At 58.8% G+C, this 230,686-nt stretch carries 196 protein-coding genes, 1 pseudogene and 1 riboswitch (2 of these 198 only partly in view); of the genes and pseudogenes, 97 read left to right on the top strand and 100 right to left on the bottom strand.

Translation table 11 applies throughout. From position 1 onward, the window contains the following. From HLUCCO03_RS19315 to cbiB, 5 genes are all read right to left on the bottom strand, one after another. Window positions 1–578 carry the 5' portion of a cobalamin-binding protein gene (locus HLUCCO03_RS19315; protein WP_081813477.1) on the bottom strand. The gene continues 316 nt to the left of window position 1, outside the view, so 578 of the gene's 894 nt are visible here — the first part of the coding sequence; its start codon is at window positions 576–578; the stop codon falls past the left edge of the window. Continuing rightward, window positions 572–4,777, bottom strand: coding sequence for a cobaltochelatase subunit CobN (locus HLUCCO03_RS19310; protein WP_027830471.1), 4,206 nt, complete (start codon window positions 4,775–4,777; stop codon window positions 572–574). The genes HLUCCO03_RS19315 and HLUCCO03_RS19310 overlap by 7 nt, the downstream gene beginning before the upstream one ends. Window positions 4,778–4,801: 24 nt before the next feature. Further along, window positions 4,802–6,646: a TonB-dependent receptor gene (locus tag HLUCCO03_RS19305; RefSeq protein ID WP_027830470.1), complete on the bottom strand. Its 1,845-nt coding sequence runs from the start codon at window positions 6,644–6,646 to the stop codon at window positions 4,802–4,804. 140 nt (window positions 6,647–6,786) lie between these two features. Beyond that, window positions 6,787–6,997: riboswitch (cobalamin riboswitch) on the bottom strand. A 15-nt stretch (window positions 6,998–7,012) separates the two neighbouring features. After that, window positions 7,013–8,044 carry a threonine-phosphate decarboxylase CobD gene (gene cobD / locus HLUCCO03_RS19300; RefSeq protein WP_036197145.1) on the bottom strand — a complete coding sequence of 344 codons (1,032 nt, stop codon included), beginning with the start codon at window positions 8,042–8,044 and terminating at the stop codon, window positions 7,013–7,015. Then, complete coding sequence (gene cbiB / locus HLUCCO03_RS19295; protein ID WP_027830468.1) at window positions 8,041–8,997, bottom strand: adenosylcobinamide-phosphate synthase CbiB; 957 nt, start codon at window positions 8,995–8,997, stop codon at window positions 8,041–8,043. The genes cobD and cbiB overlap by 4 nt, the downstream gene beginning before the upstream one ends. A 266-nt stretch (window positions 8,998–9,263) precedes the next feature. On the opposite strand from cbiB, the gene cobT reads away from it, so the two are divergent. Then, on the top strand, window positions 9,264–10,325 hold the full coding sequence (gene cobT / locus HLUCCO03_RS19290; RefSeq protein WP_027830467.1) for a nicotinate-nucleotide--dimethylbenzimidazole phosphoribosyltransferase: 1,062 nt from the start codon (window positions 9,264–9,266) through the stop codon (window positions 10,323–10,325). A gap of 14 nt (window positions 10,326–10,339) precedes the next feature. Beyond that, window positions 10,340–10,945 carry a histidine phosphatase family protein gene (locus HLUCCO03_RS19285; protein ID WP_027830466.1) on the top strand — a complete coding sequence of 202 codons (606 nt, stop codon included), beginning with the start codon at window positions 10,340–10,342 and terminating at the stop codon, window positions 10,943–10,945. On the opposite strand, the gene cobU is transcribed toward HLUCCO03_RS19285, so the two are convergent. Next, a complete protein-coding gene (gene cobU, locus HLUCCO03_RS19280; RefSeq protein ID WP_027830465.1) occupies window positions 10,946–11,470 on the bottom strand; it encodes a bifunctional adenosylcobinamide kinase/adenosylcobinamide-phosphate guanylyltransferase in 525 nt (174 codons plus the stop codon). It abuts the gene before it with no gap. A 185-nt stretch (window positions 11,471–11,655) separates the two neighbouring features. On the opposite strand from cobU, the gene HLUCCO03_RS19275 reads away from it, so the two are divergent. Together HLUCCO03_RS19275 and HLUCCO03_RS19270 are read left to right on the top strand one after the other, a co-directional pair. Further along, window positions 11,656–13,533: a putative nucleotidyltransferase substrate binding domain-containing protein gene (locus tag HLUCCO03_RS19275; RefSeq protein WP_027830464.1), complete on the top strand. Its 1,878-nt coding sequence runs from the start codon at window positions 11,656–11,658 to the stop codon at window positions 13,531–13,533. Further along, on the top strand, window positions 13,523–14,257 hold the full coding sequence (locus HLUCCO03_RS19270; protein WP_027830463.1) for a 3'-5' exonuclease: 735 nt from the start codon (window positions 13,523–13,525) through the stop codon (window positions 14,255–14,257). The genes HLUCCO03_RS19275 and HLUCCO03_RS19270 overlap by 11 nt, the downstream gene beginning before the upstream one ends. Here HLUCCO03_RS19270 and msrB read toward each other — a convergent pair. Next, complete coding sequence (gene msrB / locus HLUCCO03_RS19265) at window positions 14,254–15,453, bottom strand: peptide-methionine (R)-S-oxide reductase MsrB (RefSeq protein ID WP_027830462.1); 1,200 nt, start codon at window positions 15,451–15,453, stop codon at window positions 14,254–14,256. The two genes, HLUCCO03_RS19270 and msrB, sit on opposite strands and share 4 nt — an antisense overlap. A gap of 198 nt (window positions 15,454–15,651) precedes the next feature. Between msrB and HLUCCO03_RS19260 the strand changes: the two genes are divergently transcribed. Further along, window positions 15,652–16,224 (top strand): QsdR family transcriptional regulator, encoded by a 573-nt coding sequence (locus tag HLUCCO03_RS19260; protein WP_292016770.1) that lies wholly within the window; start codon window positions 15,652–15,654, stop codon window positions 16,222–16,224. A gap of 252 nt (window positions 16,225–16,476) precedes the next feature. Here HLUCCO03_RS19260 and HLUCCO03_RS19255 read toward each other — a convergent pair whose 3' ends face one another. The 6 genes from HLUCCO03_RS19255 to HLUCCO03_RS19230 form a co-directional block, all read right to left on the bottom strand. After that, window positions 16,477–17,892: an aldehyde dehydrogenase family protein gene (locus HLUCCO03_RS19255; RefSeq protein WP_027830460.1), complete on the bottom strand. Its 1,416-nt coding sequence runs from the start codon at window positions 17,890–17,892 to the stop codon at window positions 16,477–16,479. A 14-nt stretch (window positions 17,893–17,906) separates the two neighbouring features. After that, window positions 17,907–19,013 (bottom strand): Zn-dependent alcohol dehydrogenase, encoded by a 1,107-nt coding sequence (locus HLUCCO03_RS19250; RefSeq protein ID WP_027830459.1) that lies wholly within the window; start codon window positions 19,011–19,013, stop codon window positions 17,907–17,909. Between the two features lie 315 nt (window positions 19,014–19,328). Continuing rightward, a complete protein-coding gene (locus tag HLUCCO03_RS19245) occupies window positions 19,329–21,131 on the bottom strand; it encodes an acyl-CoA dehydrogenase (protein ID WP_027830458.1) in 1,803 nt (600 codons plus the stop codon). 267 nt (window positions 21,132–21,398) lie between these two features. Beyond that, window positions 21,399–22,583 (bottom strand): acetyl-CoA C-acyltransferase, encoded by a 1,185-nt coding sequence (locus tag HLUCCO03_RS19240; RefSeq protein WP_027830457.1) that lies wholly within the window; start codon window positions 22,581–22,583, stop codon window positions 21,399–21,401. Between the two features lie 154 nt (window positions 22,584–22,737). Next, window positions 22,738–24,831, bottom strand: a complete 2,094-nt coding sequence (locus HLUCCO03_RS19235; protein WP_027830456.1) for a 3-hydroxyacyl-CoA dehydrogenase NAD-binding domain-containing protein — start codon at window positions 24,829–24,831, stop codon at window positions 22,738–22,740. Between the two features lie 276 nt (window positions 24,832–25,107). Continuing rightward, window positions 25,108–25,932: an IclR family transcriptional regulator gene (locus HLUCCO03_RS19230; RefSeq protein WP_027830455.1), complete on the bottom strand. Its 825-nt coding sequence runs from the start codon at window positions 25,930–25,932 to the stop codon at window positions 25,108–25,110. Between the two features lie 303 nt (window positions 25,933–26,235). On the opposite strand from HLUCCO03_RS19230, the gene HLUCCO03_RS19225 reads away from it, so the two are divergent. Continuing rightward, window positions 26,236–27,165 (top strand): glyoxylate/hydroxypyruvate reductase A, encoded by a 930-nt coding sequence (locus HLUCCO03_RS19225; protein WP_027830454.1) that lies wholly within the window; start codon window positions 26,236–26,238, stop codon window positions 27,163–27,165. A 24-nt stretch (window positions 27,166–27,189) separates the two neighbouring features. Here the strand turns inward: HLUCCO03_RS19225 and HLUCCO03_RS19220 are convergent, their stop codons facing one another. Then, a complete protein-coding gene (locus HLUCCO03_RS19220) occupies window positions 27,190–28,545 on the bottom strand; it encodes a hypothetical protein (RefSeq protein ID WP_036197141.1) in 1,356 nt (451 codons plus the stop codon). A 197-nt stretch (window positions 28,546–28,742) separates the two neighbouring features. Between HLUCCO03_RS19220 and HLUCCO03_RS19215 the strand changes: the two genes are divergently transcribed. The 6 genes from HLUCCO03_RS19215 to HLUCCO03_RS19190 all read left to right on the top strand — a co-directional run bounded on the left by HLUCCO03_RS19215 (window position 28,743) and on the right by HLUCCO03_RS19190 (window position 34,984). Beyond that, on the top strand, window positions 28,743–29,948 hold the full coding sequence (locus HLUCCO03_RS19215; RefSeq protein ID WP_027830453.1) for a 3-oxoadipyl-CoA thiolase: 1,206 nt from the start codon (window positions 28,743–28,745) through the stop codon (window positions 29,946–29,948). Window positions 29,949–29,967: 19 nt separating this feature from the next. After that, window positions 29,968–31,140, top strand: a complete 1,173-nt coding sequence (locus HLUCCO03_RS19210; RefSeq protein WP_027830452.1) for an acyl-CoA dehydrogenase — start codon at window positions 29,968–29,970, stop codon at window positions 31,138–31,140. A gap of 81 nt (window positions 31,141–31,221) precedes the next feature. Further along, window positions 31,222–32,418, top strand: coding sequence for an acyl-CoA dehydrogenase family protein (locus HLUCCO03_RS19205; RefSeq protein WP_027830451.1), 1,197 nt, complete (start codon window positions 31,222–31,224; stop codon window positions 32,416–32,418). Window positions 32,419–32,428: 10 nt separating this feature from the next. Beyond that, entirely contained in the window at window positions 32,429–33,571 is a 1,143-nt protein-coding gene (locus tag HLUCCO03_RS19200; RefSeq protein WP_027830450.1) for an acyl-CoA dehydrogenase, read from the top strand. 18 nt (window positions 33,572–33,589) lie between these two features. Beyond that, the gene (locus HLUCCO03_RS19195) at window positions 33,590–34,348 is read left to right on the top strand and encodes a class II aldolase/adducin family protein (protein ID WP_027830449.1); all 759 of its coding nucleotides are present in this window, start codon (window positions 33,590–33,592) and stop codon (window positions 34,346–34,348) included. Window positions 34,349–34,528: 180 nt separating this feature from the next. Further along, the gene (locus HLUCCO03_RS19190) at window positions 34,529–34,984 is read left to right on the top strand and encodes a MaoC family dehydratase (RefSeq protein WP_027830448.1); all 456 of its coding nucleotides are present in this window, start codon (window positions 34,529–34,531) and stop codon (window positions 34,982–34,984) included. An 8-nt stretch (window positions 34,985–34,992) separates the two neighbouring features. On the opposite strand, the gene HLUCCO03_RS19185 is transcribed toward HLUCCO03_RS19190, so the two are convergent. The 7 genes from HLUCCO03_RS19185 to HLUCCO03_RS19155 all read right to left on the bottom strand — a co-directional run bounded on the left by HLUCCO03_RS19185 (window position 34,993) and on the right by HLUCCO03_RS19155 (window position 42,090). After that, a complete protein-coding gene (locus HLUCCO03_RS19185; RefSeq protein ID WP_027830447.1) occupies window positions 34,993–36,660 on the bottom strand; it encodes a long-chain fatty acid--CoA ligase in 1,668 nt (555 codons plus the stop codon). A gap of 22 nt (window positions 36,661–36,682) precedes the next feature. After that, the gene (surE, locus tag HLUCCO03_RS19180) at window positions 36,683–37,462 is read right to left on the bottom strand and encodes a 5'/3'-nucleotidase SurE (RefSeq protein WP_027830446.1); all 780 of its coding nucleotides are present in this window, start codon (window positions 37,460–37,462) and stop codon (window positions 36,683–36,685) included. Further along, window positions 37,459–38,523 carry a phosphotransferase gene (locus HLUCCO03_RS19175; protein ID WP_027830445.1) on the bottom strand — a complete coding sequence of 355 codons (1,065 nt, stop codon included), beginning with the start codon at window positions 38,521–38,523 and terminating at the stop codon, window positions 37,459–37,461. Before HLUCCO03_RS19175 ends, surE begins: the two co-directional genes overlap by 4 nt. A gap of 172 nt (window positions 38,524–38,695) precedes the next feature. Continuing rightward, a complete protein-coding gene (locus HLUCCO03_RS19170) occupies window positions 38,696–39,463 on the bottom strand; it encodes an SDR family NAD(P)-dependent oxidoreductase (protein ID WP_027830444.1) in 768 nt (255 codons plus the stop codon). 165 nt (window positions 39,464–39,628) lie between these two features. Further along, window positions 39,629–40,831: an acyl-CoA dehydrogenase family protein gene (locus HLUCCO03_RS19165; protein ID WP_027830443.1), complete on the bottom strand. Its 1,203-nt coding sequence runs from the start codon at window positions 40,829–40,831 to the stop codon at window positions 39,629–39,631. A 24-nt stretch (window positions 40,832–40,855) separates the two neighbouring features. Next, entirely contained in the window at window positions 40,856–41,296 is a 441-nt protein-coding gene (locus HLUCCO03_RS19160) for a PaaI family thioesterase (protein WP_027830442.1), read from the bottom strand. Then, window positions 41,296–42,090 carry an SDR family NAD(P)-dependent oxidoreductase gene (locus tag HLUCCO03_RS19155; protein ID WP_027830441.1) on the bottom strand — a complete coding sequence of 265 codons (795 nt, stop codon included), beginning with the start codon at window positions 42,088–42,090 and terminating at the stop codon, window positions 41,296–41,298. Before HLUCCO03_RS19155 ends, HLUCCO03_RS19160 begins: the two co-directional genes overlap by 1 nt. Window positions 42,091–42,242: 152 nt before the next feature. On the opposite strand from HLUCCO03_RS19155, the gene HLUCCO03_RS19150 reads away from it, so the two are divergent. The 10 genes from HLUCCO03_RS19150 (at window position 42,243) to HLUCCO03_RS19105 (ending at window position 56,320) form a co-directional block, all read left to right on the top strand. Further along, a complete protein-coding gene (locus tag HLUCCO03_RS19150) occupies window positions 42,243–43,817 on the top strand; it encodes a class I adenylate-forming enzyme family protein (protein WP_292016769.1) in 1,575 nt (524 codons plus the stop codon). A gap of 206 nt (window positions 43,818–44,023) precedes the next feature. Then, window positions 44,024–45,073: a TRAP transporter substrate-binding protein DctP gene (gene dctP / locus HLUCCO03_RS19145; RefSeq protein ID WP_027830439.1), complete on the top strand. Its 1,050-nt coding sequence runs from the start codon at window positions 44,024–44,026 to the stop codon at window positions 45,071–45,073. A gap of 92 nt (window positions 45,074–45,165) precedes the next feature. Next, window positions 45,166–45,717, top strand: a complete 552-nt coding sequence (locus tag HLUCCO03_RS19140; RefSeq protein ID WP_027830438.1) for a TRAP transporter small permease subunit — start codon at window positions 45,166–45,168, stop codon at window positions 45,715–45,717. Then, window positions 45,714–47,024 (top strand): TRAP transporter large permease subunit, encoded by a 1,311-nt coding sequence (locus HLUCCO03_RS19135; protein ID WP_027830437.1) that lies wholly within the window; start codon window positions 45,714–45,716, stop codon window positions 47,022–47,024. Before HLUCCO03_RS19140 ends, HLUCCO03_RS19135 begins: the two co-directional genes overlap by 4 nt. A 432-nt stretch (window positions 47,025–47,456) precedes the next feature. Continuing rightward, entirely contained in the window at window positions 47,457–49,292 is a 1,836-nt protein-coding gene (locus HLUCCO03_RS19130; protein ID WP_197025628.1) for a methyl-accepting chemotaxis protein, read from the top strand. 38 nt (window positions 49,293–49,330) lie between these two features. Further along, window positions 49,331–50,794: an ATPase domain-containing protein gene (locus HLUCCO03_RS19125; RefSeq protein ID WP_027830435.1), complete on the top strand. Its 1,464-nt coding sequence runs from the start codon at window positions 49,331–49,333 to the stop codon at window positions 50,792–50,794. Beyond that, window positions 50,787–53,111, top strand: coding sequence for an EAL domain-containing protein (locus tag HLUCCO03_RS19120; protein WP_155939854.1), 2,325 nt, complete (start codon window positions 50,787–50,789; stop codon window positions 53,109–53,111). Before HLUCCO03_RS19125 ends, HLUCCO03_RS19120 begins: the two co-directional genes overlap by 8 nt. 195 nt (window positions 53,112–53,306) lie before the next feature. Further along, a complete protein-coding gene (locus tag HLUCCO03_RS19115; protein WP_081813476.1) occupies window positions 53,307–53,711 on the top strand; it encodes a helix-turn-helix transcriptional regulator in 405 nt (134 codons plus the stop codon). Between the two features lie 105 nt (window positions 53,712–53,816). After that, entirely contained in the window at window positions 53,817–54,392 is a 576-nt protein-coding gene (locus HLUCCO03_RS19110; protein WP_051603741.1) for a hypothetical protein, read from the top strand. A gap of 248 nt (window positions 54,393–54,640) precedes the next feature. Then, window positions 54,641–56,320, top strand: a complete 1,680-nt coding sequence (locus tag HLUCCO03_RS19105; RefSeq protein WP_081813475.1) for an EAL domain-containing protein — start codon at window positions 54,641–54,643, stop codon at window positions 56,318–56,320. Between the two features lie 135 nt (window positions 56,321–56,455). On the opposite strand, the gene HLUCCO03_RS19100 is transcribed toward HLUCCO03_RS19105, so the two are convergent. From HLUCCO03_RS19100 to HLUCCO03_RS19090, 3 genes are all read right to left on the bottom strand, one after another. Then, window positions 56,456–57,838 carry a sodium-dependent transporter gene (locus HLUCCO03_RS19100; protein ID WP_027830431.1) on the bottom strand — a complete coding sequence of 461 codons (1,383 nt, stop codon included), beginning with the start codon at window positions 57,836–57,838 and terminating at the stop codon, window positions 56,456–56,458. A gap of 155 nt (window positions 57,839–57,993) precedes the next feature. Further along, the gene (locus tag HLUCCO03_RS19095) at window positions 57,994–59,571 is read right to left on the bottom strand and encodes a PAS domain-containing methyl-accepting chemotaxis protein (RefSeq protein ID WP_027830430.1); all 1,578 of its coding nucleotides are present in this window, start codon (window positions 59,569–59,571) and stop codon (window positions 57,994–57,996) included. Window positions 59,572–59,718: 147 nt separating this feature from the next. Next, window positions 59,719–60,591, bottom strand: a complete 873-nt coding sequence (locus tag HLUCCO03_RS19090) for a DMT family transporter (RefSeq protein WP_027830429.1) — start codon at window positions 60,589–60,591, stop codon at window positions 59,719–59,721. Window positions 60,592–60,760: 169 nt separating this feature from the next. On the opposite strand from HLUCCO03_RS19090, the gene HLUCCO03_RS19085 reads away from it, so the two are divergent. Further along, a complete protein-coding gene (locus tag HLUCCO03_RS19085) occupies window positions 60,761–62,152 on the top strand; it encodes an MATE family efflux transporter (protein ID WP_027830428.1) in 1,392 nt (463 codons plus the stop codon). A 5-nt stretch (window positions 62,153–62,157) separates the two neighbouring features. Here the strand turns inward: HLUCCO03_RS19085 and HLUCCO03_RS19080 are convergent, their stop codons facing one another. Further along, on the bottom strand, window positions 62,158–63,168 hold the full coding sequence (locus HLUCCO03_RS19080; RefSeq protein WP_027830427.1) for a GGDEF domain-containing protein: 1,011 nt from the start codon (window positions 63,166–63,168) through the stop codon (window positions 62,158–62,160). Between the two features lie 250 nt (window positions 63,169–63,418). Between HLUCCO03_RS19080 and HLUCCO03_RS19075 the strand changes: the two genes are divergently transcribed. Continuing rightward, window positions 63,419–64,540, top strand: a complete 1,122-nt coding sequence (locus HLUCCO03_RS19075) for an HD domain-containing phosphohydrolase (RefSeq protein ID WP_027830426.1) — start codon at window positions 63,419–63,421, stop codon at window positions 64,538–64,540. 10 nt (window positions 64,541–64,550) lie between these two features. Here HLUCCO03_RS19075 and fghA read toward each other — a convergent pair whose 3' ends face one another. Both fghA and HLUCCO03_RS19065 read right to left on the bottom strand, forming a co-directional pair. Continuing rightward, window positions 64,551–65,396: an S-formylglutathione hydrolase gene (gene fghA, locus HLUCCO03_RS19070; protein ID WP_027830425.1), complete on the bottom strand. Its 846-nt coding sequence runs from the start codon at window positions 65,394–65,396 to the stop codon at window positions 64,551–64,553. Window positions 65,397–65,435: 39 nt separating this feature from the next. Further along, a complete protein-coding gene (locus tag HLUCCO03_RS19065; RefSeq protein WP_027830424.1) occupies window positions 65,436–65,855 on the bottom strand; it encodes a CBS domain-containing protein in 420 nt (139 codons plus the stop codon). Between the two features lie 233 nt (window positions 65,856–66,088). Between HLUCCO03_RS19065 and HLUCCO03_RS19060 the strand changes: the two genes are divergently transcribed. Both HLUCCO03_RS19060 and HLUCCO03_RS19055 read left to right on the top strand, forming a co-directional pair. Beyond that, window positions 66,089–67,447, top strand: coding sequence for a sodium:alanine symporter family protein (locus HLUCCO03_RS19060; RefSeq protein WP_027830423.1), 1,359 nt, complete (start codon window positions 66,089–66,091; stop codon window positions 67,445–67,447). A gap of 140 nt (window positions 67,448–67,587) precedes the next feature. Beyond that, the gene (locus HLUCCO03_RS19055) at window positions 67,588–68,241 is read left to right on the top strand and encodes a peroxiredoxin (protein WP_027830422.1); all 654 of its coding nucleotides are present in this window, start codon (window positions 67,588–67,590) and stop codon (window positions 68,239–68,241) included. Between the two features lie 83 nt (window positions 68,242–68,324). Here the strand turns inward: HLUCCO03_RS19055 and HLUCCO03_RS19050 are convergent, their stop codons facing one another. The 3 genes from HLUCCO03_RS19050 to HLUCCO03_RS19040 form a co-directional block, all read right to left on the bottom strand. Continuing rightward, window positions 68,325–69,107, bottom strand: a complete 783-nt coding sequence (locus tag HLUCCO03_RS19050) for a MetQ/NlpA family ABC transporter substrate-binding protein (protein ID WP_027830421.1) — start codon at window positions 69,105–69,107, stop codon at window positions 68,325–68,327. A 180-nt stretch (window positions 69,108–69,287) separates the two neighbouring features. Next, window positions 69,288–69,965, bottom strand: a complete 678-nt coding sequence (locus HLUCCO03_RS19045; RefSeq protein WP_027830420.1) for a methionine ABC transporter permease — start codon at window positions 69,963–69,965, stop codon at window positions 69,288–69,290. Next, window positions 69,965–70,972 carry a methionine ABC transporter ATP-binding protein gene (locus HLUCCO03_RS19040; protein WP_027830419.1) on the bottom strand — a complete coding sequence of 336 codons (1,008 nt, stop codon included), beginning with the start codon at window positions 70,970–70,972 and terminating at the stop codon, window positions 69,965–69,967. The genes HLUCCO03_RS19045 and HLUCCO03_RS19040 overlap by 1 nt, the downstream gene beginning before the upstream one ends. A 191-nt stretch (window positions 70,973–71,163) precedes the next feature. Here HLUCCO03_RS19040 and HLUCCO03_RS19035 point away from each other — a divergent pair, with 191 nt between their 5' ends. Continuing rightward, window positions 71,164–72,585, top strand: coding sequence for an HDOD domain-containing protein (locus tag HLUCCO03_RS19035; RefSeq protein ID WP_027830418.1), 1,422 nt, complete (start codon window positions 71,164–71,166; stop codon window positions 72,583–72,585). Between the two features lie 14 nt (window positions 72,586–72,599). Here the strand turns inward: HLUCCO03_RS19035 and HLUCCO03_RS19030 are convergent, their stop codons facing one another. Further along, on the bottom strand, window positions 72,600–73,232 hold the full coding sequence (locus tag HLUCCO03_RS19030) for a hypothetical protein (RefSeq protein ID WP_027830417.1): 633 nt from the start codon (window positions 73,230–73,232) through the stop codon (window positions 72,600–72,602). Window positions 73,233–73,380: 148 nt separating this feature from the next. Continuing rightward, window positions 73,381–74,868 carry an amidase gene (locus HLUCCO03_RS19025; protein WP_027830416.1) on the bottom strand — a complete coding sequence of 496 codons (1,488 nt, stop codon included), beginning with the start codon at window positions 74,866–74,868 and terminating at the stop codon, window positions 73,381–73,383. Window positions 74,869–74,920: 52 nt separating this feature from the next. On the opposite strand from HLUCCO03_RS19025, the gene HLUCCO03_RS19020 reads away from it, so the two are divergent. Next, a complete protein-coding gene (locus tag HLUCCO03_RS19020; protein ID WP_027830415.1) occupies window positions 74,921–76,039 on the top strand; it encodes a hypothetical protein in 1,119 nt (372 codons plus the stop codon). 15 nt (window positions 76,040–76,054) lie between these two features. Further along, the gene (locus HLUCCO03_RS19015) at window positions 76,055–76,819 is read left to right on the top strand and encodes a sulfite exporter TauE/SafE family protein (protein ID WP_027830414.1); all 765 of its coding nucleotides are present in this window, start codon (window positions 76,055–76,057) and stop codon (window positions 76,817–76,819) included. A gap of 19 nt (window positions 76,820–76,838) precedes the next feature. On the opposite strand, the gene HLUCCO03_RS19010 is transcribed toward HLUCCO03_RS19015, so the two are convergent. Then, window positions 76,839–79,190 carry a diguanylate cyclase gene (locus tag HLUCCO03_RS19010; RefSeq protein WP_292016773.1) on the bottom strand — a complete coding sequence of 784 codons (2,352 nt, stop codon included), beginning with the start codon at window positions 79,188–79,190 and terminating at the stop codon, window positions 76,839–76,841. Between the two features lie 222 nt (window positions 79,191–79,412). On the opposite strand from HLUCCO03_RS19010, the gene HLUCCO03_RS19005 reads away from it, so the two are divergent. The 9 genes from HLUCCO03_RS19005 to HLUCCO03_RS18965 all read left to right on the top strand — a co-directional run bounded on the left by HLUCCO03_RS19005 (window position 79,413) and on the right by HLUCCO03_RS18965 (window position 85,117). Continuing rightward, window positions 79,413–80,210 carry a MotA/TolQ/ExbB proton channel family protein gene (locus HLUCCO03_RS19005; RefSeq protein WP_027830412.1) on the top strand — a complete coding sequence of 266 codons (798 nt, stop codon included), beginning with the start codon at window positions 79,413–79,415 and terminating at the stop codon, window positions 80,208–80,210. Beyond that, window positions 80,197–80,598, top strand: a complete 402-nt coding sequence (locus HLUCCO03_RS19000; protein ID WP_027830411.1) for a biopolymer transporter ExbD — start codon at window positions 80,197–80,199, stop codon at window positions 80,596–80,598. Before HLUCCO03_RS19005 ends, HLUCCO03_RS19000 begins: the two co-directional genes overlap by 14 nt. Next, window positions 80,595–81,005, top strand: a complete 411-nt coding sequence (locus HLUCCO03_RS18995; protein WP_027830410.1) for a biopolymer transporter ExbD — start codon at window positions 80,595–80,597, stop codon at window positions 81,003–81,005. Before HLUCCO03_RS19000 ends, HLUCCO03_RS18995 begins: the two co-directional genes overlap by 4 nt. Beyond that, a complete protein-coding gene (locus tag HLUCCO03_RS18990) occupies window positions 81,005–81,733 on the top strand; it encodes an energy transducer TonB (RefSeq protein ID WP_027830409.1) in 729 nt (242 codons plus the stop codon). Before HLUCCO03_RS18995 ends, HLUCCO03_RS18990 begins: the two co-directional genes overlap by 1 nt. Before the next feature lie 198 nt (window positions 81,734–81,931). Beyond that, window positions 81,932–82,450, top strand: a complete 519-nt coding sequence (locus HLUCCO03_RS18985) for an Hcp family type VI secretion system effector (RefSeq protein WP_027830408.1) — start codon at window positions 81,932–81,934, stop codon at window positions 82,448–82,450. Window positions 82,451–82,528: 78 nt separating this feature from the next. Beyond that, a complete protein-coding gene (locus HLUCCO03_RS18980; protein ID WP_027830407.1) occupies window positions 82,529–82,876 on the top strand; it encodes a hypothetical protein in 348 nt (115 codons plus the stop codon). A 14-nt stretch (window positions 82,877–82,890) separates the two neighbouring features. Further along, window positions 82,891–83,337, top strand: coding sequence for a hypothetical protein (locus HLUCCO03_RS18975; protein WP_051603740.1), 447 nt, complete (start codon window positions 82,891–82,893; stop codon window positions 83,335–83,337). A 154-nt stretch (window positions 83,338–83,491) separates the two neighbouring features. After that, window positions 83,492–83,929 carry a hypothetical protein gene (locus tag HLUCCO03_RS18970; RefSeq protein WP_027830405.1) on the top strand — a complete coding sequence of 146 codons (438 nt, stop codon included), beginning with the start codon at window positions 83,492–83,494 and terminating at the stop codon, window positions 83,927–83,929. 486 nt (window positions 83,930–84,415) lie between these two features. After that, window positions 84,416–85,117 carry a hypothetical protein gene (locus HLUCCO03_RS18965; RefSeq protein ID WP_027830404.1) on the top strand — a complete coding sequence of 234 codons (702 nt, stop codon included), beginning with the start codon at window positions 84,416–84,418 and terminating at the stop codon, window positions 85,115–85,117. On the opposite strand, the gene HLUCCO03_RS18960 is transcribed toward HLUCCO03_RS18965, so the two are convergent. Next, window positions 85,097–87,766, bottom strand: a complete 2,670-nt coding sequence (locus HLUCCO03_RS18960) for a nitrate reductase (protein ID WP_027830403.1) — start codon at window positions 87,764–87,766, stop codon at window positions 85,097–85,099. The genes HLUCCO03_RS18965 and HLUCCO03_RS18960 overlap by 21 nt on opposite strands. A 443-nt stretch (window positions 87,767–88,209) precedes the next feature. On the opposite strand from HLUCCO03_RS18960, the gene HLUCCO03_RS18955 reads away from it, so the two are divergent. From HLUCCO03_RS18955 to nirD, 8 genes are all read left to right on the top strand, one after another. Next, complete coding sequence (locus HLUCCO03_RS18955; RefSeq protein ID WP_027830402.1) at window positions 88,210–88,827, top strand: ANTAR domain-containing response regulator; 618 nt, start codon at window positions 88,210–88,212, stop codon at window positions 88,825–88,827. An 18-nt stretch (window positions 88,828–88,845) separates the two neighbouring features. Further along, window positions 88,846–90,102 carry a CmpA/NrtA family ABC transporter substrate-binding protein gene (locus tag HLUCCO03_RS18950; RefSeq protein WP_027830401.1) on the top strand — a complete coding sequence of 419 codons (1,257 nt, stop codon included), beginning with the start codon at window positions 88,846–88,848 and terminating at the stop codon, window positions 90,100–90,102. A 202-nt stretch (window positions 90,103–90,304) separates the two neighbouring features. Then, a complete protein-coding gene (locus HLUCCO03_RS18945; protein WP_027830400.1) occupies window positions 90,305–91,660 on the top strand; it encodes a CmpA/NrtA family ABC transporter substrate-binding protein in 1,356 nt (451 codons plus the stop codon). A gap of 24 nt (window positions 91,661–91,684) precedes the next feature. Beyond that, on the top strand, window positions 91,685–92,680 hold the full coding sequence (locus tag HLUCCO03_RS18940; protein ID WP_027830399.1) for an ABC transporter permease: 996 nt from the start codon (window positions 91,685–91,687) through the stop codon (window positions 92,678–92,680). A 180-nt stretch (window positions 92,681–92,860) separates the two neighbouring features. After that, on the top strand, window positions 92,861–93,730 hold the full coding sequence (locus HLUCCO03_RS18935) for an ABC transporter ATP-binding protein (RefSeq protein ID WP_197025700.1): 870 nt from the start codon (window positions 92,861–92,863) through the stop codon (window positions 93,728–93,730). 297 nt (window positions 93,731–94,027) lie between these two features. Continuing rightward, a complete protein-coding gene (locus tag HLUCCO03_RS18930) occupies window positions 94,028–95,257 on the top strand; it encodes an FAD-dependent oxidoreductase (RefSeq protein WP_027830397.1) in 1,230 nt (409 codons plus the stop codon). Between the two features lie 29 nt (window positions 95,258–95,286). Beyond that, entirely contained in the window at window positions 95,287–97,800 is a 2,514-nt protein-coding gene (gene nirB, locus HLUCCO03_RS18925; RefSeq protein ID WP_027830396.1) for a nitrite reductase large subunit NirB, read from the top strand. Window positions 97,801–97,999: 199 nt separating this feature from the next. Then, window positions 98,000–98,368 (top strand): nitrite reductase small subunit NirD, encoded by a 369-nt coding sequence (gene nirD / locus HLUCCO03_RS18920; RefSeq protein ID WP_027830395.1) that lies wholly within the window; start codon window positions 98,000–98,002, stop codon window positions 98,366–98,368. Between the two features lie 159 nt (window positions 98,369–98,527). Here nirD and HLUCCO03_RS18915 read toward each other — a convergent pair whose 3' ends face one another. Together HLUCCO03_RS18915 and HLUCCO03_RS18910 are read right to left on the bottom strand one after the other, a co-directional pair. Continuing rightward, window positions 98,528–101,683 (bottom strand): efflux RND transporter permease subunit, encoded by a 3,156-nt coding sequence (locus HLUCCO03_RS18915; protein WP_027830394.1) that lies wholly within the window; start codon window positions 101,681–101,683, stop codon window positions 98,528–98,530. After that, window positions 101,683–102,765, bottom strand: a complete 1,083-nt coding sequence (locus HLUCCO03_RS18910; protein WP_027830393.1) for an efflux RND transporter periplasmic adaptor subunit — start codon at window positions 102,763–102,765, stop codon at window positions 101,683–101,685. The genes HLUCCO03_RS18915 and HLUCCO03_RS18910 overlap by 1 nt, the downstream gene beginning before the upstream one ends. Before the next feature lie 206 nt (window positions 102,766–102,971). Here HLUCCO03_RS18910 and HLUCCO03_RS18905 point away from each other — a divergent pair, with 206 nt between their 5' ends. Further along, window positions 102,972–104,339 (top strand): wax ester/triacylglycerol synthase family O-acyltransferase, encoded by a 1,368-nt coding sequence (locus tag HLUCCO03_RS18905; RefSeq protein WP_027830392.1) that lies wholly within the window; start codon window positions 102,972–102,974, stop codon window positions 104,337–104,339. Here HLUCCO03_RS18905 and HLUCCO03_RS18900 read toward each other — a convergent pair. From HLUCCO03_RS18900 to HLUCCO03_RS18890, 3 genes are all read right to left on the bottom strand, one after another. Continuing rightward, on the bottom strand, window positions 104,336–106,075 hold the full coding sequence (locus HLUCCO03_RS18900) for a diguanylate cyclase (RefSeq protein ID WP_051603739.1): 1,740 nt from the start codon (window positions 106,073–106,075) through the stop codon (window positions 104,336–104,338). The genes HLUCCO03_RS18905 and HLUCCO03_RS18900 overlap by 4 nt on opposite strands. 110 nt (window positions 106,076–106,185) lie before the next feature. Next, entirely contained in the window at window positions 106,186–106,608 is a 423-nt protein-coding gene (locus HLUCCO03_RS18895; RefSeq protein ID WP_027830391.1) for a TM2 domain-containing protein, read from the bottom strand. A gap of 398 nt (window positions 106,609–107,006) precedes the next feature. Further along, window positions 107,007–108,113 (bottom strand): AraC family transcriptional regulator, encoded by a 1,107-nt coding sequence (locus tag HLUCCO03_RS18890; protein WP_027830390.1) that lies wholly within the window; start codon window positions 108,111–108,113, stop codon window positions 107,007–107,009. 222 nt (window positions 108,114–108,335) lie between these two features. Here HLUCCO03_RS18890 and HLUCCO03_RS18885 point away from each other — a divergent pair, with 222 nt between their 5' ends. Next, window positions 108,336–109,226 (top strand): metal-dependent hydrolase, encoded by an 891-nt coding sequence (locus HLUCCO03_RS18885; protein ID WP_027830389.1) that lies wholly within the window; start codon window positions 108,336–108,338, stop codon window positions 109,224–109,226. A gap of 32 nt (window positions 109,227–109,258) precedes the next feature. On the opposite strand, the gene HLUCCO03_RS18880 is transcribed toward HLUCCO03_RS18885, so the two are convergent. After that, a complete protein-coding gene (locus tag HLUCCO03_RS18880) occupies window positions 109,259–110,359 on the bottom strand; it encodes a sensor domain-containing diguanylate cyclase (protein ID WP_027830388.1) in 1,101 nt (366 codons plus the stop codon). Between the two features lie 144 nt (window positions 110,360–110,503). After that, window positions 110,504–111,319, bottom strand: coding sequence for an SDR family oxidoreductase (locus HLUCCO03_RS18875; RefSeq protein ID WP_027830387.1), 816 nt, complete (start codon window positions 111,317–111,319; stop codon window positions 110,504–110,506). Window positions 111,320–111,497: 178 nt separating this feature from the next. Between HLUCCO03_RS18875 and HLUCCO03_RS18870 the strand changes: the two genes are divergently transcribed. Next, window positions 111,498–111,956: an NfeD family protein gene (locus HLUCCO03_RS18870; RefSeq protein WP_027830386.1), complete on the top strand. Its 459-nt coding sequence runs from the start codon at window positions 111,498–111,500 to the stop codon at window positions 111,954–111,956. A 2-nt stretch (window positions 111,957–111,958) separates the two neighbouring features. Further along, complete coding sequence (locus HLUCCO03_RS18865; RefSeq protein ID WP_027830385.1) at window positions 111,959–112,993, top strand: SPFH domain-containing protein; 1,035 nt, start codon at window positions 111,959–111,961, stop codon at window positions 112,991–112,993. 25 nt (window positions 112,994–113,018) lie between these two features. Here the strand turns inward: HLUCCO03_RS18865 and yfbR are convergent, their stop codons facing one another. Beyond that, on the bottom strand, window positions 113,019–113,612 hold the full coding sequence (gene yfbR / locus HLUCCO03_RS18860; protein ID WP_027830384.1) for a 5'-deoxynucleotidase: 594 nt from the start codon (window positions 113,610–113,612) through the stop codon (window positions 113,019–113,021). Window positions 113,613–113,718: 106 nt separating this feature from the next. On the opposite strand from yfbR, the gene HLUCCO03_RS18855 reads away from it, so the two are divergent. Next, complete coding sequence (locus HLUCCO03_RS18855; protein ID WP_027830383.1) at window positions 113,719–114,531, top strand: transporter substrate-binding domain-containing protein; 813 nt, start codon at window positions 113,719–113,721, stop codon at window positions 114,529–114,531. A 9-nt stretch (window positions 114,532–114,540) separates the two neighbouring features. Here HLUCCO03_RS18855 and HLUCCO03_RS18850 read toward each other — a convergent pair whose 3' ends face one another. After that, on the bottom strand, window positions 114,541–117,456 hold the full coding sequence (locus HLUCCO03_RS18850) for a DUF748 domain-containing protein (RefSeq protein WP_027830382.1): 2,916 nt from the start codon (window positions 117,454–117,456) through the stop codon (window positions 114,541–114,543). 179 nt (window positions 117,457–117,635) lie between these two features. Here HLUCCO03_RS18850 and pdxH point away from each other — a divergent pair, with 179 nt between their 5' ends. The 5 genes from pdxH (at window position 117,636) to HLUCCO03_RS18825 (ending at window position 120,457) form a co-directional block, all read left to right on the top strand. After that, window positions 117,636–118,271: a pyridoxamine 5'-phosphate oxidase gene (pdxH, locus tag HLUCCO03_RS18845; RefSeq protein ID WP_027830381.1), complete on the top strand. Its 636-nt coding sequence runs from the start codon at window positions 117,636–117,638 to the stop codon at window positions 118,269–118,271. Further along, window positions 118,252–119,001 carry a 4'-phosphopantetheinyl transferase superfamily protein gene (locus HLUCCO03_RS18840; RefSeq protein WP_292016768.1) on the top strand — a complete coding sequence of 250 codons (750 nt, stop codon included), beginning with the start codon at window positions 118,252–118,254 and terminating at the stop codon, window positions 118,999–119,001. Before pdxH ends, HLUCCO03_RS18840 begins: the two co-directional genes overlap by 20 nt. Window positions 119,002–119,003: 2 nt before the next feature. Next, a complete protein-coding gene (locus HLUCCO03_RS18835) occupies window positions 119,004–119,591 on the top strand; it encodes a DNA-3-methyladenine glycosylase I (RefSeq protein WP_027830380.1) in 588 nt (195 codons plus the stop codon). Between the two features lie 111 nt (window positions 119,592–119,702). After that, the gene (locus tag HLUCCO03_RS18830) at window positions 119,703–120,008 is read left to right on the top strand and encodes a DUF6482 family protein (protein WP_027830379.1); all 306 of its coding nucleotides are present in this window, start codon (window positions 119,703–119,705) and stop codon (window positions 120,006–120,008) included. Further along, complete coding sequence (locus HLUCCO03_RS18825; protein ID WP_027830378.1) at window positions 120,005–120,457, top strand: DUF3429 domain-containing protein; 453 nt, start codon at window positions 120,005–120,007, stop codon at window positions 120,455–120,457. The genes HLUCCO03_RS18830 and HLUCCO03_RS18825 overlap by 4 nt, the downstream gene beginning before the upstream one ends. Window positions 120,458–120,508: 51 nt before the next feature. Here HLUCCO03_RS18825 and HLUCCO03_RS18820 read toward each other — a convergent pair whose 3' ends face one another. From HLUCCO03_RS18820 to HLUCCO03_RS18780, 9 genes are all read right to left on the bottom strand, one after another. Beyond that, a complete protein-coding gene (locus HLUCCO03_RS18820) occupies window positions 120,509–121,507 on the bottom strand; it encodes a sigma-70 family RNA polymerase sigma factor (RefSeq protein ID WP_027830377.1) in 999 nt (332 codons plus the stop codon). A 120-nt stretch (window positions 121,508–121,627) separates the two neighbouring features. After that, the gene (locus HLUCCO03_RS18815; RefSeq protein ID WP_027830376.1) at window positions 121,628–123,070 is read right to left on the bottom strand and encodes an aspartate kinase; all 1,443 of its coding nucleotides are present in this window, start codon (window positions 123,068–123,070) and stop codon (window positions 121,628–121,630) included. Between the two features lie 51 nt (window positions 123,071–123,121). Further along, complete coding sequence (ectB, locus tag HLUCCO03_RS18810) at window positions 123,122–124,390, bottom strand: diaminobutyrate--2-oxoglutarate transaminase (RefSeq protein WP_027830375.1); 1,269 nt, start codon at window positions 124,388–124,390, stop codon at window positions 123,122–123,124. A 132-nt stretch (window positions 124,391–124,522) separates the two neighbouring features. Next, window positions 124,523–125,038, bottom strand: coding sequence for a diaminobutyrate acetyltransferase (ectA, locus tag HLUCCO03_RS18805; RefSeq protein WP_027830374.1), 516 nt, complete (start codon window positions 125,036–125,038; stop codon window positions 124,523–124,525). Between the two features lie 149 nt (window positions 125,039–125,187). Beyond that, window positions 125,188–125,904 (bottom strand): hypothetical protein, encoded by a 717-nt coding sequence (locus HLUCCO03_RS18800; protein WP_292016767.1) that lies wholly within the window; start codon window positions 125,902–125,904, stop codon window positions 125,188–125,190. Between the two features lie 75 nt (window positions 125,905–125,979). Then, on the bottom strand, window positions 125,980–126,138 hold the full coding sequence (locus HLUCCO03_RS18795; protein ID WP_292016766.1) for a hypothetical protein: 159 nt from the start codon (window positions 126,136–126,138) through the stop codon (window positions 125,980–125,982). Window positions 126,139–126,140: 2 nt separating this feature from the next. Further along, window positions 126,141–127,544 carry a sodium:solute symporter gene (locus HLUCCO03_RS18790; RefSeq protein ID WP_027830373.1) on the bottom strand — a complete coding sequence of 468 codons (1,404 nt, stop codon included), beginning with the start codon at window positions 127,542–127,544 and terminating at the stop codon, window positions 126,141–126,143. A gap of 427 nt (window positions 127,545–127,971) precedes the next feature. After that, window positions 127,972–128,934, bottom strand: coding sequence for a radical SAM protein (locus tag HLUCCO03_RS18785; RefSeq protein WP_027830372.1), 963 nt, complete (start codon window positions 128,932–128,934; stop codon window positions 127,972–127,974). A gap of 86 nt (window positions 128,935–129,020) precedes the next feature. Beyond that, the gene (locus tag HLUCCO03_RS18780; RefSeq protein WP_036197131.1) at window positions 129,021–131,210 is read right to left on the bottom strand and encodes an FAD-dependent oxidoreductase; all 2,190 of its coding nucleotides are present in this window, start codon (window positions 131,208–131,210) and stop codon (window positions 129,021–129,023) included. Window positions 131,211–131,437: 227 nt separating this feature from the next. Between HLUCCO03_RS18780 and HLUCCO03_RS18775 the strand changes: the two genes are divergently transcribed. After that, window positions 131,438–132,058, top strand: coding sequence for an RNA polymerase sigma factor (locus HLUCCO03_RS18775; protein WP_027830371.1), 621 nt, complete (start codon window positions 131,438–131,440; stop codon window positions 132,056–132,058). Next, on the top strand, window positions 132,052–132,312 hold the full coding sequence (locus HLUCCO03_RS18770; protein WP_027830370.1) for an anti-sigma factor: 261 nt from the start codon (window positions 132,052–132,054) through the stop codon (window positions 132,310–132,312). The genes HLUCCO03_RS18775 and HLUCCO03_RS18770 overlap by 7 nt, the downstream gene beginning before the upstream one ends. Window positions 132,313–132,351: 39 nt before the next feature. Here HLUCCO03_RS18770 and HLUCCO03_RS18765 read toward each other — a convergent pair whose 3' ends face one another. Next, window positions 132,352–134,370 (bottom strand): oleate hydratase, encoded by a 2,019-nt coding sequence (locus HLUCCO03_RS18765; RefSeq protein ID WP_027830369.1) that lies wholly within the window; start codon window positions 134,368–134,370, stop codon window positions 132,352–132,354. 101 nt (window positions 134,371–134,471) lie between these two features. Between HLUCCO03_RS18765 and HLUCCO03_RS18760 the strand changes: the two genes are divergently transcribed. After that, on the top strand, window positions 134,472–135,698 hold the full coding sequence (locus tag HLUCCO03_RS18760) for an ADP-ribosylglycohydrolase family protein (protein ID WP_051603738.1): 1,227 nt from the start codon (window positions 134,472–134,474) through the stop codon (window positions 135,696–135,698). A 3-nt stretch (window positions 135,699–135,701) separates the two neighbouring features. On the opposite strand, the gene HLUCCO03_RS18755 is transcribed toward HLUCCO03_RS18760, so the two are convergent. Then, window positions 135,702–136,550 carry a DUF547 domain-containing protein gene (locus HLUCCO03_RS18755; RefSeq protein WP_027830368.1) on the bottom strand — a complete coding sequence of 283 codons (849 nt, stop codon included), beginning with the start codon at window positions 136,548–136,550 and terminating at the stop codon, window positions 135,702–135,704. A 90-nt stretch (window positions 136,551–136,640) separates the two neighbouring features. Next, window positions 136,641–137,264: a YbhB/YbcL family Raf kinase inhibitor-like protein gene (locus tag HLUCCO03_RS18750; RefSeq protein WP_027830367.1), complete on the bottom strand. Its 624-nt coding sequence runs from the start codon at window positions 137,262–137,264 to the stop codon at window positions 136,641–136,643. Window positions 137,265–137,376: 112 nt separating this feature from the next. Here HLUCCO03_RS18750 and HLUCCO03_RS18745 point away from each other — a divergent pair, with 112 nt between their 5' ends. The 3 genes from HLUCCO03_RS18745 to HLUCCO03_RS18735 all read left to right on the top strand — a co-directional run bounded on the left by HLUCCO03_RS18745 (window position 137,377) and on the right by HLUCCO03_RS18735 (window position 141,343). Beyond that, complete coding sequence (locus HLUCCO03_RS18745; protein WP_027830366.1) at window positions 137,377–137,811, top strand: ankyrin repeat domain-containing protein; 435 nt, start codon at window positions 137,377–137,379, stop codon at window positions 137,809–137,811. Window positions 137,812–137,954: 143 nt separating this feature from the next. Continuing rightward, entirely contained in the window at window positions 137,955–139,745 is a 1,791-nt protein-coding gene (locus tag HLUCCO03_RS18740; RefSeq protein ID WP_051603737.1) for a GGDEF and EAL domain-containing protein, read from the top strand. After that, window positions 139,742–141,343: a PAS domain-containing methyl-accepting chemotaxis protein gene (locus HLUCCO03_RS18735; protein ID WP_027830365.1), complete on the top strand. Its 1,602-nt coding sequence runs from the start codon at window positions 139,742–139,744 to the stop codon at window positions 141,341–141,343. The genes HLUCCO03_RS18740 and HLUCCO03_RS18735 overlap by 4 nt, the downstream gene beginning before the upstream one ends. A gap of 31 nt (window positions 141,344–141,374) precedes the next feature. Here the strand turns inward: HLUCCO03_RS18735 and HLUCCO03_RS18730 are convergent, their stop codons facing one another. Beyond that, window positions 141,375–142,256 (bottom strand): putative RNA methyltransferase, encoded by an 882-nt coding sequence (locus tag HLUCCO03_RS18730; protein WP_027830364.1) that lies wholly within the window; start codon window positions 142,254–142,256, stop codon window positions 141,375–141,377. A 92-nt stretch (window positions 142,257–142,348) separates the two neighbouring features. Here HLUCCO03_RS18730 and HLUCCO03_RS18725 point away from each other — a divergent pair, with 92 nt between their 5' ends. After that, window positions 142,349–143,086 carry a spermidine synthase gene (locus tag HLUCCO03_RS18725; protein ID WP_051603736.1) on the top strand — a complete coding sequence of 246 codons (738 nt, stop codon included), beginning with the start codon at window positions 142,349–142,351 and terminating at the stop codon, window positions 143,084–143,086. Between the two features lie 138 nt (window positions 143,087–143,224). Further along, entirely contained in the window at window positions 143,225–145,327 is a 2,103-nt protein-coding gene (locus tag HLUCCO03_RS18720) for a NosR/NirI family protein (RefSeq protein WP_027830362.1), read from the top strand. A 34-nt stretch (window positions 145,328–145,361) separates the two neighbouring features. Here the strand turns inward: HLUCCO03_RS18720 and HLUCCO03_RS18715 are convergent. Further along, window positions 145,362–145,451, bottom strand: a pseudogene (locus HLUCCO03_RS18715) (carboxymuconolactone decarboxylase family protein); the annotation flags it as partial. Between the two features lie 83 nt (window positions 145,452–145,534). On the opposite strand from HLUCCO03_RS18715, the gene HLUCCO03_RS18710 reads away from it, so the two are divergent. From HLUCCO03_RS18710 to HLUCCO03_RS18690, 5 genes are all read left to right on the top strand, one after another. Then, on the top strand, window positions 145,535–146,140 hold the full coding sequence (locus HLUCCO03_RS18710; RefSeq protein ID WP_027830361.1) for a TetR/AcrR family transcriptional regulator: 606 nt from the start codon (window positions 145,535–145,537) through the stop codon (window positions 146,138–146,140). 154 nt (window positions 146,141–146,294) lie between these two features. Then, window positions 146,295–147,605: an NAD(P)/FAD-dependent oxidoreductase gene (locus tag HLUCCO03_RS18705; protein WP_027830360.1), complete on the top strand. Its 1,311-nt coding sequence runs from the start codon at window positions 146,295–146,297 to the stop codon at window positions 147,603–147,605. A gap of 51 nt (window positions 147,606–147,656) precedes the next feature. Next, window positions 147,657–149,372 carry a potassium/proton antiporter gene (locus tag HLUCCO03_RS18700; RefSeq protein ID WP_027830359.1) on the top strand — a complete coding sequence of 572 codons (1,716 nt, stop codon included), beginning with the start codon at window positions 147,657–147,659 and terminating at the stop codon, window positions 149,370–149,372. 90 nt (window positions 149,373–149,462) lie between these two features. Beyond that, complete coding sequence (locus HLUCCO03_RS18695) at window positions 149,463–150,035, top strand: L,D-transpeptidase family protein (RefSeq protein WP_081813601.1); 573 nt, start codon at window positions 149,463–149,465, stop codon at window positions 150,033–150,035. A 229-nt stretch (window positions 150,036–150,264) separates the two neighbouring features. Further along, window positions 150,265–150,546, top strand: a complete 282-nt coding sequence (locus HLUCCO03_RS18690; protein WP_027830357.1) for an Lpp/OprI family alanine-zipper lipoprotein — start codon at window positions 150,265–150,267, stop codon at window positions 150,544–150,546. Between the two features lie 63 nt (window positions 150,547–150,609). On the opposite strand, the gene HLUCCO03_RS18685 is transcribed toward HLUCCO03_RS18690, so the two are convergent. From HLUCCO03_RS18685 to HLUCCO03_RS18655, 7 genes are all read right to left on the bottom strand, one after another. After that, entirely contained in the window at window positions 150,610–151,401 is a 792-nt protein-coding gene (locus HLUCCO03_RS18685; RefSeq protein ID WP_027830356.1) for a slipin family protein, read from the bottom strand. A gap of 39 nt (window positions 151,402–151,440) precedes the next feature. After that, window positions 151,441–152,925 carry a nodulation protein NfeD gene (locus HLUCCO03_RS18680; protein ID WP_027830355.1) on the bottom strand — a complete coding sequence of 495 codons (1,485 nt, stop codon included), beginning with the start codon at window positions 152,923–152,925 and terminating at the stop codon, window positions 151,441–151,443. Window positions 152,926–152,983: 58 nt separating this feature from the next. Continuing rightward, the gene (locus tag HLUCCO03_RS18675) at window positions 152,984–154,051 is read right to left on the bottom strand and encodes a L,D-transpeptidase family protein (RefSeq protein WP_027830354.1); all 1,068 of its coding nucleotides are present in this window, start codon (window positions 154,049–154,051) and stop codon (window positions 152,984–152,986) included. Between the two features lie 47 nt (window positions 154,052–154,098). Then, window positions 154,099–154,668 (bottom strand): TMEM165/GDT1 family protein, encoded by a 570-nt coding sequence (locus HLUCCO03_RS18670; RefSeq protein WP_027830353.1) that lies wholly within the window; start codon window positions 154,666–154,668, stop codon window positions 154,099–154,101. Between the two features lie 234 nt (window positions 154,669–154,902). Then, window positions 154,903–156,294, bottom strand: a complete 1,392-nt coding sequence (locus HLUCCO03_RS18665; protein ID WP_027830352.1) for a DHA2 family efflux MFS transporter permease subunit — start codon at window positions 156,292–156,294, stop codon at window positions 154,903–154,905. 30 nt (window positions 156,295–156,324) lie between these two features. After that, entirely contained in the window at window positions 156,325–156,750 is a 426-nt protein-coding gene (slyA, locus tag HLUCCO03_RS18660; RefSeq protein WP_027830351.1) for a transcriptional regulator SlyA, read from the bottom strand. Between the two features lie 168 nt (window positions 156,751–156,918). Further along, on the bottom strand, window positions 156,919–158,205 hold the full coding sequence (locus HLUCCO03_RS18655) for an MFS transporter (protein ID WP_027830350.1): 1,287 nt from the start codon (window positions 158,203–158,205) through the stop codon (window positions 156,919–156,921). Window positions 158,206–158,511: 306 nt separating this feature from the next. Between HLUCCO03_RS18655 and HLUCCO03_RS18650 the strand changes: the two genes are divergently transcribed. The 4 genes from HLUCCO03_RS18650 to HLUCCO03_RS18635 all read left to right on the top strand — a co-directional run bounded on the left by HLUCCO03_RS18650 (window position 158,512) and on the right by HLUCCO03_RS18635 (window position 163,399). After that, entirely contained in the window at window positions 158,512–159,417 is a 906-nt protein-coding gene (locus HLUCCO03_RS18650; RefSeq protein ID WP_027830349.1) for a YafY family protein, read from the top strand. 9 nt (window positions 159,418–159,426) lie between these two features. Then, a complete protein-coding gene (locus HLUCCO03_RS18645) occupies window positions 159,427–161,196 on the top strand; it encodes an ExeM/NucH family extracellular endonuclease (RefSeq protein ID WP_051603735.1) in 1,770 nt (589 codons plus the stop codon). Window positions 161,197–161,298: 102 nt separating this feature from the next. Further along, window positions 161,299–162,204 carry an alpha/beta fold hydrolase gene (locus HLUCCO03_RS18640; RefSeq protein WP_027830347.1) on the top strand — a complete coding sequence of 302 codons (906 nt, stop codon included), beginning with the start codon at window positions 161,299–161,301 and terminating at the stop codon, window positions 162,202–162,204. Window positions 162,205–162,325: 121 nt separating this feature from the next. Beyond that, a complete protein-coding gene (locus HLUCCO03_RS18635; RefSeq protein ID WP_027830346.1) occupies window positions 162,326–163,399 on the top strand; it encodes an AraC family transcriptional regulator in 1,074 nt (357 codons plus the stop codon). Window positions 163,400–163,404: 5 nt separating this feature from the next. Here the strand turns inward: HLUCCO03_RS18635 and queE are convergent, their stop codons facing one another. After that, window positions 163,405–164,061 (bottom strand): 7-carboxy-7-deazaguanine synthase, encoded by a 657-nt coding sequence (gene queE, locus HLUCCO03_RS18630; protein WP_027830345.1) that lies wholly within the window; start codon window positions 164,059–164,061, stop codon window positions 163,405–163,407. After that, window positions 164,061–164,726: a 7-cyano-7-deazaguanine synthase QueC gene (queC, locus tag HLUCCO03_RS18625; protein ID WP_027830344.1), complete on the bottom strand. Its 666-nt coding sequence runs from the start codon at window positions 164,724–164,726 to the stop codon at window positions 164,061–164,063. Before queC ends, queE begins: the two co-directional genes overlap by 1 nt. Window positions 164,727–164,899: 173 nt before the next feature. Here queC and HLUCCO03_RS18620 point away from each other — a divergent pair, with 173 nt between their 5' ends. Next, window positions 164,900–165,436: a hypothetical protein gene (locus tag HLUCCO03_RS18620; RefSeq protein WP_051603949.1), complete on the top strand. Its 537-nt coding sequence runs from the start codon at window positions 164,900–164,902 to the stop codon at window positions 165,434–165,436. Window positions 165,437–165,464: 28 nt separating this feature from the next. Here HLUCCO03_RS18620 and HLUCCO03_RS18615 read toward each other — a convergent pair whose 3' ends face one another. Then, window positions 165,465–165,704, bottom strand: coding sequence for a hypothetical protein (locus HLUCCO03_RS18615; protein ID WP_027830343.1), 240 nt, complete (start codon window positions 165,702–165,704; stop codon window positions 165,465–165,467). A 640-nt stretch (window positions 165,705–166,344) separates the two neighbouring features. Here HLUCCO03_RS18615 and HLUCCO03_RS18610 point away from each other — a divergent pair. Then, window positions 166,345–166,614: a hypothetical protein gene (locus tag HLUCCO03_RS18610; RefSeq protein ID WP_027830342.1), complete on the top strand. Its 270-nt coding sequence runs from the start codon at window positions 166,345–166,347 to the stop codon at window positions 166,612–166,614. Between the two features lie 23 nt (window positions 166,615–166,637). Here the strand turns inward: HLUCCO03_RS18610 and HLUCCO03_RS18605 are convergent, their stop codons facing one another. The 3 genes from HLUCCO03_RS18605 to HLUCCO03_RS18595 are packed head-to-tail and all read right to left on the bottom strand — an operon-like array spanning window position 166,638 to window position 171,157. Further along, window positions 166,638–167,051, bottom strand: coding sequence for a response regulator (locus HLUCCO03_RS18605; protein ID WP_027830341.1), 414 nt, complete (start codon window positions 167,049–167,051; stop codon window positions 166,638–166,640). 46 nt (window positions 167,052–167,097) lie between these two features. Further along, window positions 167,098–167,649 carry a hypothetical protein gene (locus HLUCCO03_RS18600; protein WP_027830340.1) on the bottom strand — a complete coding sequence of 184 codons (552 nt, stop codon included), beginning with the start codon at window positions 167,647–167,649 and terminating at the stop codon, window positions 167,098–167,100. A gap of 40 nt (window positions 167,650–167,689) precedes the next feature. Next, window positions 167,690–171,157 (bottom strand): response regulator, encoded by a 3,468-nt coding sequence (locus HLUCCO03_RS18595; RefSeq protein WP_081813474.1) that lies wholly within the window; start codon window positions 171,155–171,157, stop codon window positions 167,690–167,692. A 191-nt stretch (window positions 171,158–171,348) separates the two neighbouring features. Here HLUCCO03_RS18595 and HLUCCO03_RS18590 point away from each other — a divergent pair, with 191 nt between their 5' ends. Then, window positions 171,349–172,374: a hypothetical protein gene (locus HLUCCO03_RS18590; RefSeq protein ID WP_027830338.1), complete on the top strand. Its 1,026-nt coding sequence runs from the start codon at window positions 171,349–171,351 to the stop codon at window positions 172,372–172,374. Here the strand turns inward: HLUCCO03_RS18590 and HLUCCO03_RS18585 are convergent. Further along, on the bottom strand, window positions 172,368–172,622 hold the full coding sequence (locus tag HLUCCO03_RS18585) for a hypothetical protein (protein ID WP_027830337.1): 255 nt from the start codon (window positions 172,620–172,622) through the stop codon (window positions 172,368–172,370). The two genes, HLUCCO03_RS18590 and HLUCCO03_RS18585, sit on opposite strands and share 7 nt — an antisense overlap. A gap of 336 nt (window positions 172,623–172,958) precedes the next feature. On the opposite strand from HLUCCO03_RS18585, the gene HLUCCO03_RS18580 reads away from it, so the two are divergent. Next, a complete protein-coding gene (locus HLUCCO03_RS18580; RefSeq protein WP_027830336.1) occupies window positions 172,959–173,303 on the top strand; it encodes a hypothetical protein in 345 nt (114 codons plus the stop codon). A 5-nt stretch (window positions 173,304–173,308) separates the two neighbouring features. Here the strand turns inward: HLUCCO03_RS18580 and HLUCCO03_RS18575 are convergent, their stop codons facing one another. Together HLUCCO03_RS18575 and HLUCCO03_RS18570 are read right to left on the bottom strand one after the other, a co-directional pair. Further along, window positions 173,309–174,595, bottom strand: a complete 1,287-nt coding sequence (locus HLUCCO03_RS18575; protein WP_027830335.1) for an EstA family serine hydrolase — start codon at window positions 174,593–174,595, stop codon at window positions 173,309–173,311. A 27-nt stretch (window positions 174,596–174,622) separates the two neighbouring features. Continuing rightward, window positions 174,623–176,197, bottom strand: a complete 1,575-nt coding sequence (locus tag HLUCCO03_RS18570; protein ID WP_027830334.1) for a diguanylate cyclase — start codon at window positions 176,195–176,197, stop codon at window positions 174,623–174,625. Window positions 176,198–176,443: 246 nt separating this feature from the next. Here HLUCCO03_RS18570 and HLUCCO03_RS18565 point away from each other — a divergent pair, with 246 nt between their 5' ends. Continuing rightward, complete coding sequence (locus HLUCCO03_RS18565) at window positions 176,444–178,510, top strand: EAL domain-containing protein (RefSeq protein ID WP_051603733.1); 2,067 nt, start codon at window positions 176,444–176,446, stop codon at window positions 178,508–178,510. A 101-nt stretch (window positions 178,511–178,611) separates the two neighbouring features. Here HLUCCO03_RS18565 and HLUCCO03_RS18560 read toward each other — a convergent pair whose 3' ends face one another. From HLUCCO03_RS18560 to HLUCCO03_RS18525, 8 genes are all read right to left on the bottom strand, one after another. Then, the gene (locus tag HLUCCO03_RS18560) at window positions 178,612–180,855 is read right to left on the bottom strand and encodes an NADP-dependent isocitrate dehydrogenase (protein ID WP_027830333.1); all 2,244 of its coding nucleotides are present in this window, start codon (window positions 180,853–180,855) and stop codon (window positions 178,612–178,614) included. A 524-nt stretch (window positions 180,856–181,379) separates the two neighbouring features. Continuing rightward, entirely contained in the window at window positions 181,380–183,371 is a 1,992-nt protein-coding gene (locus HLUCCO03_RS18555; protein ID WP_027830332.1) for an acetoacetate--CoA ligase, read from the bottom strand. A gap of 16 nt (window positions 183,372–183,387) precedes the next feature. Further along, the gene (locus HLUCCO03_RS18550) at window positions 183,388–184,167 is read right to left on the bottom strand and encodes a 3-hydroxybutyrate dehydrogenase (RefSeq protein ID WP_027830331.1); all 780 of its coding nucleotides are present in this window, start codon (window positions 184,165–184,167) and stop codon (window positions 183,388–183,390) included. A 102-nt stretch (window positions 184,168–184,269) separates the two neighbouring features. Next, the gene (locus tag HLUCCO03_RS18545) at window positions 184,270–185,640 is read right to left on the bottom strand and encodes a TRAP transporter large permease subunit (protein ID WP_027830330.1); all 1,371 of its coding nucleotides are present in this window, start codon (window positions 185,638–185,640) and stop codon (window positions 184,270–184,272) included. A gap of 18 nt (window positions 185,641–185,658) precedes the next feature. After that, complete coding sequence (locus HLUCCO03_RS18540) at window positions 185,659–186,273, bottom strand: TRAP transporter small permease subunit (RefSeq protein ID WP_027830329.1); 615 nt, start codon at window positions 186,271–186,273, stop codon at window positions 185,659–185,661. Between the two features lie 77 nt (window positions 186,274–186,350). Beyond that, window positions 186,351–187,433 (bottom strand): TRAP transporter substrate-binding protein, encoded by a 1,083-nt coding sequence (locus tag HLUCCO03_RS18535; RefSeq protein WP_027830328.1) that lies wholly within the window; start codon window positions 187,431–187,433, stop codon window positions 186,351–186,353. Window positions 187,434–187,756: 323 nt separating this feature from the next. Then, window positions 187,757–189,169 (bottom strand): sigma-54-dependent Fis family transcriptional regulator, encoded by a 1,413-nt coding sequence (locus tag HLUCCO03_RS18530; RefSeq protein ID WP_027830327.1) that lies wholly within the window; start codon window positions 189,167–189,169, stop codon window positions 187,757–187,759. A gap of 116 nt (window positions 189,170–189,285) precedes the next feature. Continuing rightward, a complete protein-coding gene (locus HLUCCO03_RS18525; RefSeq protein ID WP_027830326.1) occupies window positions 189,286–191,391 on the bottom strand; it encodes a 3-hydroxybutyrate oligomer hydrolase family protein in 2,106 nt (701 codons plus the stop codon). A gap of 399 nt (window positions 191,392–191,790) precedes the next feature. On the opposite strand from HLUCCO03_RS18525, the gene HLUCCO03_RS18520 reads away from it, so the two are divergent. Continuing rightward, window positions 191,791–192,684, top strand: coding sequence for an alpha/beta hydrolase (locus tag HLUCCO03_RS18520; protein ID WP_027830325.1), 894 nt, complete (start codon window positions 191,791–191,793; stop codon window positions 192,682–192,684). Here HLUCCO03_RS18520 and HLUCCO03_RS18515 read toward each other — a convergent pair. After that, entirely contained in the window at window positions 192,681–193,040 is a 360-nt protein-coding gene (locus HLUCCO03_RS18515) for a DUF6164 family protein (RefSeq protein WP_027830324.1), read from the bottom strand. The genes HLUCCO03_RS18520 and HLUCCO03_RS18515 overlap by 4 nt on opposite strands. A gap of 82 nt (window positions 193,041–193,122) precedes the next feature. Here HLUCCO03_RS18515 and HLUCCO03_RS18510 point away from each other — a divergent pair, with 82 nt between their 5' ends. From HLUCCO03_RS18510 to HLUCCO03_RS18495, 4 genes are read left to right on the top strand one after another with little or no spacing between them, the layout of a single operon-like run. Then, complete coding sequence (locus tag HLUCCO03_RS18510; RefSeq protein ID WP_027830323.1) at window positions 193,123–194,532, top strand: DUF2868 domain-containing protein; 1,410 nt, start codon at window positions 193,123–193,125, stop codon at window positions 194,530–194,532. Beyond that, window positions 194,529–195,956, top strand: coding sequence for a GTPase/DUF3482 domain-containing protein (locus HLUCCO03_RS18505; RefSeq protein WP_027830322.1), 1,428 nt, complete (start codon window positions 194,529–194,531; stop codon window positions 195,954–195,956). The genes HLUCCO03_RS18510 and HLUCCO03_RS18505 overlap by 4 nt, the downstream gene beginning before the upstream one ends. Window positions 195,957–196,006: 50 nt before the next feature. Further along, window positions 196,007–196,402 (top strand): ectoine synthase, encoded by a 396-nt coding sequence (locus HLUCCO03_RS18500; protein WP_027830321.1) that lies wholly within the window; start codon window positions 196,007–196,009, stop codon window positions 196,400–196,402. Window positions 196,403–196,413: 11 nt separating this feature from the next. After that, a complete protein-coding gene (locus HLUCCO03_RS18495) occupies window positions 196,414–197,616 on the top strand; it encodes a CynX/NimT family MFS transporter (protein ID WP_027830320.1) in 1,203 nt (400 codons plus the stop codon). A 139-nt stretch (window positions 197,617–197,755) separates the two neighbouring features. On the opposite strand, the gene HLUCCO03_RS18490 is transcribed toward HLUCCO03_RS18495, so the two are convergent. After that, a complete protein-coding gene (locus tag HLUCCO03_RS18490; RefSeq protein ID WP_027830319.1) occupies window positions 197,756–198,931 on the bottom strand; it encodes a type III PLP-dependent enzyme in 1,176 nt (391 codons plus the stop codon). 274 nt (window positions 198,932–199,205) lie between these two features. Between HLUCCO03_RS18490 and HLUCCO03_RS18485 the strand changes: the two genes are divergently transcribed. Beyond that, on the top strand, window positions 199,206–199,418 hold the full coding sequence (locus HLUCCO03_RS18485) for a putative motility protein (protein ID WP_027830318.1): 213 nt from the start codon (window positions 199,206–199,208) through the stop codon (window positions 199,416–199,418). Window positions 199,419–199,426: 8 nt separating this feature from the next. Here HLUCCO03_RS18485 and HLUCCO03_RS18480 read toward each other — a convergent pair whose 3' ends face one another. After that, window positions 199,427–200,245, bottom strand: coding sequence for a RimK family alpha-L-glutamate ligase (locus HLUCCO03_RS18480; protein WP_027830317.1), 819 nt, complete (start codon window positions 200,243–200,245; stop codon window positions 199,427–199,429). 559 nt (window positions 200,246–200,804) lie between these two features. Here HLUCCO03_RS18480 and HLUCCO03_RS18475 point away from each other — a divergent pair. Then, on the top strand, window positions 200,805–201,173 hold the full coding sequence (locus HLUCCO03_RS18475; RefSeq protein ID WP_027830316.1) for a DUF6746 family protein: 369 nt from the start codon (window positions 200,805–200,807) through the stop codon (window positions 201,171–201,173). A gap of 64 nt (window positions 201,174–201,237) precedes the next feature. Then, window positions 201,238–202,089, top strand: coding sequence for a translation initiation factor eIF-2B (locus tag HLUCCO03_RS18470; protein WP_027830315.1), 852 nt, complete (start codon window positions 201,238–201,240; stop codon window positions 202,087–202,089). Here the strand turns inward: HLUCCO03_RS18470 and hrpB are convergent. The 7 genes from hrpB to HLUCCO03_RS18435 all read right to left on the bottom strand — a co-directional run bounded on the left by hrpB (window position 202,043) and on the right by HLUCCO03_RS18435 (window position 210,294). Continuing rightward, a complete protein-coding gene (hrpB, locus tag HLUCCO03_RS18465; RefSeq protein ID WP_027830314.1) occupies window positions 202,043–204,520 on the bottom strand; it encodes an ATP-dependent helicase HrpB in 2,478 nt (825 codons plus the stop codon). The genes HLUCCO03_RS18470 and hrpB overlap by 47 nt on opposite strands. Before the next feature lie 352 nt (window positions 204,521–204,872). Then, complete coding sequence (locus tag HLUCCO03_RS18460) at window positions 204,873–206,093, bottom strand: YbfB/YjiJ family MFS transporter (protein WP_027830313.1); 1,221 nt, start codon at window positions 206,091–206,093, stop codon at window positions 204,873–204,875. 87 nt (window positions 206,094–206,180) lie between these two features. Further along, a complete protein-coding gene (locus tag HLUCCO03_RS18455; RefSeq protein ID WP_027830312.1) occupies window positions 206,181–206,849 on the bottom strand; it encodes an SCO family protein in 669 nt (222 codons plus the stop codon). 22 nt (window positions 206,850–206,871) lie between these two features. Further along, window positions 206,872–207,795: a heme o synthase gene (gene cyoE, locus HLUCCO03_RS18450; protein ID WP_027830311.1), complete on the bottom strand. Its 924-nt coding sequence runs from the start codon at window positions 207,793–207,795 to the stop codon at window positions 206,872–206,874. Further along, window positions 207,792–208,898, bottom strand: coding sequence for a heme A synthase (locus HLUCCO03_RS18445; protein ID WP_051603732.1), 1,107 nt, complete (start codon window positions 208,896–208,898; stop codon window positions 207,792–207,794). The genes cyoE and HLUCCO03_RS18445 overlap by 4 nt, the downstream gene beginning before the upstream one ends. A gap of 24 nt (window positions 208,899–208,922) precedes the next feature. After that, entirely contained in the window at window positions 208,923–209,567 is a 645-nt protein-coding gene (locus HLUCCO03_RS18440; RefSeq protein ID WP_027830309.1) for a hypothetical protein, read from the bottom strand. Then, window positions 209,554–210,294 carry an SURF1 family protein gene (locus tag HLUCCO03_RS18435; protein ID WP_027830308.1) on the bottom strand — a complete coding sequence of 247 codons (741 nt, stop codon included), beginning with the start codon at window positions 210,292–210,294 and terminating at the stop codon, window positions 209,554–209,556. Before HLUCCO03_RS18435 ends, HLUCCO03_RS18440 begins: the two co-directional genes overlap by 14 nt. A 50-nt stretch (window positions 210,295–210,344) precedes the next feature. Between HLUCCO03_RS18435 and HLUCCO03_RS18430 the strand changes: the two genes are divergently transcribed. Further along, a complete protein-coding gene (locus HLUCCO03_RS18430) occupies window positions 210,345–210,548 on the top strand; it encodes a twin transmembrane helix small protein (protein ID WP_027830307.1) in 204 nt (67 codons plus the stop codon). A gap of 9 nt (window positions 210,549–210,557) precedes the next feature. Here the strand turns inward: HLUCCO03_RS18430 and HLUCCO03_RS18425 are convergent, their stop codons facing one another. The 3 genes from HLUCCO03_RS18425 to coxB are packed head-to-tail and all read right to left on the bottom strand — an operon-like array spanning window position 210,558 to window position 214,254. Further along, window positions 210,558–211,445, bottom strand: coding sequence for a cytochrome c oxidase subunit 3 (locus HLUCCO03_RS18425; protein ID WP_027830306.1), 888 nt, complete (start codon window positions 211,443–211,445; stop codon window positions 210,558–210,560). Window positions 211,446–211,494: 49 nt separating this feature from the next. Then, window positions 211,495–213,081, bottom strand: coding sequence for a cytochrome c oxidase subunit I (gene ctaD / locus HLUCCO03_RS18420; RefSeq protein ID WP_027830305.1), 1,587 nt, complete (start codon window positions 213,079–213,081; stop codon window positions 211,495–211,497). 48 nt (window positions 213,082–213,129) lie between these two features. Further along, window positions 213,130–214,254, bottom strand: a complete 1,125-nt coding sequence (gene coxB / locus HLUCCO03_RS18415; protein ID WP_036197126.1) for a cytochrome c oxidase subunit II — start codon at window positions 214,252–214,254, stop codon at window positions 213,130–213,132. A 269-nt stretch (window positions 214,255–214,523) separates the two neighbouring features. On the opposite strand from coxB, the gene HLUCCO03_RS18410 reads away from it, so the two are divergent. The 3 genes from HLUCCO03_RS18410 to HLUCCO03_RS18400 all read left to right on the top strand — a co-directional run bounded on the left by HLUCCO03_RS18410 (window position 214,524) and on the right by HLUCCO03_RS18400 (window position 217,104). Further along, on the top strand, window positions 214,524–215,795 hold the full coding sequence (locus tag HLUCCO03_RS18410) for an MATE family efflux transporter (protein WP_292016772.1): 1,272 nt from the start codon (window positions 214,524–214,526) through the stop codon (window positions 215,793–215,795). A gap of 202 nt (window positions 215,796–215,997) precedes the next feature. Continuing rightward, a complete protein-coding gene (locus HLUCCO03_RS18405; protein WP_027830302.1) occupies window positions 215,998–216,645 on the top strand; it encodes a hypothetical protein in 648 nt (215 codons plus the stop codon). A gap of 72 nt (window positions 216,646–216,717) precedes the next feature. Further along, complete coding sequence (locus tag HLUCCO03_RS18400) at window positions 216,718–217,104, top strand: DoxX family protein (RefSeq protein WP_027830301.1); 387 nt, start codon at window positions 216,718–216,720, stop codon at window positions 217,102–217,104. Window positions 217,105–217,106: 2 nt separating this feature from the next. Here the strand turns inward: HLUCCO03_RS18400 and HLUCCO03_RS18395 are convergent, their stop codons facing one another. Continuing rightward, window positions 217,107–218,906 (bottom strand): diguanylate cyclase, encoded by a 1,800-nt coding sequence (locus HLUCCO03_RS18395; protein WP_027830300.1) that lies wholly within the window; start codon window positions 218,904–218,906, stop codon window positions 217,107–217,109. A gap of 164 nt (window positions 218,907–219,070) precedes the next feature. Between HLUCCO03_RS18395 and HLUCCO03_RS18390 the strand changes: the two genes are divergently transcribed. Together HLUCCO03_RS18390 and HLUCCO03_RS18385 are read left to right on the top strand one after the other, a co-directional pair. Next, window positions 219,071–219,301 carry a DUF1653 domain-containing protein gene (locus HLUCCO03_RS18390; protein ID WP_027830299.1) on the top strand — a complete coding sequence of 77 codons (231 nt, stop codon included), beginning with the start codon at window positions 219,071–219,073 and terminating at the stop codon, window positions 219,299–219,301. Window positions 219,302–219,412: 111 nt separating this feature from the next. After that, window positions 219,413–220,735 (top strand): Na+/H+ antiporter family protein, encoded by a 1,323-nt coding sequence (locus tag HLUCCO03_RS18385; RefSeq protein WP_027830298.1) that lies wholly within the window; start codon window positions 219,413–219,415, stop codon window positions 220,733–220,735. A gap of 350 nt (window positions 220,736–221,085) precedes the next feature. Here HLUCCO03_RS18385 and HLUCCO03_RS18380 read toward each other — a convergent pair whose 3' ends face one another. Both HLUCCO03_RS18380 and prlC read right to left on the bottom strand, forming a co-directional pair. Beyond that, window positions 221,086–221,340 carry a YheV family putative zinc ribbon protein gene (locus HLUCCO03_RS18380; RefSeq protein ID WP_027830297.1) on the bottom strand — a complete coding sequence of 85 codons (255 nt, stop codon included), beginning with the start codon at window positions 221,338–221,340 and terminating at the stop codon, window positions 221,086–221,088. A gap of 186 nt (window positions 221,341–221,526) precedes the next feature. Continuing rightward, window positions 221,527–223,572, bottom strand: a complete 2,046-nt coding sequence (prlC, locus tag HLUCCO03_RS18375) for an oligopeptidase A (protein ID WP_027830296.1) — start codon at window positions 223,570–223,572, stop codon at window positions 221,527–221,529. 207 nt (window positions 223,573–223,779) lie between these two features. Here prlC and HLUCCO03_RS18370 point away from each other — a divergent pair, with 207 nt between their 5' ends. The 5 genes from HLUCCO03_RS18370 to HLUCCO03_RS18350 all read left to right on the top strand — a co-directional run bounded on the left by HLUCCO03_RS18370 (window position 223,780) and on the right by HLUCCO03_RS18350 (window position 228,896). Beyond that, window positions 223,780–224,316 (top strand): gamma carbonic anhydrase family protein, encoded by a 537-nt coding sequence (locus tag HLUCCO03_RS18370; RefSeq protein ID WP_027830295.1) that lies wholly within the window; start codon window positions 223,780–223,782, stop codon window positions 224,314–224,316. A 76-nt stretch (window positions 224,317–224,392) separates the two neighbouring features. Further along, complete coding sequence (locus HLUCCO03_RS18365; RefSeq protein ID WP_155939852.1) at window positions 224,393–224,650, top strand: hypothetical protein; 258 nt, start codon at window positions 224,393–224,395, stop codon at window positions 224,648–224,650. Further along, a complete protein-coding gene (mdoH, locus tag HLUCCO03_RS18360) occupies window positions 224,640–226,784 on the top strand; it encodes a glucans biosynthesis glucosyltransferase MdoH (protein WP_081813473.1) in 2,145 nt (714 codons plus the stop codon). Before HLUCCO03_RS18365 ends, mdoH begins: the two co-directional genes overlap by 11 nt. Continuing rightward, window positions 226,690–228,309, top strand: coding sequence for a hypothetical protein (locus HLUCCO03_RS18355; RefSeq protein ID WP_027830293.1), 1,620 nt, complete (start codon window positions 226,690–226,692; stop codon window positions 228,307–228,309). Before mdoH ends, HLUCCO03_RS18355 begins: the two co-directional genes overlap by 95 nt. Window positions 228,310–228,440: 131 nt before the next feature. Then, a complete protein-coding gene (locus HLUCCO03_RS18350) occupies window positions 228,441–228,896 on the top strand; it encodes an Hsp20/alpha crystallin family protein (RefSeq protein ID WP_027830292.1) in 456 nt (151 codons plus the stop codon). Between the two features lie 31 nt (window positions 228,897–228,927). On the opposite strand, the gene HLUCCO03_RS18345 is transcribed toward HLUCCO03_RS18350, so the two are convergent. The 3 genes from HLUCCO03_RS18345 to HLUCCO03_RS18335 all read right to left on the bottom strand — a co-directional run. Continuing rightward, window positions 228,928–229,245 carry a PA4642 family protein gene (locus tag HLUCCO03_RS18345; protein ID WP_027830291.1) on the bottom strand — a complete coding sequence of 106 codons (318 nt, stop codon included), beginning with the start codon at window positions 229,243–229,245 and terminating at the stop codon, window positions 228,928–228,930. A gap of 136 nt (window positions 229,246–229,381) precedes the next feature. Further along, the gene (locus HLUCCO03_RS18340; protein WP_027830290.1) at window positions 229,382–230,215 is read right to left on the bottom strand and encodes a flagellar motor protein MotB; all 834 of its coding nucleotides are present in this window, start codon (window positions 230,213–230,215) and stop codon (window positions 229,382–229,384) included. Window positions 230,216–230,218: 3 nt separating this feature from the next. Further along, window positions 230,219–230,686, bottom strand: partial view of a MotA/TolQ/ExbB proton channel family protein gene (locus tag HLUCCO03_RS18335; protein ID WP_027830289.1) — the 3' portion only. 306 nt of this gene lie beyond the right edge of the window; only the last 468 of its 774 coding nucleotides appear in the window; its start codon lies off the right edge, out of view; the stop codon is at window positions 230,219–230,221.

Genomic DNA, 230,686 nt, shown 5'->3' with positions numbered 1-230,686 from the left:
TTCACCGTCATCAGCGGTTCATCCCAGACCTGGTAGAACACCGGTACCGGGTCCGCCTTGCGGTATTGCTTCTCCAGTTCCGCAATGCCCTGGCGGAACCGGTCAGCTTCGGCAAAGCCTTCCTCTTCTGTTCCTGCCAGGGTGGCCAGCCGTTCAATGGTGTGGGACACCGCCTCGAAGGTGCGGGGCTCGATGGAGAACACCGGCAGCCCCAGTTCCTGCAGAGCCTCAAGCTGTTCCGGTGGGTTGCCGGTGACCCAGCCGATCACCAGGTCCGGCTCCAGCTCCATCAGCCGTTCCAGATCCATTCGGGTATGGCTGCCCACGGAGGTGACGTCCTTGGCTTCTTCCGGGTAGTCGCTGTAGGAAACCACCGCCACCACCTGATCCCCGGCACCGGCCGCCCACACCAGCTCAGTAGCACCGGGGGACAGCGCTGCGATACGGGTGGCCGGCTGGTCCAGGCATACCTGCGCGCCGGTATCGTCTTCGGCACACACCTCCTTGGCCACGGCAGTGCCCTGCCACAGTAGTGAGGCCGCAATGATCACCTGGAGTGGACTGGAAAATATCAGCATGAGCTCACCTGATCGTCCTGATTATCGCATTCATCATTGGCCGCAGGTAACGATTGATAGGCCGGCGAGCCACCCTTGCGAGCGGATTCGAAGGCCTCCCGCTGCTTCGGTTCCAGCTGCTCCGCCACCCAATCCATCAGCGGATGGTCGGGTCGGGTATGGCCGCTGCCCGGCAGACCATGGTCGATGATATTGCCGGCGAAGTCACGGGCCAGGGAACGGCGGGTAAACACATCCGCCTCCCAGAAGCCGCGCTGGGCTGCCAGCAACGCAATGGCCTGCATATGCGTCTTGACGTGGACATTGTGCCCCTCGGCCAGAAAGTCATCCAGGCCGATATCGTGACGGTCCTGGAAGTACACCTCGTTGATCTCGTCCCAGACACTGGAACGCAAAACCTGGGGACTGGTGATCTGCCAGCCCCAGAGGTTGTCGAGGAAATCGCTGCCCATGGCGCGGGCGCCGGCATAGCCGTGTTCCATCAATGGAGCAAGCCATTGGGGGTTGAGGTTACGGGCCCGTAGTTCCACCTGTAACGCGCGCTCAAGGGAGTCTACCCTTGGCTTTTTCGGGTCCGCGTATTGCAGCACCCGGTTCCGGGGCGGCTCACCACGAAGATGCTCCACAGCATTGGACAGGCCGCCCTGGAAATCGAAACCGTCGTCGTTGTCCAGCAGGCCATAAAGATGGCTGGCCCGGCCCAGATAGGTGTGATTTACGGTATGCAACTGGCGATCAAAGGCTCCATGGGCCGGTTCGCCCTGAGCCTCCTTGCCATACACATGCCCCATACGGCGCCGGTAGGCATTCCCCAGCTGTTCCCGCTCCTGCCAGGCACCGGAACGGGTGGCCAGACGATTGACCCCGGCACCGTAGGAGCCCGGCGCAGTACCGAAGACACGGTAGGCGGCCTGGGCACCGGCTTCCCGGACCGATGTTCCGGCAGCCAGCAGTTCCCGGGTGTCCGCCACCCAGCGAGCCGCCACGCCGTTGGTGTCGAGGGATTCATCGCCGGGGTCGCGCATCTCTGGCGGCAACGTCACCAGGGCCTCTTCCAGGGCTTCCGCCAGCTCGGGGTGTTCCGCTTCGATGGTGTTGGCAGCGCCAGCCAGGGCGTAGCGTGACGCCAGGTCCAGCCATTCCAGCTGCCCTTCGTACAGGTCACGGAACAGCCCGGAAGTGGTGAACACCACATTGCGACGCTCCGTGGTTTCGGTATCCGGCCCCGCGGGCAAACGCTCCAGGCCCTTGACGATGCCCCGGCTGTTCCACACCGGACGGATGCCCAGCAGTTTCAGGCCAAAGGCAATCATCACGCCCTCGTCCCGCACCGTGTCCGAGGCCCAGAGCACCAGGGCGTCGCTGTCACCCTGGGCTCTGGTTTTGTCGGCCAGCGCCTCTTCATACAGTTCCTGCGCCAGGGACCAGGCCACGCGGGTGGGGATCAGGTCATCGGACAGGGCGTGGAAGTTGCGGCCGGTGGGCAATACCGCTGGCGTGCGCAGCGGATCGTTACCCTGCCCCGGCGCCACGAACCGGCCCGCCAGCGCGTTGAGGAAGCTCCGGCGTTCCCCGGACGGCGAGGCTTCCAGTTTCTCCCGCCACTCTGATTCGGGCGCGCCGGTCTTGCCAGCCATGGACTCCAGCATGGTGTCGACCATGTCGTTATCCCAGTCTTGACCAAACACATGCAGGCCAAGGGGCATGAAGTGTTCCTGCATATCGGTTACGTAGTGGCCGGCTTCGTGCACCAGCAGGTCCGGCGACAGTTCGTCAACGGACACCTCATCCTCCGACAGGCCCATCTCCCCGGCGATTTCCCGTTCCAGATCCTCTCCGATGTCGAGCACCTGAATCTTCTCCCGCAGCAGCTCCAACGCCCGCTCCCGGGTGGGGCTGTCGGGCTCGTTGGCGGACTCCCAGGTTTCCACCAGTTGCCGCAGTTCCAGCAGGTCGTCGTAGAGTTCGGTGGCTGCCAGCGGTGGCGTCAGGTGGCTGATCATGACACCCAGTGCCCGGCGCTTGGCCTGTATGCCCTCGCCGACACCGTCGACGATATAGGGATAGATCAGCGGCAGGTCACCCCCCAGCAGATCCGGGTAGTCATCACCGGTGAGGCCGGCACGGCGGCGGGGCAGGAATTCCCGGGTGGAATGGCGGCCAACATACACCAGGGCATCCGCCTGGTAGTGATCCCGCAGCCAGTGGTAGAAGCCCACGTATTGATGGGTGGGCGGGAAAGTAAGGTTGGCGTGCAGTATTTCCTCATCTACCTCCCAGCCCCGGGGCGGCTGTGGGCCAATATAGATGTTGCCGAAACGCAGCCCCGGGAAAATCAGCTGGTCATCCACCACCATGGACTTGCCCGGCGCTTCACCCCAGCCCTTCAGGCCGGGGATGCCGGTGTCGGCCAGGGCATCACGGCTGGCCTTCAGCTCGCCCTGAAGGCCACCTTCGTTCAGTCGCCGCTGCCACAGGGCCTCGTACTCATCCAGTTTTACCAGGGCCTGCTTTCGGTTGGGGTGCTGCAGGTGCTCAATCAGGTGGCGCAAATCGCGGATGCCCCGGCTCAGCTGGCCGGTGGCCAGGTCTTTCTCACCCATTCCGTGGGCCTGTTCCAGGCGTTCATGCAGGTAACCCAGGGGGCCATGGGTCATCTCCTCTTGCACCACAGAGGGCAGGGTTTCCAGGTAGTGTTGATAGGTGTTGCTATTCATGGACGCCACCTTCCCGGCCATTTCTTCGAGGCCGCGGGGATCATCCGGCAGGTTAACCCCGCTCTTCTGGATCATGTCATTGAGGGCTTCCGGGCTGTCCGGCAGCGGGCCGGTATCATAGCCTTCGCCTTTCAGCCAGGTCAGCATTTCGTGGAGCGAGGCAGGAACATCAAGGTTGTCCGCACCGATATTCTGGCGGCCCGGCGGGTGGTTGTAGTAGATGATGGCCACCCGCTTGTCGGCATTGCTTTTTGCCTGCAGGGTCTGCCAGCGCTTGAGGCGATCTGCCACCGCCTCCACCCGCTCCTGCACCGGTTGCGTAAGGGTCAGGGCTACACCGGTCAGCTCGTCGATCACTTCCGGCTCGGCCGTGGCCAGCACCATGGGCTGGCTGACACCCTGCAGTTCCGGCATGGCCAGTTTATAGTGCACCTTGTCGGAAGGAATGCCGTCTACCGACAGCTGCCACTGGTTAGCGGTACGGGAGGCCAGCCGCACCCCTTTGATCACCGGCACATCCAGCCCGGTCAGTGCCTCGGTCACCTGGCGCCGGCCCTCGCCACCGCCGATGGTGAAATCCTGCAGGCTGACGATGCCAGACAAGGTCGCTGCCCCAACCGTATCGTCCAGATTGCGGACCACTTCAAGGCTGGCGCCGCCCCAGCGGGACAGCACGGCAAAGCACTGGATATCACGTTCTTCCAGAGCCTCACAGGTGGCATCCAGCAAGGCCCGGTCACCCGGGCGATCGCCGCTGTCGAGATCCAGCAGGGTAACCACGGGGCCGGGCTGAAGGTCCAGATCCGCCGGTTCACTGCTGGCTTCGCCGTTGCGGTAGTAGCGGATCAATGCTCGCGGTGGCAGGTCCGGCACCTCCAGATCTTCGCCCGCCTGCACCAGCAGCCAGCGCAACAATCCATCCAGGTGCCGGGGGGTGCGGCCTTGATAGAGGCCACGCCCGTCCAGCCAGGGCACCTGCTGCGGGAACTGCTGCCGGAGACTCTCCCGGTGGGCCCTTACATCCGCGCCCGGGTCCGGCGCTTTCATCAGTTCGTTGAGGGCGGAGGCATCCAGTCCATCCAGCACCGCACGGCCTTCCAGCCGCGACAACCGTGTCAGTGCCCGGTCACCGTTGACTGCCAGGATGGGAAACGGGCGTTTTTCCGCCTGCGCCTGCACCGCCTGCTCAAGCCGGCCCACCTGATCACCGAACACCGCTGCCAGCAGCAGGGCATCGGCCTGGCCCAGCAGTTCATCCAGAGCCCTGTTGTCCAGGCTGGCCAGTTGCTCGGGGGTGCGGAGCACAACCTTATGACCTGAATGGGAGCTCAGGAAGCGCTCGGCTCCGGCCGCCATTTCCGCTGCAGAGCGTTCCGATACCACGCCGACAATCGTTGCAGCCTGCAGCGGAAGGGAAATCAGCCACCCGGCCAGCAGGCTTATCAACAAACAGGGCAGATGACATTTCCCGGGCTGCAGCATCCTGCTTTTCCTCTCTGATCGAAATTATCGGAAGTCGTAGCGAACGGACAGGAAGCCAGCGGTTCCGGCAGCGAGGTATTCGGTACCGTCAAATTGCTGTGCTGTAGCGTATTCCTTGTCGGTCACATTCTGCAGAGTCAGGCGGGCATTCCAGTCCCGGGCGAACTCCCAGCCCGCCCGCAGGTTAAGCGTGGCATAGCCCGGCAGGCGATCTTCGTTATCCGCATCGTCATAGCGGTAGCCGCTAGCCTGAACGGTACCGCCAACGCTCCAAGCACCCAGTTGCCGATCCAGGTCGACACGCAAAGACTGGTGGCTGCGGCGGCGAAGGCGATTGTCGGTTTCCCTGTCACGGGGATCGAGAAGGCTCAGTTTGACCGCCAGATCCCAGTCATTGGCGCGGAATCCCGACCCCACCTCGATACCGCGAATGCGGGCCTCATTGACGTTTACCGGTCGGGAATCGACACCGACGGTCTGAATATCAATCAGGTCATCCACATCAAGCTGGTAAATCGCCGCATCCCAGTACCAGGCTTGATAGCGACCGCTGAAACCAATTTCCACCGAGCTGCCTTCTTCCGGTTCAAGGTCCGGGTTACCCGCGTAGGTACCGCCAAAACTGAAGGTCTCCAGCGGGTAGTAAAGATCATTGAAGGTCGGAGCACGGAAGGAAGTCCCGTAGCTCACCCGCATCCGGTGGGAGCGATTGAATGAATGGCCCAGGGCAACACCACCGGTTTCCTGACGGCCATAGGCCTCGTTGTCATCACCTCGCAGGGACAGCTGTACGTCCGAGGGGCCAAAGTTCAGGCGTAACTGACCAAACAGTGCTGCGTTGGTGCGGCTGTCTTCCTCAAACTCCGTGGAACTTTCCACTTCATCGGACTGCAGTTCGCCACCCACTGCCAGCTCGTGGACACCACCGGTGAAGGTATTTTCCCAACGGGCAGTGCGGGTTTTTGTGTTGAAAACCGAATCACCGGCTGTGCGGAAATTATCCTGCTCATCGGCGGCTTCCGAGAGTTGGACAGAACTGTCCCAATAATCGCTGATCGGTGTGTCCAGGTTGAACCCGACAGTACGAATCATGAAATCGGTGTTGCCGCCATCAAATTCGGTATTGCCCTCGGACTGCATCATCACCGCACTGGCTTCGCCACCACTGGGCAGTTCATGAACAATGCGACCAATGCCGGCAGTGTTACGGAAGCCCTTGTCATCGCCATCTTCTGCGATTCTGGTACCGTCTGTTTCCTTGTGCAGGCCACTCAGGCTGAACCGGGTTGCCCCACTCGTGGCGGAGGCACCAGCAGAGGTTTTCTGGGTATTGAAATTGCCGGTACCGGCTTCCACCCACCCTTTATTGCCACGCTTCGGATCCAGGGTGAAGGCCTGTATCACACCGCCCACTGCATCGGCGCCGTAAAGAGCGCTGCGGGGGCCGCGGACAATTTCCACGCGCTCCACCAGCTCCGAGGGAAAATATTGCCAGGGTGCACCACCGCTGGTTGCGGACCGCAGGCGTACACCGTCCACCAGGAAAACCGAGGAATCGTTGGTTGTGCCACGGGTAAACACGCTGGTGTTCTTGCCATAGGAGCCGTTGGTGACCACATCAATACCCGGCTGGCCACGCATGAGGTCTTTGAACTCGGCCGGCGCTTCGCGACGGATGGCGTCTTCTTCAATTACCGTCACTGACGACAGACTCTCACCCGCCGTGCGTGGGCCAATCGTGGCGGTTACAACAATCGGATCGAGCTCGGGAGCGGCTTCGGTATCGTCTGCAGAAGCCGTGGAAGGCGACAGCAGGATAAGCGGAAAACCCGACATCACCAGGGCGGGAACAGACTTGGAAAAACCCATAATCAACACTCGCTAGCGAACCATGCGCACCCGCATGGTTTATTTTCGTTATGCAGCGAAGGGAGACAGGGAGGAGGTGGGCAGAGGACGTCAGCAATCAGGAAACCGGCTGGATTCACCCACCGCCGCTGCCCTCCGCAGCGTCTGGTGTGTTAACAGGCCGGTCTCCGGGCTTATGAGGGGTTCACACTGGTGAACCGGAGCAATCACCTTCCCATGCACGGGGCACAGTGGCGCATTCGATCGCTCGTGACTCATTTACCGTTGCGGGGGCAGCGCCGGACTTTAACCGGCTTCCCGTTTCACTCCCGTGTAGCATTACACGGCAGCACCTGAAAACGAGCGGCAAGGCTAGCAACTGGTCACTCACTGGTCAATGACATTTGACAGGCCCGACAGCGCCCGTTCCAGTTTTTGCCACTGCGCCTCGTGACCGGGTAGCCCCAGGCGCAGGGCCGGTGGCGAGTCAAAATAGCGCACCAGTATCCCCTGGCTGGCCAGACCGTCAGCAATCGAGCGGGCATCAGGATGCGGCAGATAGCGGAACAGCAGCGTGCCACTGCTGTCAGCCAGGCCGTGGTGAGCCAGCAGACGATGCAGACGAGCGCTGTTGGCCCGCAGCCGCTGCGCTGTCGACGACTGCCACTCTTCATCTGCCAGGGCCCTTGCCATCACATAGCGGGCGGGGCCACTCAGCGGCCAGGGGCCAAGCGCTTCGGCAAGGGCCTGGGCGATACGGTCATCCGTCAACACGGCTCCGGCCCGCAGGCCCGCCAGGCCAAAGAACTTGCCCAGGGACCGCATCACCACCAGCCCGGGCATCCCTGCAAAGGGGGCAAGGCTGATCTGGTCGCAGCCATCGGCAAAGGCCTCGTCGACCACCAGCCAGCCGCCGCGTTCATGCAGCCGCTTGCACCAGCCAATCAACCGCTCCGGCGGTACTGTATGGCCGTCGGGGTTGTTGGGATTGATCCACACCAGCACATCCAGATCATCCAGCCAGCGTTCGTACCCGCCAGCCACCTGTTGCGGGGAAAGACCCATGACCTGATGCCCCGCCCGGGCCCACCAGTGGCCATGTTCAAGATAACCCGGGGCCGGAACGCCTACCCGGCTGGGGCCACGAAGCCCGGGCAGGGCCATAATGGCAGCCTGGCTGCCGGGCACCGGGACACAGCTGGCAACATCGGGCGCTCCGGCCCAGGCCAGCACCGTCTGCTCAAGGCCATCATCCGGCTCCGGCAGGCGCTGCCAGACCTCGGCGGGAACATCCGGCAACGGCCAGGCGAACGGATTGATCCCCGTGGACAGGTCCAGCCACTGCCCCAGCGGGATTCCCCAGCGCTCGGCAGCCGCGTTCAGCCGCCCACCATGTTCTGGCTGGCCCGATACCTTCACAGAAAACCTCCCCTGGCAATGACAGCAATCGCTGCAATCAGGCCCAACACACCCAGCCACAGCCATACCCCTCGCTGCACCAGGCCGATAGCGGCATCGATGGTCTCAGCGCTGGCTACAGGGCCTTGCCCCAGCACCGGCCGTTGCCGGATTCCGGAAGCGTAGGGTGCCGGGCCGCCCAGTGAAACACCCAGTGCACCGGCGCCCGCCGCCATCACCGGCCCGGCATTGGGGCTGTCCCACTGCGGTGCCTGGGTTCGCCAGCACTGCCATGCCAGTTGCCGGTGACCAAGCAGGCCGTAGGTCAGCGCCGTCAGCCGTGCCGGGACCCAGTTGAGCGCGTCATCCAGCCGGGCCGCGATCCTTCCGAAATACAGGTAGCGCTCGCTGCGGTAGCCCCACATGGCATCAAGGGTATTGACCAGGCGGTGCAGTAATACCCCGGGAATACCCGCCACCAGAAACCAGAACAGGCTGGCAAATACCGCGTCCGCCCCGTTTTCCAGCATCGATTCACTGGCGGCGCCGGCCACGCCGTGTTCATTCAGATCGCTGGCCTTGCGGCTGACAATACGCCCTACCTGTTCCCGCGCACCTTCCAGGTCGCCCCGATGCAGCGCCTCCGACACCGCCCGGCCGTGTTCCGTCAGCCCCCGAATGGACAACGCAAGATACAGAACCAGCACCTGTAGCATCAGATATCCCCAGTCAGCCAGCAGCCACCGCAAGAGTTCCGCAACCAACAGTACCGGTGACACAACAAGCAGCAACCCCAGCAAACCCGATAATATCGATCGGCTCTTCCGCTGTGGCAGTCGATTCAGCCTTTTCTCCACCCATGTCACCAGATGCCCGAACCCCACCAGCGGGTGCCACCGGCGAGGCTCCCCCAACCATCGGTCCAGCAGTACTGCAGCCAGACAAATAAACACGGACAATATAAAAACGTTCAATTCAGTAATATCTCTTGAGTCAGGCCACTCCCAGGTCAGATGGAGTGGTTGGGCAGGGCTCTCCAAAACCGTGCGGAGCCATGGATGGCGGAGCCGAGCGTACAGGGATGTATTCACAGCGTGTTTTGGAGAGCCCTGCCCATCCGCTCCTCCCCCGAGGCTGAACGCCCCAGAGGCCAGAGCGCAGTCTAACCGAGTAACCGCCAGCCTTGACACATTTTCGGGGTGGGTAGACCATTCTCCGCTCAATCAGCCAGGAATGACCGATGCCCTCTTTACCCTTGTGCTGGAGCCAACCGCTCCCGGAATTGGACACACACACAACTGAACTGGCAACTGAACGCCAGGGGATGCTGACCAAGCCCCGCGGCTCCCTGGGCCAACTGGAACAGCTGGCCATTCAGTTGGCGGGCCTGCAGAGGTGCGAACAGCCAACAGTAGATCCGGTACGGATTACGGTGTTTGCCGGCGACCACGGCGTTTGCGCCGAGGGTGTTTCTGCCTTTCCCCAGGAGGTCACCGCCCAGATGATCGCCAACTTTGCCAGTGGTGGCGCGGCGATCAGCGTTCTGGCCCGGGAACTGGGTGCCACGCTGGAAGTGGTGAACCTGGGCACGGTCGGAGCGGTGCCGGATTTACCCGGCGTTCGGGATGAGCAGATCGCGCCGGCAACCGCCAATCTGGCAGTGACCGAGGCCATGACAGACGCCCAGCTTCATGCGGCTCTGTCCAGTGGCGACGCAGCGGCAGAGCGTGCCGCGCAGGCGGGGTGCCGGCTGTTTATTGGCGGTGATATGGGAATCGGCAATACCACCAGTGCCGCCGCTGTAGCCTGTGCCCTGCTGGATGAGGGTGCCGAAAAGCTGGCCGGCCCCGGCACCGGGCTGGACACCGCGGGCGTCGCGAAAAAGTGCGAAGTGATCGGTCGGGCGCTGGCCAGGCACGGCGCCAGCCGCGATCCACTGGCAGTTCTGGCTTCCCTGGGTGGTTTCGAGATTGCCGCACTGGCCGGCGCCATCATGGGTAGTGCTGCCCGCGGTATACCCGTGCTGGTTGACGGGTTTATCGTGTCGGTTGCGGCTCTGGTGGGCGTGCTCCGGCAACCGGAGCTGCGGCACTGGCTGATTTTTGCCCATCGCTCGGCAGAACCCGGGCACCGGGCGGTGCTGGAAGCGCTGGATGCAAAGCCATTGCTGGATCTGGGCATGCGCCTGGGCGAAGGTAGCGGTGCGGCCGTAGCCCTGCCACTGTTGCGCTCAGCCTGCGCCCTGCACAACCGCATGGCCAGCTTTGCCGATGCCGGCGTTACCGACAGGGATGAGGACTGAGCCGGGAGACTCTCATGAGCGGTACCACCACCTTTTTTGACCTGATCCGCCACGGCGAGCCGGCCGGCGGCCCCATGTTTCGCGGCAGCCAGGATGACCCCCTTAGCGACACTGGCTGGCAGCAAATGAACACTGCCGTATCAGACGAAGACAGCTGGGACCTTGTTATTACATCGCCGTTGGAGCGTTGCCGGGACTTTGCCCGGACCCTCGCGGGACAGCGGCAGCTCCCTTTGCAGGAAGAGCCCCGGCTACAGGAAATCGGTTTTGGCGACTGGGAAGGCAAGACTTCTGAACAGATCATGGCCAACACACCGGAGGCGCTGACCGGATTCTGGAGCGACCCGGTAAAGCACCAGCCACCCGGCGGCGAGGCCCTGGCTGACTTCAATAACAGGGTTACCGAAGCCTGGCGGTACTGGCAGAAAGAAGCAGCCGGCAAACGGATACTGGTGGTCTGTCATGGAGGCGTGATTCGCATGATCCTCGCGGAGGTACTGGGCATTCCCCTGGGCCGTTCCTTCTCCGCCATCGCCGTGCCCTACGCCTGCCGCAGCCGAATCCGGGTGGATGAATCGGAGTATGGTGTGCTCAGCTGCCTGCAACACCACGGCCGGTAATCACTCTTTCAGGGTCAGCGGCAAGCCCGCCACACTCATCACCACCCGGTTGCAGCAGGCTGCCAGATCCTGATTCAGCCAGCCCAGTTCGTCACAAAAGCGTCGGGTAAGCGGGTCCATACCGATGGTGCCCAGACCCACTTCGTTGCTGACGATAGCAATACTGCCGGGATAGTTGCGCAATGCCTCCAGGAACGCATCACGCTCACGACCAAAGGTCTCCTCGCCGGCAAACAGCAAATTACTGACCCACAGGCTCATGCAGTCGATCAACAGGAAGGGTGGGGCCGCCTCCTTACCGTAGGCTTCAAGAACGCTGGCAAGCCGTATCGGTGCTTCCTCTAGCCCCCAGTGATGCGGACGGCTTTCCACGTGTTGCTTCACCCGCTGTGCCATTTCCTCATCGCCCACCGTGGCGGTGGCAACGTAGACCACCATACCGCCAGATTCAGTTGCCAATCGCTCCGCCAGCGCGGTTTTCCCCGAGCGAATACCTCCCAAAACAAGAGTCCGAGAAACGCTCATGAATGCTCCTTCGGGATCTGTGAATGTGACTGGAAAATGGCACGATGAGCCGCAGTTTACACTTATTCAATATACTGCAAACACTTACGTTATCCCCTGAGTCGGACTTTCGTGGCCCTCGCCCATGCTCACTGCTATATTGCTACCTGAAAGCGACTCACCCGCCGGTCAACCAGGGAGATTTCATGCAGGCAGAGCTGATCGAGATACGCAACCACCTGGCGCAGCACTCGCCATTCGCCGAGATGCCGGAAGAAAACCTCGACAGGGTCGTATCCGGCATTGAGGTGGCTTACTTTCGGGCGGGTACTGAAATTCTCAGGCTTGGTGAGCGCAATAACTACCTGCATTACGTGCGCAGCGGCGCCGTCGAGATCTATCGCCGCTCGGGCGAACTCTACAATCGCCTGGGTGAAGGTGAGATTTTCGGCCATTTTGGCTTGCTGATGAACAGAACCGTACGCTTTCCCGCCAAAGCCATCGAAGATTCTCTCATCTACCTGATTCCAAATGAAATTTTCCAGTTCCTCTGGGAAAATGACGACAATTTCACCGATTTTGTCGAAACCGAAGATCACTCCCGGCTGCGATCGGCACTTTCCCGCCGGGAGAAGTCCAACCAGCCAATGACTGCCCGGGTAACCCGGCTGATTTCCCGTGCCCCGGTCACAGCCCCCAACACCGTGCGCCTGCAGGAAGCCGCCCGCATCATGACAGAACACGGGGTTTCGGCACTGCTTTTGATGGATGAAAGCGGAGATCAGCCCAGTCTGTCCGGCATCATTACCGACCGGGATCTGCGCACCCGCGCGCTTAGTGAAGCCCTGCCCTCGGAAACCCCCGTCAGCGACATCATGACCGACGAGCTGATCACCACTCGCAGCGATGCATTCATTTTCGAAGCCATGCTGGCCATGCTGCACAACAACGTCCATCACTTACCGGTCATGGAGGGCAACAGGATTCGTGGGGTGATAGCGCTGTCGGATATTGTCAAACACGAATCCCAGAGCAGCCTTTACCTGGTGAGTAATATCTATCATCAGAAGGATGTGAAAGGCCTGAAGCGCCTGAGCCAGGAAGTGCCCAACACCTTTGTGCGCATGGTCCGGGAAGATGCCAACTCCCACATGATCGGCAGTGCCATGGCCGGTATCGGGCGCAGCTTCAGCCAGCGTCTGCTGGAGCTAGGCGAGGAGAAACTGGGGCCGCCACCGGTGCCTTACTGTTTCATGGCGCTGGGCTCCATGGCCCGGGACGAACAACTGGTGGTGACTGACCAGGATAACGCCATGGTGCTGGATGACAGTTTCGACCCGGCAGAGCATGACGAATACTTCCTGGCCCTGGCAAAATTTGTCAGTGATGGCCTGGCAGAGTGCGGATATACCTACTGCACCGGGGATATCATGGCGACCAACCAGAAATGGCGACAGCCTCTGAAGGTCTGGAAGGAGTATTTTGCCGACTGGATCGACAACCCGAAAGCCGAGGCACTGCTGAACAGCAACATCTTCTTTGACCTGGATGGCATTTTCGGCCAGACAGAGTATACGGAAGAGCTGAAAACCTTTATTGCCGAGCGCGCCAGCAACAGCCAGCGGTTCCTGGCCATGCTCGCACGCAATGCGCTTAACCGCACGCCACCGCTGGGGTTTTTCCGCACCTTCGTGATGGAGGAAAGCGGCAAGCAGGCCAAAACCTTCAATCTCAAGCGCCGGGGCACGGCACCGGTCTCCGATCTGATCAGGGTGCATGCCCTGGCCTGTGGCTCACGGGCACAGAATACCTTCAACCGTCTCAAGGCCATCGGGCAAACCAAGCTGATGCCCGAAGACGGCGTGGACAACCTGAGGGACGCCTTCGAATTCATTGCCATAGTCAGGATTCGGCACCAGGCGCTTGCCATCGAAGCGGGCCGGGAGCCCGACAACAACGTTCGGCCGGAGGATCTGTCGCCCTTCGAGCGCAGCCATCTGAAAGACGCATTCCAGGTGGTCAGCCAGGCGCAGAAGTTTCTCAAGTTCCGTTACCACGCGCAGGTAGGCCGCAATGTCGGGTGATCAGGAAACGGTTACCAACGTGCAGTCGGAAACCCTGCCCTGGCCGGAACGCTTCCGGGAGCTTGCCCGGCAAACCGGGGACGACCGGCTGAAAGCGTTTTACGAGGCAGGCTGTGTGGCACCCGATACCCCCATGAAAGACGTCCCTTTTGTGGCGGTGGATTTCGAGACCACGGGCCTGGATCCGGACAAACACTCCATTGTCAGCATCGGCCTGGTGCCGTTCACCCTCGACCGCATAAAGCTGGGGGGCTCACGGCATTGGCTGGTGAAACCGCAATTGCCACTGCATCAGACATCAATCACGATCCATGGCATCACCCATACGGATATTGACAAGGCTCCGGATCTTGACGAAGTGCTGGATGAGTTTCTCACCAGCCTTGCCGGACGCATTCCGGTGGTGCACTACCGCAATATCGAGCGGCCGTTCCTGAATGTCGCCCTGAGATGGCGAATAGGTGAGGAAATACGTTTTCCGGTGATAGACACAATGGCTATCGAAGCCCACTTGCACCCGAATCGCAGACTCAACTGGTGGCAGAAACTCAGGGGCAAGCAGCCGGTGTCCATTCGCCTGGCTGACAGCCGGCTCCGATATGGCTTGCCCCACTACCCGCCTCACAACGCCCTGGTGGACGCGTTGGCCAGTGCGGAGTTGCTTATAGCCCAGGTTCAGCACCACTTTTCACCAGAGACCCCCATCGGAGACCTCTGGCTCTAGTTGGCGGCTGTGCGACCGGCCTCCTCCACTTCACTGATCAGTGCGCCGTATCCCTCTTTCTCCATGTCTTCGAGGGGGATGAACTTCAGTGCCGCCGAGTTCATGCAGTAGCGCAGACCAGTGGGGTCCGGGCCGTCGTTGAATACGTGTCCCAGATGGGAGTCTGCGTACTTGCTGCGGATTTCGGTGCGGGTCATGAAGAACTTCCGGTCCTCTTTCTCAACCACCATGTCCGGGCTGATGGGTTTGGTGAAACTCGGCCAGCCCGTCCCGGATTTGTACTGATCCCTGGATGAAAACAAAGGTTCACCAGAGACAACATCGACATAGATACCCGGCCGCTTATTATCAAAGTATTCGTTTTTGAAAGCGGGCTCCGTGCCATCTTCCTGGGTGACGTAGTATTGCTCTTTGGTCAGACGCTCCCTGAGAGTCTTGTCATCCGGTTTTTCAAACGTCTCAGGATCAAATGCCCGGCTCATATCCTCACCGGAATCGCTGCTGCCCGCTTGATCCGAGTCGCTCGCTTCCCGGGGGCGGTATTGTGAATAGTCCACCTCTTCATCATCACCCCAGACTTTCTCGATAAACTGATAGCGACCCGAGTTGAAGGTGTAGACCTTGTAGCGCACAGGATTCTTTTTGTAGTAATCCTGGTGGTATTCCTCGGCATCGTAAAAGGCTTCGAAGGGAACAATCTCGATGGCCACAGGATCGTCATAACGGCCGGATTCCTCCAGCTCCTTCACCGAAGCCTCGGCAGCGCGCTTCTGCTCCTCGTTGTGGTAAAAAATCGCCGGCCGGTACTGACTGCCACGGTCCACGTACTGGCCGTTCACATCGGTCGGGTTTGCGGTGCGCCAGAGAGCCTGCAGCAGGCCTTCGTAGGTGATGACGTCCGGATCGTAGTAGACCTGAACCGCCTCGGTATGGCTGGTTTGCCCACCGGCAACCTGCTGGTAGGTAGGGTCCTCTTCCTCGCCACCGCTGTAGCCGGAAACCGCTTCAACAACTCCAGGAACCTTTTCCTCGTAGGCTTCCTCAACACACCAGAAGCATCCGCCTGCAAATGTAGCGACTTCCAGATCCGGATCGTCCGGGGCGTATTCTGAATCCTGTCCATTGGCGGCACCAACCTGTAAACCGGTCAATGCCATAGCCGCCGCCGTGGCCATCAGTAATAGAGAGCGTTTCATAGGTTTGCCTCGGGCAATTTTCAGTCCAGTCGCCTTTTTGACGGCTGAGACCACAGGAGTTCCCCGATTCTACGAATTACCTGTATGGTTGAGATCACCCTGGCCTGCCGATGGTCTGATTTCCCGGACAATGGCAGGCCCGAAACTTTGTCGATAAGATGTGAAAGTCCGGCTTGTGAGGTTCCAGTGACAGCAGACGTGAGTACAACCAGAGCGACACCTGCGGACGTTGTCCGCCATGCCCGCCGGCTCTGGCTGAAGGGTGAGCGCATTCATCTGGCTTCATTGTCCGAGGAGCTCCACATCGGCCGCGCTACGCTGTTTCGCTGGATCGGTAACAAAGACCTGCTGATGGGCGAAACCCTGTGGTCGCTCTACGACTCACTGCGCCAGGACGCCATTGCCCAGACCTCTGGCCACGGGGTGGATTATGTGGTGGGAGTCTTCCGCCATATCAACTCCGTGCTCCTGCACTCCGAACCCCTGCGCCGGTTTGTTCACGACGATCCGGAATACGCCCTGAAAATACTGACGTCCTCCCGGTCAACGCTGCACAGCCGCACTGTTGAGGCCAATACCCGAATCTTGGAAGAGCAGGTGGCAGCGGGGTATATCCAGCCGCCCATGAACCTGGAAAGCCTGTCCTATTTCATGGTGCGGCTGGCGGAGTCCTGCCTGTATGCCGATATTATCGGCGGGCGGGAACCCCGGGATGAGGAATTGGAGGACGCCTGTACGGCTGTGCGGATTCTGCTTGGGGGCAAGGCCTGACGCTGGGTGTTGGCGTTGAATTCGGGGGCTGGCCCCGCGGCGGGGGTACCTTTTCTTCTGGGAAAAATAACTCGCTGCGCTCAGACATCTTTTTCCCGGCAGAAAAGGTACCCCCACCACGTGGCCGATCGGACTTCAGCGTTTTTGTCGGATTACGGCTATCGCCTAATTCGACCTACATGCACGAGGTCTCATCCACCCCGTAGGTCGGATTAGCGAAGCGTAATCCGACAACCCCTTGCCGCCACCGTCCTACAGCTGCAACGACCGGACCTCCAGAAACTCCTCCAAACCCCACTTGCCAAATTCTCGGCCGATGCCGGAATGCCCGAATCCGCCAAACGGCGCCATGGGATTGAAGTCTCCGCCGTTGACGAACACCTGGCCGGTACGCAGCCTGCTTGCCACTTTTTTGGCGTGGGCATCATCACCGGACCAAACAGCGCCGGAGAGGCCATAGGCGGTGCCATTGGCAATCTCGATGGCTTCGGCTTCGTCCTCGTAGGGAATCACGCACAGCACCGGGCCGAAGATTTCTTCCTGGGCGATGCGGCTGTCCGGTTTGACGTTGCCGAATACGGTGGCCTTGACGAAGTAGCCGTGGGCGCAGCCCTCGGGCGATTCCGGGCCGCCGGCCACCAGGGTGGCTCCCTCCTCGATACCGAGCCTGATGTAATCGATGACCTTGTCACGCTGCTGGGCGGAGGCCAATGGCCCCAGGCGGGTGGTTTCTTCCAGCGGGTTGCCCGGGGTCATCTTTGCCACGGCGGAGGCTGCCAGTTCACAGGCTTCGTCGTGTTTGTCCGCCGGTACCAGCATCCGGGTCAGGGCGGTACAGGTCTGGCCCGAGTTCAGCAGGCAGTTGTTGACGGTGCCTTTTACGGCTTTTGCCAGGTCCGCGTCGGCCAGGATCACCGAGGCGGACTTGCCGCCCATTTCCAGGGCGAAGCGTTTGAAGTCGTCAGCGGCGGCGTGGGCGATCAGGCTGCCGGTGCGGGTGGAGCCTGTGAAGGACACCATGTTCACAGACGGATGTTTGATCAGGGTATCGCCCACGGTGGCGCCTTCACCGCACACCAGGTTGAACACGCCTTTTGGCAAATCTGTTTTATCCAGTATGTCCGCCAGTATATAGGCACTCTGGGGCGCAATTTCCGACGGCTTCAGCACCACGGTGCAGCCGGCGGCGATGGCGGGTACCACTTTGAGGATCACCTGGTGTAGCGGGTAGTTCCAGGGAGTGATGCAGCCCACGACACCCACCGGCGTGTAATGCACCTCGGAATTGCCCACCTGTTCGGTGAAGGGAAAATCCGGCAGCAGTTTCAGGTAGCTTTTGGTAATGGTGGCAGGCAGCCCGGCCTGGATGCCGGTGGCCAGTTTGATGGGCATGCCCACTTCGCGGCAGATGGTTTCTGCAATCTCACCGGCCCGCTCTTTCAGGCCGGCATGAAGCTGTTCCAGCACGTGGATGCGTTTTTCCAGGGTGCTTTCCGACCAGCTTTCAAAGGCGGCATCCGCAGCGGCGATGGCCTGTTCCATCTCTTCCCGGCCAGACGCGGGAACTCTGGCGATGACGTCACCGGTGGCGGCTTCGTGGACGTCGATGGTGTCGCCAGTCCAGTCCTGCCACTGACCTTTGATGTAGTTCTTGCTGAGATCTTTCATGGTTTTCTCCTGAATCAGTCGAACACAATCACGCCACGGGCGTTCTTGCCTGCCAACATATCATCGAACGCCCGGGGGGCGTCATCAATGGAATAGGTCTGGGTGACCAGCTCGTCGAGCTTGAGTTTGCCGGCCTTGTAGAGCCCCAGGATACGGGGGAAATCGTACTGTGGGCGGGCAGAGCCCAGCCAGCTGCCCTTCAGCACCCGTTCGTCCGCGGGCAGGGTCAGGGTGGTGATGGAGGTTTTGTCTTTCGGGTCCGAGACGCCCACCACCACGGCGGTACCGCCGCGGCCCAGGCTCTTGTAGGCCTGCTCCACCACCGCGCCGGCGCCGACGCATTCAAAAGCGTAGTCCACGCCGCCGGTGAGTTTCTTCACCGCCTTGGCACCGTCTTCCACTTCGCTGATGTTGACGGTGTGGGTGGCGCCAAAGTCCCGGGCCATCCGGAGTTTGTTTTCGTTGTTGTCCACCGCGACGATCATTTCCGCGCCGGCGGTAACGCAGCCCTGAATGGCATTCAGCCCCACGCCACCAATGCCGAACACTGCGGTGCGGGAGCCCGGTTCGACCTTCGCGGTGTTGAACACGGCGCCGACACCGGTCATCACGGCGCAGCCCACCAGGGCGGCGTTCTGCATGGGGATGCCCTGGTCCACCTTGACGCAATTGTCCACGTGCATGGTGGCGTATTCGGCCATGACGCCGCAGGCACCGAACACGTTGAGGTCTTCCCCGTCCGCGCCTTTAGTGCGCACGGTGCCATCGGGCAGGGTAAACATGGCCTTGCGAGCGTTCTCGCAGAGCACCGGACGGCCGCGAACGCACTGGCGGCATTTGCCGCACATGGAGATGAAGGAGCTGACCACGTGGTCGCCTTCCTGGAAGGCGGTGACGCCCTCGCCCACTTCGATGACGACGCCGGCGGCTTCATGGCCCAGAACCAGGGGCGCGGGGTAGGGGATTTTGCCGGTGGTCGCGGACTGGTCGCTGTGACAGACGCCACAGGCGCCGATCTTGATGGTGATTTCATCCCGTCTGGGGCCTTCAACGGTGATGGTTTCCACCTGGACGGGTTGGCCCCATTCGCGGCAGACGACGGCTTTGGCTTTTCTGTCCATTGTTGTTTACTCCCCTGTTTTTTTAAGACTGCATGTCCGGTGGTCCGGCAGAGCCAGGGAGCTTCTCCGAAAACACGCCGTGAACCCATCCCTGGGGGCTCGGCATTGCCATCCATGGCAATGCACGGTTTTCAGAGAAGCTCCCCGGCCCTGCCTTTCAGGCATCGGTGTTTGCCGTCCGGCGCCCCGGATGATTTCGATTGGTAAATCTGGGCGTCGGATTACGGCTTCGCCTAATCCGACCTACATAATCAATGCCGCAACCATGAGCGTAGGTCGGATTAGCGAAGCGTAATCCGACAACCGGAGCCTCAACTAGAACTCAGAATCCCGCATACCCAGCACAGTGGTATCCACGGTCGCCAATAACTCCGCCGTACTGACCACTTTCGGCAATTCGTAGCGTGCGAAATATTCACAGGCTTTCACCTTACCCTCATAGAAATCCGCTGTCTGCTCACCCTGGCCGTCCAGACCGGTAATGGCCCTGATAGCCTGTCTCAACCATAGCCATCCAACCACCGTGTGGCCCAGGGCTTCCAGGTAGAGCGAGGCATTGGCCAATGCCTGCTCCACCTTGCCGCTGGCTTTCTCGGCGTTGATTGTGTCCGTTGCCTCGGAGACAGCTTTCAGGGCCCGGTCCAACTGGTTGGCGGAGCTTGCCAGGCGTTCGTTGCCACGGGCTTCGGTGATGGTGGCTTCGATCCGGCTTACCAGTTCCTGGTAGAACCGGCCCCCGGCCATGGAGACCTTGCGGCCCAGCAGGTCGATGCCCTGGATGCCGTGGGTGCCTTCGTGGATGGGGTTGAGGCGGTTGTCGCGGTAGAACTGCTCCACCGGATATTCCCGGGTGTAGCCATAGCCGCCATGCACCTGGATCGCCAGGCTGTTGGCTTCCAGGCAGAACTGGGAGGGCCAGGATTTGATGATGGGCGTCAGCAGGTCCAGAAGGCCGGCGGCCAGTTTGCGCTGGTCTTCGGTGGCGGCGTGTTTTTTCTCGTCCACCAGCATGGCGCCCTGCAGGCACAGGGCCAGGCCGCCTTCCACGTAGGCTTTCTGGGTCAGCAGCATGCGGCGGATGTCGGCGTGGCGTATCAGCGGAACCTGCGGGGTGCTGGGGTCTTTCTCCCCCACCGGGCGGCCCTGTTTGCGCTCGCGGGCATAGTCCAGGGCGTGGAGGTAACCGGTGTAACCCAGCATCACCGCGCCCAGGCCAACGCCAATGCGGGCTTCGTTCATCATGTGGAACATGGCCGCCAGGCCGTTGTTGGGCTCGCCCACCAGGTAACCCACGGCACCGTCTTTCTCGCCGAAGTTGAGCATGGTGGAGGTGGTGCCCCGGTAGCCCATCTTGTGGATCAGCCCCGCCAGCGCGACGTCGTTACGTTCACCCAGGCTGCCGTCCTCGTTGACCAGCACCTTGGGCACGATAAACAGGGAGATGCCTTTCACCCCGGGCGGCGCATCCGGCAAGCAGGCCAGCACCATGTGGATGATGTTCTCGCTCAGCTCGTGGTCGCCACCGGAGATGTAGATCTTGTTACCGAACAGGCGGTAACTGCCGTCATCCTGCGGCTCCGCGCGGGTGCGCAGATCCCCCAGGGAGGAACCGGCGTGGGGCTCGGTCAGGCACATGGTGCCGAAGAAGCGCCCGGCCATCATCGGCGCCGCATACTTCTGCTGCTGGTGCTCGCTGCCCTGGGCCATGATCAGGTTGGCCGCCGCGATGGTCAGCCCGGCGTAGCCCTGGGTGCCCACGTTCGCGCCCTTGAGCATGCCCACACACATCTGCGCCACGGCGGCGGGCAGTTGCATGCCGCCGCGTTCAAAGTCCTGGCCGGCGGCCATCAGGCCGGTGTCCCGCAAGACGTCCAGGGCCTTTTTGACCTCAGGTCGCATTTCCACCCGGCCGTTCTCGAATCGGGGTTCTTCTTCGTCGACCAGGCGGGCGTGGGGTGCGAACTCCTCGGCGGCTACCTTCAATGCCAGATCCAGTGCTGCCTGCAGGGTCTCGCGGTTGTGTTCGGAATAGCGCTCGTAGCCCAGTGTCTGTTCGACTTCGTGGAGTTCGAACAGCTGGAAGGCCAGGTCCTGGGTGTTTATGATTTTTTGTTGCATGGCCTCGTTACTCTCGGCATGAATGAACACGGTAGCCTGCTGGGTGGGAGCCTGGCCCTGGGGTGGGGGTGCCTTTTCTTATGGGAAAAGAACTCGCTTCGCTCAGACACCTTTGTCCCGTCAGAAAAGGCACCCCCACCCCAGGACCGGCCCGACTGCACAGTTATATCAGCCTTAAACCACCTCAAACAGTGGTAGGTCGGGTTAGCCAACGGCGTAACCCGACAGTCGGATTACGGCTACGCCTAATCCGACCTACAGGAGGAGTTAAACCACTTCAAACAGGCCTGCTGCCCCCTGGCCACCACCGATGCACATGGTTACAACCACATACTTTGCGCCACGGCGTTTGCCTTCAATCAGAGTGTGTCCCGTCAGGCGTGAGCCGGTGACACCGTAGGGGTGGCCGATGGAGATGGAACCGCCGTTAACGTTCAGTTTCTCCATGGGGATGCCCAGACGGTCGCGGCAGTAGACTACCTGGGATGCAAAGGCCTCGTTCAGTTCCCACAGGTCGATGTCATCCATCGTCAGGCCATTACGCTCCAGCAGGCGCGGGATGGCGAAAACCGGGCCGATGCCCATCTCGTCCGGCTCGCAGCCAGCGACGGCGAAGCCCCGGAAGATACCCATGGGTTCAATGTTGTTCTTCTCGGCGTAGGTGCTGTTCATCACCGTGCACACGGACGCGCCGTCAGACAGCTGGGAGGCATTGCCGGCGGTGACGAACTGATTGTCGCCCCGCACCGGATTCAGGCTCTGCAGACCTTCCAGCGTGGTGTTGGGGCGGTTGCACTCGTCGCGGGTCAGGGTGACGTCCTTGTAGCTGATGTCGCCGGTTTCCTTGTCCTTCACCATCATGGTGGCGTCGATAGGGACAATCTCATCGTCGAACTTACCGGCTTCCTGGGCCGCCGCCGTGCGCTGCTGGGAAATCAGTGCGTACTCATCCTGGGCTTCTCGGCTGATGCCATAACGCTGGGCCACAATATCGGCGGTCTCGATCATCGCCAGATACAGCTCGGGCTTGTTCTTCATCAGCCAGTCATTGGTGGCGTGGAAGCTGTTGAGCTTTTCGTTCTGAACCATGGAAATGGATTCAACCCCACCGGCCACCATCACCGGCACCTTCTCCGACACCACCCGCTGGGAGGCAATGGCGATGGACTGGAGGCCGGAACTGCAGAAACGGTTGATGGAAAGGCCCGCGGTCGTCACCGGCAAACCGGCACGAATCGCCGCCAGCCGGGCGATGTTCTTGCCCTGGGCGCCTTCGTGGAACGTGGCACCGAGGATGACGTCTTCCACGATGGACGGATCAATACCCGCACGCTGCACCGCGTGCTGGATCACATGACCGGCAAGGTCCACAGAGTGTGTGTTGTTCAGGGCACCCCGGTAGGATTTACCCAGGCCGGTGCGGGCGGTGGAGACAATAACGGCGTCAGACATAACAATTTCCTTCGTAAACAGTAGGTCGGATTAGCGAAGCGTAATCCGACACAGAGTTGAGGGTTTCGACGGCGTTGTCGGATTACGGCTTCGCCTAATCCGACCTACGGGTCCAGGGGATCAAACCCCGGGACCAGCCCCCAAAGGTCGAAAATCAGAGATCCCCGAACTTGCGCCCCTCGCTGACCAGTTCCTGCAACAACCCCGCCGGCTTCCACTGCTCGCCCCCCAGGTCATCGTAGAACTGCTCAACAGTGCCAAGAATGACGTCCAGGCCAATCTGGTCCGCCCAGAACATCGGGCCACCCCGATAGGCCGGGAAGCCATAGCCGTAGATCCAGGTGATGTCGATATCCAGGGAACGATCGGCAATGCCCTCTTCCAGGATCTTCGCGCCCTCATTAACCATCACATACATGCACCGCTCCAGGATCTCCTGATCGGTCACCTCGCGGGGCGTAATGCCCTGCTCCTGGCGGAACTCGGCAATAATACGGTCCACCTCCGGGTCAGGGATCGGCTTGCGGTTACCTTCCTCGTACTTGTAAACGCCCGCCCGGGTCTTCTGCCCGAGGCGACCCTGCTCCGCCAGCTTGTCCATCCAGGTTGCCGGCACATCTTCACCGGCCTTGCGGCGTTCCTGGCGGATGCTGTAGCCGATATCGATACCCGCCAGATCCGACATGGCAAACTGCCCCATGGGGAAGCCCAGGTCCGTCAGCACCTTGTCCACCTGCTGGGGGCTTGCGCCCTCGTTGACCAGTGCCATGGCCTCGGCACCGCGCTTGTGCAGCATGCGATTGCCGACAAAGCCGTAGCAGTTGCCCACCATCACGCCGACCTTGTTGATCCTCTTCGCCAGGTCCATGGCCGTGGCTTTCACCTCGTCGGATGTTTTTTCGCCACGAACAATCTCCAGCAGCTTCATCACGTTGGCCGGGCTGAAGAAATGCAGGCCGATCACGTCCTGGGGGCGTTCGGTGGAGGCGGCAATCTCATCAATGCTCAGGGTGGAGGTGTTGGACGCCAGGATTGCGCCTGGCTTGCAGGTCTGGTCCAGCTGGCCGAAGATCTTCTTCTTCAGGTCCATGCTTTCAAACACCGCCTCGATCACCAGGTCCACGTCACTGAAATCATCATAGGTCAGGGTGCCGCTGATCAGGCTCATTCGCTCTTCAACCTGCGCCTGGGTGATACGGCCTTTTTTCGCGGTGTTCTCGTAGTTTCTGCGAATGACCGCCAGGCCCTTGTCCAGCGCGTCCTGTTTTACTTCCGCGATGGTGACCGGAATGCCGGCGTTGGCGAAGTTCATGGCAATGCCGCCGCCCATGGTGCCGGCTCCGATCACACCCACCTTTTTGATCTCACGGACCGGCGTGTCCTTGGGCAGGCCTTTTACTTTCGAGACTTCACGCTCGGCAAAGAATGCGTGGATCAGGCCGGCACGCTGCGGAGACTCCATGCACTCGGTGAACAGTTCCCGCTCACGCTTCATCCCTTCCTCAAACGGCAGGTTAAAGGCCGCTTCCACGGCGTCCACACACTTGAAGGGTGAGAACAGGCCACGGGCCTTCTTCTCCAGGTTGGCTCGGAACTCCCCGAACACATCGCTGCCCTTATCGGCTTCGATCCTGTCTGTCAGGTCACGGACCCGGCGAACCGGTTTGTTCTCATCGGCAATTTTTTGCGCATAGGCAAGGCCCACGCCCCTGATATCGGTGCCATCTTCAACCGCATCGACAATACCCAGGTCCAGGGCATCCCTGGCGTTGACAAACTCGCCGGTGGTAATCATCTCCAGCGCTTTGCGGGCGCCGGTCAGCCGCGGCAGGCGCTGGGTGCCGCCCGCACCGGGCAACAGGCCCAGCTTTACTTCCGGCAGGCCGACTTTGGCACTGCTCACGGCGACCCGGTAATGACAGCCCAGTGCCGTTTCCAGGCCACCACCCAGGGCGGTACCGTGGATTGCGGCAACAATCGGTTTGTTACTGTTCTCGAACTGCTCGATCATTGCAGCCAGCCCTGGCTCCTGCATCGGTTTGCCGAACTCGCGGATATCGGCGCCGGCGATAAAGGTGCGGCCTTCGCACACCAATAACAGCACCTTGGCGTCAGCGTCTTTCTGGCCCTGCTCCAGCGCAGCCACCAGGCCGGAACGAACCCCGTGGCTGAGGGCGTTCACCGGCGGGTAGTTCACGGTGATTACGCCAATGGAGCCTTCCCGGTTGTAAGTTACGACGTCAGACATAATTTCTCCTGGCCTTCTATGGAATGGAGTTTTAACAAGCGAAACATAGGAACGATTTAATACAAGTTTACGGCAGGTTTCAACCTTGAATTAAATTGGGCATATAAAAAAACCCCAGGACGGAATCCTGGGGTTTTATTCAAAGTTCGGGGGAGCCGGCGGGCAGGGCGTTCCGAAACCGTGCGGAGCCATGGATGGCGGAGCCGAGCGTACAGGGACGTATTTACAGCGTGTTTCGGAACGCCCTGCCCGCCGGCTCCCTACTCCTGAGTCAGATTAAACGCCAAGTGATTCTATATCACTGGCCAGCATTGCCAGCTGGTGGGCGATGGACGCACGCAGCTTTTCAGCCGGCACCAGATAGGAAGGCGCAGCGCAGGTGAGCGCCATAATGGTACCGTCCTGCAGATGAATGGGCACGCCGGCGGAATTGATATTGCGGTCCCACTCGCCCAGGGACAGGCAGAAGCCATACTTTTCATAGTCTTCCATAGCCCGCTCCAGGCCGGCCTTCTTCTCCGGCCAGGCGTCGCCATATTTGGCTTCCATGGCGTCGTCAATCACCTTGCGACCCTTTTCAGAGATCGCACAGTAATAGGCACGGCCGGCGGAGGTGGTGGACATGGGCAGTTTCAGGCCGATGTCCATTCGCAACAGGGACGCCTCCGGCGGCAGCCGGTTTTCCACATAGATCATGTGCAACCGGTCGCGGCAGGTCAGCCCCACGGACATGTTGGTCTGGCGCGCGAACTCGTCCATGTACGGCCTGGCCAGCTGGCGCACCTTGAGGTTGGAAACATAGGCGTAACCCAGTGCCAGTACACCGGAACTGAGCTGGTACTTTTCCAGCTGCGGGTTGTAGCTCAGATAACCCAGCTTGGTCAGGGTGTAGGTCATCCGTGAAACAGTCGGTTTCGGCAGGCCGGTCAGCCGCGCGATATCCTGGTTACCCAGGATGACCGAACCCTGGCTGAAGGCGCGGAGCACGTCGAGACCACGGGAAAGTGCCTCCACAAACTTGCGGTCTTTCTCCGGCTTTACCGGTTCGCCATCACCGGAAGCCGCCAACAGCTCCGGTGTAGTGAATGGTGCTTTGTTCATCGTCGGGCGCCTCCAACTGCATTGACTGATCCGGTAGGCCCTGGGTGCTGGAGCAGCGTCGGGAACTTGGTCAGATAGAAGAAAATTTGAGCTATTTTAATGGCTGCAACCGCCAAGTACCACAAAGTGTGCTGAAAAGAATCAAAAGTCATGCCAAACGTAAAACAGACTTTCCTCAAGTTTCACTTCTGACCTTTATTTTCGGCACTCCAGACCGGGTTTACGAATCTATTTCGGTATACTATTCTGCAAAGCGAAACATTATAAAGAAATTCTATTCACCTTACGATCCCGGGAGAACATATGAAAGTTCTTTTTGTTGCCGGAGACCCCAAGCCGGAGCGCTGGACGGTACCCATAAAGGCCCTGCTTCCGGAAGCCGAAGTACACGTCTGGGACCCGGATGGTCCCGCGGTGGGCGCGGATTACGCCATTGTCTGGCAGCCCCCGGAAAAGCTGTTCGAGCGCGAAACCAACCTGAAAGCCGTATTCAACCTGGGCGCCGGAATCGATGGCCTGCTGGCAGTGCCCAATCTGCCTCCGCACCTGCCGGTGGTGCGGCTGGAGGATGCGGGCATGTCGGTCCAGATGGCGGAATACGTGCTGCACCAGTTGGTGGAAGCCAGCCGCGGCATGGAAACCTACCGGGAGCAGCAGCGGGAAGGCGTCTGGAAAATCCACCGGCCGATCAAGCGCAGTGAGTGGCCTGTCGGTGTCATGGGCCTGGGCCATATTGGCAAGCGGGTGGCCCGTACACTGGCGGACCTGGATTACCGGGTCAGTGGCTGGGCGCGCAGCGAACACTCGCTCGACAGGGTGACGACCTACGCCGGAGCAAACCAGCTGCAGGAATTCCTGGGTGCAACCCGCGTGCTGGTGAACACCCTGCCACTGACCGATGAAACCCGTGACATCCTCAATCATCAGCACCTGAGCCAGCTTATGCCTGGCGCGGTGGTGATCAACGTGGGGCGGGGCGAACACCTGGTGGATGAGGACCTGCTCAGGGCCATTGACGACGGCCACGTGGCACGGGCGTCACTGGACGTATTCCGCCAGGAGCCTCTGCCTGCCGACCATCCTTTCTGGCAGCGCCCGGAAATTACCATCACTCCCCACATTTCCGCGCGCACACTGCGGGATGCGACCCTCGAACAGATCACCGGCAAGATCCGTGCGCACCACAACGGGCAACCCATTACCGGTATCGTGGACACGGGCCGGGGCTACTGAGAATTCCCCAGGTGCCGGTCATTTTCACCCCCCCGTGGCCGGCACCGCTCCAAACAGACCCCACAGCATCAGCAGCAAGAGCGGGATTGCGAGCAGCACGAACAGCCCGTTCCAACCGAACGCCACCACCCAGCGCGACACCTGCCCGAACCGTGACAGCAGCATTACCGCGGGGCCGAACGGCGACAGCATCATTGCCAGCGAAAAGCCGATCACCAGCGCCACGGCGATGGGCAGTGGGTCCACACCTTCCGCTACCAGTTGCGGCATCAATCCGGCCTGAACGCTCAGTACGGTAATAGGAATGATTCCAATAGCCGAGAGCATCGGCATCATCAGCAACCCACCAGCTGCCAACAGAAACACACCCAACTCCCCGGACGCCAGGCCGGCCAGGGCATTTGCCGGGATCACCGCCACCAGTGCCACCCCAAGGCCCGCGGAACCCGCGAAGATGGCCATCTCGTTGCTCATGCCCAGCATATTGTCTACCGACTCCCGCCCCACTGCCGGCAATGAGCGGTCGTGCGCCCACATATAAAGGAAGGTGACCACCGGCACGGTGAGCATGGCCGCCACCGATACCTTGAAGCCGAACAACTGCACCAGCATCGCCATGGACACGAAAATCACCGTGACCAGCAGGGCCAGCAGGAAACTTCCCCTCGGCCACTGTTCCAGGGGCTTGCGCTCGCTACTCACCAGGCGAAAGCGCTTATGTTCAAGAAACCAGCCCACCAGTATCAGTATCACGGCACTGCCGATACCGTAAGGCAGCAGCCCGGACCAGCTCAGGCTCGGCACTTCCCGGGTGATGATGGCCACCGCCACGCTGGTCGGCGCCACCAGCGGCACCAGCGCGAATCCCCGCAGGGTGCTGATCAGTACGCTGCGCAGCCAGCGCAGGCGCGAAGCACCGGTAATGCCCCGCTCTTTCAGGGTATCGGCCAGGGTGCCACAAAGCAGGTTCATCACTCCGAAGCTCAGCACCGAGGCAATACCACAACTGACCACCGCGTACTTCGGGTACAACAACGCAACGCGGCCACCCAACAGCACGTCGTGGATACGCTGCAACACTTCCAGCCGTCGCACCAGGCACTGCATCATCCCCAGGCTGCCCAGAAAGGTGGCGTAGAAAGCGCCATTGGATGCCGCACGCATCAGTTCGTCGGTGCCCAGTTCACCCCCCAGCGCCAGGCCGGCAATCACCGCGATGCAGATCAGCAAAAGGCATCGTGAATAGAGCTGAAGTGAACCCATGGCTGCCAGAAAGTAACCCAGAAACAGCGCACCGGCCAGCGCACTGAGCCGGGGCTCGTCGATGCATAACGCCACAAGCTCCAACAACACGGCAAAGGGAACCAGAAAACGGCTCATAAAAGATTCATACCCTCGAAGATGGTATCGGTTGCATTTCACACTGCTCCGGATTAGTCTTTATCCATCGATATACAAAACTTAATTCCGCTATACGAAACTATATTAACATTAATGACAAGACAAGTTCGGATCCTTTCTTCCTTGCAGAAGGGGGACCACAATAGAAACTGTCTGCTGATGAAACGGGAGATGTCATGAGCGCATTTATCTACGATGGCCTTCGAACCCCCTTCGGCCGTCACGCCGGAGCACTGGCGAAGGTGCGTCCGGATGACCTGCTGGCCAGTGTCATCAAGACCCTGGTGGAGCGCAATGCATTCGCCCCGGAGCTCTACGAAGACGTAATTGCCGGCTGCACCAACCAGGCCGGCGAAGACGCCCGCAACCTGGCCCGTCACGCCGGACTCCTGGCCGGCCTGCCGGTTGAGGCCGGTGGCCTGACCGTCAACCGCCTGTGCGGCTCCGGCCTCGCCGCCATCATGGATGCCGCCCGGGCCGTTCGTTGTGGCGAGGGCGAGCTGTTTGTCGCTGGCGGTGCGGAAAGCATGAGCCGGGCACCGTTTGTCATGGCCAAGAGCGAGAGCCCGTTCAGCCGGGACTTCCGCGCCTTTGACAGCACCATCGGCGCCCGCTTTCCCAATCCCCGCATTGAAGCGGAATTCGGGTCAGACACCATGCCCGAGACCGCCGACAACATCGCCCGGGAGCTGAACCTGAGCCGCGAGGCGGTGGACCGGTTTGCCGCCCAGAGTCAGACCCGTTATGACGCCGCCCTGAAGGACGGCTTCTATAAGGAAGAGATTCTCGCCATCGACGTACCCCAGGGTCGCAAAAAACCGCCGGTGAGTGTCAGCAACGATGAACACCCGCGTCCCCAGTCCACGGTTGACGCACTGGCCGGCCTGCGCCCGTTGTTCGAAGGTGGCGTGGTGACTGCCGGCAATGCTTCCGGCATCAACGATGGTGCCGCCGCTTTGATCATCGGCTCCCGTGAAGCCGGCGAGAAAGCCGGCATCCGCCCCCGTGCCCGCATCGTATCAGCAGCCATTGCCGGGGTTTCGCCACGGGTGATGGGCTACGGCCCGGTACCGGCCAGCGAGAAGGCTCTCGCCCGCGCGGGCCTGGATATCGGGGACATGGACGTGATCGAGATCAACGAGGCATTCGCCGCCCAGGTTCTCGGCTGCACGACCAGGCTGGGCATAGACCCGACCGATTCCCGCCTGAATCCCAACGGCGGCGCCATTGCCGTCGGCCACCCCCTGGGAGCCTCCGGCGCACGGATCGCATTGACTGCCACGCGCCAGCTTGAGCGCAGCGGCGGCCGTTACGCATTAATCAGCATGTGCATTGGCGTTGGCCAGGGCATTGCTGCTGTCATCGAACGAGTAACCGACTAATTTTCTGAGGAGACACACCATGGCTTCCGCACCCTGGGACGACCTGCTTCAACTCGACAAACAGCTGGATGAGACCGAACGCCAGGTTCGCGACAGCATCCGCTCCTTCTGTGACCAGCGCCTGATGCCCGGCATCATCGAGGCCAACCGTCATGAAAAATTCGACCGCTCCATCTTCACCGACATGGGTGAGCTGGGCATGCTCGGCGCCACCCTGCCGGAGGAATACGGCGGCCCGGGTCTTAACCATGTCTGCTACGGGCTGATCGCCCGGGAAGTGGAACGGGTGGACTCCGCCTACCGCTCGGCCCTGTCCGTGCAGTCTTCGCTGGTCATGCACCCGATCTACTCGTTTGGCCAGGAAGCGCTGAAAAAACGGCTCCTGCCCAAGCTGGCTTCCGGTGAACTGGTAGGCTGCTTCGGCCTGACCGAGCCCAACCACGGTTCTGATCCGGGTGGCATGGAAACCCGCGCCAAAAAAGTAGACGGCGGCTACCTGGTCAGCGGTTCCAAGACCTGGATCACCAACTCGCCGATCGCCGATGTGTTCGTGGTCTGGGGCAAGCTCGACGGCAAGGTGACCGGTTTTGTGCTGGAGCGTGGTGCCAAGGGCCTGGACGCACCAAAGATCGAGGGCAAGTTCTCGCTGCGAGCGTCCGAAACCGGCTCCATCTTTATGGACGAAGTCTTCTGCCCCGACGAGAACAAGCTCGAGGTGGAAGGCCTGAAAGGCCCCTTCAGCTGCCTGAACAAGGCCCGCTACGGCATCAGCTGGGGCTCCCTTGGTGCTGCGGAGTTCTGCTGGCACGCTGCCCGTAACTACACCCTGGAGCGCAAGCAGTTCGGCAAGCCCCTGGCAGCCAACCAGCTTATCCAGAAGAAACTGGTGGACATGCAGACCGAGATCACACTCGGCCTGCAGGGAGCACTGCGGCTGGGCCGCCTGATGGACGCCGGCGAAGCCTCCCCGGACGCGATTTCCCTGATGAAGCGCAACAACTGCGGCAAGTCCCTGGACATTGCCCGGGTTGCCCGTGACATGCACGGCGGTAACGGCATTGCCGACGAGTACCACGTGATCCGTCACGTCATGAACCTGGAGGCGGTCAATACCTACGAAGGCACCCACGATGTCCATGCCCTGATTCTGGGCCGTGGCCAGACCGGCATTGCAGCCTTCGTCCCGGGCTGATCATTGTTACCACGCAGCCGGCAAAAGCCGGCTGCGCCCCCGTTATTGACGACAAAAGAGACAGACCGAGAGGTTTTATCCATGGACATGAACTACACCGCCGAAGAACTGGCGTTTCGGGACGAAGTCCGTAAATTTCTTGATGAGAAGCTGCCTGAGGACATCGCCGCCAAGGTCAAATCCTTTAAGAAACTGAGCAAGGAAGACCACCAGCGCTGGCAGAAAATCCTCGTCGAGAAGGGCTGGTACGCCACCCACTGGCCGGAAGAGTACGGCGGTGTGAAGTGGACCCCTGTTCAGAAGCACATCTGGGACGAAGAGTCCTGCCGCTACGGTGTTCCGCGCTCCATCCCGTTCGGGGTGAACATGGTGGCGCCGGTGATCATCAAGTTCGGAAACGAGGAACAGAAACAGAAGTACCTGCCGCGCATCCTCAGCGGCGAGGACTGGTGGTGCCAGGGTTATTCCGAGCCCGGTGCCGGCTCCGACCTGGCCTCCCTGAAGACCCGCGCCGTGCGTGAGGGCGACCACTACATCGTCAATGGCCAGAAAACCTGGACCACCCTGGGCCAGTACGCCAACATGATTTTCTGCCTGGTGCGCACCAACACCGAGGTCAAGAAACAGGAGGGTATTTCCTTCCTGCTGATCGACATGAACACCCCGGGCATCACCGTGCGCCCCATCATCACCCTCGACGGCGAACACGAAGTCAACGAAGTGTTCTTCGAGGACGTCAGGGTACCGGTTGAAAACCTCGTCGGCGAGGAAGACAAGGGCTGGACCTACGCCAAGTACCTGCTGACCTATGAGCGCACCGGCCTGGCCGGCATCGGCATGTCCAAGGCGGCACTGTCGCACCTCAAGCAGCTGGCCAGCCGCCGCCTGAAGAACGGCAAGCCGCTGCTTGAAGATCCGTCGTTCAGCCAGCGCATCGCGAAAGTGGAGATCGATCTGACCGCCGCAGCCATCAGTAACCTGCGCATCATCGCCTCGGTGGAAGGTGGTGGCGTGCCGGGCGCGGAAAGCTCAATGCTGAAGGTGAAGGGCACCGAGATCCGCCAGGCCATCAACGATCTGGCCCGTCGTGCAATCGGTCCTTACGCGCTTCCCTTTGTGGAGGAAGAGCTGTACCTGGACTATGACGGTGAGTTCCTTTCGGACAAGGATGCTGCGCCCCTGTCTGCCCAGTATTTCAACAATCGCAAACTGTCGATTTTCGGCGGATCCAACGAGATCCAGAAGAACATCGTGTCGAAAATGATTCTCGGGCTTTAAGGAGGCGACCATGGATTTCCGACTCAACGAAGAGCAGCAAATGCTGCAGGACACCGTCGCCCGCCTGGTGCGCGGTGAATACAGCTTTGAAAAGCGCCTGGAGTTCAGTGAAACCGAACTGGGCTTCAGTGCCGATTTCTGGAAACAACTGAGCGAGCTGGGCCTGACCGCCGTACCCTTCTCCGAGGAGCTGGGCGGCTTTGGCGGCGGCGGTGTGGAAGTTCAGTCCGTGATGACAGAGCTTGGCCGTGGCCTGTGCATTGAGCCCTACCTGCAATCCGTCATTCTTGGCGGTGGCCTGATCGGCCAGGCCGGCAGCGACAGCCAGAAAGAGAACTGGCTGGCGGGCATCGCCAGCGGAGAGCTGAGAGCGGCTGTTGGCCTGCAGGAACCCCAGAGCTACTATGACCTGAACAATGTGGAAACCCGCGCCGGGAAGAACGGTGACGGATACACCCTGAACGGCCGCAAGGCGGTGGTGATCGGTGGCCATTGTGCCGACCTGATTGTGGTTTCCGCCCGTACCTCGGGCGACAGCTGCGATGCCAGTGGCCTCAGCCTGTTTGCCCTCAGTCCGGATACCGCTGGCGTTGAACGCCGCACCTATCCCACCATTGACGGGGCCAAGGGCTGTGACATTACCCTGAACAATGTCCAGGTCGGAGCGGACGCATTGCTGGGAGAGGAAGGCCAGGCAGGCGGTGTTATCGAATACCAGGCCGGCCGTGCCATTGCGGCCCTGTGTGCCGAAGCCGTGGGTGTGATGGAAGTGGCCAACGACCTGACCCTGGACTACCTCAAGCAGCGCAAGCAGTTTGGCGTGCCCATCGGTAAGTTCCAGGTGCTGCAGCATCGCATGGTGGATATGATGTCAGAGCTGGAGCAGGCCCGGTCCATGGCCATCCTGGCTGCCAGCGTTGCCGACAATGAACAGAGCGATGAACGTCGTCGCGTGCTGGCTGCTGCCAAGAATGTGATTGGCCGTGCCGGCCAGTACATCTCCGAGAACGGCATCCAGATGCATGGCGGCATTGGCATGACCTGGGAATACAACTTTGCCCATTACGCCAAGCGGCTGATTGGTATCAATCACCAGCTGGGGGATGACGATTTCCATCTGGAGCGTTACGCCTCACTGCTGCAGGCAAGCTGACAGGGGTTGGACAGCACCATGACAACGAGCGATCAGTCAACCGAACAGGATCTGAAGAAAGCCGAATGGAAGGTTCGTACCGAGCTTGCCGCCGCCTATCGTCTGGTGGCGCTGTTCGGCTGGGACGATCTGGTGTTTACCCATCTGTCGGCACGGGTGCCGGGGCCGGAGCACCATTTCCTGATCAATCCTTATGGCCTTCTGTTCCATGAGATCACCGCGTCGTCGCTGGTGAAGGTGGACAGGGATGGCCAGGTGGTGCAATCCGGCGGTTTGGGCCGGGTCAATCCGGCCGGCTTTACCATTCACAGCGCCGTGCATATGGGCCGGGAAGATGCTGGCGCGGTAATGCACCTGCACGCCCCGGACGGGGTGGCGGTGTCGGCCCACCGGGATGGTCTGCTGCCCCTGAGCCAGACGGCGATGTTGTGCCTGAATCACCTGAGTTATCACGATTACGAGGGTGTGGCGCTGAATCTGGATGAGCGCGAGCGGCTGATCAATGATCTTGGTGACAAGTCGATGATGTTGCTTCGCAATCACGGGGTGCTGACAGCGGGCAGGGATGTGCCGGAGACGTTCACTTATCTGTATTTCCTGATGAAGGCCTGCGAGATTCAGGTGAAGGCCCAGAGTTGTGGGCCTACCTATATGCCTTCGGAGCAGGCTGTCCAGACGACGGCGGAGCAGTCACAGGCTCTTGGGAGTGCGTCTGCATTGACGTGGCCGGCGTTGGTTCGGCTGCTGGATAGCAAGAATCCCGGGTACGCTGTTTGACTCGGTTTTAACTTGGTGCCTGGTGCGCAAGCGTGTGGGGAGACCTGTCCGGGACACGCTGTAAATACTTCCCTGTACGCTCGACAAAAACATCCATGTTTTTGACGGTCCCGGTAAGGCCCCCGCCTTCCATGGCTTCTGCATCAATCTCCTATAAACCATCGAATACTGGACGCAGACATGTTTTCGGTTGAATTGAACGATCTGGATAAGCATATCGGTGCTTTGATTGGCCACAGCCCGTGGAAAACCGTCTCCCAGGAGATGATCCAGGCTTTTGCGGACGCTACCGGGGATCATCAGTGGATTCATCTGGATGAGGAGCGGGCTCGGCGGGAATCGCCCTGGAAGAGCACGGTGGCTCATGGCTTTCTTACTGTGTCATTGATTCCGTTGCTGAACCAGCAGGTGATTGATGTGCAGGGCAAGAGTGCCAGCATCAATTACGGGCTGAACAAGCTGCGGTTTCCCGCTGCGGTGAAATCCGGATCGGCTATCCGGTCCAGGATGGAACTACTGGATGTGTCCAGGGTGGATGATCAGCGCACCCTGGCGACTTATCGCACCACCGTGGAAATCCAGGGTGAGGACAAGCCTGCCTGCGTGGCTGAAAATCTGGTGATGTACGTGGCTTGAAAGGCCCGTCAGGCCTTGTCTTCCCACTCCGCTTCCTGCAATGCCCGCCACATGAGCTTGCCTGTGGGCGATTTCGGAAGCTCATCCACAAACTCAATGATTTCAGGCACTTTGTAAGCCGCCATCTGTTCCTTGCACCAGCTGATGATATCAGCCTCTGTTGTCGTGTCGGCCGCATCAGGTGTCAGTACGATGCAGGCTTTCACGGTTTCGCCGCGCTTGGGGTGTGGAGAGGAAATGATGCACACCTCGTGAATCGCCGGATGCCGGTACATCAAGCCTTCCACTTCCGAGGGCCAGACCTTGAAGCCGGAGGCGTTGATCATCCGTTTGACCCGGTCCACCATGAAAAAATAGCCCTCTTCGTCGTAATAGGCGAGGTCACCGGTGCGGAAGAAGCGCTTGCCGTCCAGTTCCACAAACGCCGCATCCGTTTCCGCCGGGCGGTTCCAGTAGCCCTGGGTTACCTGGGGACCATGGGAGACAATCTCCCCTACTTCGCCGGGGCCTTTCTCTTCCAGGGTTTCCACGTCAATGATGCGGCTGTCCACGTCGAACACCGGAATGCCCAGGCACTGGGGCTTGGGGTTGTTGGGTGGGTTGATGTGGGTGGCGGCCATGGTTTCCGACAGGCCGTAGCCCTCGATGTAGTCCAGGCCCGTCATCGTCTTGAGCTTGGCGGCAACGGATTCCGGCATCGCCGCGCCGCCCCCGCCGATGGTGTTCAGGCTGCTCAGGTCGTATTTGCCAATGTCCGGATTCGACAGGAAATCCACGGCCATGGTGACGATATTGGTCCACCCGGTAACCTGATAACGCTCGATCAGGCGTGCTGCCGTGGTGCGATCCCAGCGGGTCATGATCACAGTGGTGGAGCCGCTGTAGATGGGGCTGTTCATGGAACCGGTCATGCCGGTGACGTGGAAGAATGGCAGGGTCGCCAGCTGCACGGAGCTGGCGGTGCTCAGGTTCCAGAACGCCCGGTGAACCGCCGTGGCCATCACGCTGCGATGGGTATGCATGCAGCCCTTGGGTGCGCCGGTGGTGCCGGAGCTGTAGGGAATCACCGCCAGATCGTCCGGGCCGGCGGTGTGGGCGGACGGTATTCTGTTCTCCGCCAGCGCCTGCTCCCAGGTGACCACGCCTGGCAGGTTTTTCGACCAGGCCGGGGCTGACACTTCCGCGGGCAAGGTCAGGTCGGTGTCCGCCTTGATGTAGGTGTTGTAGGAGGCCACCACCACCTGTTCCAGGTCGGTGGTTTCCAGCAGCGGGGCGATATAACCAGCCAACTCCTGTCCTGCCAGGCAAATGCTGGCACGGGTATCAGCCACGTAATGCTCCAGTTCCGCCGCCCGGTTCATCGGATTGATGGGAATGACCACGGCATCGGCGCGCAGGATGGCGTAATAGGCAACCACATACTGCGGCGAATTCTGCATGTACAGCAGCACCCTGTCGCCCTTTTTCACTCCCTGTGACTGCAGGTAGCCGGCCATTGCCTCTGCCTCCTGCAAAAGCCGGCTGTAGGTCATGGGCTCATCGTAGAAAATGATCGCATTGCGATCCGGATAGCGCAGAGCGGAAATTTCCAGGTTGGTGAAGACACTGGTCCGGGGCAGCGCCAGGCTCTTGGGCAGCTCTCTCGGCCAGACAGCATAGTGGCGTGTAAATGTCATTGTAATAGTCCCCTCATTCGGTTCAGTTGGCCGCCGTCGCGGCCAGATCAAAAACGTCCGTTCCGCCCGGCAGCAACTCCCGATGGCGCAATGGTGTAATAGCGATGGCCTTGTCCCGCAACACGCTGACATCCTCTCCCGGCGCCACGATATGGCGGGAACTGCGATCAAAGCCCAGCCACCAGTACGGCAGGCTGCGGGCATCCTGGCCGGCCAGCAGGCGGGCGCGCTGGATCGAGCCGTTAGACTGCGTACACCAGCGTGCCTGAAGGATGCTCGCCGCGTCACAGGCCGGGAAATTCACATTCCATGCCCGGTTCTGCCCCGGCTGCCACAGCTGGCGCACCACGGTTTCCCCGAAGGCGGATACCGGTGACCAGTCCACCCCCTCGCGGCTGAGAAAGGCCTGGCTCAGGGCAATGGCGGGTATGCCCATGTGCTCGGCACTGAGCACCGCACCCACGGTGCCGGAATACTGCACCGAGTCACTGATATTGGCGCCACAGTTCACCCCCGACAGCACCAGATCCGGCGGCGTTTCCCCGAACCACTGGGCCAGCGAATACAGCACACAGTCCGCCGGCGTGCCGGACACCGCATAGCGCCTGTCACCCTGCTCGTAAACCCGCAGCGGATCATGGATGGAAATACTCTGGCCGGCACCACTGCGATCGTGCTCCGGCGCCACCACCCAGACCTCCTCCGCCAGATTGCGCGCAATCTGCTCCAGCACCTTCAGCCCCGGGGCATTGATGCCGTCGTCGTTGGTGATCAGGATGCGTTTAACGATGGGTTCCTTCATGACCGCTCACCTCCACTGGCAATCCGCCAGCCGGCCTCCGCCAGCAGACTGGCCCGCTTGCCCACCTGCAGGGCATCGGCATTGGCGGCATTGCCCTGCAAGGCACGGGCATAGACCCCCTGAACGATCGACGCCAGGCGGAACAGCGAAAACGCCAGAAACACATGCCAGTCGGCAATCCCGTCACGGCCGCTCTGCTTGCAGTATCGAGCGATGGTTTCCTGCTCATCAGGAATTCCCAAGGCTTCCAGATCCTCCCCCTGCAACCCGCGCATGCCTTCCATGTCGGAGGGCAGGTGGTAAGGCAGACAGTAATAGGCCAGATCCGCCAGCGGGTGCCCCAGCGTCGACAACTCCCAGTCCAGGATGGCGATCACTTCAGGTTTGTCCGGAGCCAGCATCAGATTGCCAAAACGATAGTCTCCGTGGGCAATGGCGCATTCGTCGGTGGAAGGCAGGTTCTTGGGGAGCCAATCCATCAGCTTATCCATCGCCGGCATGTCATCGGTTTTCGACGCCAGGTACTGTTTCGTCCAACGGGAGACCTGCCGTGCAACGTAGCCTTCGGGACGACCGTAATCGGCCAGCCCAACCGCGTTCACGTCCACCGAGTGTAGTTTGGCCAGGGTATCGATAGCCGACAGGTGAGCGGGCATCCGCTCCGCACGGTCCAGCGCCCGCAGCGCCGGATGGCTGACAATGCGGCCTTCCAGATAATCCATAATGTAGAAGGGCGTGCCGATAATACTGCTGTCTTCGCATAGAGCACGAGTTTTGGGGACCGGAACATCGGTGTGCTGTGACAGCGCACGCATCACCTTGTATTCTCGTTCCACCATGTGAGCGGACGGCAGGGTCTTCCCGGGTGGCTTCTTGCGCAGCACGTACTGGCCACTGTCGGTGTCCAGCAGAAACGTGGGGTTGGACTGGCCGCCCTGGAACTGCTTCACGTCCAGCCTGGTGCCAAAGTCCGCAATGGCTTGCTGAAGCCAGGTCAGGAGCCTGGCTTCATCGATTTTGTGGGCTGGCAGGACGTCTACCAGTTCAGGATTCATGCTCATCTTTGCTGTTGCCTTCGTTTATTGCGTGGCGGCCCGGTCATGGGGGCGGCGGCCGGCGGGTGGGAGTGTCTTTCTTCCGGGAAAAAGAACTCGCTGCGCTCAAACACCTTTGTTCCCTGCATAAAGACACCCCCACCCACCTCCCTCGGCATACCTTTGGTGATGCCTCTTCTTAACAAATGGTCTCGCCGCCGTCGGCTACGATAACCTGGCCTGTGATGTAGGCACTGGCCTTTGTTGACAGAAAAACCGCCAGGCCGGCGATATCGACCGGCTCACCAATTCTGCGCAAAGGGGTTTTGTCCTCGGCACGTTTGACGCGCACAGGGTCTTCCCACAAAGCCTTGGCGAAATCGGTCTTGATCAGACCGGGGGCAATGCTGTTGACGCGAATGCCTTTTGGCCCCCATTCGACCGCAAGATTTCGGGCCAAGGCCGCTTCCGCTGCCTTTGAAACACCGTAGGTACCGATGGTGGTGTTGCCACGGATGCCGGCAATGCTGGACAGAAGAACAACCGCGCCTTCCCCTTTCTCCGCCATCTGCGGCAGCACCATGTTGGTGAGCCAGAAGGTTCCTTTGACGTTGGTGTCCATGATCTTGTCCCAGGCCTCGTCGGTCATCTCGGCGGTGGTGCCGTAAACCGGGTTGGTGGCGGCGTTGCACACCAGCACATCGATGGTGCCCCAGGCTTCGTTGGTTTTATCCACCAGATTCTGCAGGTCTTCCTTTTTGCCCACGTGGCAGGGAATCGCAATGGCCTCGTAGCCCTGCTCTTTCAGTTCGTTGGCTACCTGCTCACAGGCGTCCGCCTTGCGGCTGGAAATCACAACCTTGGCGCCCAGTCGGGCCATTTCCTCTGCGATGGCGCGGCCGATGCCTTTGGTGGAACCGGTGATCAGTGCGACTTTTCCAGTCATATCAAAAAGCGGATTAGTCATTATTCGATCCTCATACTCAATGCTTGGAGAACGAACGGGGAGGAACCTGCCGGGACTGTGCAAAACATGGATGTTTTGCTCAAGCCTACAGGGACGTATTCACGGCGTGTCCCGGCAGGTTCCTCCCCGTTCGTTCATGCACCCGACGAATCGGGCCGAAAATCTCTAGCGGTATTGCCGAAGCTCAATCTTGGCAACGGAATCCAGATGCACCTCATCCGGCCCATCCGCCAGCCGCAGGGTCCGCACCTTGGCCCAGGCTTCGGCCAGGAAGGTATCCTGGGACACCCCGGCACCACCGTGAACCTGAATGGCACGGTCCAGCACCTTCAGCGCCATACTCGGCGCAATCACCTTGATCATCGCAATCTCCTGACGGGCCACCTTGTTACCCACGGTGTCCATCATATGCGCCGCCTTCAGCGTCATCAGCCGCGCCTGCTCAATCTCGATACGGCTGCGGGCAATGTCCTTACGGATGGAATCAAAACTGGACAGCGGCTTGCCGAACGCCTCGCGGGCATTGGCGCGCTTGCACATCAGCTCCAGCGCCCGCTCGGCCACACCAATGGTGCGCATGCAGTGGTGAATACGGCCGGGCCCGAGTCGACCCTGGGCAATCTCGAAACCACGACCCTCGCCCAACAGAATGTTGTCCACCGGCACCCGCACATCCTCATAATGGATCTCGGCGTGGCCGTGGGGCGCATGGTCATAACCAAACACAGTGAGCGGGCGAATCATCTTCACCCCCGGCGTATCCAGCGGAACCAGAATCATCGACTGCTGCTGGTGCTTCTCCGCCTCCGGGTTAGTCTTGCCCATCACAATGGCAATTTTCGAGGTGGTCGTCATGGCACCCGAAGACCACCATTTCTTGCCATTGATCACATACTCGTTGCCTTCGCGGCGGATTTCGCAGGCAATGTTGGTGGCATCTGACGACGCCACATCCGGCTCGGTCATCGAGAAACAGGAGCGGATCTCGCCAGCCAGCAGGGGCTTCAGCCACTTGTCCTGCTGCTCTTTATTGCCGTAGCGGGCGATGGTCTCCATGTTGCCCGTGTCCGGCGCGGAACAGTTGAACACCTCCGACGCCATGGCCGAACGGCCCATGATTTCGCACAGGTGCGCGTACTCATAGTTGGTGAGGCCGGCACCGAATTCGCTTTCCGGCAGGAACAGGTTCCACAGGCCGGCTGCCTTGGCCTTGATCTTCAGTTCCTCAATGATCGGTACCGGCGCCCAGCGGTTCTCCGCCTGCTCGATCTGTTCATGATGCTTGTGCTCATTGGGATAGATATGAGCATCCATGAATTCGTTAAGTTGCGCCTGCAGTTTTTTGGCTTTGTCAGACAGCTCAAACATGTCCGGATCCTCGTTGGTTGGTCGTCATAGGGGCACACCCTCCGGTTTCTCACTACCGGAGCGGATGCGAAAGGTGCCTTCGGCGATGGCCAGCAGGTTGCCCTGATCGTCATGGACCTCGCCGGTACTGTTGAAGATGCGGGTGCCGCCCGCCCGCTTTATCCCCGTCACACGAATGGTGCCGCCGGAACACTGGCCGGTGAAGGTGGTGGTCATCGACAGGGTAATCGCCTTGCGCATACGCCCGGGATAGGGGCAATAGGTGCCGGCTTCGGCCATGACGATATCCAGCAGGGAGGTCAGCACGCCTCCGTGGACCACCCCACCAAGGTTGAGATGCTGAGGAGCCAACTTCAGCTCGATCACCGCCTCGTTCTCCTGCCAGGACACCTGACGGTAACCCAGCAGGCTGTGAAATCCCGGCAGGTCGTGGCCACCCCCGATGTGCAGCTTGTGATCACTCATCAGACTTTCATCCCCGGCAGATTGAGCGAAGCAGTGTTGCCGCCGTCCACGGGCAGGGCCTGGCCGGTAATGTAGCTGGCATCGTCGCTGGCCAGAAACAGGATGGCTGCGGCAATTTCTTCCGGCGCACCGTAACGACGCAGTTCACAGCGGGAGCCCAGCTTGTGGGCCTTTTCGTGGGTGCGGGCGTAATCAAACACCCCCCGGGTCATGCCGGTCTCCACCAGCCCCGGGCACACCGCGTTGACCCGCACATTGTCGCCGCCCAGGTCACAGGCGGCGGTCTGGGTGAGGTTAATCACGCCGGCCTTGGAAGCACTGTAGGCATTACCCCCCGCGCCGGAACGGATCCCCGCTACAGAGGCGGTGTTGACGATCGCGCCCAGTTTTCGGGCTTGCATGTGAGGTGCCACATGCTTGATGAACAGCATGGTGCCAATCAGGTTTACCGACAGTACCTTTTCCCATTCTTCGCGGTCGTTACCGGTGATGTCCGGGTGGGTACCGCCGGTACTGGCGATGCCGGCAATATTGCAGAGCACATCGATATTGCCGAAGGTGGCTGCGGCTTCCTCCACCAGGGCTTTGACCTGGGATTCATCGGCCACATCGGCAATCCGCCGCAGGGTTTGCGCCCCTTCGGGCATCAGGCTCTCGGTATCCAGCAGCCCGGCCTCGGAGCGATCCACCATCATCACCTTCGCCCCTTCACGGGCCAGACGCACTGCAGTGGCCCTGCCAATGCCGCTGCCTGCTCCGGTGACTATGGCAGACCGGTTGTCAAAACGCCCCATGCCGATGCTCCTTTTTGTGGATTATTCGCGTCGTCATAAAATTCATGTCGAGGTAATTTGTCACGCCTTCCGGCTTTGAGTCAATATAAACGGAAGTTAATTTCACTAGATAAAACACGATAACACCAAGAGGCGAAAAAATGGAAAGCTTGATGCAAATGCCCGTACATGCGCCCGTGGATCCACAGGAGACCATCGAAGCGATCGGCCAACGTATCCAGTATCTGGCGACAGAGCGCCCACACCAGACCGCACTGATTGATGACCAGGGCCAGATCAGCTGGAGCGACCTGGTGAGCCTCGCCAATCGCATTGCCAATCGCCTGCGGGCGGAAGGTCTCGTGGAAGGCGACACCGTGGCGCTGTTGTCCGAGAACCGTATCGAGGCGGTGGCCCTGTACCTGGGCACTCTCGTAGCCGGAGGTTGCGTGGTACCTCTGTCCGGCATGGCCAGCGGGGACAGCCTGGCGCTGATGATCAATGACTCCGGTGCGCGCTTTCTGTTTGTGTCGGAGAAGAACCGCCCACTGCTGGACGCCATGGCCGGCAAACTGGACACCATCAGCAAAGACGGCTGCATAGCTCTGGAGCCGCAGCAGGACGGCAAAGGGCCCGACCTTGAACAGTGGCTTGACGGAATCGGCTCCGAACCCCGCCCGGCTCCGGTCACCCTGGACCACCCCTTCAACATCATCTACAGCTCCGGCACCACCGGTACTCCCAAGGGGATTCTCCACGATTACCGGTTCCGCCAGCGGCAGATGCTGCGCATGAGCCGATTCGGGTTGGATGGCAACGCGGTGAACCTGGTGTCAACACCGCTGTACTCCAACACCACCCTGGTGTCAGTACTGCCTACCCTGTTCAACGGTGGCATGCTGGTGCTGATGGCCAGGTTCGATGCCCGGCGCTTCCTGGAACTGGCCGAACAGCATCGTGTCACCCATGCCATGCTGGTACCGGTTCAGTTCCAGCGCATCCTCGCGGACCCGGAGTTCGACCGCTTTGACCTGTCCGCATTCCAGCTCAAGCTGTGCACCAGCGCGCCCCTGCGGGCCGATGTCATCCGCGAGGCCATGGCCCGCTGGCCTGGCAATATTCGCGAGGTTTACGGTCTCACCGAAGGTGGCATATCCACCTGCCTGGACTGCGCCGCACACCCTGACAAATGGGATTCCGTGGGCGTACCCACCGAGGGCTCCGAGGTGCGGGTGATCGACGAGCAGGGCAACCAGTTGCCCCGGGGCGAGACCGGGGAAATCGTCGGCCGTGCCATCTCCATGATGCGGGGCTACGTCAATCGCGACGACCAGACCCGGGAGATGCTGTGGACCAGCCCGGAAGGCCTGCTGTTCTTCCGCAGCGGGGATATGGGGCGGGTGGATGAGGACGGCTTTGTCTACATCCTCGACCGCCGCAAGGACATGATTATTTCCGGCGGTTTCAACATCTACGCAGTGGATCTGGAAAAGGTACTTCTGGCGCATCCGGCGGTGGCCGATGCAGCGGTGATCGGTATTCCCAGCGAGCAGTGGGGCGAGACGCCGATGGGGCTTGTGGTACTCAGGCCTGGCCACCCGGAAAACGAGGCGGAATTGCTCGACTGGGCCAACCGCCAGCTGGGGAAGACCCAGCGCCTGGCGGCCATTGAACTGCGCGAGGAATTACCGCGCTCGACCATTGGCAAGGTGCTGAAACGGGAGCTTCGTGAACCCTACTGGTACTGAGCCGTTGCCCCGACTGATTCCGGGCAACTGCCACGGAGAGTCTCTCCATGGACTAAACTTTGGTAATGCAATATCGACAACTATGCTATTGCAAAAAACAAACTGTGTGATAGATTCAGACATAGAGATTCATTCTGCAGTCACTAATTCTGCAGAGCGAAACTAAATCCAAAAACAATTAGCACAACAATGATCGAGGTCACGCAATGAATATGCTATTAGCCACCGCCAGAAAAACCCTTACCTTATATGGTTCGGCCCTGACTCTTGGCCTGACCGCAGCCTTTGTCAGTGCGCCGGTTGCCGCCGAAGAAACCATCACCTGGAGGGTCCAGTCCCATTGGCCGGGTGCCAGCTCTTCCTACAAAGACAGCCTGGGCCGTCTCAAGGAAGTACTGGAAGAGCGTACCGACGGCCGCCTGAAGCTGGACCTCTACGAATCCGGCTCCCTGTTCAAGCCCAAGGAAACCTTCAACGCTGTCAGCCGCGGCATTCTTGAGATGGGCACCATCTCTCCGGCCTATGCCCAGGACAAGATCAGCCTGGCCGGTGTCGCCTCCGGTTTGCCACTGGCGTTCCAGACACCTGCGGAAGCCGCCTATTTCCACATGGCCATGGGTTTTGAGGACATGCTGCGGGAAGAGGCCGCTGAACATGACGTCTACTGGGCCACCGACAAGGTCTACCAGACCGAGATGGTGGTCAAGGAGCCCATCGAAAGCATCGAGGACCTGAAGAAACTGAAAATCCGCTCTTCCGGTGCACTGGAAAAGTTCCTGGACGAAGCCGGTGCGTCTACGTCTTACATTGACGGCGGCGAGCTCTATTCTGCACTTGATTCCGGCATTGTCGATGGGGCTCACTGGGGCGCAGCCCAGGGTGCTTACAGCATGTCCCTGTATGAAGTTGCCAAGTACCACGTCAAGCCCTCTCTGAACGTGGCGGGCACCGACGTCATCATCGTCAGTCAGAAAGCGCTCGACAAACTGCCAAAAGAGATGCAGGCCACCGTCAAGGATGCCCTGAAAGAACAGTTCTGGGTACGTACCAACGAGTACGAACACAAGGAAAAAGTCACCCTGCAGAAAGCCATAGAAGAGGAAGGTGTTGAAATCAATAACCTCCCACAGGATGTCCAGGATGAAATGTTGAAAGCGGCCCAGGTGATCTGGGACGAAGAAGCAGAACGCAGTGACAACGCCAAGAAAGCAGTCGAGATGGTCAAGGAATACCTGACGCAACTCGGCCGCATGTAATCAGGCTCTGACGAAACCGGGCGTGACCACGCCCGGTTTTTCATTGCAAACCAAATTCCTATCGACCAAGCCCTTAACGGCAGGGGGACAAAATGCGCGCTCTAACCGCATTCATGACTGGAGTGACCCGGCTCAATAACCTGCTCGGCCGGTGGTTCTCCTATCTGGTCATGATCATGTTCCTGTTATTGATCACAGGCGTGGCATTCCGATACCTACTGGAGATGCCTCTTTCCTGGACGGGCGAGTTGACCCAGTTGATTTTCGGTGTATACGGACTCATGGCCGGTGGCTATTTGCTGGCAAACAACGGTCACGTCAACGTGGACCTGGTCTACTCGAAGTTCAGCCGCCGCAAACGGGCATTTCTCGATCTGTTTACATCGATCCTGTTTTTCATGTTCACCCTGGCGCTGCTTTACTTTGCCGTCGACATGGCGTGGGAATCCTTCAGCAACCGGCAAACGTCCAACTCGTCCTGGGATCCCCCCATCTGGCCGGTAAAAGCCTTTATACCGCTGGCCACCCTGTTGCTGATCCTGCAGGGCATCGTGAAACTGCTGCAGGACATCGCCATTGCGTTCAACCTCAGTTACTACCAGCCCGAACCTGAGCCGGAAGAATCCCGGGAGGACAACGCATGAGCACTGAAATACTGACCCTGCTTTTCTTCGGCTCCCTGCTGTTTTTCCTGGTACTGGGCCTGCCACTTGCGTTCGTCCTTGGCGGCGTTTCCGTGGTGTTTCTCTACTTCACCTGGGGTTTTGACTCCTTCTACATGGTGGCCTCACAGATCTGGAGCACCATGGGCAGCTTTACCCTGGTCGCCATCCCGCTGTTTGTGTTCATGGCCATGATTCTGGAGCGAACTGGGGTTGCCCGGGATCTGTACCGGATGATGCATCTGTGGTTCGGCGGCGTCCGGGGCGGCCTGGCCATTGGCACCCTGGTCATCTGCGCGATTTTCGCGGCGATGGTCGGCATCAGCGGTGCGGCGGTTGTTGCCATGGGCACCATCGCCCTGCCCGCCATGCTGGAACGTGGCTACGACAAGAAAATGGTGCTAGGTGTCATCAACACTGGTGGTGGTTGGGGCGTGCTCATCCCCCCCTCGATCCTGATGATTCTCTATGCCCTGATCACTGGCGTGTCGGTGGGCAAGATGTTTGCGGCCGGCATACTGCCGGGGATCATGCTGATGGTTCTTACCTCCCTTTACGTGCTGATCCGCTGCTACCTGCAGCCGCACCTCGCGCCGGACCTGCCCAAGGAAGAGCGGGGCACATGGCCGGAAAAATTCGCGGCCCTGCGCTCCGTGCTGCTGCCGATCCTGGTGGTGTTCATGGTGCTGGGTTCGATCATCGGCGGCATTACCACGCCCACCGAGGCAGCAGCCATGGGTGTACTGGGGGCACTGATCTCGGCCGCGGTCTACCGCGCCCTGAATATGGAATTGATCAAGGATGCCTCGGTACGGACCTTCAAGCTTACGGGCATGATCATGTGGATCCTGTTTGCGGCTCACGCGTTCAGTGCCGCCTACCAGAGCATGGGCGCCCAACCGATGATCGAGGGCATGATCCAGTCCATTCCAGGCGGGCCCTGGGCAGTCATCATCACCATGATGCTCATTGTCTTCCTGCTGGGCATGGTGCTGGACCCGGTAGGCATCATGCTGATCACGCTGCCGGTGTTTACACCCATTGTCGAGTCCATGGGTTTTGATCCGATCTGGTTCGGCATACTGTTCGTGATCAATATGGAAATCGGCTATATGACGCCGCCGTTCGGTTTCAACCTGTTCTACCTGAAAGGGGTGGTTCCACCGGGGATAACCATGGGCGACATTTACCGATCGGTTGTTCCCTTTGTGATCATCCAGATCGTGGGTATTGGTTGTCTGATGGTGTTTCCGGACATCGCCACCTACCTGCCGGATCTGCTGTTCTGAGCTGAGGAAACCTGAATCGACCGTCACAAAATCCCGGATAAACTCCGGGATTTTGTGTTTCTGCCCCCCCCAATATTCACCATTAATATAAAAAGCATCAAATGCATTTATAATTTTATTTTATGCATTAAGAACAATATAAAAGCGGATTTAAGCAATATTTAACACAAATACTAATAATCTATTACTTGGCTTTCTTGCCAATTAAAACAAAATCCCTTATTTGTAGTATTACGTATATAAACCACCCCACTTAATCGATAGAACACCATGCTCTTTTTTATTTAATAAGCAATAGGCTTTATTATGCTTATATTGAAAAATTTTTTATTTAATATGTCAGTAAGGAAAAAGTTATTTTCGGGTTTCGGTATTGTTCTGATTCTTATTGTAGTTATGGCATTTGCAGCCTACTCAGGGTTTGGTCACCTGATGACAAGCAATGTCGACACCCAAAACTCTTCATCCATCAACAATCTTGTGCAAGAGGCACGGTATAACGAAAAAAATTATTTCCTCAGAGGTCGCGAGAACGACGCAGAGGCTACACGAAGTGCCATAGCCTCTGCCCGGCAAACGGCTGAAGAATCCGAAAAAGCCCTGGAGGACCCTGAACAACAACAAGCCATGGGCTCAATTCAGGAAGATCTCGACGAATATCAACGTGCGTTTGAGCGAACCATTGAAGAGCGAATAACAACCGAGAAAGCCGTTGCGTCGATGGAAGTCTCGGCCCGGGAAGCCGTCGAATCACTTGTGGAGTATGAGCAGTTCGAGCAAAGACGGGCTCTGGGACAATTGCAAAGCGGTGAAGAAGCCCGTGCGCAGGACACCTTTGTCCTGGCCAGACGTGCCGGCGAGTTGGCCCGGGATATTCTTGATGCCCGGGGCCTGGAGAAAAACTTCCTGCTTTCAGAAAGATCTGAGGATGCTGACAGCCTGAAGGAGCGAATCGACGAATTAGACGCCGGTATTTCGGAGCTGACAAACGCTGCTGATACCAATGAAGGGCGGGAGTACATCAACGGTATCGCCAAAGCCGTCGGCGACTATGCTAGCCAGTTCGATAGTCTGGTGTCGAACATAGAAAGCCTGAACGAGCTGGAGTCCAACCTGACCGCAAAGGCCCGGAGCGCGCTTGAGCAGGCCGAAGAGACCTATAAAGGCCAGCAGGCCCTGATGCTCCAGGCAAAAGACCAGACCTTACAAGTACTGGCGATTATAACCGTGGTGGCGCTGGCCATCGGTATTGCCGCCGCCCTGGTCATTACCCGCGCAATCGTAACTCCCTTGAATCAACTGGTGGATCATGCTGCCAAGGTAGCCGACGGCGACCTGCGCGAAAACATCAGTACCGACCGCAAGGACGAACTTGGCCGGCTGATGATGGCCATGCAGGTAATGACCGAAAACCTCCGCCGTACCATCAAGGAAGTTGCAGACGGTGTTGCACAGATCGCGAGTGCTTCTGAGGAGCTGTCTGCCGTTACCGAACAGACCAGCACCGGTGCCAATCAGCAGCGTGACGAAACCGATCAGGTTGCGACCGCCATGAATGAAATGACCGCCACTGTTCAGGAGGTTGCAAAAAATGCGGAGTCAGCCGCTACCTCCGCTGCTGAGTCGGACGAACAGGCCAAAGCAGGTCACCAGATTGTCACATCGGCGATGACGCAGATCGAAGCGCTGTCTGCGGACGTCGACTCCAGCGCCGACCTGATCGCCCGTCTGCGGGATGACAGCACCAACATCGGCGCCATTCTGGATGTCATCCGAAGCATTGCAGAGCAAACCAACCTGCTTGCCCTGAACGCTGCCATCGAGGCTGCTCGCGCCGGCGAACAGGGCCGCGGTTTTGCGGTGGTGGCCGATGAGGTGCGGGCACTGGCAAAACGGACCCACGACTCCACGGGTGAAATTGAAACCCTGGTCAACACCCTGCAGCAAGGCGCCAATAAAGCCGCCGAAAGCATGCGTCGTAACAGTGACAGTGCAGAATCCGCCGTGGAAGTGACACGGCGGGCAGGCGAATCCCTTGACAGCATTGCCGAATCGGTTTCCTCGATCCAGGCGATGAACCTTCAGATTGCCACGGCTGTGGAGGAACAGACCTCCGTGGCCGAAGACATCAGTGAAAGCGTTGTGAATATCCGCGAAGTCACTGACCAGTCTGCCACCGCCAACAACGAGATCGCAGTGTCATCCAACGACCTTGCGCGCCTCGGCGGCGACCTTCAGCGCACGGTCGAAAAGTTCAGACACAGTTAATGGCTGACAATGTTTCTAAGGACACAAGAGTAAAGCCTATGAATAATCCCGAGAGTGACAGGCTCACCAGCGGTATAGCCGGCCTCGACCGGGTTCTGAGCGGCGGTCTGTTGCAACAGCGTAGCTACATCGTACGCGGCGGTCCCGGATCGGGCAAAACCACCCTCGGCCTCCACTTTCTGACTGCAGACCCGGGCACCCGGAGCCTGTTTGTCAGCATGGGTGAGGATGAACAGCAATTGCGCGTGGATGCCGCCCGGCAGGGTTTCAGTCTCGATACCGTGAGCATTGTCGATTATTCTCCCTCAGGCGCAGCCATGGATGATGTTGAGCCATACACCATTATGGCGCCTGAGGATGTTGAGAATCCGGAGCTGCCAAAGCGGATTCGTGAGGTCTTCGAGGCTGTTCGCCCTGCGCGGATCTTCATCGATTCACTGACGTACCTGCAGTATTTTTCACCGGATGCATTTCAATACCGGAAGCAGGTAATCACCCTGCTTCGCTTCCTGACCAGCCAGGGCGCTACGGTAATTTGTGCCGCCGAAGATGCAAATTCAGGCGCAAACAGTGAGGAACTGGGATTTCTTGCCGACGGGATCATCGAACTGGATCAGAAAGATGACACTCGCTCGCTCGAGGTAACCAAGTTCCGAGGCTCGGGCTTTGCGCCCGGCCAACACAGTATCCGCCTTGGCCATGGCGGCATGCGCTGCTTCCCCCGGCTGGAACCAGGCAACCATGGCATTGAGTTTGATAAGGTGGACATGCCCTTCGGCATTCCCGAGCTGGACAGGCAACTCAAGGGAGGGCTCAGTCGCGGCACCGTCACCATCATTTCCGGCCCCACCGGCGTAGGCAAAACCTCCCTTGGCATTCAGTTCATGAAAAATGCCTGTCAGGAGGGAAAACGAACCGTTGTTTTTACCTTTGAGGAACTCACCAGCTCCCTGGTTTCGCGAGCCGAAGGAATCAGTATACCGCTTTTAACCCATATCAAATCAGGGGCCTTTGCGATCGAGGCGATTGAACCTCTGTACTATTCCGCAGATGAATTTGCTGCGCGGGTCCGGGAGGAGGTCGAGGAACGCGGCACTCGCATTATCATGATCGACAGTCTGGCGGGCTATAAGCTCTCGATCGGCGGTGACAACGTCACCCGAAGGCTGCATGCCTTATGCCGCTACCTGGTCAATATGGGAGTCACCGTACTTCTGCTCAACGAAGTTGAAGCGGTAACCGGGGGCCAGGTGAGAACAACGGAAATGGGGGTAAGCTACCTTGCGGACACCATAATCCTGCTCCGTTATATGGAAACAGCCGGTGAAATCCGTAAAAGCATTGGTGTACTCAAAAAGCGCACCGGTGACTTCGAGAAAGGCCTGCGAGAATTCGATATTACGCCAGACGGCATCAGGGTTGGTGATGAACTAAAGGGACTTAAAGGCATTCTTCGCGGTGAACCAGAACCCGCAACCAACTTTGAGGACGTCCGTGATTAACCCACCGACCCTGACACCTGAACCCGAATTGCTGACGAAACACCCGGTTATTGCCGTCATGTTGAGTAAGACTGCCGATTACCGGGTGCTGAGCCGCTCTATTGGTCACTCATGTGTTGCGCCTGATCCCGCCACCATTGACGATTGCGATTTTGATCTGTGCATTATTGATCTAAAAACACTTCTTCGCTTTGAGACCGGCATCCGGAAACTCCGGGCACGGGCCGCTCCGGCACTGAAACCGGTTTTACTGGCGGCTTCGGAAGCCGAGCTGGCAAGAGCCAATGGTTATCTCGGCGATCTGGCGGAAGACGTTATCCGTACGCCGATTCGGGGCGTTGAACTCACGGCAAGAATTCACAACCTGTTGCGATTAAGCAGGATCTCGGAATTCCAGAAACTGGAGACAAAAAGCACCCAGTCCGCATTGAAAGGCACAACCCGCGCCCTGCGGGCATTCAGTGCCTGCAATGAACGCGTCATTCATGCTCTCAGTGAGCGGGAAATGCTGTCTGGCATCTGTGACAGCCTTGTGAAAGACGGGGGTTATGCCCTGGCGTGTGTTGGCCAGGCGAAAGCCTACCGCAACGGGCGGGTAAAGCTTCTGGCGAAAGCTGGTGGGTTCGGCCACTGTATCAAGGCCCTTGAGTCGGGTCTTTGTACAAAAGGGACAGACCAGGACCCTGTTGCGCTGTCTCTTCGGTCCGGCAGATGCCAGCAATCAGCCATTGCGGAAGACTCTAGGGATCTCTCCGTGGTGGATAACTCAGCAACCGCACAACCATTGCGGACGGTCATTGTCTTCCCTCTTGCCATCCGCGGCACGGAACCGGAAACCTATCTCGCCATTTACTCTGCGGAAGACAAACACTTCGATGATGCTGAACTCAGGTTACTGCAGCGCATGGCAGACAACATCGTGCATGGCATCCGTGCCCTGCGCGAGAAATCCCGCCGGCGCAGGAGTGAAAAAAGGGTCCGTAACATGGCCTACCGGGACACCCTGACGGGCCTTGCCAATCGGTCAGCAGCTCTGGAGGCTCTTGACAGGCACCTGCGCCATACCGGTCCTTTTCCACCAGCTGCCGGACTGCTGTATATGGATCTTGATGGTTTCAAGCTCATCAATGATGCGCTGGGCCACGACGCCGGAGACGAAGTTTTGATCCAGGTAGCCCAACGCCTGCAGCTTGCAGTTCGGGAGTCTGATCTGGTTGCCCGGCAAGGGGGTGATGAGTTCATTATTCTCGCTCCCTACGATGCGCAGGACTGCCTGTCGACGGTGGATTCGCCAGAATTGATACACGTGATGTCAACCATTGCCGAACGCATCCTGGAGGCGTTGGAGCAGCCCTTTGTGGTGAGGGGGCGGGAATACCATCTTGGCGCCAGCATCGGCATCAGCCTTTGCCCGGGCCACGCCTGCGACGCCTCGGCTCTGCTGACCAGAGCGGACAGCGCGATGTATCAAGCGAAAAACGTTGGCGGTAACAGCTATCGGTTTTTCTCCTGTGAACTGTCAAGAAAACAACAGCACCGACTGGATATGGAGAACAGGCTCTACACCGCTGTCGAAGCCCAGGAATTCAAGCTGGCATTCCAGCCGCTGATTGATCTGACAACCAGTCGCACCGTCGGGGTTGAGGCTCTGATCCGGTGGCCCCAGCGCGATGGGAGCTGCATTTCGCCGGCAGAGTTCATTCCCATTGCAGAAGAAACGGGCCTTATAGTTCGCATTGGAAGTTGGGTGATGGAAGAGGCCCTGACAACGCTTCGACGGTGGCGCTCGGAAGGACACACTCAGCTGCAGATGGCAGTTAACCTGGCCATTGGCCAGTTATGGCAGCCCGGGCTGGTTCAGGAAGTCGTCAGCTTACTTGAACGATTCAATATTCCGCCGTCCGCCCTCAAGGTTGAGCTGACTGAAAGTTCCCTGATGAGTGACGTCCCACGGATGGAAGGGATTGTGCAGGAACTCCGTCAGGCAGCTATTGACGTCGCCATTGATGATTTTGGTACCGGGTACTCGTCCCTGTCACGACTGAGGGCACTTCCCATTACCATGCTGAAAATTGACAGAAGTTTTCTGGTTGGCACCCCGGATAATCAGAGCGCGGTCAAGATGGTCAACAGCATACGGCAGATGGCAGAAAGCCTCGGCATCCAGGCGCTCGCCGAAGGCATCGAAACCGAAGAACAGTGGCGGATGCTGCAGGCCCTCGGGTGCCCATTCGGACAGGGTTTCTATTTTGCCAGACCGATGTCAGAAACTGATCTTCTGGAGCGACTGAGGGCCGAGGGCAAAGAGCTGAACTGAAACAACTCGATTGCGATCATAACACCTCTTTTTGGTGCTTGTGTGAAACCTGTTTATACGGCTATATCGTATAATCAACAGGTCCTGATTTTTATGCCAACAATGCTAATTCGATTATCAAATATGTAATTATTACAACTTTGTATAAATCATTTTTTGCCTGTAATATCATTGTCTTAACCGAAGAGATAAGTCATGAATTTAGGCCAGGCATTAAAACAATTGCGGAAAAAGCAGGGGCTGACCCTCGCCGAACTGGCGGAACAGACGCACTCCCATGTTGGCAATCTTTCCCGAATCGAGAGGGGCCTCGCAAGACCGAGCCTTGACCTGTTATATCGCCTTGCCGGGGCCCTGGGGTTCTCCATAACGGACATCTTTTCAGTTGCCGAGAACCGCCAGTTAAACGCCAGGCAGGTTGCTCTCAATGCCGTCTTTATTTCCCTGCTTGAACAAGACCAGCAATTGCTGCTCGATTTCGCTGAACTGCTTACGAAACGCGCATCACACCCCCTCGACTCAGTCAGCGTCGGTACGGACGCTCTGCCAGCAAGCGGAGAAAGTCCTCAACGCGATACAGATTCCGAAATCGATTCCTGACGGTCAATAGCCAAGCGTCTTGAGGCCTGATCAAAAGGGAGCTACTTTTTCAGTGTCGCCGATCAAGAGGATTGGTAAAAACCATCAAGGAGAGGACCTGTGAAAATGATCCGCACACTGAACCCTGTCTTCGTGTTCTGCTTTGTCGTTTTCTCATACGCTGCCCACGCAGAAAGCCTGACGGACGACACCATCCGGTCGTTCATCAGCAGCCTGGAAGAGCTCCAGACCATGGAGGATGAATTTTCTGAACTCACCGAAGACCTGTCCGCGGAAGAAGACGCCACTGAGATGCCGGACATGTCGCGTATCTTTTCGTCCTCCGTTGAACAGATGAAAGGCCACGACATGTATAACGAAATAGAAGATGTGGTGCGGCAACACGGCTTCTCCGGTGCTGAGCAATGGGCAAAAACCGGTGACCGGATTTTCCACGCCTGGAGCGCGCTTGAAATGGGCGAGCAGTCCGGAGAAGTGAATCAGGAAATGGCAAAAGCCATGGAGGAGATCGACAACAACCCCAACATGAGCGAAGCCCAGAAGCAGCAAATGCGGGAAATGATGGGGGGTGCCATGTCGGCTTTCGAGCAGGCGGCCAATGCGCCGGAAGCGGACAAGCAAGCCGTCCGGCCCCATGTGGATGCTCTTCGCTCCGTAACAGATGCAAACCCTGGCCGCTAACACCAAAGGATTGAAGGCAATTACAGGCCACATAAAATGCAGGAGGCTTTTCACAACCTTTTACATATGAACCGGTTTTTCGGCCTACAATGACATTGACTCCAGTCCAGCACCAGCGGTCGAGCGGTTTGCAACAAGCGTTGGTGCCGCCAGACCGCCGCCACATTTACATTCGATCCAATGCCCACTGTTAAGAGTAAGTCCACTACATACAAAGCCTGCACGCTTGGCTGATTCGAGGCGGTTGCATGGATAGAGACAGTAATAGCTACCTTCCTACCTTCGAGGAAATATGGCACTCGCCGAAATGGTTTTATTTGGCGAGATTTTCAAGACCATTTGCCGGGTGCCTGGTAGTTATCGCATTTCTGGCAGCGGGAACCTGGGTTGTATACTTCACCGGCGGCACAGGCTACGCATTCCCCTACCTGTTCCTGCTACCGGTACTGTTATCCGCCGTATGGTTCGGATTACCCGGAGCCATACTCGGCGCGATCGCGGGAGGACTTCTTCTCGGCCCGTGGATGCCCCAGGACGTCTCAACCAGCGTCTATCAGTCAACGGAAAACTGGCTCGTACGAATGGCCTTTTTCCTTCTTATCGGCATTTTTTCAGCCGGACTTTTCCATAGCCTTCGGCAGGCCAATCAACGCCACATGCAGGCCCTTGAAGTTGACAAGAAAACCGGCCTTGGCACACAGGCGGCGCTGATCCGGGACCTTGATCGATTACTCCGGAAAGCTGACCAGCAACGCCCTCCGCCCTCAGCGATACTTCTGGTCCGCATGCAGGACCTCTGGGAAATTCTTCAGGCATTGGGGGCCGATTCAGCCGAACAGGTAGTAAGAGACATAGCCCGGCGAGTCGGCCAGAATATCGAAGTGCCCCATCAGATCTACCGATTCAGTAAATCGGAACTGGCAATTGTTTGCTCTGCGGCGACCCAGGAGGAAGTAGGTTCGATTTTCGACATTGTTCAAAAGACAGGTGAAGAGGAATCCATAGTCAACGACATTCCATTGCGCGTTCAGATTGTCGCTGGCAGTTACATTATTCAGGAAAATGATCGCAATGCGGAAATCGTTATAAATCGTGCAAGAACCGGCCTGTCCGTCGCGATCGAGAATAACGCTCCCTACCGGGGCTATGACCCGATGTTCGATCAAAAAACGGCAGAGCGGGTTCAACTCATAGCGCGGGTCCGAGATGGGCTGGCCAACCATGAGTTTCAGCTATTCTACCAGCCCAAGATATGTCTTCGTAGCGGCCAGCACGTTGGCTCGGAAGCCCTGCTGCGCTGGTTTAATCAGGACGGCCGAATGGTTATGCCTGGCCTCTTCATGCCAAAGGTTGAAAGCACAACGCTTATAGACCCGGTGACTCGATTTGTTATCGCAAGAGCCTGTGAAGATATCAAAGCGCACAACCTGATGTCGGTCAGTATCAATTTCGCGATCAATAATTTGATGAATCCGTCTTTGATCAATGACCTTGGGCGAACCGTCAGGTCTTATGGCGTCAATCCAGCCTCTCTGGAAATAGAGATTACGGAAGGCGCACTCATTCAGGATCCGGTGCAGGCCAATGTCGCGGTCGGGAGACTGCGGGACCAGGGTTTCAAGGTCAGTCTGGACGATTTCGGCACCGGGTATTCCTCGTTTCAATACCTGACCCACCTGCCACTGTCGGGGCTTAAGATCGACCGGGCTTTTGTCGAAAACCTGGAAGTCAGTGCCGATGTCCGCACAATCATGGATTCCATGATCGCCATGGCCCTGGCATTAAAACTCGAGGTTACCGTTGAGGGTATCGAGACCGAGGAACAACATAAGATTGTGGCCGACCTGGGAGCAGACCTGGCCCAGGGCTTTCACTACTCCAGACCCATGCCATTGCCCGAATATATACAATGGGCCAAAGGCCGCTGAAACATTTCTTGCCAGGACAATTCGGTGAAGCAAGTGCTCCAACCCGAACGGTTGGACGGATAATGCAAAAGGCCCGGCGCACTTTATGGCCGGGCCTTTTCTGTTTTCCGGTTGATCAACCGGGCTCCGCACTCTCTACGCCATCAGGTTGTAAACAAACACCACAGCCACCGCAACCGGAGTCACAAAGCGAACCAGGTTGTACCACAGGGTAAAGGTGCCATCCTGCAGTGCCAGATTGCTCTGCAGCGACTCTTTCGCCACGCACCAGCCTACAAACACGGCGGTCAACAGGCCAGACAGCGGCAGCATCACGTTGGCGGTGAAGAAGTCGAGCAGGTCGAAGATGGTATTGCCTTCAAAGCGTTCGAACATGCCCAGCGGCGCAAAGCCGGACCACTCGTTCAGCGACAGGATTGAAACGATACCCAGCAACCAGCAGGCACCACCTACGACAACGGTGCTACCCACACGACCAAGGATCAGCTTGTCCTCAAGCCACTCAACCACCGGCTCCAGAAGGGAGATCGCAGAAGTCCAGGCGGCAAACAGCAACAGCACAAAGAACAGTGCACCAAACACACTACCCATGGGCATCTGGCCAAAGGCCAGCGGCAATGTCTGGAAAATCAGGCCCGGGCCGGCACCCGCTTCAAGGCCGTTGGCAAACACCACCGGAAAAATGGCCAGGCCGGCCATCAGTGCCACCACGGTATCCAGGATGGATACCGTCACTGCGGTACGCCCGATGGACACGTTATCACTAAGATAGGAGCCATAGGCCATCATGATGGCCATACCCAGGCTCAGAGTGAAAAACGCATGGCCCAGGGCAACCAGCACGCCCTTTACCGTCAGGGCGCCAAAATCCGGCGTGAACAGGAAAGCGACAGCCTCGCCGAAATGACCGGTTGTGGTCGCGTAACCAACGGCAACCAGCAGCAGCACGAACAGCGCTGGCATCAGGATGGTTACCGCACGCTCCAGGCCGGATTTCAGGCCGCGGGCCACCACGAAGATCACCAGGGCCATAAAGATACTGTGCCAGATCAGCAGCGTAACCGGGCTGGCCAACAGGCCGCCGAACAGCTCGCCAATGGCATCGGAGCTCTGGCCGGTGAAATCCCCCATGGCGGCATGGCCCACGTAGGAGGCAGCCCAGCCACCAATCACCGAATAGAATGACAGGATAATGAAGGCGGCCAGTACGCCCACGATGGCGGAGATTCGCCATGCAGGGGAGGCCAGATTGCGCTCGGCTACCAGGCGGAAACTGGTGATCGGGTTATGCCGGCCACTGCGGCCAATAAACACTTCCGCCATCATGATGGGAATACCAACGATGGCGATACAGAGCAGGTAAACCAGCACGAAGGCGCCGCCCCCGTTCTCGCCGGTCACATAGGGGAACTTCCAGATATTACCCAGGCCGACAGCGGAACCGGTCGCGGCCAGGATAAAGGCCATCCGGGAAGACCACAGACCACGATGGGCCGGGTTCGATTTGGAAACAGTCATGGTTTCATCCTGTGCTTTTGGCTGATGAATCGATTTCAAGGGGTATGCTGAAGGGTAGCTTCAGCTTTTGGGGCGGGATTTTGCCAGCAGTGGGCAAAGGATGCCAGTCAGCAGCGGCACCGGCACGAACGGAAAACCGGTGCTGCCGTTGTTAACTACCCGTTTTTGCTGACAAAGCGGGAAACCAGGTCTTTCAGGCCACGGGACATTAGGCTCAGGTGATCACTGCTGTCCCGGGCGGATTCCGCCTTCTGTGTGCTGTGGTCCGCCAGCTCGGCAATGTTGACGATCTGCTGGTTGATCTCCTCGGACACCTGGCCTTGCTCCTCGAAGGCGGCCGACATACTGATAAAGCTGTCGGAAATATCCTGAATCGAAGACACAATTTCCTGCAGCGATGTCTCCGCTTCACGCACCTTGTTCAGCCCCTTGTCAGCATCCCGCCCGCCCTCTCGGGTAGCCTGAACGGCCTCATCCACCTGGCTGCGGAAATCATCGATAACGTTCTGGATCCGTACCGTGGAATCCCGGGTGCGGCGGGCAAGTGATCGCACTTCGTCAGCGACCACGGCGAAGCCGCGCCCTTGCTCGCCTGCGCGAGCTGCTTCAATAGCCGCGTTCAGTGCCAGCAGGTTGGTCTGTTCGGCAATATCCGAGATAAGGCTGGCCGCTTCGCCGATGCTCTCGGTTGAGGCTCCAAGCTTTTCAATTGCCGAGCCAATCCCGTTCACCCGGGTGACCAGCTGTTCAATCGCGGTCAGCGCTTCGCCACTGCGCTTGCTGCCGGTGGCCGCCGTCCGGTTGGCGTCATCCGCCACCCGGGCATTGGCGCTAACGGATTCCGCTACCTCCTGAATGGACGCGGTCATCTCGTTCACTGCGGAAGCCGTCTGGTCCGTTTCTGCCCGCTGGTTGGCAATAGCCCTGGCGCCCTCTTCGATATAGCCCTGGCTTGCCTGTGCCTGCTCGTAGAGCAGCTCTGCCTGGTCATCAATACGGGCCAGGGCTGTGCGAATCCTGGCCTTTTCGCTCATCATCACCATGCCCAGTTGCGCAAACAGGCCACTCTCGTCGCTGTAGGTCCTGGCCACAACCGCATCCCGGAAGGCGTCCGGGCGCAGATCCAGCAGCCTCTGCAGCCGCCCCGTCACCGATTTCAGAACCAGTCCCGCCGCCAGCACATGGGCCACCACGATCACGCCCGCGGCCAGCCAGGTGTTACCGAGCGTGGCCAGCGCCACCAGGCTGAGAATCAGGGAAAGAACAAAGGGCCACCCTGAGCGCAGCACTGAAACAAGCCGGCTCTGCAAACCCACTGAACCCTGGCCAGCAGACAGTCTGGTATACAGTTTTTCCGCGCGCGCCACCTGTTCACGCGTCGGGGCTACCCGCACAGACTCGTAACCGGTCATCTTCCCGTTTTCAAGAACAGGTGTGACGTAGGCACTTACCCAGTAGTGGTCTCCGGACTTTGCCCGGTTCTTGACCACACCCATCCAGGGTTTGCCAGATTTCAGGTACTCCCACATGCCCTGAAACACTACCGGCGGCATATCCGGATGACGGATGACATTATGGGGCTGCCCGATCAGCTCCTCTCTGGAAAAGCCACTGATAGCCACAAATTCGTCGTTGCAATAGGTGATCACGCCCCGGGTGTCAGTGGTGGTGATAAGTCGCCCACCATCGCGCATTTTTACTTCACGCTGGGTTACCGGCAGATTGTTACGCATAGACAGACCTTCTGGCTCGGGGCTTTAGATGGGAAAACTGGAGCGCAATCATAACTCCGGACAAACATCCATGACATTTATCAAAGGTTACCCTGCGTGTAGGTGTGTAACGACGGAAGCCCGGTAAACCTTAGTCAGTGGAAACCCCTATGTCGTGACGGCAAGCCTTGCCCGGGGATGAAAACGGGCATTCACCCAGAGGGAGAGGGCGATGACACCGCCGCCAATGCACAACCGCAGCAGGTCTGCATCCCGGTTCCAGATCAGCAGGTTCACGATCAGCCCCGCCGGTACCAGGGCATTGTTCATGATCGCCAGTGTACCGGCATCCACATGACATCCACCCCGGTTCCACAGGAACAGCCCGACACCGGATGCCGCCAGGCCCAGCCAGGCAAGAATGCCCCATTGCAGGGAAGTGGTTGGCAGGCGGCTGGCATCACCGAATATCAGGAATGAGGGCAGAGCGATGATCAGCGCACCGAAAAAGAAATACCCGAAGGTACGGTAGGCCGGCACCTCTGTCGGGAAGCGCATCATGGTGTGCTTGTACCCCACCTGGCCCGCTGCGAAGGTGAAATTGGCCACCTGGAGCAACAGGAAACCGGTGATAAAGCCCTGGCTGAGACCGTCATAACGGATAATGCCCGCGCCCAGGGTCGCGATGGCTGCCGCAACCAGGGCAACCGGAGAGAAACGCCGGTAAAGCGCATCGTCAATCAGGGTGACATACAGGGGCGTGAAAATGGTGAACAGCAGCACTTCCGGTACCGTCAGGTAACTGAACGAGCGATACAGGCACAGATAGGTGATACCAAACTGCAGCATGCCGGTGACCAGCACCCCCAGCTTCAATCCACCAGGTACACCGCGCCAACGTGTCAGCGGCAGAAACACCAGGGCGGCAAGCACCACCCGGGTCAACACCGCAAAATCGCTGTCCACCCGACCGGCGAGGAATTCGCCGATCAGGCTGAATGAAAACGCCCACAGAATGGTTACGAAAACCAGAAGCCCCATAACACTGCTACCTGAAATTGATAATGAGATTGACCGGAGCGGCACTTTACTCCGTATTTCCTGGCCAGGTACAGCCGCCACGGAAACACCCTATGCCACCTGATGCCGGGAATAGGGTACCATCCCGGCTTTCTGTTCCGTTTCATTTTCAGTCCAGGCATGCCATTCCATGGATGAAGTCCACCAGCCGTTACCCGAAGTCCGCCAGCCACTGGTTCAAAGAACACTGACCGAATGGCGCACGCTGGCGATTCTCGGCGGCCCGATTCTGATTGCCCAGGTGGCACAGATGGCCAACGGGGTGATCGATACCGTGATGGCCGGCCACGCCAGTGCCGAGGATCTGGCCGCTGTGGGTATCGGCAGTAGCCTGTGGATGCCGGTTTTCCTGTTTTTCATGGGGTTACTGGGGGCTCTTCAGCCAATCATTTCCGGCTACAACGGTGCCCGTACCACTGAAAAGATCATGCCCGCCACCTGGCAGGGGTTGTACATAGCCGCCGGTGGCTCTGTGATCATGATCCTGCTGCTCACCAATGTGCATCCGGTGCTTGATGCCCTGAAGCTGGAGACCAATACCGCGCGCATTACCCAGGGCTACCTGGATGCCTTTGCCTGGGGCATTCCCGCCATGCTGCTGATGATGGCTCTGCGCGGCCTGACAGACGGGCTGGGGCATACCCGGGTCATCATGGCATTTTCGGTACTGGGCACCATGATCAACCTGCCCCTGAACTATATATTCATATACGGCAAGCTGGGGTTACCCGCCATGGGCGGAATTGGCTGCGGCTGGGCCACGTCCATCTCCAACGGCGTGGCCGCCATTGCCCTGCTTGTCTACCTTAACCGCAGCGCCGTCTACCGCCGGTTTCACCTGCTGGCAGACTGGGCCAGGCCAGACGCCGAAGGCATTCGCTATATCCTTCGCCTGGGCATTCCCATCGGCTTTACCATCTTTGTGGAAGCCAGCATGTTCTCGGTGATAGCACTGTTCCTGGCGCCCCTGGGGCCGGTTATTGTCGCTGGCCATCAGATTGCCCTGAACGTGGTCTCCCTGCTGTTCATGCTGCCACTGAGCATTGGCATGGCGCTTACCCTGCGGGTCAGCTTCCTTGTCGGGGCCAGGGCGCCGGACACAGCCAGGCTCATTGCCCGCAGCTCACTGATCCTGGCCGCGGCCGTGGCTCTGGTGTTTGCATTGATGTTGTTTGTCTTTGCCAACGGCATTGCCGCGCTCTACACCAGTGACCTGGATGTCAGGGCTGTGACCGTCACGCTGCTGGTGTACGCCGCTTTTTTCCAGATTGCCGATGTCATCCAGGTAACCTGCATCAGTGCCCTGCGTGGCTACAAGGACACCAGCATTCCCATGTTCATCATGCTGTTTTCGTTCTGGGGCCTGGGTTTGCCCCTGGGGTGGGCACTGACCTTTACCGACTGGCTGCTACCCGCGATGGGGGCGGCGGGCTTCTGGGTTGGCCTTACATGCGGGCTGGTTTCCGCCAGCATTCTGCTGGGGTTACGGCTGTTCCTGTTCGCACCGGAACCGGAGAATTAAGACCGTCAGGCCGACTCTGCCGCAGGCTCTTGGGCATCCGAATCGTCGGCATAAACGATCTGGTCCCGGCCGTTGGCCTTGGCTTTATACAGCGCCTCATCGGCCCGGGCCAGCCAGGCGTCCGGGCTCTCGCCGGATTTCAGCAGTGCCACACCAAAGGAGGCGGTAACCTTTCCCCCCGGGTGTCGAAGGAACCTGTGCATGATGTGCTGCAGATTGTGCATCACTGCCCGAAGGCCAGTCTCATCCACGCCGCTCATCAACAATACGAACTCCTCGCCACCGAACCGGAACAACTGATCGGATCTACGGATATTCTGTTCAATCAGCGCCACCATTTCCGTGAGTACGTCATCCCCCACGCTGTGGCCGTGCTCATCGTTGATTTTCTTGAAGTGGTCAAGATCCAGCAGCACAAGACCGTAGGAGATGCCGGTTCTGGCTGCGCTGGCTACCGCCATTGCCAGCTCTTCGTCCATGGAGCGGCGGTTCTTGACGCCAGTGAGGGGATCAATCGTAGCCAGATGTTCCAGGCGTTCACGCTGGTTTTCATTGCGGTGGGCGAAAGCGTAGGCGCAGCAACTGACCACCACCGCCGTGGCCGCGAACGACCACATCTGAACCGTGGAACTGAAGGCGACACCATGCACCATCAGCGCAATGACAGCGGCAAGATTGATGAAAATGGCGTAGCGGGGTTCGGTCAGAAAAAAGCTGGTCACCAGGCAGGGGTACAACCAGAACAGGCCTGGCTCACCCACCACGGCACCCACCGTTACCGCGCCGCCACAGGCAACCACAGCCATGAAGAATCCGCTGCGGGCCGTATCCCCGGTCACCCACGCATACACCATGCCCGCTGTGATAGAGAGCATGATGGTCAGGTCCACCACACCGGCCAGCACATTGCCCTGCATGAATCGCATTACCGCGAACGGGCTGATGCCCAGAATGGCGCTGATGGCCAGCAGGGTAATGATGGATAGCCTGAAGTCAGTTTTCAGACGATAAAGCATAGTATTCACCGGTTCAGAGAACGCCTCGGGTATGTGTCAAAACCAACGCCAACCTTCAAACCCCGACTAACGTCTTATAAGCAACCTATCATAGCCCAGGATCTGACCACTGAACGTACACTCAACAAGATTTAACAAACGTGCAGTGAAATTCTGCGTCACAGGACACACAATCGGCTCTTTCTGGAGTTGAACATGGATTCAGGGTTAGACTTAAGCATCATTACTACAATCAGCAGGAAGCGACAGAGTGCCGAATCTTGTCCGTATCGCACCCGGCGCATTGACCATTGGAAAGCCCTTACCCTGGACGGTCTACGACGCCGATGGCAACGTGCTATTGCGCCAGGGCTACGTCATCCAGAACGACACCCAGCTTGAGCAGCTGTTCGAACGTGGCCTGTTTCAGCCCCGCAAGATCGAGCGCCCGCAGGACGAAATACTCGAGGATACCCGGGTTCGTAATCCGTTTGCAGAATACCCGGTGTTGCTGCAGACCCTGGAGTCCACCCTGAATGCCATTACCCGGCGTGACGAGAGTGCGCTTAAAAGAGTACTGGGTCTGTCTCGAATGATTGACCAGATGTGTGAGGAGTCGCCGGAAGCAAGCCTGGCGCTGGTGCATCTCTATTCCATCGAGCCTACCATTCACGAACAGATACTGTTCTACGCCATCCTTTGCCAGTTTACCGCCCGCCGCTTTGGCCTCGATGACAAGCGTACGGCAGTGCTGGTATCGGCTGCACTGACGGCCAACCTGGCCCTGGTGCCGGTTGCCGACAAGCTCAATGCCTCCAACCGCCTGCTGACCGACGAACAGCGCGCGGTCATTCGCAAGCACCCGGAGCGGAGCATCCAGGCCCTGAAGGATGCCGGTATCACTAGTCCGCTATTGATGAAAATCATCGCCCAGCATCACGAGCAGGCAGACGGATCGGGGTATCCCCATGGGCTCAGTGGCACTGACATCCGCGGAGAGGCTGAGATCCTGGCACTGGGAGAACGCTATATCGCCATGATTACCCGCCGGGCCTACCGTGACCGGATGAATGTCGTTGAGGCACGCAAGCTCATCAATACCCTGGCAGACGGGAAGTTTCGTCCGGCCATTCCCCGGGCACTGCTGGCGGTGCTTACCGAATACCCACCGGGAACACTGGTCAGGCTGGCCAACAACGAGGTCGCGGTGATCGTAAGACGCCCCCACCGGCACCGGGGGCCGTTTGCGAAGGCGATCATCGGCCCGAAGGGCAATCGTTACAGCGGCTCGCTCGAGCGGGACTGCAGCCTGCTGGATTTCAACATCAGGGCTGTGGAGCAACCGGAAGTGATGCCCTCCATGGACTTCGGGCTGCTCTGGGGATTTCGCTAGGCCAGGGCCGTTATCTCAGCCCGAGAGCCTGGGCATGATGCTCCAGGTGGTCGTCGATAAACGAGGCGATAAAGAAGTAGCTATGATCATAGCCCCGGTGCATCCGCAAATTGATGTGGTGATGCATCTTCTCGCAGGCATCGGCCAGCGCATCCGGGTTGAGCTGGCTGTCGAGAAACTCGTCCGAGGTGCCCTGATCCACCAGCAGGGGTAGCCGTTCTTTTGCGGTGGGGATGAGCAGCGTGGCGTCCCACTCTTCCCATGCTTTCGGGTCGTCGCCCAGATAGCCACTGAACGCTTTCTGGCCCCAGGGACATTCGCTGGGATTGGCGATGGGCGCAAAGGCCGAGACCGACCTGTACCGGCCCGGGTTCTTCAATGCCGCAATCAGGGCCCCATGCCCCCCCATGGAATGACCGCTGATACTGCGGTCCTCCGTCACCGGCAAATGCCCCTCCACCAGCTGCGGCAATTCCTTGACCACGTAATCGTACATCCGGTAATGGGGTGCCCAGGGCTGGCGGGTGGCGTTTATATAAAACCCCGCACCACTGCCAAAGTCATAACTGTCATGTTCGCCGGGCAGGTTCAGCCCCCGGGGGCTGGTATCCGGGCATACGAGGGCCATGCCGAGCCGTGCCGCTTTCTTCTGGGCACCGGCTTTCTGCATGAAGTTCTGGTCGGTGCAGGTCAGCCCCGACAACCAGTAGAGCACCGGCACCGGGCGTGCGTTACTGCCAAGGGCAGCAGGTGGCAGATAGACGGCGAATTCCATGTCGCAGTCCAGCGCTGCCGAGTGGTGCCGGTAGCGACGATGTTCACCGTCAAAGCAGACGTTGGTGGAGAGCAGTTCCATGGTCACCTCTGGGCCTGGGGGAATTTCACAGTCCGCGGACTATGCGAATTTGGGAACCTCTATGCCATAACCGGCCTGCGCCAGCCGGGCAAGAATGGCCGTTCGGGTTACAATGCCGATAAGACGATCATGATCGACCACCGGATAGACCTTCGGCTTGCCGGCACCCAGATTCTGGGCCAGATCCACCACGGCCATTTCAGCCGAAATGGTCACCGGATTGCGGAACATCACATCATCCACCGTGGGATCACCTTCACGGTGATAATTGCTCACCAGCAGGGCGTGAATGCAGTCCTGTTCAGAGATGAAACCAATAACCCTGCGATGATCGTCGACCACCGGCAACCCCGTAACGTGGTTGTGGAGCAGCGTTTTAACCACTTTGGTTAAAGGCGTGCCACAACGGATGGGCTCGATGTGGTTCCACATTACATCAGACACTTTCAATGATTCCATTGGCAGGCTCCCTGACCAGTAACATTCCGGATACTTCCTCCTATAAACATAGGCAATGGGGGCGAAAACTTGAAGTATAAACCCCCTAATAACAGATTCTGGGCAGCGGATATTTACAGATTGAAATAAGTGTCTAAACTCAATCAGTTATACCCTTACGGGAAGTTTAAACCGCTTCGCCGCCACTCCGGTGCGGAGTATTTCAGCCATGGCAGTCATACAGGGAGATCCCAATGGAAGCCGTCGAGTCGTTCATTGGCAGTATAAACGGACTGGTATGGGGCCCACCCATGCTGGTAATGATTCTTGGTGTAGGCCTTTTTCTGAGCATTGGCCTGAAACTGATGCCGGTACTGAAACTTGGTGCCGGTTTCCGCTTGATGTGGAAGGGCCGCACCGGCCCCGAATCAGAGGGCGAGATACCCCCCTACCAGGCGCTGATGACGGCGCTGTCTGCAACGATAGGTACCGGTAACATCGCCGGTGTCGCAACCGCCGTTTTTCTGGGTGGGCCCGGTGCGCTGTTCTGGATGTGGCTGACGGCCCTGGTGGGCATGGCCACCAAATACTCGGAGGCGGTGCTGGCCGTGCGTTTCCGCGAAGTGGATGAGCGCGGTGCCCACGTGGGCGGGCCCATGTACTACATCCGCAACGGTCTCGGAAAAAAATGGGCCTGGCTGGGCGTGCTGTTTGCGATTTTTGCTTCAGTAGCAGCGTTCGGTATTGGCAACACGGTCCAGGCCAACTCCGTGGCCGATGTGCTGGAGAGTAACTTCAACCTGCCGCACTGGGTAACCGGCCTGATCCTGATGATACTGGTAGGACTGGTCCTTGTTGGTGGCATCAAGCGCATCGGCCACGTCGCCAGTGCCCTGGTACCCTTCATGGCCATCGCCTATGTGCTGGTCGGCCTGATCGCTCTGGCCATCAACGCCAACGAACTTCCTTCTGCCCTCGCCATGGTGTTCACCCATGCCTTCAGCCCGGTCGCTGCAGAGGGTGGTTTCGCAGGTGCCGCTGTATGGGCCGCCATTCGCTTTGGTGTCGCCCGGGGTATTTTCTCCAACGAGGCCGGGCTGGGTTCCGCCCCCATCGCCCACGCCGCGGCACAGACCAAAAACCCGGTTAACCAGGGTATGGTTGCCATGCTGGGTACCTTTATCGATACCATTATCGTGTGCAGTATCACTGGCCTGGTGATCATCAGTTCCGGTGCCTGGACATCCGGTGAAACCGGCGCAGCGCTCACCTCGCTGGCCTTTGAATCAGGCCTCCCCGGTCTGGGCAACTATGTTGTCGCCATTGCTCTGGCGATATTTGCCTTTACCACCATTATCGGCTGGTCGTTCTACGGGGAGCGCTGTATCGAGTTCCTGTTCGGTGTGAAGGCCATCGTGCCCTATCGTGTGGTCTGGATTCTGGCCATTCCGGTCGGTGCCACCATCAACCTTGGCCTGATCTGGCTGATCGCAGACACCCTCAATGCCATGATGGCACTGCCCAACCTGGTGGCGCTGCTGTTGCTCAGCCCCGTTGTGTTCAAGCTGACCCGGGAGCATTTCGAGAAGGAACGCTCCGTTGGCGTAAACTGATGCAACCCCGGTGACGGATGATCTGGATCAACCACCCTTGGTTTTTCCCTCATCCGTCACCATCATCTTTTGTATAGACTGACTGTTTGCACCGGCGTTTTGTCCGGCCGGAAACTGGTAATACCAAAGGAGGAAGCACCATGAGTTTACGTCTGGGTGATACCGCACCTGATTTCGAGCAGGACTCCAGCGAAGGCCCGATCCGTTTCCATGAGTGGCTGGGGGACAGCTGGGGGGTCTTGTTCTCGCACCCGGCAGACTTCACCCCTGTCTGCACTACTGAACTGGGGCTTACGGCCAAGCTGAAAGATGAATTCGCCAAGCGTAACGTCAAGGCTATCGCCCTGAGTGTCGACCCGGTGGACTCCCACAGGGAATGGATCAAGGACATTAACGAAACCCAGGGCTGCTCGGTAAACTTTCCGATCATTGCCGATGAAGACCGCAAGGTGTCCGAGTTGTACGACATGATTCACCCGAGCGCCGACAGCAGTCTCACGGTTCGCTCACTGTTCGTGATCGACCCGAACAAGAAGATCCGGCTGACCATCACCTATCCGGCCAGCACCGGCCGCAACTTCAATGAAGTGCTGCGGGTTATCGATTCACTGCAGATGACCGACGAACACAAGGTTGCCACACCAGGCAACTGGGAAGCCGGCGGTGACGTGGTCATCGTGCCTTCGCTGCAGGATGAAGAGGAAATAAAAGAACGCTTCCCGAAAGGCTACAAGGCGGTCAAATCCTACCTGAGGATGACGCCGGACCCACGCTCCAACTGGAGTGGCGAGTGATTTCTCCGGACTGAAAGCAACATGAAATGCAAAGAGGGCAGGTTAAACCTGCCCTCTTTCGTTGATGCCGGTTTTCATTTGTATCAGAACGCCGGAACGACAGCGCCCTCGTACTCTTCCATGATGAATTCCTTTACGTCGTCAGACGTCAGAGCTTCTGCCAGCTTCTGCATGGCATCGCTGTCCTTGTTGTCCGGACGGGAAACCAGGATGTTGACGTAAGGCGACTCGGAACCCTCGATAACCAGCGCATCCTCTGACGGATTCAGGCCAGCTTCCAGGGCATAATTCGTGTTGATCATCGCCAGGTCCACCTGGTCGAGTACACGTGGAAGGGTGGCAGCTTCCAGTTCCTTGAAGTCCAGATCCTTCGGGTTGTCTGCAATATCACGGGGTGTTGCGGTAATCTTGCTGTCGTCTTTCAATGTGATCAACCCGGCTTCCTGCAGCAGCAACAGCGCGCGGCCGCCGTTGGTCGGGTCGTTGGGGATGGCCACGGTAGCGCCATCTTCCAGCTCGTCCAGGGAGTCGATCTTGCTGGAGTAGGCACCGAAGGGTTCAATGTGAACGCCGATGACGCTCACCAGGTCGGTACCACGGCCATCGTTGAACTCGTCCAGGTACGGCTGGTGCTGGAAGAAGTTGGCATCCATCCGCTCCTGATCCACCTGTACATTGGGCTGGACATAATCTGTGAACACTTTAATCTCCAGCTCCACGCCCTGCTCAGCCAGTTTTGGCTTAACAAATTCCAGGATCTCTGCATGAGGCACCGGAGTGGCCGCAATAGACAGCTCTTCGGCCGATACGGCGCCAGAGAAAGTCGCTACGGCAGCCAGTCCTACTAGTGTTTTCTTGAGGTTCATAGATCTTTTCTCCTGTTGGATACTTCAAACAATAGATTCAGTCTGGGAGTACGGCACTCGGTTGGAATCACCTTCCGAAAAACGCCCGTAAATACGTCCCTGTAGGGCTCGGTCGCGCCATCCCTGGCGCTCCACGTTTTCGGAAGGTGATTCCAACCGAATGCCTATGCAGAACTGTAATTATTTCCGACTGAAATACAGTACGAGGCGATCGCCGGCCATTTGCAATAGTTGAACGAAAATAACCAACAACGCCACGGTAATAACCATCACATCGGTCTGGAACCGTTGATAGCCGAAGCGAATAGCGAGGTCACCCAAACCACCGCCGCCGACAACGCCAGACATGGCAGCGTAGGAAACCAGTGTAATCGCCGTTACCGTGATACCGGCGATGATACCCGGCAACGCCTCCGGCAGCAGGGCACCGAAAACAATCTGCTTGACCGTCGCGCCCATGGCCTGGGTGGCTTCAATGATGCCCCGGTCGACCTCCCTGAGCGACGTCTCCACCAACCGGGCAAAGAACGGGGCTCCACCGGCCACCAGCGGCGGTATCGCGCCGGCAACGCCAAGCGAGGTGCCGATCAGCATCACCGTGAACGGGATCATCACAATCAGCAGGATGATAAACGGCACCGAGCGCAACACGTTGACGACGAACGACAGCACCGCATAAGCCGCCCGCTGCTCCAGCAGTTGGCGTTTGCCAAACAGGAACAGCATTACGCCCAGCGGCAGGCCGATGAGGACGCTGAACAGCAGGGACATGCCTACCATTACCAGGGTATCCCAGCTGGCCCAGCCGATTTCGGTCCAGTCCACGTTGGTCAGCAGAGTCTCCATCAGGGCTTCCATCAGCGCACCACCTCCACATGGACATCCGCGGCTTCCAGCGCCTGCATGGCAACATCAAGGTCGCCACCCACCAGCGACAGGGTCAGCTGGCCATAGGGGGTGTCCTTGATGTGGTCGATGCGGCCGGAGAGGATACTGAAGTCCACACCCGACTCCCGTGCGACGCTGCCCAGCAACGGTGTGTAGGTGGATTCGCCACGGAAGGTCAGGCGCAGGATGCGGCCTTGCGCATGCTGCAGGTCCTGCTGCATTTCCTCGCGGTCGATGTTTTCGCTCTCGAAGACAAAATCCCGGGTGGTGGGATGTTTGGGGTGCAGGAAGACGTCGCTGACCGGCCCCATTTCCACTACCTCGCCGGCGTCCATCACCGCGACCCGGTCACAGACACGGCGCACCACGTCCATTTCGTGGGTGATCAGCACGATGGTCAGACCCAGCTCGCGGTTGATGTCTGCCAGCAACTTCAGCACAGACTGTGTGGTTTGCGGATCCAGTGCACTGGTGGCTTCGTCGCACAGCAGGATCGTGGGGCGGCAGGCGAGGGCGCGGGCAATGCCTACCCTTTGTTTCTGGCCCCCGGACAGTTGCGTGGGGTATTTGTTGGCCTGATCGGCCAGGCCGACCCGCTTCAGCAACTCGTCCACCCGGTCGCGGATCTCGGTGCGGGAGTAGATGCCCGCCAGCTTCATCGGAAAAGCGATATTGTCCGCCACGGTTTTGGAAGACAGCAGATTGAAGTGCTGGAATATCATGCCCACCTTGCGGCGGAAGGCTCGCAGTTCGGTGGCGGTGTAATCGGTGATGTTTTCGTCATCGATCAGGATACGGCCACCGGTGGGCGGTTCCAGCAGGTTGATCAGGCGCACGAGGGTGGATTTACCCGCGCCGGAATGGCCGACAATGCCGAATACCTCGCCGGTGTCGATGGTCATGCTGGTGGGGTGCAGTGCGGGGATCGCCCGCCCACCTACCTGGTAGGACTTCTGTACCTGGTCAAATACAATCACGATTGAGCCCTGTCAGCGCCTTGTGGGTGCAGTATAAAGCGCGCAATTATAAACCAATCCGCCTTCAAACCCGAATCCAGGGCCTTGGTATATCCCCTTACACCTTCGACCACCTGACACGGGCCACTGCACTGGACTAAACTCGTGCTTCAAAGGAACCTTTTAACACCCTTTCCGAGGCGCACGATATTTTGACCACAAAAACCGATACTCCGCCTTCAAGGATGAACTCTACCCAGGCATGGGTTACCTACCTCAGCAAGATTGAACTGCCGGTGCTGGCGAACACGCTGCGCAGGATCAACGAGCTCACCGACAGCAGCAACAGCACGGTGAACGAACTGGCCAACGTGATTCTCAACGACGCCCAGCTCACCTCCCAGGTACTCCGGCTGTCGAATACAGTTTTCTATAATCAGACCCGTACCCAGGTCAGCACCGTGAGCCGCGCCATCACGCTGATCGGGTTTGATGCCGTGAAATCCATGGCTATCTCGTCGCTGATTGTGGACTCACTGCTCAAACGTAACGACCGGCCCCACCTGCTTCGCTGCCTCGCCCGCGCCATCCATGCCGCCGTTCAGGCCCGCTGCCTGTTGCCGAAGCGCAACGAGTACGCGCTTGAAGAGGTGTTCATCGGTGCCCTGCTGATGAATATCGGCGAGCTGGCCTTCTGGTCCTGCGAAACAGAGCAGGCCAGTGAGCTGGAAGCCGAATTGCGTGCCGGCGTCGCACCGGTGGAAGCCCAGAAATCCGTACTGCACACCACCTTCGCCGAGATTACCCGGGGCCTGGTGGAAGCCTGGTCCCTGGGGCCGTTTATCAAGGAGGTGGTTGCGCCGGGACAGGCGAACTCGAAAGCCGCCAGCCTGGTCCGGCATTCGGTTGAGATGGCCAGGCTTTCCGAAAACGGCTGGCGCGGTGCGGATATGGACAAGGTAATGGAGGACCTGGGCAGGGATATCGGGGAAAACCCTGCTGCCGTCCGGGACCAGCTCAAGATCAATGCCGGTGAGGCTGCCCGGGTGGCGGTGTCACTGGGCATCCCCCAGGTTACGGCATTGATGCCCGGCAGCCATTCGGAACCGGACGGCGGACAGGCCCGGGCGCCGGAAGTCGACCCTGTTCTGCAGCTGCAGATTCTGAGAGACCTGACCCACAGCCTGACGGACAAACCCGATATCAACGAAGTCTGTCAGCTGGTCATTGAAGGCATACACCGGGCCGTGGGCATGCAACGGGTTGTTCTGTTGATGAGTGACCGCAGTGGCCTGGAGCTGATTCCCCGCAAACTGGGCGGCAAGGGTACCGAGAGCTGGAAGGACAACTTTATCGTCCGCAAGGATGGCACCGGCCCACTGGGTGCGCTGTTGCCCCACGCCAGCTGTTATATCTACCAGCCGAAGTCAGGAACCGAAACCGTGCCCTACGATCGCTGGCTGGGCAATGTTCCGGCCCTGGTTGGCCCACTGACCGCCAAGGGGCGGCTGGTAGGCCTGTTTTATGCGGACAATGCGGCAGCCGATTATGTGCCATCCGATGACCAGCTGTCGGCGTTCGGTCACTTTGTCCAGAACGCCCAGCTGTGCATCACACTTCTTTCAAGCCATTGATATCCGCGGGTGGATCAGTGCAGGGCACGGAGCTGGCGCGGATAGAGGGCCGCGCTGACTTCCGGCTCATCCAGCAGGTCCGCCAGCTCCATATCCACCTCGGTTTCCTGGCCTTCATCGGGCAGGGGCTCGAACAGGGTGTTGAGCCATGAGGTGACGGAGGGCGCTTCGTCCCGGCCATACTCCGTGGACAGGGCCTTGATACGGCGGAAGCCGATAATCCGCTGGTGCTTGGGATCGCGGATCTGCTCAAAGCCGCGCCAATAGATACGGTCGCGGGTATGCAGCTGTACAAACAGTGTATCGATGGGTTCGGCCGGGTCTTCACCCCTCACCGGTTCATCGTCGCTTTCTTCCACAGCTCGGGCTGGTTCTGACCCTGTGTCAGCTTTCGCCGGCTTTTTGTTTCGTATGGTGGTCCACGCCGGATAGAGCACGGCCACCGCATCGGCTTCCACATGCTCGCGGGCGGCGCGGAGGATCAGTCCCCAGCGGGCCTTGTCGGCATCGGTTTCAAGAGAGTTAATGGGCAAGTCGTAGCTTTGTTCACTGGACAGGACGATCGCCATCATCGGGGCATCAAGCTCCCCCATGGCCTCGGCCTGTGCTACAGATACCAGTTCGTCGATTGCCATCGGTTGGTTCATAATACGCTCGCCTCCTCGATGCCATCAGGGTCGTTCAGGGAAAAGGGGTTTCCCTGAGTCACAGCATAGCCTGTTCCTGCCATAAAGATAAACGTGGATGCGGTGATCGCGGATCACAATACGTCATTTATTGTTTCAGAGCGTAGTTTCAGGCCAGGGCCTCCAACAGATCATAACGGCCAAACCAGGGGCTGGCGCCTTCCAGCTGCGCCGCCAGCTGAAGCAACGTGGCTTCATCCCCATGTGGTGCACCGAACTGGACGCCCACGGGCAGGCCAGCGGTGGTCCAGTGAACCGGTACCGACATCGCCGGGGTGCCTGTCAGATTGGCCAGTTGGGTAAAAGGTGTACGGGCCAGGCTCTCCAGTGCCATCTGGTCCACCTGGCCACTGCGATGCACCAGTTTACCGGCCTTGAGCAACAGCATCAGCCGGGCTGCCAACTGAAGGTGGCCAGGGGTATCCAGCTCACCGATCCTTGCCGGCAGTTGCCCCGCAGTGGGACACAGGTACATATCAAAACCCTGAAAAAACACACCCAGCGCCCGGGCAAAGTCGTTCCATTGCTGGCGGCGCCGGACATAATCCGGCAACGGCATGGTCCGGCCCAGCATAGCAAGCAGGCGGGTATCCAGCTCAAAATCCTCGTCCCGGGCACCAAACTCGGCCCTGGCCTTTTCCATCAGGGTCGAGACTTCACCAAAGTAGAGCCCCAGATAACAGCGGGCCAGCGCCATGCCATCAAAATCGGGGCGGGCGTATTCCACCTCGTGCCCGAGTGCTTCCAGCATACGGGCGGTGTCCTCAACCGCATCCACACACTCCGGCGCTACCTCCGTGTTGTAGGGTGAGGCTGTGAAAACACCAATCCTGAGACGGCGCGGGGCCTGCTGCATGAGCTCCGCATAGGGCGCGGATGGCGGCGCGATAATGAACGGATCTCCGACCGCCGGGCCGGATAACACATCCAGCATGGCGGCGCTGTCACGGACCGTACGCGTCACTACATGGTCAGTCGAGGCGCCTGTCCAGGCTTCTCCCAGGAAGGGCCCGGATGAAATCCTGCCCCGGGACGGCTTCAGCCCGAAAAGCCCGTTGTAGGCCGCCGGAATGCGAATGGACCCACCGCCGTCGTTGGCCCCCGCCATGGGCACAATGCCCGCAGCCACGGCGGCACCGGAGCCACCACTGGAACCACCGGGCGTGAGTTCCGTATTCCAGGGGTTGCGGGACGCACCCCAGAGTTTCGATTCGGTCACCGCCTTGAGCCCGAATTCCGGCGTTGCGGTACGGCCAAGGAACACCAGCCCGCCTTCACGGGCCCGGCGCACATACTCCGAATCCTGCGAAGCAATGTTGTTTTTCAGCCCACGACTGCCAAAAGTGCAGGGGTGACCCTGTTGCTCCTGGGACAGATCTTTAAGCAGCATGGGAACGCCGGAAAAGGTACCATCGGGCGAGTAATCCTGGCCCAGCGCATCCGAGAACTGGGGGTAGCAGATGGCATTCAGTTTGTCGTTTACCGCTGCGGCCCGCTCTATGGCGGCCTCGCAGACTTCACGAGCTGACACTTCCTTGCGGCGAATCAGGTCGGCAAGCGCTACCGCATCGTACCGGAGGTATTCGGATTGCTTCATGATCGATTCCATTTGTTATTCTGAAGTCTGGAAATTGAGGGAACCATCGTTTATGAACAAGAGTCCCGGGCGCCGCTCACTTGCTGTCGTTTTCATGGTCACATCCATTATTGCACCATTTCTGGGCGCCAGCGAACAGCCGCCGGAACCCAAGGACAGCTGGACCAGCATTGTGCGCAGCTCCCCCTACTGGGTGAGCCAGGGCGTCTATCAAAACATCACGACCATCCGGCGCTGGGTGCTGAAAGAGTCCGGTTACTGTTCGGACACGGACCGGCACATTCTGTTCGATATGCGCGGCCAGTTCCTTGGCTATATTGACGATGAAAACAGCCGCGAAGCGACACAGGAACGACTGAATGACACCCGGCGTTCCCTGGTCGCCAGTGGCCGCGCGGATAACTGGGCATCCGGTGGCCCCGACAAGACCGGGTATCCGTTTGCACTTGCCTGTAACCAGCCCCACGTCAATCTCGGCGAAGCCGTGGCCCGGTATCTGGGCACCCTGCCCACTGAACTGATCTGGGGTACCTGGGATGACCTTTCGTTTGCCGCACAGGATAAGCCCGAGCCACTTCACGACGCGTTGATGTATGTCTATGACGCACGCCAGCAACAGCAACGAAACGACTTGCCGGCAACATTGCCAAAATACCTTGCCGGGCAGGTTCTGATCGAGAGCAGCGGCCAGCAGCGGGCCCATTCCTCTGCCAATGCCAAGGGCATCCTGCAGCTGTCGCCATCGGCTCTCAGCGACTGCCAGATCAAGCCGGCCAACCACTGGCACCGGCTGGCACAGATCGATTGTGCCCTCCGGTTAACCAATCAGAATGCCCGGAACCTGAGTGAGCCATTCGAACAGCGGTTCGGTCATTTACCCGAAAGCAAACGTGACCAGCTTTTCAGCCTGCTGCTGGTTCAGGCCTATCATGGCGGTGCGGGCCGGGTAAAAGCCCTGCTGGAGGATGATACCCTGTCCCGGCCCGCAGCCTATTTCGCCAGCAAACACGAGAACTTCAGCGCTGGCGATATTGCTTTCGGTATGATCTTCCATAACCTGGGGCGGGATCGCTTTGGCCTTGCTTCGCTGTATTATGTGGCGGACGTTCAACTGGCCACGGAGGCACTGTGCAAAACCGCCCGACTTGCCAACACCCCCTTCTGTGAATAACCCCTGGAGCCCTGGTTGGAACTGACCCTGATCCCGGAAGGCCTGACTGCAACCACCGCAGGCTTCCTCTTGCTGTGTTCTGTCATAACCTCGATGATTACCGCCAGTCTCGGCGCCGGTGGCGGTGTTCTGTTACTGGTGCTGATGGCATTCTGGATTCCGCCGGCAGCCATCATCCCGGTACACGGCATGATTCAGCTCGGCTCCAATGCAGGGCGGGCCACCCTGACCTGGCGTCACACCGACTGGAAGGCCATCGCTGCCTTTGCACCTGGCGTACTTGCAGGCGCTGCCCTGGGAGCCTGGGTGCTGGTGGACCTGCCCACCTATCTCTGGCAACTGACCATTGGCCTGTTTGTTCTGTACCTTTGCTGGGGGCCGGCCCTACCCCGGGGAGCATTTGGCAGTACCGGGATATTCATCGCCTCCGGCCTTACCAGCTTCATATCCCTGTTCGTAGGTGCCACGGGACCACTGGTGGCATCCTTCATCAAACAGATGCATACCGACCGATTCACCACCGTGGCCACGTTCGCCACGGCCATGACGCTGCAGCATGCCCCGAAAGCCCTGGTATTCGGATTCGCCGGCTTTATGTTCCGGGACTGGATATTGTTTATTCTGGCAATGATTGCTTTCGGTTTCGCCGGCACCTGGCTCGGGCTTCATGTACTCAGGTCCATGAGCAACCGGCACTTCAGCTTTATGTTCAATATCCTGCTGACGCTGCTTGCCCTGCGACTGTTGTGGCAGGCCGGTGGCGCTGCCGGCTGGTGGTAAACGCCCGCGGGACGGACATTCAGATCAGCCGGTCCCCGGGAGGCAATGGAACGGTAACCACCCGGTTGCGGCCCCGGGCCTTGGCGGCATAGGCGCCCTCATCAGCCCGTGCCATCACCTCGCGTGGGCCGGAATCGCCTTCTGACATCTCGGTAAGGCCGATGCTGGCAGTGACACCGAACGACTTGCCGTCCTGCTCGATACGAATGGATTCAATGCCACGGCGAATGGTTTCAGCCAGCTCCATGGCGCGTTCAAGACCACAGGCGGGCAATATGATACCGAATTCATCGCCACCAAGACGTGCCACGGTATCAGACTGCCGCACGGAAGCCCTGAGCAGGTCCGAGAGACGGCCAAGCAGGTCGTCGCCCATCAGATGGCCGCCCTTGTCATTGACCGGTTTGAAATAATCCAGGTCAATCAGCATCAACACGCTGGCAACCGTTTTTTTGCTGGCCTCACCCAGAGACTTCACCAGGGACGAGTTGAAAGCCCGCCTGTTCAGCAAGCCGGTGAGGCTGTCATGGGTAGCTTCCCAGGAAAGCCGCTCTTCCTCGCGGCGGCGTTCGCTGTCATCCCGGATAACCAGGATCAGCTGATGATTGCGGGCGCCCCTGTGCAGATGCAGTATGGCGAGATCCACATCGAAAGCCCGGCCGCGGCTGTTTCTCATCGTGGCGTACAGACTGTCGACATCGGCGCTGCGCAGAAAATCGTCCGCTTCCCAGCGGCGGCTTTCGTTCTCTATTGCAACATGCTCAAAGAAATTGACCTGTTCGCAGCCTTCCGGGCGCCCCAGGAACTCACAGGCGGCCTGATTGGCGTAACGGATCGCACCATCAACATCCAGCATCAACACGCCTTCCCGGAGGATGCCAAGAATGCTGTCTGCCCGCTCCTGCTCTTCAGCCAGTTCCGCCTCGATTTCCAGTTCATGGGTAATATCCCGGACCACGGTGATGGTACCAAGGGTGCGTTCTTCCGTATCGATCACCGCGGTCATCACATCTGCCCAGATCAGATTCTGATCCCTCAGGGTTTTAAGGCGCAATCGACCCAGGAACACCACCTTGTCCCTGAGTGCCGCTCTCCAGTCGTTCAGGGCGCCGGCGCGGTCCTCTTCATACACCCCCTCGACCAGTGGCGTGTGAAGCAGGTCATTGGAATCAATGCCGACAATTTTTTCGAAGGCCGGATTCACGAATTCGATCCGGCCCAGTACATCAGTCTGGATAATACCGATCGGGGCGCTCTGGGTGAGGGAACGGAAGAACGCCTCGCGCTCGGCGAGCGACGCCAGCACTTCATCCCGCTCCTCCATCACGGTATTGAAGGTTTCCGCCACCTGTCGGATTTCCGAGCCACCGGCTACATCGACCGGATCCGTACGGATGCCCAGATGGCGTTCACTGATCTGAAAACCGAGGTTGCGCAAGGGGGCCATCAGGCGGCGGAAAACCAACAGGGCCAGGGGCGCAACCACCAGGATGACAATCAACAACACCTGCACAAAGCTGTCAGCCAGCCGGCTGACCGGGGCATAGGCTTCTTTTGCGGGCCAGACCGCCGACACGAACCATGGAACTTGAGACAACTGCCGCACCGACATGATGGTGTCTGTTCCCTCCTGGTTACGGGTGCTCAGCGTGCCTTCAAAACCACCCATGGCGTCACGCAGTACCGGGTTTTCGAGCCGCAGCGGTGTCATGACCTCACCGGTGCGGCCATGGGCAAGAGTCACGCCACTGCGGGTGGCAAGACCGACGTAGCCTGTCTTGCCAATACCGACACCGCTTGTCTCATGCATGAAATTATCCCCGTCAAGGAATACAGCGCCACCAAGCATGCCGATAAACCGCTTGCGGTGATCGAAAACCGGCGCTGTCATCATGATCGCCGGGCGATCCTGGTAATTCGATAAGTAGGGTTCGCTGATAATAGGCGTCAGCTGGTCCGAGGTGTCCCGGAAATACTCGCGGTCACTGACATCCAGCCCGGTCTGATCATAATCTTCGGGGTGCTCCGCAATGACATTGCCATTGGTGTCGAACAGGTAAATACCATCAAACAGGTGCTGAAGGGCTATCTCCCGCCTGATGAGTACCCTGGCCCGGGAGGTCAGCACACTCTCTTCCATGGTGAACCCTTCTGCCACATGGGCAAGGGTATCCCTCCTCTGCGCCAGTCGGGCGTCCAGATCACTGGCAACCAGGTTCGCAATGGTCTCCACCTGTTCCCGGGCCTGGGCCTCGAGTTCGGAACGGCTGACCATTGAACTGATAAGCGCCACTGCCAGTGCAGACAGCACGATGATAAAAATTACGAAGGCAACGGCCCGATTGACAAGACTGGCAAGCCAACGCTTCATCAACACTGCGCCAGGGCTCCTGAACATGAGAAACAATTGGCGGCGTACGCGCGGCTCGGACAGTAATTACCGGAGGTCTGACTCACAGGTTAAAACACCGATTGTTGTATTTGACTGTTGTCCATAAGTCTAACAGAGAGCCTCCGTATTAGCCGTTACGAGAGTTGCAATTTCAATGATAATCGTTACTATTTAGATCTATTTTCTTGATCGAGGTTTCCCATGTCAGACTCACTGCTTACCGACGCCACCGGAACCAGCACCGGCCCGGTCAGCCAGCTGATGGAGATGGGCGGCCCCGTCATGGGCGTGTTGCTGGCAATTGCAGTGGCCGGCATCGTCACCTTCGTTTACCTCATGTTATTCGGGGCCTTTTTTGCTCCCAGATTCACCGCCAGACTTAAAAGCAGTATTACGATTTGGCAACGCAAGCCTGAAAAAGAAGTACCCGGTCAGCTGCAGCAGACCGCTGGTCGCTACAGCCGCCTGAATCCGTTACACCATCTGGTGGTCAACACCATGAATGCCCGCCTGCAAGGCACTGATCCACAGCAGATACGGGAATCCGTAGCCAGGGATGCCCACGACGCTCTGGAGCCATTCGAAGCACCCCTGAAGATCATTGAGGTCATTGCCGCGCTGGCACCGCTACTGGGTCTTCTGGGCACGGTAATGGGCATGATGGAAGCTTTCAGCGCCATGGCGGAGACCGAGGGCAGGGCCAACGCGTCCCAGTTGAGCGGGGGCATATACGAGGCCCTGACCACCACCGCCGCAGGCCTGGTGATTGCCATCCCGTTCGCCGCCCTGGCCGCCTGGATCGAGTTCCGCCTACGGCGCATTCAGAAGACCATTAACAGCGCTCTTGTGACCGTGTTATCCGTGCCGCTCACATCCACCGATCATATGGCCGCAACGGAAGATGCCGACGCTCTGGCAGAACACCCAGACAGTGAACGTCGGTTTGCCGACTATCCGGCAACGGGCCAGCGGGGCCGGCTCGCCAATGCAACTGGTTGAACCGCGGCCGTCACGGCCGATCCCCATCCGCATTACACCGCTGATTGATGTGGTTTTCATCCTGCTGGTGTTTTTCATGCTCACCACCCGCCTGCTGCCCGTGAGTTTTATGGAGCTCAGCAACAGCACCGGAGATACCAGCCCGGTTACCGGGAAGCCCATTCCGGAAGTAACGGTTGAGCAAGACGGAAAGCTGAGCTGGCAGAATGAAACCTACGACATCCAGACACTGATGGGTGAACTGACCGCCAGTGGCGTTGACGAAATCAACCTTGCCACCGCTTCTGCCACACGCCTGACCGATTTCACCAACGCCTACAGCCGGTTATCAGACAGCGGCATTACCACCCACTGGAAACGGTCACCGCCGCCTGCGGAGCAGCCATGAGCGATCTGCTGCCACCACCGGTCACTTCCGGCAAGTCCCTGATGGAGCGCCTGGAGGATGCCCTGCTGCCGCTGATCAACCTGGTATTCCTGCTGCTGATGTTTTTTATTGTGGCCGGCCAGATGTCGGATACGCCACTACCGGATCTTCCGGGCACTGGCGAGCAGGCGAGCAGCGAGCAGCCTCATGCGGATCTTGTCGTGACCGCTGACGGAGACTGGCAGGTGGAGGGAGAAACCATCGGCGAAAGCTCTCTGCCTGAAGCATTACCGGCTCCGGATGAAGAGTCACCGCTCAGAATTGCTGCCGAACAGGATATTGGCATGGATGACCTTGAAGCCCTGCTACGGGTGCTTGAGGAAAACGGCTTCGAGGAAATCATCCTGCTGACGGAGCCCGACAGCTGATGGGTGCAAGTAGAACCGTCCGTGGGCTGCTATTGATCGCTTCCATTGGCATCACTGCCGTTGCGCTGGTGATCGCAGCGCCCGAACGAGTGCCGGAACTGAAGCCCCTCGGGGACTCGGCAGTCAATTCCGCGCCGGCCGTGCGAGTTTCCCTGGCTGGCGCCCGCAAACCGCAGGAAGTGACTCCTCCCGAGGAAACCCCCGAACCAGAACCAGAGCCAGAACCAGAACCAGAACCAGAACCAGAACCAGAACCTGAGCCTGAGCCTGAGCCTGAGCCTGAGCCTGAGCCTGAGCCTGAGCCTGAGCCTGAAACAGTGGAGCAGGTTGCCGAGGCCAATACAACGGAAAATGAAAACAGCCCGGAAGAGCCCACGGAAAACACCGCCGAGGAGGAGAACCCCAATCAGCAGGTGGAACTGACCGCCGGCGACTCCTCCGATGTGGACAGCTATCTCACCGAACTGAGCCGACACCTGAGCCGGTTCTATGAGTACCCGCGCCGCGCCCGCCGCCTCGGCCAGCAAGGCTCGCCGGTAGTCGTTTTCGAGTTCAGTCGCGATGGTAAGTTGGTACAACACTCCCTGCGGAAATCTTCCGACCACTCACTGCTGGATGATGCTGCCCTGGACATGCTCGAGGATGCCGAGCCGCTGCCGGAGGTTCCTGAATCCATGAAGGGCGAAACCTTCACCTACGCACTGCCGGTTCGCTTCAGCCTGCGCTGAGCAACTTTTTGCCCACCCAGCAAGATCTCGCCCCGCCATCAGCAACCAATTGCCTGCGGGCTTCCTGATAACGCTAAAAAATCCGCTTTCTCTCTGTTATTAAACAACTTTTCAATTCTGGCACAGCGTTTGTTAACGACTACGTGTCCAGGGAAAACCCCGGGGACACTTACTCATTCAAACGTCATGGAGCAGACTATGCCAACTCCTTGTTATATCAGCATCGAAGGCCAAACTCAGGGCAACATCACCGCCGGCGCATTCACTTCCGATTCCGTAGGTAACATCTACGTGGAAGGCCACGAAGACGAAGTGCTGGTTCAGGAATTCAGCCACGTTGTAACCGTTCCGACTGATCCCCAGTCCGGCCAGCCTTCCGGCCAGCGCGTTCACAAGCCGTTCAAGTTCACCTCTGCGCTGAACAAGGCCACACCGCTGATGTACAACGCCCTGGCTTCCGGTGAAATGCTGCCGAAGGTTGAGCTGAAGTGGTACCGCACCTCTGTGGAAGGCAAGCAGGAGCACTTCTTCTCAACCATCCTGGAAGATGCCACCATCATCGACATCCAGTGCACCATGCCCCACTGCCAGGACGCCGCCAGTGCCGACTTCACCCAGCTGGTAACCACCTCCCTGTCTTACCGCAAGGTAACCTGGGAGCACGCTGTTGCCGGTACTTCCGGTGCAGACGACTGGCGTTCGCCGATCGAGGGCTAAGAGCCCTAGTGAAAAGCGGAGCGCCGGACAAATCGAGCTGTCCGGTGCCCCGTTTCCTGGTTTCAAGGATGAAGAAAATTGAGCGAATCTCTTACTCAAAAAGACGTGGACACTATCCAGGCGATAATCACAACATTCTATGGCCGGAGCTATGCCCGAAAATTCACAGGCTCCTCAATCACAGACTCAACCATCACCTCGATTGTGGAACTACTGTCGGAAACAGCTGACTGCGGTACGTGGATCGACGCCGTACCGTCACCACAGGACATGTTGATGCCAGCAAGCAAACTCAGAAAATGGGCTTTGAGAGTTATCAGAAAATCGGGCGAACCCTTTCTAACGGAAAACGTTCGAGTCAACATGATGTGCTCGCGTTTCCGTGCTGCGCAGTTCAAACCTGTTATTCTTGATTCGTTAGATTGATAAAGGGCCTCGAAATGACACGGTTTGTAGTTAACCTTATCCTGATAACTGTCTTGATTTCTGGTTGCGCTTCGTTCAATAGTAACCCCGTTGAGTTCCGTGCCACTCCCCACATCACCTTTACTCTCAACAGTGACAGGTTTGATGCAATAGAAATTCAATCAAGCGAAATACAGTTGTGGGAGGTCTCCGATCTGGTTAGCACAATTTCGACTATAGAGACCAATCCGCAGTCCAACACAGCTATCAATGAGGTGAAACAAGGATTTGTAGAAGCCCAAAAGGGCCCGGGAAACCCTAGGGAGCTCCAGTTGCCTGAAGGCGCCTATGGTTTTGCATCCACTTTCCGCGGTTATACCACCGCGTTTATCGCAGTAGCTAACGATAATGAATCCTGGATCACTATTAGTGTCAAAGAGGATCTTTTTGATGAGGTCTTGTCATCAGTCAATATAAGATGACATCCGGAAATAGGCAATTCGAGTGATTCGATCAGCGGGCAAGCGATTCATCAGGGGGCAGTCAAAATCAGTTTTACCTGCAAATTAACTCGCGGGTTACAATTCAGGGGTTTGCTGGAAGCCGCTCTGAGATAACCAAGGAAGCGTGAGTATAATGAAACTCCCCGGTTCCCTCATCGTAGCCCTTTTCCTCACCGGTTGTGCATCAACTCAGTTGATACCGTTCTCACCTAGCCAGGATTACGCTGTATCGGTCAGCTCAAACTTATTCGATGCCGTTCGCATCGACAACAATGATATAACGCTATTCAATGATGGAAAGGCACTCGGGTTCATTCGCGTGAAGCCCATTCCGTCCGATGCCCCGTCGACATCTGAGTTCATTAACACCCTAAAATCGGCCTCAGGGGCTGAATCCGTCGAAACTCAAACGCCTGGAATATATCCCGGTTTTACAGGGTTTTCAGCAGAGGTTCGTAACTATCAGACGGGCTACCTCATAAAGGAAGAAAACCCAAGTTCCATTCTTATATTCAGCTTTCCAGAGGGCACGTTTGAAGACGTGGCGAAGACAATTTCATCTGGTATCTAGATCCTTGTCCAGGACATCTTCAATGGCAGTCTCTAATGCTCGCTGAATCTGGACATCTTTCCACAAAGTTATCCAATTACTTGATAGATTCCATTCATGGCGCGATCGTTTATCTCGATATTGACGCCGTTTACCCCGGCCAAAGCTTTAGAGTGCGGGATTGAGTGTGGCGGCCGGGTGGCTGGATGATCAAAGGGCGCTGATTGAGAGCAGAAAGGGTGACGCCCACAAAGCACTGGCCGAAGCGAAGGCCGGGCGAAATCCGATTCAGACAAACTGTCACCACTTATTACTATCTGGTGACAGTTTGTCTGATCACAGGTAATGGTTCAAGCAACAGCTTAGCCGAGGAGGAGGCAGGCAGCACAACAGCGGCCCTTAAACTGTCGTTCATCTGGTAAACCATGGCAAATCGACCAACTGAACGGTAACCTTGGCCTGTTCCAATGTATTCGCCCTCGATGTCTGCAACCGGGTTTAGCCACGATGACCATTTCCCAGAAAGCTGCTGTCGGCCTCGGCAAACTGATGTGCTCTGTCACTGAGGAAATACTCTGGCAGCCTGCTGCCGACTGGGTTCTGGCGCGCTCGCCCGGCAGCCATCTTGCGTGCCGTGTCGGCTCCGGCCAGGCCACCTACCACCGTTTTGACCCCCGCCAGAAGCAACACCAGATTACCTACGGCAAGCGCATGATCATGGCCAAATATCAGCCCGAGGCCGCCATCAGCTGGCTTTCCGGGCGGGAAATCCGCCAGTACGGCTATTTTGGTGGCAGAGTTACGACGCTCAATCTGCTGGCCCACACCTGTTGCCACGAGTTTGCCCACCTGCTGCAGCATGTCTCCGGCCAGCGCTACCGTGGTTCGGTGCACAACCGGCATTTCTACAGAATACTGGATGAACTTCATTCCAGTGGTGGGGCGGAAGCCACCCGGCGCCATCTGGCCAGCCAGGCAGAGGACGCAGGCGTTGTGCTTCCCGACGAACAGATGCAGCCCCCGGATACCCGACAGTTGATGACCAACTGGTCAGTGGGCGACAGCGTCGGATTTGGCGCCGGCAAGCGGCAGCTGGAAGGGACCATTATCCGGGTCAATCGCAAAACCTGTACCGTTGAAGGTACCGGCCCCTGCCGGGGGCTGAGATACCGGGTACCGGTGGTTTTGCTAAGCGCTCTCGCTGACTGATACCCCGATCAGGTGGCGCAGCTCCGGGATGCAGGAGCCGCAGTTGGTGCCACACCTGAGCTTCTCGCCAAGGGCCTCTACCGATCCGGCACCGTCTTCAATAGCAGCGCCAATCTGGTGTTCACCCACCTGGAAACAGCTGCAGATAATAGCGCCAGGGTCGTCCACATCCACATCCCGTGCCGCCAGCAGAGCACGGCGGCTGTTCGTTGAGAGCTTGGCCTCGGCAAAACAGCCATCCAGCCAGTCAGCATCCGGAATCAGCGCCGGATTGCCATCCACCATCAGGACCGCCTCCAGCTGTCCGTCGACAATGCGAGCGGCGCGGAACCGCCGCTGGGCTTCATCCGCCATAATCAGGTGCGCAGGGCCTCCCAGCCAGTCGTTGAGAATCGCCGGCCAGTGCATGGGCTGACGTCCCGCCAGCCACCAGCTGTCGCAATGATGCAGCGGCACATGGCACCAGTAATCCGATTGCCAACGCCTGGGCCGGTTGCGACGAACCAGTAACCGCCCGTGCCAGTGAACGCGAAATGGCGCTATGGCTGCCCGACCGTGTTTCGCTTCCGGCTGGCCGGATACCGGATCGGTGACCGATTCCGTCAGTACCGTGGCCACACCACGGGAAGCGAACTGGCGGTTCCAGTGGATGGGGATAAACACTTCACCACGGCGCTGCTCACTGCATTTACGCACGCGCCCAATGAACTGGCCTTCTCGCAGGGTCAGGGAGGCCAGGTATCCATCCTCCAGCCTGAACCTCGCCATATCATCAGGGTGCAACTCCACGAAGGGCTCAGAGCGATGGGTCAGTAATCGCGGCGTGCTGGCGGTTCGGGTCATGGTGTGCCACTGGTCCCGTATGCGGCCGGTATTGACCACCACGGGGTAGTCGTCACTGGCTTGCTGTACCGGCAGCACCGTGCTGATGGCGACAAACCGGGCGCGATGGTTGTCGGTGACAAAGCGGCCATCGGTGAACAAGCGTTTTGACTCTCCCGCTTGCGGCGCTGCTTCTCCATAAACCGGCCACTGGATCGGCGCGAGATCGTCGTAGCCCTGATCAGACAGTGCCGCCAGCCCGGCAATGTTAAACGCCCGCTCTCCGTGGTTTTCATGGCCAGAAAGGGCGGCATGCTCGAGGAATATGTCTGCAGGCCGCTGGTAGTCAAAAGCCGCTGCGAAGCCCAGCCTCCTGGCGACCTCACCCAGAATCCACCAGTCGGGTTTTACCTCGGCTGGCAGCGGTAAAAAGCGCCGCTGCCTGGAAATACACCGTTCCGAGTTGGTAACGGTTCCGTCCTTTTCTCCCCAGCCGGCGGCGGGCAGCAGAATGTCGGCAACCGCGGTTGTGTCGGTATTGGCCACGCAGTCGGAGACAATTACCGTCGGGCACCGTGCCAGGGCTTCCCGCACACGGGCGGAGTCCGGCAGGCTGACGGCGGGGTTGGTGCCCATAATCCAGATCACCCGGATATCCCCCCGGTGAACCGCCTCAAACAGGTCAACCGCTTTCAGGCCGGGCCCGTTTGCCACCGCCTCCGTGCCCCAGAAACGGGCAACCCGTTCCCGTGCGCCCGGGCTGTCATAATCCATGTGGGCCGCCAGGGTGTTGGCCAGTCCACCCACCTCCCGGCCACCCATGGCGTTGGGCTGTCCGGTCAGGGAGAAGGGCCCTGAACCGGGCTTGCCCACCCGGCCGGTGGCCAGATGACAGTTAATAATGGCATTGCCCTTGTCGGTACCCGCCACGGACTGGTTAATGCCCTGGGAGAATCCGGTGACCGTGCGGGGGGTGTTCGCAAACCAGCGATAGAAGGTTTCCACATCGTCTGGCTGCAGGTCGCACTGCCGTGCCACGGCTGCCACATCGGGCGCGGCAGCACGAGCACTTTCCAGGGCGCTCTCAAAGCCCTGGCAGTGCGCCTCGATATAGCCGGTATCCAGGCCGTCATGCCGGGCCAGCCAGCACAGCAACCCATTGAACAGAATGGTATCGGTACCAGGGCGAAGCGCCAGGTGGAGATCTGCCAGTTCACTGGTGGCGGTGCGGCGGGGATCGATGACCACGACCCGGCGCCCTTCACGGGCGGCGGCTTTCATGCGTTGATAGAGCACAGGATGCGCCCAGGCCGCGTTGCTGCCCGCCAGGACCAGCAGATCCGCCAGTTCCAGGTCCTCGTAGCAGCCAGGCACAACGTCCGCACCGAAGGCACGCTTGTGGGCGGCGACCGCTGAGGACATACACAGGCGCGAATTGGTATCGACGTGGGGTGTGCGAATAAACCCCTTGGCCAGCTTGTTTGCTACGTAATAATCTTCGGTCAACAACTGACCGGACAGGTAGAAAGCAACGGACCCGGGGCCGTGGGTTCGGACACTGTCCCGAATGGCACCCGCCACTTCATCGAGGGCCTGCTCCCAACCGACGCGCTGCCCCCTGACCACAGGGACCAGCAACCGCCCTTCCTTACCGGTAGTTTCATGAAGACTGGCGCCCTTGACACACAGGCGCCCCCGGTTCGCCGGATGAACCCGGTCACCGGCAACCGGTGTGTGGTTGTCGGGGTCTGCCAATACGCCGCAACCAACCCCGCAATAGGGGCAGGTTGTGCGAACTGCATCATTGCCAGCTTTCAGTAAGTCCACGATGTCTCCCGGGTATCCGAACGCAAAAAAGCCCGCCATGCCCGGTCTGAGGTCAGTCAGACGGAGCACGCGGGCTTCTTTGCCAGAATGGTTTACCGGGTGCGGCGCCCCGGCATTTTCGCGAAGTATTACCGCCAGCCTGCAAATCCGGGGCCATCACAGACAGAAGCTGTCACTATCGGCAATTCCGGTCTCCGTAAGGAGTATTGCCGGGTCGGTTTCGGACTCAAAACGGTGCAACACCGACGGAATTGCCCAATGACCGCGCAATATTTCCATGAACAAGCACCCGACAAGAGGACCAGAATATGCTGATGCCCGCCCGGGGAGGGCTTTTCCGCAGCCTGGCAAATTTATTGCTTCAACCTCCACAGGAAGCAGGCAACGTAATGCCCAATGAATAGCCATTCGCAGTCAACGACTGTTCAGTTGAGGAATCCATCATGAATTCGCCAGACCCCCTTCGTATCCTTCTGATCGACAAGGATCCCGAACGGGCAAGCCAGGTTTGTGCTGCACTACGCCACGAAGGCCATGAAGTGATTCGTCAGCGTCCGGACGCTACCGGCCTGACGGCTGCGGTGGCCCGGGACCAGCCGGATATGGTGATCATAGACATGGACTCCCCGGACCGGGACACCCTCGAAAACATGAGCACCCTCAATGCCCATGCTCCCCGGCCTATTGTCTTTTTCGCCAATGAGCCAGGCGACCGGGCCACCATCCATGCGGCGGTAAAGGCCGGGGTCAGCGCCTATGTCGTGGATGGCATACAGCCAGAGCGGGTTCGTTCCATTATTGATTCGGCAGTTGCCCAGTTCGAGTCCTTTCAGGCGTTGAGAACAGAGCTGGAAGAAACCCGCTCCGCGCTGGAAGACCGCAAGATTATTGAAAAGGCCAAGGGTCTGATCATGCGCCATGAGCAGTGTGACGAAGAAACCGCCTATCGCATGTTGCGCAGCTCTGCCATGGAGCACAGCGAGCGCCTTGCGGTTATGGCGGAACGCGTTATTACCCTGATTGAAAGCCACAGTCAGGGATCGGTCCAAAAAGCCTCCTAATGGCCTGACGGAGAAGCAATGGTTCATCCTACCCCGATTCACCGACGCCCGGGATTCCATGTCCGCCTGGGCTTCGTGCCCCTTCTGGACAGTGCACCGCTGATTGTCGCCCGGGAACTGGGGTTGTTTGATGCCGAAGGGCTGGACGTAGAACTGGTACGGGAAGGCTCCTGGGCATCCCTTCGTGACAAGGTCACCTTTGGTCTTCTGGACGGCGCGCACATGCTGGCCCCCATGCCCCTGAGCATGTCCCTGGCCCATGACCGCCCCAGGGTACCGGTTGTTGTGGGAATGGTACTGAGCCGGAATGGAAACGGCATTTCCCTCGGCAACAAGCTGTACGACGATCTCGTCCGCTCCGGCACGGATCTGGACAACCCCATCGCCACAGCCGGTGAACTGTTGAACGTCGCCAGGATGCGGGGCACTCCCATACGGCTGGCTTCGGTAGCCCCCTGGTCCAGCCATGACCTTCAGCTCAGGGACTGGCTGGCTTCGGCTGGCCCGGACGCAGAGCATCACGTCCAGATCATTCCGGTATCACCGATACAGATGGTGGATGCAATCCGCTCGGATGCCATTGAAGGCTGTTGCGTCGGTGAACCCTGGAACAGCGTTCTGGAGTACGAGAAGCTGGGCCGCATTCTCCATTCCGGCCACCAGATATGGCAGAACTCACCGGAAAAAGTACTGGGCATGCGTGCCGACTGGACCGAACAGCATGGTGTGATGCACCGGCACCTTCTTCGGGCATTACTGGCGGCCTGTCAGTGGCTGGACAATCCCCACAATCACCGGCTGCTGCGGGAGATGCTGGCAAGACCGGAATACCTGGGCGAGCAGATCAATGTACTGGACAACCACCCTTACAGCCTCTTTCACCCACGGTTACAACAGCACTTCTTTCGCCATTCCGCCAACTTTCCCTGGCTGTCCCAGGCCCACTGGCTGGCTTCGCGGCTGACACTGCGCGGACAACTGGGACCGGTCAGCGGAAAGATGTTGCGCCAGGTCGTCCGCCCCGACCTGTTTCGGGATGCGGCCGCTTCCATGGGGATCGACACCCCGGTCGTCGACAGCAAGACGGAAGGGCGACACCAGCGTCCGTTTACCCTGTCCGGACGTTATGGCCCCGTAGATGTGGCCAGCGACAGGCTTCTCGGCGAACGGCTTCACGACTGGTTGGGGGACAACCACGACCGTGCGGGGTCGCCCAACAATGATGCGCCACGCACTAAAACAGCCACCAAAACCGGCCCAGACCAGGGGAACTGAAACACGGATACGATAAAACACCCATGTTTTCAGGATACTGGAGAACTGGCACGCTGCCTGCTTAGTAATCGGTAGACGATCTCGCATCCACTGCACTTCAAGCGGCAGTGGCGAAAAACTAACAGAACATCAGGCATTGACGCCTGCGTCCCGAATGGGAGGCAGGCTTTTTTTTGTCTGGAATAAACACCGGGAGAGCACCATGACACTGAAAACACTGGCAGCCGCGATACTGATACTCGCAGGGACTGGCGCAGCCCAGGCCGAGATCGGCCCGGCAGAGAAGCAGGACCTGAAACTCGGCTTCATCAAACTGACGGACATGGCGCCACTGGCCATCGCCTGGGAACAGGGTTTCTTTATGGACGAAGGCCTGTTTGTGGAGCTGGAGGCCCAGGCCAACTGGAAAGTGCTGCTGGACGGCGTGGTGACTGGCGACCTTGATGGCGCTCACATGCTGGCAGGTCAACCGCTGGGCGCCACTATCGGCTACGGCACCCAGGCGAACATCATCACCGCATTCAGCATGGACCTGAACGGCAACGGCATCACCGTTTCCAACGATGTCTGGGAAGAGATGCGCCCCCACATCAATGACAACAGCGACGGCAAGCCGGCCCACCCGATCAGTGCCGCCGCGCTGAAACCGGTTATCGAACAGTACCGGGACGACGGCGAGCGCTTCCGCATGGGCATGGTATTCCCTGTGTCCACCCACAACTATGAGCTTCGCTACTGGCTGGCGGCTGGCGGCCTGAATCCTGGCCTTTACGCGCCCCAGCGTGGCGATACCAGTGGCACCATTGATGCCGATGTACACCTCTCAGTTACGCCACCACCGCAAATGCCGTCCACCATGGAAGCCGGCACCATCCAGGGCTACTGCGTGGGCGAACCCTGGAACCAGCAGGCGGTGTTCAAGGGCATCGGCGTGCCGGTGATTACCGACCACGAAATCTGGCCCAACAACCCTGAGAAGGTGTTTGGCGTCACCGAAGCCTGGGCCGAGAAATATCCCAACACCCACCTTCGACTGCTGCGGGCGCTGATCCGTGCAGCCCACTGGCTGGATGAAAACGACAACGCCAACCGTGAGGAAGCAGTGAAAATCCTGGCCCGCTCAAGCTATGTGGGCGCCGACGAGGAAGTCATCGCCAACTCCATGACTGGCACCTTTGAATATGAAAAAGGTGACGTGCGGAAGGTCCCGGACTTCAACGTGTTCTTCCGTTACTACGCCACCTATCCGTATCCCTCGGATGCCATCTGGTATCTGAGCCAGATGCGCCGCTGGGGCCAGATCCCCGAGCCCAAATCCGATGACTGGTATATGGAAACCGCCGCCAAGGTCTATCGCGCCGACATCTACGAAGAGGCGGCCCGGTCACTGATCGAGGACGGCACGCTCAGTGCAGAGGATTTCCCGAATCTCGACGAGGAAAACTTTACCCGCCCACACCAGGGCGAGCTGATCGATGGCGTGGCCTTCACTCCCAGGGAACCGAACGCCTACATCGACAGCTTCGACATTGGCCTGAAAGGCTCGCAAACCCCTTAAGCACAGAGTGTCAGGAGACATCACATGACCACGCTCAGCCACACCAACCCGTTATCACACGGCCAACGATGGCTTCGTGCGCTGACTGACAAGCTGACAGGCCCCAGCCTGGCAGAAACCGGGCGCAACCTGCTGCTACCGTCTATCGGCATCGCCCTGTTCCTGACTTTCTGGCACCTGGCCGCCCCCCAGGTGCTCACCTCCCTGGGCGCGTTTCCCGGCCCCGCAGATGTACTGGAACAGTCCGGACAACTCTGGCAGGAGCACAACGACCAGCGGGAGCGGGCGGCCCAGTTCGTCACCATGCAGGAGCAACGCAACGAGCGCATCCTGGCGGAGAATCCGGACGCGGAGGTACGGATACGCAGCTACCCGGGCTCGCCCACGTTTATCGACCAGGTCTTCACCAGCCTGGGCACGGTACTGGCCGGCTTCGTGCTGGCCACCCTCATTGCCGTGCCCCTGGGCATCATCATCGGCCTGAACCGCCACTTCTCGGCGGCGGTCAATCCGCTGATCCAGATCTTCAAACCGGTCTCCCCCCTGGCCTGGCTACCGCTGGTTACCATGGTGGTCTCCGCCACCTACGTCAGCGACGACCCGATGTTTGCCAAGTCGTTCCTGACGTCCATGTTCACGGTCACCCTGTGCAGCCTCTGGCCGACCCTGATTAATACCAGTGTGGGTGTGTCCGCGGTAAACCCTGATTTGCTGAACGTTTCGAAGGTTTTGCGCCTGTCATTCTGGACGCACGTGCGAAAAGTCGTGCTGCCGTCCTCAGTACCCATGATCTTTACCGGGCTCAGGGTTTCTCTTGGTATTGCCTGGATGGTGCTGATCGCAGCCGAGATGCTCGCCCAAAGCCCGGGCCTCGGAAAGTTCGTCTGGGACGAATTCCAGAACGGCAGCAGCCAGTCCCTGAGCCGAATCATGGTTGCAGTCCTCGCCATCGGCTTTATCGGTTTCCTTCTTGATCGAATCATGCTGCTGATTCAAAAGAAAGTGGCATGGAATGAATAAAACCAGGCATAGAGCTGGCGGGCAGGGTAGTCCGGGGACGTCAAAAACAGGGATGTTTTTGTCGAGCGTACAGGGACGTATTTACAGCGTGCCCCGGACCACCCTGCCCGCCAGCTCGTACTCCAAGACTAGAGGAGACAGAATGTGACTAAGCCACACCTTGAACTAACCAACGTACAGATGGCCTTTGATACCAAAGATGGGCCGTTTATCGCTCTGGAAAATATCGATCTCAAGATTCGCAAAGGCGAGTTTGTCTCACTGATCGGCCATTCCGGCTGCGGTAAATCCACCGTACTCAATATCGTCGCCGGTCTGTTACAGGCCACCCGTGGAGGCTGTGTACTGGACGGGCATGAGGTCAACACGCCGGGTCCGGAGCGAGCTGTGGTGTTCCAGAATCATTCGCTGATGCCATGGCTGACCGTGTACGAGAATGTCGAGCTGGCCGTACAGCAAGTGTTCAAAAAGTCCATGAATAAAAAAGAACGTCGGGAGTGGATTCTGCACAATCTGAAACTGGTCAATATGGACCATGCGCTGGACAAGCGCCCCGGCGAGATTTCCGGGGGCATGGCGCAGCGGGTGGGAATTGCCCGGGCGCTGGCCATGAAGCCCAGCGTATTGCTGATGGATGAGCCCTTCGGGGCACTGGATGCGCTGACCCGGGCGCATCTTCAGGACTCACTGATGGAGATCCAGCAGGATCTGAACAGCACCGTGATCATGATCACCCACGATGTGGACGAAGCGGTGCTGCTGTCGGACCGCATTGTGATGATGACCAACGGGCCCTCAGCTACCATCGGGGAACAGCTCCACATTGACCTGCCACGGCCCCGCAACCGGGTCAACCTGGCGGATAACCCGGAGTATGTGCATTACCGTCAGGCGGTGCTCTCCTTCCTGTACGAGAAACAACGTTTTCCCGACAAAGGCGGGGAGGAAGAGGCCGGGCCAGTGGTGGAGGCCGAAGCCCCGGAGCAGGAAGAAGACACACCGGAATCACAGAGCAAGCATGCTGAAAGCCCGGTCCGTCGCATAGCCTGAAATCCGCCGGATTGGTGGAGCAGGTTCAGCATCAGGCACCTATCCGGTGCACGTCGCCCTGTTGGGGCGCATGGATCTGACTCACCTCTCTGGGGGAAAATAGCTAAGCCCATGTAATTGAACAACTAATAATGTTGGCACGGAGTTCGCTAACTTTAAAACAGGGAAGAACGTCCCGGCCACGGATCGGCCGGACCATCAGATCATTGTTGTTGGCATTGGCGCCGGACCATCGAATCCTCCAGGGGATGAGATGCTCCGGCTTTTTTTGTTCGGGCAGAAAAGGAGAGAGCGTTCATGAGCACCAGGGCAGAACACACCCTCGTTATCTGCGGCCACGGTATGGTGGCCCAGCGTCTGCTCGAGAAGCTGGTCGGCCAGCCCACGCAGCCCTTCGCCCGGATTGTTGTGTTCAACGGTGAGGCCACGCCGGCCTACAACCGGATCCAGCTTTCCGCCCTGCTGGCCGGCGATGCTGATGAAGACAGCCTGCCACTGCAACAGCCCGACTGGTACCGGCAGCACAACATCACGGTGCACCAGGGCGACCCGGTCGCTGAGATCAATCGGGCGGACAGAACCGTTTCCACCGTCAGCGGCCGTGTACAGCCTTATACCCATCTGGTCATTGCCACCGGTTCCCGCCCCGCCAGCCTCGGGCTGGCCGGTGAGGACCTGGAAGGCGTGATGACATTTCGTGGCCTGCAGGATACCCGCAAACTTATCGAGGTAAGCCGGCGCCACCGCCGGGCAGTGGTGATCGGCGGGGGATTCCTGGGGCTGGAAGCGGCCGACGGGCTGCGAAGACGGGGTATGGCAGTGACCGTACTGCACCGGAGCAGCCACCTTCTCAACCGACAGCTTGACCAGGCCAGTGGCGCTCTGCTGGAAGATGCCCTCAGCGAACGGGGGCTGACAATTCAAACACGCACCGCCCCCGTGGCCCTGCTGGGCCGCAACCTGGTGCGTGCCGTCCAGCTGGACGACGAAACCCTGATCAGCACCGACCTGGTGGTCATCGCCGCTGGCATTACCCCCAACACCGAGCTGGCCTATGAGGCCGGGCTGGATTGTGACCGGGCCATCCGCGTGGACCGTCAAATGAGAACCAGTGACCCGCACATTTATGCCTTGGGGGAGTGCTGCCAGGTGGACGACCAGACCTTCGGACTGGTGGAGCCGGGCTATCAGCAGGCGGATGTACTGGCGCAGGTGCTGTGTGATCCGGCCAGCCAGGTCACTTTCAAGTCATCCATGATTCCCACACGACTGAAAATCAGCGGCATCCCCATTTTTTCCTGCGGCCAGACCGAGGCGGACGAGGGCACCGAATCCGTGGTCTGGCAGGACTACGAAACCAATCGCTACTGCCGGCTGCTGGTCCGTGACCAGCGCCTGACCGGCGCCGTGCTGTTCGGTGAGACCAGCGACGGCCTCTGGTACAGCGAACGCATTCAACAGGCCGAGGATATCAGCGCCTACCGGGCGCACCTGGCCTTTGGCAAGCATTACTGCGAAGCCGCCTGAAGCGGCCAGTAACGGAGAGAGGATTTATCATGAGCAAGAAAAACCTGATCGTCATTGGCAACGGCATGGTCGGCCACCATTTCCTGGAACAGCTGGTGGCAACCCCCGCTGCGGCGGACTTCGACATCACGGTATTCGGTGAGGAAAAGCTGCTGGCTTACGACCGGGTTCACCTGTCCGAGTACTTCAGTGGCTCCACCCACACCGACCTGGCCATGGGAACCGCCGACTGGTACGCGGCAAACAACATCGACCTGCGCCTGGGTGAGCAGGTCACGGCTATCGACCGTGCCAAGCAGACCATCACCACGCCCATGGGCGACTACGCCTATGACGAACTAGTGCTGGCTACCGGCTCCTATCCGTTTGTGCCGCCCATCAAGGGCAACGACCACCCCCACTGCCTGGTGTACCGTACCCTGGAAGACCTGGACAGCATCCGCGCCAGTTCAGAAGGCGTCAAAACCGGTGTTGTGGTGGGCGGTGGCCTGCTTGGTCTGGAAGCGGCCAATGCCCTCAAGAGCCTGGGGCTGGAAGCCCACGTGGTGGAATTCGCACCGCGCCTGATGCCGGTGCAGCTGGACGCCGACGGCGGCGCTCTGCTCAAGCGCAAGATCGAGGAACTGGGCGTGCAGGTGCACACCGAGAAAGCGACCACCGAGATTGTTGAGGGCGAGGAAGCCCGCCTGCGGATGAACTTCAGCGACGACACCCACCTGGAAACCGACCTGATCGTGTTCTCCGCCGGTATCCGCCCACAGGACGCGCTGGCCCGCTCCAGCGACCTGGCCATGGGTGAGCGCGGCGGCATCGTTGTCAACGATCAGTGCACCACCTCGGACCCGCACATTCACGCCATCGGCGAGTGCGCCCTGTGGAGCGAGAAGATCTTCGGCCTGGTGGCGCCCGGCTACACCATGGCCCGCACCCTGGCATCGGTACTGAACGGTGATCAGAAAGCCGCCTTTACTGGCGCTGACATGAGCACCAAGCTCAAGCTGCTCGGTGTGGATGTGGGCTCCATCGGCGATGCCCACGGCCAGACCCAAGGCGCCCGCAACATCCGTTTCAACGACGAGAAAGCCGGCCACTACCGCCGCATGGTGATCAGCGAAGATGGCAAGAAACTGCTGGGTGCCATCCTGGTGGGGGATAACAGCCACTACGACACCCTGCTGCAATACGCCCTGAACGGAATCGAACTGCCGGAGCAGCCGGAAACCCTGATCCTGCCGGAAAGCCAGGGCGGCGCCCCGACCCTGGGCCCGGATGCCCTGCCGGAAACCGCCTCCATCTGCTCCTGCCACAACGTGTCCAAGGGCGATATCTGTGGCGTGATTGACGCCGGCTGCACCGACCTCGGCTCGGTGAAAGCCGAAACCAAGGCCAGCACCGGCTGCGGTGGGTGCGCGGCACTGCTGAAGAACGTGGTGGACAGCGAACTGGAAAAACGCGGCGTGGAAGTGAGCAAGGACATCTGCGAACACTTCCCTTACAGCCGCCAGGACCTGTTCAACATCGTCAAGGTCAACGGCATCCGTACCTTCCAGACCCTGATCCGTGATCACGGCAAGGGTCACGGCTGCGACATCTGCAAGCCGGCGGTGGCCTCCATCCTCGCCACCTGCTGGAACGAACACATCCTGGCCACCGACCATGTGCCCCTGCAGGACACCAACGACACCTTCATGGCCAATATGCAGAAGAACGGCACCTACTCCATCGTGCCACGCATTCCCGGCGGCGAAATCACCCCGGACAAGCTGATCGTGCTGGGAGAAGTGGCCAAGGAGTACGACCTTTACACCAAGATCACCGGCGGCCAGCGGGTGGATCTGTTCGGCGCCACCCTGAGCCAGTTGCCGGAGATCTGGGAAAAGCTCATCGCCGCCGGCTTCGAAACCGGCCACGCCTACGGCAAGTCCCTGCGCACGGTGAAATCCTGCGTGGGCAACACCTGGTGCCGCTACGGCGTGCAGGACAGCGTGGGCATGGCGATCACCCTGGAAAACCGCTACAAGGGCCTGCGTGCACCCCACAAGGTGAAAATGGCCGTCTCCGGCTGCACCCGTGAATGCGCGGAAGCCCAGAGCAAGGACTTCGGCGTGATTGCCACGGAGAACGGCTGGAACCTGTACGTCTGCGGCAACGGCGGCATGCGCCCGCGCCACGGTGATCTGTTTGCCACTGATCTGTCCGATGAGGAGCTGATCCGCACCATTGACCGGGTGGTGATGTTCTACGTGCGCACGGCGGACCGTCTGCAGCGCACCAGTGTGTGGATGGAGAACCTGGAGGGCGGCCTGGACTATCTCAAGCAGGTGGTTCTGGAGGACAGCCTGGGTATCTGCGATGAGCTGGAGCAGCACATGGCGGATCTGGTGGGCACCTATCAGTGCGAGTGGAAGACTGCGGTTGAGGACCCTGAGAAGCGGAAGCGGTTCCGGGAGTTTGTTAATGCGCCTGAGAAGAAAGACCCAGTTCAGGAGTGGACTACTGAACGGGATCAGCGTAGGCCTCTGCTTGAGGGGGAGCCTGCTTAAGACTGAGGGCTCGGGGTGGAGCGCGGGGGTCGGTATTTTTTCCCTTGGGAAAAAGAACTCGCTGCGCTCAGACACCTTTTTCCTGGCGGGAAAAAATACCGACCCCCACGCTCATCTGGGCACCAGTTGTCGCTGGTTATAGATTTCAACGGGTTCAGGCTCGAGTTTTGAATTAACCGAATTGAAATTGGAGAACATTATGAAAGCACGCACTTCCTGGGACGTAGTTTGTACCGTTGATGACCTTGTGCCGGAATCCGGTGTAGCGGTATGGACCGAAGACGGGCCGGTGGCGGTGTTTTATCTGCCGCATCGGTTGCCGGCGCTGTTCGCCATCAGCCATACCGATCCGTTTACCGGCAAGAACGTGCTGGCCCGGGGGATAACCGGCGACCTGAAAGGGCAACCGGTGGTGGCTTCGCCGCTGTACAAGCAGCACTTCAACCTGCAGACCGGTCAATGCCTTGAGGATGAGGGCGTAAACGTTGAAACCTACCCGATCCTACTGGATGGCAACAATGTCCGGGTAGAGATCCCGGCAGCAAACAAAGAATCAGTAGCGGCCTAACCGGTCATGACCGAGCCTGAAAGCGGCCCGGCACGATACCTGAAAAGCCGATTTGGGGGGTGGGGGTATTTTTTCTGCCAGGAAAAAGGTGTCTGAGCGCAGCGAGTTCTTTTTCCCAAAGAAAAAATACCCCCACCCCCCGAAGCGGCGACTCCCCCACTAACGAGCGGGCCGCTTATCCCGCCATCCCAAGACAAACACCGTAAGCGCCGGCAAAAAGGTCACAGTCACCGTCGCAGCACCGGCCAGACCGAACAGAACGATCGCGCCCACGCCACGGTAGAGCTCCGTGCCTTCGCCCGGCAGGAACACCAGTGGTGACAGGCCGCAGATGGTGGTCAGGGTGGTCATGGCAATGGGCCGCAGGCGGGTTTCCACCGCGCCGATGACCGCATCCAGCACTGATACATCCTTCAACCGCAGATTCTGCCGTGCCTGTTCCACCACCAGGATCGGGTTATTCACCACCGTGCCCATCAGGATCAGAAAACCCAGCATGGTGATCATGTCGAAGGGCTGGCTCAGGGGCAGCAGGCCGATCTTCGGCAACAGACCACCCACCAGGTTCATCAGCGCCAGCCCCACGATACCGCCGGCGATACCCAGGGGAATGGCGGTCAGGATCAGCAGCGGGAAGCCCCAGTGGGCGAAGATGGCCACCAGCAGCAGATAGACAATCACCACCGCAATGATGAAATTCCCGCTCAGGGCATCCCGGGTGGCGTTGAGCTGGTCGCTGGCGCCGGAGATATTGATGGCCACATCGGAAGGCAGTTCGCCGCTTTCCCGCATGGCTTCCACCAGTTCCGTCCGCACCTTCTCGACACCCTCCTCCAGCGGCACGTCGTCCGGCGGTATGACGTTCAGGGTAACCGTCCGGCGGCCATCCAGCCGGCGCACGGTGCTGGTATCCACGGTTTCCTCGATGGTCGCGAGGCTCGACAGGGGTAAGGTGGCGCCCTGGGGGGTGTGCACCATTACATCCGGCAACTGATCCAGGCTGGGGTTGCGGCCTTCACTGCCATAAAGGTAGATATCGATCTTGTCGTCATCCAGGAAGAAATCATCGACATAGGAGCCTTCCGTGAGTGAGGCCACGGTAAACCCGATGGCTTCGGTGTTCAGGCCCAGCTCGGCGGCGCGATCGTAGTTCGGCCGCACCTGGATCAGTGGCTGGGCAAGGGTCAGCGTCGATGGCTGGGTCTGGATACGGGGGTTGTCGAAAACCTCCCGGGCGCGGCCGTAGGCGTTGTTCGCCACTTCGTATATCGACACCAGGTCCGGGCCCGAGATATCCAGGTTGATACTGCGGGTACCGCCATCGTTGCTGGAGATGATCGACCCTTTGGCAGCAAACGCCCGCATGCCCGGGAACTGCTCATAGAAACCGGTGATCTCGTCCATCAGGGCTTCGATGTGCCGTGGATTGACGGTCTCTGAAATGATCCGCACGTTGGACGGGCTGATCTGCATGTTCAGGTAGGCCAACGGCGGAATGGAGGTCTCGCCGGATTCGTAGGCTTCGGGGTTTGCCTCTACGTGAGGCAGGAATTCATCCTCAACCTGCTTGGCAATGCTTTCCATTTCCCGCAAGTTGTAGCCTGGCGGCGCATTCATCGACGCGAAGGTTTTCGGCTCCTCGCCCTCGGGCAGGTATTCGGCAGACGGTGTCAGTGCGAATATGATCCAGACACTCAGGCAGATTGTCGCCAGGATGGTAACGCCTCGCCTGAGCGGACCGCTGACCAGCCAGCGTACACCTGAAATAATCGACCCGGCCCAACCACCGGACAGCGTATTGCCGAACTGATCGGTCTCCGTCTCGCGGATACCGAAATCCAGCCGTGCACTGAGGGTTGGTATCAGGGTTACCGCCACCAGCATGGAGGCAAAGATGGCGGCGGAAATGGCAATGGCCACGTCGGAATACAGTTGGCCGGCTTCCTCCTCGATAAACAGGATCGGCAGGAATACCAGGATGGTGGTCATGGTGGACGCCAATACTGCGGGCCAGACTTCCTGAACCCCTTTCAGGGCCGATTCGAACCGGTCCAGCCCCAGGCGCCGGTGGCGCTCGATGTTCTCCAGCACCACGATGCTGTTGTCCACCGTCATACCGATGGCGAAGGCCACGCCGGCCAGGGAGATCACGTTAATGGTGCGGCCGGTCATCATCAGCCCGAGGAAGGCGGCAATGGCACACAGAGGAATACCCACCACACCCACGAAGGTGGCCCGGGAGGATCGCAGGAACAGGAACATCACCAGGGTCGCGAAGACGGCACCAATGCCCAGGTTGGTCCAGACGTTGGCCACGGAAGCTTCCACGTAGCGGGCATCATCCGAGGTCAGGGCCAGCTCCATGCCTTCCGGTTCCAGCACCTCGTCATTGATGCTGTCCACTTCTTCCAGCATGGCCCGCTTGATATCAATAACATTGGAGCCGCTTTCACGCCGCACCTGAAGGCCCAGAACCCGTTGGCCGTTGATGTAGGAGAGTTCGCGTATACGGGAGTGGTCCTGCTGCACCGTCGCTACGTCAGACAGGCGCACCACACTGTCGCCGGTGCGGGAAACCACCAGACTCCGTAGCTCGTCCAGATCCCGGAACCGCCCGACAGTACGCAGCAGGTAGCGGCGTTTACCGGCATCCACTTCGCCGCCGGACACATCCTGGTTACGGCTGGTGATGGCGTCCCGAAGATCCATCAGGCTCAGGCCCCGCTGCGCCAGTTTTGCTTCATCCACGGTGATCTGCATCTGCCGATCGGCGCCGCCGCCTACCGTCACTTCCGAAACCCCCGATACACTTTCCATCCGGGGCCTGACGCGATCTTCCACAAAGTCGCGCATCAGATCGATATCCAATTCCCGGGGATTATCCTCCAGGGTGGACACCCGGAAGTACATGAAGGCATTGGAAGAGAACGAGGCCGCCACGATGCGGGGTTCATCCACATTGGTGGGGTAGTCTGAGACCTGGCTCAGGGCGTTGTTCACCTGGATCAGGGTTTCGGTGATATCGACACCAAACGGGAATTCCAGTTCAATCTCGGCAGACCCGCTGGAGGCGGTGGAAGCCATCTCGGAGAGATTGGGAACGTTACGGAGATAGCGCTCCTGCTCAACCAGAATTTCCTTCTCGATATCCTGGGGCGTGGCGCCGGGCCACTGGGTTTCCACGGTGATGGTGCGGGTTTCGAGGTCCGGAATCATCTGCACCGGTATGCGCAGCGCCGCGGCAGCCCCGATCACCGCCAGTATCAGCGTAACCACGGTCACCAGGGTGCCGTGGCGAATCACTCCTGCAAACATCAGCGCGATCCCCGCTCAGCCAGCCTTACCCGGGCGCCTTCCTCCAGGGATTCGTTGCCGCGGATAACCACCTGCTCGCCACCCTCGAGGCCACTGAGGATTTCCATGCGGTTATCGAAACTGGAGCCGACTTCTACCCGTTTTTCCCGTACCTCATAGAGATCGTCGTCCGCTGACTCGGCAATCCATACGGTCACCCGGCCGTCGGGATAACGGTTAATGGCGTCACGGGAAACGGTCAGGCCCTGTTCTCCAGTGGATACCCGCAGGGTTGCCCTTATGGCCATGCCCGGCAATACCGTAAAGTCGTCGGGGCCGGTTGCCCGCAACAGGAACGTCCTGGCCTCGGAATCGCTGACTGGCACCAGGGATTCGATGGTGGCAGCCACCGGTTCCTCGCCCGCGCCTTGCGGACGAACCAGCAACTCAGAGTCGTCAGTGATGCGCTGGTAATAGTCCTGGGGAACCCGGAAATCCAGCCGCAGATTGGTAATGTCCACCAGGGTCAGCAGTTCATCGCCGGGCGTCACCCACTCGCCCAGATCGCTGGTGCGGTCACTGACCACGCCGTCAAACGGTGCTTCAATGCGGTGCCTGTCAAGTACCACCTGGCGACGCTTTTCCTCCGCCCGCAGTCGGGCAAGGGTGGCTTCCGTGGCAGCCACTTCGCTTTCCCGGGCACTGACCTCGGTGGCGGCAATGTTTCGCCCCGCGCCCACCGAGCGGGCTTCGGCCAGTCTTCGCTGGGCCTCCTCCAGCCGCGCCCGGGCTTCGGAGGCCTCTGCACGGGCACTTTCCAGCTCGAATTCCGCCTGCTCGTCATCCAGACCTACCAGGAGGTCGCCGCTGGCAACCCTGTCCCCGGTTTCAACCCGCACATCGTCAACCAGCCCTGCCACCGCCGTGGACAGTCGGGATGTGCGAAGGGCATTGGCAGTACCATTGAGGCTGACTTCACTGATAATGTCCGAGGACTCAACCTGTTCCAGTTCCACACCGGGCCGATCCTGCGCCTGGGTCACCGAAATTGGAAAACACCACAACGTGGCCACAAACCCCAGTTGCCAGACGATCGGTTTCACTCAATGCCCCCTTTGCTCCTGCGCGGATAGTGCGCTGAATTCTGTCTCCTGACCCTGCACTGAACTTACGTCTTTTCCCGCCAGACAGACCTGTCTGAACCGAAGATTACGGCCCATTCAACCAGTATCCGGCGCTTCCACCGGACCTGAAATGCTGCAACACTGACGGCCGGAGAGCAATAATCAAAACAAGCGAGATTCATACCGTGAAACCACTGAGCCCCCTGGACCAGGTGTTCCTTTGGCTGGAAAAACGCCAGCAGCCCATGCATGTTGGTGGCTTGCAGCTGTTTTCGTTCCCTGAAGGCGCACCGGATGACTACGTCGCACAGCTGGCGGATCAGCTGCGGGAACAGACGGTTGTCACTTCCCCGTTCGACCAGCACCTGACCAGCCGATTCGGCCAGCCCGCCTGGGTGGAGGACGAGCACCTGGACCTGGAGCACCATTTCCGGTTTGAAGCCCTGCCCACTCCTGGCCGGATTCGCGAGTTGCTGGCGTTCGTCTCCGCGGAACACAGCCACCTGATGGACCGGGAAAGACCGATGTGGGAGTTTCACCTCATCGAAGGTCTCAAAGACCGGCAGTTTGCCGTGTACATCAAGATACACCACTCCCTGGTGGACGGTGTTTCCGCCATGCGCCTGTTCCAGCGCATGCTGTCACAGGATCCGGGCCAGAGAAACATGCCGCCAATCTGGTCACTGCCACCCCGCAGCCGCCGCAACGCTGATGATGGTGGCCCGTCCATGTGGCGCAATGTGGCCCATCTGCTGGGCGAGTCCGGCAAACAATTGGGCACGGTGCCTGCGGTAACCAGAGCGTTGCTGAGCACCGTCAACCGGGCGCGCAAGGACCCGGCCTACGACTCGATCTTCCACGCGCCCCAATGCGTCCTGAACGGCAGGATCACCGGTTCCAGACGCTTCGCCGCCCAGTCTTACTGCCTGAAGCGCATCAAGGCTGTGTGCAGGGCTTACGACACAACGGTCAACGATGTGGTGATGGCCATGTGCGCCACCGCCCTGAGAACCTACCTGATGAACCAGGACGCACTGCCGGAAAAACCACTGGTAGCCATGGTGCCCGTCTCCCTGCGCAAGGACGACAGCTCCGGTGGCAACCAGGTGGGTATCATCCTGGCCTCTCTGGGCACCCATCTGAACGACGCCGCCGAGCGATTGCGATACATTCACGAGGACGTCAAAGCGTCCAAGGAACGCTACGCGAACATGTCGCCGGAGGAAATCCTGAACTACACAGCACTACTACTGGCGCCGGCAGGCTTCAACCTGCTGACCGGCCTGGCGCCAAAGTGGCAAACCTTCAATGTCGTGATCTCCAACATCCCCGGGCCAAAAGAACCGAGTTACTGGAATGGCGCAAAGCTTGAGGGGATGTATCCGGTGTCCATCGCCATGGACCGAATCGCTCTGAACATGACCCTCACCAGCTACTGCGACCAGGTCGAATTCGGCCTGATCGGCTGCCGCCGCACACTGCCCAGCCTGCAGCGGATGCTGGATTACCTGGAAGAGGGCCTGGCCGAGCTGGAGTCTGCGGCCGGCATTTAGGATTCACTGGTGGCAGCTACCCGTTCCTGTTTATCGCGGTACATGTCCGCATCTGCCTGTGAGAACAGATTGTCTATGTTGCTGGTGTCATCGGGATACATAGCCACGCCAATGCTCAGGCCAACCCGGACCTCCGGCCCATCTTCAAGGACAATCGGCATGTCGCCGATCAGCGAAAGGTTGTTCTTCAGCCGGCTCAGGTCACCTCCCTTCTTGAGACCTTCAAGCAGCAGCACGAACTCATCACCACCAATCCGGGCAACGGTATCCGAACTTCTGGTCAATGCTTTGAGCTTGTTGCTTACAGACACCAACACCTCATCTCCCGCGCTATGTCCATGCGTATCGTTGATCTCCTTGAACTTGTCCAGATCGACGACCACCAGCGCAAAGCTCTCTCCCGATCGCCTGGCCCGGGCTTTTGCTCCGGTGAGCCGGTCTTGCAGCAGCTTTCTGTTGGCCAATCCCGTCAGGGCATCATGATTGGCCTGCCTCTCCAGCACTTGCTGATTGGCCCACAGTTGGCGATTGGTGGTTTCAAGCTCCCGTGTCCGGTCAGCCAGGGCCAGCGACAACAACAGCATTTCCATGGCGGAACCAATCATCAGGGCATTGGTGGTAAAACCGTTGGAAGGCAGTACTCCGACATTGTGCAGAGCGATAACAAGAACGCCCAGCAAAAAAGATACCCAGGCCAGCACAAAGAACCGGGCGCCCGGTTCCTTGCGCCAGAGACTGACCGCGCCCATCATCAACGCAGCCACGGCAAAAACCATTGATAGCAGATTCACCGCCACAGCGGCCATGGCATAGAAACCGGCTGCGGCCGTGAGGAATGTCAGTCCATAAGCGACGCTGATGCATGGCATAAGCCAGCCAAGCTTTAACCGTGCCGGTGTTCCCGCCAGAAACCGCTGCACGAACAATGCACCGAAAACACCCGCTGCGGCCACCCCAGCAGTGGGAGACAAATGCACAAGCCAGGGGCTATCAGGCCACAGGAAGTGACCGGTCAGACCCGACAGGCCGGCCTGCCCGATCGCAAGGCAGGCAATAAAGCCAACGTAGGTGAGATAAAGCACATCCCGCAGCGAAAAGAACAGGAACAGGTTGTAGATCAGCAGTGCTATCAGTAGGCCATAGTAAAGGCCGAGCGTGGCGTAGGCGTACTGATCACTGCGCCAGAGACTGTCGCCTTGCCAGAGCGTTACCGGAACAGTAAGCGTGCCTTCAGAGCGAACACTGACAAAAATCTGGTATTGGCTGGCTGCGGACAAGGACAGGGGGAAGACGTGATTACGGTGGCTGACAGGCTTTTCAGAAAAAGGCAGGGTATCGCCAGACCGTTGATGCGCTACCAGTTCATCATTTTCCAGCAGGTAAAAATTAACATCATCAAGAGAAGCATGCCCCACTTCCAGAAATATACGCTCCGGGACCTGCTCGGGTGTTGAAAGTTCAAACGCCAGCCAGACTTCATCCTGAGTCAGGCCGAAGTTGGTGGGCGACTGCTCCGAGGCATCCGGCCTGGTAAACTCGCCCTGGCGAAAAAGTTCAGCTGCCCTGTCGAGCGAAAGATCGGATTTATCATTCCGATAAATGGACACGGACCCCGTTAAATCCTGCCGTGCCTCTGCCCCAACGACAGCGTCCGACGCCTGCGAGACAGCACTCACGCCGGACCACAGTACCAGCAGAACCATTACCCGGATGGTCGAGACAACAGCCTTCAGCACTTGAACTCCCAAACCTGTCAGGACGCCGGCGGCAATCCCCCACCAATACGGTTCATTAAAAGCCGGGAGTATAGCTCAATGAGGCCTTGATTTCCGACAAGCTGTCATGATCAAAAAGTCTGATCCGGACCGAATCGCTGCTCTCTGTTTCGCTCGGAAATCTGGTTATTCAGCGTCCAGAAGTCATACAGCACACCTATCAGGAACAGGCCACCGGTCAGCAGGTAGATAATCCCGGTGATCCACTTGCCCATGTACATCCGGTGGACCCCAAAGATCCCGATGAATGTCAGCAGAATCCAGCTGATACTGTAACTCACAGCACCGGCCTCATACCGTCTGTCGGCTTCCCGGTCCATGGCCGGAATCAGAAACAGGTCGATAAACCAGCCGATAAACAGCAACCCGAGGGTAAAGAACCAGATGGTGCCGGTAATCGGTTTACCATAATAGAACCGGTGCGACCCGAGGAATCCGAAGATCCATAGCAGGTAGCCTATGAGTTTGCTGTGGGTATCCTGATTGAGTGTCATTTGGTTTCCTTTCTGGCTTGGGTGTTGGCCGGCTTGTTTGGCCCTAGCCTGCTGGGTTTGGTGCCTGGCTGGGGGGCTGGATTATTTTTCCTTGGGAAAAAGAACTCGCTGCGCTCAGACACCTTTTTCCTGGCGGAAAAATAATCCAGCCCCCCATCCGTCAGACTATTAGGGCATAGGCATGAAAGACAAACGGAAAAGAGTGACAAAACCGACAGATGGCCATCTCGGGGCATCTGACCGCCATCACTGGTGCCAATGGGTGTGGGGTGGTGGACTTTATTTTTCTCGTAAAAATGGTGTCTGAGCGAAGCGAGTTCACTTTTCGAAAAAATAAAGTCCACCACCCCGCAACCACACTCCCAGGCCAGAGGCCAAAGAGGCCAGGGCACCAGACCTCAGGGACCCACCTCCGGTGCAGGATCGGGACCGCCTTCGCGAAATTCGCTGGCCGACTTGCCAGTCCACTTGCGGAAAGCGCGACTGAAGTTGGACAGGTCCGCATATCCCAGTTCATAGGCGATCTCGCTGACCGACTGGTTAGTGTACCGTAGAAGCTGGATGGCGCGGTCTTTCAGTACCGCTTCGACAATCTCCCGGTAGGTGGTGTCTTTCTCCGCCAGCCGGCGCTTCAGGGTTCGGGACGACACGCAGAAACGCTCCGCCATGGACTCCAGGGACGGCAGCGGCCCTGGCATCATGTGAAGCATGTTGCGGATGGCGTAGGTGATGTCGCCCTGGTCTTTCAGGGCTTTTTGCAGCTCGAGTTCGCACTGGTCGCGCGCCATTCGTGATGCTTCTGCATCCGCCAGCCGCATGCGGGTGTCGAGCAGCCCCTTGGGAAAGACCATGGTTTCTTCGGGCTGCCCGTACTCAAAGGGTACGGGCAGCTGGGCGGCAAACCGGCGGTAATAGGGCGGTTCAGGAGAGGTCAGCTGGACTTTTACGCCGGGGAGTTTGCCGTCCTCCACTGGAAAACCCTGTTTTTCCGCATCCTCCCGGTCAATCAACTGCTCCGCCAGCATCATCAGGGTGGCGCTGACGGTTTCCGCCAGGAAACGGTACTGGCCGGGGGCGTCGAATTCCGTGCGCAGGCGGACCAGCACATGGTCGCCGGTGTCGGTCAATGTCATGGTGAGGAAAGGCACCCGCAGCTGCAGGTAGCGCCGCACCGAATCCAGGGCACCGGCCAGGGTGGGGCTGGTGAGCGCCGCGAAACCCAGGGTGCCGTGGATGGTAACCCGCAGTTCCCGCGCCAGCATGAAGCTCAGGCCGTCCTTGCCCGCCAGCGCCAGGGCTCTTTCCACCATCACGATGGCGTCGGTGACAAACACCCGGCTGTCGTTGGACTTCAGGTCCTGCGGCGTAAAGCCCATCCCTTCGTACAGCGAACGGTCGTTGTAGCCCAGTTGCCGCACCACATCCGCCAGTACCCGGAGATAGGCACCGGGAACCAGGAAAACACCCAGCATCTGCCGCTCTTTCTCCGGGCCCGGGTTAGCCATGCAGGTTCCTTTTTGTTGTGGAAGAACTCATCGCCAATGATGCTATCAGAAGCCCGGCACAGCGGCACTGTGACTGGAGGCACCTGCAGCTACGTCAACACAGTCAATCAGGGCCGAATCTGGCCCCTAATCCACGGTAGCCGTCCCGTTTTCGCATTCCAGGTTTGTGTTGACTTCCCCACACTGGAGCTATCGCATCAGCCAAAGCGCAGGAGTGACACCATGCTGAGAACCAAAACCACAGAATCGGAAGCGATTGCCCGCACGCCTGACAATGTCGCCATCAAACCACAGCGTATGGGATTCGAGTTCGGGGAAAAGGTGCCCCGTTACTGGCTGGACAACAGCTATACCCTGAGCCACGTGATGAATGCGCTGTCTGTCCTGTTTCCCCAGGGCGAGCAGTTCTTCGTGGACTCGGTGCGCTACTATCAGAAAGCCATCGAGGATCCGAAGCTGAAGAAGGAAATCCGGGGCTTTATCGGCCAGGAGGCTATGCATTCCCTGGAACACAAAGCCATGAACCAGCACGTGCGGGATCAGGGCATGCCAGTGGAGGAGCTGGAAGAACACCTAGAAATAGTGCTGGGCATCGCCAAGAAGCTGCCTGAACGCCACCAGCTGGCCATTACCTGTGCCCTGGAACACATGACGGCGATGATGGCGGACATGCTACTGGCGCGGGACGATGTTCGCGAGGACATGCACGAGACCATGCGCCCGCTCTGGGTGTGGCACGCCATCGAGGAAACCGAGCACAAGGCGGTGGCCTACGATGTGTTCAAGCAGGCCGGTGGTACCTATGCCGAGCGTACCTTCTACCTTGCCTTCAGTACCGCTGCATTGGGCGTGATGGCCAGTTACTTCACCACGCGGATGATGCTGAACGATCGCAAGAACTTCTCGCTGAAAGACAGCGCCCGCGGCTTGTGGCAGTTGTGGGGTAAGAACGGCACCTTCTCAAGTCTGATTCCCACCTGGCTGGAATACTTCAAACCGGGATTCCACCCCTGGGATCATGACAACAGTGAGTTGATTGCCCGTTTCAAGGAGCAGATCAGCGAGTATATTGCGCCTCAATATCAGGAGAGTAACCGGCGGACCATTCAGTGATCTTTGAATCAGTGCAGTCGCGGGCCTTGGAGTTAAACAGGCCCGCCGGCAAAACGCTGGCCTCTGACCGGAGAAACACCGGCCCTGGCGACTGTGTTGCGGCCTGCACGCTTGCCACTGTAGAGGCAGTGGTCAGCAACCCGGAACAGGGTTTCGGCTTCGGTGCCATGCTCCGGATAGTGGGCAATTCCGAATGATGCGGTCACACGGATCACGGCTTCACCATAGTGCAGCCTGTTGTCAGCGATACGCTGACGCAGCTCATCCATAAGCTCAAAGGAATCCTCTGGTTTCACATCCCGCAGAATCAGGCCGAATTCCTCACCACCCAGACGACCTACGGAATCGGTGGTTCGCAGCCGTTCAGTGAGTCGCTGACTGATGTTGCGGAGCACGTGGTCGCCGGCATCATGACCCATGGTGTCATTCACCAGCTTGAAATGGTCAATGTCCATTATCACCAGCGCAAAGCCGGTGCCGCTGCGGGCCGACTCGGCAATGGTCCGGCCAAGGCTGTTCTGGAAACTTGCGCGGTTGGCCAGACCGGTCAGTACATCCGTCTGGGCCAGGGTGACCAGTCTCTGCTCGGCTTCCTCGCGGCGGGTTTCATACAGGTGGATAAAGCCCAGCATCAGCGCGGCGCAGAGTACCATGTTCAACAGGTCGATCATGGTGCCGGCATTGGCAATGAATTCGAGATGAAAATAGAAAGTGACACAGCCGGCGACCATGAACGGCGCGCTGAGAAGGAAGCCCTCCTTCTTGCCCAGCAGGAGGTAGGCCAGTACCGGCATCATCAGCACCCAGACGAAAGCGGTTACCGAAGCCTCGGGCACCAGCATGATGAACAAGGCAAACGTGAATCCGGTGACCAGGTAAGTGTAGATCCAGGCCTGCAGGTGTGGCGTCCGGTTGACCCGGGTAATACCGAAAAACAACACCGCACTGGCCATGAACTCGCCGGCAGCGAGCCAGAGATAGCCATTCAGGATCTGCAGGCAGCCGAAGATGACCAGCGCGCTGCCTGTGACCAGAAACAGTGTACGCGCAAGCGAACGGCGGTGGGTGTCCCGAAGCCCGGATCGGCTCTGTTCAAGCGACGCACCGAGATCCGGGTGCTGTGGTGTTGTCATGCTGCCTCTTTCCCTGAAATACAGCGGGTGGGGCGGAGCCCCCTGTACGTAAAATATACAGCGCCAGTCCCTGGGCTTCAATCACCCTACCGACCCGGCGCCCGCCTGCGGATGAGGGCATTACGACAACCACCTCCAGACGGATCAGATGTAGAGGTTCTTGCGTGAAAAGCGCTCGACCAGGGGCTGGTAGGCAGAGCCCAGCACCCGGTTAAGGGCATCAATTCCCCAGGCATCCGGGCCCACAAGAATACGGGATTCGTTCTTCAGAATGCCCCTGACGATAGTGTCAGCCGCTTTCTCGGGCGTTGTCCTGGCAATTTTGTCAAAGCCTTTACGCTGGGCATCGGCATTCTCCGATTTACCCATGCGGGCTGAATTGGCGATATTGGTACGGATTCCACCGGGATGCACGCAGCTGACCGCCACCGGCTGCTTTTCCAGTTTCATTTCCTGACGCAGGGACTCGGTGAATCCACGAACCGCAAACTTGGCGGCATTATAGGCGCTCTGCTTGGGTACCCCGATCAGCCCGAACACACTGGAGATGTTCACCACATGGCCGTCCCCCGAGGCAATCAGGTGAGGCAGGAACGCCCGGGTGCCATGGGCTACGCCCCAGAAGTCTATGTCCATGATCCACTTGAAATCTTCGTCTGTCATTTCCCGGACACTGGACGAGAGGGCGACCCCGGCATTATTGATCACCAGGTTGACCTGTCCGAAATCGCCGGCCACCTGATCTGCGTGAGCGTAGATCGCATCCCGGTCCGACACATCCAGGTGATAGGTTCTGACCTCGGCTTCACTGCATGTGGCGGCCGTCTCGGCAAGACCCGCTTCGTTTACATCCGACAGTGCCAGACGGCATCCTTTTGCAGCCAGTGCCACCGCCAGCGCACGGCCAATACCGGAACCCGCGCCGGTGATTACGGCTACCCTGTTGTTCAGATCCTTCATCGTCGATGACCTCTTGTTATGCGATGTGTTGCTTACTCTAACACCTGTTCCGTCACGGGATATGGCAATAATGCATTGGCATGCCGGGCATTAGAGTCACTATCGGTGACCCGTGCCTCGCTGACAGGGTACAATCCGTCGCCCCTATCAATTTTCTGTCACTGACAGGTGTCTGTATATGGAATGGAGTCTTACGCATTTCTGGCTGATCCTTGCCCTGGTACTGAGTCTGGCGGAGCTGACATCCGGCGTGCTGGTTCTTCTGGCGCTGGGTATAGCCGCTGCGTTGACCGCACTGCTTGCCTTTCTGGGCCTGCCATTCGAATGGCAACTGGTGGGCATGGGCATCTTTTCGGGCATTCTGGTGCCGGTAGCCGTACGCTGGATACGGCCCCGGTTCAGCCCCAGAGGCGTAGCCTACGGCACCACGGGAACCGGAGTGGAGCAGGGGCGGCGCTACCACACCCTGAAACGGGATTTCGACGGTGCCAGCGGTATCAAGGTCAACGGCGATTTCTATCGTCTGCGCACCAGCGATACCGGTATCACCGAACTGCCGGAAGGCACGGAAGTCATCTTCGAACGTTTTGACGGCACCACCGCCGTTGTCCACACCATCACACACAAGGAGCAGTAAACATGGAATCGGTTATTTCCCCCGGGCTGGTCATCAGCCTCATATTTGTCGTCATCGGCATTTTCATTATCGCCAAGGGTCTGGTGATCGTGCGCCAGTCCGAGGTGATGGTTATCGAGCGGCTCGGGTCGTTCAACCGGGTGCTGGAAAGCGGTGTGAACATCATCATTCCGTTCATTGAACGCCCCCGGGCCATCATCATGACCCGCTATGTCCGTATGGGTGACGAGTACCACCCCAGCAGCAGTTTTGAAACCCGCATCGACCGCCGCGAAACCGTGATGGACTTTCCCGGGCAGCCCGTGGTGACCACTGACAACGTCACCGTGAATATCAACGGTGCGCTGTATTACCAGATCATCGACCCGCGCCGCGCTGTCTACGAGGTGGCCAACATGAGCCAGGCAGTGGAAGTGCTGGCAAAAACCACCCTGCGTTCGGTGGTGGGCAAGATGGAACTGGACAAGCTGTTCGAGTCCCGCAGCGAAGTGAACAATGCAATTCAGGCCGAAATGGAAGAAGCCGCCTCCAAGTGGGGCGTCAAGCTGACCCGTGTCGAGGTGCAGGACATCAGCATGCCGGAAGAAGTGGAAGAGGCCATGCGCCTGCAGATGGCCGCCGAGCGCAAGCGTCGCGCCACGGTCACCGAGGCCGAGGGTGAGAAATCCGCAGCCATTGCCATGGCCCAGGGGCAGCGGGAATCCGCCATTCTCAACGCCCAGGGTGACAAGGAATCGGCGATCCTGCGCGCCCAGGGTGAACAGGAGTCCATTCGCCTGGTGCTCAGTGCCATCGGGGATACCGAGGACAACAAACAGACGGTTATCGGCTACCTGCTGGGCCAAAGCTACATCAAGGTACTGCCGAACATGGCGAAAGACGGCGAGCGGGTCTTCGTGCCTTACGAATCGTCTGCCCTGCTGGGCTCCATGGGCATGTTCCGGGAACTGGCCGGCAGCCCCGAGGATATCGTGCGTCAACACGTGAAGCAGGATGGCCTGCGCGGCGGCATGGTGGCATCCGCCGGCAACAGCTGAAGCAGGTGAGTGGCCGCCGCCAGCCTTATCCCAGAAGGTTGTCGAGCGGCCGCTGGTAGCTTGGCGCAAACACTTCCAGAAAGTACAGCACTTCCGGCAGGGCATCATCTTCCAGCTTTTTCAGGATATGGCCGGCAGCCGGCTCGAATTCCTTGTTACCCGCCTGCATTTCCGCCTGGCATTTCAGCAGGGCTGACAACCGGTCCGCTGCCTTGATCAGCTCCTGCTCTTCCAGGGTCCACCGGGACTCGCGGATGTAGGGCGCGAATTCATCACGAAGATCATCGGGCAACAGGGCCAGCAGCTCTGCCTCCGCCTTGTGCTCTATATCTCCGAATGCTTCCCGCATCACCGTGGAATGGTATTTGACCGGTGTCGGCATATCCCCGGTAATGACTTCCGTGGCATCGTGATAGAGCGCAGCGGCGGCAATGCGGTCGACATTGACCTGCCCGCCAAAGTGCCTGTTACGAATGATGGCCAGGGCATGGGCCAGTGTTGCCACCTCCCAGGAATGGGTCGCAACGTTCTCTTCAATGGCGTTACGCATCAGCCCCCAGCGTTTGATCCAGCGGAGCCGGGACACATAGGCAAAGAAATGGCTTAAAGGGCGGCTCATAGAAATTTCCCGTTTTGCATGAGTTTATAATTGGCCTCTTCTGACAGTAGTCCAACGGTGATAACCTGAATATGCGTTCAACTGTTACCTGCGCGGACCCCTAATTGTGAACCTCAGACGCTTGTTGAAAACCGCCCTGCTCCTTGCCAGTCTGCCCACGACACTGGGTTTCGCAGGCAGCGTCTTTTCAGAAACCGAGATTACCGTCGGTGTCTATGATTTCCCGCCCGTGGCTGCCATCGATGACGATCAGAGGGTAGACGGTTTGCTCAGCGAGCTTCTGGCTGAGCTGGAGTCTGCCCATCAGGACATCGATTTTCGCATTGTGCACACCTCTCCCAAACGCAGGCACCTGGATTTCGAAGCCGGGTTGTACGACGTTATCTTCTTCGAGAGCCTGGACTGGGGCTGGGAGTCACAACCTGTCGAGGCAACCCGTCCACTGCTGCAGGACGAAGAGGTCTACGTGGCCCTGGACAAGCCCGGCCGAGACCAGAGTTTTTTCGACGATATCACTGCCCACAATATCGCGGTGATTTCCGGTTACCACTACGGGTTCGCCGATATGTCCACAGACGATGCAGAACTGGAAGAACGCTTCCGGGTCGAATTTTCCCACAGTCACGAACGCAATCTGAAAGTGATCAAGGCAGACCGCCCTTCAGTGGCGGAGATTGCCATTATCGGCCGATCCTATCTTGAGATGCATCTGCAACAACACCCGGAGGACAGGGACAGGTTCCTGGTATCCGATACGGTGGACCAGGTCTACCGGCTCCGCATACTGGCCAGGGAAGACGGGCCGCTCAGCGCCGAGCGGCTTGAGCAGATGCTCTGGCCACTGATTGAGAACGGGCGCTACCAGGAAATGGTAAAGCGCCACGGGCTCAAGCTGCCAAATGACCTGGCCGGGCGCTGAAGCGAAGAATCAGCGGGCGTCCAGTTCAAAATCAACCGTGACCCTGCCATCCTCATTGGCACTGGCATCGCGCACCGGGTCAAGCAGGAACAGCTGGCTGTCCGGCACGTCGTACTGCTCCAGCATTTGCTGTCGCAACCAGACGCCCCGGGCGCTGGCCAGGTTGCCCAGCGCTTCCGGTGGCAGGTTGATGTCTGTGATCAGCCGGTCCACCAGCGCCTGCTCCCACTCCTCCTGGCTGAGCTCGCCATCCTCACCGGCAACGTCCTCCCGGAAAGCTTCAAGTGTGGCGCGGTTATCCGAACTGGTGTAGGCCTGTTCCAGGCGCGGGATACGTTCGGAAACCGGCGACGTTTCATCCACACCTAACTGCTCAAACAGCTGCTGCCGCTGCAGACCCTTACTGTCAGCGGCTGGTGAAACCGCGCCACGGACATTCAATACGAGCGCGGGGCGGTCATTCAGCGCGGTACCCAATGCTTCGAGCTTGACCTCCTCGCCTTCAGCCAGTTCAACGCGACCGGCTTCAAAGTTGATCTGGCCCAGTTCTTCTCCTGAAAGGCCAGCAACATCGGCGATCGAACCCAGCATGCTGAACGGGGAAGTTGCAGCTTTTGCAACCAGATTGACGAACGCCCGCATCACCACCTGACCAACGCTGAAATCCGGGTTGTCCAGATCACCGCTGATGGGAAGGTTGATATCAATGACTCCGTCGCGGTCCCTGAGCAAAGCCAGGCCCAGCTTGACCGGTGCGCTGGTAGCCTCCTCACTGGCTACCGCATTGCCAAGTTCGAGGCGATCGAGAATCACGCTGTTTCCGGCATCAATGGTGGTGCCGGTAAAGGTGTAATCCAGGTCAAGGTCCAGCTTGCCACTGTCGACACCGTATCCGAGATAACGGCCAAAATAGGGCGACAACATCGGCAGGGAGAGATCCTCCATACTCAGTTTGAGCTCAGTGGTTTCTTCCGTTCCCAGTGCTCCCACAGCACCATCCAGGGTCATGCTGGCAACGTCTCCGACACGGCCCTGAATCGACACCTTGCCCTGTTGCGGCGCGATATTGCTCAAACCGGTTATGGAACCCCGCAACTGATCAAAACGGGTGGCAAAGGTTGGATCGAGGGTACGATCGGTGTAGGAAACAGCGCCTTCTTCCAGCATCACTTGTCCGATACGGAAGATAAACGCCGGTTCTTTGTCGTCTTCTTTATCTCCGGCTGAGGGCTCTTCACCGGCTTCGTCTGCAGGGGTGGGGCGCAGGATACGTTCCAGGTTGTGGATGCCATCTCCTTCACGAATCACATTGATTGCAGGGCCTGCCAGGGTAACGGTTCCGATTTCCAGTCGCGCAGGAGCAACATTGTATTCCAGCGGTTCAAGACGCAGGTTCTGCCAGGCAACAAGCCGCTCATCGCTGTCGCCAAGGCGAACGTCCAGTGCTGTCACCTCACCGGCGCCACTGAAGGTTCCGGTGAGGGGATCCTGCTGCTGGTCCAGGTCCAGGTTGCCATCCACACTCAGACGGCCATCCCTGACATCCAGGTTCGCCACTTCACTGACATACGCGCCAAACTGGGCAAGAACGATGTCAGAACCGGTTATTCCTGCTTCCAGCGTGAAGGGGGCCGGCGTTGTCTGGCCATCGAACACCAGCCTGCCACCGTCGCCCAGTGAGGCATCTGCGTGATAGTTGACCGGCTCCTCCAGCTGATGTGAGAGCTCATCAACCCGGATGTTCAGGTCCGTTAAAGACAGATCTGCTCCCGTTCGCAACTGCTCATCCCGCCAGTTCACTGAACTGTTGCCCAGCTCCACTCCCGCCACTGACCAGCGGAAGGGCGTATCGGTACCCGCGGTATCGTCTGCCTGCTCCTGGTCAGTTTCCGACTGAAACGGCGCAAGCAGGTTGATCAGGCCCTCAGGGTCCCGTCGCAATGACAGGTTCACCCCATCAATGGTGGCCACCCCCGTGGACAGCTCACGGCTGTTCAGACCAAAGCCGATATCACCGATACGGATACTGTCGGTCTTCAGCAGTGGTTCGTCACTGTCCTCCAGGCCAAGATCCAGATTGTCGATATCCAGTTGCCCGTTGGACGTGCTCAGTAACAGGTCATCGGCGGACTGCAGTTCGTACTCGGAACTCAGGGTGACACTACCATCGCGGAGCTGGTAAGGCAGCCAGGGTTTCAGGAAATGCCGGAGCGTGGTGTGGCTCACGCCTCCCAGCTTGATAAAGCCCTTTGAATACAGCGGAGCAATGCTCAGGTCCCCTTCCCATTCAATGGTCTGGCTGCCTACCGCCGCCAGCATGTAATAGTTGCTGTCAGAGCCCTCACGGGGCCAGGTGGCCAGGTCGTTCAGCGCCAGATCCAGCGGTGTTACCCGGAATTCTTCCTCGCCCTGCTGGCTGTAGTCCCGGAACAACAGCTCACCCCCCGCGACCCTGACGCGATCAAAATGAAGGCGAACCGGCTCCCCGGATGCGCTCTCGTCGGTGCTTGGTTCCGCCGGGGGGTTGTTCGCCTGCCAGTCCCGGGCAAAGTTCACACTGTAGTCTTCCAGCAGATCCAGACGAACATAGGGTTCTTCCAGCTCGATGTTCTGCAATGCGACAATACCGGTAACCAATCGCCACACGCCGAGGTTGGTGTACAGACGGTCAAAGGCAACAACCTGCTCGCCATCGGAGTCCTCGGCCGCAAGGTCCAGGATTTCAACGCTCATGACGAACGGATTCACCCGGATATCTCCGACCTCCGCCTGCCAGCCCATATGCTGCTCAAGCCTGTCCGGTAATGTCCGCTCCAGCCACCAGGGCACCCCCAGGAATCCGATAAGGGCATAGATCACGACCAAAACCAGTACAGCTACCGAGATATTTCTGGCAGACAATCGTCGTGCGCCGTTAACAGCCACCGTTTTCTCCTTGTTGATGATCGGTAACGGACACAAGCCGGTCCCTACCTGTTCCACAAGGATAGTCCGCAAGTGACGGTTTTGTCAGCCGCAATGGCCCCTGAACTGACAAGGAGAGGTGAACCCGATATTCTGTCGGGATCGTATTAATCGACGAATTCACTGCACAGGTAACCCTGATGGACATAAGCGATATGCGCCGCGACTTCGAGAGTGAAGGCCTTGACCGTGACGCTCTCGATGATAATCCGGTCAGACAGTTCCAGACCTGGTTCGGTGATGCCCGTGAAGCGGGCATTCTTGAGCCCAACGCCATGTCTCTGGCAACGTCCGGCAAGGACGGTATGCCCGATATCAGAACGGTATTGCTGAAGTATTTCGACGAATCCGGCTTTGTGTTCTATACCAACTACGGCAGCCGCAAGGCCCGGGAACTTGCGGAAAATCCGAAAGCGGCCCTGTTGTTTCCCTGGATCGGGCTCAATCGTCAGGTACGGATACAGGGCAAGGTGGAGAAAGTCAGCAAGTCCGAGTCGCTGCGTTACTTTGCTTCCCGCCCACGGGGCAGTCAGATTGGTGCCTGGGTCTCGGAACAGAGCCGGGTGATTACCTCCCGGGGGCTTCTGGAGCAGAAAGTTGCCGAGATGAAGCGCCGGTTCAGCGATGGTGAGATTCCGCTACCGGATTTCTGGGGTGGCTACCGGGTGGTGCCGGAGCGGATTGAGTTCTGGCAGGGCCGGCCAAGCCGGCTGCATGACCGGTTTGAGTACCTCAGGCAGGATGACGGGTGGATCATTGAACGACTCCAGCCCTGACTCCGCACCCACCATCTGGCTGTGCCGGGAACCGGTCTCACCGTGCCAGGGAACCCCGGGCTGGCTGACCGCCTTTGAGAAAGGCACGGTCGACAATTTCAGCGGCCTTCGGCGCAGTGAGTACCTGTGCAGTCGCTGGCTGATTCGCCAGGCGCTTGCCGGTACCTCCGGCACTGAAGGTGCAAAGTGTCGCCCGGTCGATGGCCGCCCGGTATGCTCTGAATTTCCGCCGGGGTGGCACCTCTCCCTCAGCCACAGCCACGGGCTGTCAGCCTGTGCCGTATCCGCCACAACCGGGCTCGGGCTGGATATCGAGCCACGCAGCCGGCATCCACACTGGCAGAAAGTGGTCCGGCGGTGGTTTACACCCGATGAGCAGGCCTGGCTGCTTGCTTCCGACCATTGCGAGGATTTTCTCAGGGTCTGGACGCTCAAGGAAGCCTGGCTGAAGGCAACCGGTCGCGGTATTGCCGGCAACCTGCAGACACTGGAAGTGACCCCGGATTTCCGCCTGTTCGGTGATCGCCCCGGTGAAGACTGGATGGCGACCTCGGGCCAGGTTGACGATTTCCTGGTGGCTCTGGTGTATCGCCGCTCCGGAAAGCTGTCACCCTCCGGCAGTCTCTTGCAGCCCCCCGGCGACGCATTGCAGATGGATCAGCCCGCCAGACCCGTTGCCCCGGTGCGCTGGCTGTTCCACACTCCCATCATGACCCGCGAACAGGAGTGATTATGGCCGAACAGAAACGCTGCCCCTGGTGTGGTGACGATCCCCTGTACATGGACTATCACGACAACGTCTGGGGCCGGCCGGAATATGACAGCCTGGCCCTGTTCGAAAAGCTGTGTCTCGATGGCCAGCAGGCGGGCCTGAGCTGGATTACCATTCTGAAAAAGCAGGAAAACTATCGCGCCGCCTACGACCACTTTGATCCCGAGGCCATTGTCCGTTACGACGACAACAAGGTTGAATCCCTGCTGCAGGATCCTGGCATTATCCGCAACCGCCTGAAGGTGCAGTCCATTATCCGCAATGCCAGGGGCTATCTGGCGCTTCGGGACCAGGGCCACTCTTTCAGTGACTTCCTCTGGTCATTCGTGGATGGAGTGCCGGTTCAGAACTACTGGCAAACCCTGGAGGAAGTGCCGGTATACACACCGGAAGCGGAGGCCATGTCCAGGGCACTGAAAAAGAACGGCTTCAATTTCGTCGGCCCCACCATCGTTTATGCCTTCATGCAGGCGGTCGGGATGGTGAACGACCACCTGACCAGCTGCCCCCAGCATTCTGTCTGCAAGGAGCTGGCTGGCAAGGCGTGACCCCACTGTTTCCGCTGCCTGTTTCAGGCGGCCGGATGATCCCAAACGATCCAGCGCTCGTAAGTCCGTGGGTAGCACATCATCCCTGCGTACGACCATGAGAGCAAAACGGTGAGAATAACCCTTGAAGAACTGAGGCAGATGTCCGACCTGACCATCGACCTGCTGGAGATTATCTCTCTGGAAGGCCAGCAGTATATGGCCCGACTGGTCATCGGTGAGGAATACCGCCTGTTATCCGATACCAGGGATCAAACCCGGCTTTTCCGGAGCAGTTGGGAGATCCAGGACATGCTGTCGGCGTTCAACGTCCTATCCACAGACGTGGTTCACCCGTCTGCCTACCATGAGATGGTGGGCATGGAGCCGGCTGATATCGAACCCATGAGAATACGGGTCCAGGGGCGTAACTCGTGATTGCTGTCGCCAGGCTGGCGATTGTCGTTGGCATTGCCGGATTACTGCCCTTTCTTGCCGCCATAGCCGGGCTTTTCATGATGCCCGCCAAAAGCATGGTCATCATCAGCTATTTCTACCTCTACAGCGCCGGCATCCTGGCCTTTATGGCAGGTATCTACTGGCCCCTGGCCATGCAACTGGAAAACCGGTGCTACCCGATTTCCCCCCTTGTCACCATGCTTCTCAGCCAGGTGTTCTTCATTTCCGCCGGCATAGGGCTGCTCTTGCCCGTTGCGGCGCAGATCGTACTCTATACCGTCGCCTATATGGGCCTTTACGTGGTGGATGCGCGCTGGATGAGGGGATACTGGCCTGACTGGTATCTGAAGCTGAGGCTGGTGCTGACGTCCGTGGTCCTGTTATGTCAGGTCGTCGCCGGCACCTGGTTTTTTATGGCACATGGCTGAGATTTCGTGGCTCACTCCTGACTTCGGATCAGGGGCCTGAACCTCCGGAGCCTAGCTCCGGAGTACCTGTTCCGGGCTTTCAACCAGGTTCCTCAATTTCTTGAGAGCGCCCTTTTCAATCTGCCTCACCCGTTCGCGGCTGATGCCGAGATGATCGGAGATCACCTGCAGGGTTTCAGGCTCCGGTAAGCCGAGACCGAAACGCCGGGCCAGTACATCCTGCTCCCGTGAGCTCAGGTCTGCCAGCAGGGCTGCCAGGGTGCGCATACGGTCGCGATGGACCATGTCGTGATCCGGTGCAGACTGCTCACCGGCACTCAGGCTATCACCCAGGGTCACGCCACCTTCCATGGAAACCGGCATATCCACCGATACTTCCATGTTGGCAAGGGCACGGAGTTCCCCGATGCGGGATGGTGATACTTCAATCTCCCGCGCCAGCTCACTCTGTGATGGCGTGCGACCCAGGGTCTGGTGCAGGGCAAGGGATTTTTTCTGCAGCAGGCGAATCTCGTCCACGACATTCTCGGGTGTATGCACCAGGCGGGTACCGCGCTTCATGCAGCGCTTGACCTCTTCACTGATCCACCAGTAGGCGTAGGTGGAGAAACGGAAACCCTTGGTGGGATCGAATCGTTCTACCGCCTTGATCAGACCGACATTGGCATCCTGAATCACGTCCGACATCGGGATACCGCGGTTGGCGTAGCGCCGGGCAATATGAACCGCCAGTCGCAGGTTGCTGCGGATCAGCCGCTGGCGGCTGTCAGTGGCAAGATGGTAGGCACGGCGACAGCGGGTCGAGAACGCACAGGCGTCACCCAGGCTCCCTACCACTTCGCGAAAGGTTTGTGGCGTATCGTCCGGCAGGCCCAGGTCCTCCGAGATCACCCGGTAACAAAAGGACAGTCTGCGGGAAAGACGGCGCTCACCCTCGTTGGTCAACAACTCGTAACGGGACGCATCCCTGAAGTACAGCCCTACAAGGGATTCCGTTTCGCCGGAGTGGGCTATGGTCGGAGACGGCCCCGGGCTCTGAATGTCATTCATGGCACAGGTTCCGATCGCAAATTTATAAAAGATACGCGCGGAACAGGGCCATGGATTCCCGTCTACCGGGGCCGGAACCACCCATTGCGGAAATTACCGACAGGGAGAACCCTGCCCGGATCAGGCCGCTACGATAGCGTACTCGTGGTTATAGGGTTCAATCAGCACAGCGTGGAGCGCCACGATCGTCTTCTTGTAGGCATCTTCGTCTACGACAAACTGGATATCCACCTGTCGCATGCACTGATGCAGGGCGAGAATATTGATTTCCTCGTCCGCCAGGGCCTTCACCGATCGTGCGAGGATGCCCGGTATCTTGATGTCACTGCCGATGGCAGAAACTATCGCCACCTTGCGGGTACTGATTTCGGCGTTGGGGAACTCGTCCTGCAGCGCCTTCACCACCCGTTTGACGTGCTTCAGGGTGCTGTCCACGTAGTGGGTGATGGTATTGGCGTTGGTGTCTTTCGACACAAACCTCACCTTGAAGCGGCCAAGCACTTCCAGAATGCGGCGGTCAGAACCGGGCTCCCCCTGCATGTCCTGGTCAAACACCTCGATCGCAAACACGCCCTTGTTGCCAGCAATGATCTCCACCTGGGGCTTCTCACTGACATAATCGCCGGTGATCAGGGTACCGGTGTGTTCCGGCTCGAAGGTGTTCATGACCCGCAGGGGAATCTCATTCTGGCGCATGCCCTTGCCGGCACGGGGATGGATGGCTTCCATACCCAGATTCGCCAGCTGGTCGGCCACGTCATAGTTGGTGCGGCCCAGGGGCACCACCTTGTCTGCGCCTACAATGTTGGGGTCGGCGGAGCTCAGGTGATACTCCTTGTGAATGATGGCCTCGCGGGCGTTGGTGATCACCGCCACGCGGCTGAAGGTCATCTCGCTGTAACCCCGGTCAAAGGTACGCATCAGGCCTTCCTTGCACTGGGCGTAGCCGGTAACGATGGGCAGCTCGCGAGTCAGGTCAACCGCATCGAACGCCTGCCTGAGCTTTTCATCCAGCGGCAGGAGCTCGTTGTCACGCCAGCCTGTCAGGTCCACAAAACGGGCATTGATGCCTTCCTGCTGAAGCTTGAGTGCAGTATTGAATGCGCTGTGGGCCTCGCCAATGCCTGCCAGCATTTCACGCACCGTCAGCAGGTGCTCTTCGAGCTGGAACTGGCCGTAGGAACACAGGCGTTGCAGGTCAATCAGGCAACCGCGAACACCTTCAATCCGGTCGGTAATAAACTGGTCCGCCTGCTGCTTGAGCATGGGATCTCCAAACAGCTCGCCGTTGATATCGGTCAGGAACTGGATCAGCTTGGTGAGGTCATCGCCCCAGGCCCAGTCGGATTCCGCATCGGCAAACAGGGCGTATACACCCGGCTCTCCGGTTTTCTTGTGTTCCAGCAGTTCGTCGGTGACACCGCCGTAGGCGGAGACCACGAAGATGCGCTGGTAGAGGTCGTCCTTTTCCCGCCCGCCGAGAATGATGTTGTCGCGTACGGCCTCGTAGTTACTCATGGAGGTGCCGCCAATCTTCTCTACGGTATGTTGTTCGCTAGTCATAGTGTTACCGTCGTTATCCTGCAGAATGAATTTGGGGGAATGGCAGGCGTCTCAGGACGCCTTGCTCATTCCTTCCTGCATGATTTCATCCACGCTTTCTGCCAGAAGTTTAGCACCTTTGCGCAGATCATCCTCGCTGGTGGTCAGCGGCATCAGGCATTTGATGACTTCATCGTTGGGGCCACTGGTTTCGATAATCAGCCCCTTCTCAAAGGCACGGCTGGTGATCCTGTCCGTGAGCTCGGCGTGAGTGGCTTCAATGCCGCGCATCAGCCCCCGGCCCTTCATACTGAACTCGCCGGGGTACTTGTCGCAGATAGCCTGCAGGCCATCGCCGAGCACCTTCGTCTTGGCCTTCACCTCATTGGCAAAGGCATCGTCTTTCCAGTATGTCTCCACCGCCGCACGGGCTGTCACGAAGGCCATGTTGTTGCCACGGAAGGTGCCGTTGTGCTCACCCGGGCCCCAGACATCCAGCTCCGGCTTGAACAAAACCAGTGCCATGGGCAGCCCGTAGCCGCTCAGGGATTTGGACACCGTCACGATATCCGGCTTGATGCCGGCAAATTCGAAGCTGAAGAACTCACCGGTACGACCATTACCGGCCTGGATATCATCCAGAATAAGCAGTATGTCGTGCTTCCGGCACAGCTTCTCCAGGCCCTGCAGCCACTCGGCACGGGCCGCATTCAGGCCACCCTCGCCCTGGACGGCCTCGACAATGACCGCAGCCGGCAACTCGAAACCGGAGGAGCCGTCGGACAGCACCTTGTCCATGATCTCGAGCGTGTCTACGTTCTCGCCCAGATAGCCGTCATAGAACATGAAGTCCACGTTGCCCAGCGGGGTACCGACACCGCCACGGTGGTGCTTGTTGCCGGTTGCGGCAACGGCACCCATGGTGACGCCGTGGAAGCCATTGGTGAAGGAAATAATACCATTGCGGCCTTTCACCTTGCGGGCCAGCTTGAGAGCTGCTTCCACACAGTTGGTACCGGTGGGCCCGGTGAACTGCATTTTGTAGTTCAGCCCACGGGGGTCGAGAATGTACTTCTTGTAGGACTCGATGAAATCATGCTTGGCGGTGGTAAACATATCCAGCCCCTGGCTGACACCATCGCTTTCAATGTACTCGAGCAACGCTTTCTTGAGAATGTCGTTGTTGTGGCCATAGTTCAGTGACCCGGCGCCAGCCAGAAAATCCAGGTATTCCTTGCCGTCTTCGGTGTAAAGGTGCGCATTCTTGGCACGGTTGAAAATCACCGGAAAGGCACGGGAATAGACACGTACTTCGGATTCAGTCGACTTGAAAAGTTCCATGTTCTTGCCTCTTAGCATGTCAGGTTCGAGGTAGTTGTGCGGTGGCACGTTGGTTAAGGCCGTTATGACAGATTCACCTCAGCAATCTGCCGGCCGGTCCAAACAGGGGTATATCGTTTTCCGGGAAGGCTTTTATACCGGTTTTGTGAAAGGCCCGATGCGGAGCAGGAACTCGGAATCGTGCTCACCGCCGAAGTGGGTCTCTTTCTCAAAATGCTCGTGATAGGTGAGCTCTGCACCCATGTCACGGGCAAATGACCGGAACAACGCCCAGGAGGCCTCATTGTCTTCAGTGATGGTGGTCTCCATATGGGTCACGTTCTTGCACGCATCCCGGGCCACAATCGCCTTCAGCATCCGCTTGGCCAGACCCTGACCACGACCTTTCTCGTGCACGGCCACTTGCCAGACAAATACGGTTTCGGGCTGTTGGGGGGGAATATATCCGGAAATAAAACCGACCAGATCGCCGTCTATCTCCGCCGCCACGCCGGTTTCGGCAAAGTGGCTGCACTGCAGGAGGTTGCAGTAGATCGAGTTGGGGTCCAGCGGTGGACACTGGGCCACCAGCTGGTGGAGCCTGTAGCCATCATCCTTGACCGGTACCCGGAGGCTGATGGCGGTGGTATTCGAGCCTTCTGATGTCATAACGTGATCGATTCGCCTCAAAAAGTTAGCGTTGAATTATATAGACCACAAAATATATTTCAAGTCAGGGTTACTGAACACACAACGGGCTTTACCGCCCCACCCCTAAAGAATAGACCGGATTCAGGCAGGCGCCAGTGACCGTTTCATTAGATAGCGGAAGGAAACACAACCTGATCTGGCTTCAGGGATGTTCCGCCGGTTATACGGCTCCGGTAGGATACCGAGGCCGCTGAACCAACGGGCCAGAGCTGGTCAAACCGCGGCAACCAGGCATCCCGGTCATAGTCGACGGGCACCAGGGATACATTCAGGCCATGACGTTCAAGGCCGGCTACCGGCTGGGCCAGGGGGCTTGTCAGGGCAATGCGGGTGATCAGCCCCCGCGGGTCCCGTGACAGGTTTCCCATGCCCGCCGAGCCATTATTAACTACTATGCGACTGCGACCTTCCGCGATGCCCGCCCAGAGTGCCGGCAGGCAGGTATGGGTGGAGGCAATCACATCAGCGCCGGAGTGACCGAACCACTCTGCAAGTTTCGCCTCGTTACCAGCCACAAAGGATTCATGGGCCAGACCCCAGCCGGCCAGGGACTCGGGATCACCATGCACCACTAAAACCTTTAGGCCTCCAAACAACACGCAGCGGTAACGGGGCAGTAGAGCCAGCCGCTCCTGGATATCCGGATGATCACCAGCCACCCCCTGAAGCCGTTCCATGATGGCATTGGAGCGCGCCACCACAGACTCATCAACAAAATCCGGGTAGGCACAGCCACAGCCGGCTCCCTCGTTGGGATTGGCAAGCTCGTAATCGACATTGCCCAGGCTGACGGTGTGATCCAGCACGCGGCTGTTGATCTCCATGAACAGGCTGTCATCGGCGTTGAACCAGTTAAAATCCCCGTTGAAAATCAGCCTTACCCTGTGCCCCTGCCGTTCTTACTGAAGCGCCATCCGCTCGATTTCATCAAGGGCGTAAGGGTTTCCGTAGAGCCCCCCGATAATGTAGAGCACGTCTTCAATAACCTGAGCGGGTTCCCGGCACAAGTCGGCAGCCCGGTATCGATAGGCCAGGGGACAGCTTCTGCCTTCGCTCATTCCTACACCTCACCCGCGGCCAACGACCGACCGGCAAGCCGGCGCGCCAGCAGCGGCAGGAAGAACCCGGCGGTGCAAATCAGAAAGCCATAAGTATTGGTGCCCAGCAGCAGCGCATAGGCGCCCTCGCCAATGGCCCAGCTCGAAGGAATCAGCCCCGCCGACAGCAGAATGCCAAGCCCCAGCCCGGTCCAGAAACTGAGATGGAAGCTCCAGGGCGACCAGCGGGTAAACCCGTAAAACAGGAACACCGGCGCCAGCCCCATCACCATGGTGCCGGAGATGGTGGTGGCCAACAGGATGTCGGTGCCGGCAAACATCGGAATGTTGCCCAGGAAGGCGAAGATGATCATGATCACCGCGCCAACCCGCACACTCGGCAACCGGTCCTTCGCCCGCTTCGCCAGGCGCGGCAGGTCCACCGCCAGTGACTTGGCCAGGGAACTGAAGGTGGAATCCAGCGTGGAGCCCGCCGAGGTCATCATGATGACGCTCATAAAAAACAGCGCCGCCAGCCCCAGGGACTGCCCCACGGCAGCCGGCGCATTACCCATGGCCTCAATGCCGTTCAGCCGCGCATGCACACCCACCAGACTGAAGATAAACACCGCCACAAAGCCCAGCAGCCCCGCCACCACGAAGCTCTTGAGCATGGTTTTTTCCTTGTTCACAAAGCCCCGGTCGGTCAGCACCGGATCGTGGAAGGGATAGCTGAACATCTGCAACAGCGCCACCAGCAACAGGTCGAAACCGGCATTGAGTTTGAACTCGCCGTTGGTCAGCAGGGCACTGGTGTCGTTGGCGGGAATAATCAGGAACAGCACCGCACCCACAAAGAACACGAACACAAAGGTCTGGATCACATCGGTGAAAATCGACGACCGCAGCCCACCCTTGAGGCTGTAGGCCAGGGTAAACAGGGTGAACAGCATGGCCGCGCCCCAGTATTCCCACTCCCCAGGCAGGCCGAAGTAACCGCCCACCACGGCAGTATTACTCCAGACCTCGTTATACAGCCGGATCAGAATCGCCGCCGCAAACGCCAGACTGGCCAGCCGCCCGAAGCGGGACGTCAGAAAATCCTGCAGGCTGCGGGCCCCGGTCTGGGTACGAATCAGATAGATGATGTAGCCGGCCACGGGAATCGACAGCCAGTAACTGGCATACGCCAGCCCCCCGGTCACACCGTAGGCCGCACCCAGGTTGGCGGCGTTGGTTACCGACTTGGCAAAAATCCAGCTGATAAAAATACTCGCCGTCAGCGACCACTGCCCCACCGGATTACCCTGGTCATCCGCCCCCTTGTAGAACGAATTGGCGTTTTTGCTCTTGGGCGACAGCACATACATCACCACGCCATAGACCACCAAAAATCCCCAAAACAGAGTGGCTTCCATAAAATTCATCGTCTGTCTTGTCCTCGTTCTCTACCTTGTTTTCCGGTCATCCGGGGCTTATCCGGTTACCTCTGAGCACCGTGCTTGAGTCAGTGGTGGAGGGGGTTCAAAAAAACGCCCGTGAACCCATCCATGGGGGGCTTGGTCGCGCCGTCCATGGCGCTCCACATTTTTTGAACCCCCTCCACCACTGCCTCGTTCATACTTTTCAGCATGCCGTCCCCGATCCACCAGACACAGCAACCGAGTTCAAGAAAAGCGTTGTTTTACCCAACGAATTGCAGTGGCTAACCGCGGTCTGGGGGTGGTGTTTTATTTCCGCCAGGAAAAAGGTGTCTGAGCGAAGCGAGTTCTTTTTCCCAAGGAAATAAAACACCACCCCCAGGCCGCCAATGACCAGCAACCAGTCCTACCAAACAAACCACCCAGGCCCAAATCAAACGGGCGCCGAACAACTGGCCCCAAACCGGTAGCACGAAAAACACCGGTGATGCCGCAACATGATGCGCTCATCCATGCTCTCCGCCAGGGTACCGCCAAGGTCATACTGCGGATCGTCGTCCACCAGAGTGCAGGCATAGACCCTCACCTGGTCATCCCGCTTTACCAACATGCGCGTGTAGGTGCACATGAAATGGGAACGGGCTTCCCTGGTGGGATACTTCTCCATGCAGGTTTCGGTGATCTCCGGGCTGCCGTCTTCCGAGCCCGGTGTACCCAGGTCCGGGAAGGCGGTGAAGGCCAGGGTTTCCGGGATGCCCCATTCGCGGAAGATGCTGCGGAAGGCCGCTTCCACATCCGCAGGGATTTCGTCCGGATCGGTCTGGCGGGCGATGGAGACCTTAAAGCCCTGGTGCACCAGCCAACGGATGCCCTCCAGTGCCTTGTCGAAGCTGCCTTCGCCCCGGTCCACGTCGTGGCGGGCGCGGTCGGGGAAGTCCAGGCTGACTCGGAAGTGGATCGGGTAGGGGTTGTCCAGCAGTGGCAGCACCTTGTGCCGACGCTTGAGCAGCGGGTCGGTGGCGTTGGTGAGCACGAAGCAGGGCCGATGGTGGCTGGCGTAGTCCAGGATGTTGATGAAATCCCGGATCACAAACGGCTCGCCGCCGGTAAAGGAAAACTGCTCCACACCCATGTCCAGGGCTTCGTGGATAAACGGCTTCACATCGCTCAGCTTCATGCCGGGAATGCGGCCGTCGCCGGGGTGGGAACCCTCAAGGCAGAAGGGGCAGGCCAGGTTGCAGGCGGTGCCGGTGTGAATCCATAACTCCTTGAGCTTATCCGCGTCAATATAACCGCGCGGGTCGCCGTTGCGGGTGTGGGTCCAGCTGTCGCGGGCCCGGGGTTCCAGCACTTCAACGGCGGGAATACGTCTTTCGGCGGTTTGGGTCAGGGGCATAGCTGCTCCGTGTTTACGGTGAATCTTTCGTTACTGACACATGAATGACACCGGTGTTACGCAACCGGTGCCATTATTTTTCTAGTTTACGTTGTAACTTCCCGAGCGGCCTTGTCACCGGACTGCTTGCCCCGACGCCAGCCGTGGAGTTTCTCCAGAAGCCGGAGGATGCCTTGGGGGGCATGCTCCCGCTTCCATTCGCCGGCGGCGTACTTGGCGGATTCGTTCCAGGTCGGGTAGGGGTGAATGGTCCCCAGGATCTTGTTCAGGCCCAGGCCGTGCTTCATGGCCAGGGTGAATTCCGCCAGGATTTCGCCTGCGTGCATGCCCACCACAACGGCACCCAGAATCCTGTCCTTACCCGGCGGCGTGAGCACCTTGATGAAGCCATAGTCCTCGCTCTCGGCAATGGCACGGTCCAGGTCGTCCAGGCCATAACGGGTGACTTCGTAGGCTATGCCCTTCTCCTTCGCTTCTGCCTCGCTCAAACCTACACGGGCCACTTCCGGCGAGGTGAAGGTCACCCAGGGCATGACCCGGTAATCCACCCGGAAGCGTTTGAACTGGCCGAACAGGCCATTCACCGCTGCGTACCAGGCCTGGTGGGCGGCCGCATGGGTAAACTGGTAGGGGCCGGCCACATCGCCACAGGCGAAGACATTGGGGAAGCGCATGCTCATGTCTTCCTCCACCGGTACCGTGCCATTGGGCAGGGTTTCGACACCGATCTTCTCCAGACCGAGGCCTTTGGTGTTTGCAGCACGGCCGACAGCCACCAGGACCTGGTCAAACGGAATCCGGACGCGCTCGCCATTGTGCTCACAGTAAGCCACCTTCTCTCCGTCCTCGACGGCAAATTCCTTCGCGGCATGGCCCAGCCGAAGGTCAATGCCGTCCTCTTCAAACTGCTTCCTGACTACCTCGGACACATCGGCGTCTTCCTTGGCCAGCAGGCGCTCCCCCATTTCCACCTGAATGACCTTGCTGCCAAGGCGGGCAAAGGCGTGGGCAAGCTCGGAACCGATGGGGCCGCCACCCAGCACCAGCAGGCGCTCCGGCTGGGTTTCCAGTGACCACAGGTTGTCGGAGGTCAACGGCTCCATATCTTTCAGCCCCGGAATCGGGGGCATGGCCGGCTTGCCGCCGGTGGCCACCACGATACTGCGGGCAGTCAGCCGCTCGGTTCGGCCGTCGTTATGGACCACTTCCAGTTCCCAGGGTGATACGAAGCTGGCGGTGCCAGAGATGCAGTCCACACCCAGTTTGCGATAGCGTTCCGGAGAATCGTGGGGCTCTACTTTCGCAACCACGTCTTTGACACGATTCATGATGGTTTTGAAAGAGCCCTTAACCGGCACGGCTTCAAGTCCGTAGCGATTGGCATGGCGCAGGGTATTGGCTGCCTTGGCACTGCGGATGAGTGCCTTGGAGGGTACGCAACCGGTATTCAGGCAGTCACCCCCCATCTTGTCTTTCTCGATCAGCGCCACCTTGGCCTTCACCGCCGCGGCAATGTAGGCCGACACCAGCCCGGCGGAGCCGCCACCGATTACCAGCAGGTTGTAATCAAAGGATTCGGGCTTCTGCCAACCGGCATAGACCCGGCGCTTGCGAATGTAACCCACCACAAACTTGGCGATCAGTGGAAACAGGCCCAGAAGTGCAAACGACAGCAGGATATTGGCGGAAACAATGTCGCCGGTGGATTCAATTTTTGAAAGCTGGGTACCCGCATTCACGAACACGAACGTGCCTGGCAACATCGCCACCCAGCTCACCAGGGCGTAGGTTTTCAGCTTCATGGCCGTCAGGCCCATGGCCAGGTTGATCAGGAAGAAGGGAAACACCGGCACCAGGCGCAGGGTCGCCAGGTAGAAGGCGCCATCCTTCTTGATGCCCCGGTCCATTTTCGCAACCGTTTCGGCGTATTTGTCCCGCAGGGTATCCCGCAACAGGAAACGGGCAACCAGGAAGGCCAGAGTAGCGCCGATGGTCGAGGCAATGGACACCGCAATCAAACCATACAGATTCCCGAAAAACGCCCCCCCGCCAAGGGTCATGATCACCGCACCCGGCAAGGACAAGGCGGTAACAACCACGTAGACCACAGCGAAACCGAGAACTGCGATCAGAAGATTCTGGCTTATCCATTGCTCTATGGACGACTGGTGTTTCTGCAGGTTTTCCAGCGTCAGTATCTCGTGTCCCCCGAAGCTGATGAACAGCGCGACTACGGCAGCGATAATGACAAGCAGGATGAGCTTCTTCGAGTTCATGGCTAAATCCATAGGTTATGAATTAAAACGTTGTTGCCTTCAATGACACTGCCAGGCGCTGGATGTTACACCAGCTTCAGTCTAAACTTTTTTGAATGAATACTCACAAATGCCGGAACTTATCGGTGAAACAGTGGACACACAGTAGTTCGGGCAGTTCCGGACAACTGGCAAACCCCCTATAACAATGCCTGACTCTGGCCCCACAATTTCCGAGGGTATACGGAATGGAAACCGCAAAACACCAATCTGATGAGGATATCCTCATCAATGGCCTGAAATCCGGTGATCAGGCCGCTTTTCACGAAGCCGTGCGTTTATATACACCGGGCATGCTGGCAGTAGCCCGCTTTTACCTGGACCCGTCCTCGGCGGAGGAAACCGTACAGGACTGCTGGGTTACGGTCATTGATGCCATTCAGAAATTTGAAGGCAGATCCGGCCTGAAGACATGGCTTCATCGCATTGTTGCCAACAGGGCCAAGAATCATCTGAGAAAAACAAAACGGGAAGTCAGTTCCGATTTTTCCGAAACGCTGGATCCGGAACTGGCTGATCGCTTCGCACACAATGGCCGCTGGGCTACCCCACCAGGCCTGAAATCCAACGAATCGGCCCAGGCGTTGATGGAGAACGGCGCACTGAGTGACTGCCTGGACCAACATCTGGCTGCATTACCGGAAACCCAGCGCTCCGCTTTGATGCTGTATGAGGCTCACCAGCATAAATCCGATGATGTGTGTAACATTCTGGATGTCAGTGCCTCTAACCTGAGGGTGCTCTTACACAGGGCACGGCAGAGAATTTTTCTGATGGTCGAGACATTCCAGGAGACAGGCGAATGTTGATGTGCCGGGATCTGGCCCGTATCGCCAGTGATTACATTGATGGCGAACTGGGCACCATGGACAGGGTGTCGGTGAAGATGCACTTGCTGATGTGCGGGCATTGCCGCACATTTATCGGCAACCTGCGGGCCAGTATCGACCTCATGAAGGCACATTCCAGCCAGCAGGTGGATGAGGAACTTGTCCACCGGATCGACAGCCGCATCAAAGAACGGCTTGATGCCCAACGTTCCCGGAAAAACGATTCCGAGTAATTGTCCCCGGCTCCTACCCGAATAATCCCGGTTTTGTAGTTAACGACCCCCACGCAGTTTTCTCAAAACACCCTGAATCCAGTCCCTGGCCTCTTCCAGTGTGTGATTACCTTCGACAACACTTCGAAGCGCGTGGAACTGCTGTTCAAACAATCCGGGCCGGCTCAGCTCCTCGGCCTTCTCATCGGGCCCCAGCGGCAGGATATGCTCGAAGTAGGTGCCACCGAGAATGCGTCGCAGGAGGCCTTCGCCCAGAAAAGCTTCATCGTTGTTGAGGGTGCGGGTTGCCCGCAGCAGCCGACGGATATCGTACTGGCCGGGATAGATGTCCGGCACCTGTTTGTTGATACCCAGCAGGCTGTAGACGCCAACCCGGGCTGTTCGCACCGAGCTTTCCAGGGTGAACACCACATCGTTGTGGGTTTCCACAAACTGCCCCATGCAGGCCAGGTTCGTGCAGCCTTCCGGCACTACCCAGGGCCGGTCTCCAGCGGCACGCGGCATGAACTGCGCGGTGATATAGGGCATCAGCGCGATCCGGGTTTTCGTGGCCGCCATCACCTCGTCGAGTTGATCAATCAGGCCCAGGTGGTAGCACATCTCCGCCAGCACTTCCTTGCCGGTGCATTCGGGCATCGGCTTCTTCACATAATCGCCCGGCTTGTCCATCAACAGCGCGTAGGTCCAGAGCACGATTACGTCATCAGGCTGATCCGGAAAGTGGGGCTGCCGGTTGCAGGTGAAGCTCATCAGCCAGGCGGAATCCGTAAAGGTGATAATTCCGCCGGTTGCGGTAAAGCCGGAATAGGGATCGTTGACCGACAGTTCCCTGAGCTTGTCCATCAGGGGCGAGGGCTTGCAGGTAAGGGTGACCGACTCCCAGGTTGAACCGGGTATATTGCCGCAGAACTTCTCGGGCTTTCCGAACACATCGGATTGTTGCGCCAGGTTCTTCCACAACTGCCAGCCTGAACCGGGGCCTGCCTGGTCGCTTTCTTTGAGTTGCGGGGCCGTATCGTCATCGCCGTAGGCAGTGTCTTCGGTCATTGAGCCGGTGGTGACAAACACCAGATCGCGCTCGCCGACATTAAAGGTTTTATCTCCCTCACTGCCATGGCACTGGATCGCCGTGACCGTTCTGGTGCTCCCGGAGGTTTCCATCTCCAGGTTCTCGACAACCGTGTCGTACTGGATGTTAACGCCCTGCTCCTTCAGCCAGTTCATCAACGGGCGTACAAAGGTATCGTATTGATTGTATTTCGGAAAGACGAGCGAGGTCATGTCGTTAAGCCCGTCCATCAGGTGCAGGAAACGATGCATATAGAGTTTCATTTCAAGCACGGAATGCCAGTTCTGGAAGGCGAACATGGTGCGCCAGAAGGTGTAGAAGTTGCTGTTCAGAAACCCTTCACTGAACCAGTCTTCTACCGTGATATCGTCCAGGTCCTCTTTGCGCGCAAGCAGAAGCCTCACCACCTCAAGCTGTTGTCTCTTGGTCAGCTCCATGGTCGAAAAGTCCTTGATCTGGCCCTGCTTCTCCAGCAGCCGTGCCTTTGACCAGTTCTTGTCGGCATCATTTAAGATGCGGTATTCATCCAGCACAGTGAAAGGCTTTGGCAATTCCAGAGCCGGTATCTCCGAAAACACATCCCAGAAGTTCTGGTAGGTCATCTCCATTTCCCGGCCACCGCGCACGATGTAACCGTCTTCGGCGTTGCCGGCGCCATCCAGTGAGCCGCCCTCGATTTCCTGCTCTTCCAGGAAGGTGATATTGCCAGCAGGCATATGCCCGTCGCGGATCAGAAAGAACGCGGCGGACAGGCCGGCAATACCACTGCCCACAATCCAGGCGCGCCGGTCTGCAATGCCTTCGGTTGGGAGCGGGCGATTATTGACATAGGCACCGTGCAGGTCCGCCGGTGGCAGCGGTGTATCGATACCGTTGTGCAGGTGCCGGGAGGAGGCATCGGGTGTTACCGGAACGCCCTGTGCCTTCAGGGCCTCGATGTGTGCTTTCAGTTTTGAGGATGCGGTACGGGGGATATCTTGGTGAGCCATTCAGGGATCTCCTTTCCTGATCGGTGAGAATCCGTTGTAGTGTGAACGTATACACCCGGACCATAGGTGACATAGATCAAACTGACCAATGAGGATTTTCAATGAAAGGCAACCTGCCCAACGACAGAAAACCCGCAATGATCGCCGCCCTGGCCGGTGGCTGGGTGGCGGATGCCGCCAGCCTTGGGCTGCACTGGCTGTATGACAGCCAACGCATCCATGAGGTGGGCGGCCAGTCACCGGAATTCCTGCCTCCGAAAGCCGAGTATTTTACCGGTGGCTTCGGCTACTTTGCCCATGAAGGTAAACAATCAGGTGATGTCAGCCACTATGGGGCCGCCACCGGAGTACTCACAGACAGCCTTCTTGCGAATGAGGGCAAACTGGACATCCGGGATTACCAACGGCGCTTCCGGTCGTACTTTGGCCCTGGCGGGCAATGGCAGGGTTTCCTGGATAACCCTACCCGGGTCACCCTGAACAACCTCAACACCATTGAGCAGAAAGCCATTGAACAGGCCCAGGCGAATATTGACGTTGAACTGACCGACAAGCAGAAGCGTATTCTGGTACAGAAAGTCCTGCCCTACACGCGGCGCCTGACCGGTGACCAGCTGGCGGACCCGGTTCGCCGGGCCATTAACCTCACCTACAGTGAAACCGGGATACAGGAAGCCGGCGTTCACCTGGCAGAAACCATCGACCGCCAGCTGCTTCCGGAAAGCGGCGCCGATGATATGCAGCTGCCGGCAGTCTCCAAACTGCCGCCCCTGGTGGCCAGCTATTGCGGCAGCGACAAGCTGATGGATATTACTGAAGCCGCTGTGCGGGTGACCAACCACAACGACGAGGCTGTGGCCTGGGCAAGATGCGCGGCACGACTGCTTGAGCGCCTGTTCCAGGGCGAGACCATGTCAGTGGCGCTGGATGCAGCAGCCCCGGAAGCGCCAGATCGGGAGAGCCTCGAGAAAGCAAGGTCCTCCGGAACACAGCTGAATGCGGTAGCCGCCGGCGACACCTTTGGCCGCACCTGTTACCTGCACGAGGCCATGCCGGTGATCTTTCATATCCTCAGCCACGCCGGCAGCTACACCGAGGCCGTGCGCGCCAATATCCAGTGTGGTGGCGATTCCTGCGGGCGGTCCTGGATTATCGGGCCGGCCATGGCGGCCATCCACGGTGTGGGTGGAGAGCAAGGCATTCCCCTGAGCTGGCTGGCCCGGGTCAGCGATGCCGCCGATATCTACAAGAACATTGAATCCCTGGTAAACGGCACCTGGGCGCCCAAGGCTCGGGAAGAGGAACCTTCGGCCTGCCCGGTACGCTGAATTCTAACGAAATTCGGGGAAACTGGCGGGCCGGTTCAGGGCCCAGTCGTAATCAATAAACTCCATGGACGAGGTATCGGCAACACGGTCTGCCACGGAGGGATCGGCCCATTCCTCAATGAACGCCTTTCCCGAGCCTGCAGCTTCGGCGAAATCCTCTTCATACCACTTGAACAATTCAGTCACGTGAAGCGTATCGCCCTCAACCTTCAGGTGATAATCGGTATTGAACGCCCGCCGGGTGTTCTCTGCCAGCAGGTCCTCAAGGTTGTCAGCCGTATAGACAACATCCCGCAGAGGAGGGCATCCAACCGATGCACAGTTCACCGCAAAGTGAACCCGGGCGTCCTTCCAGCCCCTGTCAGCATAATCGTCGCCGAGCAGGATCTCTTTTTCCATCTGATCCAGACTGTATTCTTCGCCCCCGATGTCAAATTTCTCCCGCTCGAAGACATTGTCCTGGAAAGGATTCACCCGTCCTCCGTAGTCCCATACCGACGACACCAGTTTCCCGTCAGGTTGTTCTGACAGGATCTGATCGAGCATGAAGAAGTTGTAGGCGTTGATCCAGAAGGCAATGGACTCGTCGCGACCGTCAAGAGTCGATAGATCAAATTCGGCAAGCGCTTCCCGCTGCTCGGTCAGCCTTTGCCGGGTCCTGTCATGGTCGATCGCAGCGGCGTAATCGAAAGCGGACACCAGGCCATCGTCAGGCAGGTCTTTCTCGATGAGGAACGCCCCGATGAGCTCTCCGTATGGCCCGTAAACCTCTTTATTGGTCTCGGCCCGCGCAAAACCGGCAAAGGTCGTCAGCAGAATAATCAGTAATACAGACAGATGGTAAAAGCGCATGGCAACTCCTCACCCTGTGATGCATGAATGTTGCCCTCACTGACCCGGCAAAAGGCACTTTGTTACGCCATCACCATCTGTCCGGCTGAATCAACGCAGATCCGGATTCAATGTATAGGTGCCGGTGACCCTGGCACTGGCCAGCACATGGCCGGCCATGGCTTCACGCACTGCGGCACCATCAAATTCTCCATCCAGGCCCAGACTCTCCACGTCCAGGGCATGCACCTCGTAGTGGTAATGGTGAATGATCTCATCGTTCCAGGGTGGGCAGGGGCCATCGTAACCGGCATAGGTACCCGCCATGTCCGGATTACCGGCCAAAAACTGGGTGTAGTTGTTCACACCGCGAATACCGATCGGCCCCGGCCCGGGTTCCTTGCCCTTGGGAATGACCCCGTCGCTGTCCTCGCCCTCCGGAATACGGGAAATGGAAGCGGGAACATCCACCAGCAGCCAGTGGAAGAAATCCACCCGGGGGATATCCTTTGAAACCGTCTTGCCTTCCTGATTCACATCATCCGCAACGCTGGGTACGTCCGGGTCGAACATCATCACCACAAAGCTTTTGGTGCCCTCCGGAACCTCCTCCCAGCTCACTTCCGGATTGCGGTTGGGGCCGAAACTCATGTGGTCCTGTTCGTTGTATACGCCAAATGCAAACTTCTCCGGCACTGGCTGGCCTTCTTCAACACCTCGGACTTTGATTTTCACCGTTCTGCTCTCCTGTACTCTCAAGGGTTTCGTTTGCCTGATACCATGGTTTTAACAGTGGTATCGTAGGTCTGTCCAGAACCATACCTCCAGCTAATGTCAGGATGAGCCCATGAGCGATAAAAAACCAGCCAGCCCCCACGAACCGGACAGCCAGCAGGACAGGGACGCTATCGCCTTCGCCCAGGGGCTGTTCGAGCTGGCCAGAAACGGTGGAACCGGCCCGTTGAACATCATGCTGGAGGCCGGCGTACCCATCGATATCCGCACCAGTTCGGGGGACAGCCTGTTGATGCTTGCATGCCAGAACGGGCATCTGGAAACCGCGAGAATGCTGCTGGAGAGGGGCGCCAATGCCAACCTGCAAAACCAGCAGATGCGAACCCCACTCATGGCCGCGGCAATGGCCAATCGTGCGGACATAATCGAGCACTTACTGGAAGCCGGAGCAGACAAACAGGCCGTTGATTCGGAGGGTCATTCCGCATTGGATCTGGCAAAAACTTCAGCGGCAAAAGAAGCAGTTGAGTACCTCAAGCCTTCTTGAGGGGTCTGCCGAAAGGTCCGCCCCTTTAATAAATAACCTCTATCACCACCCCACATACAATCAATTATCTCTTTTGCAGGTATCGGTCATTATTCGCGCAATTCAGCCAGCATTCCGCCGGCTGCACTGTAGCGTAAAGACATATGAGTACGAATGAAGAAGCTCGCCTCTCAGTGTTGAGGCAGCTCAATCTGCTGGATACACCGCCCAGCGAGAGTTTTGATCGTATTACCCGCATGGCCAGCCAGCTGTTTGGCCTGCCGGTTGCCGCCGTATCCCTCACAGACCGGGACCGCCAGTGGTTCAAGTCCAGGGTAGGCGTTGATCACTGGGAAATTCCCCGCTTCAAGGCCTGCTGTGGCGAAGTGGCCGATACCAATGACGTTCTGGTGGTCAACGACCTGCTGGCATCAGACCACTATTGCGACAGCCCGCTCGCCGAATCGGGCATTCGCTTCTATGCCGGCGCCCCGTTAATCACATACGACGGCTATACCCTGGGTGCCATGTGTGTTCTGGGCAGAGAGCCCCGTGATATTACGGATCAGGAAATCAACATCCTGAGGGATCTCGCTGCCATGGTGATGGCCCAAATCGACCTTCAGCATGCCGTTGGTCGCATTGATCCGGTGACCGGGCTGCCAAACTATCTCAGCTATGTTGAAGACGTGAATGACCTTGCGCGGGACTTACCCGGCAGCCTGCGTTATGCCATCAGCACCGAAATTATTGACCTGAACCAGGCGAACACCCTGCAACGGGTGATGGGTCCCGCGTACCTTGACTCCCTGTCCCGGGCTGCCGCTCCGGTAATTCGGGAAGTATTGGGCGAACAGGCAAAGCTCTATCACATTGGCCCGTGCCAGTTCGCACACATCGAATACGGGGAAGAACCTTCCGTACTCGCCCGGGCCGAACGTCTGCGAGAGGCATTGCTCGGCATATCAGTCGAGGACTGCGCCCCATTCATGCTTCGTCCGGTGGTTGGCGTGGCACCATTCTGGCTCGGCGGAAAACAGCCGGATGCCGTCCTCCGCCTGGCCCACAGTGCCTGCCGTGACGCCCGTGAAGCCGAACAGGGAACTGGCCTCTATTCCGAAACATCGGACGCCAGATACCTGCGCAGTTTCAATCTGATTGCCGATTTCAGGGAGGCCCTCCAGGCCAGCGACCAGCTCCACTTGGCCTACCAGCCACGGGTGGATCTGGCGTCGGGGCACTGTGTCGGTGCCGAGGCACTGATCCGCTGGCAACACCCGGTATTGGGGAATGTCTCCCCTGCCGAATTCATACCACTGGTGGAAAACACCTCCATGGCGAAAGCCCTGACCGACTGGGTCATGCGCAACGCTATTCGTCAGGCCGCCATCTGGCACAGGGAAGGGCTGACATTGCGGGTGTCCATCAATATCGCGGCGGCCAACCTTGAGGAAGAAAACTTTACCGGGCGCCTGCTGGGCTATCTGAACAGCGAGAGCCTGACCTTCAAGGCCATTGAACTGGAGTTAACGGAAAGCAGCCTGATCGGCAACGGCCGGGCCGCCCGTGAACAGCTCGATAACCTGATGGCGCTGGGCATAAAAATCGCAATTGATGATTTCGGAACCGGTTACAGCAGCCTGTCCTATCTTCAGACGATTCCGGCCCATGTGGTGAAAATTGACCATTCTTTCATCACCAACCTGGATCGCCACATGCGCAGCCAGACCCTTGTCAGCTCCATGATCACCATGGCTCATGAACTGGGTTACACCGTAGTGGCAGAGGGAGTGGAGTCAGCTGCATCCCGATCCCTGCTGTTTTCACTGGGTTGCGATGAAATTCAGGGGTACCTGATAGCCAGACCCATGACCAGCGACGCATTCACCACCTGGTTAAACCATTTTCGAGACTGTTCCCCGGCCAGGCAGGCACAAGAGAGTATTACCCGATGAGAAGCAACCAACCGGTTACCCAGCGCAACGTACCCGTGGCACGGGATGCCAATATCCTTTCGACCACCAACCACAAAGGCCAGATCACCCATATCAATGATGAGTTCGTGGATATCAGCGGATTTACCCGTGAGGAACTGATTGGCCAGCCCCACAACATCATCCGCCATCCGGACATGCCCAGGGCAGCCTATGAAGAAATGTGGGGGCGACTGAAAACCGGCCGTACCTGGATAGGTGCCGTGAAAAACCGTTGCAAGAACGGCGATCACTACTGGGTGCAGGCCTATGCAATCCCGGTCACCGATGACCAGGGACAGCTGGTGGAGCTGCAATCCATTCGCTCGAAGTTGGACGCCGGGGCCCAGGCCAGGGCGGAGAAACTCTACCGGAAACTGTCAGAGAACGAGCCGAAAAAAGGCCCGTTGACCGCCGTAAAGCTGAAGCGCAGGGCCAGACTGTCATTCAAGCTGACGTTGGCCATGGCCCTGCTGCTCAGTGTCCAGCTCGTTGCCGCCTACCTGGGCAACAGCCTGACCGTGGCTACGGCAATAGTCTGGCTTGCCACTCTCGTATCCGGCGCGGGGCTGGTGGCCTGGCTGACAGCACCGTTCAATCGCACCGTCAGGCGCGCGCGAAAGGTGATAGACGATCCGGTCGCAGAAAAGATCTTTACCGGTCGGGTGGATGACATTGGCAGTATCGAGCTGGCCCTGACCCAACGGGCTGCCGAACTGGATGCGGTCGTCAAACGTCTCCACGATGTTATCGGCCAGCTTGATTCCGGCGCCGAGGAGACCATCAACCTCAGCAACCACGCCCACAGCGCGGTTCAGAACCAGTCCACCGCAACCGAGACCATCGCCACCGCCAGCGAGGAAATGTCCGCCACCTCGAAAGAGGTGTCCGCCAACGCTGCGAGCATGCTCGAGCAGGTCCGGCTTGCCAACGAGGGTGTAACCCGTGGTCGACGCCTTACCAGTGACACCCACGACAGTATGGAAGCTCTATCCCATGAACTTGGCGAAGCCTCCGGTGCTGTCAGCCAGCTGGCCACCGCCAGCCAGGGTGTTGCCACGGCGCTGCGGACCATTGGCGAGATCACGGAACAGACCAATCTGCTTGCCCTGAATGCGTCCATTGAAGCGGCCCGGGCAGGTGATGCGGGCAGAGGCTTTGCGGTAGTCGCCGACGAAGTGCGAAAACTGGCCCTGCGCACAAAGGAATCCACCGAACAGATCGAGGAAACACTGGGTGAGTTCGAGAAGACGGTTACCCGGGCGACGGCAACCATGGAGCAATGTCAGGGCCATGCCCGGACAACCGTTGAGAATGCCGACCGCTCCAACCAGACACTCTTGGAACTGGTGACCTTTATCGACCACATTTCCACCGCCTGCAATGGCACCTCTGCTGCCGCGGAACAGCAGCACAGTGCCTCGGAAGAAATTTCGGGCCGGATTGTGAGCATCAATGATCTTGGCGAGCAGGCCATGAACATAGTGCACCAGTCCCGTGGCGCGATGGAATTACTCAAGGACCAGATTGTGCAGGTGGGCGGCCTGGTTCAGCGCCTGCGCCAACGCAACCTGACCTGACCTGTACGGGACTGTGCTACAGAGTCCGGCCTCAGAGAGGGAGGTCGGACTGTCTGTTTTCCAGAAGGGGTTCGCGGACAAAACAGGTCAGGCGAACGTCAATGGTAACTGACAACGCCGTCAACTGTTCTGCCTCGTTGCGCCGCTCAGCCGTCGCCCTGTAGAAATGGGGAGTCATCGCCAGCAGATCGCGGATCGCCTCGTTCTGCTCAAGAGTCAGTTGATAACGGACCACGTCCGTTCCCGCTCTGGTAAAACCCTCGGGCACCGGTTGCTCGGCCGCAGCGTCGGGCTTCACGGTCTCATAGACAATTTCCCGCAACTCCCGCAGATGATCCGGGCCCGCATCCGCCTGCACCAGAACACCACCCGGCTTCAGTACACGGGAGAATTCCCCGTACACCGGAAACCCGAAAAGGCAGAGCACCCGGTCCAGACTATCCGACAGAACCGGCAGACCGGCATTACTGCCCACCACCCACCGCGGCCGTTTGTCCTGCTTGGCGGCTGCCAGAGTCGCCCACTTGGATATATCCAGCCCCACCAACGCCAGCTCGCAGCGATCCTCTGCAGCCCTGGCCAGTTCTCGAAGGTAGTAGCCTTCACCGCACCCGGCATCCAGACAATTCAGGGTAGCGTGTTCTTCAGGTACGTCAGACAGGGTAAGCCGGCTTACCGCATCGGCGATGGGTTGGTAATGGCCGCCTCCGAGGAACCGGCGGCGCGCCGCCACCATCTCCTTGCTGTCGCCGGGGTCGCGGGAACGTTTTTTCTGGACAGGTAACAGGTGCAGGTAGCCCTGGCGGGCCACATCATAATTGTGTCCCGCCGGGCAGCGCCAGGAAGCCCCGGCCTGGGTCAGGGGATCGCCATCAATGGGACAGGCCAGCGCCGTAAAGGGGATCACACTCATGGGGCTGACACCTCCGGCCCGGCCCGCAGGCTTGAGAACCGGCTGGCAAATGCCCAGAATAGCGATGCCGTATTCAGACGAGGAAAGCCACCGTGAAGGGCGAGATTATCCATTACACCCGGGACGCGCTCGGTGGCATTCTGGTGATCGACTATCGCAAGCATCGGGTAATGACCTTTGATTCGGTGTTTGAACAGAGCAAGATAGACCGCCGCCAGCCTCATCTTCCCGTTCATGAATACAGCCGTGCCATGTTGCTGCCGGTTGCCTTTGTCCGGCCCGCCCACGCCACCATTCTGGGCCTCGGTGGCGGAGTAATGGCCAGCGCACTGCTTCATCTGTTGCCGGACTGCCAGGTTCATGCCGTTGAACTGCGCCCCAGCGTGCTGCAGGTGGCCCGTGAATATTTCAGCCTGCCGGACTCGGCAAACCTGGCAATTACCACCGGCGATGCCCGGGATGCCCTTGGCAAGGCGCCGGACCGCAGTACCGATCTGATCCTCGCGGACATGTATAGCTCCGACCGTATGAGCCCCACCCAGGCCCGGCGGGAGTTTATCAGACAATGCAGCCGGGTTCTCAGCGCCAGCGGCTGGCTTGCCATCAACTATCACCGCACGCCAGACATCAACGGCCCGCTGTTCCGCCAGCTCCGCGGTGAATTTGCCGTTCTGCTGCTGTTCAAGAGCAAAACCAACAACACGGTGATATATGCCAGCAAGCGCCCCTTCGAGCTACTGCATAGCAAAGACCCGGCACTGACCCACCTGGAAAAAAACCTGCCCATCGACTGGCGCCGGCTTATGGCGAGGGTTATCCGTCTTACCTGAGCAACCTCAGGGCGCGACCATCGGCCTCCGTTTCTCCTCACAAAGTAGCACGTTGACAGCCCTCAGGTAGCATTGTGTCGGCCCGGCAAAGCTCTAGCATTGACCTGACCAACAACAAGAAAACTCTGGAGAGATGCCATGCCCGGGCGGCTGTTGCTGCTGTTGGTTCTTATCTGCTTTGTTCCGGCGGCGCAGAGTGCGCTGGACGACAACAAGCGTGCCATGATCCAGGACCTGTTCCCCAAGGCCACGGAAATCGGTGAGCAACTGCCGGATTATCCGGTCTATCCCGTTTATCAGCTGCAGGAATTGCTGGGTTACGCCTACGAGTCCCTCGACCTGAGCCGCCTCCAGGGGTTTGCCGGCAAACCCATCAGCATGCTGATCGGGCTGGATACCCGCGGCCGCTTTACCGGGGTCCGTATCCTCAATCATCACGAACCGGTGTTCCTGCACGGGCTTGGCGAGGAGCCCCTGTTCGAGTTCATCGCCCAGTACCAGGGCCGCTCACTGACAGAACAGATCGTGGTCAGCACCGGCGGCAACCGCTCCGGCAAGGATGCCGATGGCAATGTGGTGCGTTTTGACGGCGTGAGCAAGGCCACGGTATCGGTTCTGATCATCAACGATACCATCCTGTCATCAGCCCTCAAGGTGGCGCGGGAAAAACTGGACGGATTCAGCCAGGAGGCGCCAACCCGCGCCAGGCCCGACTTCTACGAGCCACTGTCGTGGTCGGAACTGGTTGAGCGGGGATACATCGGCCACTTCCGTATCAGCCCCGACGATTTTGAGAAACAAACCGGGCTGGCCCTTTCCGACTATCCGGAAGCTCCGCAACCTGAGCCCGGTGAGCCCTTCACGGAACTGTTTTTCGGTTACATCAACGCCCCCATGGTGGGTCGTAACCTGCTGGGTGATGAAGGCTATGCCCAATTGAAAGAACGAATCGGCCCGGATGCCCATATTATGGCGGTTATGTCCCGGGGCCTCTATCCCCATCTGTCCGAAGACTTCACCCCTGGCAGCTCACCGGACCGCCTCGGGTTAAAACAGAACAACCTCTCCGTCGAGATCCGCGACATCAACGTGTTTGATCAGAACATCCGCCTCAGTGCCGATGGTATGCCGGATGTGGCAATGGCCTCACTGTTCCGGGTGGGTGGCAATGCCGGATTCAACCCGGGCGCCGGATCCGAGCTGAAAATGAGCGTGACGCTGCGCAAAAACCACCTGGTGGCCGACAGCGCGAAAATCGATATCCCCGTCGCCTTTGCCGATGAGTTGTTTGAGGCCGTCGAGGTTGCTCCAAGGCCGGAGGATTCTCGCCAGCCGGTATGGATCGGGCTGTGGAAAGAACGCTGGCTGACGATTTCCATACTGGTCACCAGCCTGATCATTCTGACGGTCTTTTTTGCCCGCCAGCGCACCCTGAGCCGCTATCCGAAACTGGTGCACCGCTTCCGTTGGGGTTTCCTGTTCTTCACCCTGTTCTACATCGGCTTCTATATCCAGGGCCAGCTTTCGGTGGTGAATATCTACACTCTGTTCCTGGCCATCTGGGACGGTTTCTCCCTGAACGTGTTCCTGATGGACCCGGTGTTGTTCATTCTCTGGACCTATACCTTCATCAGTCTCTTCATCTGGGGCAGGGGGCTGTTCTGTGGCTGGCTGTGCCCGTTTGGCGCCCTTCAGGAGATGGCTGCGTGGCTGGGGGAGAAACTGAAGTTCCGGCAGGTGAAGGTGCCGGAGAAATGGCACCGCCGGCTGATCCTGCTGAAATATCCGATTCTGCTGGTACTGGTTGGTACTGCCTTTTATTCGCTGGAGCTGGCGGAAAAGCTGGTGGAGGTGGAACCCTTCAAAACCAGCATCACACTCTTCTTTGTGCGCTCCTGGCCCTTTGTGGTCTATGCCGTTGGCCTGCTGGTGATCGGCATGTTCATTCACAAGTTTTATTGCCGTTACCTGTGCCCGCTAGGAGCAGGGCTTGCCGTGCTTGGCAAGCTGCGCCTGTTCAGCTGGCTGGACCGGGTCGAGCTATGTGGCAAACCCTGCCAACACTGCAAGAACAGCTGTGGCATCAACGCTATCCACAAGGACGGTCGCATTGACTACAACGAGTGTATCCAGTGTCTGGAGTGCGTGGTAATTCTGAAAGACGAGGATCAGTGCGTGGACAAGCTGCTACAGAAAAAACGCCAGCGGCAGGCCAATATACTGGCCACGGATGCGGGCTGAACCGCACCCGTGGCGCATTGCCCGAACGGGTCGGCTAGCGGTTCTTTGTCCATTCGAACTTTTTGAACGGCTCATCGACCGGTGTTTCGGCAATATGATTGATGTAGTTGCTCATGGTCTTCTGTCCGCAGGTACACTATCTGTTTTTGAGCGATCATTCAGGCTATCATCGAGGTGTTTAAAATTGACGGAAGTTGGCAGGTACCCATGGCCAGAAGTGCTCGCTACGATCGACAGACCGCCCTCGCCAAGGCGATGAACCTGTTCTGGGAAAAGGGCTACAGCGGCTCGTCCATGAAACAGATCGAACACGCACTCGATATGCGTCCGGGCAGTATCTATGCAACCTTCGGGAGCAAGGACAGGCTGTTCGGTGAAGCCCTTACCGCCTATGCGGAGCAAGGCGGCGAGGAGCTCAGGCAGCACCTGGCCGGCTACTCATCAGTGCTGGATGGATTGCAGGATTATCTGCGGCAAATCGCTGTGCAATCGAGCCCAGGGAATGAAGCCCCTGCTCGCGCCTGCATGATTGTCAAAACCCTGCTGGAAGCAAGCAACACCAATGCGGCGATTGCCGATCAGGTGAACGCGATCCTGGGGAGGATTGAAGTGTCTTTCCGGGAACTGCTGGAACAGGCAAGATCCCGGGGCGAACTGATACCGGGTACTGATTGCGCCAGGCTGGCAAGGTTCCTTCAGGCCCAGATTATCGGCCTTCGTTCCTTTGCCCAGCGTGATACCCGGGCAGAACATATCACTGATCTTGCCGAAGACATGGCGGCAATACTGGATCAGTATCGCGCCCGCCACTAATAATGGCCCAAAAGCATAGGTACTAACGGCGAATTGTACGCTGCACCATCCCTGCGTTAGGATCATCTGCTCCCGATTTCCTCTTCCGCAGTGTGGACAGCCAAGGGCTTTTTGCAAGAGCTCTTGGCTATCTTCACTTCAGGAACCTCGTGTTATGGAAAACCTTCATCACATCGTCGTTGTGGGCGGCGGCGCAGGTGGCCTTGAACTGGTTACCCGCCTTGGCAACAAACTCGGAAAAAAACGCAAAGCCCGTATTACGCTTGTGGATGCCGGCCTGACCCATGTCTGGAAGCCGTTACTCCATGAAGTGGCATCGGGCTCCCTTGATGCCAGCGCCAACGAAATCAATTACCGGGCCCACGCCCGCAAGCACCATTATGAATTCCAGCTGGGCCGAATGAACGGGCTCGACCGTGATGCAAAGCAAGTAGTGATTGCTCCCTTCCTCGACAGCGAAGGCAGGGAAGTGGTGCCAGAACGTCGTATTGAATACGACACTCTGGTCATCGCCGTGGGCAGTAACGCCAATGATTTTGGTACACCGGGCGCCCTGGACAACTGCCTGTTCCTGGACAGCCTGAACCAGGCCCGGCGCTTCCACAACCTGATGCTCAACGCGTTTCTGCGCAAGAATCACGATGCCCAGTCCGGTAATAGCCACGCACTGCCCATCACCATCATCGGTGCCGGTGCCACCGGTGTTGAGCTGGCTGCAGAGTTACGCCTGGCTTCCAGGGAACTGCCGGTTTACGGCATGAACCACCTGCGGCCCGAGGATGTGTCCATCACGGTTATCGAGGCGGCCGAGCGCATACTGCCGGCACTTCCGGCACGGCTGTCGGCGGCCGCAACCCGTGAGCTGGAAAACCAGAATGTCAGGGTTATGACCGGTCAGCCGGTCAGCGAGGTGCGTGAAGGCACCCTGATCATGAAAGACGGAACCGAACTGGTCTCCGAAATGACCATCTGGGCAGCCGGCATCAAGGCCCCGGCGTTTCTCTCCGGGCTGGGTGGCCTGGAGACCAACCGCAGCAACCAGATAAAGGTCCGACAAACCCTGGAAACCACCATCGACCCGGACATTTTTGCCTTTGGCGACTGTGCGGAATGCCCCCAGCCAGACTCTGATCGCCCGGTACCGCCCCGTGCGCAAGCAGCCCACCAGCAGGCCGATGTCCTGTTCAAGACCCTGCGCAACCGCCTGCAGGGCGAAGAGGCTGTGCCTTTCGTGTATAACGACCATGGCTCGCTCATCAACTTCAGCCGCTACACTACCGTGGGCAACCTCATGGGCAACCTGTCTGGCCGCAGCATGTACATTGAAGGCAAGGTGGCTCGGCTGTTTTACCTGTCCCTGTACCGCATGCACCAGGTGGCCCTGCACGGTTTCCTTCGCACCGGTGTTATCTGGTTGATGGACCGGATTACCCGCGCCATGCATCCGCGCCTGAAACTGCACTGATACCGGTTTCAAGCTGTTATTATCGAAGTACATTCCCGGACCGGAGCATGAATGGATCCGATTCTAACCCTGATCGGTGCACTGATGCTGGTTGTCAGCATCATGCTCAGCCCGCTGTCCAGCAGGCTGGGTATGCCGGTACTGCTGATTTTTCTCGTTGTCGGCATGATGATGGGGGAGGACGGCCCGGGCGGGCTGCTGTTCGACGACTTTGAACTGGCCTTTCTGATCGCCAACCTTGCGCTTGGTGTGATACTGCTGGACGGTGGTATGCGCACCCGGGCGGAAACCTTCCGTGTCGGGCTGCGCCCGGCCCTGGTCCTGGCCACCTTCGGCGTATTCCTGACCGCCACCGGTGCCGGCCTGGTGGCCTGGTGGGTGTTCGATCTGCACTGGCTCACTGCGCTGCTCATTGGCGCCATTATTTCCTCCACAGACGCAGCCGCGGTGTTTTCGCTGCTTCAGGGCCGCGGCCTCCATCTCAACGAACGGGTCAGCGCCACCCTGGAAATCGAATCGGGCAGCAACGACCCGATGGCGATTTTCCTCACCCTGATGCTGGTCACCATGATTGAAGCCGGTGGCGCGTCCGAAGGCTGGATGGCCCTGGTGATGCTGGTCAAGCAGTTCGGCATTGGCGGCGCCGTGGGCGTGGCGGGTGGTTTTATCGTCGTGGAGCTGGCCAACCGCATCAGGCTCACGCCGTCGCTTTACCCGCTACTGGTAGTGGCCGCCGGCATCATGGTGTTCTCTGGCACCAATGCCCTTGGTGGCAGTGGCTTTCTGGCCATCTACCTGACCGGTGTGGTCATCGGCAACCGGCCAGTGCGTATGATGCCGATGATACTCCAGGTTCACGATGGTCTGGCCTGGCTCGCCCAGTTGTGCCTGTTCCTGATGCTGGGCTTGCTGGTGACACCATCCGAACTGTTACCCCTGGCTGGCGGGGGGCTGATCCTGGCATTCGCCCTGATTTTCCTTATCCGGCCAGTCACGGTATTGATCACGCTCTGGCCCTTCGGCTTTAATCGCCGGGAGCTTGGATTTATCAGCTGGGTGGGCTTGAGGGGCGCGGTCCCTATCGTACTGGCGCTTTTTCCTATCATTGCGGACATCCCCCAGGCCCAGCTGATATTCCATGCGGCCTTTTTCATCGTGCTGGTATCACTGCTGGTCCAGGGCACCACCATGGCGCCCCTGGCAAGAAAACTGCGCCTTGAGGTCCCCTCCGGAGAAGACCCGTATCGGCGACTGCCACTGGATGTGCCGGCAGCGGGGGACCACGAGTTGATGCTGTTTCCCCTGCGGGGAGAGGTATGGGAAACACCCAGGCCCCTGGGCCAGCTACGCCTTCCGGACAACACGGCAATTGCCGGCGTTTTCCGCAAGCGTACCTGCCTCCAGCCCAGCCCCGACGTGGAAGTGTCCACCGGTGATGTATTGGCCATGTTCGCAACTCCGGCGGCCCTCCCCGAGTTGGGCAAGGCACTCAGCGGTCGCCATGCCCCCCGTTACCTTGCAGAGCGGGCGTTCTTTGGCGACTTCGTGCTTAACGGCGATGCGCTGCTCGGTGATGTTGAACAGGTTTACGGTATCGAGTTTGACCAGTTGCCACCGGAGCTGTCACTGGCCGAGTGTTTCGCCCGCCGCACCAAGGGCCACCCGGTTATCGGTGACAAGGTCATACTGGGACCGGTCACGCTGGTCGCCCGGGCAACCGACGCAGACAGGGTGACCAAGGTGGGCCTGAAAATGGACAACCAATAAAAATCTTTAACAAAATCACGTCAAAACGTTGGTTTGGTTAACAAAGTTCCTGTGCTATAAAGTGTACAAACATTAATGATTGATACTGCCATGCCATCGAAGATCTCATCGCCAGCGGCCTGTTCGGGCCTTAAAGCCAGGGTGATTGCCTGCCTGACGGCTGCCGCCTGCCTGCTTGTTCTGGCAGGTAATCCGGCGACAGCATCCGAGCTGCCCATGGGCGCCATGGCGGAAGCACCGGAAGTCAGTGAGGTACTGGTTCGAAAGGAGGAGCGGCGGCTCTATCTTATTTCCGGCGAAGAGGTTGTTCGCAGCTATCGCATCGGCCTGGGTGACAATCCTTCCGGCCACAAACTCTACGAGGGAGACAAACGCACGCCGGAAGGCGAGTATGTGCTGGACTGGCGTAATCCCGACAGCGACTTCTACAAATCCATTCACATTTCCTATCCCAACAAACAGGATCGTGAGCAGGCTTCTGCCTGGGGTCTGGACCCTGGGGGCAGTATCATGATCCATGGCCTGCCCAACGAGGCCGGTGACATGGCATTTGCCTATCTGGGCCTCGACTGGACGGATGGCTGCATCGCCGTCAGTAATGAAGAAATGGATGAAATCTGGCAACTGGTTGCCGACGGAACACCGATCCGGATTGTCCCCTGAAAGCACTGATCTGACACTGTTCTGTCATCGTAATTCGTTGCTGGAGCATTAAGTTGTTGTCATAACCTAGGAACTTTTACGTATCCTTAGTTAACATTTCCGGCTAGAGTGTTTTACACTGTTTAACGACGCCGTTAGCAGAAAATGCTATCGGCCCGATTTCAACAGAATGTCTGCACCAATGACATCTGGAACGCAGGAATTAAAACGACTAATAAGGGGATTTACAATGCGTAAACTGACGATCGCAGGGTTTGCAATGGCCGCCGCACTGACCGCAGGTTGTGCGACTACCGATGAAGGCGCTCTCGAAGAAGCCAATGCAAATGCTTCTTCCGCCGAGCAGACTGCTGAAAACGCACTGAATACAGCCAACAGCGCCAACAGCTCAGCCTCTTCCGCCCAGGAAACGGCTAACGAAGCTCTTGCTGCTGCCAAGGCTGCGCAAAAGTCTGCAGACGAAGCCAACGAGCGCGCCAAGCGCATGCTCGAGCGTGCCAGCCAGAAGTAAGGCAGTCACGTAATGAAAAGGCCGGGATTACCGGCCTTTTTTGTGCCTTGAATTCCGTTCCCGTCAGGAATCGTCGTTATCGTTCTTTGGTGTCCTGGATGATGGCTTCCCCATAAAAGTCGACATCATTTCCATGGGTAGCGGGAACACAATCGTGGAGCTGTTATTGGTGCTCATATCGGCCAGGGTCTGCATGTAACGCAACTGCATGGCGCCTGAATTGGTCGACATGACTTCTGCGGCCTCCACCAGTTTCTTCGATGCCTGCAATTCGCCCTCGGCGTGAATGACCTTCGCGCGACGCTCACGTTCCGCCTCAGCCTGTCTTGCAATGGCGCGAATCATGGATTCATTCAGGTCAACATGTTTGATTTCAACATTGGCCACCTTGATGCCCCATTCCTCGGTCTGGGAGTCAATGATTTCCTGGATGTCGGCATTGAGCTTGTCACGCTCTGACAGCATCTCATCCAGATCGTGTTTACCCAGTACCGACCGCAACGTAGTCTGGGCCAGCTGGCTGGTTGCCGAACCATAATCCTCCACCCTGATAATCGCCCGCTCCGGGTCGACCACCCGGAAATACAGCACCGCATTAACCCGCACTGTCACGTTATCCTTGGAGATCACGTCCTGACTGGGCACATCCAGGGTGATCACCCGCAGATCGACCCTCACCATCTGCTGGATACCGGGAATGATGATGATCAGGCCGGGACCTTTCACTCCCTGGAAGCGGCCGAGGAAGAACACGACACCACGCTCGTATTCAGGCAGGATCTTGATCGCCGATCCGAGGATCAGCAGCAACACCACCGTGGGTGCAATATAGGGAATCAGGTCAGTGATATTCATAACGCCTCCTTGGTCGACTGTTTATCCGGATATCTCCAATCACTCTGAATCATGGGCTGGTGGCTCGGCTTCAACGTGCACCGTCAGGCCCTCGATAGCCGTTACGCGCAACCTGTCTCCGGCTTTGACAGGCGCGTCGCTCAGGGCGTTCCACCGTTCTCCGTTCATACGGACATGGCCGCGATAATGACCATCATGCTTCCGGAATCCATCCAATGCCGTTACCCGCTCATGAACAATCTGCTCACTGCCGCTGACCGGGTGTTTCCGGCGCAAACCGATAAAGCGGATCACCGTCCATAATGTGAAGCCGGCGGCAACCAGTGCCGTGCCTCCGATCGTGGGCAGGGAAATCTCCTGGTGACTGCCGTCCATCAGAATGATGGAACCCGTCACGAAAGCAACGATGCCCCCCACCCCTAATATGCCGAAACTGGGCATGAACGCCTCGCCGACAATAAAGGCCAGCCCCAGCAGAATCAACGCCAGGCCCGCGTAGTTGACCGATAACACCTGGAATGCAAACAGGGCAAGGATAAGACTGATGGCGCCTATCACACCGGGGAAAATGGCGCCAGGGTTGGAGAGCTCAAAGATGATGCCGTAGAACCCGATAATCATCAGGAAATAGGCCACGTTCGGATCAGTAATCACGGAGAGCAAACGGGTTCGCCAGTCCGGATCGGCCCGGGTTATCTCCATGTTGGCGGTCGCCAGGGTTTTTTCACCTTCTGCCATTTTCACGTTACGGCCGTCCAGTTGCTCCAGCAGGCTGGCCATGTTGTCCGCAACCACGTCTACCACGTTCTTTTCCAGGGCCTCCGTTGCTCCCAGGTTGACAGCCTCTCTCACCGCCTCTTCCGCCCAGTCGGCATTGCGACCGTGACGTTCTGCCAGTCCACGGATATAACTGACGGCATCTTCCAGAACCTTGCGCTCCATGGCCGAGCCTCCCCGCCGTTTTTCGGGCTCGGCGTCACTGCCGGAAGACTCTTTGCCACTCTCCTGCTCCGTGTCACCTTCTGACCCGGTTTCCTCACTGTCCTGTTGTGGCTCTTCAGTGCCGGGTAGCCCGCCCATCTGCACAGGGGTGGCAGAACCCAGATGGGTGGCTGGTGCCATAGCGGCGATATGACTACCATAAAGGATATAGGTACCGGCACTGGCAGCGCGGGCTCCGGCGGGAGACACCCAGGTAACGACCGGGACCCGGGAAGAGAGAATTTCCTTGATAATGCCGCGCATGGAATCCATCAGGCCCCCCGGCGTGTCCATCTGGATGATGAGCAGGCCGGCGCCCTCGGATTCGGCACGGCGGATGCCCCGCACCACATAATCCATGGTCGCGGGGCCGATGGCACCTTCGACGGTGAGCACAAGACCAGTGGAAGCTTCGTCTTCCTGTTGCGCGAATACGGTATGGGTCAGCGAAGCCAGCGCGAGTGCCAGACCCAGCAGGAAGGTGGCCAGCCACCATTGCAGGCGGCGGGAACGAGTCGATCGGGTGGCATGGTTCGCTTTCATCTTTCCTCCCTGAACCCGTTTATCGGATCCGAGCAAGCGATTCAGCTGCGGGTAATGCTCAGAACCAGAGCTGTTGTTCCCTGTCCGCGTCGCCATCAGAGGAAGCCTTTTGTGGCTCCGGGATCTCGTTGGCAACCCGGGTGACCCGCTCGCCAATCATGCGCGGAAGTCCGTCGGCCTGATCCAAAGCCAGTTCGATGGCCCTACGCTGTACCTCCACGCCGGGCCTCTTTCTCCGGAACTCCTCAACCGCCTCTGAAACTTCACGCCAGAGTCGGTCACGATCCTGTTCGCTGTATTCCTCTTTCGGACGATGTACTTCAATCCAGACTTCATTGTCTTTCACGCCGATCTTCACCGGTTCCTTGATGACCCGCACAGGCGTGCCTTTACTGACTTCATATACAAACCGGGATATATCTTCATTATACATCCTGAAACAGCCATGGCTGACCTGCATGCCAACGCCGAACAGCTTGTTGGTGCCGTGAATCAGGTAGCCTTTTTCACTCAGCATCAGGGCATGGGTCCCAAGGGGATTGTTGGGCCCGGGAGGGATCATTCTGGGCAGATAGTCACCTGATTCCTCGTATTCAGCACGAATGCTGGCCGGTGGATACCAGGCCGGCGATTCCAGCGGCATGGTCACTTCAGCATCGGTCAGTGGCGACGGGTTGTCTTCTGTTCCAACACCCACCGGATACACCTGAACACCGTCTTCGGTAAAATAATACAGCCGGTATTCCGCCAGGTTGATCACGATGCCCTCGCGCTTTCCATCGGGCAGCACATAGTGCCTGGGTACGGTAATCTGCGTACCCTCGCCAGGCAGCCAGGGGTCCACACCGGGATTGGCTTTCACCAGTTCCAGGTAGCCCAGGCTGTCGCGATTACCGATCGCCGCGAAGGTATCCTCATAGCGGGTCGACATAACCGACAGCTCGCCTGCCAGGTCGCCTTCAATGGCAAATGTGGGTACGCGAGGTTTCCTGCTGGCCTCTTCTTCCAGCTGCTCGGCGCTGAGCTCGTCACCGGTAGCCTGTCGCTCGGATTCTGCCTGCAGGGGAGTCGCCAGCGCCAATGCCAGCCAGGAAACAACAAAGCCAATGAACTGTTTACAAACCATATATTTCAATTCCGGTATCCGGCACCCCAGGTTACTGACACGCCGGTTCAAACCGACATCACGGCTGCCCATAGAGTGACAACCGCCAGAACTACGAACAGAATACTTGCCCCGATCCGGGCTGTCGCCAGTGGCAGCCGATCCATAAGCCATTTACCAGCCATGATAACCGGTATATTGGCCAAAAGCATTCCAACGGTGGTGCCGAGAATAACCCAGAAGGTTTCGTTATAGCGTGCCGCCAGAACCACCGTCGCCACCTGGGTTTTATCGCCGATTTCCGCCAGGAAGAACATCACGGTGGTTGCCATGAAAGCCCCCATGCCGAGGAAGGCGGAACCTTCGCTGTCGTCCTTGTCGGGAATCAGCAGCCAGAGCGCAATGGCCACAAAACTGACAGACAGAATCCAGGGCAACCAGGCTGCCGGAATCCACTGGGCTATCCAGGCCCCGAGCAGGGCTGACAGGGCATGATTCAGTATTGTCGCGACGAAAATACCCAGGATGATGGGCAGTCGGCTGGCGTAGCGGGCAACAAGGAAAAGTGAGAGCAACTGGGTCTTGTCGCCGATTTCGGCAACGGCAACCGCGAGGGTTGAGGCTAGGAAAGCGTCCATGAAAAACTCCGGGGCGGACATCCAGACATGAGGCAGCCCACCGTCCGCCCAATGGAGGTGAAACTGCCTCAGGTCTTGCCAGTTTCACCATTGCCCTGGTGAAACATGATAGCCACGGAGATTGAGCTCCAAGTATGTTGACTACCATCCGCGCCATGACAATAACCGTGCTGGCGTGGAGGCTACTCCCCTGAAGAGTGCGGGAATGTTAATCAATTGGAGTGGGAATGACAACTATACCCGCATTTTCCATACCGGTATCGCCGCCACCGCCACGAAAACAGCTACCAGCCACCAGGCTGAGTGGAAGGCATCAATTGTCGGCACTCCGCCACTGTGATCACCGAACTCGATGGTCAGTGCCACGATATTCACCCCAAAGGCGCCGCCGAGCTGCCGGGTAAAGTTAATCGTGCTTGAGCCGGCGCCCAGCTGTTCCGGGGCCAGTGGATTCAGCGCACCGGTGGATAATGCCGGCAGCATGAAGCCAATACCGATACGGCCCAGTACGGTCCACAGAGCCAGCCAGCCGAATGCCAGCTCCAGATCAGACAGCGCGAACAGGACCGCCGAGGCGGCAAACAGCGTCATTCCGAAAATGACCAGCTTACGGGCGCTCATCCGGTCTGCCAGGCGCCCTGCAAGCGGAAAGGTCATGCCCAGCACGATGCCTGCCGGCAGCATCAGCAGGCCGGCCTGGGTGGCGGAAAACCCGAGGGATGTCTGAACGAACAGCGGCACAAGATAGGTGGAACCAAACAGGGCCAGCCCCAGCGCCATGGCGCCCAGGTTGGCGTAAACAAAGCTGGGTTTGCGCAACAGGTCGATGTTCACCAGGGGGTGCCGGGCCTTGCGCTCCCGCACTGCAAACAGGACCAGAAGGACAACAGCCACAATGCCTTCAATGAGTATCCGCCCTTCCTGCCCCGAGTGCTGCTGCAACCGGTTGAGGGCGTCCAGGGACAATCCGATGGTGGTGCCCAGCAGCACCAGCCCGGGCAGGTCGAACCGGTAAGGCGCCGGGCGGGAGACGGGTACCGGCAGGAAACGCCAGGCCATGAACACGCCGGCCAGGGTAACCGGTACCGGCGCAAACATGACGAAGCGCCAATCCAGCTGGTCCACCAGAAAGCCACCCAGAACCGGCCCCAGGGCCGGCGCCAGTATAACCCCCATGCCGTAGATGCCCATGGCCTGACCACGCCGGTTGCGGGGAAAGATCCGGAACACCAGGTACATGCCCATGGGCTGCATCAGTCCCGCCATGGCGCCCTGCCCGATACGGGCAGCAATCAGTTGCTCTGGAGAAGCAGCAAAACCACCCAACAGGGATATGAGGGTAAACAGGAGCATGGCCGTAGCCAGGGTCTTGCGCACTCCGAAATGGTCCAGCAACCATGACGAAGCGAGCATGGTGGTTGTCATGGCGGCAATAAATCCGGTGGCCAGCCAGTGGACCTGGCCCTGGCGGATACCGAATTCCGTCATGATGTCGTGCAGGGCAACATTTACCACGGTGGCACTGAGCACGGTTGCCATGGTGCCCAGCATCACCGTGGCCACCGCCAGCCAGCGCCAGCGTTCTCCGTATCGGGCTTTCAGCCCCTCAACCGTGTTATCACTCAGACCAGCAGCCCTCCAATCCGACAAACACGGTTATTTCTGGCGCTCGGCGTTCTCCATGATCTTGTGAAAGACCGCTACTGCGCCCTCGATTTCTTCGTCACTGATTCCTGCCAGCATTTCCTCACGCAGCTTTGCGGCCCGCTCGGTCAACACGTTCATGAATTCCGTTCCATCGGGCGTCAGGTGAAGACGGCGGGCACGACGGTCATTCGGACATGGGCGGCGCTCGATCAGTCCCTGTTCTTCCAGACTATCCAGAAGCCGCACCAGCGTCGGATTCTCAATGGCCATCAGGCGGGCCAGCTCGCGCTGGGTGAGGCCCTCGCCGCCTTTTTGCAGATAGACCATGGTGGTCCAGCGAGCCTGGGTCACACCCAGATCCTTAAGGCGCTCATCCAGTAGTTTGCGCCACCGCCGGGTTACTCTGGCTACGGCAAAAGGAAACTGATCTCTCATGGTCTGGAACTCCGGTAAAGGATGTCGACTGCCTGCTAGCGTAACGAACGCACCCCGGTTCGAGGCGCGGCAGTAATGAATATCGTTACCAATAGTAAGCTAACCATTGACATAAAAACAGATGCGCAAGGCAAAACAAAATCCGGGAAAACCGAGAGGATGTGGTGGTCAGCCCGTCTGGCGCCTCTCTTTTTCGTGCATCTCCACCACTTCCGGGGATTCGCTGAACTCTTCGTTACGAGGGTCCATTTCCGTCAGCACCGCAGAGGATTCCGGCATGGCGGGTATGAAGTGCTCCTGCTCTGCCACCGGCACGTCGTCGGTATGGCTGATGCGATAGCTGGTAATCAATGCCAGCAACGCCAGGAATCCGGCGTTGCCAAAAAACAGACCCTCGGGACCCAACTGATTCACCAGCTCGGCCATCACAACCGGACCAATGACACTGCCTACACCGTAGCTAAGCAACAACGTTGCGCTTGCAGAGACAATACGGTTGCTTTCCATGCGGTCGTTGGTAATGGCCACGGCGATCGGATATAGCGTGGCGGACAAGCCGGTAAACAGCCCCACCATCAGGGTCAGCAGCCACGTCCGATCGGCACCGGATACAGCCACCGTGACCGCCGACATGCCTGCTACCACAGCAACCCAGAACATCACACGGCGGCGATCAAAACGGTCACAGGCCAGTCCCAGGGGCCATGCCAGGATCATGGCTGCCACGATGGCACTGGCCATAAAGGTCGACACCCGGCTGACTTCGAGACCGACCAGGGTGGCGTAAACCGGGCCCAGTGCATAGAAAGAACCGATCATCACACCACAGATCAACGCCCCCGACACACCGGTGAAGGACTCCCGGGCGAGCGTGAAAAACGACAGACGCTCGTGGTGCTCGATCACCGGCGCATCCATTCGCGTGAGGGACAGTGGCACCAGTGCCAGCGTCAGCAGCACAGCTGCCAGCGAGAACGGAATAAACGAGGAAGGCTCACCCACATTGATCAACAGCTGGCCACCAGCCACGGATAGATAGAAAACAATCTGGTAGACCGCAAACAGAGCACCACGATTGGCGTTGGTGGCACGGCTGCTGAACCAGCTTTCGATCACCACCAGGACCCCGGCCACACTGAAGCCTGAAAGCGCCCGCAACAACGCCCAGAACAGCTCCGACACCGCCATGGGGTAAAGCAGTGCACACACGGCAGCCATGGCGGCAAACACCGCAAACGCACGAATATGACCGACCCTTCCAATGATGTGATGCACGTACAGAGTGCCAAGCACAAAGCCGATGGAATAACACACCAGAATCCAGCCAATGATATTGGGGGACACAGCTTCAATGCTCAGACGAACACCCAGCAGGGTCATTAAAAAGGCATTGCCGCTGACCAGCAGAACTATACTGAGAATAAGTGCTGACAGTGAGGTGACCATACGGGTCATCAGACAGGCTCCGGCATACAGGGAAAGTTGAGTAAGGGCGTGTAACAGAAAGATAGCAGTAACGCCGGAACATTACCGAAAACGAATTAAAACAGGGCGTTGTCACCAACACCACTACGCACTTGCCGAAACCTGCAATACCGCTTGCAGCGCTGTAATGACCGGCTTTAACATTATTTTACATTAAGGTGACGTAACACACGTGGGTAGCAGGAGGGGTTAACATGAGGAAGCTTATATTGCTGCCAATATTAACCCACGAGTCTCTCAACTCATGCAACCCACGCTAACCATGAGCGCCTGGTTATGAAAAAAACGGACTGGCCCATTCGGTGGGATCTGTTGCTTCGCTACCGGCTGATTGAAATCATCGCCCTGTGGGAAGGACGGCTCACCACCAATCACATTTGCCACAGTTTCGGCATAGGGCGTCAGCAGGCTTCCAAGGATATCAATACCTACCTGCGGGAACTGGCGCCAGACAACCTCGTCTACGACCGCCACCTGAAGGGATATGTACCTTCGCAGAACTTCAGCCCGGTTGTCACAACCGGCCATGCCAGCGAGTATCAGGATTTGCTGGCACGGCAGGAAAGCCTCAGCAATACCTTCGAGTCGCTGAACATCAGCCTGCCGGACAGCACCTTTGTGCGGGGGCCGCAACGTGTCATCAAACCGGAGGTCATGCGAGCGGCAGTGGCAGCCACACGATATGGCAGGGTTATGAAGGCAGAATACGCCTCTCTCAGCCCGGCGGGCGTTTCACAGCGTACCCTTGAACCTCACACCCTGGTTTGCGTTGGCCAGAGCTGGCACCTGCGGGCCTGGTGCGACTCCAATCGCGAATTTCGCGATTTTGCCCTGAGCCGCTTCCGGGGCAAACCGGAAACTCTCCGCCAGCGCAGCCGCCACACCAGCCACCAGGATGATGACTGGAACCGCCAGATTTCCCTGGTGATGGTGCCGGACAGCCGGCTGAACAAGGCGCAACAGGAAATCATTGCTGCCGATTATGGCATGAATGACAACTACCTGGAGCTGACCACCCGGGCGGCCCTGGCGCCTTATGTGCTTTCGCGCCTGGGCCTTGGCAACGATAGCCGGCATCCTGATCCGATGGTGCAACAACTGGAACTGGCCAACGAGGAACAGCTGGGCATTGCCGAATCCGCCCGCGAGCGGGCTATTAAAGCGGTTGCCGGGCTCTGCTAGACTGCCCGGGTGACCACATTCCGCGTTTTCGCCAAAAGGCTTCTGGCCCCCACACTGTTGCTCTTGCTGCCTGTCATTGCAGTGGCAGGGGGCTGTGGCGCTGCCGCCACGGCTATCTCAGACGTCCAGGGTGAGAAATCCAGCTCACCCCTGGCCGGAAAGACCGTCACCGTGGAAGGCGTGATCACCATGGATGCCCGCCAGAAGGGCGGGTTTCGTGGTTTTTACCTGCAGCAGCCGGACCACGAAACCGACAACAATCCCGATACCTCCGAAGCCCTGTTTGTCTATACCAACCGCTCCGCGGGTAGCGTCGGGGACAGGGTGCGCGTGTCCGGCCGGGTGAAAGAGTTTCACGGTCTGACGGAACTCACGGATGTTTCCGCCCTTGATCGCTGCGGTACGGGTGATCTGCCTGAACCGATTCCGGTGACATTGCCCTGGCCCGGAAACCTGCCACCGGAACACCTGGAAAACATGCGGGTTGAGGTCTCCGGCGAATTGACGGTTATCGACCACTACAACCTTGCCCGATATGGCGAACTCACCCTGGCAGCCCGCGATCAGCTCATCGCCACGGAAGTCATGGCGCCCGGAAAAGCAGCCCGGGCCCGCCACCAGAGACAGGATCGAAACCGCCTGCTTCTTGACGATGGCAGAGGCACTCGTGATCCCCGCCCGATCCCTTGGCCGGAGCCTGCTTTGTCAGCAGACAACACCGTACGGGCAGGGGATCGTGTTGGCAATCTGTCCGGCATTCTGGATTTCCGGTTCGGTGCCTGGCGCCTGCAGCCGGAATCGCCACCGGATTTCAGGCCGCGCAATCCTCGCCCCGGGGTGCCGCCAAAGCCTGAATCCTCCACCCTCAGGGTGGTTACCCTGAACCTGGGCAATTTCTTTAACGGCGACGGCAATGGCGAGGGATTTCCTGCTGCCCGCGGCGCAGGCTCGGCAACCGCATACCAACGCCAGCTATCCAGGCTGGTGGCGACGCTGACCGCACCTGACCCGGACATCATTGCCGTGACCGAAGTGGAAAACGATGGCTACGGCGCCGACAGTGCCATAGCAGATCTCGCCAATGCGCTGGGGGAGCAGTGGCACTACGTTGAGGCTGACGGCAGAACCGGCAGCGATGCCATTCGAACCGACCTCCTGTACCGCAGCGACCGGGTCAGAACCGAAGGCCGGAGCCGACGCCCCGAGGCAGCGTCTTTCCCGAGGCTTGGCAGGCCACCGGTAGCACAATTATTCAGCCCCCTGGAAAGTGACAACACACTGAGAATTATCGTTGTCCACCTGAAATCCAAGGCCTGCCGTGGTGCGGAAGGCCCGAACCGTGACCAGAAGGACGGCCAGGGCTGTTATAACCACAGCCGTGAACAGGCCACGCGGGCCCTGCTCGGCTGGGCGGATTCACTCCCCCGGCCCGCCAATATGGCCGGCACCATGATCACCGGCGACATGAACAGTTATGCCCGGGAAACACCCCTTCAATTACTGGCTGAGGCAGGCTTTACCAACGCCGTCAGGCAATTCCATACCTGTAGCGAGAGCACATGCAGCCAGACCAGCTATCGCTATCGCGGACGCCGGGGCACCCTCGATTACAGCCTGGTGTCGGAGGGGCTCGTCGGGCGGCTCACGGGCGCTACCGTATGGCCTGTCAACGCCGAGGAACCCCGGGCGCTGGACTACCGGGGTCCGGTTCCGGTACCGGAACACCAACCCTGGCGCTCTTCGGACCACAATCCTGTCATTACAGATTTCTCCTTCTGACCGTGACCTTGCTCCGCTGCCGCAGCGCCGGGGCAGACAGGCCAAAGCCCGGCACCGGATAACCGGTACACTGGTGTGATCTGACCTGAGCGGACGCAACCTGTGAAAATACCCACCCCCAATCTATGGCCCGCAGCCAGAACCGGTCAACGCTGGCTGGTTAAGGCAAAACGGCGGCAAACCGTTATCGACGGACACCGGCTCGTATACCTGGAAAAGGGCACTCAGGCCGCTGGCCGCCCCACCGTGCTGCTCCTTCATGGCTTTGCCGCGATGAAGGAAAACTGGGCTTTCTGGCTGCAGCATCTTCCCTCACACTGGCACATTCTGGTCCCGGATCTGCCGGGATTCGGGGAGAGCGATTACCACGCCTCCGCCAGTTACCGCTACGAAGACCAGGCTATGCGGCTCAATAACTGGCTCGCTTCCCTGGCCGCCGACAATGTGCACATTGCCGGCAGCTCCATGGGTGGTGCCATAGCCGCCGTCCTCGCCCATAAGATGACACCGGCATCCCTGACCCTCCTGAACAGTGCCGGCATTCCCGAACATCCGGAGGTGGATATCAACGCTCCGTTCGCATCCGATCGGGATCAACTGCTGATCCCCCGCGACTGGGCGGGCGTCTACCGCATGTTCAACAGCGTGGGTAATGGCAAACCCACTGCCATGGGCGTTGCCATGACCGGACTGCTTGGGCCGGACCTGCTCGGGCGCCGCGAGGCGCTGCGCCATATTTTTGATGACATGCTGGCCGATGCCCTGGCACCGGCACGCTATCTGGGGCCCCAAACCCCGCCATTGCAGGTGCAATGGGGCGACCGCGATGCCATTACCCCCACACGGTGTATTGAATGGTTCCACAACGCCACCCCCGAGGCGGATATCCGCCTGTTCCGTAACGTGGGGCACCTTCCGATGCTGGAATGCCCGGGCCTTTCAGCCCGAGCCATGGCCGGGTTCGTGGCGCGTCACTCCGGGTATGACGACAGCTACGCCCGCTGTTAATTGGCCTGCATATCCCGTTGACCCGTCAGCGAAGTCATGGGGTGCGGAGGCGCTACGGGGCATAATCATGCAAGAAGTTTGATCCCTGACATAACAACAACAGGAAACATGAGGAAACACCATGCGCGCCTCAGTATCGACACTCCAGGATCTGGGCATGCCGGCCATTTACCTGCATTTGCTGGCAGAGTTGTTACGCACCATCGGCGTTGACGAGAAAGCGCTGCTCAAGCGCGTCGGGCTTGACCCGGTGCGGCTGCAATCCACCGATCTGCGGGTGAGCCAGTCCCAGGCCAGTGAATTTGTTACCCGGGCCATTATCGAGAGTGGCGAGCCGGGGCTGGGCATCATGCTGGCGAGGGAACTGCGGCTGCCGCTGCATGGTGCCTTGGGAACAGCCGTGATGAGCAGCCGCACCCTGGAAGATGCCCTCGAACTGATGACCCGCTACCTGACCCTGAGGGCACCGCATCTGAAGGTGAGCCGCCGTCAGCACGATGATCAGGCGGTGTTCACCATCTCCTGCGATATCGACCTGGGCCCCCTCCAGGGCTTTATCATGGACGCCATGCTCTTCGGATGTGCCTCCATGGGCGCCCAACTGACGGGCGCTCCGGTGGCCGGTTCATCGATCCACCGCCGTGGCCCGGAACCGGCGTATTTCTACCGATTCCGCGATCAGATTCCGGTACCCGTGGTTTACGGTGCCACCGCCGACGCCCTTGTGATTCCACGCCAGCAACTGGCGCTGCCGATACGTTTTACCAACGACCAGCTGGCGGCCAGGTCGAAGGCTCAATGTGAGGAGGCACTGAGACTGCTGACGGAAGACGCCGGTTTCGCCTGCCGGGTACGGCGGGTGATTGAAACCAGCCATCCCTTTCCCCCCAAACTGGCGCGGGTTGCTGCCACGCTGTTTGTCTCCGAACGAACCCTGAAGCGCCGGTTACAGGCGGAAGAAGCCAGCTTCCAGAATCTGGTTGACCAGGTAAGGCTGGAGCGGGCCGGAGAACTGCTGGAGAAAACCACCATGAATCTGAGCCAGATTGCCGACGCACTGGGCTATGCCGATGCCGCCAACTTTACCCGCGCCTTCAAGCGCTGGACCGGCCAGAGTCCCAGCCAGTACCGTCATCGGGAATCCACGCCGCCGGTGACAGCAGCCGGCCCCGGATCGGTCGGTGCAATGGCCTGAGAGGCTCAGTCAATGCCGATAATCTTGTGCATCTGCAGGGTCAGGCGCCAAAGGGGATGGGCCAGACAGTAATCGGTGGCCTTTCGTGTATTGCTCTGTTTGACCGGGTCAGGCCCGCCATCCGGCGACGACGGCGAAGCCATGGGTGACAGGAAATAGTGGCTGGCCCGGATGTCGGTAAAACGCTCGGGCATGGCCAGCGGCTGCGGATAGACCAGCTTCAGTTCATCGCATTGCGTCAGTACCACCGGCGCATCCGCCTTGGGGCTGACACAGAGCCAGTCAATTCCCGCTGGTGCCGGCAGTGTTCCATTGGTCTCGACCCCCACTTCAAAACCGGCCCGGTGGAAGGCGGCAATCAGTTTCTCATCCAGTTGCAGCAGCGGCTCACCCCCGGTGCAGACCACATAGGGTCGCCCCGGTGCGTCGGGCCAGAGCTTGCGTATATGGGCCGCCAGTGCCTCTGCGGACTCGAAGCGTCCACCGTTCTGGCCGTCGGTACCCACGAAATCGGTATCGCAAAAATTGCACACCGCACTGGCCCGGTCCTTTTCCCGACCCGTCCAGAGATTGCACTTGCTGAAGCGGCAGAACACAGCTGCCCTGCCGGCCTGGGCACCTTCCCCCTGAAGGGTATAAAAGGCCTCCTTAACCCGATACATCAGTATTTCACCTCGTAAGGCAGCGGGTCGGTCAGTCCGTTTGCGGCAAACGCTTCCAGGCGCTCAACGCAGGAACCACAGCGGCCGCAGGCTTTTTCACGGCCGTTGTAACAGGTCCAGGTCTTGCTGTAATCCAGACCGAGCTTCACCCCTTCAGCGAGAATGTCACTCTTGTCATAGCTCATGAACGGTGCCTCAATACCAACCGGTTCATAGTTGGCCACACGGCATACCGCGTCCATTTTCTCCACAAACTCCGGGCGACAGTCGGGATAAATGGCATGGTCGCCCCCATGGGCGCCATACCAGACAGCCCCCGCCCCGGCAGTCACAGCGTAACCCGTGGCCAGCGACAGCAGAATCATGTTGCGATTGGGCACAACCGTGGCTTTCATGCTCTCTTCTTCGTAATGGCCTTCCGGAACCGCCACATCATCGGTGAGTGCTGATCCGGCCATGACGCCGGCAAGGGCACGGATATCAATAACCTTGTGGGGAATCGCCAGCTCAGCGCAGACACGCTGCGCACAATCCAGCTCACGGACATGGCGCTGGCCATAGTCAAACGACAGGGCATGAACCCTGTACCCACGGGCACGGGCAAGATGAAGCAGGGTGAATGAGTCCATTCCCCCGGAATAAATCACAACAACAGTATCGGTCATCAGGGAATTCCAGTCCTGGCCCCCGCGGCACACAGGGCCTTTAAAGGGGATTTAACATGAGTGGACTAACATCCGTGGACATATTGTAACAGTGGAATGCCATCATGGGTTCGCGTCTGCGGGAGTGGACGGGTAAACTCATTACACGGCTCACCAACAAAAAATCTGACGGAATGATAACCGAAACCAGCCCAGCATTTATTGACTTCGAGGCTTCCAGTCTTGATCTGATCGCAAGTTACCCTATTGAAGTCGGTATCTGCCTGCCTGACTGCACCCTGCATAGCTGGCTGATTCAACCCCATGTGCTCTGGCAGGACTGGTCGGAAAGTGCGGAAAAGATTCACGGTATTACCCGGCGAACCCTGGAACAGGAAGGTACCCCGGTTTCTGAAGTCGCAGCCAGTCTCAACCGACTGCTTTCCGGGCATGTGTTCTGTGACGCCTGGACATTCGACAGCTTCTGGCTGCATCGTCTGTTCCGTGCCGCCAACATTCGTGCGGAATTTCAGCTCGAATCCGTTTCCACCCTGCTGGATGCAGATCAGGTCAGGCTCTGGCCATCATCCCGCCAGCAAGTGATAAAACGCCTCGGGCTGCCGGTACATCGGGCCGCCAACGACGCGCTGATCCTGCACAAAACCTGGGAAGACATACAGCTACTGGCACTGCAGCCTGCCTCGGCCGCCAACGAGTCACGCCAGTTCTGAACCATCGGAACCTGTCTGGCTTCCCGGTTCAGTGCCTCGAGCGCCCGCTTCTCAGGGCGATCAGTTCCAGTCCGTCCCGCAGCGTATATAGCGTCCAGTAGGTAACCAGCGCCATCAGGCCGGCCCCTGCCACGGTAAAGGAAAAATCATCTCCTACCATTCTGCTTTGGGCCAGCGCCATATAGGCAAACAGCACCAACAGTAATACAACTTCTACAATAGCGTGGTTCTGGAATCTGGCTTGTGCTGATCCGTTTTCGTCGGACATTTTCTTCGGTTTCAACCTCTGGGTCTGGCAATCGTGAACATTGATTAGTGTGCGAATTATCGCCAGAAAACCGTCTCGGGTCTGTACGAACTAGTGGCTACGAGGTTTCCACGATGGCCCACTGCGCGCCGTTTGTCGGGCGCAACGGGTTTCGGGCACAAGGGTTCCAAACGGGCAAAAAAAAACGCAGCCCGGTGGGCTGCGTACAAAGGAGAGATCCATGCAGTACACCACAGATAAAAGGTGGGCACCGAAGGATTGCACAACGTAAAACACGTGACGGCGCAAATTATGATCAGTTCTTCCGGCGGCGTCTGTAGGGGTTTGCCGAAGCAGTTTACCTCTTGCAAAGCCTCGGGTAAGCGATACACTGGGATCAGTACCGAAGCCAGAATGCCCGGTGCGTTACACCGGCAAAGAGCCAGAAGATATGCGGAATAATCAGGATCATACAGTGATTGAAACCATTACACGCCGAACAAACGGAGCGTGCACGCAGATCATGGTGAAAGACACCTAACGGCTTTCGGTCAGTCCCGGGAGCCATTGGCGCGACCGGGCGAGCTTCTCCGCCAGACCCCGGTTGCCCCAAGGCACCGGGGTTTTGTTTTTGCAGCCGCAAAACGACAAGGAGAAGATCATGAAAAGACATCCAACAAAAGCAGCAAACCAGCCGGCAAGCAGCCGCATGGGCCCGATCAGACGCCCGGAAAAGCTGCCACTGCTGGATGCGATCTGCAAGAAACTGAACCAGCGCGTCAACCTGGATGACGAGCAGCGGGTGCTCGGAGTCTATGAACGGGGCTGGATCTTCAAGGGGGTGCTGGGCAACATGAATGATACCGAAGCCCGGTACGTGAGGGCACTTGCCACCCGTTACAATTCGTGGATCGCAAGGCAGGTCGCCTGACCAGCATTTTCAGGCCCGAACCGTCAGTGCTGGCGGTTCAGGCCCTGAAGCATGGCGGCATCGCCACCATGCACCATCGCATAGTTATTGACCACATCGCAGATCTTTTCCTGGGAATAGGGCTTCACCACGTAACCATTGGCACCGGCACTGATGGCCTTCTGGATACTGTCGATAGAATCATCCGCGGTTACCAGCACAATATGCTGGTCTTTCTTCGTTGCCTTGAACTCTTCCATCAACTGGTGACCATTGCCATCGGGAAGCCCCAGGTCCAGCAATATGATCTGAAAATTCTCATCACCGAATGCAGCCCTGGCACCGGCGACATCCTCACGCTCGACCACAGCTGTTGCACCGGCCTTGTAAAGCATCTCCACCAGCCGCGCCCTCATCACCGGCTCATCTTCCACCACCAGTATTTTCAGATCACTCATACCCTGTCTCCTGATTCTGTTTCATACCCGGGCACTGCCCTGTGCCTCAAAGGGATTCACCACCAGTGCGCCGTGGGATCGCCAGCGGCTCGTGCTTTGCGGCAGCCTGTGTCTGCTCCTGACCGTTGTCCGGGCGCGCACTGTCATGACCGGCCACATCCGACCCGGACCGGGTAAGGATATTACTGATACTCACCGCCGTCGTGTAGAGGGATATGGCAATGATCAGCAGAACCGGCTGCACAAACGCCACGAATCCGGGCACTTCCGTATTCCCGGTGATACTGAGCATCAGAATGATGGCCGGCCCGAGGACCAGAAACAGTGTCAGGGCAATGAAGAAGACAATGCGCTCCTTGTAGCGACCGAGATCCCGGTTGCTGACCAGACCCAGCACAAACTTGCCGATGGCCAGGCCCGCCAGTATTGCCGCAGCAATGCTCAGGTCCGGTCGCAGCAGTGTTTCGTATAGCTGGCCATCCCACAGCCGTTGCATGCTGATGACCAGAAACGGAAAAAGCACGAACAGGATGTCGGCATAAGTGCCGTACATCATGCTCAACGAATACTGTTCATTAGGCTGCTGGTTTTCACTCATCGCTCGTACTTCCTGTTGTTGGCAGTGGCGGTGCCGGCTGTCATGACTGTATTTTCCTGGCCTGTAAGGCCATATCGATCATGTCACTGAGAGTTTGCAGTTCACTGTGAACCCGGTCCCAATCCGGGTGTTCGGCCCTCATGCAGGCTTCGAGTATACCTGCCTGGCGGGTCATCTCGGGGTACCCCATCGCTCCGGCAGTACCCTTGATCTGATGAGCCTCGGTTTTCAGACGCTCCCGATGGCGGGCACTGGCTGCATGACGCATCACCTCCTTCCTGCTTTCAAGCCCGTCCAGAAAACGCTCAACCAGATGGGCGATGTCTTCGTCACTGATGGCAGCGTTCTCTCCGTCGTCCGCCTCAACAAGATACCGGTTCAGGGTAGCCAGCAGGTGATCCCGATCGATGGGTTTACTTAGCACACCATCGCATCCTGCTTCCAGCAGGGCCTCGTTCTCGGACTGGTCGCCGGCAGTAAAGGCGATCACCGGGCGCCGGAAACCCGTCTGGCGCAGCAACCGGGTTGCCTCCACTCCGTCCAGTTCCGGCATGTGGCGATCCATCAACACCAGCTGCACCGAGTCCGACAGTGCCCTGCGCACCGCCTGGTCACCACTGGCAACGGTAATGACTTCCAGCCCCTGGGCCCGCAACATACGCTCCACCAACCGGCAATTGTCTTCGTTGTCCTCGGCTACCAGCACGGTGCCGGAATAGCGGCGGGCTCCGCCCTGCTCACTTTCCGGTCTCACCACCAGGTAACGTGCCAGTACCTCGTAGAACCGCTGCTTGTCGATGGGCTTTGCCAGGTGATCGTTACAGCCCGCCAGGCGATAGTCAGCGATGTCCTCGGCCATGACATTTGCTGTCAGGGCAATCACCGGGGTATTGAGGCCCGCCTCCCGCATCGCCGCGGTTGCATCCCGGCCATTCATGACCGGCATCTGGATATCCATCAGGATCAGATCAAAAGTCTCCCTGAGGGCCAGCTCCAGGGCTTCCGCACCATTACTGACATGCACCAGCTCGGCGCCAGTTCGGCTTACCAGCAGGGACACCAGGCGACGATTCACATCGTTGTCTTCCGCCAGCAGAATGCGCCCGGACAGCTGTGGCGCCACCACCATGGGAATACTGCGCCGGCGCTGGGACAGCTCCGAGGCATCCCGCAGGAAGTGGACACCGTCCAGGGGGCCGGTATCAATGGAAAGTTCAAACTCACTGCCTTCGCCATAGGTACTGGTCACCGAGATGTCGCCCCCCAGCAGTTCCGCCAGCCGACGGGAAATACTCAGCCCCAGGCCCGTGCCACCGTATTGTCGCGCAATCGCTGCACTGCCCTGGGCAAACGGGTCGAACAGCCGGCCCAGCTGCTCCGGTTTCATGCCGATACCGGTATCCACCACCCTGGCTACCAGCTTGTGATGCTGGCGATCACATCGGATATTCAGGGAAATTGAGCCCTTTTCAGTAAATTTCAGCGCATTTCCACACAGATTAATAATAATCTGCCGGAAACGGGTGGGGTCTGTAGCGATGATTTCCGGCAAGGGGAACTCGCAGATTACATTGAAGTCCAGCCCTTTTTCCCGGGCTCTCGGCGCAAAAAAGGCGCGGATTTCTTCCAGCAGCTCCGGCAGGGTCACCGAAACCACATCCACATCCAGCTTGTTGGCGTCAATTTTCGAGTGATCCAGGATGTCGTTGATCAGGTCCAGCAGATGCCGGCCACTGCGCACCACGGTTTCCGCGCTGCTGTGTTTCTCTTTTTCAGTCAGGTCCGGATCAAGCAATGTCTCGCCATAGCCAATAATGGCTGCCAGCGGGGTGCGGATTTCGTGGCTCATGTTCGCCAGGAACTGGCTCTTGGCCTCGGCGGAATTGCGGGCCAGCTCCTTCTCCAGTCGCTCCTGTTCCCGCTCGCGCTCGATACGCTGGCGCTGATGCCGCTCGGTGGCATCAATGCAGGTACCTTCAAGGTGCGCCGGTTCACCGTCGGTGTCATAGACGGTGTGAAGGGAAATGGTGGCCCAGCGCTCGTCCCCGGAACGGGTGTAGTACCGTGCCTCAATACCCTTGACCGTGCCCCGGGACTCCAGCTGCCCGATCACCCACCGGCGAACCCGCTCATCGGCAAAACAGGTTTCCAGTGCGTCCGGATTCTGATCCAGCAGTTCCCGGCTGCTGCTGTAACCCATCAACCTGGCCATGGCGGGGTTGGCGGTGACAAAACGCCGGTCCAGGGACATCTGGAACACCCCCTCAATGGCATTATCGAACAGCGACTGGTAACGGCGCAGGTTGGCCAGTGCCCGCTGGCTCCAGCCCAGCGCTTCGCCCTGGACCTGTTTGATGCGATCCGCCAGGGCAAAGGAAAACAGGATGATCTGGGCTGTCAGACCGAACTGCGGAGCATAGGTGGTGAACATGTTCAGCGGCAGATAGCCCATGACCGTCAGGCCATAAATACCGAAACCGATCAGCGCCAGCGTCCAGGCAAAGAAGTAGGAACGGGCCGCCGGATTGTAGTAACGCCAGGACAGATAACTGACCACGATCAGGATCATGCTGAGCAGGATCGAGGCCAGCACAATCCACTCCATTGCCGTGTGATAGGGCAGGAACAGGGAAAGGACAAACGTCACCACGATGGAGTACAGACAAAGCTGGATCACCTTGTCCAGGTCCGCCGAACGTTCTCTGGTTTCGAGCAGGGAACGGGCCATCAGCAGACCCCAGAACCAGGTCATGATGATCTGGTAATGCAGGTACTCCTTGTTCAGCAGGGCGGGGCGGCTTTCCAGCAACTGGATACCGTGTACCTGCTCGGTGGCAATAAACACCGTGGCCGAGACCAGATAGAGCACATAGTAGATATTGCTGCGCTCCCGGACAGCGACCGCGACAAACAGGTTATAGGCCAGAATCGCCAGGATGCTGCCCAGCAGGATGCCGCGCACGGCTTCGTCCACCGATACTTTTTCGATATAGGCGTCCGGATGCCAGAGGGTAATCGGCAGGCGGAAGGTGTTGGTATTGGTAATGCGCAGATAGATACGGGTGGACGTGCCCGGCTCCAGTGACAGCCGGAAGGTCGGGTTGGGCACGGCCAGGTCACGCCCGGACCAGTCGCCCTCATAACCGGCACGGCGCTGATCCACCAGTTCGCCGTCCTGTACCACGTAGAGCACCACTTCATCCACCAGCGGCAGGGCAAGTTCCAGGATCCAGTCGGTGAGCGCCGCGCCGGCACCTACCTGCACATCGAACCGGGTCCAGTAGGCAGACTCGGTGTAGCCAAAATTCAGAACCCCACCCTCGTGGCGGGTAAACGGCGCCGCGTTGCCTTCCAGAATGTCGCTGAAACCGAGCTGGTGCTCCGGATCTTCCAGGTACCAGATACAACTGCCGAGGTCCCGCACACTGGTGGTAGCGTCGCTCAGCCGGATTTCACCATCCTGGCAGCGTTCCTGCGCCATCGCCGAAGCCGGGATGACGATAGCCATTACCGCAAGGATCAGACTCCTGAGCCACCGGATGTGCCATTGCCATTGCTGCAAAATGTGATCTCCGCGAGGGCAGATGCCTTTTATTTGATTTATTGTCAGCTGTCTTGCGAGGAGCCGGGGGTTCAACGGCACCACAGTCCACCACTTTAGCGTTTTACTTGCGATGACGCATCTCGGGGTCACATGAAATGAGACATTCCTGCATTTTCGCCACCGTTTCCCTGCTTGCAATGGCGCTGGCCGGTTGCGGGCCGGAATCCACCTCGTCCGATAGCAATTTCCGGAACCCGGCAGAAAACGTATCGCTGTCGTTCGAAAGCTTCACCCTTCGCAACGAGTCCGGCTTGCCAGAGACATTGCCCCGGACCATTTTCTACGACTTCTACCGTGGAATTGAACCGGCGGAGGGCGAGGACGACGAAGACATCGACGAGGTTGTCGGGAAACTTCGCGAACGCATGAATCTGTTAATGGGGCTGACGCCCAGTGACGACGGTAAACGCTATACCCACGCACGTAACCCGCTGGATTTTCTGCACGAGGTGATAACGTCCAATCAGGTGGACAACTTCAATCAGGGGCGCCAGCTGATGCGGGACAGCATCACCGCAGGGGAGGGTTCACGATACAATACGCCCGACAAGGACGCGCTGATCCGCTTTACCGAAACCGGAGACGTTGAGGAGGGAGCCGAGCCGGGGCCGGACCAGCGCTGGGTCTACACACTGCTGGACTGGACCAGCAACCCCCAGGTGAACAAGGTCTTCCGTGCTGCGCAGTTTGTTGCCAGAGAACCGGAAGATGACGACAGCAATCCGCCGGAAGTCAGCAGCGCCCTGTGGAGTGGCCGTTTTAATGGCCCGGATTTTTCAGTCAGTGGCTACAACCGGCCGGAATTTTCAGCCACCAGCCTCACCGGCCGGGAGCTGGGCGATGCGGAACTGAGACAGGAATTCATCGGCGACCAGAATGACACACTGTCACTGACCGGTACGTCGGGCATTACCATCGACGACGAAGAACCGGATTGTATCCGTATCGTAGTGAACTACAAAAATGCCGAGGTGCGGATTTTTACGTCCAGGGACGAAGAGCCCAACAATGTGGACGAGGAAACGGACGAGTCATCTCCGAATCCGGCGCACTGTGGCAATCAGCAGAATGATGACGAGGCCATTTTTTATCAGGCTGAGGTCATCGAACAGCGTCAGTAACTGGCGCTGTCGTTCATATTCCAGTTCCTGAGAAAGCCTTTCTTGCGGTCGATCATCCGTTCATAGGTGGAAATCATGATGGCTGCATGAGGGGCTTTGGTCAGCCGCAGGGACTCGATGCGACGTTCCAGGCGCTCCACTTCCGTGCTGATCTGCTGGCAGACATGAGAGCGAACGCTATCGTGATGGTCGAGCTTTACCGGGCGTGGCTGCTCCGGTCGGGGCTGTGACTGGGTGCTTTTATCCATGATCGTCCTCTTCCACTGAGCATTAATGATCAATACGCCGAAACCACCCATTCCGCTCTTTATTCTGTAATTCTGGCTCGGGGCCGCGGCAGAATGGTTGTTAATCCTTTTGTTTCGCGGAGCTTTTCCCGGCTCCTGCACATACTCTGGCAGGCTTCACCTACCGTGCATGATCCGGGTCAATACTGCACAACTGTCAGACAAACTTCAATAAAAATGAATAGAGTTTCATATATTGGTCCGTCAAAACGTCGCCGTCTCTGGAACCACACGCAAAAACCCCTGCTATAGTTCCACTCAATGCAAAGAATTATACAAGGGCCGGGAAGATTACTTATGAGCCAGACATCCGTCGCCGATACACTGCGGGAATATCTCTCTCTGCTTGAACTGCTTGACGATGCCTACTGGGAAGCCAGCACCATTCATCACAAGGACATGCTGTATGACATTATCAGCATTTTCAGCCAGGAAGTGGCGGAGATGAACAAGCTCAGCATCATGGACCACCACTACCCTTATGAAGTAATCACCGAGGGCATACGGCGGGTGGTACCAAAGCTGGAGCGGCTGGATGAAAACCGGGAAGACGTGATTCAGAGAACCCAGACCCTGACAGACTTCCGTGACATCCTGTCATCGGTCCTGGGTATCCTCGAAGCACAACTGGCAACCATGTAAGCCGGTTACGCCGCAACCAGCGGCCTCTGGTTTTCAGGGACCAGCGGGAACCGGTCGCACACGGTGTAGATAAACCGCGCCAGCGCAGGAATATGGTGGCCGACAATCGGTATGCCGGTATTGAGCAGGCTGACCGAAATATCCCTGGCCGCATCAGCCCAGCACAACTTGTTGATCAGCCCCACATGGCCAAAGGCATAGCGGCTTCGCTGTCCCCACAACCCCATGGGATTACCGCCGAGCATCATGCCTGCACTGAAACGCATGGGGATCATCATGGTGCGGTCAATCTGCAGGGACCCGAACTGCTGAATGGACCGCCTGACGGTCATCTCACTGCAGATCCGGCGCCCCTTCCAGACGCCGCCGTTGAGCATCATCTGGAAAAACCGGCTCATCTCCTCCGCGGTTCCACACAGATTGCCCGCAGGAATCACGGCTTCCTGGAAGCGTGGATCATTCACCACCCGCTCCACGGTACGGATGTCACCGCCGAGAGCACGGTTGACGATCCACGACACTGGAAAACGCGGTGTCGGGCCGGTGGCATAATTGCTGGCAAGCTGTGAGACATGCTGGGGGTCAATCCCGTAGGTAAACCAGCGCATGCCCATGGGCTTGCGGATGTAACGGTCGATAAAGGCTTCAATGGAATCACCGGTTACCTTTTCCAGTACCCGCTGCAACACAAAGCCCCCGGTGATGGCATGGTAAGCCACCTTGGCGCCATCCACCTCCACCGGTTTCGCCTCACACAATAATCGCCAGATTTCGTCCTTGTCCCAGAGCACATCGATGGGCGTCTCCCGGGGAATCGCGGGAATACCGCCCCGGTGGGACAGAATCTGGTGGACCGTGATGGTGCGTTTGCCGCCGCCGGCAAACTCCGGGCAATAGTAGGACACAGGATCCATCAGGTTCACCAGCCCCTGTTCCGCAAGGATGTGCATCAGCAAAGCTGTTACGGCCTTGGAGGCGGAGAAATAACAGATGGGTGTGTCCGTGGTCATGGGTACCTTTATGGTACCAGGCCCATCACCTGGGCCATTGCCTGTGGCGTGGCCGATGGCGCGATGCAGTATCTGCTCACCCCGGTGCCGGATGGACAACTGCAACCCGGGGTGGACTCCGGTGCGATACAGCTTCTCGACGCTGTGCCAGATATCCTCAACAACCTCCTGGCTTACGCCTGCCCGTTCCGGATTCTCACCCTGCGCATCGCGGCAGGTAACAGACGCCAGATCATCCGGGACAGCACAGGTATGAAGGGCACGGCGGGCAAGTCGGTTCATCGCTTAACCTCTGGTTATGTTATTTGTTTACGGATTATGGGCTTGTTGAGCCAGAGGTGCCAGAACCACCCGGTTGCGACCGCTGGATTTGGCCTGATACATCGCCCTGTCAGCGGCGGCACAAAGAGCCTGGGAGTCGGTGCCATTATCCGGGAACACCGACACCCCGATGCTGATGGTCAACGGCACGGTGCGGCCATTGCCCAGCGGCTGGGGCGTTTCACTGATCAGCCTGCGCAATCGCTCGGCCATTTCGCCTGCCTCGGAGCGGTCCATCTCCGGCAACAGGATAACGAACTCCTCCCCTCCGAAACGGCCGATCAGATCAACACTGCGTACGCTGTCCGCCAGCAGCGCACTGGTGGCTTTCAACACGGAGTCTCCGGCCGCATGACCATGCTCATCGTTGATGGCCTTGAAGTGATCAAAATCGATCCACAGCAGCGACAGCGCTCGCCCGTAGCGTTTGGCCCGGGCAATTTCCTCATCCAGTAACCGCGTCATTTCGCGGCGGTTGAACAGGCCGGTCAGCGGATCCCGGGTAGCCAGTTCAGACAGTTCATCCTCAAGTGTCTTGCGATCGGAAATATCCAGAATGATACCCTCGAGCAGGACATCGCCATTACCCTCGACCGCCCGGCCCCGCTCCCAGACCCAGATACGGCGGCCGTCCTTGCGAACCACGGGGTACTCGAGAGAGAAAGGTTCAGCGTTACCAATGGCAGTTTCAACAGCCCGCAGGATATTTTCATTATTATCAGCAGCAATCAGTTCGGCATAACTGACCCGATGGTTATTCAGCAGTTCTTCAGGCTCATACCCGGTCAGCTCACGGCAACCGCTGGACACGAACAACATGGTCCAGTGCTCGTCATAGCGGCATCGGTAAGCCATGCCGGGCAGGTTGTCCATGAGCGTGGACAGCTGCCGTTCACGTTGTCGAATGGTGATTTCCGCCCTGCGGATATCGGTAATGTCATGACCAATGGCGATCGAGCCGACTATCTCATCCTCTTCGCTCCTCAGGCTGCGGGAGTTCCAGGATATCAGTCGTTCTTCACCCTCTCTGGTGGTAATGCGGGTCTCGTAACCAACCACTTCGCCTTCATCCCGCAGAATTTCCTCAGCCCGGCTCCGGATCCGTGCCCGTTCGTCTTCGTCCGGATAGAGCCACTGCCAGATCTGATCGGAGCCCAGAACCTCATCACGGCGGTATCCGCTGATTTCCTCCGCAGCCCTGTTCCAGAGCAAAACCCTGCCCATGGGATCGAGCACATTAATCCACACATTTGCCCGCTCGATAACGCTTTCACGGAACTGGTTCAGTTCCCGGATTTCTTCCCGCTGGTGGTGGTGCAGGGACAACATGCTCCGGTCTCTGGTGAACTGGCGCATCAGTGCCAGAAACAGCGCCAGGGCCGTCACCAGAACAAACAGGGCGCCCTTGTAGGTCTGCACACGGCTCAGCGCCTCCGGATCAGGGAACCATTGCCCCGCCAGATAATCCGAAAATGTTATCCACAGCCAGCCGGCCAGCAGATACACACCAACAACCCACAGCGAGCGTCGCAGTGGTGTGTGGCGCCCTTTAAGCTTGTCCATTCAAACCATATCCCCGGGTTCCTGCTGTATCCCTGATGGCTCGCACCCCAAGGAACCGAATAACATCTGTCATCTGAACTGAAGTTAGATCACTGAGTGCCGGTGCGTCGAGAGTTTGTTGCAAATGATTACGCGCAGGCAACAGACAATGACTGTCCCGGGATGCTATCCAATGTGAACTGGCCTACTGTATGGTTAACAGAATGTTTTGTCAGTTTTCGTTGCCAGCGGCCCACGAGGTAAAGGTTGTCACGCTCCCATTCTCACGAATACAACGAACAACACTACCGTTCGCTGTTTACCTATAACCCCGATGCGGTTTTCTCACTGAATCCCGCAGGGGAATTCGTGCAGATCAACCAGGCGGGTTGTGATCTTGTTTGCGCGGTGGAAGAGGATATTGTCGGCCAGCATTATGAATTGCTGGTAGTGAAGGACGACCTGGAACGCACCCGTCGGCATTTTGAGGCAACCCTGGCGGGACAGCATCAGCGCTACGAAATCCGCATCCGGAATATGCATGGTGAGATCCTGCAACTGGATATTCTCAATATTCCCATCATCGTGAATGGCCGTATAACCGGCGTGCACGGGCAGGCCAGGGACCGGACCCGCGAACGCCAGACAGAAGCCCGCCTGCGGGTACTGGAGCGCAGTGTGGAAGCCTCCTCAAGCGGGGTCACTATTGCCGATGCGGGGCTGCCCGGGCACCCGCTGGTATACGTGAATCCGGCGTTCGAACGGATGACCGGCTACCGTTCGGACGAAATGGTGGGTCGCAGTTGCAATATGCTGCAGGGACCGGACACCAGCCCCACGGCTGTCGCCAGCATCCGCGCCGGCCTGGCCGACCTGCGTGAAGTTCATACCTCTTTGCTCAACTATCGCAAGGACGGCAGCTGCTTCTGGAATGACCTTTACATTGCCCCGGTGCGGAACATCCATAATGAGGTCACTCATTTTATCGGTATCCAGACCGATATCAGCGACCGTATCCAGCAGGAAGAGGTCCTCACCTTTCAGGCCAGCCATGATTCCCTGACCGGACTCCCCAACCGCACCTATCTGGAATCTCACCTGCTGGGCATCTGTCGCCAGGCTTTCGACCGGCAGCTTGCCATACATGCCCTGTTCATCGACCTGGATGGTTTCAAACCCATTAATGACAGTCTTGGCCACGCCTTTGGTGATGAAATACTGGCCCAGACCGCCCGGCGACTGCAGCTTGCCCTTCCGGATGATGCCACCCTGATCAGGTTCGGGGGCGACGAATTCGTAGCCCTTGTGCCCGGCGCGCCGGAACGTCAGGCCGTCAATCCTATTGCTGACCAGGTGCTAGCCCAGTTCTCACAGCCTTTTCTGAACGAGGATGTGGAGATTACCCTGTCAGCCGCCATCGGTATCAGTACCGTCGACACTTCAACTGACAATTCGATGCGGCTGATCCAGCAGGCCGACATGGCAATGTATGAAGCCAAGAAACTGGGGGGTAACAACTGGCAATGGTTCAACCAGACCCTCGACCGTCGCGTCCAGCATGAGGTGGCATTACGCCAGCAACTCCAGCAGGCACTGGCCAGGGAACAGTTCGAACTCTTTTACCAGCCCATGTTCAACAATGAGCTTGCCATCGTCGGGGTTGAAGCGCTGATCCGCTGGCAACATCCTGATCGCGGCTACATTTCACCGGCAGAGTATGTTCCTCTGGCTGAACGCACCGGCCAGATTCTGCAGGTCAGCGAGTGGGTAATGCGGGAAGCCTGTGCCCGGGCAGCACAGCTGGCTGACATCGGCGTGGACAGTATCTCCATCAACCTTTCACCGCTTCAGTTCCATCGCCACAACCTGGTGGAACTGCTGGCTCGCCTTAACGATCAGTACCAACTCAGGCCCGGGCAGCTCTGTGTTGAAATTACCGAGAACGTGTTCCTCAATGATCCGAAAGACGTGATCAGGCAATTGCGGGAAATCCGGAACATGGGTATGGAAGTGGCCATTGACGACTTCGGCACCGGATTTTCGAGCCTCAGTTACATGCGCGACATGCCCGTGGACAAGATCAAGATTGACCGCACCTTCGTCAACGGCATTGTCTCCAACGAACGGGATGCTGCCATCACCCGTGGAACCCTGTCCATGGCCCGGGAGCTGGGCATGAGTGTGGTGGCCGAAGGTGTGGAAACCGAGGAACAGTTCAGACTGCTGAAGCAGTTCGGGTGTACCGCCTACCAGGGCTTCTGGTACGCCCGGGCATTGCCTCTGGAAGACCTTCAGACCTTCACCCGGGCCCTGAATAACCGATCGAAGGTGTAGCGAGTAAAACGGGCACAAAAAAACCGGAGAGCCCTTTCGGACTGTCCGGTTTTTCTCGGGTCAGACAACCGGGAGAATCACCCGGCTGATCTGGCTCCGGATCACTTCACGGATGCACGGGCGTCCGCCAGGATCCTGTTGAAGGTCTCGCTGGGCTGCATGATTTTGCAGACCTTCTCCGCGGGCGGATGATAGTAACCACCAATGTCCGCCGGATGGCCCTGGATCACACTCATTTCTTCCAGGATCTTGTCCTTGTTCTCTTCCAGCTGTCTGGACAGCTTCTCGAAGAAGGCCTTCAGATCCTTGTCGTCGTCCTGCTTCGCCAGTTCCTCCGCCCAGTAACGGGCGAGGTGGAAGTGGCTGCCACGGTTGTCCAGCTCGCCGGTGTTGCGTGACGGTGACTGGTTGTTCTCCAGCAGGCGCTCGGTGGCCTTGTCCAGGGTCAGACCCAGCAGGCGCGCACGCTCGTTGTTCTGCTTCTCACCCAGTTCTTCCAGGGAGACCGCCGTTGCCAGGAACTCACCGAGGGAATCCCAGCGCAAGTGGTTTTCCTGCAGCAGCTGCTGAACATGCTTGGGCGCGGAACCGCCAGCACCGGTCTCGTAAAGGCCGCCGCCATTGAGCAGGGGCACAATGGAAAGCATCTTGGCGCTGGTACCCAGCTCCAGGATCGGGAACAGGTCGGTGAGATAGTCACGCAATACGTTGCCGGTCACGGAAATGGTGTCCAGGCCGCGGATCAGGCGCTCCATGGTCCAGCGGATGGCACGGACCGGCGACTTGATATGGATTTCCAGGCCTTCGGTGTCGTGATCCTTGAGGTAGGTCTCCACCTTCTTGATCAACTGGGCGTCGTGGGGCCGCTCGTCGTCCAGCCAGAACACGGCGGGCATGCCAGTGGCGCGGGCGCGGTTGACCGCCAGCTTGACCCAGTCGCGGATCGGCAGGTCCTTGGTCTGGCAGGCGCGCCAGATGTCGCCCTTCTCGACCTTGTGCTCGGTCAGCACGGTGCCGTCCTCGGCAACAACACGGACAATGCCGTCTTCCTTGATTTCGAAGGTCTTGTCGTGGGAGCCGTATTCCTCGGCCTTCTGGGCCATCAGGCCCACGTTGGGCACCGTGCCCATGGTGGTGGGGTCAAAGGCGCCGTGGGTCTTGCAGAAGTTGATCACTTCCTGGTAAATGGTGGCGTAGGTGCTCTCCGGCATCACCGCCTTGGTGTCCTTGAGCTTGTTGTCACGGGCCCACATTTTGCCGGAGTTACGGATCATCGCCGGCATGGAGGCGTCGACGATCACGTCACTGGGTACGTGCAGGTTGGTGATGCCCTTGACCGAGTCCACCATGGCAATTTCCGGGCGGTGCTCGTAGCAGGCGTGCAGGTCTTCGAGGATCTGTTCCTGCTTGGACTCCGGCAGCTGCTTGATCTTCTCGGTAACACTGGACAGACCGTTGTTGGGGTTCACACCCAGCTCGTCGAACAGCTCGCCGTACTTGTCGAACAGCTCCTTGTAGAAGATCTTCACCGCGTGACCGAACACGATCGGGTGGGAGATCTTCATCATGGTGGCCTTGACGTGCAGGGAGAACATCACGCCGGTCTTCTCGCAGTCTTCGATGCAGTCCTCGAAGAACTTGCGCAGGGCCTTGCAGCTCATGAACATGCCATCCAGCACTTCGCCTTCCTGCAGTGGCAGCTCGGGTTTCAGTACGGTCTGCTCACCCCTGGTGTTCTCGAACACGATGCGGGCATTGGTGGCCTTGTCCAGGGTCAGGGACTGCTCGTTGGAGTAGAAGTCACCACCACGCATGTGGGCCACGTGGGTGCGGGATGCCGGGCTCCATTCACCCATGGTGTGGGGGTGCTTGCGGGCAAAGGCTTTTACTGCGGTCGGGGCGCGGCGGTCCGAGTTGCCCTCACGCAGGACCGGGTTGACAGCGCTGCCCAGTACCTTGGAGTAGCGGGCATGGATTTCTTTTTCTTCGTCGGTCTCGGGATGTTCCTTGTACTCGGGAACCTTGTAGCCCTGTTCGTTAAGCTCCTTGATGGCGGCCCGTAACTGGGGGATGGAGGCACTGATATTGGGAAGCTTGATGATGTTGGCTTCCGGGTCCTTGGTGTACTCACCCAGGGCCTGCAGGTCGTCGGGTACCCGCTGGTCTTCTTCCAGGTAGTCGGGAAACAGCGCCAGGATTCGGGCTGCCAGGGAAATATCGCTGGTCTCGAATTCGATACCCGCGGGCTTGGCGTAGGTTTCAAGGATGGGGAGCAATGACCGGGTGGCGAGTGCGGGGGCCTCGTCGGTCAGTGTGTAGATGATCTTGGCTTTGGATGATGTCATTTTCGTCCTCAGGCTAATGGGTGAGTTCAGGACGGTCATGGCAGGGTCAGGTGTCTTGTGAACGCCCGACCTGAGCAATGACTGATTGGGAACTTTTGATAGACCTACTAAGATAGCATTTTTTTGATAATTCTGGTTACGATCTTAGTATAAGAACCGTCTAAAAATGCGCTAAAACCCGTTACAGGACGATGAAAAGGCAGGAATTTACGAAACTTTCGGACATTTTGGCTGTGGAGTGTTCGTGGTGGAGAGGCTGTCTCCCGAAACACGCCTCAAGACATCCCTGTGCGGCTTGAGCTCCGCCATCCCTGGCTCCGCACAGTTTCGGGAGACAGCCTCTCCACCACTCAACGTACCCCCTTGCGCGCCTACCCTGACCGTAGGTCGGATTAGGCGTAGCCGTAATCCGACAACAGGTCTACACGGCACCTCCGTCGCATTTCGCTCCGCTCTATACGACCTACAAATAAACGTAGGTCGGATTAGCGAAGCGTAATCCGACACCCAGCCCAACGGCGAACTCACCCTTCAGGCAACAACCCCGCCGCATCAAGGCATTCCCGAATCCGGTCCAGCGCCTCCGGATTACCCAGGGCATCGCGGTTGTCCGCTTTCTTCGAACCGTTGATCAGGCGGGCCACCGCCAGTTCCACTTTCTTGCCACTGCGGGTGTAGGGAATGTCCGGCACTTCGATGATGTGCCTGGGCACGTGGCGGGGGCTGGCGCCCTGGCGGATGCGGGTTTTGAGGGTTTTCTGGAGGTCGTCGGTCAGGGTTTCGCCGTCGGCCGGTACCACCAGCAGAACCACTTCCACGTCGCCGTCGATCTGGCGGCCGACCACGAGGCTGTCTTTCACTTCCGCCACGGTTTCCACCTGGCGGTAGATTTCGGCGGTGCCGATTCTGACGCCACCGGGGTTAAGGGTCGCGTCGGAGCGGCCGTAGATAATGGCGCCGCCGTGTTCGGTGAATTCGATGAAGTCGCCGTGGGCCCAGACGCCCGGGAAGGTGTTGAAGTAGGCGTCCTTATAGCGCTCGTTGTCGGGGTCGTCCCAGAAGCACACCGGCATGGAGGGCAGCGGCTGGCGGCAGACCAGCTCGCCCCGGCCGGAGCTGACAGGTTTGCCATCGTCACCGTAGGCTACGGCGTCCACGCCCAGGAAGCGGCACTGGATTTCGCCGCGGCGCACGGGCAGCAAGGGGGTGGAGCCCACGAAGCAGCCGCAGATGTCGGTGCCGCCGGCAATGGAGCCCAGCAGCACGTCCGGGGCGCCGTCGCTGTAGACCCAGTCGTAGTCTTCCGGCAGCAGCGGTGAGCCGGTGGAGAAGACAACCCGCAGGGCACTCAGGTCCAGGGTTTTTGCCGGTGCCAGTTCCGCCTTGCGGCAGCCGGCGATAAAGCGTGCGCTGGTGCCGTAGTGGGTGACTTTCTCGTCGGCCACCACCTGCCACAGGAAGTTCAGGTCCGGGTAACCGGGGGAGCCGTCCACGGTGATCACGGCGGCACCGGTCAGCAGGGCGGAGGCCTGCCAGTTCCACATCATCCAGCCGCAGGTGGTGAAGTAGAGGAAGCGGTCCTCCGGGCCCACGTCGCCGTGAAGCATGAGTTCCTTGGCGTGGTTAACCAGCAGGCCGGCATTACCGTGGACGATACACTTGGGCTTGCCGGTGGTACCGGAGGAATAGAGTATATACACCGGGTGGTCCGGCGGCAGCGGGGTGAAGGAGGGCGCCTGGCCCCGGCCTTGAGCCAGGGCGTCGTCCCAGTGGGTCACCTTGCCACCGGCAATGGCGGGCTCGCCCGGCAGTTGTTCGATGCTGACCACGCAGCGCAGGGTTGGCAGACCGTCGATCAGGCCGGCAAAATCGTCCTGGCGCTTGAACACCTTGCCACCGTAGCCATAGCCGTTGACCACAATCAGGGCCGCCGGCTCGATCTGGCCGAAGCGGTCGAGAATGGCACCCACACCGAAATCCGGTGACGCGGAGCTCCAGATGGCACCCAGGCTGGTAGCCGCCAGCATGCCAACCAGGGCTTCGTAGCCGTTGGTGACCACGCCCGCCACCCGGTCGCCTTTCTGAATGCCCTGGCTGCGCAGAAAAGCTTCCAAGGCGCCGGTATCCGCTTTCAGTTCGGCATAGGTCCTACGTAGGACCGGCCGGGTTTCACAATAGGCCACCACGGCTTCGCGGCCGGCATGCTCTCCTTCCGCCAGCCGCAACAGGTTGGCGGCAAAGTTCAGTTTCATACCCGGGAACCACTGCGCTCCCGGCATATCACGATTGCCCAGCACCCGGTCAGCAGGCGTGTCACACACCAGGCCGCAATAGTCCCAGACGTGCTGCCAGAAGGTCTCCAGATTATCGATCGACCACTGGTGCAGGGCATGGTAATTGGCAAACGGGCCAAAGCCCTGTTGCTCGAGCCAGCCCTGGAACCGGCCCATGCGGCAGTTCTTCAATGTGTCCTGCGAGGGAGACCAGACCACCGGTGATTGTTCTGTGTTGCTCATCCGTCTCTCCTGTTGCTTACTGCATATGCCAGCCGTGGCTGACCACAATGGACTGGCCGGTCATGGCGGCCGAAGGGAAGGCGGCCAGATGCACTGCCAGCTCCGATACATCTTCCAGAGTGGTGAACTTTCCGTCCACGGTATTTTTCAACATGACCTTGCTGATGACTTCCTCTTCTGAAATACCCAGTTCCTTCGCCTGCTCGGGAATCTGCTTGTCCACCAATGGTGTCCGCACGAAGCCGGGGCAGATGATGTTACTGCGCACGCCATGTTCCGCCCCCTCTTTAGCGACCGCACGGCAGAGGCCGAGCATGCCGTGCTTGGCCGCCACGTAGGGTGCTTTCAGTGGCGATGCCTCAAGGGAGTGTACCGAGCCCATGTAAAGCATGGTACCACCGTTGCCGGCATACATCTGATTGAGGGCAGCCCGGGTGACCAGAAAAGCACCGTCCAGGTGCACACTCATCACCTTGCTCCAGTTACTGAATGACAGCTTGTGGACTGGATCTATATGCTGAATACCCGCGTTGGCCAGGGCAATATCCAGCCTGCCCCAGCGCTCGACAATGGCAGCTACCCCGTCATCAACGGCCTTTTCATCGGTCACATCCATGGCCAGGGCCATGGCAGAACCGCCGCTGGCTTCGATGGCGTCCACAACCTGTTGGGCGCCGGCCAGGTCCAGGTCGGCAACAGCCACTTTGGCACCCTCACGGGCATAATGCTCTGCAACTGCACGGCCGATACCGCGGCCAGCGCCGGTTATAAGCGCAACTTGGTCTTTGAGACGCATGGCGTCATCTCCTTGTTGTTGTATCAATTCAGTCTCGAAATGGCAGGCCGGGCGAAGATCACGAACCCGGCCTGCAAGGCTGGCTACTTTATTGGCAGGCTGTCAGGGCCCCCCGTAAACCTCATTGGGCAACCAGGTGGCCAGGGGTTCAAACCAGAAAACGAGTGCCAGACCCAGTAATTGCAGTGCAATAAACGGCATTACGCCCAGGTAGATATGGCGGGTGGTAATTCCCGGTGGACACACGCCCTTGATATAGAACAGCGAGAATCCCACCGGCGGTGTCAGGAAGGATGTCTGCAGACACATGGCAAACATGATGGCGAACCAAACCGGCTCCACACCCAGCGAGAAGACAACCGGCGCAACCAGAGGCAGGATGATCAGAGTGATCTCCACCCAGTCCAGGAAGAAGCCCAGCAGGAAGGTAATGAAGAGTATGGTCAGCAATACACCGGTTGTACCGAATGGCAGGCCGTTGATGGCCGCCCGGATAACATCGTCACCTCCAAGCCCCCTCAGTACCGCAGCGAACACCGTCGCCCCAATGAAAATCCCGAAGATAAAGGCCGTGGTACGGCTGGTCTGGTAGAGCGAGTCTTTCAGTACTTCCAGATCAAGCCGACGACTGGTAAAGGCCATCAGCATTGCGCCCGCAGCACCTACGGCTGATGCTTCGGTGGTGGTGGCTATGCCGAAGAAAATGGAGCCGAGCACCGCCATGATAAGCACCAGCGGAGGCACTACAGCAATAAAAACATCCAGAAGCGCCCTGGCCGTCAGCGGTTCGCGATTTCTGGGCGCCGGCGCCAGGTCTTTTTTGATATAAGACGCAATCAGGATGTAGAGGATGTACATAACCCCCAGCATGACGCCCGGAATCAGGGCACCCATGAACAACTTGCCCACAGACGCATCGGAGGTGCCAAGCCTGTCTGCCATCAGCACCAGCATGATGCTCGGCGGCACCAGGATGCCCAGCGTACCGACCGAGCATGCCGTACCCACAGCCAACGGCTTGTTGTAGTTGGCCTGCATCATCGGCCCCAGTGACAACATACCCAGCAACACCACAGAGGCACCGACAATTCCCGTGGACGCTGCCAGCAACACGCCGACAATGACCACCGTAACGGCGTAACCACCCCGCAGCGGGCCCAACACCCGGACCAGGCTGTGCATCAGTTTTTCAGCAATGCCGGAGCGGTCCAGCATGATACCCATGAATATGAACAGCGGCAGCGCCACCATCAACTCATTGGCGACTATCCCGTAGATACGGGAGTCCAGGGCACCAATGGTGCCGTTCCAGGTAAACCAGGTATCCGCGTCGAAATATTCAACCAGAATAAAACCCGTTACCCCGAAAACAAGGCCAATACCGGCCAGCGACCATGCCACCGGAAAACCCAGCATCAACAGCAGCATAAAGCTGGCAAACATGGCGATTACAAGAATTTCTTCCAGACCCATGACGTCTTTGCCTCTTGATCAGGGATGCGGATGGCCGCCATTGCGGTCATCACGAGGAATTTGGATTTCCCGCGGGAAGCGGAACAACAGCGTGGAACAGCGCAGGGCCCGGGAGAACAATGCAATCCAGACCAGTATCAGCGACAGTGGCAACACGCTTTTGAAGATAAACCGATAAGGCAACCCACTCGGCGCCTGGGAGCGCTCATTAAGCTCAAAGGCTTTGTAGGCATAGGGAATCAGTACATCAATCATCAGATAGATGATCGGCAGCGCCAGAACCAGAATCCCTGCAAGCTCGATAACAGCCTGTGTTTTCAGGGAGAATTTTTCATGCAGCACATCGACCCGGACATGGTCATCCCTCACCACGGCAAAGCTGAGTGTCAGCATCATGGCAGCACCAAACAGATGCCACGACATTTCTTCCAGGGCCACGGAGCCGGCATTGAGGATGAAACGGGCGAACACATTCGCCAGTACGACCAGCAAAACGCCAATCCAGAGCCAGGAGCTGGCCTTGCCAATGGTGACAATGAACCTGTCCAGCTTCCAGGACAGCCGGTTGTACGGCAGCGGTTCAGCCTCGGTATGTGGCACGGCGGCTTCAGGGGAATCGTGCTTTTCAGTCACGGGAACCTCGGATACAGAACGGGATGGGACAACAGGCACCGCCGCAGCGGTGCCTGCCTTACACTAGCGGGCTCCGATCAGTCGTACTGATAGAAATCCCGTGGCAGGTAGCCCTTGTTGTGCCAGATGGAGTGATGCTCCATGAACTCACGCTGACTCTCGAGCACACGTCCGAACATTTCATCCTCTTCGGCAATGTCATCAAGCACCTTGTTAGTGGCTTTTTCGAGTTCACGAAGTACCGGCTCTGGCAGGGTCTGGGCATTCACGCCTTCGCTCTCGTAATCACGCAGGGCGGTCGGCTGGGCAAACTCGCTCTCAGCAAGGCCCTTCAGGGTGGCCGATTCACAACCCATCTCGATCAGGGCACGGCTCTGCGGCTCAAGATCGTTCCAGACGTCCTTGTTTACCAGCAGGTGTGAGGTGGTCAGGGTCTGGTGCCAGCCCGGCATGATGTAATTCTTGATGATCTGGTCCAGGCCCAGCATCTTGTCGATGGCCGGCTGCGAGAACTCGGTCGCATCAATAGTGCCGCGCTCCAGGGCTTGGTAGATCTCGCCACCCGGAATCATGGTAACCGAGGCACCCAGTTCCTCAAGCACCTTGCCGCCAATACCGGCGAAGCGGATCTTCAGCCCGTCAAAGTCATCCAGGCTCTCGATGGGGTCCGCAAACCAGCCGGCACCTTCGGGACCGATGATGCTGCACAGCATCGGGTGAATATTGCGCTCATCGTAGATTTCCTCGAGCAGCTCCTTGCCTTCACCCTCGTAGTACCACGCCAGGTAAGCCGGAGGTTCCATATTGAATGGGGCACCCGAATACAGCGGCAGCGCGGCAATAGTGCCCTGATCATAGCCAACCCAGGTGTAGCCGGCCGGATACTTGCCGTCGCTCACGGAATCCATGATTTCAAACGGGGGAACCAGTTCACCCGGCTCGTAATAGCGAAACTCGATATCACCACCGGAGATGGCCTTGAGGTTTTCAGAAAGGTGCTTCACCGGTGTGGACAGACCAACCAGATGAGAGGGAAATGCCAGTGGCAACTGCCAGCGAATTTTTTCAGCAGCCACGTTACTGCTGAACATAGTGCCAGAGATGACTGCTGCGGCTGCAACGCCATAGCTCAGGCGTGAAATCTTGTGTTTGATTGACATGAAGATGATCCTTCTTGTTGTTGTGTTCGGCCCGCCAGGGGTCAGCCTCAGCAGACCGGGTCTGAAATTCAGTCAGATCCCGCAGGTAACAAAACGGACTTATCGGTGGGTCCAACGTGAGTGTCAGTCTTGTTATCCCGGTTATTCTGACATCCTGCACTGATTGTTATAGCAGACACCGTGCCAGCGCCTGAAAAGTGCCTTGAATCAGTCTTCTATGAGTTTAGACCAATAATGACAAACAGGTGGGTGTCCGGAAAAAAAGACAGTTATAGACAAAGGTGGTAGGGGTTTGTACGGATATTAAGACAGGTGTCCTGAAATCAGGACATTTTCGCAAGCTTCTCATAGAGCACGGATCGGGATATCCCCAGTATTCTGGCTGCACGGGTCCGGTTTCCCCTGCTTGCCACCAGTGCCGCTTCGATGGCGTGGGACTCAGCTTCCGCCAGCACCTGGGCAAGGGGACGGACGGGCTGGGCAATGGACGAAGCCTGAACACGGTTGCCACTTCGGGGAAGCACTTTGAAAATGGCATCGGAGTCCAGAATGCCTGAATCCTCACCCATGGTCAGCGCCCGTTCAAGCACATTGCGCAGCTCGCGAATGTTACCTGGCCAGTCATAGCTGGAAAGGGCGGCGATGGCTGTATCCGTGATCTCGCCGCGCATTTCGAGACCTTCACAGATATCCTCCAGAATGGCCTCACACAATACACCCAGGTCCGGCATGCGATCCCGCAGTGGCGGAATGGGTATTTCCAGTACATTCAGCCGGTAATAGAGATCCGAACGGAAGCTTCCCTCCGCCATCATGGCCTCGAGATTTCGGCTGGTGGCTGCAATAACCCGCACGTCCACTGACACCACCTTGTTGGAGCCCAGAGGTTCAATTTCACCCTCCTGCAGGGCCCGCAACAGCTTGGCCTGAAGGGCCAGCGGCATGTCGCCGACCTCGTCCAGGAACAGCGTGCCGGTATTGGCCAACTGGAATTTTCCCTCCCGTGTGCGACGGTCGGCACCGGTATAGGCTCCCGGAGCCACTCCGAAGAATTCGGCCTCCAGCAGATTCTCCGGTATGGCGGCCACATTCACACCTACGAAAGGCCGCTCCGCCCGGCCGGATACCGAATGGATCGCCTGGGCAAGCACCTCCTTGCCGGTACCGGTTTCACCCAGAATCAGCACGGGCATGTCACGCCCCGCAGCCAGACGGGCCCTGCGCTTGACCTCCAGGGCTGCCGGACTGGCTCCGACAAAGTCACCGAGGCTGTAGCGTGTGCCCCGGGATTTTTTGGCCAATGCCTTGCGGGCCGCAACCAGATCCTGATGCAGGCGCCGGTATTTGCTGACCAATGGCGTCAGTGGCTGAAGGTCGTCATAGAGAACAAAGGCAACCGCCCCGACAACGGCACCGGCATCGTCAAAAAAAGGCAGCCGGGTAACCACCAGCTGTTGCTTCTGGTGTTCCATGATATCCAGCAACAGCGGGCGTCCGGTCTCCACCACCTCCGGCATACGGGTGTGGGGAATCACCTGGCGGATGGGTTTGCCGATAACCGCTGCCGGGTCAGACACCCCGAGCAAGGTGGCATAGCTGGCATTGATCCAGGTAATCCTGCTGTCGAGATCCACAACAATGGCCCCGGCGCTGGCCTGTTCGAACATGGGGAACAGGGCTTCGATCAGGTCCCGCGTCAGCCCGCTTTTATTGTTCTTGGTAAAAAGCTGTGTCATGAACTGCTTACCGCCGGGAAGAGTGTCTTGCATGGTTATACCCTGTCGCTACCCGGCCTGTGCCGGATAGCGATCGTCAAAGTATATGGGTGCCCCGCGAACGGGGCAAACGGGATTCAGTCCGGAATCCGCACCTGGTCTTCCACAAACACAATCCGGTCTTCCTCGGCGGGAGTATTTGCGATGGCAGGGAGATTGGCCTCTGTCAGCGCCGGTGCGCCTTCGCCCCTGGGCACCGTTCTGACCACCTGACTCGGTGGCAGGGGTTCGCCGTCGTCAAGGGCATTCCAGACCAGATCCAGCGCCTGGAAGTAGTAGTGATGCAACGGTATGTAGCGTTCCTTTACCCCGTTGAAACCGTTGAGCACATCCAGATGGTGGGCATTGAGAATTTCGTAGTACTGAAGGTTACTGGCGTCACCCTCGACTCTCCGGTTCAGCCCGAAATAAGGGCGCGAGGTGTGGTTGATGGGCAGTATGGCGTCAGCGCGACCGGTTACGAACACCGCGGGTTTGCCCTGCAGGTTGCCTGAAGCGCGAATCTGCTCGATGCTGCCTGCGATCCGGTCCGCTACTTCAGCCGCATCCTCCGGAAGTGGCGCACCGGTCACCGCATCGGCGCCGCTGGCAAGACTTCTCAGGCACAGGAGTGCATCCAGGCCATAATCCTGTTGGCTGGTACTGGGCGATGCACTCACGGCCAGGTTGACGGGCTGCCCCTCGGCCCCGTCATAAACCAGGTTCACACCGGCGCTGGGGGGAATACCGTTACTGAACGAGAACAGGGCGGCTTCCTGGGCAGCCGACAGCGGCATGACCGCACCCGCGTCGTCGGTCGCAGCCAGGCTGATACCACACAGCCGGTCTTCGACGCCCGCCCTGCCATAAGCATTGGAATAGGTCATGGAAATGCTCTGGGCAACGGCCAGGCCAAAGTGCACCGGGGCCAGCAGATTCTGCTCCGGCTGGATGCCAAAGTCCTCTTCCAGTATGCGCAGGGCATCGGACGCCTGGTCGTCAACCGTGGCGCCGGAAATCAGGCCCTTGTTGGCCAGGGAGTGACAGATATTCCCGGCAACCGTGGCATCATTGAAAGCCGCGTTCAACGGCGCCTCATCCCGAACCTCGGGGGCAATATTGGCACACCCCTGGTACACCGCCAGAGCGGTCGTATAATCCAGCAGGCTGCGACTGTGCTCAACAATCTCCGGGCCATCGCCCTGGCGGATCGTGAAGCTGGTATCCACCTGCGGGTTAACGTTGGGTTCCGACACCGCAACACCGTCGATCAGGCCACTGTCATCCAGCTCCGCGGCACGGACAGAAGCCCCGCCGCCGTTGGAAACGCTGGAAGCAATCACCAGGGTATTCTTTGGCTTCACCTTGACCACCTTGCGGCCGTTACCGGTTTCCTGACCGAACTTCTCGTTCAGTATGTAGAAACCAAATTCAATGGACTGAAGCACATGGCGGCCCCAGTCGGCCTCAGGGTTGGCTTTCGAGTGGGCATGCTTGTAGGCAAAACGGTCCGGCCAGTCGGCGTTGAAATCTGCCCTTGTCTGGTCGTCCAGATCGGCCCGGAACTGTACCGGCTCGTCACCCCGGGTCAGGGTACCGTCGATGCGCTGGGCGGCATTGGTGGCCAGGTTGTGTGAACCGGTACCGGTGCCTTTGTCGGTGTAGACTACCGCACAGCCTTTCTTCAGGCCCCACTCACCGGCAGTGCCAATGGCGCCATAGATTCCCCGGGAGCCCGACGAGGGTGCGGTTATCATGCAAGCCTCGGCAGGGTCGAAACTGTCCGGTACCTGTACCATCACGGTAACCGGCACATCACTGCCTTCAACAGACATGTAGGCCAGATGCTCCTCCCCGGGGATCAGGCCTTCACCTCCGCTTCCCACCTGGGGCCCGAAGAACTCGCCATAGCCACCGCCGGCAGCGGTATCCACAAGGGCCCGGTAATTATTGTAGATAGCCAGGGTTCGCAGCTCTTCGGGTGTCGGGTTGAGGGGGTCATCAAAGGCCGGCGCGCCGCCGGCCAGGCCGCTCGCTCCGAGACCACCGGTAAGGAGGTCATTGGTTGTGCCATCGTACTGGGCGGAGTGGATGTCGCCCTGAACGAAGTCCGGGAGCTGATTGAAAGGCAGGTCGGAATCTTTGCAGGCAGAAACGGTTAACGTTACTGCCCCGATCAATGTGCATTGCAGTAGTGTTTTCATGATCTTTCCCTGTTGTTTTTGTTAGACAAGGGAACCCGGCGCACATAGAGAAACACCAGGCACCACAGGTGCGTCCATGCGCATCCTGTGCCAATAAGGCAACCCATTGAAAACAAAAATATTTTAAAACCAGTATGGTTAACTGGAATAACCATTTCCGGATTACCGGACAATCAGGTCAAGAAAAAGGATAAAAAAAGCAGGTTTCACTTCGCTTGGGAGCCCTATGGAACAGATGTCCCGATGCCCGGACACTGTCCTGGCTTCCGGACACTCATGGCCCGGTATTGTGCAGAACAGCAATATCACGACACGGGTCTCTGCAGGCTGCTGCAGGGCATCCACGGATGTGTTCCCGGCGTATCAGTATCTGTAACCGATTCGACCGACGGAGAACTGATGTACCCCTCACGTCTGCTGGCCATCGTTGCCAGCGTCCTGCTGACTGCCTGCGCGTCTCACCAGAACGCACCGGTACAGACCGCCCCGGAGCCGGAAACCGGCTTCAGCACCCGCATGGGTATTACCTTCTCACCGGACAACTGGCCGCAGGAATTGCAGGCGGACATTTACCTGCCCGACAGCAGGCATTCCGTACCCGCCGTGCTCCTGGTCCACGGGGGTGGCTGGGAACGACGCTCTCGGGAAGATATGGCCTGGATCGCGGAACATCTTGCCAGCCGGGGCTTTGCGGTAATGAACATCGACTACCGGTTTGCACCGGAACATACCTTCCCGGCCCAGTTATACGATCTTCAGGTAGCGATGAACTGGCTTCATGAAAACGCTGACAGCTACAATCTGAACCGGAGTGCCATCAGTGCGTTCGGATTTTCCTCCGGGGCCCATCTGGTCAGCCTGATGGCCCTGGTTGCTGATTCCAGGCACCCCCTGAACCAACCCCATGGCGGCGATCATGCCAGACCCGTGGCGGTGGTTGCCGGCGGACTGCCGGGGGACCTCCGTACCTTCGGTTCCGGCAAATTGATCCGCCAGTTCCTCGGTGGCGAACAAAAGGACATTCCCGGTGTCTATGAGGCCGCTTCACCAATCACCCACATCACTGCCGGTGCGCCGCCGTTTTTCCTGTTTCATGGTGCCCAGGACATGCTCGTCCCCGCCAGCCAGGCGAAGGATTTCCAGGCACGACTGGCGGAGCACGGGGTCGAGCACGAGCTGTACCTGATGTACCTGCGGGGCCATGTCACCAGCTTCCTCACCGCCGGAAATGCCGTGGAAAAGGCCACGGACTTTCTGGTAAGGCACACCCTCACCGCCAGCCAGTTACCCTAGAGCGTGACAAAAGGAGCCACGGTCAGCACCAGAATCACCACAATGGCAAGGCACGCTGCAAACGTAGTGACCGGTTTGTGTCTTAACCGGTGCCAGAATCCCCCTGTCCGCCCTTCGGCCAGATCCTTCTCATAGGCTTGGCGTTGACGTTGCAGGCGCTCCCGCTGGTAATCCTCCAGCAGCTCCCTGGCCCGCCGGGCCTCATCGTCATCGTGAACCCAGAAGCCGCCCATGCTGATACCCCAACGGCTGGGAGGGGTTTCGTAATAGGGCACGTCATGGGCCTCGAACAACTCTCGGATTTCATCCGCTTCGTCATCGGGAACGTGACGCAGGTTCATGAGGTGGTTGGTCATGGTATGTCTGGCACCGGGTTATGGGATACCCTTATCCTAGCATTCCGGGAAGGTTCTCACCGCCCAGTTCACAGGACAGTCAATGCCAGACAGCGGGATCCGACAATTACTGGAGTTTGACAGCCAGGTAAAGCGCGACAGCGACCAGTCGCCGGCATTCCTGCACCGGCGGGACCGCCGTTTTGCCCTGGACTGCCGCGACAGGGGCCTGTCACCCACCCCGCAACGCTGGCTGGAACACGTTCGTCGACTGCGCCCACCGCTTCCTGCAGATGACCCCCTGCGCCCATGGCGGCGACTGACCACAGGCTTCGCCCTGGCAGGCCTGATCACCGGCGTCATCGCCATGCTGGGGCTGCTGTTCTACGATGGCGGCCAGAGAATCAACCTGACGGTTATCCTGGCGTTTGTCATGCTCCACTGCCTGCTGGCGGTCATCACCACCGTCCAGGCATTTGCCGGCTGGCAGCCGTGGCGCTGGCTGTTGCGCAAGCTTAAAGGGACCGGCACTGCCAGCGCACTCAGGCCACTGCAGCCCATGCTGATGGCCCGTGCCGCCCACACCGGTGGACTGGTGTTCGGTCTGGCGGGGCTGGCCACTTTGCTGGTGCTTGTGGTGGTGCAGGATCTTGCCTTTGGCTGGAGCACAACCCTCGATACGGGCCCCGATCGTTACTATCAGTTGCTGGCAACCGTGGCCGCGCCATGGCAGAGCCTGTGGCCTGCGGCGTTCCCCGACCGGGAACTGGTGGAGGCGACCCGCTTTTTCCGCAGTAACAGTGGAGGCACCGCCAACCCCGCGTTATGGGGCCGCTGGTGGCCGTTTGTTGCCATGGTGTGGACCACCTATGTGATCATCCCGCGGCTGGTGCTTCTGGCACTGGCAACGATCCATCCCGGAATAAGGGCCCGCAGGGAGCTGGCCCGGCATCCCGGCATGATTGCCCTGCAGTACCGCATGGAAACTCCGGCCCTGGATACCGGTAACCGCCACAATGACGCGGCGGACCAGCCGGACATCAACACCTCCGGGCAATTGCACCCCCTGCCCGCCGGCCAGGTTCTGATCCGCTGGGCAGGGGCCGGCGAACCCGAACTCCCGGACACTCTTGCAGCGGGTTACCACCTGATTCTTGCGGCCGGGGGAAACGCAGCCCTTGCCCATGACAACGAGATCATTGAAACGGCCGGAAAAACCCTGGCAGAAGCCCGGAGCCCCGCAGTGGCAGTGATCACCCGAAGCTGGGAACCCCCAACGGGTGAATTGGCGGATTTCCTTCAGCTGGCCCGTAAATCCTGGCCGGCGACCACGGTCATTGCCCTGGTGCCCCTGGCGGCACAACCGGACCAGCCGCCACCAGACCACCAGGTAAACCAGTGGTTGCGGTTCGCGGAGAGGACCGGAGACAGCCGGATCATTGTCAGCACCCCGGACATGATCTCGCCGGAATCCCGCATACACCGTGCACTGCAGGATGAGTACAGAGAATGACTGCCCCCGTATTCGCCGTGGTTGGCCATCCCAACAAGGGAAAATCCAGCATTGTGGCCACCCTGTCCCAGAACGATGCCATTGCCATCGCCCTGGAACCGGGCACCACCCGAAAACGCCAGGAATATCCGCTTACGGTGGATGGCAAAACCCTTTATACCCTGGTAGACACCCCGGGTTTCCAGCGCCCGCGCCGTGTACTGGCGTGGCTGGAGGCCCATAGCATCTCCGCGTCTGACCGGGCGGAAACCGTGCAGGCGTTTGTTATTCAGCATCGTGACGATGGCAGTTTCACTGACGAATGCGAGTTATTGGCCCCTCTGACCGAGGGTGCCGGCATCATCTACGTCGTCGACGGTTCAGTGCCCTACAGCGCCCAGCACGAAGCGGAAATGACCATCCTGCGATGGACCGGCCGCCCAAGCCTGGCACTGATCAACAGCATTGGCGACGACGATTACAGCGATAGCTGGTTGCGAGCCCTCGGCCAGTTCTTCCAGGTAGTACGGAAATTCGACGCTGTTCGCGCACCTTTCGAGCAACATATCAGCCTGTTACGCGCATTCGGGCAACTGGAACCGGCCTGGGAACAGCCCCTGGAACAGGCGGCGGCCTTTCTGCTGGCCCAGCGACGCCAACGCCGGACTGAAGCCGCGGCACTGATTGCCCGCACCCTCGAAGACATGATGTCCTTTCGGGAAAAGCGCACCCTGACCACGCTCCAGACCAGTGAAATCTCCGATACGGATCTGGCCGGGCAGTTGCGGACGAGCTGGTACAGAAATCAGAGAAAGCGCGAGCAGCACCTGCGTATCGCCATCGAGAAGCTCTATGAACATCATCGTGTGGAGCGACAGGAGGCGGAACTGGAGTGGCACAGCGAGCATGACCTGTTCAGCGAGGACAGCCGCAAGGCCTGGGGGGTCAACCGGCGTTACCTGGCAACGGCCGGGTTCGGAGCCGGCGCTGTAAGCGGCGCTGGTGTGGACGTACTGGCCCTGGGCCACTCACTTGGCGCAGGCGCACTGGTCGGTGGATTGATCGGCGCGGCCGGCAGCTATTTTTACGGAGACCGGCTGGCATTGCCGGTACTCAATACCGGGGTGCTGACCAACGGGCTCAGAACGGCCACCTTCGGGCCTGTACAGGACAGCCAGTTCGGCTATGTTGTATTAGGGCGGGCCATAAACCACTGGTGGCATATCAGCCATCGCAATCACGCCGGCCGGGAACTGCTGGACCTGGCGCCGGCACACAATCACTGGCTGGAGCACCTGGACCGGGCCAGCCGGCAGACCATTCACCGGGCCCTTGAACGCTGCCGCAAACAGCGAGCCCTTGACGACAAGACCCGGCTGGCATTGGCCTCGGCCATTGAGCAGGCCATGGACGCCTACGACAAATGGCGGTTGAACCGAACATGACCGGGATGTGTATACTGTAAGGCTGCTCCATCAAATAACGAGGGATAAGTATGAAAATTGTACGAGTTCAGGACATCATTGGCACCGAGCGTGAAGTCAGCGGGCCAGGCTGGACCAGCCGTCGCATGCTACTCAAGAAAGACGGCATGGGCTTTTCATTCCACGAAACCATCATCCCCGCCGGGGCCGAGCTGAACCTCTGGTACAAGCACCACCTCGAGGCCGTCTACTGCGTGGCCGGAAACGGCAGCATCTACGACAAGAACACCGGTGAGACCCACGAGATTTCTGACGGAACCCTGTACGCACTGGACAAGCATGACCCGCACACACTCCGTGGCGGCACCGAAGACATGCGCCTGATCTGCGCCTTCAACCCGCCTGTCACCGGCCGTGAAGTTCATGACGAGGACGGCGCCTACCTTCCGGACACCGGCGACAACTAAGCCCGGCCCCAGTGGCTGATGTTTCAGAGTCCACAATACCGCCACCGGCAGCAAAGCTGCTCCCGGTGGCGGTATTGCTTTGGCTGGCCGGTGTTTACCTGCGCATACCGGTTCTGGTGGCGCCGCCCCTTGCACCTTTCATCAGTGACGAGCTAGGCCTGAGCCAGGCGCTCACCGGCGCACTTACCACCCTTCCCATCCTGATGCTGGCCGTCGGCTCCATGCCCGGCTCCCTGGCCATTGCAAAACTGGGCCCCCGAAACACCCTGGCGATGGCCATGGTCATCATGGTCATTGGCTCCGCCGGGCGCGGCCTGTCCCCCGACACCACCACACTGATGTTGGCAAGCGCCGTCATGGGCCTGGGCATCGCCATGATGCAACCCTCTTTGCCGGCGCTGTTACCCCGCTGGCTCGAACCCAAACACCTGGCCATTGGCTCAGCCATTTACATGAACGGCATGCTGATGGGCGAATTCATCGGTGCGGGTATAACATTGCCTGTTCTGATGCCACTGATGGACGACAGCTGGCGGGCCACCCTGCTGGCCTGGTCACTACCCGGCCTGCTGGTGGCGGCAACCCTGTTTCTGCCACGCCGGGACATGGCCCGGCCGGTACGAAAACCCTCCTGGCTGCCTGACTGGAAAAACCCGCTGACCCTCAGGATCGGCCTGCTACTGGGCCTGTCCGGCTCCCTGTTCTTCGGCCTCAACGCCTACATGGGCAACCTGCTGAAACAGCAGGGCAACTTCGACATGCTGGCGGATGCGCTGTTCTGGTACAACTTCGCCCAGGTGGTGGCATCGCTGGTCATGCTGAAAATGGCGAGGTACTGGGTCGGCCGGAAGTTCCCCATAATCGTAGCCGCCAGCTTCAGCATTACCGGTACGATCGGCACGCTGTTATTGACAGGCTGGTGGGCCATTGCCAGTGCAACCTTTATGAGTCTTACAGCGGGTATTCTGTTGATTCTTCTGGTGGCCTTACCACCCATGCTGGTGGAACCGCGGGAAACCGGCCGACTGTCGGCCGGTAACTTCCTGGTGGGCTACACACTGGCCTTTTCAGTTCCCATGATCGGCGGTTTACTGGCTGACTGGGGCAACGATGCCCGCTACGCCATAGGTTTTATCGTTGCTTATTGCGTTCTGGTTCTTCCCCTGACCTTCACCCTGGACCTGAAACGACAAAAGGGCCAACCTGAAGGTTGACCCCTTTATTGGTGCCATTGATCTGCGCTTTACCGGGCCGCGGGGTGGGGGTATTTTTTCCTTGGAAATGGAACTCGCTTCGCTCAGACACCCATTTCTGGCGGAAAATATACCCCCACCCCACGTCCTTACCTCTGACCTAGATGTAATAGTCTTTGAGCGGAGGGAAACCGTTAAATTCTATAGCACTGTAGGTAGTCGTGTAGGCGCCCGTGGACAACCAGTACATCCTGTCACCAATCGCCAGATTCAGTGGCAGCGGATACTTGTGGTGCTCGTACATAATGTCCGCACTGTCGCAGGTCGGGCCAGCGATCACACAGTCTTCGCCCTCACCGGATTTCTCGGTGTAGATCGGGAACTTGATGGACTCATCAAGTGTTTCGATCAGGCCGCCAAACTTGCCGACATCGGTGAATACCCAGCGGTGAAGGGCCGTGCGTGACTTTCTTGAAATCAGCACCACTTCACTGACCAGCACGCCAGCATTGGAAATCAACGAACGACCAGGCTCGATGATGATCTCAGGCAGCTCATCGCCGAAATCCTCATCCAGGAAACGCTTGATTTCCCCGGCGTAGGTTTTCAGATCGTTGGTACGGGTGATGTAGTTGGCCGGGAAACCACCGCCCATGTTGATCATTTTCAGTTCGATGCCGTCCTCTTCCTTCAGGCGCTCGAAAATCACCTTCACCTTGCCCAGCGCCGCATCCCATGCGCCGATTTCCCGTTGCTGGGAACCCACGTGGAAGGATACGCCGTAAGGCACCAGGCCCAGATCACGGGCCAGGATCAGCAGGTCCATGGCCATGTCGGTCTGGCAGCCGAACTTGCGGGACAATGGCCAGTCAGCCGTCAGGGTGCCTTCGGTGAGGATGCGTACGTACACCTTCGAACCCGGAGCCGCCTTGGCGATGTTGCGCAGGTCGGCTTCGGAGTCGGTTGCAAACAGACGCACGCCCTTCTCGTAGAAGGTGCGTATGTCTTTTGCCTTCTTGATGGTATTGCCGTAACTGATACGGTCGCCGGTTACGCCAAGGCCCATGACTTTTTCGAGTTCATACACAGACGCGATATCAAAGCTGGCACCCTTGTCACGCAGCATGGTCAGAACCTGCGGAGCCGGGTTGGCTTTGACCGCATAGTAAACGTTGGCATAGGGAAAGCCTTCCACCAGTTCGTCGTACTGACGGTCGATGGTGGCGGTGTCGATCACTACGCAGGGCGTGTCCTTTGTGTCGGCAAAGGCCTTGATACGGGCAAAGGTTTCGGCGTCGTAGTAATCAGCGATGATAGCGTTGGCAGACTCGGTCATGGATAGTGTTTCCCTCCAGGGGGCAAACAGGCAAAAAAATAGGCACCACAGCAACGCTGCAGTACCCGTTAATGGCGCGATCATGGGGCTTTTTCGCTGGACCGGATATGAGCATATCTACCCATGCTTTTAGGGTGTTCACCGGTACACCTTCCGCGGGCATTTCCGCACAGGGGATCGGCAAAGAGATTTGTTACAGTCTGCTAACAGCTGCTGGAAGGAGTGGACGGGTATGGTAGGGTGATTATAAATTCACCAGACATGTGGAGTCTGTATGTCTGATATCGCATCCATGGCCGCCAGCAGCACCCAGATGAGCCAGCAGAATGTCCGGGAACAGGCCCAGATTGCAGTCATGAAGCAATCACAGGATATGGCCCAGCAGGGTGCCGTGCAGCTGTTGGAAGGTGTTACTGAAACCGCTGTCGCCACCACCGGCGCCAATCCCTCGGAACAGGTAGGCACCACCATCGACGTAAGAGCCTGAGCCGGATATTACACCGCCACTGGCCACAACGGTGCCGGCCCGGTGGGTCCGTCCGGATCCTCGGGTTCGGCCTGCCGCTGCAGGTAATCCAGGATGGCCGTTTTCAGCTCATCGCCCCGGGCCAGTCCCTGGTTCCCGAACAGCCGGTTGAACTCGAGCACATAGGGAAAGCCCTCCACCAGCGCAATATCAAAACCGGCATGGTCAACTTCCAGCTCCCGCGCCAGCCGTAACGCCAGATCCGTCACCACGGACGGAACCGGGCCCCTGTCGATGCGTCCGCCCCGCGATACGTTATTGTAAAAGCCCTGGTCAGACTGGGTTCGCCAATAGGCGGAGACCACCCTGTCGCCGACGATTACCACCCTCACGTCCCGATCAATCGGAAGATACTCCTGGGCATAGAGCACACTGGTCTGTTCGCAGTAACGGCGCCAGTGTTCCCGGTTCTCGATCAACCATACCCCTTCACCCATGCTGGCCTTTGGCAGCTTGGCCACAAATGGCAGCGCCATGGCGTCCCACACGGCTTGTTGCTCGTGGGGGCCATTGGCTTCAATCAACGTCCAGGGCGTATGCTCCGGCGCCACGGCCTGGAAGGCGCGGGTCATCTCGACCTTGTCGTGGCCGATGCGGTAGCTGGCAACGCTGGGAAACACCCGGCACTTCAGGCCGTGAACCAGGGCATTGAGCTGCCAGTATTCCGGGAACAGAACCCAGTCTGCCTCTTTGAGCAGTGCCTTGTGGGCCAGGAACTGTTCGGGCTTGAGGTTTGTGGTGTCCGGGAAGCCCAGGGTGCGGAATATGTCGAAGGAAACCAGTTTCATGGAGGTCGGGTGTGTGGTTGAGTTGGTCGCATTTTATACAGGTTTTGATTGGGTGCAATGGTTATTCTTTTGGCAGGACTGGTTGGGTTGGGGGTGGGGTACGGGGGTGTTTTATTTTTCAAATGAAAATGAACTCGCTTCGCTCAGACACCATTTTCTTTATTGAAAAATAAAACACCCCCATACCCTCAGGTAACGCCAGTTGTCGCGACGATATACCAGGGTTTTACTTGGCTTTGCCTGAAAATATAGACCTCACTGGAAGCGAACCTGTGAGATAAGTCCGACATTAAAGCGCTGCCAAACCGAAGCATTCCGTAACGACATCACCATTTTCCGGCAGATTGGGGTGGTGGGGGTATTTTTCCGCCAGGAATGGGTGTCTGAGCGAAGCGAGTTCCATTCCCAAGGAAAAATACCCCCACCATCCCGATCCCCACAAAATCATCAGTCTTACCAGGGCATAAAAACTGACGCAAATCATTGCCACCACCCAGAACTTACCCTAATATCTAATGCGAACTATTATCATTATCGATATCAAAAGGGAGATTTTGACATGAGAAAACAAACTCTGGCGCTGCTGACCTGTGCTGCCCTGACGCTGCCCATATCTTCATTGGCTGATGAGGTGGAGCACTACGAAGGTAAGGAATCCGCCACCCTGAAAGAAGCCGTGGCCAACTTTTCTGAGTACAACGAAAAATTGGAAAACATTCTCTCCGGAGAACTGGATGCGGAAGCCATGAACGAGATTCATCAGCTTACTTATACCCTGGAAAACGCCCTCGGCAAGATCAATGAAGAGTTCGACGGCCTGGCGGTAACTCTGGAAGAGATCCATCTGGGCTCCGAGCGGGCCGATGCAGAAGGTGTGGCCTCCAACGGTAAATCCTACCTGGAAACCAGCCGTACGGTGATTGAATAAAGGTCGCGGACAACGACTGCTCTCGCTGCTACTCTTGAGTCTGGTATGACAACAGGTGGCAGCGATGCCCGGTTTTGAGGAAAGAGCTCAGGAATTACTGGACAGGCTCAGGAAAGATTACGAGTCCGGGGCTACCGCACTGACGCTGAGGACTCTCAGGGACATGGCGGCCGGTGTGGAGGCAACGAAGCCACACTCCGGCGAGCTGGCGCACTGGCTCGAGGAATTGCGCAGAGCCCGCCCCAGTATGATCGTGATTGGCAACGCCATGACAAAAGTGGCGTCGCGAATGGCAGAGGGCGATTCACCGCTGGCTGCGGTCCAACAGGTTACCAGTGAACTGGAAAATGCCAGCGCTGCCATAGCACAGCATGCCCGCAGGCAGATTCCACCCGACGCGGTGATTATGACCCACAGTTTCAGCTCGGTGGTGCTGGGGTTGTTCCGGTTACTGCGCAGAGGGCAACACAACTTTTCCGTTATCTGCACCCAGAGCAGTCCCGGACTGGAAGGGCATGAGCTGGCTCGAATTCTGAATGATATGAGCGTGCCGGTGACCCTGATTACCGATGCCCAGATGGGCCTGTTCATTCCCCGGGCGGATGTGGTGGTTACCGGGTGCGATACCTGGCTGGCGGACGGCCATTTCATCAACAAGAGTGGAACCCGCCTGCTGGCCCTGGCCGCCCACGCCCGCAACAAGCCGTTCTGGGTTCTTGGAGACAGCTTCAGGCACAGCAGTCAGACCAGCGATGAGGCCTCCCTGGAAGAAATGCCGGTCAGCGAGCTGAATGCGCCCGAAGGACACTGGATTACACCGCGGAATATCTATTTCGAAACCATTCCGCAGTCCCTGGTGTCCGGCGGGATCAACGAACAGGGCGTTTTTTCGTTCCCTGACTGGCCTCAGCCGTAAACGGGTCTTCCGGCCAGGGGTGTTTCGGGTAACGCCCGCGCATATCCTTTCGCACCTCGGGATAGGCATTGCGCCAGAAGCTTTCCAGGTCAGCCGTCACCGCCAGGGGGCGTTGCGCCGGGGAGAGCAGGTGGATCACAACGGGCACACGACCATCAGCGACGGTCGGTGTTCTGGTCCAGCCAAACAGGGCCTGGAGCTTGGCCGCCAGCACCGGTCCGTTTTCAGCCTTGTAGTCCAGTGTTACCGACTGGCCCGCAGGGATGGTCAGGCGGGTTGGCGCCAGGGCATCCAGGGCCTGTTGTTGCCGGTAATCCAGCAGGCTGGCAAGGGCCTGGTTCAGGTTGAGCTTCTCCAGGTCACGCCAGCGGTTCATTCCCGCCAGGAACGGCCCCAGCCAGGCTTCCAGGTTGTCGCTCAGCCAGCTCTCGCTGACATCCGGCCAGTCTCCGGGAAAACAACGGGCAAGCAGGCGAACCCGGGCAAGCCACTGTTCCGCCGCAGGTGTCCAGGGCAGAGTTCCCAGGCCCTTTTTGCGGATGGCTGTCAGCAGGCCCTGCTGGATCAGTTCAGCAGATGGGGCCGGCAGGACCGTTTCTTCCAGCACCAGTTGCCCCAGGGTCCGGACCCGGCGGGCCACCACCGTGCCACGGGTGTCGTCCCAGATCGCTTCCTCCCGTTCGTGGATATGAGGGGCCAGGTCCTGTTCCAGGAGCGCGGGGTTAACCGGCGCCGCAAGATAGATCGTCGCTTCCCGGGCCTTGCCATCCAGCTCCGCCGTGGCCAGCCATGGGAATCGGGCCAGCGGGTCGTCATCCCGGAGGGCCGCGCCGCGACCGTTGCTGAGCTGATAGCGGGGCAGGTCGCCATGACGCTTGCGTGCCACACGGTCAGGGTAGGCCAGGGCAAGCAGCCGGCCCACCTCATCACCGGCAGGCAGATCCCGCGGACGATCCAGATTACCGGCCAACCGAGACACGGATTTGCCAATGGCTTTCACTCTGGCGATATCAACACCATGGCGCGGTGCCTGGCCCCGCAGTATCCGGACACGCTCCTGCATGTCCGCCCCTGCCGACCGCCCGGCGATGTCCCGCTCCTCAAGCAGTGCGGCCAGTTCCGCCGCCAGGTAGCCGTGCCCCAGTTCCCGGCCCCGGATCATCATGTGGGCCAGCCGTGGATGTACCCCCATGTTGCGGCAGGCCTTGCCATGGTCGGTAATGGCGCCCTGTTGATCCAGCATGTCCAGCCATTGCAGCAATTCCGCTGCCTGCTGCCAGTGCGCCGGAGGGGGCGGATCAATCCACTCCAGCTGGTCCGGTGATCGCGCGCCCCACTGGGCCAGCTCCAGCACCAGAGGCGCCAGATCCGCCTCCTGTATTTCCGGTGGCGTGAATTCGGCCAGGCCAAACTGGGCCGACTCGCTCCACAGCCGATAGCAGTAACCGGGCTCGAGCCGGCCCGCCCGACCCTTGCGCTGCTCCGCCGAAGCCCTGGATACCCGGCCGGTCACCAGGCGGGTCATACCGCTGTTGGCATCGAACACGGCCCGGCGCTGCTGGCCACTGTCGACCACCACCCGTATGCCCTCGATGGTCAGGCTTGATTCTGCAATGGCGGTGGCCAGAACCACCTTGCGATAGCCTTCCGGCGCCGGCGCAATGGCCCTGTCCTGTTCCTCGTTTTTCAGGTTGCCGTATAACGGCGCGACGATAACGTCGGGGGTAACCAGTCCCTGAAGCTGCCGCTCCGCCCTCCGGATTTCACCGGCACCCGGCAGGAACACCAGCAGGGACCCGCCCTGTTCCGCCAAGGCTTCGCGAATGACGGCAACCACCTGGTCAACCACCCGGCCATTGCGGGGAAGCGGCCGGTAATCCACCTCCACGGGGAAGGCCCGGCCCTCACTGGTCAATACCGGCACGTCACCCAGCAAACGGGCGATAGGGGCGGTATCAAGAGTGGCGGACATCACGATGACCCGCAGATCCTCCCGAAGCGCCTGCCGCGACTCCCGCACCAGCGCCAGGCCCAGGTCGGCCTGCAGGGAACGTTCGTGAAATTCGTCGAAAATCACTGCTGCGTAGTCTTCCAGGGCCGGGTCACTCTGGATCAGCCTGGTAAGAATGCCTTCGGTCACCACTTCGATCACGGTGGCGGATGACACCCGGGTGTCCAGCCGGGTGCGGTAGCCCACGGTCTGGCCAGCCTGCTCTCCCATCTGCCCCGCCATATACCGCGCCGCCGACCGGGCCGCCAGCCGCCTGGGCTCCAGCATCAGTATCTTCCGGCCTTCCCGCCAGGGGGCATCCAGCAGGGCCAGGGGCACCCGGGTGGTTTTGCCGGCGCCGGGTGGGGCCTGCAGCAGGACCGTGGTTTCCTCTTGCAGGGTTTTGAAGAGGTCCGGGATTATGTGGTTTATCGGGAGCATCTGTCTGGCTTTTCTTAAGACTGCTTGTGTTGGGGGAGGGGCGTGGGGGTGTTTATTTTTCAAGTGGAAAATGAACTCGCTTCGCTCAGACACCATTTTCTGTTTGAAAAATAAACACCCCCACACCCTCAGGTAACTCGGGTAATTCGCCAGAGGGTACTATGGTCAGGCTTTGCCTTGCACGAGGCAATGATTCCTTACCCAGTCTGTATCGAAAACGGCGATAACTGCCAGTTACCTGAGAGTGGGGTGGTGGGGTATTTTTCCGCCAGGAATGGGTGTCTGAGCGAAGCGAGTTCCATTCCCAAGGAAAAATACCCCACCACCCCGCTCCTGCCCCCAGCTATCAGTCCTAAGAGGGAGAACTCTGAGCCCGATGCCACTTCTCCGGCCAGGGCACAAAGAACGCGAACAGAACCCCGAAAGCCAACGCCGCCACACCAATACCAAAGGCCGACGTCAGGCTACCCCCCGCGTCCAGCCATTGCTTGGTGAGCCAGGGGCCCGCCATCTGGGTGAAGCCGTAAACCGAGACCATGGCTGCGGACAGACGCGGGCCCTGGTGCGGGTGAAGGGCACGGCCGATGCGCTGGGTGAGCATGACGGTTCCCACAAAGGTGATGCCCACCAGAGCGGCGCACAGTACCAGGCCGATAGCGCCGGGAAGGATGACTGCCGCCAGCACTCCGGCAAGCTGGACGACGAAGTTCAGCCTCAAGGCGTTCAGGTCACCCAGTCTGGCGCCCAGTGTGTTCCAGAGCCAGGGCGAAAACAGGGTCACTACCGCCGCCACCAGCCAGGCACCATCGAGGAGCCAGTGCTGGGCTGGCAGCTGGTCCTTGGCCAGCAGCGGCAGGAAGGTCATGGGCAGGATATAGCCGAGGCCGGCACCGGCGTAGGAAAGGAACAGGGGTACACTGGCCCGGTCCAGCAGGGGGGACTTGCCGGCTGCCGGTTTGTCACCGCCCTGCTCGCGCACATCCACCTTCAGCTGGAGTAACCGCAGGGTCGCCCACCAGGCCAGGGGAATGGAGAGGATAAAGGCAGGCCACCAGCGTTCGTTGCCGGCCAGCCAGGGGGCGGTGAAGGTGACCAGCCCGCTGGACACCAGCAGCCCCAACCCGACACCGATGTACAGATGGCCACTCATCGACGCACGGTTACGCAGCACCAGCCATTCCAGGATCAGGGCGGGAACCTGGACGAAGACAATACCGTTGGCAATGCCATTGAATAGGCGCGCCAGTGTCATGGCTGTCAGGTGATCGCTCAGGGCCATGACCAGGGTGGTGACGGTGTGCACTGCCAGAGCCAGTGGCAGCAGCCGGCGAATCTGGCTGATCTGGTGCCAGCGGATCGCCAGCAGGGCACCGATGAGGTAACCGAGGTAATTCCAGGTGGCCACCGCCGCACCCTGTCCGGCACTGATCTGACCGTCGCCAACGAGATAAGGTAGCAAGGGGGTGTAGATAAACCGGCCAAGACCGTGGGTGACCAGTAACAGAATGGCGCCGGCGGCCAGTACCGCAAACAGTTCCCGGGGGTTGGTGGATGACTGACGGGAATTCGGCATAACAGGGCCTCTGATAAAAACCGGTGGGCAGTCTAAGCCAGCAGCAGCAGAAAGTCAGTGTGACTTAAGGCGCAACCGCAGGACTTATCAGGACCGGGAGGCTCTCGGATGGTTGGCCCGGGCCCACTCATAGATCTCTCGGTAGGCTTTCACCAGATCGTCCGGGTCGTGAGGTGGTTGCAGCACGGCGGCCATTTCGCCCTCGGGATTGATCAGCGCAAAGTGGCCACTGTGGTCCACCAGCAGTTCGTCATCCACCTCGCGGTGCGTAAATGCCGCGTTCATGCTCTTGGCCAGTTCCCTCAGGGTTTCCAGGTCACCGGTAAGGCCATGAAAGTTTTCCCCGAAGAAGCCAACGTAGTCCTTCAGTTTTTCCGGGGTATCGTGTTCCGGATCTGCGGTGATCAACAGGAAGTCGGGCTGAGGCAGGTCGTCCGGCAGCAGCTTGTCGGTACTGCGCAGGTTTGCCATGGCGGCCGGGCAGATGTCCGGGCAATTGGTGTAGCCCACGAAGGCAAAAGTCCATTTTCCCCGGAGGCTTTCCCGGGTGACAGCCTCCCCCTCTTCGTTGACCAGTTCGAAATCGGCGAGTTCGCGACCCTGGTCATACACGTAGGCATTGATTTCACTGAGTTCAGGTGCGGGAGCAGGCTCCTCATCGCCCACCATCAATACCTGCCGTCCGACCACCAAACCGAAGATCAGTACAACAACCAACAGCAGAATGATCAGCGTCAGGCGAATCGAACGGTCCATGAAGTCTCCGGCAAATCAGTAATCAGAAAAATACAAAATGGTCGACCAGCAACACCACAAACAGTGCCATAAGGTAGGTGATGGAATATTTGAAGGTGTTCAGTGCCACCCGGCGATCATCGCCCTTGAGCAGCCGGACAGCATACTGCAAAAAGCGCAGGCCCAAAACCAGGGCACCCACCAGGTAGATCAGGCCCGACATGCCGGTAACGAATGGCAACAGGCTGACTGCCAGTAACATCAGGGTATACAGCAGAATATGCAGTTCGGTGTACTTGTTGCCATGGGTAACCGGCAGCATGGGGATACCCGCCTTGGCGTATTCTTCCTTGCGGTGAATGGCCAGTGCCCAGAAATGCGGCGGTGTCCAGGCAAAAATAATGAGCACCAGCAGGAGGCCATGGCCTTCCACCTGGCCGGTCACTGCCGTCCAGCCCAGCAAGGGTGGCATGGCGCCGGCAAGGCCACCAATGACGATGTTCTGGGGTGTCATACGCTTGAGGAACAGGGTGTAGACGCCGGCGTATCCCACCAGTGAGGCCAGCGTGAGCCAGGCGGTAAGGGCATTGACCTGCCACACCAGAATGATCATTCCCGATACGGCCAGCACAGCGGCAAACATCAGCGCATCAAGGGGAGAGATTTTTCCGGTGGCGACGGGCCGCTTTCGGGTGCGGGCCATGACGGTGTCAATCTTCTGGTCAACCACATGGTTAACCACGGCCGCGGCGCCGGCCAGCAGGGCAATACCAAGGTTACCGTAGAGCAGTACTTCCCAGCCCGGTATCCCCGGGGTGGCCAGCAACATGCCAATCACCGAGGTCAGAATCATCATCGCCACGACTCTGGGCTTGGTCAGCTCCAGAAAATCGCGCCAGGAAATATGCACGGAAACGGATCCGCTGGTGGTGCCTTGCGCCGGCAATCCCTCAACATGCTCGCTCATGCCGTCACCTCTCGTTCAATTGTTGTTGTATGTTTTGTGTCCTCTGGCTGCGGCAGACCCTGCTGGTGGAAGCGCCAGATCAGGTTGATAACGGCCAGCAGCAGCCCCGCGCCCATGGCATTGTGCGCCACGGCAACCGACAGGGGAATATGAAACACGATGTTCGCCAGGCCCAATGCAATCTGCGCCGCCAGCACCACAGCCACCAGTTCCACGTGTCGTACCATGGGCGTATGTTTTGTCCTGCGCCACAGTAATGCCAGAAATACCGTGAAGTACGCAAGCACTATCACGGCGCCCAGGCGATGGGTCACGTGGATGGCTACCCGCCCATCGGCTGTCAGTTGCCCCCCAAGGTAGTTTGGCCCTACATGCTGGGTGACATCGAACCCGTGCCGGAAGTCCATCTCAGCAGGCCACCATTCGCCCTGACAGGTAGGCAGGTCGGTACAGGCCACGGCAGCATAATTGGCTGCCGTCCAGGCACCCAGGGCAATCTGCATCACAACCAGAGCCAGGCCCCCGTAGAGCCAGGGGCGGAAACGGTTGCTCCGGGCCGGTTCCGTTTCCCGCCGCACTTTTTCAGCCTGCTGCTGCTTGCCGCGCAGACGCAGTGTCAGCAGAGTCAGCAGGCTCAACGTGGTAAACCCGCCCAGCAGATGCAGGGCAACCACCTGGGGCCATAGCTTCAGGGTAACCGTCCACATGCCGAAGGCACCCTGGAGCACAATGAAAAGAGCAATAAACAGGGGCAAACGGTAAGGCAGCCCTTCCCGGCGATGCCGGAAAGCGAACGCCGCCAGCCCGAACACCACCAGCCCAAGCGCCCCGGCGGCGTATCGGTGGATCATTTCCGGCCAGCCTTTCTCCACATCAACCGGGGTATCCGGGAACCGTGCATTGGCGATGGCCATCCGCGCCTCGTCCTGGGGTACGGTCAGAAATCCATAACAGCCCGGCCAGTCAGGGCACCCGAGCCCGGCATCCACCAGGCGTGTCCAGGCACCCAGCATGATCACCACTACCGCCAGCAGACTTGCCAGCAAGGACCAACGCGCCAGAGTCCGGGCATGGCGGGATGAATTGTCGCGGATTTCGTTCAACGCTGGATCTCCCGGCAAGTGTGATTAACCAATCTGTGACAGTTTCAACAGGTGCTTGAGGTCTTTGAGCATGTCCTTGCCGGTATGCTCGGTGCCGTAATGCAGGATGACGTTACCGAAAGGATCCACCAACAGAATACGCGGTTCCTGGTCGGGGCTGACGCCAGCCGGCCACCGGGGCGATTCACCGTCGGAAACAGTCAGCCGTTCCATTGAGCCGTATTCGTCCTTCCAGCGTGCAGACAGATCCTCGGGAACCGTACCCAGCCAGGCAGACCGGTTGACCCGGTTCGCATTCTTGCCGAGGGCAATATTGACCTGTCGGGCGCGATACAGCAGCTCTTCGCAATCACCACCGCAATCACCGGATACCACCATCATCATCCATTCCGGGTCCGCGGCCTCGGGGCCAAAACGGTCTGCCAGGGGCTTACCGTTGGCGCCTTCCAGTTGCATCTGGCCCAGAGGTGCCGGTGGCTGGATCAACTCGCCGTTATTGCTGTGGTCGGTCGGATTCAGCCAACCGGTGTAGAACATGATCGTGGCAACGATCATCGGGCCAAAACCCAGGGTGAACAGCAGCAATGCTGTTCTTCTGCCGCGTCGGACCTGCTCGGGAGACACTGCATCTTCCTGGTCGTTCTGGTCGGTTTTCTCAGCCGTTGTCATTGTCGTCGTTGGCTCCTGTTTTGCGATAACTCGCGACCACCGTCAATATAACCAGTGCTGCGGCCAGTGAAAACCATTGCAGCGCATATCCGTAATGGGTCTGGGGCCCCATCATGTCCGGCGCCCAGTCGGCGCGGTAGGCGCCGGGTTGCTCCGGGCCGGAGAGCCGTAATACAAGGGCCGCAATGTCAGGCTCCACTTCCCGTGCCTGCTGATAAGACAGCGACTGTGTTCGCCGCGGCCATCCATCATTGTTCCCGGACACCTCTTTCAAAACCGGTGGCTCGGGGAATTCACTCAGGCGCCCCTGCAGACGGACCTCTCCGCGCGGCGCGTTGATGTCCGGCAGTTCATCGCGGCGCCGTGGCGCCTGAATCCAGCCACGGTTCACCAGTACCGGGCTGCCCTGTTCCGGATAGAATACCGTCAGCACTTCATAGCCGGGGGCACCATCACGGGTACGGTTATCCAGTAACCAGGACCTGTCGCCAAAACGCCCGCCAATGCTGACTGGCTGGCCTGCGTCCAGGCCCGAAGCCTGTAACTCCTGCCAGCTGAGACTGCCTGCCTCCTCCTGCCACTGGGCCAGCTGCGCCTTTTTCTCCTGGGCCCGTTCTAGTTGCCAGACCCCCAGGCCCACAAGCAAAGGCAGGAACAGTCCTGCAAACACCATAAGCCGCCAATCAAAGTGCCACTGCCGGCGGGATTGATCCACCGAATCAGGCATGCTCTGCTATAGTGGTTTTTTGACCCATGTTTCCGTTAACAGGAATTTTCATGCTGAAGTTTCTCATTGTCGTACTGATGCTGGCCGTTGTGGTGAGCCTGTTCAGCGGGTTGTTTTTCCTGATCAGGGATGGCGGGAAAACGAACCGTGTCCTGAATTCCCTGGCATTGCGGGTTGCGCTGAGCGTCATGCTGCTGGCTGTCATTCTGCTTTCTTTATGGCAAGGGGGCCTGACGCTGAATCCGACCCCCTGATGACTCCACTCAGATCACGTAGACAAACACGAACAGGCCGAGCCACACCACATCGACAAAGTGCCAGTACCAGGCAGCGGCTTCAAACCCGAAATGGTTATCGGCCGTGAAGTGGCCCTTACGGATACGAAGCAGCATGATGAATAGCATCAACGTACCCAGTATTACATGTGCCCCGTGAAAACCGGTCAGCATGAAGAAAGTACTGCCATAGATTCCCGACTCGAGCGTCAGCCCCAGGTCGCGATAGGCATGAACGTATTCATAGCCCTGAACGCAGACGAAGACCAGTGCCAGGGCAATGGTGGCGGTCAGCCAGGTCTTGACCTTCTGACGGTTATTTTCCTTCAGGGCATGGTGAGCAACGGTTACGGTGAAAGAGGACGTTACCAGCAGTATGGTATTGATCAGCGGCAGACCCCAGGGCCCGATCACGCCTTCCGGCGCCGGATAGGAATCAGGGTCCGGAGTGTTGATCAACGGCCAGGTGGCCTGGAAACCTTCCCAGAGCATGTTGGAGCTGCCACGATCCCCCTCGCCACCAAGCCAGGGTATCGCGAACACCCTGGCATAGAACAATGCGCCGAAAAAGGCCGCGAAGAACATGACTTCCGAGAAGATGAACCAGCTCATGCCCCAGCGGAACGACCGGTCCATCTGCGGGCTGTAAAGTCCTGAACGACTTTCCTTGATCACATTGCCAAACCAGCCGAACAGCATGTAAACCATGATGGCCGACCCCACCCAGAACATGATCCAGGACCCGGTCGTACTATTGCCTTCCTTGCCATTCACCATAATGGCCGCTACGCCATAGAGCATCACCCCAAGGCCAACCGTCGCTACAATTGGCCACTTACTCTGTTCCGGAACGTAATACGTCTGGTTCTCCGCCATGACAATCTCCGATGGCTTATCCGTTATCGTTTGTTATTTTCCCGGCCGTTCATTTGACTTCCGGCGGGGTGGAGAAGGTGTGGTAAGGCGCCGGTGAGGGCACAGTCCACTCAAGGCCTTCCGCTCCATCCCAGGGCTTGGCGGATGCTTTTTCGCCACCCCTGACACACTTGACCACAATCACCAGGAACAGGATCTGGGTAGCCCCGAACATGAAGGCACCGATACTGGACACCATGTTGAAGTCGGCAAACTGCAGTGCGTAGTCCGGAATCCGGCGCGGCATGCCTGCCAGCCCGAGGAAGTGCATGGGGAAGAACGCCAGGTTCATACCCACGAACGACAACCAGAAATGGGTCTTGGCAAGCGTCTCGTCGTACATGTGCCCCGTCCACTTGGGCAGCCAGAAGTAGGCCGATGCGAAGATGCCGAAGATAGCACCCGGAACCAGAACGTAGTGGAAGTGGGCAACCACGAAGTAAGTGTCATGATACTGGAAGTCAGCCGGTGCAATGGCCAGCATCAGGCCGGAGAAACCACCGATGGTGAACAGGATGACGAAAGCCACCGCAAACAGCATCGGAGCCTCGAACGTCAGCGAGCCACGGAACATGGTGGCCACCCAGTTGAAGACCTTCACCCCGGTGGGCACCGCAATCAGCATGGTGGCATACATGAAGAACAGCTGGCCGGCGATGGGAATGCCCACGGTGAACATGTGGTGCGCCCAGACCACGAACGACAGCAGCGCAATGGCGCCCACCGCATAAACCATGGAGGCGTAGCCGAACAGGGGTTTGCGGGAGAACGCCGGAATGATGTGGGATACCGCGCCGAAGGCCGGCAGGATCATGATGTACACCTCGGGGTGGCCGAAGAACCAGAACACATGCTGGAACAGCACCGGGTCACCACCGCCGGAGGCGTCAAAGAAGCTGGTGCCGAAGTTGATGTCCATCAGCATCATGGTGACCACGCCAGCCAGCACCGGCATGACCGCGATCAGCAGGAAGGCGGTGATCAGCCAGGTCCAGACGAACAGGGGCATCTTCATCAGGGTCATGCCCGGCGCCCGCATGTTCAGGATGGTGGCGATAACGTTAATAGCGCCCATGATCGAGGACACACCCATGATGTGAACCGCGAAAATAAAGAAGGTGGTGCTTGGCGGGCCGTAGGTCGTCGACAGCGGTGCGTAGAAGGTCCAGCCGAAGTTGGGTGCGCCCCCTTCCATGAACAGGGTGGATACCAGAATCAGGAAAGCGCAGGGCAGCAGCCAGAAGCTCCAGTTGTTCATCCGTGGCAGGGCCATATCAGGCGCCCCTACCATCAGCGGCAACATCCAGTTAGCCAGGCCGACAAAGGCCGGCATGACAGCGCCGAACACCATGATCAGACCATGCATGGTGGTCATCTGGTTGAAGAATTCCGGCTCTACAATCTGCAGGCCCGGCTGGAACAGCTCGGCCCGGATAACCATGGCCATGGCCCCGCCGAGCAGGAACATGGTGAAACTGAATATCAGGTACATGGACCCGATATCCTTGTGATTGGTCGTCAACAGCCACCGTGTAATGCCCTTGGCAGGGCCGTGGTGATGATCGTCCTGGGCGTGGGTATCTGCAACCGCACTCATGAAAAACCCCCGTTACCGCCGTGTTGTTCTGGCTGGTGATGTTGTTAATCAGTCCTGGTTCTTGTATTCAAAGACTTCTTTTGGCGTGATCATGTCGCCGGTGTCGTTACCCCAGGCATTACGCTCGTAGGTGATGACCGCGGCAAGATCGACCTCATTAAGCTGGTCCCCGAAAGCCTGCATGGCCGTTCCGGATACACCGTTCACCACAACATCCAGGTGACCCTCCATATCTTCCAGAACCATCTCGCTGCCCTGGAGTGCCGGGAATGCGGGCGGCGAGCCGCTGCCGTCTTCCTGGTGGCATGAAGCACAGGCGCTGGCATAGGTCTTTTCGCCCCGCTCCATCAGCTCCTCCATGGTCCAGTCCTTCTCGGTCAACTCACGTTCCCGCTCGGCCTCTTCTTTCTTCCCGGCCACCCATTCATCGTACTCGTCCTGGGGAACGGCCTTGACGACCACCGGCATGAACCCATGGTCCTTGCCGCACAGCTCGGTACACTGGCCACGGTAGATTCCCGGCTCGTCCACACGGGTCCAGGTTTCATTGATGAAGCCCGGGATCGCATCTTTCTTGACACCAAACTCAGGCACCCACCAGGAGTGAATCACGTCGTTGGCGGTAAGCAACAGGCGGACTTTCGCACCCACGGGCACAACCATCGGATTGTCCACGTCCAGCAGGTAGTTTTCGTTCTTGCCGATGCGGTTGTATATCTCGTCTTTACTGGTAGACATGCTGGAGAAGTAACCGAATTCTTCATCGACGTAGTCGTATTTCCAGCGCCACTGGTAACCGGTGACCTTGATGTCGACTTCGGCTTCGCTGGTGTCATACATGTCCACGAGGGTGGCGGTGGCGGGAATGGCCATTACCACCAGAATAACCAGCGGTATGATGGTCCAGAGAATTTCTACCAGCGTGTTTTCATGGAAGTTGGCAGGTTTCCGGCCCGACGATTTGCGGTGAGCAAATATCGACCAGAACATGACACCGAAGACCACCACGCCGATGACGACGCAGATCCAGAGGATAGTCATGTGAAGGCTGAAAATATCGTTACTGGTACCGGTGACCCCGGGACTCATGTTCAGCGTCCAGTCTGCCATGGACAACGCTGGCGTCATAAGTCCGCCCAAGAGGACACCTGCCCGCTTAGCGTGCACGCGCATAATACTGTGTCTCCACAGAGTGTTATTCTTGTCGGATTTTGCGTCCAATCCCTCTGTTAACGGACAGTGCTCGCACACACCATTCGAAGCCAGAGTGGAAGTCTGCTATGGATATTTCAGAAAACAGTATAGACACAGATCAAAAAAATGCGAAAGTCCGGGACGACATAAATCAACTAACTAAAGGGGGAACTTTTTCCAGCTCCGTGAAATCACCTCTGCTACTGACGACCACCGACCGACGCCTCTGGGCGCTGGCCTGGCCCCTGATGCTCACAAACCTTACCGTGCCGCTTCTCGGGCTGGTGGACACCGCCGTGCTTGGCCATCTCGAGAGCCCGGAATACCTGGGTGCCGTTGCCGTGGGCGCAAACCTGTTCAGCATTCTCTACTGGACCTTCGGCTTCATGCGCATGGGTACTACCGGCCTAGCGGCCCAGGCCTGGGGTAAACGGGATCAGTTCGCCCAGATAGCCCTGCTGTTGCGCTCGGTGCTCCTGGCCACCGGCATCGGCCTGTTGCTGATCCTGTTCCACCAACCCCTTATCCACCTGGGCCTTGAGCTGATGAACCCCAGCGAGCGGGTTGCGGCCCTTGCTGCGGAATATGCCAGCATCCGTATCTGGAGCGCCCCCGCCGTGCTTTGTCAGTACACGCTGGTGGGCTGGCTGATCGGCACTCAATTACCCAAGGGCCCCATGGTAATGCTGATCGTGGCCAATGGGCTCAATATCATCCTGGATATCCTGTTTGTCACCGGCTTCGGGTGGAACAGCCGTGGTGTTGCCATGGCCACCGTGCTGGCGGAATATTCCGCCGCGGCCATCGGTTTCCGCATGGTGCTGCTAAGGATGCCCGCCGGCCAGGGGTTCAGCCGCGCATTGTTCGGCCAGTTGCACGACTACCTGAAAATTCTGCGGGTCAACCGTTACATCATGGTGCGCACCATCGCCCTGCTGCTGGTACTGGCATTCTTTACCGCCCAGGGCGCAAGGCAGGGGGACGTCATACTGGCAGCCAACGCGGTACTGATCACATTTTTGCTGGTGATCTCCAACGGCCTTGATGGCTTTGCCAATGCCGCCGAGGCGCTGATCGGCGAGGCGGTTGGCAAGAACAGTCGGCGGCAGTTCCGGCAGGTGTTCCGGGTGGCTTTCCGCTGGGCCCTCTGGGGCTCGATACTGTTTACGGTGGCCTTTGTGCTTGGCGGTCGCTTGCTGATCACCCTGCTGACCGGCATCGATGAAGTGCGGGCCACCGCCTGGCTCTATCTGCCCTGGTTGTGGATGCTGCCGCTGGCTTCGGTCTGGGGATTTCTGCTGGACGGCGTTTTCATTGGCGCCACCCGCACGCGGGACATGCAGAACACCATGCTGTTTTCGGCAGTGGCGGTTTTCCTGCCGGTCTGGTGGCTGACCACCGGGTGGGGAAATCATGGCCTCTGGTTTTCCCTGATCTGTCTGATGCTGGCCCGCGCCGCTACCATGGGTTTACTTTTTCGAAGCCATTCGCGACACGATCGCTGGTTCTCAGAACAATAGGCGACGCCGCATGGCTTTGAACGAACATCCTTCTCAGTTTTAATGTGGACACCAAAGCAGCCTGCCAAAACTCGTCTACACTTGTGGGAAAAGGCAGGCATGTTGCGGTGGCCAGCCGCTTCCCAGTGCCCCTGACGACCCCTTGCGTATAACGGGAGGCGCCTTGCGACCCCATTCCGTTCAGAGACCGGCATCTCCTGAAATGACACCAAAGGTAGTTCTCGACATCATTGATCAGGCACGCAGGCAGGAAGCCCGCTCCGGCACCTTCCTCGAGCAGATGCGGGAGAGGGCAGCATCCTTGCCTGCCACAATAACCATTGACGGCTATCAGCCAGCCACCTGCCTGTTCCAGTTCGCCATCGAATACATAGAAATGGCACCGCGGCTGATCGAATGTGTCGAAGCCTGCGCCAGGGAAGCCGGTAAAGCGGAGCTGTTTGCGCCCTTCGTAAATGCCGCCATCGGTTATTTCACGCAGCCCTCCGTCCTGCTGGTGCGTTACGATGGCCTTGACGGCCTGCTGATCCGGGCCTATCTCTGCCATCGCCTGATGGAGGAGATGTACGAAAACAACCGCTCTACACGGGCCAGTGAACTGGTGGATGTGGAGGCAACCAGGGCCAATCTGCTTGCACATCAGCTCATTGGCGAGCCCTTTGCCAATGAACTTGACCAGTCAATCACAGTGACCGTCCTGCAGATTGCCGGCACCCCTGATTACTACGAACTCAACCTGGATCCCTTCGTCGAACAGACGCGCAATGCCGCCTGGGACTGGATGAAGCACTACTGGGAAAACCTGTTGATCCGCAATCATATACGTCTCTCCCTGGGAACCGGCCTGTAGCTTTGCCCCCGCCAGCAAACCGGTTAAGCTTGCCAGCTTATTCCTGAACCCTTGCCCTGCAGGAGATGTAAGTTGCTGGAAAATGCTGACCTTGGAAAACTGATCGTTCGTCTCACCCTTGGTGGCCTGTTGCTGTTTCATGGCGTCGCGAAACTGTTCCATGGCGTGGGTTTCATTGAAGGCCAACTGGCCAGCCATGGCATTCCGGCGTTCTTTGCCTGGGGTGTTTTTATCGGTGAGTTGCTGGCGCCACTGATGGTGATACTTGGCTACCAGACCCGGATCGGCGCACTGCTGATCGTCTTCAACATGCTGGTGGCCATTGCCCTGGTACACGGCCACGAACTCATGGCGCTGGGTAATAATGGTGGTTGGGCACTGGAACTGCAGGGTTTCTTCCTGTTTATCGCCGTTGCCGTGGTTTTCCTGGGGCCGGGCCGGTACAAGCTGAAGAACTGATATCAGGAATCGGCAATCGCCCGGGCACCGGATTCCCGGAATACCATCACCCGGTTACGGCCCGCCGCCTTTGCGGCGTAGAGCGCCTCGTCGGCGCGACTGACGAGATCGGACGGGGCCATGCCCGGGCCGGGAACCATGATCGCGACCCCTGCGCTGACCGACAGGTTGACCGGGCTGACATGCTCTCCGACATCAACGGGTGTTCCCGCCACGGCGGCACGCAGGCGCTCGGCCACACTGATGGCTCCGGCTTCCGGTGTGGCAGGTAACAACACACAGAACTCCTCGCCGCCGTATCGCGCCAGCAGATCCCCTGAACGCTGGATCTCACCGGCACACACCCGGGCAACACTGACCAGGCAGTCATCCCCAGCCAGATGTCCGAATTCATCATTTACCCGCTTGAAATGATCGATATCCAGCAGCACAAGGCCCAAGGGATGGCCATGGCGTAGGGCCCGGTTCCATTCGATTTCCAGTTTTTCGTCAAAGCGGCGGCGGTTGGCGACCTGGGTCAGGCCATCGGTTATGGAAACCGCCTTGAGCTTCTCGTAGGCTGCCTCCAGCTCCTCCGTTCGTGCCTGAACCCGGGCCTCCAGATTCTGGTTGGCCTGGCGCTGGACTTCCAGGGTATGCTCCTGGGCCTCAAGCCGGCGCTGACGCTCAAGGCTGATGCGGTATGCCAGGGCAAATGACAGCAGAATCACCTCCAGGGCAACGCCAATCTGCGGCGCTATTTCAGTCAGGGTATTGGTGGGAATCAGGCCAATCTTGCTGACCGCCATAACCATGTGGCCCAGAAGCAGCGGGGTCCATGCCACCACGTAAAAGCCGGCCAGTACCTGCCCCCGGAACCAGACAACCAGGCCCAGAATCCAGGTCAGGGGGGTGATGATGGCGGCCAGCACGCTGATGATGGCTACCGATGTCTGATAACTTCCGAACAGACCATACACAAAACAACCGACGCTGATCGCCACAATCATCTGCAGCAACCGGTAGGAAACAGGACTGTACCGGCGCACCGCCAGAAAGCTCAGGGTGAACATGGCTGCGAAGAAGATGTTGGCGGAGATGGCCGGAGCCGTGAAATACCGGTTCATCACCGGCAGGTCCGGCCACAACCACTGGAAAACCAGGCCGTTGAAGTTCAACAACACCAGCGCCGAGGCTGTCACCGTGAGCACGTACCACAAGTACGCCAGGTGCCTGACGATCACGAAAACAAACAGGTTGTACAGGGCCATGGCAATCATGATGCCCAGAAACAGCGCCTGCCAGCCAAAATCCAGCTGTTCACCGGCCAGGAAGTCCGCCGACGCTATCACCCGCACCGGTATCTGTACCGACCCTTCGCTGTGGACACGGATGTACGCCGTGGCAGTCTCGTTGTTGGACGGTACCAGGAAGACAAAGTTACGGTGGTGAATCGGGCGGGAATCGAACACCTGACGGTCGCCTGTGACGTGGCGCTCCACCTCTTCGTCACCCACGAACCAGTAGACCCGGACGTCGTCCAGCAGGGGATAGCCGATTTCCAGCAGGCGATTGAAAGGTTGCGCCGGCACCTCGACCCTGAGCCAGAAGCTGCTGTCACTGAAGCCAAAATTCAGGGTTTCGTCACCGGGTGTCGTTCGCCATTGCGCCTCGGGCAACGCCCGGATATCCTCCACATCGCTTTCCGCAGACGGGGCTTCCAGCCAGGCTATCGAGGCACCATCACTGTGGGCGAGCCCGGGCACCAGCAACAGGGCCAGGAGCAGTATCCGCACCAATTTGCAGCTTGCAGGAAATGTCATGATGGCCGCTTTACCCGGAACCGGAAAAGTAAACTAAACTGACGAAGCCGACAGTCAGTCCCATAGCTTCCCTGCACTCAGTCGATACAAGTTTATACGTTTGCGGGGAATACGTCCGCCCCACACAAATACGTAGCGTTATGCTACGCGTGGAGAAGAATACAATGCCTGACAAGAAACCGGAAATCCGCCCGGGACGTTATCGCCATTACAAGGGAATGGATTACGAGGTGATCGGCGTGGCCCGGCACAGCGAAACCGAGGAACAGATGGTGGTCTATCGCTGCCTTTACGGGGATTACAGCCTCTGGGTCAGGCCGCTGACCATGTTCCGTGAAACCGTGGAACTGGCCGGAGAGCAGGTTCCCAGGTTTGCCTTCGTGGGTGATGAGTAACGGTAATCACGGTTTTGACTGCAGCACCCGTTTCCTGCACATTAGCGCGCTTTCCTGAACGGCCCCCTGCTTCAGGGCGCTGAAAGCCACTCCCGAAATCCGGAGTTCACCATGAATGCCGTTGTCGCCGCGGTAGCCATCATGCTCGTCCTGAGTTTGTGCCGCATCCACGTTGTTGTTGCCCTTATTATCGGAGCCGTTGCCGGCGGCCTGATCAGCGGCCTGTCACTGGAGGCCACCATTGACGCCTTCAACGAAGGCCTGGGAGGCGGGGCAACCGTTGCCCTGTCCTACGCCACACTCGGTGCATTTGCCGTTGCTATCGGCAAATCCGGCCTCGCCCATGCCCTGGCTGACAAGGCCCTGGGGCTGGTGGGCAGGCAGGATGAGGGCAAGGCCACCGGTGGAATACGGTTGCTGATTATCGGCCTGTTGCTGGCCATCGCCATGTCATCCCAGAACATTCTGCCGATTCACATCGCATTCATACCTCTGGTGGTGCCTCCGTTGCTGTACGTGATGGCAAAGCTGAACATGGACCGCAGGCTGGTAGCCTGTGTGCTGACCTTCGGCCTGATCACCCCGTACATGTTCCTGCCGGTGGGTTTTGGCGGTATCTACCTGAACGAAATCCTGCTGGCCAATGTCGGCGAAAACGGCATCGACGCCACCGGCCTCAACGTCATGGCCGCCATGGCCCTGCCCGCCCTGGGCATGCTTTGCGGCCTGCTGGTGGCAGTGTTCTTCAGCTACCGCAGTGAGCGTCGCTACAACCTCGACGCCATCACCCGCACCGAGCGGGTGGATGTAAAGTACAACGCCGGCACACTGATCATGGCTCTGGTCGCAATTGTGGCGGCGTTCGCAGTGCAGCTCTGGCTGGGTTCAATGATTCTCGGGGCGCTGGCGGGCTTCGTTCTGTTCAACCTGTCCGGCGTGGTGAAGTGGAAAGAAGCCGATGACCTGTTCACCGAAGGCATGAAAATGCTCGCCATGATCGGTTTCATCATGATTGCTGCCTCGGGCTTCGCGGAAGTCATGCGCGAAACCGGTGAAATTACCACACTTGTGGAGGGCTCCGTATCCGCCATCGGCGACAACAAGGCCCTGGCGGCATTGCTGATGCTGGTGGTAGGCCTGCTGATCACCATGGGCATCGGCTCGTCGTTCTCCACCATCCCCATCATCGCGGCCCTGTACGTGCCCCTGGCCCTGGAACTGGGCTTCAGCCCCCTGGCCATCGTGGCCCTGGTAGGCACCGCCGGCGCCCTGGGCGATGCCGGCTCCCCGGCCTCAGACTCCACCCTCGGCCCCACCGCCGGCCTCAACGTCGACGGCCAGCACAACCACATCTGGGATACCGTGGTACCTACGTTCCTGCACTACAATCTGCCGTTGTTGGGCTTTGGTTGGTTGGCTGCGATGGTTCTTTGAGCTTGGGGGGTGCCGGCTTCTTGTAGCCTGCCTGGATGGGGGGGCCTGGAGGGCGTCGTGATGCTTTCTTCTGGGAAAAAGAACTCGCTGCGCTCAGACACCTTTTTCCCGGCAGAAAGCACCCCAACACCCTCCGGTTTGAACCATGGGAAGACCGCCTTGCGGGCCACCGACTCCATTGTCTTCAGGCGATATTGGCATCGTGTGATCGTGAGGGGGTAGGGGGATTTTTGCTCGCCAGAAATGGGTGTCTGAGCGCAGCGAGTTCCATTTCAAGAGCAAAAACTCCCCCTGCCCCCTCGCAGCCCCCAATCCAGGCAGGCTACAAAGGAGGGCAACCGCCAAAAGCCTTACTCATCCTCACCGGACTTGAAGAACACCACCTGTTTGACCGTATGGTCGTCCTTGTTGCTGCGTTTATTCACCCTGGTTTGCAGCTCAGGATTGGCAGGGGGCTCCGGGGTATCGGACACCGCGTCGGTGAAGCCGCAGGCCACGCACTCGCGAACCTGATCATCGTCGTCGGTGGTGTACATCATGATCTTGTCCATCTCCGCGCAGCGGGGGCAGACGGCGCCGGCGATGAAGCGTTTGGGGGTTGGCATGGAATTACTCCGCAGTCTGTTTGGGTTGTCGGATTACGGCTTCGCCTAATTCGACCTACCGCAAACTCGAGCCTTTCGTAGGTTGTCGGATTACGGCCTTTGGCCTAATCCGACCTACCGTGAAATCGGTCCTTCGTAGGTCGGGTTAGGCGAAGCCGTAACCCGACAACCCGTTTCCCGGTTAACTCACGCAGCATCTTCCGTTATACCGCTCTGTTTCAACAACGCATCCACCTCCGGCTCGCGGCCACGGAAGGCCTTGAACAGTTCCATCGGTTCCTGGGAGCCACCTTTTTCCAGGATGTTGTGCAGGAAGGCCTTGCCAGTTTCCGGGTCGAAGATGCCGTTCTCCTCGAACAATGAGAAGGCATCCGCCGCCAGCACTTCCGCCCACTTGTAGCTGTAGTAACCGGCCGCGTAGCCACCCGCGAAGATGTGCGAGAAGCTGTTGGGGAAGCGGTTGAACGCCGGTGCTTCCACCACCGCGATTTCGCTGCGCACCTGGCGGTGCATGTCCAGCGGGTTGGTGGGAGCCTCGTCGGTAAATTCCGCGTGCAGGCGGAAATCGAACAGGGAGAACTCCAGTTGCCGCACCATGGCCATGCCGGACTGGAAGTTCTTGGCCGCCAGCAGTTTCTGCAGCAGGTCGTCCGGCAGTGGCTCACCGGTTTCGTGGTGCGAGGCGATCAGGGCCAGGGAATCCGGGTTCCAGCACCAGTTTTCCAGGAACTGGGAGGGCAGTTCCACGGCATCCCAGGCCACGCCATTGATGCCGGAGACATCCAGCACGTCCACCTGGGTCAGCATATGGTGCAGGCCGTGGCCGAACTCGTGGAACAGGGTGGTAACCTCGTCGTGGGTCAGCAGTGACGGTTTGCCGTTCACCGGCGAGGTGAAGTTACAGGTCAGGAAGGCCACCGGCAGTTGAAGCTGGCCGCGCAGGTTGCGCCAGCGTACCCGGCAATCGGCCATCCAGGCACCGCCACGCTTGCCCTGGCGGGCATACAGGTCCAGATAGAACCAGGCCAGCGGTTCGCCGTTGCGGCTGATGCAGTAGGCGGTGGCATCCGGGTGCCAGGTTTCCACGTCCGGTTTGGCTTCAATCTGCACGTCAAACAGTTTCTCGGCAACTGCGAACAGGCCCGGTACCACCCTGTTCACCGGGAACCAGGGGCGCAGGGTTTCCGGAGAAATGTCGTAGCGTTCCTGGCGCAGCTTTTCGCTGTAGTAACCGATGTCCCACGCCTGCAGGTCTTCAACCCCGTGGGTGTCTTTGGCGAACGCCTTAAGCTCAGCGAACTCCCGTTCGGCAATGGGCTTTGACTTCGCCGCCAGCTGGTTCAGGAAGTCGAGAACTTCATCAACGCTGCGGGCCATCTTGGTGGCCAGGGAACGCTCGGCGTAGTTGTTGAACCCGAGCAGCTTGGCCATGGCATGGCGGCGTTTGAGTATTTCCGCCATCACCGGCGTGTTGTCCCAGGTACCGGCATCCGGGCCCATATCCGAGGCGCGGGTGACAAAGGCCTCGTAGACTTCCCGGCGCAGGTCCCGGTTATCGCAGTAGGTCATCACCGGATAGAAACTTGGGAAATCGAGGGTAATCACGTAACCGTCGAGGTCCTTCTGCTTTGCGGCCTGTTTTGCGCCCTCAAGGGCGGATTCCGGCACGCCCGCCAGCTCTTCCACATCGGTGATGTGCTTGTACCAGTGCTGGGTAGCGTCCAGTACGTTGTCGCTGAACCGGTTCGACAGCTCCGACAGCTCCATGGAGAGATTGGCGTACCGCTCTTTCTTCTCCTGGGGCAGGTCGACACCACCGAGATGGAAATCCCGCAGGGTATTGTCCACCGACTTGCGCTGGGCTTCGCTCAGCCCTTTGTATTCATCGCTTGCTGCCAGTTTCTTGTAGGCTTCGCAAAGTTCGGCGTTCTGGCTCAGTTCGGTGCTGTACTCGGTGAGCTTTTCCAGACATCTCTTGTATACCTTGCGCAGGTCATCGTTGTTCATCACACCGTTGAGGTGGGAAATCACCGACCAGGCTCTTTCCAGCCGGTCCTCGGTTGCCTGCATGGGCTGCGCCAGGGTTTCCCATGTGGGGTGGTCCTGCTGCGCCAGTTGTGCGATTTTCATGCGGTTTTCGCTGAGAATCTGGTCAATTGCCGGTTCCATGTGCTCGGTGCGAACATGGTCAAACTTTGGCAACAGGTCGTCGGTCAGTAACGGGTTATTCATAAGTCCCCTTCTCAGCTACGGGTGTCTAAGGTAATTTGAGATAACTCCAATGCTTGGGGAGTCTCTGGGGGAGGCCTTTCCAAAACTGTGCGGAGCCATGGATGGCGGAGCTCAAGCGTCACAGGGATGTGCTTGAGCGTGTTTTGGAAAGGCCTCCCCCAGAGACTCCTTCCCCACAAGCATCAATCCATTCAATGAGTATATGTAATGTCGAATGTACGAACACACAAGGGTAACACGCCACAATTTGGAGAACGCGCCTGGATTGACCCCAGTGCGGTAGTAATCGGCGATGTGATCACCGGGGACGATGTGTCCATCTGGCCGATGACCGTGGTACGTGGCGACATGCACAAGATACGTATCGGTGACCGTTGCAGTATCCAGGATGGCTCCGTGCTCCACATCACCCACGCCAGTGACTTCAACCCCGGCGGCTGGCCGCTGATGATCGGTGACGACGTTACCATTGGCCACAAGGCGCTGCTGCACGGTTGTACTGTGGGAAACCGGGTGCTGGTCGGCATGGGGTGTATCATTATGGATGGCGCCGTGGTGGAAGATGAAGTGATTGTCGCCGCCGGCTGTCTGGTGCCACCAGGCAAGACGCTGGAGTCGGGTTATCTGTATGTCGGATCTCCCTGTCGGCAGGCGCGGGCGTTGTCGGACGAGGAGAAAAGCTTTTTCCGGTACACCGCTGGCAATTACGTCAAGCTCAAGGACGAATACCTGAATCAGGTTTAATCCGGCAATCTAATCTGAAACCGTCTGTGTCAGCGTATTTGCCTCTGTTGTTCACCTTTTGAACAGGGGATCGGATATGAGACAACCACTGCATCAACCATTGTTCGAACGAATTCTCGCCTACCTGGCCGCCAGCGGCATTACGCCGTCCCATGAGCGCCAACGGCAGGCCAGGGCGCTGGTTGCCGCTGTCGCCTCGGAAGGCAGGGGCTGTGACTTCAGGCGTGCGCTGGAACTGGCTCCAGCCTATGTGGAATTTCCTTCCCCCGGGCCGGCCCGCTCCGCACCCGAACTCAAGCGGGGCAGCATGGGCTACTGGCCCAATGCCCGCTGAGCAGCACTGGCGCCCGGCCGCCTGTTACCGGCGAACGCTGCTGGCGGTTCTGGTTCTGGGCCAGACCGCCGCAGCGGTCTTTGCGCTGACACGCGTCATGCCACTGGAAGCCGGGAATGTTCCCGACACCTTGCTGATTTACCTCTTTGCTCTACTTCACGGCTGGATTGCGGTTGGATGCTGGACGGCTGTATTCGGATTCCTGGTCCGGCGAACCGGTGGCGACCGCTACAGCCTGGCAGCACGACATCCGGCCGAGACCCTGGCGCAGACTGCGCTCGCGCCGACGGCCATTGTCTTGCCCGTCTGCAATGAACCGGTAGAACGCACATTGTCCGGGCTGAGGGCCGTTTACCGGGAGCTCGAGCGCCTGGGGCGTTTGTCACACTTTGACTTCTACATCCTCTCCGACACCCGTGATCCCGAGATCTGGCTGGCCGAGCAGGCGGCGTGGCAGGCACTGAGCAGGGAACTGGATGCCGGGGACCGGCTGTTTTACCGCCGGAGGAACGTAAACCTGAACTACAAGAGCGGCAACATTGCAGACTTCCTGCGCCGCTGGGGCCGCCGATACCGCTATATGGTGGTGCTGGATGCCGACAGCCTTCTGGGGGGAAACACCCTGCTGCGGATGGTGCGGCTGATGGAACGTGAGCCAGGGGTGGGTATTATCCAGACCAGCCCGGTGGTGATCCGTGCCAGTACCCTCTTTGCCCGCTTTCAGCAGTTTGCCAGCCGCGTGTATTCACCGCTGTTTGCCACCGGCCTGGCGGCGGTGCAAATGGGGGATGCCGCCTACTGGGGCCACAATGCCATCATTCGTGTCGACGCCTTCATGAAGCATTGCGGGCTGCGCAAGCTTCGCGGCCCGGGTCTGTTCCGGGGGCCGATCATCAGCCATGATTTCGTGGAGGCGGCCTACATGGGCAGGGCCGGCTATGAAATATGGCTGGAGTCGTCATTGCCCCACAGTTACGAGGAATCGCCCCCGACTCTGGAAGATGAACTGATCCGTGACCACCGCTGGGCACGGGGCAACCTGCAGCATCTGTGGGTCTTGCTGACCACACCCGGGCTGCGGTTCGCCCATCGCATGGCTTTTATCAACGGCATCATGTCGTACCTGGCTTCTCCACTGTGGTTGCTGTTCGTGATCCTGACCATCGTCATCGCCAGCAGCCTGAGTTTGCCGGTGTCTGCAGCGCTGGACGGAGGCATGGCCTGGGCTGCCGGTCTTGGCCTGAGCACTCTGGGCCTGCTGTTCCTGCCACGCTTTCTGGGTATTGCCGATATCATGGCAAACCGGGAAGGCCATTTGTTTGGGGGCAACCTCCGGCTGATATTCAGTGCACTGTTCGAAGCCGTTACCTCCCTGTTACTGGCTCCTGTGAGAATGCTTGCCCACACCCGTTCAGTGATCTGCGCCCTGAGCAATATCCCGGTGCGCTGGGCCGGGCAGAACCGCCACGAAGAAACCGGATGGCAGCGTGCCTTCGATGAACACCGGCTCAGTCTCACCCTGGCCCTTGGCTCGGCCGGCATTATCGGCTGGATCGGGTCGCCGACGCTGATGCTGTGGTCATTGCCGGTGATCATCCCTCTGCTGCTGGCGGCACCCACCTCGGTTCTGCTGGGCAGAGCATCCACAGGCGATACCGTCGCTGAGCGTGGTTTACTGACAACACCGGAAAGCGGTCAACCGACACCAGTGATCGCCGAGGCCTGCTCCGGGGCACCGCTTTTACCGGCGAACCCGGGCCTGTCAAATGTTCAGCAGGCGGTGCTGTCGCCGACCATGAATGCGCTTCACAGGCAACTGGCCCGAAGCCGCCCGGAATGGACGACAGCAGCCATTCTCCGGCATTGTCTCGAACATGGCCCGGAACAATTGATGGACTGGCAGCTGAGCCTGCTATGCCGGGACCGGCAGGCACTCACCAGGCTGCATCATTTGGCCTGGCAGGCAGGCCAACACAGCTATTGGGGCCAGAGAATCGCTGCGCTAATCCCTGATCCCCGGCGATCCACTGGAGAACGAGTTGAAACGACTGATCCTCACCACGCTGCTGCTGAACGCCCTGTTCGTGGCACTGCTGCTGCCACGCTATCCCTGGATACCGTGGATTGCAGCTGATGCCCTGTTGCTGAGCGGTCTGTTCACGCTATTGCCGGGTGGACGGGCGAAACGGATACTGGCCGGAGCCATGGGTGCCCTGTTTTCAGCCCTGGCCTTCTTTGCCCTGGGCGATTTACTGGTACGCCAGAGCATCGGGCGGCCCTTCAATCTCTATCTGGAACTGGGCATTGCCGGCTCGGTGTTTGACCTGATGCAGAGCAACCTCGGCCTCGGCCTTTCTCTCCTGGTGATCCTGGCCCTGATCGCAGTCCTGTTCGCCCTGGGCACCTGTGTCGCCAGGCTCCTGTACCGGCTCGGTCCGGATACCCCTGCCAAAGTGGGGCCACTGGTCGCAACCGCCGGCCTCGTCCTGGTGGCAGTGTCATGGCTGCCCCAGCAGGTTGTCGGGCTCAGCGCCTCCGAGCTCACCGCTCAGCAGATCCGGCTGGCGGCCGACACTCACCAGTCGACAACCGCTTTCCGGCAGCACCTTGCAGACAATCCCGGCGCCGGTCAGAGCGCTTCCCTTTCTGGTCTGGCCAACACCGATGTGATCCTGGGCTTTATCGAATCCTATGGTATTTCAGCCGTTACCGACCCCCGTTACCGGCCCCTGATCGGGGCTCGCCTGGACAGGATGGAGCAGGCCCTGGCGGATGCCGGCCTGCACATTGTGACCGGGCGCCTGCGTTCACCGGTTCAGGGCGGCCAGTCGTGGCTGGCGCACACCACACTGCTCAGCGGCCAGTGGATAAAAACCCAGCTGGACTACGAAATTTTCCTCGCCAGCGACTTTCCCACACTGATTGATGACCTGGACACCACCGGCCACGAGACCGTTGCGGTCATGCCGGCCATCACCAGGGACTGGCCCGAGGGCAGAGCCTTCGGTTACCAGCGGATCTATGAGTCCAACAGCATGGATTACCGGGGGCCGGCCCTGAACTGGGTCACCATGCCGGACCAGTACACCTGGTCATGGTTCCAGCGCAGTGTTCGAGACCAGTCAGAGTCACCACTGTTTGCCGAACTTGCACTGATCAGCAGCCACGCTCCCTGGGTGCCGGTGCTGCCGGTGCTGGAAGACTGGGACAGCATTGGCAACGGTGAGACCTTCAATCGCTGGAAAGACAGCGGAGAGGCACCGGCCAGCCTCTGGCGCGATCCGGAACGGGTGCGGGAACACTACGCCCGGGCACTGGATTACGCCCTGAACGTGGCTACCGAATATGCCAGGCGACATGTGGACGAGCGCACTCTGCTGGTGCTGCTCGGCGACCATCAGGCCGCACCATTGATTACCGGCGAGAATGCCAGCCGCGATGTGGTCGTACACATCATCAGTGCCGACCCCGGGCTGCTGGCGCCCTTTGTTGCCACCGGCAAGGTCAATGGCGGTGTATCCGGCTTCCGCTGGGGCTCGCGGCCCATGGAAAACCGGCCAGGCCCTACCATGGCCGTCTTCCGGCCTTTTCTGCAGCAGCAGTTTGGCGCAGCTTTCGACACCGTGAGAATTTCTGCCACCGACACTATTGAAAACTGACCAGCCGGGCCCATATCCGGAGATAGCAGATGTTCACGGAGAACCATCCGGCTGGCGCCACCGGTATGGAGCTGTTCCGCGATTGAAGCTGACATTAATTTGTTATTTCAATTTCGTAGGAGGAGTTTCTTATGACCAACATTACACGCTGGAATCCGGTGAATGAGTTTGAAGACCTGATAAATCGCTATAACCGCTACTTCGGCCTGGCCCGGGGCAACGGCGAACGGGAAGGCAAGGACCTGTTCAGCCGCAGCGATTGGTCACCGGCGGTGGATATCAAGGAAACCCCGGAGGCCTTCAACATCGAGGCCGAGCTTCCGGGCATGTCAAAGGACGATGTGAAGGTGACCGTCCAGGATGGTGTGCTGAGCATTCAGGGTGAACGCAAGCATGAGGAAGAGACCAACGACAAGAAACATCACCGCATCGAGCGGGTCTATGGTAGCTTCCTGCGCCGGTTCACCCTGCCTGAAAACGTGGACGAAAACAGTATCAGGGCCAGCTTCAAGGACGGCGTGCTGTCACTGACGCTGACAAAAGCCGAGCCGGCCGAGCCCAAGGCCATCGAGGTAGACGTTCAGTAACCCGCAGGCCACGGCAGCAGGGTCGGGAGTTTCAGTTCCCGGCCTCTGCTGCGGATTTTGCGCCGGCGCGCTCAAGGATGCTTGCATAGGCGGTACTGCGACGGTGCCGGGACACCACATCCAGGATGGTGTCGCCATGCTCATCAACCGCATTCAGATCCCGCCCAGCTTCCACGAAAAACCCGACGAAACGCTCGAAGTCCTCGGCGATCATGGCCTGGTAGGCCTTGATCAGGGCATTGAAATCAGCGTTTATACCGCTGTCATAAGGCGTAATCGCCAGAAAGCTCTTGACCCGCTCGTCACTCCATTCCTCACCAATGACTTTCGGTTTGTCTGGTCCGCTCATAATCACTCTGGCCCTGTTTTATCGACAGTGGGTATCGATCAATGTGTTCGTTCGAGGGTGCACAGTATAAAGATCTGAACGCAGGGGAGTTATATGAATTGTCTATGAGAGGCTGCCCGACAAGCATAAGGCATTGTCAGGGCATGATTTCCACAGGCAGCTGCTCGGTGTCGATGCTGTCGTCGCATTCCGGATCCCGGATGGCAATCTCTACCCGCCGGTTTTTAGCGCGGCTCTCTTCGCTGTCATTGGGCACCAGCGGATTGGTTTCAGCCCGGCCTGCAGCCACCACCCGCTCTGCCGGTACCTGGCGATTGAGCACCAGTTCATGGACAACAGAAACCGCCCGGGCCGCCGACAGGTCCCAGTTGGAACGATAGCGGCCGCTGGATATGGGACGGTCATCAGTGTAACCGGCCACCAGGACATCACCGCTGCAACCGGCAAGCACATCCACCACCCTTTCAATAATGGGGATCATCTCCGGTTTGATGGATGCCTCCCCGGAACGGAAGGTGGCTTCCTCGGAAAAACGGATAACCACCTGGTTCTCATCATAAGTGACATTCAGCGCCTCCGAAGCCACCTCTGCTTCCAGCTCCTCGATCATGCGGCTGGCCAGGTCGATGACACCGGCCGGAATCTTTGTGGGTGCCTCGCCGTCGGCACGCTCGTCAATGAATTCAGGTTCGCTGGTGGCGGTTTCCGTGGGTTCCGGAAGGGACACGGTGTCCGACTCGACCAGGGTCAGGGGTGACCCGCCCACGTCATCGGACAACACCTGGTTACTTCCAAACGCGTCCGCCATGGAGTTGGCCATGGCGCGATACTTTTCCACATCCATCTCCGCGAAGGACAACAGCAGAATGAAGAAGGTCAGCAGCAGCGTGGCCAGATCGGCAAAGGTAACAATCCAGGCCGGCGACCCCCGACCATGATTTTTCTTTTTGACTGGCTGGCGCACGGGCAAAACCTACGCCTCCCGCTCCGGCGCAAGATCGGTTCGCTGATCCGGGGTTACGAAGGACGACAGCAACTCGGTCATGACCCGCGGATTCTCTCCGCGCATGATGTTGCGTATGGATGTGGTGATCAGCAACTGATTGCGGGCTTCGTCCTCCGCCTTGAGCTGGAGTTTGTCCGCCAGGGGCAGGGCGATCAGCTGTGCAATAAAGGCACCGTAAAGCGTGGTCAGCAACGCGATGGCCATGGCCGGGCCAATGGAGGAAGGGTCATCCAGGGTGTTGAGCATCTGCACCAGCCCCACCAGTGTACCCAGCATGCCAATGGCAGGGGCGGATTCGCCGATGCCGCGGAACACCCGCTCAGCCACTTCGTAACGTTCCGCTGCCTGCTGGGTTTCCTGGGCCAGTGCCTCCTCGACGAGTTCCGGAGAGTGACCGTCAACACACAGGTTGATGGCCTTGCGCAGAAACTCGTT

Source organism: Marinobacter sp. HL-58, assembly GCF_001314605.1.
GTDB lineage: Bacteria > Pseudomonadota > Gammaproteobacteria > Pseudomonadales > Oleiphilaceae > Marinobacter.
Note: the sequence above shows the minus strand (reverse complement) of the source record. Positions and strands in the feature narration are given on the sequence as shown.

Excerpts from the sequence above, each read along its gene's own strand:
- HLUCCO03_RS18370 (WP_027830295.1), top strand. The coding sequence starts at position 223,780 with ATGTCGAATGTACGAACACACAAGGGTAACACGCCACAATTTGGAGAA.
- fghA (WP_027830425.1), bottom strand. The coding sequence starts at position 65,396 with ATGGAACTGCTCTCCACCAACGTCTGCTTTGACGGTGAACATCGTCGC.
- HLUCCO03_RS18605 (WP_027830341.1), bottom strand. The coding sequence starts at position 167,051 with ATGAGTGATCTGAAAATACTGGTGGTGGAAGATGAGCCGGTGATGAGG.
- HLUCCO03_RS18550 (WP_027830331.1), bottom strand. The coding sequence starts at position 184,167 with ATGCGTCTCAAAGACCAAGTTGCGCTTATAACCGGCGCTGGCCGCGGT.
- HLUCCO03_RS19235 (WP_027830456.1), bottom strand. The coding sequence starts at position 24,831 with ATGTCTGACGTCGTAACTTACAACCGGGAAGGCTCCATTGGCGTAATC.
- HLUCCO03_RS18775 (WP_027830371.1), top strand. The coding sequence starts at position 131,438 with ATGGAAACCGCAAAACACCAATCTGATGAGGATATCCTCATCAATGGC.
- HLUCCO03_RS19305 (WP_027830470.1), bottom strand. The coding sequence starts at position 6,646 with ATGGGTTTTTCCAAGTCTGTTCCCGCCCTGGTGATGTCGGGTTTTCCG.
- HLUCCO03_RS19050 (WP_027830421.1), bottom strand. The coding sequence starts at position 69,107 with ATGAACCTCAAGAAAACACTAGTAGGACTGGCTGCCGTAGCGACTTTC.
- HLUCCO03_RS19150 (WP_292016769.1), top strand. The coding sequence starts at position 42,243 with ATGCAAATGCCCGTACATGCGCCCGTGGATCCACAGGAGACCATCGAA.
- HLUCCO03_RS18935 (WP_197025700.1), top strand. The coding sequence starts at position 92,861 with ATGGCCTTTGATACCAAAGATGGGCCGTTTATCGCTCTGGAAAATATC.
- HLUCCO03_RS18390 (WP_027830299.1), top strand. The coding sequence starts at position 219,071 with ATGCCTGACAAGAAACCGGAAATCCGCCCGGGACGTTATCGCCATTAC.
- HLUCCO03_RS18545 (WP_027830330.1), bottom strand. The coding sequence starts at position 185,640 with ATGGGTCTGGAAGAAATTCTTGTAATCGCCATGTTTGCCAGCTTTATG.
- HLUCCO03_RS18945 (WP_027830400.1), top strand. The coding sequence starts at position 90,305 with ATGACACTGAAAACACTGGCAGCCGCGATACTGATACTCGCAGGGACT.
- cobT (WP_027830467.1), top strand. The coding sequence starts at position 9,264 with ATGCCCTCTTTACCCTTGTGCTGGAGCCAACCGCTCCCGGAATTGGAC.
- HLUCCO03_RS18795 (WP_292016766.1), bottom strand. The coding sequence starts at position 126,138 with ATGAGCGAAGGCAGAAGCTGTCCCCTGGCCTATCGATACCGGGCTGCC.
- queE (WP_027830345.1), bottom strand. The coding sequence starts at position 164,061 with ATGTATCGGGTTAAGGAGGCCTTTTATACCCTTCAGGGGGAAGGTGCC.
- HLUCCO03_RS18815 (WP_027830376.1), bottom strand. The coding sequence starts at position 123,070 with ATGACTAGCGAACAACATACCGTAGAGAAGATTGGCGGCACCTCCATG.
- HLUCCO03_RS19025 (WP_027830416.1), bottom strand. The coding sequence starts at position 74,868 with ATGAAGCAATCCGAATACCTCCGGTACGATGCGGTAGCGCTTGCCGAC.
- HLUCCO03_RS18345 (WP_027830291.1), bottom strand. The coding sequence starts at position 229,245 with ATGAGCGGACCAGACAAACCGAAAGTCATTGGTGAGGAATGGAGTGAC.
- HLUCCO03_RS18455 (WP_027830312.1), bottom strand. The coding sequence starts at position 206,849 with ATGGACCGTTCGATTCGCCTGACGCTGATCATTCTGCTGTTGGTTGTT.
- HLUCCO03_RS18685 (WP_027830356.1), bottom strand. The coding sequence starts at position 151,401 with ATGAATATCACTGACCTGATTCCCTATATTGCACCCACGGTGGTGTTG.
- HLUCCO03_RS19215 (WP_027830453.1), top strand. The coding sequence starts at position 28,743 with ATGAGCGCATTTATCTACGATGGCCTTCGAACCCCCTTCGGCCGTCAC.
- HLUCCO03_RS19175 (WP_027830445.1), bottom strand. The coding sequence starts at position 38,523 with ATGAGCATGAATCCTGAACTGGTAGACGTCCTGCCAGCCCACAAAATC.
- HLUCCO03_RS19195 (WP_027830449.1), top strand. The coding sequence starts at position 33,590 with ATGACAACGAGCGATCAGTCAACCGAACAGGATCTGAAGAAAGCCGAA.
- HLUCCO03_RS18940 (WP_027830399.1), top strand. The coding sequence starts at position 91,685 with ATGACCACGCTCAGCCACACCAACCCGTTATCACACGGCCAACGATGG.
- HLUCCO03_RS18405 (WP_027830302.1), top strand. The coding sequence starts at position 215,998 with ATGACACCAAAGGTAGTTCTCGACATCATTGATCAGGCACGCAGGCAG.
- HLUCCO03_RS19115 (WP_081813476.1), top strand. The coding sequence starts at position 53,307 with ATGAATTTAGGCCAGGCATTAAAACAATTGCGGAAAAAGCAGGGGCTG.
- HLUCCO03_RS18730 (WP_027830364.1), bottom strand. The coding sequence starts at position 142,256 with ATGAGTGTGATCCCCTTTACGGCGCTGGCCTGTCCCATTGATGGCGAT.
- HLUCCO03_RS18460 (WP_027830313.1), bottom strand. The coding sequence starts at position 206,093 with ATGCCGAATTCCCGTCAGTCATCCACCAACCCCCGGGAACTGTTTGCG.
- HLUCCO03_RS18425 (WP_027830306.1), bottom strand. The coding sequence starts at position 211,445 with ATGGCGGAGAACCAGACGTATTACGTTCCGGAACAGAGTAAGTGGCCA.
- HLUCCO03_RS19065 (WP_027830424.1), bottom strand. The coding sequence starts at position 65,855 with ATGGAATCATTGAAAGTGTCTGATGTAATGTGGAACCACATCGAGCCC.
- HLUCCO03_RS19200 (WP_027830450.1), top strand. The coding sequence starts at position 32,429 with ATGGATTTCCGACTCAACGAAGAGCAGCAAATGCTGCAGGACACCGTC.
- HLUCCO03_RS19190 (WP_027830448.1), top strand. The coding sequence starts at position 34,529 with ATGTTTTCGGTTGAATTGAACGATCTGGATAAGCATATCGGTGCTTTG.
- HLUCCO03_RS18705 (WP_027830360.1), top strand. The coding sequence starts at position 146,295 with ATGGAAAACCTTCATCACATCGTCGTTGTGGGCGGCGGCGCAGGTGGC.
- HLUCCO03_RS18965 (WP_027830404.1), top strand. The coding sequence starts at position 84,416 with ATGACCATTTCCCAGAAAGCTGCTGTCGGCCTCGGCAAACTGATGTGC.
- HLUCCO03_RS18950 (WP_027830401.1), top strand. The coding sequence starts at position 88,846 with ATGGTTCATCCTACCCCGATTCACCGACGCCCGGGATTCCATGTCCGC.
- HLUCCO03_RS18555 (WP_027830332.1), bottom strand. The coding sequence starts at position 183,371 with ATGAGCAACACAGAACAATCACCGGTGGTCTGGTCTCCCTCGCAGGAC.
- HLUCCO03_RS18470 (WP_027830315.1), top strand. The coding sequence starts at position 201,238 with ATGCCCGGTTTTGAGGAAAGAGCTCAGGAATTACTGGACAGGCTCAGG.
- HLUCCO03_RS19080 (WP_027830427.1), bottom strand. The coding sequence starts at position 63,168 with ATGCTTTATCGTCTGAAAACTGACTTCAGGCTATCCATCATTACCCTG.
- HLUCCO03_RS18365 (WP_155939852.1), top strand. The coding sequence starts at position 224,393 with ATGAGACAACCACTGCATCAACCATTGTTCGAACGAATTCTCGCCTAC.
- HLUCCO03_RS19095 (WP_027830430.1), bottom strand. The coding sequence starts at position 59,571 with ATGCGTAACAATCTGCCGGTAACCCAGCGTGAAGTAAAAATGCGCGAT.
- nirB (WP_027830396.1), top strand. The coding sequence starts at position 95,287 with ATGAGCAAGAAAAACCTGATCGTCATTGGCAACGGCATGGTCGGCCAC.
- HLUCCO03_RS19090 (WP_027830429.1), bottom strand. The coding sequence starts at position 60,591 with ATGGGGCTTCTGGTTTTCGTAACCATTCTGTGGGCGTTTTCATTCAGC.
- HLUCCO03_RS18510 (WP_027830323.1), top strand. The coding sequence starts at position 193,123 with ATGCCAGACAGCGGGATCCGACAATTACTGGAGTTTGACAGCCAGGTA.
- HLUCCO03_RS18395 (WP_027830300.1), bottom strand. The coding sequence starts at position 218,906 with ATGACATTTCCTGCAAGCTGCAAATTGGTGCGGATACTGCTCCTGGCC.
- HLUCCO03_RS18485 (WP_027830318.1), top strand. The coding sequence starts at position 199,206 with ATGTCTGATATCGCATCCATGGCCGCCAGCAGCACCCAGATGAGCCAG.
- HLUCCO03_RS18885 (WP_027830389.1), top strand. The coding sequence starts at position 108,336 with ATGCTGAGAACCAAAACCACAGAATCGGAAGCGATTGCCCGCACGCCT.
- HLUCCO03_RS18350 (WP_027830292.1), top strand. The coding sequence starts at position 228,441 with ATGACCAACATTACACGCTGGAATCCGGTGAATGAGTTTGAAGACCTG.
- HLUCCO03_RS18955 (WP_027830402.1), top strand. The coding sequence starts at position 88,210 with ATGAATTCGCCAGACCCCCTTCGTATCCTTCTGATCGACAAGGATCCC.
- HLUCCO03_RS18835 (WP_027830380.1), top strand. The coding sequence starts at position 119,004 with ATGGCCGAACAGAAACGCTGCCCCTGGTGTGGTGACGATCCCCTGTAC.
- HLUCCO03_RS18575 (WP_027830335.1), bottom strand. The coding sequence starts at position 174,595 with ATGAACCGACTTGCCCGCCGTGCCCTTCATACCTGTGCTGTCCCGGAT.
- HLUCCO03_RS19000 (WP_027830411.1), top strand. The coding sequence starts at position 80,197 with ATGCAACTGGTTGAACCGCGGCCGTCACGGCCGATCCCCATCCGCATT.
- HLUCCO03_RS18650 (WP_027830349.1), top strand. The coding sequence starts at position 158,512 with ATGAAAAAAACGGACTGGCCCATTCGGTGGGATCTGTTGCTTCGCTAC.
- HLUCCO03_RS18595 (WP_081813474.1), bottom strand. The coding sequence starts at position 171,157 with ATGGCTATCGTCATCCCGGCTTCGGCGATGGCGCAGGAACGCTGCCAG.
- HLUCCO03_RS18780 (WP_036197131.1), bottom strand. The coding sequence starts at position 131,210 with ATGAACTCGAAGAAGCTCATCCTGCTTGTCATTATCGCTGCCGTAGTC.
- HLUCCO03_RS18590 (WP_027830338.1), top strand. The coding sequence starts at position 171,349 with ATGAGACATTCCTGCATTTTCGCCACCGTTTCCCTGCTTGCAATGGCG.
- HLUCCO03_RS18600 (WP_027830340.1), bottom strand. The coding sequence starts at position 167,649 with ATGAGTGAAAACCAGCAGCCTAATGAACAGTATTCGTTGAGCATGATG.
- HLUCCO03_RS18740 (WP_051603737.1), top strand. The coding sequence starts at position 137,955 with ATGAGTACGAATGAAGAAGCTCGCCTCTCAGTGTTGAGGCAGCTCAAT.
- HLUCCO03_RS18430 (WP_027830307.1), top strand. The coding sequence starts at position 210,345 with ATGCTGAAGTTTCTCATTGTCGTACTGATGCTGGCCGTTGTGGTGAGC.
- HLUCCO03_RS19135 (WP_027830437.1), top strand. The coding sequence starts at position 45,714 with ATGAGCACTGAAATACTGACCCTGCTTTTCTTCGGCTCCCTGCTGTTT.
- HLUCCO03_RS18520 (WP_027830325.1), top strand. The coding sequence starts at position 191,791 with ATGTACCCCTCACGTCTGCTGGCCATCGTTGCCAGCGTCCTGCTGACT.
- HLUCCO03_RS19240 (WP_027830457.1), bottom strand. The coding sequence starts at position 22,583 with ATGTCTGACGCCGTTATTGTCTCCACCGCCCGCACCGGCCTGGGTAAA.
- HLUCCO03_RS19205 (WP_027830451.1), top strand. The coding sequence starts at position 31,222 with ATGGACATGAACTACACCGCCGAAGAACTGGCGTTTCGGGACGAAGTC.
- queC (WP_027830344.1), bottom strand. The coding sequence starts at position 164,726 with ATGACCGATACTGTTGTTGTGATTTATTCCGGGGGAATGGACTCATTC.
- ectB (WP_027830375.1), bottom strand. The coding sequence starts at position 124,390 with ATGGAACTTTTCAAGTCGACTGAATCCGAAGTACGTGTCTATTCCCGT.
- surE (WP_027830446.1), bottom strand. The coding sequence starts at position 37,462 with ATGAAGGAACCCATCGTTAAACGCATCCTGATCACCAACGACGACGGC.
- HLUCCO03_RS18700 (WP_027830359.1), top strand. The coding sequence starts at position 147,657 with ATGGATCCGATTCTAACCCTGATCGGTGCACTGATGCTGGTTGTCAGC.
- HLUCCO03_RS18560 (WP_027830333.1), bottom strand. The coding sequence starts at position 180,855 with ATGACATCATCCAAAGCCAAGATCATCTACACACTGACCGACGAGGCC.
- HLUCCO03_RS19250 (WP_027830459.1), bottom strand. The coding sequence starts at position 19,013 with ATGGACAGAAAAGCCAAAGCCGTCGTCTGCCGCGAATGGGGCCAACCC.
- HLUCCO03_RS18820 (WP_027830377.1), bottom strand. The coding sequence starts at position 121,507 with ATGAATGACATTCAGAGCCCGGGGCCGTCTCCGACCATAGCCCACTCC.
- HLUCCO03_RS19060 (WP_027830423.1), top strand. The coding sequence starts at position 66,089 with ATGGAAGCCGTCGAGTCGTTCATTGGCAGTATAAACGGACTGGTATGG.
- HLUCCO03_RS19225 (WP_027830454.1), top strand. The coding sequence starts at position 26,236 with ATGAAAGTTCTTTTTGTTGCCGGAGACCCCAAGCCGGAGCGCTGGACG.
- HLUCCO03_RS19185 (WP_027830447.1), bottom strand. The coding sequence starts at position 36,660 with ATGACATTTACACGCCACTATGCTGTCTGGCCGAGAGAGCTGCCCAAG.
- HLUCCO03_RS18995 (WP_027830410.1), top strand. The coding sequence starts at position 80,595 with ATGAGCGATCTGCTGCCACCACCGGTCACTTCCGGCAAGTCCCTGATG.
- HLUCCO03_RS18610 (WP_027830342.1), top strand. The coding sequence starts at position 166,345 with ATGAAAAGACATCCAACAAAAGCAGCAAACCAGCCGGCAAGCAGCCGC.
- coxB (WP_036197126.1), bottom strand. The coding sequence starts at position 214,254 with ATGCGCGTGCACGCTAAGCGGGCAGGTGTCCTCTTGGGCGGACTTATG.
- HLUCCO03_RS19155 (WP_027830441.1), bottom strand. The coding sequence starts at position 42,090 with ATGGGGCGTTTTGACAACCGGTCTGCCATAGTCACCGGAGCAGGCAGC.
- HLUCCO03_RS18985 (WP_027830408.1), top strand. The coding sequence starts at position 81,932 with ATGCCAACTCCTTGTTATATCAGCATCGAAGGCCAAACTCAGGGCAAC.
- HLUCCO03_RS19245 (WP_027830458.1), bottom strand. The coding sequence starts at position 21,131 with ATGCAACAAAAAATCATAAACACCCAGGACCTGGCCTTCCAGCTGTTC.
- HLUCCO03_RS19130 (WP_197025628.1), top strand. The coding sequence starts at position 47,457 with ATGACAAGCAATGTCGACACCCAAAACTCTTCATCCATCAACAATCTT.
- prlC (WP_027830296.1), bottom strand. The coding sequence starts at position 223,572 with ATGAATAACCCGTTACTGACCGACGACCTGTTGCCAAAGTTTGACCAT.
- HLUCCO03_RS19020 (WP_027830415.1), top strand. The coding sequence starts at position 74,921 with ATGAACAAGAGTCCCGGGCGCCGCTCACTTGCTGTCGTTTTCATGGTC.
- dctP (WP_027830439.1), top strand. The coding sequence starts at position 44,024 with ATGAATATGCTATTAGCCACCGCCAGAAAAACCCTTACCTTATATGGT.
- HLUCCO03_RS18990 (WP_027830409.1), top strand. The coding sequence starts at position 81,005 with ATGGGTGCAAGTAGAACCGTCCGTGGGCTGCTATTGATCGCTTCCATT.
- HLUCCO03_RS18535 (WP_027830328.1), bottom strand. The coding sequence starts at position 187,433 with ATGTCAATCAAACACAAGATTTCACGCCTGAGCTATGGCGTTGCAGCC.
- HLUCCO03_RS19170 (WP_027830444.1), bottom strand. The coding sequence starts at position 39,463 with ATGACTAATCCGCTTTTTGATATGACTGGAAAAGTCGCACTGATCACC.
- HLUCCO03_RS18580 (WP_027830336.1), top strand. The coding sequence starts at position 172,959 with ATGAGCCAGACATCCGTCGCCGATACACTGCGGGAATATCTCTCTCTG.
- HLUCCO03_RS18620 (WP_051603949.1), top strand. The coding sequence starts at position 164,900 with ATGATAACCGAAACCAGCCCAGCATTTATTGACTTCGAGGCTTCCAGT.
- HLUCCO03_RS18655 (WP_027830350.1), bottom strand. The coding sequence starts at position 158,205 with ATGACCCGTATGGTCACCTCACTGTCAGCACTTATTCTCAGTATAGTT.
- HLUCCO03_RS18500 (WP_027830321.1), top strand. The coding sequence starts at position 196,007 with ATGAAAATTGTACGAGTTCAGGACATCATTGGCACCGAGCGTGAAGTC.
- HLUCCO03_RS18440 (WP_027830309.1), bottom strand. The coding sequence starts at position 209,567 with ATGACAACGGCTGAGAAAACCGACCAGAACGACCAGGAAGATGCAGTG.
- HLUCCO03_RS18410 (WP_292016772.1), top strand. The coding sequence starts at position 214,524 with ATGCTCACAAACCTTACCGTGCCGCTTCTCGGGCTGGTGGACACCGCC.
- HLUCCO03_RS19270 (WP_027830463.1), top strand. The coding sequence starts at position 13,523 with ATGTCGGGTGATCAGGAAACGGTTACCAACGTGCAGTCGGAAACCCTG.
- HLUCCO03_RS19255 (WP_027830460.1), bottom strand. The coding sequence starts at position 17,892 with ATGAAAGATCTCAGCAAGAACTACATCAAAGGTCAGTGGCAGGACTGG.
- HLUCCO03_RS18585 (WP_027830337.1), bottom strand. The coding sequence starts at position 172,622 with ATGGATAAAAGCACCCAGTCACAGCCCCGACCGGAGCAGCCACGCCCG.
- HLUCCO03_RS18570 (WP_027830334.1), bottom strand. The coding sequence starts at position 176,197 with ATGGACAAGCTTAAAGGGCGCCACACACCACTGCGACGCTCGCTGTGG.
- HLUCCO03_RS18765 (WP_027830369.1), bottom strand. The coding sequence starts at position 134,370 with ATGGCTCACCAAGATATCCCCCGTACCGCATCCTCAAAACTGAAAGCA.
- HLUCCO03_RS19310 (WP_027830471.1), bottom strand. The coding sequence starts at position 4,777 with ATGCTGCAGCCCGGGAAATGTCATCTGCCCTGTTTGTTGATAAGCCTG.
- HLUCCO03_RS19105 (WP_081813475.1), top strand. The coding sequence starts at position 54,641 with ATGGATAGAGACAGTAATAGCTACCTTCCTACCTTCGAGGAAATATGG.
- HLUCCO03_RS18615 (WP_027830343.1), bottom strand. The coding sequence starts at position 165,704 with ATGTCCGACGAAAACGGATCAGCACAAGCCAGATTCCAGAACCACGCT.
- ctaD (WP_027830305.1), bottom strand. The coding sequence starts at position 213,081 with ATGAGTGCGGTTGCAGATACCCACGCCCAGGACGATCATCACCACGGC.
- HLUCCO03_RS18720 (WP_027830362.1), top strand. The coding sequence starts at position 143,225 with ATGCCCGGGCGGCTGTTGCTGCTGTTGGTTCTTATCTGCTTTGTTCCG.
- HLUCCO03_RS18760 (WP_051603738.1), top strand. The coding sequence starts at position 134,472 with ATGAAAGGCAACCTGCCCAACGACAGAAAACCCGCAATGATCGCCGCC.
- HLUCCO03_RS19005 (WP_027830412.1), top strand. The coding sequence starts at position 79,413 with ATGTCAGACTCACTGCTTACCGACGCCACCGGAACCAGCACCGGCCCG.
- HLUCCO03_RS18970 (WP_027830405.1), top strand. The coding sequence starts at position 83,492 with ATGAAACTCCCCGGTTCCCTCATCGTAGCCCTTTTCCTCACCGGTTGT.
- HLUCCO03_RS18480 (WP_027830317.1), bottom strand. The coding sequence starts at position 200,245 with ATGAAACTGGTTTCCTTCGACATATTCCGCACCCTGGGCTTCCCGGAC.
- HLUCCO03_RS18530 (WP_027830327.1), bottom strand. The coding sequence starts at position 189,169 with ATGACACAGCTTTTTACCAAGAACAATAAAAGCGGGCTGACGCGGGAC.
- HLUCCO03_RS19275 (WP_027830464.1), top strand. The coding sequence starts at position 11,656 with ATGCAGGCAGAGCTGATCGAGATACGCAACCACCTGGCGCAGCACTCG.
- slyA (WP_027830351.1), bottom strand. The coding sequence starts at position 156,750 with ATGAGAGATCAGTTTCCTTTTGCCGTAGCCAGAGTAACCCGGCGGTGG.
- HLUCCO03_RS19085 (WP_027830428.1), top strand. The coding sequence starts at position 60,761 with ATGGATGAAGTCCACCAGCCGTTACCCGAAGTCCGCCAGCCACTGGTT.
- HLUCCO03_RS19055 (WP_027830422.1), top strand. The coding sequence starts at position 67,588 with ATGAGTTTACGTCTGGGTGATACCGCACCTGATTTCGAGCAGGACTCC.
- HLUCCO03_RS18975 (WP_051603740.1), top strand. The coding sequence starts at position 82,891 with ATGACACGGTTTGTAGTTAACCTTATCCTGATAACTGTCTTGATTTCT.
- HLUCCO03_RS18505 (WP_027830322.1), top strand. The coding sequence starts at position 194,529 with ATGACTGCCCCCGTATTCGCCGTGGTTGGCCATCCCAACAAGGGAAAA.
- HLUCCO03_RS18790 (WP_027830373.1), bottom strand. The coding sequence starts at position 127,544 with ATGAATTTTATGGAAGCCACTCTGTTTTGGGGATTTTTGGTGGTCTAT.
- HLUCCO03_RS18690 (WP_027830357.1), top strand. The coding sequence starts at position 150,265 with ATGCGTAAACTGACGATCGCAGGGTTTGCAATGGCCGCCGCACTGACC.
- HLUCCO03_RS19210 (WP_027830452.1), top strand. The coding sequence starts at position 29,968 with ATGGCTTCCGCACCCTGGGACGACCTGCTTCAACTCGACAAACAGCTG.
- HLUCCO03_RS18915 (WP_027830394.1), bottom strand. The coding sequence starts at position 101,683 with ATGTTTGCAGGAGTGATTCGCCACGGCACCCTGGTGACCGTGGTTACG.
- HLUCCO03_RS18435 (WP_027830308.1), bottom strand. The coding sequence starts at position 210,294 with ATGCCTGATTCGGTGGATCAATCCCGCCGGCAGTGGCACTTTGATTGG.
- HLUCCO03_RS19100 (WP_027830431.1), bottom strand. The coding sequence starts at position 57,838 with ATGACTGTTTCCAAATCGAACCCGGCCCATCGTGGTCTGTGGTCTTCC.
- HLUCCO03_RS18525 (WP_027830326.1), bottom strand. The coding sequence starts at position 191,391 with ATGAAAACACTACTGCAATGCACATTGATCGGGGCAGTAACGTTAACC.
- pdxH (WP_027830381.1), top strand. The coding sequence starts at position 117,636 with ATGGACATAAGCGATATGCGCCGCGACTTCGAGAGTGAAGGCCTTGAC.
- yfbR (WP_027830384.1), bottom strand. The coding sequence starts at position 113,612 with ATGAGCCGCCCTTTAAGCCATTTCTTTGCCTATGTGTCCCGGCTCCGC.
- HLUCCO03_RS19030 (WP_027830417.1), bottom strand. The coding sequence starts at position 73,232 with ATGAACCAACCGATGGCAATCGACGAACTGGTATCTGTAGCACAGGCC.
- HLUCCO03_RS18515 (WP_027830324.1), bottom strand. The coding sequence starts at position 193,040 with ATGACCAACCACCTCATGAACCTGCGTCACGTTCCCGATGACGAAGCG.
- HLUCCO03_RS18710 (WP_027830361.1), top strand. The coding sequence starts at position 145,535 with ATGGCCAGAAGTGCTCGCTACGATCGACAGACCGCCCTCGCCAAGGCG.
- HLUCCO03_RS19285 (WP_027830466.1), top strand. The coding sequence starts at position 10,340 with ATGAGCGGTACCACCACCTTTTTTGACCTGATCCGCCACGGCGAGCCG.
- HLUCCO03_RS18770 (WP_027830370.1), top strand. The coding sequence starts at position 132,052 with ATGTTGATGTGCCGGGATCTGGCCCGTATCGCCAGTGATTACATTGAT.
- HLUCCO03_RS18635 (WP_027830346.1), top strand. The coding sequence starts at position 162,326 with ATGCGCGCCTCAGTATCGACACTCCAGGATCTGGGCATGCCGGCCATT.
- HLUCCO03_RS19110 (WP_051603741.1), top strand. The coding sequence starts at position 53,817 with ATGATCCGCACACTGAACCCTGTCTTCGTGTTCTGCTTTGTCGTTTTC.
- HLUCCO03_RS19010 (WP_292016773.1), bottom strand. The coding sequence starts at position 79,190 with ATGAAGCGTTGGCTTGCCAGTCTTGTCAATCGGGCCGTTGCCTTCGTA.
- HLUCCO03_RS18930 (WP_027830397.1), top strand. The coding sequence starts at position 94,028 with ATGAGCACCAGGGCAGAACACACCCTCGTTATCTGCGGCCACGGTATG.
- mdoH (WP_081813473.1), top strand. The coding sequence starts at position 224,640 with ATGCCCGCTGAGCAGCACTGGCGCCCGGCCGCCTGTTACCGGCGAACG.
- cobU (WP_027830465.1), bottom strand. The coding sequence starts at position 11,470 with ATGAGCGTTTCTCGGACTCTTGTTTTGGGAGGTATTCGCTCGGGGAAA.
- HLUCCO03_RS19160 (WP_027830442.1), bottom strand. The coding sequence starts at position 41,296 with ATGAGTGATCACAAGCTGCACATCGGGGGTGGCCACGACCTGCCGGGA.
- cyoE (WP_027830311.1), bottom strand. The coding sequence starts at position 207,795 with ATGAGCGAGCATGTTGAGGGATTGCCGGCGCAAGGCACCACCAGCGGA.
- HLUCCO03_RS18490 (WP_027830319.1), bottom strand. The coding sequence starts at position 198,931 with ATGACCGAGTCTGCCAACGCTATCATCGCTGATTACTACGACGCCGAA.
- msrB (WP_027830462.1), bottom strand. The coding sequence starts at position 15,453 with ATGAAACGCTCTCTATTACTGATGGCCACGGCGGCGGCTATGGCATTG.
- HLUCCO03_RS19220 (WP_036197141.1), bottom strand. The coding sequence starts at position 28,545 with ATGAGCCGTTTTCTGGTTCCCTTTGCCGTGTTGTTGGAGCTTGTGGCG.
- HLUCCO03_RS18865 (WP_027830385.1), top strand. The coding sequence starts at position 111,959 with ATGGAATCGGTTATTTCCCCCGGGCTGGTCATCAGCCTCATATTTGTC.
- HLUCCO03_RS18800 (WP_292016767.1), bottom strand. The coding sequence starts at position 125,904 with ATGGAGATCAACAGCCGCGTGCTGGATCACACCGTCAGCCTGGGCAAT.
- HLUCCO03_RS19165 (WP_027830443.1), bottom strand. The coding sequence starts at position 40,831 with ATGTTTGAGCTGTCTGACAAAGCCAAAAAACTGCAGGCGCAACTTAAC.
- HLUCCO03_RS18695 (WP_081813601.1), top strand. The coding sequence starts at position 149,463 with ATGCCATCGAAGATCTCATCGCCAGCGGCCTGTTCGGGCCTTAAAGCC.
- nirD (WP_027830395.1), top strand. The coding sequence starts at position 98,000 with ATGAAAGCACGCACTTCCTGGGACGTAGTTTGTACCGTTGATGACCTT.
- HLUCCO03_RS18680 (WP_027830355.1), bottom strand. The coding sequence starts at position 152,925 with ATGAAAGCGAACCATGCCACCCGATCGACTCGTTCCCGCCGCCTGCAA.
- HLUCCO03_RS19140 (WP_027830438.1), top strand. The coding sequence starts at position 45,166 with ATGCGCGCTCTAACCGCATTCATGACTGGAGTGACCCGGCTCAATAAC.
- HLUCCO03_RS19125 (WP_027830435.1), top strand. The coding sequence starts at position 49,331 with ATGAATAATCCCGAGAGTGACAGGCTCACCAGCGGTATAGCCGGCCTC.
- HLUCCO03_RS18890 (WP_027830390.1), bottom strand. The coding sequence starts at position 108,113 with ATGGCTAACCCGGGCCCGGAGAAAGAGCGGCAGATGCTGGGTGTTTTC.
- HLUCCO03_RS18670 (WP_027830353.1), bottom strand. The coding sequence starts at position 154,668 with ATGGACGCTTTCCTAGCCTCAACCCTCGCGGTTGCCGTTGCCGAAATC.
- HLUCCO03_RS18475 (WP_027830316.1), top strand. The coding sequence starts at position 200,805 with ATGAGAAAACAAACTCTGGCGCTGCTGACCTGTGCTGCCCTGACGCTG.
- HLUCCO03_RS18755 (WP_027830368.1), bottom strand. The coding sequence starts at position 136,550 with ATGCGCTTTTACCATCTGTCTGTATTACTGATTATTCTGCTGACGACC.
- HLUCCO03_RS18880 (WP_027830388.1), bottom strand. The coding sequence starts at position 110,359 with ATGACAACACCACAGCACCCGGATCTCGGTGCGTCGCTTGAACAGAGC.
- HLUCCO03_RS18735 (WP_027830365.1), top strand. The coding sequence starts at position 139,742 with ATGAGAAGCAACCAACCGGTTACCCAGCGCAACGTACCCGTGGCACGG.
- HLUCCO03_RS18875 (WP_027830387.1), bottom strand. The coding sequence starts at position 111,319 with ATGAAGGATCTGAACAACAGGGTAGCCGTAATCACCGGCGCGGGTTCC.
- ectA (WP_027830374.1), bottom strand. The coding sequence starts at position 125,038 with ATGACATCAGAAGGCTCGAATACCACCGCCATCAGCCTCCGGGTACCG.
- HLUCCO03_RS19045 (WP_027830420.1), bottom strand. The coding sequence starts at position 69,965 with ATGGAAGCCCTGATGGAGACTCTGCTGACCAACGTGGACTGGACCGAA.
- HLUCCO03_RS18380 (WP_027830297.1), bottom strand. The coding sequence starts at position 221,340 with ATGCCAACCCCCAAACGCTTCATCGCCGGCGCCGTCTGCCCCCGCTGC.
- HLUCCO03_RS18895 (WP_027830391.1), bottom strand. The coding sequence starts at position 106,608 with ATGACACTCAATCAGGATACCCACAGCAAACTCATAGGCTACCTGCTA.
- HLUCCO03_RS18785 (WP_027830372.1), bottom strand. The coding sequence starts at position 128,934 with ATGCCCCTGACCCAAACCGCCGAAAGACGTATTCCCGCCGTTGAAGTG.
- hrpB (WP_027830314.1), bottom strand. The coding sequence starts at position 204,520 with ATGCTCCCGATAAACCACATAATCCCGGACCTCTTCAAAACCCTGCAA.
- HLUCCO03_RS18385 (WP_027830298.1), top strand. The coding sequence starts at position 219,413 with ATGAATGCCGTTGTCGCCGCGGTAGCCATCATGCTCGTCCTGAGTTTG.
- HLUCCO03_RS18745 (WP_027830366.1), top strand. The coding sequence starts at position 137,377 with ATGAGCGATAAAAAACCAGCCAGCCCCCACGAACCGGACAGCCAGCAG.
- HLUCCO03_RS18675 (WP_027830354.1), bottom strand. The coding sequence starts at position 154,051 with ATGGTTTGTAAACAGTTCATTGGCTTTGTTGTTTCCTGGCTGGCATTG.
- HLUCCO03_RS19230 (WP_027830455.1), bottom strand. The coding sequence starts at position 25,932 with ATGAACAAAGCACCATTCACTACACCGGAGCTGTTGGCGGCTTCCGGT.
- HLUCCO03_RS18870 (WP_027830386.1), top strand. The coding sequence starts at position 111,498 with ATGGAATGGAGTCTTACGCATTTCTGGCTGATCCTTGCCCTGGTACTG.